The 183942-nt window shown below is 54.2% G+C and carries 162 protein-coding genes and 5 pseudogenes; 77 read left to right on the top strand and 90 right to left on the bottom strand.

Going from position 1 to position 183942, the window contains the following annotated elements:
• Positions 1-108, top strand: a pseudogene (locus tag BLU05_RS26625) (Hcp1 family type VI secretion system effector); the annotation flags it as partial.
• A gap of 241 nt (positions 109-349) precedes the next feature.
• Positions 350-1333, top strand: a complete 984-nt coding sequence (locus BLU05_RS21205) for a Dyp-type peroxidase (protein WP_091884487.1) — start codon at positions 350-352, stop codon at positions 1331-1333.
• A 99-nt stretch (positions 1334-1432) separates the two neighbouring features.
• On the opposite strand, the gene BLU05_RS21200 is transcribed toward BLU05_RS21205, so the two are convergent.
• The gene (locus BLU05_RS21200; RefSeq protein ID WP_091884485.1) at positions 1433-1885 is read right to left on the bottom strand and encodes an Lrp/AsnC family transcriptional regulator; all 453 of its coding nucleotides are present in this window, start codon (positions 1883-1885) and stop codon (positions 1433-1435) included.
• A 122-nt stretch (positions 1886-2007) separates the two neighbouring features.
• Between BLU05_RS21200 and BLU05_RS21195 the strand changes: the two genes are divergently transcribed.
• Positions 2008-5061: an aminotransferase class III-fold pyridoxal phosphate-dependent enzyme gene (locus BLU05_RS21195; RefSeq protein ID WP_091884482.1), complete on the top strand. Its 3054-nt coding sequence runs from the start codon at positions 2008-2010 to the stop codon at positions 5059-5061.
• 82 nt (positions 5062-5143) lie between these two features.
• Positions 5144-6160, top strand: a complete 1017-nt coding sequence (locus BLU05_RS21190) for an amino acid ABC transporter substrate-binding protein (protein WP_091884480.1) — start codon at positions 5144-5146, stop codon at positions 6158-6160.
• Positions 6161-6305: 145 nt separating this feature from the next.
• Here the strand turns inward: BLU05_RS21190 and BLU05_RS21185 are convergent, their stop codons facing one another.
• Positions 6306-7739, bottom strand: a complete 1434-nt coding sequence (locus BLU05_RS21185; RefSeq protein ID WP_091884477.1) for an MFS transporter — start codon at positions 7737-7739, stop codon at positions 6306-6308.
• Positions 7740-7846: 107 nt separating this feature from the next.
• Here BLU05_RS21185 and BLU05_RS21180 point away from each other — a divergent pair, with 107 nt between their 5' ends.
• The 3 genes from BLU05_RS21180 (at position 7847) to BLU05_RS21170 (ending at position 10146) form a co-directional block, all read left to right on the top strand.
• On the top strand, positions 7847-8458 hold the full coding sequence (locus BLU05_RS21180; RefSeq protein WP_091884475.1) for a TetR/AcrR family transcriptional regulator: 612 nt from the start codon (positions 7847-7849) through the stop codon (positions 8456-8458).
• Positions 8459-8665: 207 nt separating this feature from the next.
• Positions 8666-8854, top strand: coding sequence for a hypothetical protein (locus BLU05_RS21175; RefSeq protein ID WP_091884472.1), 189 nt, complete (start codon positions 8666-8668; stop codon positions 8852-8854).
• Between the two features lie 191 nt (positions 8855-9045).
• Entirely contained in the window at positions 9046-10146 is a 1101-nt protein-coding gene (locus tag BLU05_RS21170; RefSeq protein WP_091884468.1) for a hypothetical protein, read from the top strand.
• Positions 10147-10156: 10 nt separating this feature from the next.
• Here the strand turns inward: BLU05_RS21170 and BLU05_RS21165 are convergent, their stop codons facing one another.
• Together BLU05_RS21165 and BLU05_RS21160 are read right to left on the bottom strand one after the other, a co-directional pair.
• Positions 10157-10588 (bottom strand): hypothetical protein, encoded by a 432-nt coding sequence (locus BLU05_RS21165; RefSeq protein WP_091884465.1) that lies wholly within the window; start codon positions 10586-10588, stop codon positions 10157-10159.
• Between the two features lie 242 nt (positions 10589-10830).
• Positions 10831-12270 (bottom strand): hypothetical protein, encoded by a 1440-nt coding sequence (locus BLU05_RS21160; RefSeq protein WP_091884463.1) that lies wholly within the window; start codon positions 12268-12270, stop codon positions 10831-10833.
• A 279-nt stretch (positions 12271-12549) separates the two neighbouring features.
• Between BLU05_RS21160 and BLU05_RS21155 the strand changes: the two genes are divergently transcribed.
• Together BLU05_RS21155 and BLU05_RS21150 are read left to right on the top strand one after the other, a co-directional pair.
• Positions 12550-13572: an LLM class flavin-dependent oxidoreductase gene (locus BLU05_RS21155; protein WP_091884460.1), complete on the top strand. Its 1023-nt coding sequence runs from the start codon at positions 12550-12552 to the stop codon at positions 13570-13572.
• Between the two features lie 126 nt (positions 13573-13698).
• Positions 13699-14202, top strand: coding sequence for a hypothetical protein (locus tag BLU05_RS21150; protein WP_139210502.1), 504 nt, complete (start codon positions 13699-13701; stop codon positions 14200-14202).
• Positions 14203-14255: 53 nt separating this feature from the next.
• Here the strand turns inward: BLU05_RS21150 and BLU05_RS21145 are convergent, their stop codons facing one another.
• The gene (locus BLU05_RS21145; RefSeq protein ID WP_091884454.1) at positions 14256-15365 is read right to left on the bottom strand and encodes an MFS transporter; all 1110 of its coding nucleotides are present in this window, start codon (positions 15363-15365) and stop codon (positions 14256-14258) included.
• A 332-nt stretch (positions 15366-15697) separates the two neighbouring features.
• Between BLU05_RS21145 and BLU05_RS21140 the strand changes: the two genes are divergently transcribed.
• On the top strand, positions 15698-16003 hold the full coding sequence (locus BLU05_RS21140) for a hypothetical protein (protein ID WP_091884452.1): 306 nt from the start codon (positions 15698-15700) through the stop codon (positions 16001-16003).
• A gap of 371 nt (positions 16004-16374) precedes the next feature.
• On the top strand, positions 16375-17154 hold the full coding sequence (locus BLU05_RS21135) for a DeoR/GlpR family DNA-binding transcription regulator (RefSeq protein ID WP_244518470.1): 780 nt from the start codon (positions 16375-16377) through the stop codon (positions 17152-17154).
• Positions 17155-17267: 113 nt separating this feature from the next.
• On the opposite strand, the gene BLU05_RS21130 is transcribed toward BLU05_RS21135, so the two are convergent.
• Positions 17268-18479, bottom strand: a complete 1212-nt coding sequence (locus tag BLU05_RS21130) for an NAD(P)/FAD-dependent oxidoreductase (protein WP_091884448.1) — start codon at positions 18477-18479, stop codon at positions 17268-17270.
• Positions 18480-18548: 69 nt separating this feature from the next.
• A complete protein-coding gene (locus tag BLU05_RS21125) occupies positions 18549-19268 on the bottom strand; it encodes a Crp/Fnr family transcriptional regulator (protein ID WP_091884445.1) in 720 nt (239 codons plus the stop codon).
• Between the two features lie 96 nt (positions 19269-19364).
• Between BLU05_RS21125 and BLU05_RS21120 the strand changes: the two genes are divergently transcribed.
• The 3 genes from BLU05_RS21120 (at position 19365) to BLU05_RS21110 (ending at position 21341) form a co-directional block, all read left to right on the top strand.
• A complete protein-coding gene (locus tag BLU05_RS21120) occupies positions 19365-19634 on the top strand; it encodes a DUF6894 family protein (RefSeq protein WP_091884442.1) in 270 nt (89 codons plus the stop codon).
• A gap of 75 nt (positions 19635-19709) precedes the next feature.
• Positions 19710-20714, top strand: coding sequence for a DNA topoisomerase IB (locus tag BLU05_RS21115; protein ID WP_091884440.1), 1005 nt, complete (start codon positions 19710-19712; stop codon positions 20712-20714).
• Positions 20715-20789: 75 nt separating this feature from the next.
• On the top strand, positions 20790-21341 hold the full coding sequence (locus BLU05_RS21110) for an iron transporter (protein WP_175540700.1): 552 nt from the start codon (positions 20790-20792) through the stop codon (positions 21339-21341).
• Between the two features lie 69 nt (positions 21342-21410).
• On the opposite strand, the gene BLU05_RS21105 is transcribed toward BLU05_RS21110, so the two are convergent.
• On the bottom strand, positions 21411-21881 hold the full coding sequence (locus tag BLU05_RS21105) for a YciE/YciF ferroxidase family protein (protein WP_091884435.1): 471 nt from the start codon (positions 21879-21881) through the stop codon (positions 21411-21413).
• 121 nt (positions 21882-22002) lie between these two features.
• On the opposite strand from BLU05_RS21105, the gene BLU05_RS26310 reads away from it, so the two are divergent.
• The 3 genes from BLU05_RS26310 (at position 22003) to BLU05_RS21095 (ending at position 24204) form a co-directional block, all read left to right on the top strand.
• Positions 22003-22140: a hypothetical protein gene (locus tag BLU05_RS26310; protein WP_175540699.1), complete on the top strand. Its 138-nt coding sequence runs from the start codon at positions 22003-22005 to the stop codon at positions 22138-22140.
• 130 nt (positions 22141-22270) lie between these two features.
• Positions 22271-23323, top strand: coding sequence for a PAS domain S-box protein (locus tag BLU05_RS21100; protein WP_244518468.1), 1053 nt, complete (start codon positions 22271-22273; stop codon positions 23321-23323).
• Between the two features lie 260 nt (positions 23324-23583).
• Positions 23584-24204 carry a C39 family peptidase gene (locus BLU05_RS21095; protein WP_091884433.1) on the top strand — a complete coding sequence of 207 codons (621 nt, stop codon included), beginning with the start codon at positions 23584-23586 and terminating at the stop codon, positions 24202-24204.
• A 172-nt stretch (positions 24205-24376) separates the two neighbouring features.
• Here the strand turns inward: BLU05_RS21095 and BLU05_RS21090 are convergent, their stop codons facing one another.
• From BLU05_RS21090 to BLU05_RS21065, 6 genes and pseudogenes are all read right to left on the bottom strand, one after another.
• Positions 24377-25705, bottom strand: coding sequence for a type II toxin-antitoxin system HipA family toxin (locus BLU05_RS21090; RefSeq protein ID WP_091884430.1), 1329 nt, complete (start codon positions 25703-25705; stop codon positions 24377-24379).
• Positions 25705-25959 (bottom strand): helix-turn-helix domain-containing protein, encoded by a 255-nt coding sequence (locus BLU05_RS21085; RefSeq protein ID WP_091884428.1) that lies wholly within the window; start codon positions 25957-25959, stop codon positions 25705-25707. Before BLU05_RS21085 ends, BLU05_RS21090 begins: the two co-directional genes overlap by 1 nt.
• Before the next feature lie 229 nt (positions 25960-26188).
• A pseudogene (locus tag BLU05_RS21080) lies at positions 26189-26386 on the bottom strand (DAK2 domain-containing protein); the annotation flags it as partial.
• A gap of 43 nt (positions 26387-26429) precedes the next feature.
• Positions 26430-27395, bottom strand: a complete 966-nt coding sequence (locus tag BLU05_RS21075) for an alpha/beta fold hydrolase (RefSeq protein ID WP_091884425.1) — start codon at positions 27393-27395, stop codon at positions 26430-26432.
• 145 nt (positions 27396-27540) lie between these two features.
• Positions 27541-28458 carry an MBL fold metallo-hydrolase gene (locus BLU05_RS21070; protein ID WP_091884424.1) on the bottom strand — a complete coding sequence of 306 codons (918 nt, stop codon included), beginning with the start codon at positions 28456-28458 and terminating at the stop codon, positions 27541-27543.
• A gap of 137 nt (positions 28459-28595) precedes the next feature.
• Complete coding sequence (locus tag BLU05_RS21065) at positions 28596-29345, bottom strand: SDR family NAD(P)-dependent oxidoreductase (protein ID WP_091884421.1); 750 nt, start codon at positions 29343-29345, stop codon at positions 28596-28598.
• Positions 29346-29441: 96 nt separating this feature from the next.
• Here BLU05_RS21065 and BLU05_RS21060 point away from each other — a divergent pair, with 96 nt between their 5' ends.
• Positions 29442-30335, top strand: a complete 894-nt coding sequence (locus tag BLU05_RS21060; protein ID WP_091884419.1) for a LysR family transcriptional regulator — start codon at positions 29442-29444, stop codon at positions 30333-30335.
• Between the two features lie 63 nt (positions 30336-30398).
• Here BLU05_RS21060 and BLU05_RS21055 read toward each other — a convergent pair whose 3' ends face one another.
• The 5 genes from BLU05_RS21055 to BLU05_RS21035 form a co-directional block, all read right to left on the bottom strand.
• Positions 30399-31169, bottom strand: a complete 771-nt coding sequence (locus tag BLU05_RS21055) for an alpha/beta fold hydrolase (protein ID WP_091884416.1) — start codon at positions 31167-31169, stop codon at positions 30399-30401.
• A 19-nt stretch (positions 31170-31188) separates the two neighbouring features.
• Complete coding sequence (locus BLU05_RS21050; RefSeq protein ID WP_091884414.1) at positions 31189-31938, bottom strand: SDR family oxidoreductase; 750 nt, start codon at positions 31936-31938, stop codon at positions 31189-31191.
• Positions 31939-32010: 72 nt separating this feature from the next.
• The gene (locus tag BLU05_RS21045; protein WP_091884411.1) at positions 32011-32832 is read right to left on the bottom strand and encodes an alpha/beta fold hydrolase; all 822 of its coding nucleotides are present in this window, start codon (positions 32830-32832) and stop codon (positions 32011-32013) included.
• Positions 32833-32917: 85 nt separating this feature from the next.
• Positions 32918-33664 (bottom strand): SDR family oxidoreductase, encoded by a 747-nt coding sequence (locus tag BLU05_RS21040; RefSeq protein WP_091884410.1) that lies wholly within the window; start codon positions 33662-33664, stop codon positions 32918-32920.
• 260 nt (positions 33665-33924) lie between these two features.
• Positions 33925-34338, bottom strand: a complete 414-nt coding sequence (locus BLU05_RS21035; RefSeq protein WP_091884407.1) for a cupin domain-containing protein — start codon at positions 34336-34338, stop codon at positions 33925-33927.
• Positions 34339-34999: 661 nt separating this feature from the next.
• Here BLU05_RS21035 and BLU05_RS21030 point away from each other — a divergent pair.
• The 10 genes from BLU05_RS21030 (at position 35000) to BLU05_RS20985 (ending at position 46566) form a co-directional block, all read left to right on the top strand.
• Positions 35000-38413, top strand: coding sequence for a PAS domain-containing protein (locus tag BLU05_RS21030; RefSeq protein ID WP_091884405.1), 3414 nt, complete (start codon positions 35000-35002; stop codon positions 38411-38413).
• Entirely contained in the window at positions 38410-39051 is a 642-nt protein-coding gene (locus tag BLU05_RS21025) for a response regulator transcription factor (protein ID WP_091884402.1), read from the top strand. The genes BLU05_RS21030 and BLU05_RS21025 overlap by 4 nt, the downstream gene beginning before the upstream one ends.
• Positions 39052-39053: 2 nt before the next feature.
• Complete coding sequence (locus BLU05_RS21020) at positions 39054-39431, top strand: response regulator (protein WP_091884401.1); 378 nt, start codon at positions 39054-39056, stop codon at positions 39429-39431.
• Position 39432: 1 nt separating this feature from the next.
• Positions 39433-40137 carry a response regulator transcription factor gene (locus BLU05_RS21015; protein WP_091884398.1) on the top strand — a complete coding sequence of 235 codons (705 nt, stop codon included), beginning with the start codon at positions 39433-39435 and terminating at the stop codon, positions 40135-40137.
• Positions 40138-40484: 347 nt separating this feature from the next.
• Positions 40485-41147, top strand: a complete 663-nt coding sequence (locus BLU05_RS21010; protein WP_091884396.1) for a hypothetical protein — start codon at positions 40485-40487, stop codon at positions 41145-41147.
• A 239-nt stretch (positions 41148-41386) separates the two neighbouring features.
• A complete protein-coding gene (locus tag BLU05_RS21005) occupies positions 41387-42355 on the top strand; it encodes an aliphatic sulfonate ABC transporter substrate-binding protein (protein WP_091884393.1) in 969 nt (322 codons plus the stop codon).
• Positions 42356-42371: 16 nt separating this feature from the next.
• Positions 42372-43208, top strand: a complete 837-nt coding sequence (locus BLU05_RS21000) for an ABC transporter permease (protein WP_091884392.1) — start codon at positions 42372-42374, stop codon at positions 43206-43208.
• Between the two features lie 4 nt (positions 43209-43212).
• Complete coding sequence (locus BLU05_RS20995) at positions 43213-43962, top strand: ABC transporter ATP-binding protein (protein ID WP_091884390.1); 750 nt, start codon at positions 43213-43215, stop codon at positions 43960-43962.
• Between the two features lie 19 nt (positions 43963-43981).
• Entirely contained in the window at positions 43982-45157 is a 1176-nt protein-coding gene (ssuD, locus tag BLU05_RS20990; RefSeq protein WP_091884388.1) for an FMNH2-dependent alkanesulfonate monooxygenase, read from the top strand.
• On the top strand, positions 45154-46566 hold the full coding sequence (locus BLU05_RS20985) for an FAD/NAD(P)-binding protein (RefSeq protein ID WP_175540698.1): 1413 nt from the start codon (positions 45154-45156) through the stop codon (positions 46564-46566). Before ssuD ends, BLU05_RS20985 begins: the two co-directional genes overlap by 4 nt.
• Before the next feature lie 32 nt (positions 46567-46598).
• On the opposite strand, the gene BLU05_RS20980 is transcribed toward BLU05_RS20985, so the two are convergent.
• From BLU05_RS20980 to BLU05_RS20960, 5 genes are read right to left on the bottom strand one after another with little or no spacing between them, the layout of a single operon-like run.
• Positions 46599-47810, bottom strand: coding sequence for an acyl-CoA dehydrogenase family protein (locus tag BLU05_RS20980; RefSeq protein ID WP_091884383.1), 1212 nt, complete (start codon positions 47808-47810; stop codon positions 46599-46601).
• A 25-nt stretch (positions 47811-47835) separates the two neighbouring features.
• Positions 47836-48834 (bottom strand): ABC transporter permease, encoded by a 999-nt coding sequence (locus BLU05_RS20975; RefSeq protein WP_091884381.1) that lies wholly within the window; start codon positions 48832-48834, stop codon positions 47836-47838.
• 1 nt (position 48835) lies between these two features.
• The gene (locus BLU05_RS20970) at positions 48836-49858 is read right to left on the bottom strand and encodes an ABC transporter permease (protein ID WP_091884378.1); all 1023 of its coding nucleotides are present in this window, start codon (positions 49856-49858) and stop codon (positions 48836-48838) included.
• The gene (locus tag BLU05_RS20965) at positions 49848-51395 is read right to left on the bottom strand and encodes a sugar ABC transporter ATP-binding protein (protein ID WP_091884375.1); all 1548 of its coding nucleotides are present in this window, start codon (positions 51393-51395) and stop codon (positions 49848-49850) included. The genes BLU05_RS20970 and BLU05_RS20965 overlap by 11 nt, the downstream gene beginning before the upstream one ends.
• Before the next feature lie 13 nt (positions 51396-51408).
• Positions 51409-52437, bottom strand: a complete 1029-nt coding sequence (locus tag BLU05_RS20960; protein WP_091884373.1) for a sugar ABC transporter substrate-binding protein — start codon at positions 52435-52437, stop codon at positions 51409-51411.
• A 376-nt stretch (positions 52438-52813) separates the two neighbouring features.
• Between BLU05_RS20960 and BLU05_RS20955 the strand changes: the two genes are divergently transcribed.
• Both BLU05_RS20955 and BLU05_RS20950 read left to right on the top strand, forming a co-directional pair.
• On the top strand, positions 52814-54043 hold the full coding sequence (locus BLU05_RS20955) for an SfnB family sulfur acquisition oxidoreductase (protein ID WP_091884372.1): 1230 nt from the start codon (positions 52814-52816) through the stop codon (positions 54041-54043).
• Between the two features lie 14 nt (positions 54044-54057).
• Positions 54058-55449, top strand: coding sequence for an LLM class flavin-dependent oxidoreductase (locus tag BLU05_RS20950; protein ID WP_091884370.1), 1392 nt, complete (start codon positions 54058-54060; stop codon positions 55447-55449).
• Between the two features lie 63 nt (positions 55450-55512).
• On the opposite strand, the gene BLU05_RS20945 is transcribed toward BLU05_RS20950, so the two are convergent.
• Positions 55513-56559 carry a substrate-binding domain-containing protein gene (locus BLU05_RS20945; RefSeq protein ID WP_091884367.1) on the bottom strand — a complete coding sequence of 349 codons (1047 nt, stop codon included), beginning with the start codon at positions 56557-56559 and terminating at the stop codon, positions 55513-55515.
• Positions 56560-56950: 391 nt separating this feature from the next.
• Here BLU05_RS20945 and BLU05_RS20940 point away from each other — a divergent pair, with 391 nt between their 5' ends.
• Together BLU05_RS20940 and BLU05_RS20935 are read left to right on the top strand one after the other, a co-directional pair.
• Positions 56951-58429, top strand: coding sequence for a sugar ABC transporter ATP-binding protein (locus BLU05_RS20940; RefSeq protein WP_091884365.1), 1479 nt, complete (start codon positions 56951-56953; stop codon positions 58427-58429).
• Positions 58426-59484, top strand: a complete 1059-nt coding sequence (locus tag BLU05_RS20935; RefSeq protein WP_091884362.1) for an ABC transporter permease — start codon at positions 58426-58428, stop codon at positions 59482-59484. Before BLU05_RS20940 ends, BLU05_RS20935 begins: the two co-directional genes overlap by 4 nt.
• Positions 59485-59703: 219 nt before the next feature.
• Here the strand turns inward: BLU05_RS20935 and BLU05_RS20930 are convergent, their stop codons facing one another.
• From BLU05_RS20930 to BLU05_RS20870, 13 genes and pseudogenes are all read right to left on the bottom strand, one after another.
• Entirely contained in the window at positions 59704-60951 is a 1248-nt protein-coding gene (locus tag BLU05_RS20930) for an SfnB family sulfur acquisition oxidoreductase (protein ID WP_091884360.1), read from the bottom strand.
• Between the two features lie 24 nt (positions 60952-60975).
• A complete protein-coding gene (locus BLU05_RS20925) occupies positions 60976-61770 on the bottom strand; it encodes an ABC transporter ATP-binding protein (RefSeq protein WP_091884357.1) in 795 nt (264 codons plus the stop codon).
• 78 nt (positions 61771-61848) lie between these two features.
• Entirely contained in the window at positions 61849-63183 is a 1335-nt protein-coding gene (locus tag BLU05_RS20920) for an ABC transporter substrate-binding protein (RefSeq protein WP_175540697.1), read from the bottom strand.
• A 124-nt stretch (positions 63184-63307) separates the two neighbouring features.
• Positions 63308-64321, bottom strand: a pseudogene (locus tag BLU05_RS20915) (branched-chain amino acid ABC transporter permease); the annotation flags it as partial.
• 2 nt (positions 64322-64323) lie between these two features.
• A complete protein-coding gene (locus tag BLU05_RS20910; RefSeq protein WP_091884352.1) occupies positions 64324-65220 on the bottom strand; it encodes a branched-chain amino acid ABC transporter permease in 897 nt (298 codons plus the stop codon).
• Complete coding sequence (locus BLU05_RS20905) at positions 65220-66122, bottom strand: ABC transporter ATP-binding protein (RefSeq protein WP_091884348.1); 903 nt, start codon at positions 66120-66122, stop codon at positions 65220-65222. Before BLU05_RS20905 ends, BLU05_RS20910 begins: the two co-directional genes overlap by 1 nt.
• Before the next feature lie 120 nt (positions 66123-66242).
• Entirely contained in the window at positions 66243-67346 is a 1104-nt protein-coding gene (sfnG, locus tag BLU05_RS20900) for a dimethylsulfone monooxygenase SfnG (protein WP_091884345.1), read from the bottom strand.
• A gap of 27 nt (positions 67347-67373) precedes the next feature.
• Complete coding sequence (gene msuE, locus BLU05_RS20895; RefSeq protein ID WP_091884518.1) at positions 67374-67949, bottom strand: FMN reductase; 576 nt, start codon at positions 67947-67949, stop codon at positions 67374-67376.
• 421 nt (positions 67950-68370) lie between these two features.
• Positions 68371-69609, bottom strand: coding sequence for a cupin domain-containing protein (locus tag BLU05_RS20890; protein ID WP_091884343.1), 1239 nt, complete (start codon positions 69607-69609; stop codon positions 68371-68373).
• A 595-nt stretch (positions 69610-70204) separates the two neighbouring features.
• On the bottom strand, positions 70205-71041 hold the full coding sequence (locus BLU05_RS20885; protein ID WP_175540696.1) for an efflux RND transporter periplasmic adaptor subunit: 837 nt from the start codon (positions 71039-71041) through the stop codon (positions 70205-70207).
• A 94-nt stretch (positions 71042-71135) separates the two neighbouring features.
• Entirely contained in the window at positions 71136-71840 is a 705-nt protein-coding gene (locus tag BLU05_RS20880) for an ABC transporter ATP-binding protein (protein ID WP_091884338.1), read from the bottom strand.
• Between the two features lie 5 nt (positions 71841-71845).
• Complete coding sequence (locus BLU05_RS20875; protein ID WP_091884336.1) at positions 71846-72979, bottom strand: ABC transporter permease; 1134 nt, start codon at positions 72977-72979, stop codon at positions 71846-71848.
• A 4-nt stretch (positions 72980-72983) separates the two neighbouring features.
• A complete protein-coding gene (locus BLU05_RS20870) occupies positions 72984-74429 on the bottom strand; it encodes an efflux transporter outer membrane subunit (protein ID WP_175540695.1) in 1446 nt (481 codons plus the stop codon).
• A gap of 520 nt (positions 74430-74949) precedes the next feature.
• Here BLU05_RS20870 and BLU05_RS20860 point away from each other — a divergent pair.
• The 4 genes from BLU05_RS20860 to BLU05_RS20845 are packed head-to-tail and all read left to right on the top strand — an operon-like array spanning position 74950 to position 78764.
• Positions 74950-75906 carry an ABC transporter substrate-binding protein gene (locus BLU05_RS20860; protein ID WP_091884517.1) on the top strand — a complete coding sequence of 319 codons (957 nt, stop codon included), beginning with the start codon at positions 74950-74952 and terminating at the stop codon, positions 75904-75906.
• Between the two features lie 52 nt (positions 75907-75958).
• On the top strand, positions 75959-76936 hold the full coding sequence (locus BLU05_RS20855; protein ID WP_091884329.1) for a FecCD family ABC transporter permease: 978 nt from the start codon (positions 75959-75961) through the stop codon (positions 76934-76936).
• Positions 76937-76938: 2 nt separating this feature from the next.
• On the top strand, positions 76939-77973 hold the full coding sequence (locus BLU05_RS20850; protein WP_091884327.1) for a FecCD family ABC transporter permease: 1035 nt from the start codon (positions 76939-76941) through the stop codon (positions 77971-77973).
• A gap of 8 nt (positions 77974-77981) precedes the next feature.
• Positions 77982-78764, top strand: coding sequence for an ABC transporter ATP-binding protein (locus BLU05_RS20845; protein ID WP_091884325.1), 783 nt, complete (start codon positions 77982-77984; stop codon positions 78762-78764).
• A gap of 1 nt (position 78765) precedes the next feature.
• Here BLU05_RS20845 and BLU05_RS20840 read toward each other — a convergent pair whose 3' ends face one another.
• The 4 genes from BLU05_RS20840 to BLU05_RS20825 all read right to left on the bottom strand — a co-directional run bounded on the left by BLU05_RS20840 (position 78766) and on the right by BLU05_RS20825 (position 81335).
• The gene (locus BLU05_RS20840) at positions 78766-79434 is read right to left on the bottom strand and encodes a class I SAM-dependent methyltransferase (RefSeq protein WP_210184627.1); all 669 of its coding nucleotides are present in this window, start codon (positions 79432-79434) and stop codon (positions 78766-78768) included.
• 399 nt (positions 79435-79833) lie between these two features.
• A complete protein-coding gene (locus BLU05_RS20835) occupies positions 79834-80133 on the bottom strand; it encodes a hypothetical protein (protein ID WP_091884320.1) in 300 nt (99 codons plus the stop codon).
• A gap of 121 nt (positions 80134-80254) precedes the next feature.
• Positions 80255-81043, bottom strand: a complete 789-nt coding sequence (locus tag BLU05_RS20830) for a COG4705 family protein (protein ID WP_091884317.1) — start codon at positions 81041-81043, stop codon at positions 80255-80257.
• A 28-nt stretch (positions 81044-81071) separates the two neighbouring features.
• Positions 81072-81335, bottom strand: coding sequence for a hypothetical protein (locus tag BLU05_RS20825; protein WP_091884315.1), 264 nt, complete (start codon positions 81333-81335; stop codon positions 81072-81074).
• 506 nt (positions 81336-81841) lie between these two features.
• Here BLU05_RS20825 and BLU05_RS20820 point away from each other — a divergent pair.
• From BLU05_RS20820 to BLU05_RS20810, 3 genes are all read left to right on the top strand, one after another.
• Positions 81842-82519: a winged helix-turn-helix domain-containing protein gene (locus tag BLU05_RS20820; RefSeq protein ID WP_091884312.1), complete on the top strand. Its 678-nt coding sequence runs from the start codon at positions 81842-81844 to the stop codon at positions 82517-82519.
• Positions 82506-83954: a HAMP domain-containing sensor histidine kinase gene (locus BLU05_RS20815; protein WP_091884308.1), complete on the top strand. Its 1449-nt coding sequence runs from the start codon at positions 82506-82508 to the stop codon at positions 83952-83954. The genes BLU05_RS20820 and BLU05_RS20815 overlap by 14 nt, the downstream gene beginning before the upstream one ends.
• A 62-nt stretch (positions 83955-84016) precedes the next feature.
• The gene (locus BLU05_RS20810; protein WP_244518466.1) at positions 84017-84547 is read left to right on the top strand and encodes a tyrosine-protein phosphatase; all 531 of its coding nucleotides are present in this window, start codon (positions 84017-84019) and stop codon (positions 84545-84547) included.
• A gap of 320 nt (positions 84548-84867) precedes the next feature.
• On the opposite strand, the gene BLU05_RS20805 is transcribed toward BLU05_RS20810, so the two are convergent.
• Both BLU05_RS20805 and BLU05_RS20800 read right to left on the bottom strand, forming a co-directional pair.
• The gene (locus tag BLU05_RS20805; RefSeq protein WP_091884303.1) at positions 84868-86214 is read right to left on the bottom strand and encodes a sensor histidine kinase; all 1347 of its coding nucleotides are present in this window, start codon (positions 86212-86214) and stop codon (positions 84868-84870) included.
• Positions 86211-86885: a response regulator transcription factor gene (locus BLU05_RS20800; protein ID WP_091884514.1), complete on the bottom strand. Its 675-nt coding sequence runs from the start codon at positions 86883-86885 to the stop codon at positions 86211-86213. Before BLU05_RS20800 ends, BLU05_RS20805 begins: the two co-directional genes overlap by 4 nt.
• 261 nt (positions 86886-87146) lie before the next feature.
• Between BLU05_RS20800 and BLU05_RS20795 the strand changes: the two genes are divergently transcribed.
• Together BLU05_RS20795 and BLU05_RS20790 are read left to right on the top strand one after the other, a co-directional pair.
• Complete coding sequence (locus BLU05_RS20795) at positions 87147-87734, top strand: class I SAM-dependent methyltransferase (protein WP_091884302.1); 588 nt, start codon at positions 87147-87149, stop codon at positions 87732-87734.
• Between the two features lie 5 nt (positions 87735-87739).
• A complete protein-coding gene (locus tag BLU05_RS20790; protein WP_091884299.1) occupies positions 87740-88366 on the top strand; it encodes a DedA family protein in 627 nt (208 codons plus the stop codon).
• 173 nt (positions 88367-88539) lie between these two features.
• On the opposite strand, the gene BLU05_RS20785 is transcribed toward BLU05_RS20790, so the two are convergent.
• Positions 88540-88797, bottom strand: coding sequence for a tetratricopeptide repeat protein (locus BLU05_RS20785; protein WP_175540694.1), 258 nt, complete (start codon positions 88795-88797; stop codon positions 88540-88542).
• A gap of 287 nt (positions 88798-89084) precedes the next feature.
• Between BLU05_RS20785 and BLU05_RS20780 the strand changes: the two genes are divergently transcribed.
• The 3 genes from BLU05_RS20780 to BLU05_RS20770 all read left to right on the top strand — a co-directional run bounded on the left by BLU05_RS20780 (position 89085) and on the right by BLU05_RS20770 (position 94825).
• Positions 89085-92669, top strand: a complete 3585-nt coding sequence (locus BLU05_RS20780) for a hypothetical protein (RefSeq protein WP_091884294.1) — start codon at positions 89085-89087, stop codon at positions 92667-92669.
• A gap of 348 nt (positions 92670-93017) precedes the next feature.
• Complete coding sequence (locus BLU05_RS20775) at positions 93018-94019, top strand: hypothetical protein (RefSeq protein WP_091884292.1); 1002 nt, start codon at positions 93018-93020, stop codon at positions 94017-94019.
• 98 nt (positions 94020-94117) lie between these two features.
• Positions 94118-94825: a hypothetical protein gene (locus BLU05_RS20770; protein WP_139210501.1), complete on the top strand. Its 708-nt coding sequence runs from the start codon at positions 94118-94120 to the stop codon at positions 94823-94825.
• Between the two features lie 41 nt (positions 94826-94866).
• Here BLU05_RS20770 and BLU05_RS20765 read toward each other — a convergent pair whose 3' ends face one another.
• Complete coding sequence (locus BLU05_RS20765; protein WP_091884287.1) at positions 94867-97863, bottom strand: ATP-binding protein; 2997 nt, start codon at positions 97861-97863, stop codon at positions 94867-94869.
• Between the two features lie 13 nt (positions 97864-97876).
• Positions 97877-100804, bottom strand: a complete 2928-nt coding sequence (locus tag BLU05_RS20760) for an NAD(P)-binding protein (RefSeq protein WP_175540693.1) — start codon at positions 100802-100804, stop codon at positions 97877-97879.
• 718 nt (positions 100805-101522) lie between these two features.
• Here BLU05_RS20760 and BLU05_RS20755 point away from each other — a divergent pair.
• Complete coding sequence (locus tag BLU05_RS20755) at positions 101523-102215, top strand: Crp/Fnr family transcriptional regulator (RefSeq protein WP_091884282.1); 693 nt, start codon at positions 101523-101525, stop codon at positions 102213-102215.
• Between the two features lie 146 nt (positions 102216-102361).
• Here the strand turns inward: BLU05_RS20755 and BLU05_RS20750 are convergent, their stop codons facing one another.
• A complete protein-coding gene (locus BLU05_RS20750; protein WP_091884279.1) occupies positions 102362-103216 on the bottom strand; it encodes a DUF1365 domain-containing protein in 855 nt (284 codons plus the stop codon).
• Positions 103213-104541, bottom strand: coding sequence for an NAD(P)/FAD-dependent oxidoreductase (locus tag BLU05_RS20745; protein WP_175540692.1), 1329 nt, complete (start codon positions 104539-104541; stop codon positions 103213-103215). The genes BLU05_RS20750 and BLU05_RS20745 overlap by 4 nt, the downstream gene beginning before the upstream one ends.
• 23 nt (positions 104542-104564) lie before the next feature.
• Here BLU05_RS20745 and BLU05_RS20740 point away from each other — a divergent pair, with 23 nt between their 5' ends.
• The 4 genes from BLU05_RS20740 (at position 104565) to BLU05_RS20725 (ending at position 107448) form a co-directional block, all read left to right on the top strand.
• Positions 104565-105359 (top strand): sigma-70 family RNA polymerase sigma factor, encoded by a 795-nt coding sequence (locus tag BLU05_RS20740; protein ID WP_244518463.1) that lies wholly within the window; start codon positions 104565-104567, stop codon positions 105357-105359.
• A 6-nt stretch (positions 105360-105365) separates the two neighbouring features.
• Complete coding sequence (locus BLU05_RS20735; RefSeq protein ID WP_091884276.1) at positions 105366-106013, top strand: ChrR family anti-sigma-E factor; 648 nt, start codon at positions 105366-105368, stop codon at positions 106011-106013.
• A 1-nt stretch (position 106014) separates the two neighbouring features.
• On the top strand, positions 106015-106875 hold the full coding sequence (locus BLU05_RS20730; protein ID WP_091884275.1) for an alpha/beta hydrolase: 861 nt from the start codon (positions 106015-106017) through the stop codon (positions 106873-106875).
• A gap of 159 nt (positions 106876-107034) precedes the next feature.
• Positions 107035-107448, top strand: a complete 414-nt coding sequence (locus tag BLU05_RS20725) for a DUF2177 family protein (RefSeq protein ID WP_091884272.1) — start codon at positions 107035-107037, stop codon at positions 107446-107448.
• A gap of 48 nt (positions 107449-107496) precedes the next feature.
• Here the strand turns inward: BLU05_RS20725 and BLU05_RS20720 are convergent, their stop codons facing one another.
• The gene (locus tag BLU05_RS20720) at positions 107497-108387 is read right to left on the bottom strand and encodes a LysR family transcriptional regulator (protein ID WP_091884270.1); all 891 of its coding nucleotides are present in this window, start codon (positions 108385-108387) and stop codon (positions 107497-107499) included.
• A 130-nt stretch (positions 108388-108517) separates the two neighbouring features.
• Between BLU05_RS20720 and BLU05_RS20715 the strand changes: the two genes are divergently transcribed.
• Positions 108518-109258 (top strand): alpha/beta fold hydrolase, encoded by a 741-nt coding sequence (locus BLU05_RS20715; RefSeq protein ID WP_091884267.1) that lies wholly within the window; start codon positions 108518-108520, stop codon positions 109256-109258.
• 274 nt (positions 109259-109532) lie between these two features.
• On the opposite strand, the gene BLU05_RS20710 is transcribed toward BLU05_RS20715, so the two are convergent.
• Complete coding sequence (locus BLU05_RS20710; RefSeq protein ID WP_244518461.1) at positions 109533-109991, bottom strand: LysR substrate-binding domain-containing protein; 459 nt, start codon at positions 109989-109991, stop codon at positions 109533-109535.
• Between the two features lie 27 nt (positions 109992-110018).
• Here BLU05_RS20710 and BLU05_RS20705 point away from each other — a divergent pair, with 27 nt between their 5' ends.
• Entirely contained in the window at positions 110019-110525 is a 507-nt protein-coding gene (locus BLU05_RS20705; protein ID WP_091884265.1) for an alpha/beta hydrolase, read from the top strand.
• A 93-nt stretch (positions 110526-110618) separates the two neighbouring features.
• On the opposite strand, the gene BLU05_RS20700 is transcribed toward BLU05_RS20705, so the two are convergent.
• Positions 110619-111494, bottom strand: a complete 876-nt coding sequence (locus BLU05_RS20700; protein WP_175540691.1) for a MurR/RpiR family transcriptional regulator — start codon at positions 111492-111494, stop codon at positions 110619-110621.
• 78 nt (positions 111495-111572) lie between these two features.
• Here BLU05_RS20700 and BLU05_RS20695 point away from each other — a divergent pair, with 78 nt between their 5' ends.
• Both BLU05_RS20695 and BLU05_RS20690 read left to right on the top strand, forming a co-directional pair.
• Entirely contained in the window at positions 111573-112328 is a 756-nt protein-coding gene (locus tag BLU05_RS20695; RefSeq protein WP_091884260.1) for a COG4280 domain-containing protein, read from the top strand.
• Positions 112325-112546: a hypothetical protein gene (locus tag BLU05_RS20690; RefSeq protein WP_091884258.1), complete on the top strand. Its 222-nt coding sequence runs from the start codon at positions 112325-112327 to the stop codon at positions 112544-112546. Before BLU05_RS20695 ends, BLU05_RS20690 begins: the two co-directional genes overlap by 4 nt.
• A gap of 79 nt (positions 112547-112625) precedes the next feature.
• On the opposite strand, the gene BLU05_RS20685 is transcribed toward BLU05_RS20690, so the two are convergent.
• The 7 genes from BLU05_RS20685 to BLU05_RS20655 all read right to left on the bottom strand — a co-directional run bounded on the left by BLU05_RS20685 (position 112626) and on the right by BLU05_RS20655 (position 121660).
• Complete coding sequence (locus tag BLU05_RS20685; RefSeq protein WP_091884255.1) at positions 112626-115280, bottom strand: FtsX-like permease family protein; 2655 nt, start codon at positions 115278-115280, stop codon at positions 112626-112628.
• Positions 115277-115969 carry an ABC transporter ATP-binding protein gene (locus BLU05_RS20680; protein WP_091884253.1) on the bottom strand — a complete coding sequence of 231 codons (693 nt, stop codon included), beginning with the start codon at positions 115967-115969 and terminating at the stop codon, positions 115277-115279. Before BLU05_RS20680 ends, BLU05_RS20685 begins: the two co-directional genes overlap by 4 nt.
• A complete protein-coding gene (locus BLU05_RS20675; protein ID WP_091884250.1) occupies positions 115962-116624 on the bottom strand; it encodes an ABC transporter ATP-binding protein in 663 nt (220 codons plus the stop codon). The genes BLU05_RS20680 and BLU05_RS20675 overlap by 8 nt, the downstream gene beginning before the upstream one ends.
• 1 nt (position 116625) lies before the next feature.
• The gene (locus BLU05_RS20670) at positions 116626-117231 is read right to left on the bottom strand and encodes a hypothetical protein (RefSeq protein ID WP_091884248.1); all 606 of its coding nucleotides are present in this window, start codon (positions 117229-117231) and stop codon (positions 116626-116628) included.
• A gap of 235 nt (positions 117232-117466) precedes the next feature.
• Positions 117467-119509, bottom strand: coding sequence for a bifunctional DedA family/phosphatase PAP2 family protein (locus BLU05_RS20665; protein ID WP_175540690.1), 2043 nt, complete (start codon positions 119507-119509; stop codon positions 117467-117469).
• A gap of 86 nt (positions 119510-119595) precedes the next feature.
• Positions 119596-120990 (bottom strand): sensor histidine kinase, encoded by a 1395-nt coding sequence (locus BLU05_RS20660; protein ID WP_091884509.1) that lies wholly within the window; start codon positions 120988-120990, stop codon positions 119596-119598.
• The gene (locus BLU05_RS20655) at positions 120977-121660 is read right to left on the bottom strand and encodes a response regulator transcription factor (protein ID WP_091884245.1); all 684 of its coding nucleotides are present in this window, start codon (positions 121658-121660) and stop codon (positions 120977-120979) included. Before BLU05_RS20655 ends, BLU05_RS20660 begins: the two co-directional genes overlap by 14 nt.
• Positions 121661-121776: 116 nt before the next feature.
• Between BLU05_RS20655 and BLU05_RS20650 the strand changes: the two genes are divergently transcribed.
• The 6 genes from BLU05_RS20650 to BLU05_RS20625 all read left to right on the top strand — a co-directional run bounded on the left by BLU05_RS20650 (position 121777) and on the right by BLU05_RS20625 (position 131524).
• A complete protein-coding gene (locus BLU05_RS20650; protein WP_244518459.1) occupies positions 121777-122493 on the top strand; it encodes a response regulator transcription factor in 717 nt (238 codons plus the stop codon).
• A gap of 314 nt (positions 122494-122807) precedes the next feature.
• Positions 122808-124022 (top strand): efflux RND transporter periplasmic adaptor subunit, encoded by a 1215-nt coding sequence (locus BLU05_RS20645; RefSeq protein ID WP_280139043.1) that lies wholly within the window; start codon positions 122808-122810, stop codon positions 124020-124022.
• A complete protein-coding gene (locus tag BLU05_RS20640; RefSeq protein ID WP_091884237.1) occupies positions 124019-127132 on the top strand; it encodes an efflux RND transporter permease subunit in 3114 nt (1037 codons plus the stop codon). Before BLU05_RS20645 ends, BLU05_RS20640 begins: the two co-directional genes overlap by 4 nt.
• A 157-nt stretch (positions 127133-127289) precedes the next feature.
• Positions 127290-128309 carry an ABC transporter substrate-binding protein gene (locus BLU05_RS20635; RefSeq protein ID WP_091884235.1) on the top strand — a complete coding sequence of 340 codons (1020 nt, stop codon included), beginning with the start codon at positions 127290-127292 and terminating at the stop codon, positions 128307-128309.
• Positions 128310-128783: 474 nt separating this feature from the next.
• Positions 128784-130283, top strand: coding sequence for an FAD-dependent monooxygenase (locus tag BLU05_RS20630; protein ID WP_091884507.1), 1500 nt, complete (start codon positions 128784-128786; stop codon positions 130281-130283).
• 347 nt (positions 130284-130630) lie between these two features.
• Positions 130631-131524: a PaaX family transcriptional regulator C-terminal domain-containing protein gene (locus tag BLU05_RS20625; protein ID WP_091884232.1), complete on the top strand. Its 894-nt coding sequence runs from the start codon at positions 130631-130633 to the stop codon at positions 131522-131524.
• Here the strand turns inward: BLU05_RS20625 and BLU05_RS20620 are convergent.
• From BLU05_RS20620 to paaN, 7 genes are all read right to left on the bottom strand, one after another.
• Entirely contained in the window at positions 131521-133581 is a 2061-nt protein-coding gene (locus BLU05_RS20620) for a 3-hydroxyacyl-CoA dehydrogenase NAD-binding domain-containing protein (protein ID WP_091884230.1), read from the bottom strand. The genes BLU05_RS20625 and BLU05_RS20620 overlap by 4 nt on opposite strands.
• Positions 133582-133585: 4 nt before the next feature.
• Positions 133586-134287: an ABC transporter ATP-binding protein gene (locus tag BLU05_RS20615; protein WP_091884227.1), complete on the bottom strand. Its 702-nt coding sequence runs from the start codon at positions 134285-134287 to the stop codon at positions 133586-133588.
• Positions 134274-135059, bottom strand: coding sequence for an ABC transporter ATP-binding protein (locus BLU05_RS20610; protein ID WP_091884225.1), 786 nt, complete (start codon positions 135057-135059; stop codon positions 134274-134276). The genes BLU05_RS20615 and BLU05_RS20610 overlap by 14 nt, the downstream gene beginning before the upstream one ends.
• Positions 135056-136012 (bottom strand): branched-chain amino acid ABC transporter permease, encoded by a 957-nt coding sequence (locus tag BLU05_RS20605; RefSeq protein ID WP_175540689.1) that lies wholly within the window; start codon positions 136010-136012, stop codon positions 135056-135058. The genes BLU05_RS20610 and BLU05_RS20605 overlap by 4 nt, the downstream gene beginning before the upstream one ends.
• A 2-nt stretch (positions 136013-136014) precedes the next feature.
• A complete protein-coding gene (locus tag BLU05_RS20600) occupies positions 136015-136887 on the bottom strand; it encodes a branched-chain amino acid ABC transporter permease (RefSeq protein ID WP_091884220.1) in 873 nt (290 codons plus the stop codon).
• Positions 136888-136958: 71 nt separating this feature from the next.
• Positions 136959-138107 (bottom strand): ABC transporter substrate-binding protein, encoded by a 1149-nt coding sequence (locus tag BLU05_RS20595; protein WP_091884217.1) that lies wholly within the window; start codon positions 138105-138107, stop codon positions 136959-136961.
• Between the two features lie 45 nt (positions 138108-138152).
• The gene (paaN, locus tag BLU05_RS20590) at positions 138153-139811 is read right to left on the bottom strand and encodes a phenylacetic acid degradation protein PaaN (RefSeq protein ID WP_091884214.1); all 1659 of its coding nucleotides are present in this window, start codon (positions 139809-139811) and stop codon (positions 138153-138155) included.
• 102 nt (positions 139812-139913) lie between these two features.
• On the opposite strand from paaN, the gene paaG reads away from it, so the two are divergent.
• The 4 genes from paaG (at position 139914) to BLU05_RS20570 (ending at position 143203) form a co-directional block, all read left to right on the top strand.
• Positions 139914-140705 carry a 2-(1,2-epoxy-1,2-dihydrophenyl)acetyl-CoA isomerase PaaG gene (gene paaG, locus BLU05_RS20585; RefSeq protein WP_091884212.1) on the top strand — a complete coding sequence of 264 codons (792 nt, stop codon included), beginning with the start codon at positions 139914-139916 and terminating at the stop codon, positions 140703-140705.
• The gene (paaI, locus tag BLU05_RS20580) at positions 140702-141151 is read left to right on the top strand and encodes a hydroxyphenylacetyl-CoA thioesterase PaaI (RefSeq protein ID WP_091884209.1); all 450 of its coding nucleotides are present in this window, start codon (positions 140702-140704) and stop codon (positions 141149-141151) included. The genes paaG and paaI overlap by 4 nt, the downstream gene beginning before the upstream one ends.
• A 36-nt stretch (positions 141152-141187) precedes the next feature.
• Positions 141188-142498, top strand: coding sequence for a phenylacetate--CoA ligase PaaK (gene paaK / locus BLU05_RS20575; protein WP_091884207.1), 1311 nt, complete (start codon positions 141188-141190; stop codon positions 142496-142498).
• Between the two features lie 108 nt (positions 142499-142606).
• A complete protein-coding gene (locus BLU05_RS20570; RefSeq protein WP_091884204.1) occupies positions 142607-143203 on the top strand; it encodes a TetR/AcrR family transcriptional regulator in 597 nt (198 codons plus the stop codon).
• A gap of 16 nt (positions 143204-143219) precedes the next feature.
• On the opposite strand, the gene paaZ is transcribed toward BLU05_RS20570, so the two are convergent.
• The 8 genes from paaZ to BLU05_RS20530 all read right to left on the bottom strand — a co-directional run bounded on the left by paaZ (position 143220) and on the right by BLU05_RS20530 (position 150779).
• Entirely contained in the window at positions 143220-145277 is a 2058-nt protein-coding gene (gene paaZ / locus BLU05_RS20565; RefSeq protein WP_091884201.1) for a phenylacetic acid degradation bifunctional protein PaaZ, read from the bottom strand.
• A gap of 13 nt (positions 145278-145290) precedes the next feature.
• On the bottom strand, positions 145291-146049 hold the full coding sequence (locus tag BLU05_RS20560) for a Phenylacetic acid catabolic protein (RefSeq protein WP_091884200.1): 759 nt from the start codon (positions 146047-146049) through the stop codon (positions 145291-145293).
• A gap of 35 nt (positions 146050-146084) precedes the next feature.
• Entirely contained in the window at positions 146085-147161 is a 1077-nt protein-coding gene (paaE, locus tag BLU05_RS20555) for a 1,2-phenylacetyl-CoA epoxidase subunit PaaE (RefSeq protein ID WP_091884197.1), read from the bottom strand.
• A gap of 22 nt (positions 147162-147183) precedes the next feature.
• The gene (gene paaD / locus BLU05_RS20550) at positions 147184-147708 is read right to left on the bottom strand and encodes a 1,2-phenylacetyl-CoA epoxidase subunit PaaD (RefSeq protein WP_091884195.1); all 525 of its coding nucleotides are present in this window, start codon (positions 147706-147708) and stop codon (positions 147184-147186) included.
• Between the two features lie 9 nt (positions 147709-147717).
• Positions 147718-148500, bottom strand: a complete 783-nt coding sequence (paaC, locus tag BLU05_RS20545; RefSeq protein ID WP_091884193.1) for a 1,2-phenylacetyl-CoA epoxidase subunit PaaC — start codon at positions 148498-148500, stop codon at positions 147718-147720.
• Positions 148500-148784, bottom strand: coding sequence for a 1,2-phenylacetyl-CoA epoxidase subunit PaaB (paaB, locus tag BLU05_RS20540; RefSeq protein ID WP_091884191.1), 285 nt, complete (start codon positions 148782-148784; stop codon positions 148500-148502). Before paaB ends, paaC begins: the two co-directional genes overlap by 1 nt.
• A 30-nt stretch (positions 148785-148814) precedes the next feature.
• Entirely contained in the window at positions 148815-149807 is a 993-nt protein-coding gene (paaA, locus tag BLU05_RS20535) for a 1,2-phenylacetyl-CoA epoxidase subunit PaaA (RefSeq protein ID WP_091884188.1), read from the bottom strand.
• 249 nt (positions 149808-150056) lie between these two features.
• Positions 150057-150779 carry an alpha/beta hydrolase gene (locus BLU05_RS20530; RefSeq protein WP_091884505.1) on the bottom strand — a complete coding sequence of 241 codons (723 nt, stop codon included), beginning with the start codon at positions 150777-150779 and terminating at the stop codon, positions 150057-150059.
• A 186-nt stretch (positions 150780-150965) separates the two neighbouring features.
• On the opposite strand from BLU05_RS20530, the gene BLU05_RS20525 reads away from it, so the two are divergent.
• The 3 genes and pseudogenes from BLU05_RS20525 to BLU05_RS20515 form a co-directional block, all read left to right on the top strand.
• A complete protein-coding gene (locus tag BLU05_RS20525) occupies positions 150966-151409 on the top strand; it encodes a MarR family winged helix-turn-helix transcriptional regulator (RefSeq protein WP_091884186.1) in 444 nt (147 codons plus the stop codon).
• 237 nt (positions 151410-151646) lie between these two features.
• Positions 151647-152711 carry a porin gene (locus tag BLU05_RS20520; protein WP_091884183.1) on the top strand — a complete coding sequence of 355 codons (1065 nt, stop codon included), beginning with the start codon at positions 151647-151649 and terminating at the stop codon, positions 152709-152711.
• A gap of 75 nt (positions 152712-152786) precedes the next feature.
• Positions 152787-153098: pseudogene (locus tag BLU05_RS20515) on the top strand (DNA-binding response regulator); the annotation flags it as partial.
• Between the two features lie 3 nt (positions 153099-153101).
• On the opposite strand, the gene BLU05_RS20510 reads toward BLU05_RS20515, so the two are convergent.
• Together BLU05_RS20510 and BLU05_RS20505 are read right to left on the bottom strand one after the other, a co-directional pair.
• Entirely contained in the window at positions 153102-153338 is a 237-nt protein-coding gene (locus BLU05_RS20510) for a hypothetical protein (protein WP_091884181.1), read from the bottom strand.
• A gap of 12 nt (positions 153339-153350) precedes the next feature.
• On the bottom strand, positions 153351-154253 hold the full coding sequence (locus BLU05_RS20505; RefSeq protein ID WP_091884178.1) for a LysR family transcriptional regulator: 903 nt from the start codon (positions 154251-154253) through the stop codon (positions 153351-153353).
• 135 nt (positions 154254-154388) lie between these two features.
• Between BLU05_RS20505 and BLU05_RS20500 the strand changes: the two genes are divergently transcribed.
• From BLU05_RS20500 to BLU05_RS26480, 4 genes and pseudogenes are all read left to right on the top strand, one after another.
• Positions 154389-154817, top strand: coding sequence for a YybH family protein (locus BLU05_RS20500; protein ID WP_091884176.1), 429 nt, complete (start codon positions 154389-154391; stop codon positions 154815-154817).
• A 179-nt stretch (positions 154818-154996) separates the two neighbouring features.
• On the top strand, positions 154997-155938 hold the full coding sequence (locus tag BLU05_RS20495) for an alpha/beta hydrolase (RefSeq protein ID WP_091884173.1): 942 nt from the start codon (positions 154997-154999) through the stop codon (positions 155936-155938).
• Between the two features lie 21 nt (positions 155939-155959).
• A pseudogene (locus BLU05_RS26585) lies at positions 155960-156133 on the top strand (WGR domain-containing protein); the annotation flags it as partial.
• A gap of 22 nt (positions 156134-156155) precedes the next feature.
• Positions 156156-156335, top strand: coding sequence for a hypothetical protein (locus tag BLU05_RS26480; protein WP_244518472.1), 180 nt, complete (start codon positions 156156-156158; stop codon positions 156333-156335).
• 189 nt (positions 156336-156524) lie between these two features.
• On the opposite strand, the gene BLU05_RS20485 is transcribed toward BLU05_RS26480, so the two are convergent.
• From BLU05_RS20485 to BLU05_RS20445, 9 genes are all read right to left on the bottom strand, one after another.
• Positions 156525-156944, bottom strand: a complete 420-nt coding sequence (locus BLU05_RS20485; RefSeq protein ID WP_244518455.1) for a hypothetical protein — start codon at positions 156942-156944, stop codon at positions 156525-156527.
• 28 nt (positions 156945-156972) lie between these two features.
• Positions 156973-157809 carry an SDR family oxidoreductase gene (locus tag BLU05_RS20480; RefSeq protein ID WP_091884167.1) on the bottom strand — a complete coding sequence of 279 codons (837 nt, stop codon included), beginning with the start codon at positions 157807-157809 and terminating at the stop codon, positions 156973-156975.
• 44 nt (positions 157810-157853) lie between these two features.
• Positions 157854-159083 (bottom strand): alanine racemase, encoded by a 1230-nt coding sequence (locus BLU05_RS20475; RefSeq protein ID WP_091884166.1) that lies wholly within the window; start codon positions 159081-159083, stop codon positions 157854-157856.
• On the bottom strand, positions 159073-160434 hold the full coding sequence (locus BLU05_RS20470; protein ID WP_348271766.1) for a D-arabinono-1,4-lactone oxidase: 1362 nt from the start codon (positions 160432-160434) through the stop codon (positions 159073-159075). The genes BLU05_RS20475 and BLU05_RS20470 overlap by 11 nt, the downstream gene beginning before the upstream one ends.
• 5 nt (positions 160435-160439) lie before the next feature.
• Positions 160440-161636 (bottom strand): MFS transporter, encoded by a 1197-nt coding sequence (locus BLU05_RS20465; RefSeq protein WP_244518453.1) that lies wholly within the window; start codon positions 161634-161636, stop codon positions 160440-160442.
• Between the two features lie 98 nt (positions 161637-161734).
• Positions 161735-163489, bottom strand: coding sequence for an aldehyde dehydrogenase family protein (locus BLU05_RS20460; protein ID WP_210184626.1), 1755 nt, complete (start codon positions 163487-163489; stop codon positions 161735-161737).
• 260 nt (positions 163490-163749) lie between these two features.
• The gene (locus BLU05_RS20455; protein WP_091884163.1) at positions 163750-164520 is read right to left on the bottom strand and encodes a class II aldolase/adducin family protein; all 771 of its coding nucleotides are present in this window, start codon (positions 164518-164520) and stop codon (positions 163750-163752) included.
• Positions 164521-164657: 137 nt separating this feature from the next.
• The gene (locus tag BLU05_RS20450; RefSeq protein WP_210184625.1) at positions 164658-166160 is read right to left on the bottom strand and encodes an amidase family protein; all 1503 of its coding nucleotides are present in this window, start codon (positions 166158-166160) and stop codon (positions 164658-164660) included.
• Positions 166161-166195: 35 nt separating this feature from the next.
• Positions 166196-166429 (bottom strand): hypothetical protein, encoded by a 234-nt coding sequence (locus BLU05_RS20445; protein WP_139210500.1) that lies wholly within the window; start codon positions 166427-166429, stop codon positions 166196-166198.
• 39 nt (positions 166430-166468) lie between these two features.
• On the opposite strand from BLU05_RS20445, the gene BLU05_RS20440 reads away from it, so the two are divergent.
• Entirely contained in the window at positions 166469-167140 is a 672-nt protein-coding gene (locus tag BLU05_RS20440) for a TetR/AcrR family transcriptional regulator (protein WP_091884158.1), read from the top strand.
• A 250-nt stretch (positions 167141-167390) separates the two neighbouring features.
• Here BLU05_RS20440 and BLU05_RS20430 read toward each other — a convergent pair whose 3' ends face one another.
• The 3 genes from BLU05_RS20430 to BLU05_RS20420 form a co-directional block, all read right to left on the bottom strand.
• Positions 167391-168785: an MFS transporter gene (locus BLU05_RS20430; RefSeq protein WP_091884153.1), complete on the bottom strand. Its 1395-nt coding sequence runs from the start codon at positions 168783-168785 to the stop codon at positions 167391-167393.
• Between the two features lie 70 nt (positions 168786-168855).
• Positions 168856-170013: a porin gene (locus tag BLU05_RS20425; protein WP_091884151.1), complete on the bottom strand. Its 1158-nt coding sequence runs from the start codon at positions 170011-170013 to the stop codon at positions 168856-168858.
• Positions 170014-170457: 444 nt separating this feature from the next.
• Positions 170458-171939, bottom strand: a complete 1482-nt coding sequence (locus BLU05_RS20420; protein WP_210184624.1) for an amidase family protein — start codon at positions 171937-171939, stop codon at positions 170458-170460.
• Positions 171940-172526: 587 nt separating this feature from the next.
• On the opposite strand from BLU05_RS20420, the gene BLU05_RS20415 reads away from it, so the two are divergent.
• The 6 genes from BLU05_RS20415 (at position 172527) to BLU05_RS20390 (ending at position 181810) form a co-directional block, all read left to right on the top strand.
• Positions 172527-174224 carry an AMP-binding protein gene (locus tag BLU05_RS20415; protein WP_091884148.1) on the top strand — a complete coding sequence of 566 codons (1698 nt, stop codon included), beginning with the start codon at positions 172527-172529 and terminating at the stop codon, positions 174222-174224.
• Between the two features lie 90 nt (positions 174225-174314).
• A complete protein-coding gene (locus tag BLU05_RS20410) occupies positions 174315-177515 on the top strand; it encodes an autotransporter domain-containing protein (protein WP_091884145.1) in 3201 nt (1066 codons plus the stop codon).
• A gap of 74 nt (positions 177516-177589) precedes the next feature.
• Positions 177590-177937, top strand: coding sequence for a DUF2147 domain-containing protein (locus tag BLU05_RS20405; protein WP_091884143.1), 348 nt, complete (start codon positions 177590-177592; stop codon positions 177935-177937).
• 40 nt (positions 177938-177977) lie between these two features.
• A complete protein-coding gene (locus tag BLU05_RS20400) occupies positions 177978-179159 on the top strand; it encodes an alpha-hydroxy-acid oxidizing protein (protein ID WP_091884140.1) in 1182 nt (393 codons plus the stop codon).
• A gap of 157 nt (positions 179160-179316) precedes the next feature.
• Positions 179317-180624 carry a spinster family MFS transporter gene (locus BLU05_RS20395; RefSeq protein WP_091884137.1) on the top strand — a complete coding sequence of 436 codons (1308 nt, stop codon included), beginning with the start codon at positions 179317-179319 and terminating at the stop codon, positions 180622-180624.
• 76 nt (positions 180625-180700) lie between these two features.
• Positions 180701-181810: an alpha/beta hydrolase gene (locus BLU05_RS20390; protein WP_091884135.1), complete on the top strand. Its 1110-nt coding sequence runs from the start codon at positions 180701-180703 to the stop codon at positions 181808-181810.
• A gap of 1229 nt (positions 181811-183039) precedes the next feature.
• On the opposite strand, the gene BLU05_RS20385 is transcribed toward BLU05_RS20390, so the two are convergent.
• Together BLU05_RS20385 and BLU05_RS20380 are read right to left on the bottom strand one after the other, a co-directional pair.
• On the bottom strand, positions 183040-183483 hold the full coding sequence (locus tag BLU05_RS20385; RefSeq protein ID WP_091884132.1) for a PIN domain-containing protein: 444 nt from the start codon (positions 183481-183483) through the stop codon (positions 183040-183042).
• Positions 183484-183485: 2 nt separating this feature from the next.
• Entirely contained in the window at positions 183486-183734 is a 249-nt protein-coding gene (locus BLU05_RS20380; RefSeq protein WP_091884490.1) for a type II toxin-antitoxin system Phd/YefM family antitoxin, read from the bottom strand.
• Positions 183735-183942: the final 208 nt, after the last annotated feature.

Here is a 183942-nt window from a genome sequence, read left to right as displayed (position 1 = left end):
CTGAACTTCACCAAATTGGAAGTGAAGTACACACCATACGACGCAAATCAGAGCCCGCAGTCGCCAATGATTGCTTCTTACGATCTCGCCACAACGCGAGCTGCGTAAAGACAGACACGAGAAAGCGGGGCGGACCTGTGTCCGCTTCGCTTCTTCAGAGGACAAATCATCCACTTTAGGCCGGTGCTGAATAGACGTTGTTCCACTATTCATCAAAGGCGATGGATCACCCCCTGGCTTTTCAAAAGGCAGATAGAAATCTTGTTTGTCATTCGCACTCCATGCGTAGTGCAATTATCGGAATTTCTTGATAATCAGACCCGCTAAACAAGAAAGCGGAGAGTCTTGGATGTCGGACAAGAGTTGGGACAGAGTGCCAATCGACGCGCAGAGTATCGACGCACCGCTTTCACAGGCGGCAGTCTTTCTTGTAGTCACCGTTGCGAGCGATCCCACCGCTCTTGCAAAAACATTCTCAGTGCTCGGTGGGCTTGACGATCTCGTCAAGACGGTTGGGTTCCGCGATCTATCTGGCCGATTGTCATGCATTGCCGGGATCGGAAGCAATCTGTGGGATCGACTCCATTCAGAGCAACGGCCGCAGGAACTAAAACCGTTTGCGACAATTGCAGGGCCGGTTCATACGGCGCCGTCGACACCGGGCGATCTCCTCTTTCATATTCGGTCCGAACGTCCTGATTTGTGCTTTGAATTCGAACGCATTCTACTCGACAGCCTTGGCGATGCCGTGAGTGTCGTCGATGAAGTCTCAGGCTTTCGCTATTTCGACGCACGTGACCTGCTTGGCTTTGTTGACGGAACGGCCAACCCGACCGGTCTCGACCTGCCTGAAGCAGCACTTGTCGGCGATGAAGATTTCAAGTTCGCCGGGGGCAGCTATGTCCTTGTTCAAAAATATCTGCATGATCTCAACGCTTGGGCGCGAACGCCAACGCCTGCCCAGGAGGCGATCATCGGTCGCACAAAGATCGACAATATCGAAATCGATGATGACGATGCCCCACGTAAATCGCACAAGTCTCTTGCAACTATTGTCGATGCCGACGGGGTCGAACACGACATCCTGCGTGACAACATGCCATTCGGCCGACCAGGGCAGAAAGAATTTGGAACTTACTTTATTGGCTACACCAGGCATCTCTGGGTGATTGAGAAGATGCTGGAGCGAATGTTTGTCGGTGACCCGCCGGGAGCCTACGACAGGTTGCTTGATTTCTCGACGCCGCAAACCGGTACTACATTCTTCGCACCGACACGACCGACACTGCAGTTGCTTGCTCAAATGGTGCAAGAGAAGCTTGCGGCCACTTGATCGTGCGATACACTATGCGCTGAAAGCCACCGAGGGGAGCAACGCCTTGCTCTAACCACATGCATGCGCATTTCTGCGATCGATGAAACGGCTAAGTCATTATGAGTCCGCTTCACCACCAAGCCGGTCGATATCGCGACGCAGGATGATGGATGTCGTCACATCATCCACCTCCTCCAGCAATGCCACTTTGTTGCGGATAGTGTTGAGCTGGTTCATCGAGGACACTTCAACTTCGACAATCAGGTCAAGCTGACCACTGACCGATGAAACGCGCCGCACTTCCGGATAGGCGGCAAGCTGGTCCAGCACGCCGAGTGCCGGAGTACGCACCAGACTGATGAGCAGGTAGGCGCTGATCACGCCTTCATTCAATTGACCGATGTCAGCACGATAGCCTCTGATGACGCCGGATTTTTCCAGAAAGAGAATACGCTCGCTGGTTGCACTTCTCGACAGGCCAATCTTGCCTGCCAGAGTCTTGAGCGGAATTTTGGCGTCCCGGGAAAGAATGCTCAGGATGTTCCTGTCCTTGTCATCGAGTTCCTTCATTGCTGTTTTCTTCCCCCCGACCAAATGCCGGTTCAGACCGTCCCGGTGACGGCCAAACCGGCAGATTAACGGATGCCCGATTTTTAGCCCCATGCCAAGCTCTGGAGAAAAGGAGCTGATGCATGATCAATTTATCCCATCCGGCACCGTCATTCTCAGATGCGGAAGCACTTGGCATTGCCAGGGATCATTTTGGCATTGAAGGCCGGGTCAGTTCCCTTGCCAGCGAGCGTGATCAGAATTTTCGGATCGATGCCAGTGACGGCTCCATCTGGATTCTGAAGGCCGTCAACTCCAGCGAACCGAAAGACCAGAGCGATTTCCAGACGGCGCTGCTGCATCATCTCGAAGCCAATTCGCCCGGTCTGCCCGTTCCCCGTTTGCGCCGCTCGTTGCAGGGACAGGTGCTTGTACCGATCCAGTCCCAATCGGGCGAGCAGCATTGCATTCGTATGGTTTCGTGGCAGGAAGGTGAGCCTCTGGCCGAATGCAAACGCACACCGGAAGTCCTGCAAAGCCTTGGCCAGATGCTAGGCCGACTGGACCGGGCGATGCAGGGTTTCATACATCCCGGTGCGCTCAGGACATTTGACTGGGATATCCGGGCAGCCGGGTTGTCCCGGCAGCGCCTCAAATATATCGATGACGTTGAGGATCGCGCATTGCTTGGCCGCTTCATCAAACGGTTTGATGCCCATGTGGAGCCGCGTCTGCCCACAATGCGCGCGGCAATCATCCACAATGATGCCAATGACTGGAACGTGCTTGTCGATACGAAAAATCCGGCACGCATTGCAGGCCTCATTGATTTCGGCGATGCGCTGCATAGCGTTCTGATTGCCGAAGTGGCGGTTGCCTGTGCCTATTCCATTCTTGATCTGGAGGACCCCATTGGTGCAGCTGCATCCATCGTATCGGGTTTTCACACAGAGTATCCGTTGCAGGAACAGGAAGTGGAACTGCTGTTCGATCTGATCGCCATGCGGCTGGTGACAAGTGTGACGCTGTCTGCCCAACGCAAGGAAAAAACCGATGACAATCCCTATCTTGCCATAAGCGAGGCACCCGCCTGGGCATTGCTGCGACGCCTTGATGCTATAAATCCGGGCTTTGCTACCGCGATTTTCCGCCATGCCTGCGGCTTCGATGCTTCATCCGGGGCAAAAGCAATTGCCGGATGGATCAGGCATAACAGCAGCACGTTTGCGCCGGTACTTGCCGGGCATCCCGCCACGCTCGCCAAAGCACTGGTCCCCTACGGTGATCCAAAAAACGCTATGACCGTCTGGTCCGCATCGCAGGAGCCCGAAAAGGCAACCGATTGGTGGGATAGCTATTGCAGGGAAAATGAAGTCGCCCTTGGTATTGGTCCATGGGGTGAAGAGCGTTCGGTCTATACCGGGCCCATGTTCGAATCCCGGTTTGTTGCTGGCGAGCGTCGGACGCGCCACCTCGGTCTTGACCTGTTCATGCCCGCAGGCACGAAACTGTTCACCCCCATTGCCGCAACCGTGGCGGAAGTGCTCATCGAACCTGATCCACTCGGTTATGGCTGTCTGATCAAACTGCTCCATGAGCCGGAAGGATGTCCACCCTTTGCAACGCTTTGGGGTCATCTGGCGCACGAGGCTTTGACACGGCTGCACCAGGGCGATGTTCTTGCAGCGGGAGACCTGGTCGGAGAAATGGGTGCACATGCCGAAAATGGCGGCTGGGCTCCGCACCTCCACCTGCAATTGTCTGTCGACACAGCGCTCTCGGCATTGGACATACTTGGCGTCGGTGAGGCGCGCTATCTGCCCATCTGGGCCGAGCTTTTTCCCGACCCCGCCGATTTTATTGGCTTACCGCGCGAAACATTCCATCAGACCGGGCAAAGCAGGCAGGGGATCATTGCCGCACGCAAATCGATGCTTCTGCCAAACCTCTCGATTTCCTATGCCGAGCCAATCAAGTTCGTGCGCGGGGAAGGCGTATGGCTGATCGATGATCACGGCCGGGCCTATCTCGATTGCTTCAACAATGTCTGCCATCTTGGTCATGCACACCCGGACGTGGTCAGTGCCCTGTCCACGCAGGCAGGATTGCTCAACACCAATACGCGCTATCTGCACGACAATATCGTCACCTATGCCGAGCGGCTGACTGCAACGCTGCCCGGCGATCTCAAGGTCGCGACCTTCGCCTGCACCGGCAGTGAGGCCAACAGCCTGATGCTGCGGATGATGCGCGCCCACACGGGGCGCGAGGAGGCGATCATTCTTGACTGGGCCTATCATGGCACGACACAGGAATTGATTGATCTGAGCCCCTACAAATACAAGCGCAAAGGTGGGAGGGGTCGCAAGCCGCATGTCTATGAGGCAACCATTCCCGACAGTTACCGAGCACCACCGGATTGGTCTCCGGAGGAAATTGCCAAACGCTATGCGGAGAACATCGCCGAACAGATCGAACTGATGCGCAAGGCCGGTAAAGCACCTGGCCTGTTTCTCGCGGAGTCGATACCCAGCGTTGCGGGTCAGGTGTTCCTGCCCGATGGCTATCTCAAGCAAGTCTACGCCATGGTGCGTGCCGCCGGTGGGATCTGTGCCGCCGATGAAGTGCAGGTAGGGTTTGGCCGGATCGGCAGCCACTGGTGGGCGTTCGAGATGCAAGATGTCGTGCCTGATATTGTCACCATGGGTAAGCCCATCGGCAACGGTCATCCCATGGCCGCGGTGGTGACGACACGCGAGATTGCCGACTCCTTCAACAATGGCATGGAATATTTCAATACATTCGCCGGTAATCCCGTGTCCTGTGCCGTTGGCCTTGCGGTGCTAGATGTCATCGAGCGAGACAATCTCCGGCAGAACGCACTCGATATTGGCAACTATCTGCTCCAGAGGTTCGAGGCGATGAAAGCACGCTACGACGTTATCGGCGATGTGCGCGGACGAGGCCTGTTCCTTGGCATCGAACTGGTGACGGACCGCAAGACAAAACACCCGGCGACGGAGATCGCCCGCGCCATCAACAATGGTGCGAGACAACGGGGTGTGCTTATGGGCACGGAAGGCCCGCATGACAATATTTTGAAACTGCGGCCACCAATGATTTTCAGTCGGGCCAATGCGGATCATCTCATCGACGTGTTGGAGGACACGTTCACCGCTGTCTTGTCGAACCAGTGATCGCAAAAGCGGAAAAGCCAATCCGCCGGGCATGCGTCCGGCGGCAGGGAACATCTATTCAATCACAATAAGGGAGAACATCATGAAACGGACTATAATTCTGGCTTTGCTGCTTGCTTCCGCAGCCTTTACAGCCACATCTGCCAAGGCCGATACGCTCTCGGTTATCAAGGAACGTGGGCGCGTCAATTGCGGTGTCAGCCAGGGCGTTCTTGGCTTTTCCAATGCTGATAACACCGGAAAATGGACCGGTTTTGACGTGGATTTCTGCCATGCGGTTTCTGCGGCGGTTTTTGGTGACCCTGACAAGGTTAACTTCATTCCGCTTTCAACCAAAGATCGCTTCACGGCACTCCAGTCGGGGGAGGCCGATCTCCTGTCACGCCAGACCACATGGACGCTGTCGCGCGATACAAGCATGGGGCTCAAATTCGTCGGCACCGCCTATTATGACGGACAGGGTTTTATGGTGAAGAAATCTCTTGGCGTAAAAAGCGCAAAGGAACTTTCCGGCGCGTCGTTATGCACGGAAACCGGCACGACCACCGAACTCAATGTCGCGGATTATTTCAAGGCCAACGATATCAAGTACGAAATTATCTCTTTCGAGCGTCCTGACGAGACCATCGTTGCTCTGAACAATGGCCGCTGCGATGTCTATACAACCGACGCTTCGGCGCTCTATGCGCAGCGCCTCACGCTTTCCGATCCCGATGGCTTTATGGTGCTACCCGAGATCATTTCCAAGGAACCGCTTGGGCCCGCCGTGCGTCAGGGGGATGATCGCTGGTTCAACATTGTCCGTTGGACATTGTTCTCCCTGATCGAGGCGGAGGAACTCGGAATAACCAAGGAAAATATCGCCAAGCAGATGGATTCAGGCAATCCGTCGATCAAGCGCTTTCTGGGCGCCGAGGGTGATACCGGGGCACCCTTGGGCCTCGACCAGCGCTGGATCTACAACATCCTGTCGACAACGGGCAATTATGGCGAGATGTTTGACCGCAACCTTGGAACTGGCAGCCCGTTGAAGATTGCCCGGGGTATCAATGCGCTGTGGAATGCAGGCGGCCTCATGTATGCACCGCCGGCGCGATGAGAAACCGCTGATTTTGAAAGCCGGGCGCTTCGGTGGAATGCCCGGCTTTTGTTTTTTCCATCACCGCATGTTCGGCGGTGCTTCGCTTGGTGCGATACCACTTGTTTCGTGATCCCCCTCTCTGCAGGGCTTCACCCACCATTCATCATATGGACTCTTTTGCCTTGATCGGCAGGGCGAAGGCGGCGACGAGACTGACAAGGATGCCGGCTGCAGCAAGCCAGAAGGCAAGCTGTATGCCATCAGCCACAGCGGCACGTAAGCTATCCCCTTCCGATCCACCGACGTGTCGGTTGGAAATGGCGATCAGGATAGCAAGGCCGATGGAATTGCCGACACTGAGCGTCGTGGAGGCCATCCCCGAGGCGACACCTTGCTCATCATGATGCACGCCGGAGGCGGCAGCAATCCACATGCCGGTCCAAACGATGCCCTGCCCTATTCCCGAGACGATCAATCCCGGTACAATGGCCAGATATATACTATCTGCATTTGCACCAGGTACCAGTAACACCGTGCCAACCGCACCCAGCATCATGCCGATGATCAACGTCGTGCGGATGGACGCGCGCCTCGCCAGACGTTCACCGGCTTGCGTGCCGACTACAATAGCGATCGAGGGTATGAGGAATGCCCAACCCGTCTGAAGCGCGTTCAAGCCCTGCACATTCTGGAACAGAACGGTCAGGAAGTAGGGCAGTGCACCAAAGGTGCCCATATAGAGGAAGGTGATCGTCATCCCTGCAACGAGGCTTCGATTGCCGAACAAGCGCAGCGGCATCAGCGGATCGGCGCTGTGCGCCTCGATCACGGCGAAGACAATCAGGAATACCCCTGACAAGACAAGCGCCGCGATGACCATTGATGCACCCCAGCCGATCTCGGGACCCTCAATCAATGCGAAGACCAGCAACGTCGCTCCGGCCGTCACCGTCAACGCGCCGGGCAGATCAAAGTTACGTCGTTGCTGGCGCTTCGGGTCGGACGGGATGACAAAGAAGGTGGTGAGAATGGCTATACCAGCCAGCACGACGTTCACGTAAAAGATGGCGGGCCAACCCCAGGTAGCCGTCAGGAAACCACCAGCCAACGCTCCAATGCTAAGACCGCTTGCACCTGCTCCGCCCCATACGGCCAGCGCGCGGTTACGCTCCGGTCCTTCGGCGAACAGGCGGTTGACAAGTGAGAGCGTGGCGGGAAACAGGAATGCAGCCCCAACACCCTGCACGGCTCGCGCCGCAACGATAATTCCCGGTGATGTCGCAAATCCTCCCGCCAGTGAAGACAGCGCATAAAGCCAGAGCGCAAAGATGAACATGCGCCGCTGGCCGATCAAATCCGCTGCCCGCCCCCCGAACAACAGGAAGCCACCGCACAAAACCATATAGGCGCTGACCACCCATTGCAGGGTCTGGCCTGAGAAACCAAGGCCGGTACCAATCTCGGGCAAGGCAACAAAGACGATATTGATGTCGAGGGAATAGATGAGCTGGGCAAAGGCAAGCAAAGCAAGCGCTGCACCCCTTTGCGCATTGATACCCGATGCCGGCCCCACCTCAATGCGTTCCGCTGTGTTCATGTCACTCTCCAAATTGAAGGCAATTGTTTGTTGATCAACAAATAATAGGAACTTGCATCGCGCGGTCAAGCGAATTATTTGTTGTTCACTCAGGAATGGAGATTGTGATGGCAGGACGTCCGAGAGAATTTGACCGGGACGTGGCTTTGGCCAAGGCCCGCGATGCCTTCTGGCACCGAGGTTATGAAGGGGTATCGATGGCCGATCTCGTAGATGCGTTAGGCATTGCCTCAGCACGCATCTACGCCGCTTTCGGATCAAAGGAGACATTGTTTCGCGAGGCGGTCGCACTCTACGATGCAGAGGAAGGTGGCTTTGCGACACGCGCACTGGAGCAGGAGCTGACAGCCGACGGTGCGATAGAACGCAGTCTGCGAGAAGCCGCCGAAACTTATACCCGCAAAGGCCGACCGCAAGGCTGCATGGTGGTGTCAGCCGCGACGAACTGCGCGGTGGAGAATGACGGTGTGCGGGAATTCCTGGCCGATTATCGCCGCCGCCGTGCTGCATCTCTCGTCGCGCGTCTGAAACGCGCCGTAACCGAAGGTGAATTGCGGCGAAATACAGATATACAGGCTCTCGGTGACTATTACGCCACGGTTCTACACGGCTTCTCCGTGCAGGCGCGCGATGGCGTGTCGTTAACTCGGTTGCTCGCAACAATCCCGATTGCTATGCAGGCGATCCGGGCCGAGGTCGCGCAAGACACTTCGATCTAATCGTTATACTCAGTCGACCCCATCAAGGGTGTTCCAGTAGATTGGGGCGAAGTAAACAAAGAAGTGGGCCTTTGAACATCAAGTATTCCTGACTTATTCAAAGCATTGGCGCCATCGGCTTGTTATGCCAAAAGCTATTTGCGGTGAGGGATAGACGTTTCCTTCAAAATATTGAACGTTATCGGCTGCAAAAACCGGGGGTTAACAATGACAGTTTCAGGTTGGGTTTGGCGGGCGCTACTGGCCGGCATCGGGTGCATCGCCGCAGCATATGTCGGCGATGAATTGCTTGGCGGCGAAGTGCTTGGCTGGGTGGTCGGAGGCGCCATATTAGCCGGGTTCTGCGCGCCCCTTTTCAAGGCACTGCTCGCTCGAAATGCGGCTCGTTCCCGTTGACAATGATGCCAAAAGCCCTGATCTGGATCGTTAACTCAATAACGCCCACACTCCGGCACATCTGCCCGACAATTCCTTATGCCCCCTCAGACTTTAACGTCAGAACGCCTCTGCCATATCATACCGTCAGGTCGTCATCGGCCGCTGCCTGAAGCGCTAAAAGCGTTGTACCATCAAATGTGAGATATCCAATGTTGCAGCCTTCGCTTGTTCTTCCCAATCGCCAGCTCTCTTTGGCGCCAAACGTGATCTCCACGCCAAGCGCTTACTTCTGGGCAACACCCATTATCCTGGCAATTGCCGTGTTCCTGTTCGTCTGGGAAGCGCCGGGTGTGATCCGCGATTTCCAGATAAGCCAGAATCCCATGACGCTTGAAAATGGCGACGTGCGGAACGGGCACTGCACGACACGCAAAGCCATCTTCACTGACTGCGAGGCTCGTCTCGTATACAGTTACAAGGGACAGAATTACGACACAGCGGTCGAGATTATGTTCATCGATTTTCACACCGGGGATTATGAAACTGGCTTGGTGATCTCGGCAGACCATCCGGAACTGGCGACGATGACCCTTGGTCTGGATATGCTCTGGAACCGCATTGTGACACTCTCCGTGTTTGTCGTCCTACTTGGCGGTATGAGCTTGGCCATGGTGTTTTTCGGTCTGCGCATTTGGCGTGTTAATCGCCAACTGAAGCAGCCGGCCAAATTGACGCCTGTCCCGGTTGAAATCACGGCATTTGACCGTAAGCGCAACGTCCTTTCGATCACGTACAATGACAAGATTGCTCATGATAAGACGGGGCGATCCGTGTACACTCGGATGAAAGACGGGCAGGAGCCGCTGATTATCGGAGCGACCAATGGCAAAGCCGTAGGACTGGCTGTCAGGCACGGTAACACCGCACTCCCTGTACTTCTGGACAGTAATCTCCAGCGCATCAAACTAACCGAAGACGAGCGCGTGGCAGCTCTTGCACCATTCGCCTATCATTATGAAGGCGATCAAAACGTACCGCTTCTGGTCGAAGAACCCAAAAAGACAATCTCTATCTGGAAGCAGCTCCGAAACTTCTTCGGCGTGCTGCTTTTAATCGTCGTTGGTGTGTTCGGCTTCTGGCTCTGGTATGTGACAAGCTCTGCGACCCAGTTTCAGTCGCCTGGGATGGATATTAACAATCTCATGCCTGCGCCGCTGAACAATTGGGGTTGTGAGCAGCTCAAGAAGCGGTTCGGCCACGATCGCGCTCCGTTTGGCTGTGTCGCCGGTGATTACACAAGCTGGAAATGAAAATCAGTTATTAAGGGCAGTGAAAGGCATTCATTTTTACTTCAAAGTCCAGATCGACACTCGAGTTTGGTTTACCGTAAAGCGCATAGTCTTCAATGATGGAATAAGCGGCTGACGGAGTGAAACCGTGCGTTTCAAAAAACTTCGTCATCTCCGGGGTGTGGGACCCATCTGGGGCTGCGCTTAAGCTGCCGATACGGCCATACCAGGCCAGATATGTTGTATAGGGCTTTTTGTTGTAGGGGGCATCAGCCCGTAAACCTTTATCTATCCAGATTTTGAATTTTTCCTCTTTCAATAAGGCCTTACCTTCCTTGATCGCCTTAGCAACCCGCTGCTCGTGAGGGGTGCATTTGCTAGCCGATTGCGCGTCCGCCATGCCGGAAAATATCGTCGCGATAACGCAAAGACCGAAGGTGACTACTTTTCCTGCTGCAATCATTATTTGTCTTTCTTTTGAATGCGTGACGCGCCTGCCGATTGTGTAACAGAAACAGGGTAAAATCGGCGAGTACTTTTAGCAACACGTTGTAATCACAGTGCTTGACTGAATTTTTTCACAGTGCATCAGTGCTGACGACTCTCCTCACCCGCCTTTGCACCATATTGGTTGGCCGAAGCCCAATCGCGGAGTGATCTTGGCCTAATGCTCTACGATGCGCCAACCCCGATATGTTATGCCGCTTAGTCGCTTTTTGGCTTTGTCGATACATGCAGTTTTGCAAGTTGGGCATTTGCATTGATGAGTACACGATTTATGATCTGCAGATATGAAGTGGTGCCTGTTTTTTCGAACAGAGGTTTGACCCCTTCGGCCAGTTTTATTGCCTCCTCAAGCATATTGATCTTTTCTGCATCGGCGACATCGGGGAAATCGGCCTCCGCATAGTGCTGTAGCGTCCGGGCCAACTTCATATTTACGTAAGCAGAGTATTCTTGGGAATTTATTTTTTCCGTAAGCGCAAAAGCGTCACGCTGCAATTTGACAGCCCTTTGAAAGCCCGCTTGATCATGCTCCAGTTCCCCTAGGAGAAGCACATCATCGCCCAGGTTGACCATTGTCCGCCAACTTGCGCCGTCTGGGTTTAGTTTGCGCTCAATGTCGTATGTCAAACTATTATATTTCAGCGCTTTTTCCGCATCTGCATTTTGTTCGGTGTTTTGCGCGATACGCCCATACGCAGCCCCCACGGAGCTGTAGATATACTGCAATTGGCGTTCGTCGGTGCTGCTTTCATATTTAAGCAACCAATCCTCCAGAGGTTTAACACCTCTGCGCGCACGGGCACTGTTTGTGCGGGGATCAATTTCGCTTGCATACCCAAGAGTACTGGAGAAATCTTGGGCAAACTTCAGCTCGCTTCGTTTGTTAGGTTCCTTCACGCCAGCATTTTCGCGTTCCCGCAACTCAGCCGAGCGGAGTAGCAAACCCACATCAGATTTCCAGCGGCCAAGTTCCTCCAGTGCTCCAGATAATCCAGAGGGAACATACAGGTTGCAATCTGGACGCACGGTGAGCGGGCAGAGTTTGAGCATGGCTTCACCCGCTTCCACCCGCATGGCGGACCCAAAAAGGAAGGATGGAGAATATCTGCTAAAAGATGCGCTCGCATTCCTGGCGATCCAGACATTGTTCAAGACCTCCATAGCTGCGGCAGCTTCCTCGGGTGGAAGAATATCAAGGGCAGCTTTCAGTGCGGATAATCCGAGCACCACGCGCTTATCCTGACCGGCATCATCTTTGGGAAACGAAAATGAAAACTCTTCATCATTATCAGCGATCGCAATCGCCATACTTGTTCTTTTTTGACTGACTTCAACTGGCGTTCCACTCGACAGATCGATACACAGCTCGGTAAATTCGGATGCTGCTTCAGCCGCATTCTTGGTCATCTCTTTGAATTCCGAGCAGAGATTGCTGTCGCCAGTGTACTGAAATGCGTCGAGCAAAGGAGTTGAGATACGCGCCTCGTGACCTGCACTGTCCCTATATAGCCTTGACGAAACTTCTTCGACTTTTGGTTGAATGAAGGGAGGTCTGATGGGTTCTGGGTGCTTGAAAAGAAAGGGCAACAGCAGTGCGAAAGTGACTAATACACCAAAGAACAGAATGCGATTTTTCATATTTTCTCGCAATTAGCGGCGGCTTCTGAATCAACCTGACTTTCAATGGACAGGCTTCAGTATGCAGATATTCAAGCACCAACCTATATTTATTATTCGAAAAGTGTGTGTCAGATCAGCGTAGTTTGCGAAAGCCAAACTGGCTTGTCTTGGCCGCCCGAACGCGTCTGGTACCATTCTTCGAACACAGTGTTCAACTGACTTACAACCACTACGAACCACTCCCATATACGACCCGCCGGAGCAACAGGGTCTGCTCCTTTTGAGATATGGGTAGTCATGAAGAAGATCGGTTTCCTTTCGTTTGGCCATTGGGCACCTTCGCTACAATCGCAAACCCGTTCGGCAGGAGATGCGCTTCTCCAGTCGATCGAGTTATCCGTCGCGGCTGAGGAACTGGGTGTAGATGGTGCCTATTTCCGTGTCCATCATTTCGCCCGGCAATTGGCCTCGCCCTTCCCGCTATTGGCTGCAATTGGAGCGAAAACCAAAAAGATCGAAATCGGCACAGCTGTGATCGACATGCGCTATGAGAACGCATTCTACATGGCCGAAGATGCCGGGGCAGCAGACCTCATCTCGAACGGTCGTCTGCAGCTTGGGCTCAGCCGAGGCTCACCGGAGCAGGTCATCGATGGCTGGCGCTATTTTGGCTATCAGCCGAAGGATGGCGCCACAGACGCCGATATGGGTCGTCAGCACGCAGAGGTTTTCCTGAGCCTGCTCAAAGGCGACGGCTTTGCCGAACCAAATCCAAGACCGATGTTTCCGAACCCGCCTGGTCTATTGCGCCTCGAACCGCATTCTGAAAGCTTACAAAAACGCATCTGGTGGGGTGCCGGCTCTAATTCAACAGCTGTCTGGGCCGCCAAGTTGGGCATGAATCTTCAAAGTTCTACACTGAAAAATGATGAATCGGGCGAGCCATTCCACATTCAGCAAGCGGCGCAAATACGTGCGTACCGTCAGGCATGGAAGGAAGCAGGCCACAATTGGACACCGCGTGTTTCAGTCAGCCGGAGCATCTTCGCGCTAACGGACGACCGTGATCGCGCTTACTTTGGCAGCGCCGGCAGGGAAGGTGATTCAATTGGTCATATTGATGAAAATACGAGAGCCATTTTTGGTCGGACTTATGCTGGCGAGCCTGAAGCACTCATAAAACAGCTGGCGCAAGATGAGGCCATCAAGGAAGCAGATACTTTGTTGTTGACGGTGCCAAACCAGCTGGGCGTCGATTACAATGCACATGTCCTTGAGGCAATCCTAACCCACATCGCCCCCGCACTTGGTTGGAGGTGACGGTAGACCACTGGTGTAACCAGCAGCTATCCAATACCATACCTCAACCTTTACACATTACCGGAGCAGCCATGCCCAGGCGGCACTGGTGAAGCCTATAGTTAAACGAAATCGAGGGATTGGCTTTTGAGAACCGTGATTGGTTGCCTTTTCGCCTTCATCGTTTTTGTTGTCACCGCACAGTCTGGTTTTGCGCAGGAGGCAAAGCCAATACTGAAGATTGAGGCGCGGCTGTTTGAAAGCCCGACAGGCAAGTTCTCAGAAGACGTGCTGGCGCCAGACGCGGCGGGACTTGGCAATGTCATCATCGGCGAGAACGCATCGTCTTCCACCATGGTGACCGTACGCATCGACGCGACACCTCCTCTCCCAGCAAATGCCAAGCTGCGCCTCGTCGCGAAAGAAACACCGACCCGCAACGCAATAGGCAACACGCGCGTCAAGTTGCGCCAGTTGCTGGACAGTACCGTGACCGTTCCTTCTACAGCTGCCGGAAATAGAACGACTTATGTTGGTTTCTGGCTGCCGCAGACAGGATGCATGCCGGTGGCGCTTAAAGCATATCTCTCGGCGGGCGGCTCGGGCTCAGTATCGGCGTCAGCCACACTTGACTTCATTTGTTATGAATAGCGCAGCCGGGGTGGAAACCTTTCCACACTCCTCGACCACCGCCGTCTCGCAGGCTAGACCTTCGTATAGCTTTTGTTCGCCGCATTCTGGATCATGGCAATGGCGATGGGTGGCAAAAGGATGCTCCAGACAGCGAGCCAGGTAATCGAGATCGAGGTGCCCTGCCCACTGTCGCGCGCGCGGTCGTTGAGAAGATCGCCAAGGGTCATCACCAGAATCGGCAATCCCAGCGGTGCAAGGATCGCGATCAGTGTTGCGGCCAAGGGGGTGAGCAGTCGCTGCGAGGCCACGGCGCCCGCCAATTCCCCGTGGATATGATAAACCCAATAGGCAAAATAGATGAGGACACCCACGGCAACGCCGAGCAGCAAAACCGAAGGGATTAGGGCGAAGGAGCCAGTGGCGCCGAATTCGCTCCGCTGAAAGAAAAAGGCAACTAGCCCTATCAAAAGAAGCACGATTACCGGCGTCACCAAGATAATAGCGACCATGATCGGCGATCGTTGACGCGGCGGTAGCGGCTTGTGGCGAGGGCGCGCAGGCTCATCAAAGCCAAGGTCGCGGGCCGGCAAGAGAACCAGCATCGCAAGTAACAGACAGATTAAAAAACCCCAGACAACAGGCAAACCGCTTTGATTGAATTCATACAAAAACGCCGCACCCATCGGAGCGAAGAGTGACGCCAGTATTGTCGTTGATATCAGAGTGAGAGCACAGGCGAAGTCGATTTTGCCCGGTCGCCCACCCACCAGGAATATCGCGATCGCGAGAGGGAAAACGGCCCGAACCGTCCCGACTGCTAATCCAAATAGAAACAGAAACACGGGCGATCCCCAAAACGCAGGCATCGCAAGAAAACCGATAGTGACAACGCCGCAGACGAGAATAGGCGAAACCAGGGCCGCCCAGCCTTGACGCGGCGCCACCATAAACGCCACGAAGGCGCCGATAACCCAGCCAAGAGAGGAGCCGAGATAGAAGATTCCGATAGTTTGGGCGCTGCTTCCAGCAATTTGCGAAATCAAAGGTAAGACTGAGTTCAGCCCTTGCCCGCCCACCGCTACAAAAAGCGAGGAAAAAAACAGCGCCCAATAGCGATAGGTGCTTAGAAAGTCAGCCATCGTGAAATCGGGCTTGCTAGAAGCAGCAGAGGTGTCGTTCATTGGCATCTATTCTCCTTTTTCATGAGAGTCCCCTCTCAGTTTTTGACAGATGGAGATAAATGGGTGCTGAAAGGATATAGTGTAGACCGAGCGATCAGAGCCACCAATCTGGTCAAGATAGTGCTTGGGCGCGCGAGCATCAATCAACGTTCGAACTTTCGGAGTCAAGCTCAGCCCCGGATTCCGGGTGACCTCCCCTCAGCGAGCCACATTGCCCAAGGCACCTGGCTAACCTGCGGGAAATCACAGGTATGTTGGCTGCGAAAATTTGAGTTGACCGTTTTCGATGGCAGGGCAACACTTGAAATCCGTAGCAAGACAGGAGGAAAACGATGGATGAGCCTGACCACTGGCGCCACATGGTGACAGCACCAAAAGACGGCCGTCGAATCCTTGTCACGATCCGCCCGTCCGAACAGGGGCCGGCAGAAGTTGACCTCGCCTATTGGTCAAAGGGCGATCAGTTCGGTACAGAGGGCTGGCGTGCTTCCGATTCTTCACCTGGCCGCCTTGTCGAATATGCCGAGCCGGAATTGAAGTGCTGGATGCCAATGCCCACTGCCAATCTTGATGGCAGTTCCATGCCATCACCGTGGGAAGGCGACGACGCCCAACAGCTCGACGGCACAGGAATTTAGGAAGTCGCGCCCCTCGCATTGAAATCATGGTCAGAACCAACGGGCCCTTCGCTTGTTGGGCCCGGACCATGCCAAAATCCTGAAGGTTGGAATCGCTGGCTAGGTCATCAGTTGCACTTGCATGCACTGATCCAGCATATTGCTCGCATCTAGAACGGTATATGGAACAGGGTTGTGCCAAAGTTCCAGATATTTCTGGCACCCGCTTCATGAGACCGCGATCCCCTGCCCCCGACAAGATTTAGCATATGAGAGCCGAAACCACATTCATGTCTGCAAAAACGAAGTCCTGCCCAAGTTCATTCATTTGAATTACATTTGCCGACAATGATAATTGAAGCGACCACAAACCCCGGAGAATGAACAGCCGCATGTCTGAAATTGCAGAAGGAAAGAAAGAGCGACGGCAACGGGACATCCTGCGGCGGCTGGAAGCGAATTCCTATTTGGCGCTCGATGATATTGTCGAGCTCTACGCCGTCAATGAACAGACAGCGCGACGTGACATCATCGCGCTTGAACAGAATGGCCTGGCGCGCAGGCTGCATGGTGGCGTCGCAATCACCCGGTCTATCTCTCCCATCGCTTTGCGCCAACGCCGTATAGATAATGCATTGGCAAAGGAGAAAATCGCGCAGATCGTGGCAGGCCTCATTCCAGAAGGAGCGTCGCTTTTTCTGGATACCGGTACGACATGTGAGGCAATAGCAGCTGCTTTGACCAGCCACGGTAAACTTCGGATTTTGACCTACAGCCTTCGATCAGCAAACGTTTTGTGTACCAATCCCGATTTTGTCGTTGCCATCCCCGGTGGTTTTGTCCGTTCCGGCGACAGCGGCGTTTATGGTGCCGATACGCCTGAATTCATCAAGAAGTTCAAGTTCGATTATGCCATCGTCTCTGTCAGTGGCGTTGATCGTAATGGCAATATGGGTGACGATGAACCGGGGGAAGTTTCAACTGTTCGCGCTGCTATGGCACAATCAGCAGGCACTATATTGGCCGTTGATCATTCGAAATTCGGTCATACAGGCATGGTGCAGCTCGGAACAGTCAAAGACGTCGATATGCTCGTATGCGATCAGGCTCCGCCTGACGAATTTATGCCGTTGTTTGAACTGGAATCCATCCCGATACATCTGCCAAAATAGGCATAGCAAATTATCCCGGACGGCCCAATGGCGACGCGTCGACAGTGAGGCGTCCGCGCTTTTCAACTCATTACAAATTCTGCGTTGCTCAAAATTGTCTTCAAAAAGGGGATCTATCTGAACGAAAAAAGATCGGCGTCCGTATCGCCGGTCCCGGTGATCAGCCCCCGGATTATTTGTGCAGCGACCATGGAAAACGTAATGCCGTTGCCACCATATCCGAGTACGGCATAGCAACGTTTCATACCGGGTATTTCTCCAATCGACGGTAAGCCGGTGTCACTTGCTCCGAAACAGCCTGTCCACGCATAATCGGCTTCTGCAATCACATCAGGAAACATCTTTTTGAGTTTACGCAGAATTGCCTTGGTTTTCATGGGCAGTCTGGCATCGCGCCTGGCTTCATCCTCAAAATCCTCATCCTCGCCGCCAACAATGATCCGGCCATCCCGCGTGGTGCGCATATAGAGATAGGGATCGGATGCCTCCCAGATCAGGCAACGTTCGGGCCAGAGATTTTCCTTTTGCGGTGGTGTTGCCAGAGCCCAGGTTGAGATGATCTGGTGGCCCTTTTGCGGTACTTGGTCGGGTATTTCATAACCCGTTGCATAGACAAGATGTTTGCAGCGAATTTTCCAGCCATCGGTTGTTGTTGCAATCACATGCCGAGGATGGGATTCAACGGAAGCAATGTCTATGGGTGCGTATACTGCTGCTCCACGGGAGACCGCCGCACGCAAATAACCATGCGCCAGTTTGCGTGGATTGGCTTCGATATTGTCAAAACACATCAAGCCTGCCCCGCGATCAATACCAAATCGTACCTTCAATTCCTTGCGAGACAGGAGTTGGGTTTCGAAACCAGCACGGCGGCGGGCGTCTGCTTCGCGCTGCAACCCATCGGCATCAAGAAGATCGCCAGCCAGATAAAGCGAATCCCTGTTCTTCATTTCGCAGGATATGCCAAGGCGACGGGTCCGCTCCCGCAAGATATCGACTGCAAGCTTCGAGCGTCGCCACGTCCGTTCAGCATCCGCGACACCAATCTTTTTCGCGAGCAGGTGAAGCGGGACATCGATTTCAAATTGCAGAAGCGCGGTGCTGGCGGGGGTCGAGCCCGTTACCGGTGCGCGTCTGTCAAAAACCGCCACTGACAACCCAGCCTCAGTCAGACTTTCGGCGCTGAGTGCCCCACTGATGCCTGCGCCCACAATGGCCACATCAACCGTGAGATTATTGGAAAGTGGCTCGCAACGGACCGTTTGCGCTGGACGGTCCAGCCAGATTGGCCGGCCGGTTCTCAAGTCACGGTGCTGCGTCGCCATGTGGACCCTTTTTTGCGAGAACGTAACCCACCGGAACGACACTAACCATCACATGGTTCCCTACTAACCTTATCGTGGCTCAACTGAGAGATTGAGATACAGAGGATCAAATTCCGCGAATTGAGCAAGACGATCCCAATCCAAGATCGTAACAGTGTGATTGGTCCATGTCAGGAGATGTTCTTTTCTCAAGGACTGAATTGACTTGTTCAAATGAACGACCGAGATCCCGACAACATCTGCAAGTTCGACTTGCGTCAAAGGGAAATGGAAACTCTGCCCGTCCGTTCGCAATACAACCTGAAGGCGGACAAAAAGTTCACACAGCAATTGGGCTATATGTGCCTTTTTGCTCTTTCTTCCCATAGCGACAATCCATTCCCGATGGATGGCTCCGTCAATCAGGGTATCCAGCCAAAACAGGCGCGTCAGATGGGGTGATGTTTCTGTGATGCGTTTAAGATCATCGTGTTCCACCAATGCAACGTGACACGGCGTCAATGCAACAATTCCATGATCCATGATTTTCAATGGAAAGGCGTGCAGATCGACAAAGTCACCGGCAATGTGCAGCGAAGTAATCTGTCTTCTGCCATCATCAAGTATCTTGTATCGCGCGGCAAATCCATCCAGCAGCAATGTGCTGAACATCGGGCGGCTTCCTTCCGAGACAAGGTCCTCATCCACTGCAAAATGCTTTTCGCGCTTCACAAGCGACCGCAAGAGATCTTTTTCGGCCTGCGTGACAACGTCATGGCTTTGCAGATTCAACAGTAGGGATTCGATCAAAATAGCGCTCCGCAAATGTCCTGCATCTTCATCGTGACCAGGGCTTCAGGGAACTAAATTCGCAATCGTGACTTCTGTTCCGAAAGGAGGAAAACAATGAGCCGGTATTATTTTGATCTTCACAACGGCGACGGGCGGTTCATCGATGAAGATGGAGTGGAGATGAAATCGCGCGAGGACGTCACCAAACAGGCCTCACGCATTCTTCTGGATATCGCCCGGGACGAGATCCCCGAAGCTGGTCGCGGCATTGCATCCATCAGCATCAGAGATTCAAAGAGCAAGCCCATAGGATTAATCAGCCTAACATTCGTAACCGAATGGTTCGATGAGAATGAGCCTGAGACAACCAAAGCCGACCGTTAATCGCCGGACGCAATCTGTGCAGTGCACCTTGCGGGCCAATACCTCAAACAATCATCCTCATCTTTTCAGGTACACATGCAGCAAGAATACCGGGACGCAGCAAGAGCATTGGGATTGAAAATCGTCGATCCTGACACCTTCGGAATATGCCGCCAGTCGTCTTCAAAAGAGACCCGGTACGTCCAGAGCGATGGGCGTGCAGTCAGCGCAAAACTCAAAAAACGCTTTGATGCCTTGGTTATCCCGCCCGCATGGACCACCGTTCAATGCTGTGACGATGAAAATGGTCATATTCAGGCTGTCGGACAGGATGAGCTCGGGCGACGGCAATATATCTATCATCACAAATGGAGCCACGTGCGCGACGCGATCAAGACCCTGCGTCTTCTGGCGTTTGGGAAAGCATTGCCGCACATTCGCAAACGCACATCACGGGCCATTACCCACAAAGACCCAAAGAAATCGATTACCGCTCTCGCCATTAAGCTGATCGACCGGAAGGCCTTCCGAGCCGGGCATGAGAAATATGCAAAGGACGGTGGTCGCGGCATTGCAACGCTTAGAAAGGGCGATCTTAAAATCGAAGACAATGTTGCGCATTTTGTATTTGCAGGAAAATCCAGAAAAAAGAACGAAATCGTCGTGCGGGACAAAGGGCTCGTCAAAAGCCTGCAGACCTTTTCGCAGCGCGGGCGGCTCTTTCAATACAAGACGGCACGGGGTTGGCATGCATTGCGAGCAACGGAGCTCAATAATTATCTGCGAGAAATTTCCGGCTCTAAAGTCAGTGCAAAGGACTTCCGCACATTTCATGGTTCGGCGCGCGCGCTCGCCTTTCTAGCCGGAATTGATGCCGGAACCGATGCGGAAAAAAAACGGGCAATTGCATCGGCAATGCGGGATGTGAGCACTTTTCTGCGCAACACGCCCGCAGTCACACGGTCGAGTTATGTCCACCCGCTTGTAACAGCCGCTTTTAATCGCGACGAGCTTACGATGTCCCTGTTGCGCGCGCCTCTTCGCAAAGGTTTGAGCGCTGCCGAAACAGGGCTGATGCGTCTGCTGGAGCGTTACACCTAAAGGCCTCTATCCACAAACAGAAGGGAACAATAAATTTGCCGTTCCGTTTCTGAAAAGAAAATGGGAGTGCAGCACATGAAACATTCCACACCATCCGAACGTCCGAGCGACGAAGCAGACGTCAAACAAATCCAGATGGCCAAGAAGGAGGGTGAAGCCTATCACCGTTCTCTTCAATATATGGCAAAGGAAGTTGCAGATAGCGGAGGTCAGAAACAGGCTGGAGATTATATCGTTGCCTATGCGCAGGAGCGGGCTGAAGGCATGTACATGCTTGATAAACAGGGCAAACTACATTGGACCGAACCCACAGATGAGAACTGTCATATCGAGATCTCCGTCAGCGATGCGGGCGACAGGCGATTTATACCGTATCTGGGAATTTCAGTGACGCTTTCCCCAGAAGGCGGAAAAAAGATTGGCCCTTATGAAATACCTTTTGTCTGGCATCCGGGGCTGTATCATTACGGTCGAAATATCAAAGTGCCGGGGGATGGGCGTTATACTTTAAGCGTATCGATCAAACCCCCAACTTTTATGCGCCACGACAAGATTAATGGGAAACGTTACGCTGAAAAAGTGGACGTTGAGTTCGATAACATCGAAATCAAAACAGGGCGGGAATGAACCTCTCCAAAGGCATTAAAACGAAAACAGCGGCCGGAGCGGCCGCTGTTGAGATCCTCATTCCTGAAACTATTTGTTGACCGCAGTCACTGCCAAATTCGTCAACTTGTTATTTGCTGCTTTCTCCTGATCCAGTATCTCACTCAGGAGCACATGCGCCTTCTCATTTCCGAGAACCTTGGCCCATTCACGCAATGATCCGTAACGGGCGATCTCATAATGCTCGACGGCCTGGCAGGCTGCGAGGACACCAGCATCCAGCGCGACGCCTTGCGCCTCAGCCATCAGACCGTCGGTCTCTTTCAAAAGACCATCCGTGGCGTCGCACTTTTCGCCCTCGGGTTTTACATTGATTGTTTTGAAGACTTTCCTGAGGGTTTCAATCTGCCCTTTTGTCTCTTCCAGATGATGGTCGACCGCCTTTTTTAGCTCCGTATTCTTGACGGTTTTGGATACTTTTGGCAGCGCTTTTACGATGGCATTCTCGGCGTAATAGACATCCTTGAGCGTGTGTTCGAACAGTTCAGCAAGTGTTTTCACGGCGATCTCCCTTTTGATTGGTACTGTCGTCACAACGTTTGCTGCTTGGATTTCGTTCCTTGCCGAAATGTGCTGGAACCAATGAATCTCTCCAAGGTTTTAGTCTAATGGGAGGTATTTCATGCGTACACAGATGTGGTATCTCGCGTTTGCCGTTGCCATCTTGATGTTGGCTGTGATTTTCTGGTTCACTCCAGTTGAGCGCCCTCTACCTGCGCGCTCCGCGCCACATGCCATCGATCCACCGGGCGGCAAATGAGCGCCGCGAGGCTATCATTATTCAATCCCAATTTGATAGGAAGAGTGCTGCTGTTTAACCTTGCCAGTTTCGTTTGAAATGGTAACGATAGAATAATCAGCACCCAGCCAGACAAGTTTACAGACTTGGCGTGGACAATCGGATTTCTGTCGAAGGTAACACCAACTTGCACATTCTAGATGAGGCGAACACCCCTTTGGTCGCGTCCCGCTTGGCGGCAATCGTGGATAGCTCCTTTGACGCAATCATAAGCAAAGATCTGAACGGTATTATCACGACATGGAATCGTGCAGCCGAGCGTTTCTTTGGTTATGCGGCAGAGGAAATTATTGGAAAAAACATTCGTACCCTGATTCCGGAAAGCCATCAGAATGAGGAAGATGTGATTATCGCGCGCGTTCGTGCTGGCGAGATTGTAGAAAGTTTCGAGACCTTAAGAGTGAGAAAAGATGGCTCGCTCATTCCCGTATCCATCACGGTTTCGCCAATCAAAGACGAACATGGCCGGATTGTCGGCGCTTCAAAAATTGCTCGCGATGTAACGGCAGCAAGAGACAACGAGCGCCGTATACGGCTGCTCCTTCGCGAGGTGAACCACCGGGTTAAGAACCAATATGCCGTCATCCTGTCCATTATTCGCGAAACAGCAAAAAGAGCCGAAAATGTCGATGATTTTCAGCTGCAAATCAATGATCGCATCGCATCTCTTGCCAGCTCGCACGATCTGCTCGTAGCCGCTGAATGGAAGGGAGGAGACATTGCAGCGCTCATTCACGAACAGCTGAAGCCATTCGGACATGAAGGAATGATCGCTATATCCGGCGTCCCGATTCAACTTGCACCCCATGCGGTTTTACATATCGGAATGGCTATTCACGAACTTGGCACAAACTCCGCCAAATATGGGGTACTCGGTCAATCAAAGGGAAAAATTTCGGTCTCGTGGAACGTGGAAAAACATGAAGACACTGAGTATTTAAAGTTGAGATGGTCAGAAACAAATCTTGGTGTCGAAAAAGACTTAGACCAAGGAAATAATGGTTTCGGTCACGTCGTCCTGCAACGGGCGACACCGCTAGCACTTGGTGGAACAGCCAAACTTACAGGTGATAAGGACGAACGTGTGTGGGAGCTGTTGGCTCCTATCCAAGAATGCGTGCTCGAGCCGATGGAAGATGATTAGACAGATTTTCTGTTATTAAATCAATGCGCTCGCATCCGGTTTGAACACATCGATGGTCGTAATTCTAAAGCAAGCAATATGCGGACCTCAGTAACTGATTATTCTCCTCGGCGATGAGTACGATTATTGCCCCGCTCAGAACACGTATTTTCTCAAATCGTAAAACGGATGTATGGCATTCCGAAAACGACAATTGAACGAACCGCGTTTCAGCGGCGATCCTAATGCCTGCTGCATCAACAGTGCTGGATGGAAAAGACATGGATTACCGAAACCTTGACGTGCCCTATTTCAGCCAGTGGGAAACACCGGAAATGACGTTGGCTGTCGTGTCGGAAGGGACGTCGGCATTGCTTCGTGATCCACTCTGGCAAAATTCTGGCGCAAAAACAGTGGAGGAGTATGCGCGGTGGGCAGTCAACATTTGCGGCATGGCTTGCCTGAAAATGATCCTTGCCTCCCGTAACGAGACGCACCCGATCCTCTCGCTCGCGCGTGGCTGTACCGATTATGGCGGCTACGTCGTCAATGAGATCGATGCCTCGATCAAAGGTCTGATCTACGCACCATTCGTCGATTTCGTTCGCGAGCGGTTCAATCTTTCGGCAGTTATCAGGACAGATATACCGGCAGCCGGGATTCCCGCGATCCTCGCCGAACATCGGTTCTTCATCGCCTCGGTCAACAGCACTATTCGTTGGCCGGAGCGCGAGCCCTTATCAAAGGGCGGTCATCTCGTGCTGGTGACAGCTGCCTCGCAGGAGAGCATTCGCTTTCACAATCCCTCCGGCCATGACCGCGCCAGTCAGGCCGATGTCATGCTACCGCTCGCCACGTTCGATCGCTTCTATGCCAACCGAGGCATTGCGGTCGGCTTCTGATCTCTGTCGATTCGTACGCCGAACCCACGGAGCATCGGAGATTCGAACCGCAAGTGACAGGTCGGAACGCATTCAAGTATGTCAGTTTTCCCGGCATTGCTCTCCAAAAGTTGCCCGTCCGCTCCCGGCCCCGAAGCAGCGAGAAGAACGGCCATGCAGATAATTTCTTGCTTCAGGCATGAGACGCTGGCGAAAGTGAATCGGCGACGACCCGGACGCGTTGGCTGATAGCAGCCATGGTCGACGTCACGAGCTGATCAGGAAAACCGTTGGGCAGCGCTGCGATAGCGGCCTCTGCCTGCTGTTCGGCGTTCGCTGCGATGTCTTCAAAGATCGCCTTCATCACCGGTGTGCCGACACCGGAAAGGTCTGCCGACTGCATGAAGTGACGGGGTACGATGTCGTGGATGGCATAGTGGCGGTTTCTGCCAACCGACATTGCAAGTTTGAATTTCTTGCGGGATATCTGGCCATCATCAAGGCTCGGCTGTGCGGTCAGCACATCGTAGAGGGGTGTCATTCGGAAGCGTCCGCCGGGGCCAAGGAAAATACTGAAGTTTTTAGCGTGACCGTCGGTCGCACCGAGCAGCCAAAACAGGACGCAAGCGCGCATGAATGTCGCGATATCGGCCTCGGGTGTGTCACTGCCCTTCAGCAGATTGGTGATTTCCCGCATTCCAGGACCGCCGTCGGACTGATATTTTCTGGTAGGCGGGATCGACAGCGCCTGGCAAGTGTCCTCTTGCGGCAGACGAAGCAATCTTCCGTCCTTCGTCCAAAGACGGTCGAAACGTTCTACGATTAGTGTACGGCGCTCCCCGAAATCCGTGATCTCGACATTGGCGGTGGGGACACCCATTGCTTGCAGCAGCTTCAGACAGAGATATTCATTCTCGACGCTGTTGGAGAGATCGATGCCATTGGGAAGCTGACCGATCTGCGGTTTGAGAATATGGGTGGTGGCGGTGGTGCCTATGGGTTTAAACCACTGGCCGTCCTTGCGCAGCAGGGCGGTTTTTTCCTGTGCCCCGGCGATTGAGATTCGAAAATCTTCGTCTTGGCCCATACCGAGCGGCGCGGCGGCGAGATTCTTGATGATGTTCGCGACCTCGTCGTCGCTGACCGGCTTGCCGCCGGTATCGCCGACAGTGCCGGGATCAGTGCCGTCGGGCAGGAATTGCAGAGCGCCCACGCAGTCCTGGCCCAGAGCGGTTAGCAGGCTGAAGGCGTCAGTTCCTTCCGCTCCGACGCGCTCGGCGACGCGGTTGCGAATTGCGTCATTGTCAGGCAGCAGGTTGTCGAACACATTGATAACCGGGGTGCCGATATAGCGGTCCTCGCGCAAAGGCAGTGATAGTGACACCGGGAATGTGCCGCGCCAATCCAGCCAGCCGTGTCCGTACTGGAAGTCGATTGCACCGGTAGCCTCGCGGCGCAGCACGCCAACATGACGGCTGTTCAGGAAAACGTTGAGGGGTAGGTGCGCCCGTCTTCTTACCATCAGAACAAGTCCTCGATGTCGGCGGCGCTGCCCTGACTGCGTAGGCGAATGACCAGTTCCAGATTGAGAGCTGAAAGAGCTTCCATCAGAGTGCGCAACTGGACGGCCGGCTCCCCGGCTTCAAGGCGCGAGACCGTACCCTGCCGCATATGAATTTGTTCGCCAAGCGCGCCTTGGCTCAAGTGCGCCTGTTTGCGGGCGCGGCGCAGGATGGCGCCGAGTTGTTTTTCTGTGCGGGCGATCTGTTCGTTCATGGTGGCCTCCAATCACCAATATACGCGGCAACGTATAAACTGTCAATATACGCGAGTACGTTTAGAGTAACAATATACGCGAGGGCGTCTAAAAGCAAGTTATACGTGAACACGTATAATAACGCAGATGCACTCAGACAAACGCACGCTAATTCTCGCCTGCCGCCAGATGCTTGAACCTGGACTCTGATGCTGATGGAGGGACGCATTACGGCTGTCCTCGACAGCGTTACTCGTCGGATATCTCCAGAAATATATCTCTCATTATGCGCAGAATGATTACTCCTGACGCAGCACCGGGATCGATATGGCCGAGTGATCGTTCACCCAATCTTGAGGCGCGGCCTTTCGCAGCGATCATTGAGCGGGTCGATTTCGCGCCGGTCTCTGCTGCAGAAACGACATCTTTCCACATCTCAATACCGGAAGCATCGAAGAACTTGCAGTTGTGTAACTGGATCTCACGAGGATCAATCGGCGGAAGGTAGGAAATTCAAGAGCGCTTCCATAACCGCCGCTGGCTGCTCTTCTGGAACCCAGTGCCCTGAGCCTTCAACGACTATTGATCTCACATTGTCAGCAACGTGCTGAAGGTGACGTCCGTACATCGAGCCTAGCCCGCCGACGCCGCTTATTCCCAGCACAGGCATGGTCAACTTGCGCTGTGAGAAGGCTTTGTTTGCTTCGACATCCCGGGGAAAAGCGCGATAATATTCGAACCCGGCGCGCAACGCTCCCGGTTGGGCATATGAACGGCCATATATTTCATCAGCCTCGTTGTCGAATGCGTGCGAGTTAACCCCTTCGGCGTTGTGGAACCATTTAAGATATTCCAACTCTCGACCGGCAATCAGCATCTCTGGCAAGTCGGGCACCGCGTGAAACCGAAAATGCCAAGTGCGTGGGCTCTCGACCAATTCGTTCCATGGTTCAATACCCGGCAGCGGAACGTCAATTATAGTTAAGGTCGTAACTTCAGTGGGATGCTGAGCCGCATAAGCATATACAACCATACCACCCATATCGTGGCCGACAAGATTGACAGTTGAACCGAGCTTGAGCAGCTTGACGAGCTGATAAATGTCTCCTGCTATTGTTGCCTTCTCATAGCCGGTTGCGGGCTTGGCGGTGTCACCAAGGCCGCGCAGGTCCGGCGCGAGCACCGTGTAGCCCCGAGCAACGAGTTGCGGCATGACGAAACGCCACATGAATGAAGTTGTGCCCCACCCGTGCAAGAGTACAACAGTCTGCGGCCCTCCCTTTGCAAGCAGGTAATGATAAGTCACGCCATTAACATCTGCCTTACCGTCGGAAATGCCCGCTAATGCTTCGCCAGGTGTTGCGAGGAATGATTTCGCTTGCTGGGCACTGTCAGCAATAACAGGTCCGGAGAGCAGAGCAGCGGAAATAAAAACGAATGCTGCGGTTAAGCGCATCACGACACTCCATGGAGATTAGATTCGGACAACATAAAGATGAGCCGAAGCAGGTTGATGTCTATGAAATCAACGTTCGAAGGGGGACTTCCACGATCAAGAAAGGAGGTTAGGACCGCGTTACCGCGACCCTAACCCCAAGGGATCAGTAGTCCCAGAAGACCGGTACCCAGCGAAAGGCTTCGCCAGCGATCGCCACCCGGCCGATTGAGGGGAACGGCAGGTGAGTGGCAACCAGCAACTCGCCGCTCGCTGCTAGCTCCCGCAAAAGACCGATCCGGACGCGGGCCGCCTCCTCGGGGTCGTGTTCGAAGCCGTTATGCCAATCCGGCTGGTCGAAACCAACTGGGAACACCGCGTCGCCAGCAAAGGTCAACCCTTCGCCGCCGGACGCCACGCGGATCACGCAGTGTCCGGGCGTATGCCCACCCGTGCGACGGGCGATCACCCCCGGCGCCACTTCGTACTCTTCATCGAACAGCCGTAACAGGCTGCGGTACTCGTTCAAGAACTGCTTGGAAGTCGCGCGAATCGCCTCCGGGAATCCTTGCGGCATGTTGGTGTGAGTGAAATCAGGCGCTTCCCAGAACTTGACCTCTGCGGCGGCCACGTGGATTCTCAGGTCGGGACGCAGCCGTTCCTTCACCCCTTCGACGAGAAGCCCGCCGATGTGGTCCATGTGCAAATGGGTAAGCACTATGTCGGTCACGGAGGCAAGATCAATTTCGGCGGCCTCCAGCCGCTTGATCAGTTGTCCGGCCCGTGGCAGGTGCAAGTCCGGATCCAGACCCAGACCGGCGTCTAGGAGGATGGTCTGCTTGCCGCTACGCACCACCACTGCATTTAGTGGCCAGTCGAAAGCATCCGGCGGCAGGAACATGTCCTTCATCCAGTTTGCCCGGACTGCTGGGTCGGCATTGTGTCCCATCATCACCGTTGGGAGCGGTAGCACCCCATCGCTGACCACCAGTACTTCAATCTCGCCAATCTTTAGCGCATAGCGCGACGGAACCAATTCGTCGTGCCCAGGGCTACTGAGGTGTGAAGTGTTTTCCAAGTTCATGTTTGTCTCCTGCTGACTGACTGCCGCCTAAACACGGTATCGACAACGCTAAGTTGAGGAGTGTTTGCAGTCTATTGGGGTCGAGTGATAGGTCGAGCCATACTACGGTATAGGTCAACTCATTCAGGTTGCAGGGCTCAGGTCAGAGCCATACCTCCATCGACGATGAGCTCGACCCCATTCACAAAGCTGCCGGATGCAGATGCCAGAAAAAGCGCGGCCTGGGCAACCTCTTCTGCCCTGCCCAGCCGGCCAGCAGGAATCATGCCGGCCATCATTTCAAGAAAGCGTGGCTGCTCAGTCTCGGCTACACCAAGTTTCGACAAAATAGGCGTCTCAATCGGTCCTGGGCTCAGAACATTGACGCGAATTCCCTGCGCCTTAAACTCAAGTGCCCAGTTGCGCGCAAACGCGGCTATAGCGGCTTTCGAACCCGCGTAGACCGCATGGTTATCAAGCACTTTTGTTGCCGCCATCGAACTGGTCAGGATGATATTGCTCCCCGCCCCAAGCAATGGCGCTATCGCCTGAACACCGAAAAAGACCCCGCGTGTATTGATAGCGAAATGCCGATCATATTCTTCCACCGAAACAGCGTCTGTCGCGGTCAGATGAATGTAACCGGCATTTGCCATGTACACGTCCAAGCGGCCGAATTTGCGTTGGACTTCATCTGCAACCGCATTGTGATGGGCAATGTCAGCGACATCACCGCAAATACCCATAGCGTTTGAGCCTATTTCTTTCACTACGGAATCCAGTGCATCCTGACGGCGGCCAGTGATGACAACCTGTGCTCCCTCCTTTGCAAAAAGCTGGGCAGCGGCCTTGCCGATACCGCTGTTGCCACCTGTGATCACGACAACTTTGTCCGAGAGATTTCGCATTTTCAGTTCTCCTTGTTGATTGAAGCTGAAATAATCTCAAGATGCTTTCGCTATTAGCCGATGATGACGAACATGACATTTTCCCTGGAGGTATGAATGGCCACGCTGATTAACGAAGCGACCGGATTGCTATCGTTTGTTCGTACAGTTGAGGCGGGTTCCTTCACGGCAGCAGCGCGCGATCTCAAGACGACACCATCTGTGGTGTCAAAGGCTGTTGCTCGGCTTGAAAAACACGTTGGTGCCAGATTGTTCTTAAGGTCGACACGAGCATTGCAACTTACGCCAGACGGACAGGCTTTTTTTGAACGCGTTGCGCCTCTTCTAAAGGAAATCAACGCCTCCGCTGAAGTCCTGCAGGCTGCCACAGAACCAACGGGACGGTTGCGGTTGAGCCTGCCAAGCGAGGTTGCTCATTTCCTGATGTCGTCGATCGTGACGGGATTTGCCAAACGCTATCCTCGGCTTCACCTGGATGTTGGTATTACCGACCGCTACGTCGATCTTGTGAGGGAGGACTACGATGTCGTCTTTCGGGTCGGCCACATGGCTGAGGGTGATCTCATGATACGGCGTCTGGCGGATATCGACATGGTGCTCGTGGCATCGCCCTCATTTATAGCTGAATGGGGAACACCGCTGACAATCCTGGATCTCGGCAAACTGCCATTTGCGCGATATGCAATCGCGGGCAGGCCTCATTCCATACTCTTCTCAAACGGAGAAAGCATCGTCACGCATGGGCGTATCGATTGTGACTCGGGTTACGCGCTGCGTGTTAGCGCTCTTGAAGGAATGGGCGTGGCGCATCTCATGCGGTTTGTCGTTGCTGATGATCTGCGCAAAGGGAGCTTGATCCAGCTTCTTGCTAACGAGCCTTTGCCATCGCAGCCTTTTAGCGCAATCCATGCTTTCCGCAGCACGGTGCCCACTCGGGTTCGATTATTATGTGACTTCATTTCTGATGAAGCCAAAAGGTTGTCTGAATAATCAAATGAAAAATTTGCTTCAGCCAGCCAGATACAATCCTGACCAGCCAAAGCGTATTAATGCCTACTGCGCTGCATGTTCGATGAGCTTGGTTACAGGGTCTGGATGTGAAATCATTACAACGTGAGACCCACCTTTAATGACGATGGTTTCCTTTGAATTGGCGCGTTCCGCCATCCAGGCGATCGCTTTCGCTGGAATATTCTTGTCGGCATCACCATAAATGAAGAAGCTGGGAAGCTTCTTCCAAGCGGCGCTGGTTACAGGTTCATTCAAAGCAGCGTCGGTTACAGGGCGCTGAGTTGCCGCCATAAGACGAGTTTCAGCTTCAGGAACATCCGCCGCGAACTGATCGTGAAACTTGTCCCGTTGGATATAAAGATCTGCTGTACCACCTTCCAATTTGACGGCGGCGCCAAGCGCAGATCCCAGTGTACCGCCCGGGAACTTGCCGGACAGGCTCGCTGCCGTCTCACCCAAATCGGGCGCAAAAGCCGACACATAAACCAGCGACGTTACATTGCCTGCAGTTTCTGCCGCTTGGCTGATGATGGTTCCACCATATGAATGGCCCACAAGAACAACAGGCGTCTTCAACGAGGTGATGATATTTGTCACGTAAGCGGCATCAGTTTTAACGCTACGCAGTGGATTAGCCACAGCGACGACAGGATAGCCATCTTTCTCGAGGCGGGTTATCACGCCATTCCAACTGGACGCATCAGCAAATGCACCATGCACGAGAACAATGGTCGGCTTGCTTTCCGTAGCGAACGCGGAAGAAGTAAAAGTCAATCCAAGGGCAATCAGGGTAGACAGAAGAGAGATTTTCATAGATCAGTTCTTTCCGTGATCAGTGGGAGGATTTCTGCAGCCATTGCTGCAGAGTGGTCGGCTGCAGTCTTGCGCCCTGTCCGGGAACCAGAGACAGTTCATCGATCGACACCCCGAAATATGGTGCATTTGGATCGGTCACGATCGATCGGGTGTCGCCAGTTGCGCGAAGGTAAGATTCAACAATACCAGTGAGCGTGCCGCGATCTGGGCCGGCGATTTCCACAGCACCATTTACAGGTTCGCCAAGAACGACCTCTTCCAAGGCGGCGGCCACATCCCCAGCTGCGATTGGCTGGAAAGCAGCAGCCGGCAAGCGGATCGCGTTTTCGACAAAACTAAAAGAAACAATTGAATCAAGGAACTCGAAAAATTGGGTTGCCCGAACGATGGTGTACGGAACACCGGCGGATTTAATGAGAGTTTCCTGAACAAGCTTGGCTCGAAAGTATCCGCTCTCCTGCAGGCGGTCTGTGCCGACGACCGACAGTGCTATGTGGTGATGAATGCCTTCCGCTATCTCAATAGCCGCTATATTGCGGGCCGAGTTCTGGAAGAATTCCATTGCCGCCTGGTCTTCGAAGGAGGGAGCGTTGGAGACGTCAACAACAACGTTTGCGCCCTTTAACGCCTCGTCCAACCCTTCGCCCGTTACCGCATTGACGCCGGTTCGCGGTGAGGCAGCGATGACGTCATGGCCACGATCCTTCAACCTGCCAACCAGTTTTGCACCGATGAGGCCATTGCCTCCAATGACAACGATTTTCATTTTCTTTGTTCCTTTGTTTGGCGAGCTGGACGGCCGAGTCCAGAGACCCGGCGGCCGATCAGCCATCCGGGCTTAACTTCTGATAAAGTCGAGGAGATCGGCATTGACTATGTCCGCCTGAGTCGTACACATGCCATGCGGGTAGTTTTCATAAATCTTCAGCGAGCCGTTCTTGAGCAGCTTGATGGACAGAAGCGCAGAATCGGCAATTGGCACGATCTGGTCGTCGTCCCCATGCATCACAAGCGTTGGCACATCAATGCGCTTCAGGTCTTCCGTAAAATCTGTTTCCGAGAAGGCTTTGATACAGTCATACTGTGCCTGGGCACCGCCCATCATACTTTGCCGCCACCAGTTCACGCGCACGGCCTCGGATACCGCCGCTCCTTCGCGGTTGAAACCGTAGAATGGAATAGGAAAGTTCCAGTAGAATTCCGAGCGGTTGGCTGCCAATTGGGAGCGCAAGCTATCCAGAACTTCGATTGGCAGACCAGCGGGGTTCGCAGCGGTTTTTACCATGATCGGAGGCACGGCGCCTATCAAAACTAATTTTGCTACACGGTCCCTGCCATACTGTGCGACATAGCGAGCAGCTTCACCACCACCGGTCGAATGACCGATGTGAATTGCATTGCGCACGTCAAGCGCCGCAGCGAGCTCCGCAAAATCCGCAGCATAGGTATCCATATCGTGTCCGGTTGCGGTTTGGCTGGATCGCCCGTGGCCACGCCGATCATGTGCAATCACGCGATAACCTTTGCCCAAAAAATAGAGCATTTGCGCATCCCAATCGTCACTTGAGAGTGGCCACCCGTGATGGAAGACGATCGGTTGCCCCGATCCCCAATCCTTGTAAGAGATATCCGTGCCGTCTTTGGTTTTCAGGAGACCCATGTCGTGCGTCCTTTCACGTTGATTGTTGAAAACGGTTGAAGAAGAAGACTGCTCAATGCCAGGGCAACAAAAGCTGATGCGCCGTCTAACTGGCCATGGAGCGATACAACCAGTCGACGTAGTGCATCGACGCTAAACGCGCCCCTTTTAGCGGGAGCAACGTGTCATCGTTCAGCTTCACGCCATAGTAAGTCGCTCTATCGTCGCTAATCACTTGACGTGTATCTTCATTGATTGCGAGATTCGTAAGCGCGATTTCATCAAGCCCAAATTGTTCTGGCCCGCCGATCTCCACGGTGGAATTCTTCGGCGTTCCGATCGCCAATTCGGCCAAAATTTCGACCACATCCGCAGCTGCAATGGGCCGGACAGATGCAGAGGGCAATCTCAGAACATCTCCATCCACACTCTGGTCAATTATGCCGCTGATAAACTCAAAAAATTGCGTGGAATGCAGGAGCGTGTAGGGCCTCCTTGCGGCTCTGATGAGGTTTTCCTGTACCATTTTCGCGCGAAAATAATCGCTCTCGACGAGGCGAGGTGTTCCCACCACAGAAAGCGCGAGATAATGACCAGCATTGACAGACGCAGCCAGCAAATTCTCAGTGGATACTTTGAAAAATTCCAATGCGGAGCTATCGCCGAATGATGCGGAGTTCGTAACATCAATGACAATGTCCGCACCGGCCATCGCTGCATTGAGGCCGTCACCTGTGATGGTGTTAATTCCAAACGAACGCGAAGCTTGGATCACTTCCAAACCCTGCCGACGAAGCTTTCCAACAAGTAGGGCTCCAATAAGTCCGCTTGCTCCCACAACTGTCACTTTCATCATTTGCTCCCTTTTCGATTGAATTTGGCCTCGCCCACCTCGCGAAAATGACAGATGCGGTATTCAGGCGCTGTCAAACGCCCGGAATACGGTCTCCGTTGATTTCAACATCTCAGCTCGTGCGATGTAGGAAGATGGTTGGCCAGGTCTGGACGTGCCTTCGGAACCGTCGTCAGATTCTATTGATTCAGCAAAGAAGAGCATGCCACCAGGATCGTCACAGCGACCTTGAATTGGCCAACTGCCGCTTCGCGTCTTTATTAGCGATAAGGCAGTACGAGGTCCTGCTCCTTCGTATCGACGACAAATACCGCCAATAGTCTTGCAGGCTTGGATTGGCTTGCATTTTCGCTGAGACCATGGCGATCACCGGGATTTTCGGCAAAACTTTCCCCGGCGCTGTAGACCTTGACAGGTCCATCATTAACCTGACTTTTTATGGCGCCTTCCAGAACGGTCGCATAAATGAATGCCGAATTGGGATGCGTATGAGCTACGGATGTGCCGCCCGGTCCATACTCGACCAAGACACCTTTCATGCTCATTCCGGGAGCATTGGGGAGTTCATGATCAAATACGAGCGTCACTTTCGACTCCTTGTCAGCATCGCCGGCAAAGGTCGGTGCATTGGCGGCGATCATGACGGCCGCCGAAATCAGGATGGTCCGGAACATTTGATTTATCCTCGAATTGGTTGGTAGCTGAGAGATGTTTATTGACCCATCCCCATCTGCTTTCTCGCTGTATTTATTACGCTGGTTCAGTGTGCTGGGTTTGATGCAACCAGTCCTGAAATCCAATCTTGCCGAGTCGCGCGTCCTCGAATTTAATGAGAAGCTCTGGTGACCGTTCATAGTTGATGCGCTGAGCCATTATCATCTCTCATTGTTGTGAATCTTTCAGATCTTTCGATCGCTTCCAACAGTGACTGGAGAGAGAAAATCATACTATTGTGCAGAGGGCATAACGCACTAGTCATCAGGTTTAGTCGACCCATGCTGAAGTCTAGGCTACGAGACATTTGGCCCCGTGGTCTGCCGCTGTGGAGCTTGCCGGATTAATCTTGGCTTAGAGTAGCGAAGACTTCCGCCACAAGATCATGGCGAGGATGTAATGAATGCGTTAGCCTGCCATTACTGCAACGTCGCACTTGGTCTGGGCAACTTATCCCGAAGACTTGGTTACAACTCATCCCGTCTCATGGATTTCCATAGGGTGCGGTTGACGCAAGGCGGGACTAGGATGAGGCAGTTAGTTCGCCAGCCAGATACAAGGATATGTATTGCACCAAGCGCAGACAGTTCGCAGGATTTCCTCGTCCGGCAGGAGAAAGCAATGACGATAGCGTTGAACTCACCTGACGAAAGTGAATCCGAAGCACTACAGGCGGCGCAGATCATCGAAAGCGTGGTTGGTAACGCATGGGCAACCGACGCCGCGGGCAAATTCATTTATATGAGTCCAGCGGCGCTGCTTGTCCTCGGTGTGACGTTGGAGGAACTCAGGTCTCCTACCGAACAAAGCGTTTCTGTTTGGAAGCGGATAATCCATCCAGATGATTATGACAGCGCCATCGCCACATGGCATCGATGCCTACAGTCTGGTGAACATTACAATGTTGAGCACCGGGTGTTACGCGCGAGTGGTGCTTATGGGTGGAGTCGAAGCTCGGGGCAACCGCTGCGCGATGACCACGGCCAAGTCATAGCATGGTATGGCACAGTGATTGACGGTGATATTTCATCCACCGCTAAAGAGCGATTTGCTGATGTGACAAGTGCTGCTCTCAAAGAAAAAGCAGCTCCAGATGTTCCGCATTCACTGATCCTTATCCATCCGGATGACCGCACAACTGCAGCCCATGCAGACGCGCGTGCCTTCTGGACGGGCGTCCCTCAAATCACGAGACATCGACAACTCGATGCCGAAGGCAGTTATCGGTGGACCGAGACCCGTTCGGAGCCAGGGTATAGTGTAAGTGTCGACATCGACGATCTGGCGACAGATAGAGAGCCGCTGGTTACGACGGTGCCAGACCTTGTGGACGAAAGCGAAGAAGGGCCAATTCGGTCGGCAGGCGTCGTTGAGAGTATATTTGGCAATGGCTGGGCATTCGATGCGACCGGCAGGTGGATATATCTACATCCGTTTGCGCAGAATTCCCTTGGAGTGACACTCGACGATCTGAACGCCTCGTTGAAGGATGGGCATACGGCCTGGAAGCGTCTGCTTCATCCGGACGATTACGACCAGATCGCCGCCACATGGCGCCATTGCCTGGAGACCGGCGATCATTTCAACGTGGAGTTTCGTTTCCGGCGCGCGAGTGGCAACTATGTCTGGGCTCGAACTGCGGCGCGGCCATCGCGCGATAAACAAGGTCGTATCACGGGATGGTATGGCATAGCCCTTGATAATGATGTTCACAAAAAAACCGTAGCGGCGCTGCGTGGCCGCGAGCGGGAGCTTTCACAGCTCGTCGATATGGTCCCGGTTCAGATCAGACGTTTGACCCCGGAAGGCGAGCCGACCTACTTTAACAAGCGCTTGCTCGATTTCTTTGGTTTGAACGACGTTGCACAATTGGGTGGGGCGGGAACGAGCCGCTTGGCCGCGGCAATGCAGACCCTTGTTCACCCCGAAGACTCGGATCTTCTCACAAGGGCGATCCGCCATTCGCTGGCCAGCGGCGAGCCTTATTCCATGAAGTATCGAATGCGTCGTGCGGACGGTGCATACCGGTGGGTTGATGGACGCGGGGAGCCGCTTCGAGATCAAAGCGGAGCTATCATTCAATGGTATGCAATCTCTATCGACATAGATGATGAGATGCGCGCACAGGAAGCATTGCGCGACCGGGAACGTGAACTCTCACAACTTGTTGACATGGTTCCGAGCTTACTCTGGCGATTAAACCCGATAGGCGAACCGACCTTTTTCAACAAGCGCCTGATACGTTTTCTCGGCGTCGACGCCGCATATAAAGACAAGCCAGATGCGAGTCAGTTGGCCGCAATCCTGAAGGCCGCAATCCATCCTGAAGACGCAGCCGGCCTTTTGGAAAAACTCAACCGATCCCTTGCCACCGGCGAACGGTTCTTCAAGAGGTTTCGTCTACGCCGCGCCGATGGCGTTTACCGTTGGGTCGAAGGCAGTGCAGAACCATTGCGCGATGAGAGCGGCCGAATCCTTCAGTGGTACGGCCTTTCGCACGACATTGAAGATCAATTGCAGGCCGAAGAAGAGCTTCGGAGCAGCAAACAGCAGCTGGAACAGATGATCGACGCCGTGCCTTTCAATGTTCTGAGCTTTGCACCTTCTGGCAGGATGACCTATGCCAGCCAGCGATATCAGGATCAGGTTGGATCGCCGGCGGAGCAGATCCAGGACTTCGACGCGTTGGCCCGAGACGTGGCACATCCTGAAGACTTTCCAACAATGTTCAAAAGGGCAAAGAATGGCTTTGCAACCGGCCAGCCTTTCGTGAACCGTTTTCGCCGACGCTTGAAAGATGGCAGTTATCGCTGGATAGAAGCGCGGGCGCAACCACTGCGCGATGCGGATGGCGCGATCGTGCAATGGTACATTGCTTCAATCGACATCGAAGACGAGATGCAGGCGCAGGAAGCGTTGCGAGAAAGAGAACGTTTTCTCTGGCAACTCGTGGAAACACTGCCGGCAATGATCGATTGCGCTGCGCCAAATGGCGAGCCAGTCTATCGCAGTCAGCAGCTCCGTGAATTCCTCGGCTATGAGCTTGAAGAGCTGGACGGTGCGATAAAGTCACGGCTGGACGGTACACTCGACGCCGGTGTGCATCCGGACGATCTCGCCGGGGTCAAGGAACAGTACGCCCAATGCCTGTCGACCGGCGAGTCTTACGCACGCAGGCACCGCCTGCGGCGCTTCAATGGCGAATATCGTTGGGTCGAGACTCGTGCAGCTCCCATGCGCGACTCTGAGGGCAACATTGTGCAATGGAACGTCATTTGCCTGGATATTGATGGCGAGGTTCGCGCGCAGGGAGAACTGCGTTTGGCGCAAGAGAGTTTGGCGCGCGCGAGCCAGGCGGCGAGCCTTGCCGAGCTCTCTGCTTCGATCGCACATGAGGTGAACCAGCCACTGGCGGCCGTCGTGGCAAACTCGCATGCATGCCAGCGCTGGCTTACTGCTGAGCCCCCAAATCTCGAGCGCGCAAATAAAACGGTCGAGCGCATTATTCGCGACGCCAACTCGGCTGCCGACGTCGTGAGCCGCATCCGTGCCTTGTTCAAACAATCCGTGGAGACGAGAACCATTACAACGCTCGACAGTGTCGTTGCCGAAGCACGCGAACTCTTGACCGAAGAGGCTGTCCGGCGCCGCATCCGCGTCAATGTCGATGTCGAAAGGAATCTTCCGCCTGTTGCACTTGATCGCATTCAAATACAGCAAGTACTGATCAACCTGATGCGCAACGGCATGGACGCGATGGATTCTGCCACAGGCGACCGTGTTCTTAGAATGCGGGTGCGATACTTAGGTGACGTAGTTCGAACGGAAATTAGCGATTACGGACCGGGTATCGCGTTTCCTGATAGGATATTCGAGCCGTTCTTCACCACGAAAGGCCATGGCATGGGCATGGGGCTCTCGATCTGCCGTTCGATCATAGAATCCCACGGTGGACGGTTGTGGGCGGAAAACAATGAACCGCATGGAGCGACGTTTATCTTCACGTTGCCGATCGAAATGAAGGCGGCATCATGACGACAGAAGAACACATTGTCTTCATTGTTGATGATGACAAGCGCATTCAAGAAGCGTTATGCGAGCTGCTGGCCTCACACGGCATGCGCGCCGAGGTGTTCGGATCGGCGGGCGAGTATATCAATGCAGAAAAACCCGATATCTCAGCCTGTCTTATCCTCGATGTCCAACTACCAGACATTAATGGTCTCGAGTTGCAGACGCAGATCGGGACCCGTGACCACCCGCCGATCGTGTTCATAACAGGGCATGGCGATATACCGTCATCCGTCCAGGCCATCAAACACGGCGCTGTGGACTTTCTGACCAAACCCTTCAGCGATGCGGACCTCATGTTGGCAATCCACGCGGCAATCGCACGGGATCGGCAAAAAAGATCGGAACGCTCTGAACTCGGCGAATTGAGACAACGTTACGTCGAACTGACGCCGCGAGAGCGCGAGGTGTTGCCTCTTGTCGTGAGCGGTCTTCTCAATAAGCAAGCTGCCGCTGAACTGGGGATCAGCGAAGTTACACTGCAGATCCACAGGCGAAACGTGATGCAGAAGATGGCAGCGGCGTCGCTCGCCGATCTGGTGCGTATTGCAGAAAGATTAGAAATACCGATTACCCACTCGCGACGAGGGGGAGGAAATTGAAGATGAATATCACAAGACATGTCGTGGCAATCGTTGATGACGATCCGAGATTGCTTGAATCGGTGGGCGATCTTCTGGAATCCGCGGGCTACGCATCTTGCGGTTTTCCATCGGCAGAATCGCTGCTCGTCAACGGTCTATCGGATATGGATGTGCTTATCACAGACATCGGCATGCCTGGCATCGATGGCTTTGAACTTCGTGAACTGGTGAGGAAGTTACGTCCGGATCTGCCGGTATTCCTGATCACGGGCCGCCACGAGATAGCAGACCAAGGACGCGCTCAAGGCTTTAGCGGATGTTTCCGCAAACCCTTCGATGCTCAAGCCCTGCTCGCTGCTATTGCTGATGCTTTACGCAATCAAAAGATGGAGGGGTAACATGAGAGTCGACCAACCGTTGCTGCAGAAATCGACACCACCATTACCGCAGCGGAAAACTGAAGACGATCAGCCGCTCGTCATGATTGTGGATGACGACGCTTCCGTTCGGGAGGCTCTGTCAGAGCTGATCCTTTCGGCCGGTTTCCAGCCTGTCAGCTTTGCGTCAACCCGCGAATTGCTCGACGCCAATATCCTGCAAAGCCCAGGCTGCTTGATCCTCGATGTACGTATGCCGGGTACAAGTGGACTCCATCTGCAACGTCATCTGGCGGAAAACGGTAATCCCAAGCCGATCATCTTTCTGACCGGGCATGGCGATATCCCGATGACTGTTCAGGCGATGAAGGCAGGTGCTGTGGACTTTCTTACCAAACCGGTGCGAGACCAAACGCTGCTCGATGCCGTGCTTGCGGGAATAGCAATGGATGCTGAACGACGGGCTGAGGCATCGGTCGCCAACCGCAATATCGAACATCTCGAAACACTAACACAGCGCGAGCGTGAAGTACTGCATGAAGTGGCACGCGGACGCCTCAACAAGCAGATCGCGTTCGATCTGGGCATCAGCGAAGTGACGGTCAAGCTGCACCGCAGCAACGTCATGCGCAAGATGGAAGCTGCTTCAATCGGAGAGTTGATCCGCGCATGGGAAACTCTGCCTGCGGCAATGCGCGAAGCCGGCGGCGCCAAGACTTTGGCATGACCCGATCTCTCAATATCTGTCTGAGGGGATTTCACCAGATCAGCGGTGCCTAATGAATTTATGGCCGGACCAAGGGTAGTATCCACCGATACAGCGATGCAGGTTTTATTGATACCGGGTAGCAGCCCAGATCCTTCGCCAAAGGAAGTAATTTTTGGAAGATTTGAGACAAGAACGTGCCTTGCTGAGGAATGCACGCGGACGTGGCCAAGCGGGCATTTCAAATTTTTCATCCGTGAGGCATTGTTTGGAGGCGCCTGGGGCGCGATGCTTAGACTCGCAAACGCCTAAGCGAAAAAGCAGGAGTCTGACGATGACGAGCACACAAATTTTGCAGGGCTTCTGACATGGTAGCGCCCTCTCGCCCGAAAATTACCGGTGTGCGGCAATTCCTTGATTTGGAGCAGCAGCGCGATTGGATAGAGGGCAAAATCGACTTGCCGGATACCGGCGACCGCTTGGAGTCCCTGGAACAGCGTTTTAAATATGTCGCTCGATTTGAGAAGTTACGTAATCGCCCGCAAGCAGCGGAAGTGCTGGAGATTCTCGGGCTATATGGTCCAAGCTGCATTCCCATTCCCCGCAAGACCGAACGCCACTACTGGTCGGTTTCCTGTCTGCCGTCGACATCGGACAAGCCGCTCATCCGCGTCAATGCGAGCTGGATGGAGCTTTTCACACTCTATGCACAGGACGAAGATATCCGCGCCAGATTCATCGTGCATCTTTCGGATTTCACTACGGATCGTTCAGCCACGCCGAGCCGGGTGGATGAACCCTTTCTCGAGCAAAGCGTCGCGATGCCAGAGGACGTCAGTTATTTCTTCCCGCGTGGTGCAGACATTTTTGGCATCAACGTGCGCAGCTCAATCTCGATCCGCAAATTTCTGATGGACAGCCGCGTGTTGCGCGGCATTCGGACCTTCAACCTGACACATATGAACCGGGGGAAAAACGCCTATCAGGCGAGTCATTGCTACAGCGTGGCGGATTTTATGCAGGCAGATTGAGAAGGTATTAATGCGCGCCATGCTGACCAACGCACAGCGGCTCTGATGGGCTGTCAAATCGCACTTAGGCATGGTCGCTTCGGATCGAGATTATCAATAAGTAATTTCGGCTCGGCTTGCAGATAAAATTAGCAAATCATTTCTTCTTGGCAGCGAGTGGTCTCTCTATTGTTCTCTTTTCCCGTTGAATGCCGCCAGTGGTCGCGTTGTGCCGCCAGCTATCCAAGAGGACAATTCCCATGACCACGGTCCGATCGCTCATCTTCAGTCTAACTGGCATCATCTTTTTCGCGATTTCTACGATTGTTCACGCAGCAGAGATTTCCGAACTGCGAATAGATTGGGCCACATATAATCCGGTTGGCCTTCTGCTTAAGAAGCAGGGTATCCTTGAAAAGGAGTTCGAAAAGGACGGGATCAAGATTCGCTGGGTTCAGTCTGCCGGTTCCAATAAAGCGCTGGAATTTTTAAATGCCGGCTCCATAGATTTTGGCTCAACTGCCGGCGCTGCAGCGCTTCTTGGACGGATCAATGGTAACCCCGTGAAGTCCGTTTACGTTTATTCACGCCCTGAGTGGACGGCTCTCGTCACGCGGCCCAACACTGGCATCAACGGCGTCAGCGATTTGAAGGGCAAGCGCATCGCGGTAACGCGGGGCACGGACCCGCATATTTTTCTCGAACGTGCCTTAGCCGACGCAGGTCTCACCGAAAAGGATGTTACTCTCGTGCTCCTTCAGCATGCTGACGGCAGGCTGGCATTACAGCGTGGTGACGTGGACGCTTGGGCTGGGCTCGATCCGCTCATGGCCGCAGCAGAAGTGGAAGATGGTGCAAAGCTTTTCTACCGCAAGCCCGAAAATAATACATGGGGCGTTCTTAACACAAGCGAGAGCTTTGCTGCCGAGCATCCCGCGATCGTCAATCGCGTGATCGCCGCCTATGAAAAGGCTCGCGCCGAAGCAATTGCCCATCCGGACGAATTGAAGGCTGTACTGATCGAAGCAACCAAACTGCCGGAAAGCGTCATAACCAAACAGATTGAACGAACTGACATCAGTCATTCACGCATCGGAAGTGAACAAAGCGATACAATCGCTTCGGCAGGCCTCGCCTTGCAGAAAGCTGGTGTCATCGCTTCTGACGTCGACGTCAAGGCGACCACTGACAAACTGATTGATGCCAGTTTCGCGACCGCCAGCCAATAACGGACAAGACTGGTCGATGAGTGCAACGGAAATCAGTTTGCCCGAGATCGTGCACGAGAAGGCCAGCGCCGCTCCCATTGTCAAATCACGCCTCAAATCCGTCTGGCTTGGCATGCTTGTTCCGCTTGTGCTGGCGCTCTTTTGGGAGGCAAGCGTGCAAACGGGCCTCATAGTCGGACGGCTGATGCCGCCTCCTTCGCGCATCATGATGACCTTGTGGAATCTATGGCAAAGTGGGGATCTCACCACGCATATCATCGCGACGACGTTGCGAGTGTTCTCAGGTTTTGTAGTTGGCACTATCGTGGGGACATTGTTTGGAGCGTTGACCGGTTATTCCCTGCTCATGCGCCGCCTTTTTGATCCCTCATTGCAAGCTCTGCGCGCCATTCCTTCCATCGCCTGGGTGCCTCTGTTCATTCTATGGCTTGGAATTTTCGAAGAATCGAAGATTGCCCTCATTGCAGTGGGTGTCTTCTTTCCGGTTTACCTGGGGGTTAGCGGGGCGGTGTTATCGGTTGATAGGAAGATTGTTGAAGTTGGCCGCATCTTTCGGTTGAGCGGCTTTGAACTGATCCGACGTATTCTATTGCCCGCCGTGCTGCCAAGCTATGTTATCGCGCTGCGCTCTGGCCTGGGACTTGGCTGGATGTTCGTCGTCGCCGCCGAATTCATGGGCGCTTCAGAAGGTTTGGGCTATCTGCTTGTAGATGGCCAACAGCTCGGTAAACCAGATCAGATTCTCGCCGCAATCATCATCTTCGCCATCGTCGGCAAATTGTCCGACAGTCTGATCGCATCGATTGCCGTGCCCTTCCTGCGCTGGGAAGACCGATTTGGACCGGGAGCCTAAGCGCATGCTTCAAGTCAATGCCATCAGTAAAATTTATCTCAATGGCACTCAAGCACTCGATAACATAACGCTCAAAGTCGAGGACGGAGAAATCTTCGGCATTGTCGGCGGTTCCGGTTGTGGCAAGAGCACATTGCTGCGATTGATCTCAGGGCTCGATACGGCAACAGGTGGGATAGTCAGCGTCGATGGCGTGACGATCATCAAGCCACATCCCTATATCGGTCTTGTCTTTCAAGAACCACGACTGCTTCCATGGCTGAATGTCGCCGACAATGTCGGCTTTGGGTTGAATGAACCGAACACGGAATTGAAAAAACAGCGTATTGATGAAGCGCTTGAAAAGGTGGGGCTTTCTCGCTTTGCTACATACTGGCCCAAGGAACTGTCAGGAGGTCAGGCCCAACGCACAGCACTGGCCCGGGCACTTGTTACACGTCCACACGTTCTTCTGCTGGACGAGCCCTTTTCGGCGCTCGACGCCTTCACCCGTGCGGAGTTGCAGGAACATTTATTGGAGCTTTGGAATGAGAGCCGGCCGACTCTCGTGCTGGTCACGCACGATATTGAGGAAGCGCTATTTCTCGCTGATCGCATCGCAGTGATGCGACCATATCCGGGGCGTATTGCAGAAACGTTCCGTATCAACTTGCCGCGCCGGCGTGACCGCCTCTCGCCTGAATTCGAGAAAGTGAAGCGTGACATCCTTCGCTCGCTCAATACCACGCTCATTTCGCACAAAATTGCTTCCTGAAGTCTTATAAGGATTGACGATGACCACCATCATTTCAGACAAAATCAAGGTTCTGTGGTTTCTACCCACGCATGGCGACAGCCAATATCTTGGTACATCGGAAGGCGGAAGGGCAGTTGACCTTCCTTACCTTCAGCAAGTGGCACAAGCGGCCGATACGCTCGGTTACTACGGCGTCCTTCTGCCTACCGGTCGCAGTTGCGAGGATAGCTGGGTCGTTGCTTCGGCACTCGCTCCATTGACAAAACAGTTGCGCTTTCTTGTGGCCGTGCGCCCAGGCCTGCAATCGCCCACTCTGGCCGCTCGCATGACGGCCACGCTGGACCGTATTTCAGAAGGCCGGCTGCTGATCAACGTCGTGACCGGAGGCGACCCGGTAGAGAACAAAGGCGATGGCATTTTTCTTTCTCACGACGAACGCTACGAAGTCACCCGCGAATTTCTCGATATCTACAAGGCCGTTTTACGCGGTGAAACGGTGGAATTCACCGGGAAGCATTTCAAGATCGAGGATGGTCGGTTGCTGTTCCCCCCACATCAGACGCCACATCCGCCGCTCTATTTCGGCGGTTCATCGGAAGCGGCCAATGCCGTTGCCGCCGAACAGATCGACAAATATCTCACCTGGGGCGAACCGCCGTCTGCTGTTGCGGAAAAGATAAACAGCGTCAATACACTGGCGCAAAAAGCCGGACGCAAGGTCAGCTTCGGCATTCGTCTGCATGTGATTGTACGTGAAACCAATGATGAAGCCTGGGCCGCCGCTGAAAAGCTGATCAGCAAGCTTGATGATGATACCATTGCTGCCGCGCAAAAGGTCTTCGCTCGCATGGACTCCGTTGGTCAATCGCGTATGAGCAAGTTGCATGGCGGGCGCCGCGATCAACTGGAAGTCAGTCCCAATCTCTGGGCTGGCGTCGGGCTCGTGCGGGGTGGTGCTGGAACAGCGCTCGTTGGTGATGCGGCAACGGTGGCCGAGCGTATGGACGAGTACCGGCGCATCGGCATCGATACCTTTATCTTATCGGGTTATCCGCATCTGGAAGAAGCTTATCGCTTCGGCGAGCTGGTACTCCCGAACCTGCCGCTTGATCATGCGATCCGGACAAGTGCTACCTCGGTCAATATGGGCCCGTTTGGCGAAACCGTTGCGGGAGATCATCGTCCCGCAACTCTGCGGGCAAGCCAATCGTGACACAGCCACCTGTTGTGGCGATCATTGGCGGCGGCTTCTCCGGAGCGGCCATCGCCTATCATCTGGCAAAACAGATCTCCCAGAACGAGATCGAGATTGTTGTTGTAGAACCACGGGAAAGGCTGGGCGGAGGCCTCGCCTACTCCACCACTGATCCCGCACACCGGATTAACGTACCCGCGGCTAAAATGACGATGGTATCTGCGGAGCCGGACCATTTTTGCCGATGGTTGGTACATGACAGCGCGAGTCGTGAAGACAGCCTTGCCCGAACAGCCAGGGGCGATGACTTTCCGCAACGCTCCGTATTCGGACGCTATGTTCATGACCACATTGAGCCCTTCCTTAAAACCGGGCAGGTCCAGCATGTCAGGGCCAAGGCATTGGCGATTGCACCTGCCGACGGGCGCTACGCCATTGTCCTTGACGACGGGAATATTCGCAGCGCCGATATCATTGTCATTGCAACGACACATCCGCTGCCGACTGTACCAGCCACTTTGCTGCACCTGAAAGGGGAACAACGTTTTGTGCCGGACCCCTATTCCGAAAATGCGCTTGCAACAATTGAGGCGCACCATTCGGTCCTCATCGTTGGCACCGGTCTCACAGCTGCCGATATTATTGCTTCACTCGACAAACGCGGCCACCACGGTTTGATCACGGCCCTGTCGCGCCACGGTTATCGTTCCCGTGGACATGCTGTTGTTCCCGTCACTCCCTATGGCACGTTCGGGAACGATGTCACCGCCAGCGCCCTGTTGCGCAGTATCAGGCAAACATTGAAACGGGCTGAGAATGAGGGATTAACCTGGCATTGGGTTCTTGATGCCCTTCGCGACCAAGCTCCGTCTATCTGGAATGTTCTGCCTGCACATGAACGGCGGCGGCTGGTCCGGCATTTGCGATCCCTATGGGATGTGCATCGGTTCCGGATTGCTCCGCAAGTGGAAGCAGTCCTCGACCAGCGTTTGCGCGACGGCACGCTTGTTATCCTTCCCGCCTCACTGCATTCAGCTTCAACGATCGCTGAAGGTTTTAACGTGAGCTATCGGCAACGGCACAACACCGCCGTTGAAACTGAACGCTTTGATGCAATTGTCATTACCACCGGACCCGCCCATGCAACGCTGGCAAGCGAGAGCCCATTGATTGGCGCGCTGTTTGAGCAGGGCCTACTCAGCACCGATCCTGTCGGGCTGGGTCTGCACACTGCGCGGACCGGCCAAGCCATCAGTATCGAAGGTAGGCCTACCGAAACTTTGTACATCGGCGGACCGCTGGCACGTGGTACCTTTGGCGAGTTGATGGGTGTACCGGAAGTAACCCGCTACGCTGAGTTCATCGCCGAAGTGATCAAAGGTCAGATCATTCGGACACGTTCGGCAGTGCATAGGCAGGTCTCGTAAATTTTGACGCCTGCCTCGCGCTTATCTCTCGTTCAGCTGTAAAGGCTGACCAACGGTATCTCGCCGTTCAGCACGAAATTGCCAACCTCGCGCGCCTTGTAAAAAACCGGGTCGTGCAATGTGTGAGTACGAACATTGCGCCAGAAACGATCAAAGCCATAACGGGACGCGGTTGCACGGGCACCCATTAATTCAAAAATGCGCGCGGTGATTTCCAGCGCCACATGTGTTGCGTGCACCTTGGCATGGTAGGCTTCGATGGCGGCCTCACCTCGCTCCTGCTCCGTGACGAAATGGCCCTTTGCAAGAGCTGCCTGCACAGAGAGTGCCGCGTTTTCCGCGAGAGCAGCTGATGCCTTCAAGCTTGCGGAAAATTCGCCGAACCGTTCAAGAATATAGGGGTCATCGGCGGCACGACTGACACCCGATGTTTCCCACGGTTTTGTCGTCGTGCGCACATAGTCCAGCGCCTGCGCCAGAGCACCTTCAGCAGTACCAAGATAGAAATTGACAAAAACCAGCTGGATCAACGGTGTGTTGAATGTGGCAAGCGGTGATAATGGCGCTTCGGGCGCAGCAAGGGGTACAAGGAAATCCGCCTCCGTCACTGCATAATCACGAAACTCGACACTACCGCTATCAGACAGGCGCTGACCGATATTGTCCCAGTCGCCCCCGGGAAAATAACCTGGACGGTCTGTCGGTAGCACCAGACTGGCAATGTCGCCATCCAGCAGCGCAATCACGTTGATGCGGTCGGAAATATGAGCCGCCGTGCTGAATGTCTTGCGGCCGTTGAGACGATACCCTTCTGCCGCGCGGGTCAGCGTCAACCCCGCATCACGCGGATTAACCACCGCACCCCAATAGTGCCCCTTCTCGACAGTTTCGATCCCAAGCGCATGGGCTCTCGCCTCATCAGCGGCGATATAGGGTACATAGGCGTTGACGTAATGGTAGCCGAGCAATTGGCCGATGGAACTTTCGCCGCGCGAAATGATCCGCACCAGCCGCAATGCCTCCGCCCAACGGATGCCGCCGCCACCGATTTCTGTTGGGTGCAAAGCCGTGAGGAGTCCTGCTTTACGTAATGTGTCAATTTCGGCTTTGGGTACACCTGCCTCCCGATCACGCTTCGCCCCCGCTTTTGCAAGTTCTGCGGCAATGGCAATGGCTCGAGCGGCAAAATCGTCATAGGTCGCCGAAGCTGGGTGAATAAGTTTCAGAGATGAGCGGTCGGACATGAGACACCTTTGTCGAGAGGGAAAATCAATCGCCGCGCCCGCGCCGATTGAGAAAACTGGCGGCAAGCACGATAAAAATCAGCAAGCCGGTACCGACCTGCTGCCAATAGAAACTAAGGCCCGTCAGGAGCAAGCCATTAGCGACAATGCTGAGCAGCAGAACGCCAAGCATAGTGCCGGGTATGTTTGGGCGCCCCTCACGGCTGAGCGTGGTGCCGATAAAAGTCGCGCCAATGGCATTGAGCATGAACGCTCCACCTGAGTTGGGGATATAAACCGAGACGGTCGACGTTAGGATGATGCCGGCAATTGCCGCGATAAAGCCACTGATCACATAGACCAGTCCAATGTGCCCCGGCACTCTCAGTCCGGAATAGCGCGCTACACTCTGCTGCACACCGATTGCCAGAATCGCTCGGCCAAAGCGTGTGCGCAACAGGACGATTGATGTGATCACGATCAACAAACCAACGATGATCAGAGGCACCGGAATACCGAGAATATGACCATGACCAATAAAGAGGAACAGGGGCGAAATCCCGGTCTGCGGCAGATAGACCGGATTGCCACCATTGGTTAGCAATTGCTGGCTACTGCGGCCGATAAATAGCGTTCCAAGCGTCGCAAGAAATGGCGTTATTCCGACACCTGATATTAGCAACGCATTGAACAGCCCAACCAATGCGCCGCTGACAAGCGCAGCAAGGATGGCCAAACCCACGGGGTAACCGGCGAGCACCAACGAGACAAAAGCAAAGCTGGCAAAATCGACAGATGTTCCAACCGAAAGATCAATGCCACCGGCCGAGACGGCGAAGGTCATGGCGACGGCGACAATGGCGAGCAGCGTAAAATTATTGACGAGGATACTGGTCAGATTTGCTGATGTCAGAAATGTCGTCGTGGCGAACGAGAAGAAGGCAAAGACCCCGGCAAGCGCGGCGATGACCGCATAGCGCAGCAGGACCTGCCCAATGAACTGCGGAGTAAAGAGGCGGCGATCCGGATTTGCGAACACACTCATCTCACGCCACTCCTTTGCCACGCTGCAATGATGTCGCTGCCACGACCAGAAGTATGAGGATGCCCTGAATGCCACTCACGAGTGTGCTCGAAATATTGAGAAGCTGGAAGCCATTGGTCAGGAAGCCGACCAGCAAAGTGGATAACAGTGTACCGCCAATTGTTGGGACCAACCGCCGGGAAAATACGACACTCAGGAGCGCCGTCACCACAACAGGAAGCAGCATCTCCCCCGCACCCGTGGTTGAACCACTGAGGTAGGAAACGGACAATATTCCGGATAATCCGCCACATAATCCGCTGGCGATGTAACTGCTGGCAACGATGCGTTTGACCGGCAGTCCTGCCGCTCTTGCAGCTTCAGGAAAGGCACCAACCGCGTAGAGCCGCAACCCCAAGGGTGTGTACTGCACAATACCAGCCGCAATAATGGTGAAAATGATCAGCACATAGGCCAGGACAGGAATGTCAAACGGGCCATAGTTGGAAAGCACAGACAGAAAGTCCGACGCGGCCGAAACCACTGTATTCTGCGTCAGTACCAGCTCCAGCCCGGCCACGACATTCATGACTGCCAATGTTGCCAGCAGGGGGACGATACCAAAGATGACAATGGCAATGGCGTTGACGAGACCAATCAGACCGCCAGTCAACAGCGCACCGGCAATCGCCACGCCGTCGCCATGGCCGGTGGAAACCAGCGTTGCATAAACAGCCGCGCTCAAACCGAGATTGGCCGCAAGTGAGAGATCGATACCGCCCTTCACGACATTGGCGCCGCCGCCGATGATGACGATTGTCAGGCCAATAGCCAACACGCCGAGAATGGCCGACTGCCCCAACACATTGCCAATATTACCCAGTGTGAAGAAGAATGGTGCGGTGATCGAGAAGAAGATCAGTAGTGCAGCAAAGGCCAGTATCGAACCACCGTGCAAGGCAAACCCTGCGAGCCAGCGCGCAAAGCGCCGGGCACCGTCATTCCCTGAACTGAAGTCGGATAATGTATCAATATCAGCTGACATGGCGCTGTTCTCCATAGTGCTGGATCAATGCGCCCGTCGCCTCGGCAAGGACTTCATCGGGTGTCGCTTCCGATGACTGGAACTCACGAACAACAGCGCCCCGATAGAGAACAAGAATACGATCCGTTATCCCGATAAGTTCAGGAAGATCACTGGAGAGAATAAGGATTCCAGCACCGCGTTCGGCAAGTTTACCGATAAGGTTATAAATCTCGACCTTCGAACCAATATCGACACCAACAGTCGGCTCATCGAGGATATAGAGGGTCGATTTCCGGCTCAGCCACTTGGCGAGTGCCACCTTCTGCTGATTACCGCCACTTAAAGTGCGAGCGGGTGCAAAGCGGCCATTGGTCTTGATCGCCAGTTGCTCAATAAGCCTGTCCACTTCAGTATGTTCTTCATCTCTTTTGAGAAATCCAAATCCGGTGAAACGTTTCAAACTGGCAAGGGTAATGTTTTCCGCAACGCTCAGGCCGAGGGCCACACCATCACCCCGACGGTCTTCCGGTACCAACGCCAGACGTTTGGCCACTGCCGCAACAGGAGAGCGCGGTCGCCCCTTTTCGCCTTCGATTGTAATCTCGCCGGTATCGGCCGCTTCAAGCCCGAAGAGCACGCGCACGAGATCCTTGGCACCGGACCCGAGCAATCCTGTGAGACCGACAATCTCGCCTTGCCTGATATCCAAGGAGACGTTCTGAAATTTTCCAGCCTTGGAAAGCGCTTTGGCGGTCAGAACCGGCTCACCGATTGTCACGGATATCTTGGGGAACATTTCCTCAATGTCCCGCGCCACCATCAGTGAGGCAATTTTTGATGCCGGTGTGGCGCGCGGATCGATGGTGGCTACATCCTTGCCATTACGAAGGATCGTCGCGCGGTCACAAAGTGCTTCGATCTCGTTGAGATAGTGGGAGATATAGATAATCGTGATGCCGTCAGCACGCAGCCGCCGAATAAGATCAAACAGGATATCCGCCTCGCGCCGCACCAGTGCCGCAGTCGGTTCGTCAAAAACAAGGATGGATGGTTTATCCAGCAATGCTCGAGTGATCTGTACAATCTGCTTTTGTGCAGCGGTCAGTTCACTGATGAGCACATTGGCCGGAAGCTTCAGCTTGAAATACTTGTCGAGAATTTCCTCGGCTCGTTTGCGGATCGTCCGTCGATCGAGAAAGGGCAGCCCCGCCAAACGCGGCTCTCGCCCGAGAAACAGCGACTCGCCAACGGTAAAACTTGGCACCAGCAGACGATCCTGATGAATGAAGTGGATACCGAGCTTTTCCACCTCATGCGCTGATAAACGCCTATGACTGATGTCGTTGATTTCGATGGAGCCTTCATCCGGTTGATAGAGACCCGCGAGGATCTTGATCAGGGTGGATTTTCCTGCACCATTCTGGCCGATTAACCCATGGACAGTGCCACGCTCGACCTCAAGCGTAGCACCCGACAGCGCCTCGACGCCGCCGAAGCGCTTGACCAATCCACGCAATCTCAGGGCATATTTGCCGTTGTCCGCTACCGGGCTCATTCATCAACCGCCATCAACCGAGACGCAGGGTCTTGGTGACTTCCTCGATATTCTTCTTGTTGGCGATGAGGGCGGGAACGTAGGTCTCACGCGGTAATTTCTGCCCGGCGAGGTAGCGCGCCACATTGCGGATAGCCGTACGGCCGATCTCTTCCGGTTGCTGTGCTGCATTGCCTGCTGCCGGTGAATTCGGATCGCGAACCAGTTGCAAAACTTCCGGGCTGCCATCGACACCATAGGTGCTGATTTCCGTGCGGCCTGCAGCGACCAAAGCCTGTGTAGCGCCTAACTGGGGAATGTCCCAAGCAGACCAGATCGCCTTGATCGACCCCTTTTCCGGATATTTGTTGAGGATCGCCGTGATCTGACTGAACGCATCCTGGACGGTGTTCGGGATGACATCCCGTAGCTCCGGTTCGATGATTTTTACATCGGGATAATATTTGATCACAGCTTTCAACTGGTCATAACGGATAGCGCAGGGCACAACGCCGTAGAAGCCGTTAAACACCACAATATTTCCAGCGCCACCAATATCAGACACCAATTGCAGAGCAAGGTCGGAACCAATGCGCCAGTTGTCCGATGTAGTGTTGTTGAGTGAATTGGGCGTGCCAACGTCGATGGTAAAGACCGGTATCTTGGCATCCTTCGCGCGCTTCAACCACGGATCCACGACGGTCAGCGTTCCCAGCAACTGCACCAGCGCATCGGGTCGCTGTGCGATCAGCGTCTGCAACTGCGAGACAAGCTTGGTATCGTTGCGCTGCGCATCAACGGCAATGGGCTCACCACCCAGCTTCTTCACTTCATCGATCTGGGCATTATAGGCCGTCAGGTCAAAATGATGATCCGTACCGGTAGCGCTGATGGCAATACGCTTGCCTTTGAGCGAAGGTATCTCTTCTTCGGCGGCGGCTGCGCCGCTGCTTGTGCCAAGCAATCCGGCATTGGCAACAGCGAGCGTCGCACCAGCGGCCAGACCAGCCTTGAGTAGGTTACGACGGCCGATCGCCAGTGCGGAATCTTTTATCTCGCTCATTACTGTCTCCTGATACCCATTTTGGCCCAGCTCGATAAATGGCCGGCATTGTCAATCTGGCTATCAGGGTAGTTACTCTACTCGTTTAATCGAGATTAAACTTTTCCCGCTTGGCTGGCGTCAGGAAAAACGGTCCTCATTTTGACGCTGGAGTCACATCGATATTCCGGATCAGCCTCTATTTAAGGCGTATGACAGCGCCCACATGCTTGGTATTGGAAATTGCTTTTGCCCGCCCGCGTTCATGATCTCCAACGCGTTTTGCGTGATTGTCCCAATTTATAGAAATTCGTTTCTTCCAACTTTACCCCGTACAAAGAAAACTCTGCACCAGCGACAGCACGCTCATTGCCCACAAGCACCAGAGAAGAATCCGATGACGAGTATACCGCTTCAACGCTTCAACCTAAGCGATGCATCCGCCGTCGGAGCACATCGTGTTGCCGGTGATCAGGAAGCGTTGGAGACCGCAAAACGGTTGGCTGCGGAATTCGCCAAGGGAGCGGCCGAGCGCGACCGTCAAAGGCAGCTTCCCCATCAAGAGCTGGAAACTCTCTCACGATCCGGTCTGCTCGCCATCACTGTTCCAAAAGAGTTTGGCGGTATTGATGTTAATACTGCGACGCTGGCGGAAGTGACGGCAATTCTCTCCGAAGCTGATCCTTCTATCGGGCAGATACCCCAGAACCATTTCTACATTCTCGAAGCCTTGCGCGTGGATGGCACACGGGAACAGCAAGCCTTCTTCTTCGACCGTGTGCTACAAGGCGACCGGTTCGGCAACGCCCTGTCAGAGAAGGGTACAAAGACCGTCGCGCATTATAATACCCGCATCGTACCGGATGGTTCGCGATACCGCATCAATGGGCAAAAATTCTATTCGACTGGCGTACTCTTTGCGCATTGGGTGGTTATCTTTGCCACTGATCCGCAGGATCAGATCACCATGTCGTTTGTGCCGCGCGATACACCCGGCCTTACCCTTGTCGATGACTGGGCCGGTTTCGGCCAGCGCACCACCGGCAGCGGCACGACCATCATTAAAGATGTGATTGTGGATGCAGGTGCTGTTGTCCAGCACCATAAAGGCTTCGAACGGCCATCAACCATCGGATCAGTCGGCCAGATCATCCATGCAGGTGTTGATCTCGGCATTGCCCGTGCTGCCTTGCAAGAAACCATTGATTTCGTCCGCACCAAATCCCGCCCATGGATGGACAGCGGCGTCGAGCGCGCCTCCGAAGACCCGCACACCATTGCGCGGGTTGGCGATCTCGCTATCCGTATTGACGCGGCGACCGCCCTGCTCGCCCGTTCCGGCGATCTTGTCGACAAGGCTAGAGCCAATCCAAGCGAAGAGAATGTTGTCGCCGCCTCCGTTGCGGTTGCTGGGGCGAAGGTTCTAACAACAGAGGTAGCAATACAGGCGACCAACCTCCTGTTTGAACTGGCAGGCACAAGTTCCACCCAGTCGGATCTCAACCTCGATCGCCATTGGCGTAACGCCCGTACCCACACCCTGCATGATCCCATTCGATGGAAATATCATGTGGTCGGCAATTACCTTTTGAACGACGTGGTGCCTCCCCGCCACGGCGCCCTTTGACCGGAGTTTCCCCTATGACCCGTGAAATTCGTCTCAACGCTTTCGACATGAACTGCGTGGGCCATCAGTCACCCGGCCTTTGGCGTCATCCGCGCGACCAGGCATGGACCTATAAGGACCTGGACTACTGGGTGAATCTTGCAAAAACGCTGGAGCGCGGCAAGTTTGATGGCCTGTTCATTGCTGACGTGCTCGGCATTTATGACGTTCTCAATGGCAGTAAGGACGCCGCCATTCGCCATTCGGCGCAGGTGCCGGTCAATGATCCCCTGCAACTGATCCCAGCTATGGCCTATGCCACGGAACATCTCGGCTTTGGCCTCACTGCCTCGCTATCCTTCGAACACCCCTATACCTTTGCACGTCGCCTTTCGACGCTTGATCATCTGACAAAAGGCCGAGCAGGCTGGAACATCGTCACCTCTTATCTTGAAAGCGGCGCACGCAATGTGGGGCAGAGCACTCAGGCCAGACATGATGACCGCTATGATGTAGCGGAGGAATATCTTGCAGTTTGCTACAAGCTCTGGGAAGGCAGTTGGGAAGATGGTGCAGTTTTACGCGACCGTGAAACCGGTATTTTCACCGATCCTGCGAAAGTTCACGAGATACGTCACGAAGGCAAGTACTTCAACGTTCCCGGCATTCATCTGTGCGAACCCTCGCCGCAGCGCACGCCAGTACTCTATCAGGCAGGTGCATCCAAACGAGGCAAAGATTTTGCAGGGCAGAATGCGGAGTGCGTTTTCGTTGCGGCCCCCTCGAAATCTGTTCTCAAAAAATACGTCGCCAATGTCCGCCAGGCTGCTGAGGAAGCAGGACGCAATCCGCGCGAAATCCTGACGTTCAATCTGCAGACTGTCATCCTGGGCGAAACCGATGCGCAGGCAAAAGCCAAGTTCGATGAGTATCGGAAGTACGTATCGTATGAAGGTGCATTGACCCTTATCTCCGGCTGGACGGGTATTGATTTCGGACAGTTCGCACCGGACGAAATATTGCGTCACCGCTATACGGATGCTGTGCAGTCAGCTGTTGAGACATTTACAACTGTTGATCCGAACAAATCATGGACCGTGCGCGAGATGGCCGACTGGGTCGGGATTGGCGGTTTCGGTCCGGTCTTTGTTGGTTCGCCTTCAACCGTCGCGGACCTTTTGCAGGAATGGATCGAAGATACTGATGTCGATGGTTTCAATCTTGCCTATGCGGTGACACCGGAGACCTTTGAGGACGTGGTCAATCTGCTTGTACCGGAGTTGCAAAAGCGCGGTGTCTATAAGACCGATTATCGTTCGGGCACATTGCGTGAAAAACTGTTCGGCGCCGGCCCGCGTCTGCAAGCACCTCATCCAGCTGCCAATTACCGGCACCTCCGCGTTCCGGGATCTAAAGTAGCCGCATAGCCAAGCGGAACATTGGCCCCAAGAGTTTTACTTGGGGCCAATCGCCATCTCAAACTGAGCCGCCTAATATAATTTGGCGGGAATCCAATCTGCCGTCACCGCATCGCTCGTACTGAAGGATGGTAGCTTCGAAGCCAAATCCTCAATTGTTTTGACTCCTGCCTCACGCAATGCTGTTTGGGTCAGGAGTGCGGGTTTGACGACAATCTGCCGTGGGACAACGGAACCGGCGACCTTCAGAGCAATCGCGCGGATCGAGACGGCTCCAACAACAGCCGGATTGGTTGCGGCCGTTGCGACCCAGGGGCTGCCATCCTCTGTAATTTCCTGTATATCAGCCGTCGACACGTCGGCGGAGTAAATCTTCACTCTGTCCGCGATACCAAGATCACGAGCAGCGAGTTTCACACCGCGGGCGAACTCATCGTAAGGCGCGAAAACGACCGTGATCTTGGGGTTGGCAGCCAATGCTGCCTTGGCCTGATCGGACGTGCTCGTTGCTGTGGTATCGCTCACAATACCAAAGCGGGCCTTTTCGACAACATCCGGATTTTTTGATTTAAACGTCTCCCATGTTTCATTGCGTCGATCAAGCGGAGCAAAACCAGCAACGTAGGCATATCCGGCCTGGAAGCTGCTGCCATTGTCCTTGACAGCCTGTTCAAGCGCAAGACGTGCCAATTCGTGATCACTCTGCTCCACCTGCGGTATTTCGGGATTGTTGAGATTTACATCAAAAGCAACCACTTTGATCCCGGCATCAATAGCCTGTTGAACAATGTCACCGATAGATTCTGGCAGACCGTGATCAATGACAATTCCCTTCACACCAAGATTGATGGCTTGTTGAATTTGCTCCCGTTGCTCTGCGGCGTTCTGTCTGCCGGGAAACACGCGAAGATCAATTCCGAGTTGTTTTGCCTGCGCCTGGGCACCGGCCTGATAGGATTGAAAAAAATCGCCAGCCGAAATGTAGGAGATTAATGCGATTTGCACGCCACCTTTGTCAAAAGGCGAAGGCGCTCCTTCAATACCTGCTGCTACGGCACTGCCCAGAAGGCCAAATGATATCGCACCTGCCACTATTCCAAGACGATTCAGATGCTGCATGATTCCGTTCCTTCAAGACAGACATTGATCAGGGCGGCGGAAAACGCTGTCCCATGTTTCCTCGCATCACCAAGATATCGACTGTGGTGTTCCTGTATAATCATGCAGTTCCAATTTTGAGGCACCGTCGGAAAACGTTGTTCTTTGATGGAGTATTATTGGAATGAAATGCCCCGTGCCGATTGCACATGAAGGTGTGCTGATGTGGCTTTCATAGGTTCTTGGCTGAGTGTGCTGTTTGAACGCAGCGCTCCGGTATAATCTTGCATCGTCATCCGAATATTTGAAATCTGGTTCTTCGATCCGCGCTATCCGACGGCCCTTGCATGTGACACATTCCAGCAGTGTTTTGGAGAATGACTTTCGTGTCGTCAGATGGATACTAAAGCCTATGCCACTGTTGGAGATTGACAAACTTTCGCGTTCTTTCGGTTCCACGCGCGCTTTGATTGATGTTGATCTTCAAATTCATGAAGGTGAAATTGTCACCCTGATGGGTGCAAACGGTGCCGGCAAATCCACACTTGTCAAGATATTGTCAGGCGTGTTTCCGGCTGATGAGGGGGCTATCCGCTTTAGGGGCGTAGCGTTTGCACCGCAATCACCAGCAGAAGCAGTGCATGCAGGTATCGCAACCGTTCACCAATCATTGGATAGTGTCGGAGCCCCTGGGCTGACAGTTGCCGATATCCTGCTCCTTAATCAATATGCCAATCGTTCCCATCCCTTCTTCCTGAGCAGATCCGGGGTAAGACGCCGTGCCCATGCTATTCTTGACGCGGTCGGGTTCGACCTGCCACTCAATCGCGACTTTGCCGAACTTTCTACTGCCGATCGCCAACTTGTGGCTATCGCCCGGGCACTTTCCAATAACGCCTCGCTTCTGATTCTTGATGAGCCAACTTCTAGTCTCTCAGGAAGGGAAGCAAAACGGCTTTACGACATCCTTCTACGGATCAAGGCCAAAGGCCTGTCTATCCTTTATATTTCACACCGGCTTGCCGATTTGGAGGCGTTGGCAGATCGTGCCGTAGTCATGCGCAGTGGCGGGATTGCGGGCATCTTCGAACGACCCATCGCTTTCAACAGCGCTATCGAAACGATGATTGGCCGCAAACTTTCCGCAGCGCGAGTTGATGAGCGCGAAGCACGGGGCGCGCCCATTCTTACAATGCTCAATGCCCAGCTTTTATCGGAGACTGAACCATTCGACCTGTTGGTGCACAAGGGAGAGGTCGTTGCTATTACCGGAGTTCTTGGGGCGGGTAAGAGCAGGCTTCTATCAACTATTTTTGGACTCCATCCGCTTGCACGCGGCCAGATGTTGCTCAATGGTGAACGCTACGCACCGACGAGTCCAGGCAGCGCCCTTGCCTCTGGTGTTGCTATGGCTGGTGAAGATCGCCATCGCTCATCGCTGATACCTACCGATTGGCCAGGCAGTACGCTCGCTCACACGATCAGTTTGCCACATCTGGCGAAATGGTACCCTTCCGGTTTTCTTTTGGGCAAGCGCGAGCAACGGGAAGCTGAAAGTGCGATCATCCGTCTGGGTATAAAGGCATCCGGACCGTTTGCACCAATTTACACCCTTTCGGGAGGCAACCAGCAAAAAGCCGTATTAGCCCGCTGGGAGGCGGAACAGGGCAAATTGCTGTTACTCGATGAGCCTTTTCAAGGCGTGGATATCGGCGCACGAAACGACATTATAAGAGCAATCCGCAGCAGAACAGATCGGGCAATCCTGATCGCAACATCCGATCCCGAAGAAGCTTTTGAAGTCGCCGACCGTGTCCTTTTTATTGAACGGCACAGCCTGAAATCATCGCTTGATGCTGATTATAGCACTCTGGAGAAGTTAACGTCATGACGGGTCTCAACCAGAAAACGGACCTTCTTTCGTCCGATAGTGATGATGCACGTGCGCAGAAAGGGTCCTTCGCAAGAAGGCTATCACGCGCGACCCAAAAGGGAGCAATCTTTATCCTGCTTACGGTCCTGATCGTGGGATTTGCTATCGCACAGCCCGCCTTTATCAATGTCCTCAATTTGATGAGTATTCTGCAGGCGGTATCGGTAGTCGCAATTCTCGGCGCGGGTGTCACAATCACGCTTGCTGTCGGCGGTTTTGACCTATCCATTGGTGCTGTTGCAGCATCAAGTGTCATGATGGCAAGCTACTCTATGATCGTCTGGGGATTCGGTGTCTATGCGACGTTGCCGATCGTACTGGCCTTCGGTGCTACAGTGGGCATCGCCAATGCTTTGCTCATCGTGAAGCTGCGTGTCCCTGATCTCCTGGCAACTTTGGCGATGATGTTTCTGCTGACCGGCTTGCAACTCATTCCAACAGCAGGGCGTTCCATTTCGTCCGGACTGATCTTGCCAAATGGGATGACATCAACGGGCACTTACGATCCCCATTTCTTATTGATCGGACGATACAGTCTTTATGGCATTGTCCCCATCCCGGTCATCATCATGATCATCGCTGCAATCGTGCTTTTCGTTTTCACGGAAAACACGCGTGTTGGAAGACTACTTTTCGCGACGGGTGGCAACGAACTGGCTACACGATTAGCCGGCGCCTCCACGGCTCGTCTCAAGACTATCGCCTATATTATCTCGGGCACGCTTGCCTCGCTTGGTGGCATTATAATCGCCGCTCGTGTGGGGCGTGGTGATGTATCATCTGGTGGATCTCTTTTGATGGATTCGGTCGCAGCAGCTCTGATCGGCTTCGCTGTACTCGGTCTGCGCCGTCCCAATGTTTTTGGTACCGTTGTCGGTGCGATTTTCGTGGGGGTGCTGCTGAACGGACTGACCATGCTCAACATCCCCTATTACACTCAGGATTTTGTTAAAGGAGCGGTGCTCGTTGGAGCTTTAGCGCTGACTTACGGACTTGGTCGAAGCGCGTATTGATCTCATCAGCACAGACTTCCCTTTTGCACACCTGGCGATTCAGGTACTGGCCTGTTCACTCGACTGGACGACAGTAATTAAGGGTAACTTATGTGGCAGCAACTTCATGGTCTAATATCTTGATCTATGGCACACCAATACCAGTTGGCATTGGTGTGCCACAAAGAAACTCAGGAGTGGTCCCACGGCATGATCAGGCAGGTTTAGGCCTGACTTCGATCAACTCCAGGCGTGGAGCGGCGGTTTCTCGCCATTGAGGAAATACTTGCCTAAAATCGCGTACTTCCAACGAACCGGATCGTGCAATGTGTGAGTACGCGCATTGCGCCAGTGTCTGTCCAGATTGTGTTCAGCAAGCGTGGAGCGGGTTCCCGCCAGTTCGAAGAGTTTGTTGGTGGCAGCAATGGCAATTTCCGTGGATAGAATTTTCGCTTCTGCCGTGACAATCTGAGCCTCCGCGACAGTCTCAGCGCTTGGAGTGGCAACGGCGCGATCTATGGCATAGCCCGCCTTCTCCAGAAGGGCCTGGGCCGCATGCAAGCGCAAGGTAAGATCACCGATTGCCTGAATCGTGTATGGATCGTCCCATGCGTTCTCAATACCACTGTCGACCCAGGCACGGCTTTTCGTGCGCACGAAATTGACCGTTTCATCAATAGCCGCCTGCGCAATGCCTGTATCAACGGCTACTTGAATGATCTGGAAAACAGCACCGTCCGGCGTCGGTGTCTCATATCCTTTATAGCCCGGCACAAGGTGCGTCTTAGGCACTTTGACATTGTTGAGGATGACTGTCCCGGAAAGCGTCGTACGTTGGCCAAAACTCGTCCAGTCATCAACAACACTCAAACCGGGCGCACCGCGCTCGGCAATGGCGTACCAGGCGCGTCCCAGATCATCGAGCGCCACGATCGGCACAAGATGAGCAAGCAACGCGCCGGAGGAGTAGAACTTCTGGCCATTGACGAGAACATGGTCCCCATGATCGGTAAAACGGGTCTCGAAATCGGCCGCACGTTTTGATCCAAACTCCGAAAAGGCATTGCCGAAACGCGTCCCTTTGAGCACTTCCGCGAACAGGAGCTTTTGCTGTTCTTCATCCGACACAGTACGAATTGCAGCAACAACGCCAAGATGGTTCTGCGCGATCTGGCCTATAGAGGAGTCGGCAGCCGAGATAATTTCGATTACCTTTGCCAGTGTTGCATAGGAAACCTCAGGACCACCGTATTTCTTGGGGACATTAATCGACCAGAGCCCGCTTTGGGAAAATGCGTCAAGCTCGACAATCGGCCATATCCGTTCGCGGTCCCGCTGTGCTGATCCCGTCACGAATGTTTCCGCCAAGGTCTTTGCAATGGCAATCGCCTCCGCATCGCTGCTGATGACGTGAGCAGGTTCGGCCGGTCGAGGGAACGGCGGGACCGCCTCAGATGCATTGTCGATATTCACTTTGGAAATGGTCATTGTGGTATCTCCTCATTAAGGGATTCAGGTTCCAACTACGGTCAATGAATGATTTGGTGCGGAAGGCACGGTCTTTTGCCCGAGGTAAAAGCTTGTCACATCGCTACCGTCGCGGAGCTCCTCAGCAGAACCACTCAAAACGGTAGTCCCGTTTTCAAGGATTACGGCCCGATGCGCATATTTGAGAGCAACCGTGGAATTCTGCTCTGCGATGAGGATCGCAAGCCCGGTATCGCGATTGAGCTTGCGCAGATTTTCGAAAATGTCCCTGACAACAAGCGGTGCAAGGCCCATCGACGGCTCATCAAGCACGAGCAGCCGTGGCCGCGACATCAATGCCCTGCCGATGGCGGTCATTTGCTGCTCTCCGCCCGAAGTCAGCCCGGCCAGTGTCCGCCGTTTTTCTTTGAGGCGTGGAAACTGGACATAGATATTTTCCAGATCGCTGGAAATTTCCGATCGGCCTGCGCTGCGGCCAATCCCGCCTGTGATGAGATTTTCCTCTACAGTCAGATTGCGGAAACAATGGCGCCCCTCCAGTACCTGTACCAAACCTGATCGAACGAGATCAGCAGGCGCTCTGGTGGTAACGTCCCTCCCGCCAAAGCGGATGGAACCGGCGGTAATCTGGCCCCGCTCTGCCAGGAGTAGATTTGATATTGCCTTGAGCGTCGTCGTTTTGCCAGCACCATTGGCTCCCAGCAACGCAACGATTTCGCCCTGCCCGACAGTGAGGCTCACACCCTGCAATGCGGTGATGGCATGGTTATAAATAGCACTCACGCCATCCACCAAAAGCAACAGATCTTTGTCAGCCATGGGATCGCCTCCGTTTGGGCAGAACGCTGATTGCCGGACCCGGACGGTGGTTGAATGCCATCGTCCGGGACTGTGGTTTCAGTTGGTTGCGGTTATCGCATCTTCAGATGTGCGCAACTTGATGCCTTTTTCCCTGGCATAGGCTTCGGCTGACTTCTCGATAATCGGCCGGAGCAGCGCCCAATCCGGGGCAATCCAGTCCGAGACAACGTTCCACTTCTTGCCATCCCATTGCTGGAAGGTGACGTAGCCATTGCCCTCATGGTTGTCCCAGGTCACGTTGATTGAATGGAACAAGCCCTTGGCTCCCAATGCTTCAACGCGGGCAGTATCGAGTTGCAGATGTTCGAAGCCCCAGCGGACCTCATCACCGGTCAGCGTCCGTTTGCCGAATTTTTCCTGCGCGATGCGGATAGCCTCAACGTTGAGGATGCCGTTGACGATACCAAGATTATGATAGACGGAACCAATGCGGCTTTTGTCTTCCAGATTGCCCTTGCCATTATCATAGAGTGTCTTGATGATTTCCTTGACCACGGGATATTCAGCACCGGACGCCTGCGTGGTGATGGCGGTATAACCCTTTGCCGCATCACCAGCTGGGATGGCATCCTCTTCCGAATTGGACCAGACATTCCCAACGATGTGGTCAACAGGGAAACCGACCTTGGCTGCGCTTTTCAGAGCGACCGGGTTCATCACACCCCAGCCACGCAGGACGACGTAATCCGGCTTCGCCCGGCGGATTGTCAGCCATTGCGCCTGCTGTTCGTTACCCGGATGTGGAACTTCAATCTGCTGCAGTTCAAAGCCATACTTCTTGGCGAGAAGCTCGTAGATCGGAATCGTTTCCTTGCCGTAAGGCGATCCATGGTAGAGCACAACGATCTTCTTGCCCTTGAGGCTTTCCAGCCCGCCTTCCTTGGAAGCGATGTAGTTTACGATACCCGATGTTTCGCTATAGGGATTGAGCAGCAGCGGAAAAACATAAGGAAATACGCGTCCATCCGTTGAATCGGTACGGCCATGATTAATGGTGATCAAGGGCACTTTGTCCTGAGTAATCCGGTCGATCATTGCGTAAGCTATACCGACGGACAGCGGGTTCCACGCGGCAACACCGGGGGTGCTTTTCAGGCGCTCATAAACCTCGACACCACGCTCCACCTCATACTGTGTCTCGCCTTCTGACCACGTAAGCTTGACACCATTGACGCCGCCATCGCGTGTATTGATCAAATTGAGATAGTCGATGAAACCACCGAAGAAGCCGGTCCCGCCAGCGGCGTAAGGTCCAACACGGTAACTTTGCAGTGGAAAATACTGCTCGTCCGCATGGGCTGCAGGAACAGCGACTGACAGGACAAGGGTCGCCGCGACCACGGCTAGTTTCAGTTTGTTGAATATGCGCATTTCTGGATACACTCCTCTTGTTGACCGGTGAGATTCCGGTCGAATATTGATTGCAGGCGAAGGTTTCATTGCAGGGCCAAATGGCTTCCCGGATACACCAGCGCTTGTTCAAGCGGGCGATCGTTCGTTTTCGAATTCTGTCCCAGAGCGCTACTAAACCGTCCGGCTCCAGAATGAGAAACAGGATGATCAGAACGCCCAGAACAATACGCTGGCTCATTTCCAGCACACCGGAATTGAACAGGTCTCCAAACAGAAAGGAGCCGAGCCGAGACAGGATCAGCGGTGAGACAACGAGCAGGGCCGCCCCGAAAAATGCACCACGAATGGATGCGAGCCCACCAATGATAATGATGAAGAGAATCTGGAATGATCGATCAAGATTGAAACCCGCCGGCTCCACCGTTCTCAAATACGTGAAAGCCCAGAGCACCCCTGCAATGCCAATAATGAACGACGAAATCGCAAAGGCCACGAGTTTCGTTTTCAGCACTGGTACGCCGATAATCCGTGCAGCCGTTTCATTATCGCGCACCGCGATGAAATTTCGCCCTGTCTGCGATGAGACCAGCCTGTAAGCAAAGAACGTCAGAAGCGTCACAACTGTCAGAGAAAAAAGATAGCGACCAACTGCACCGGTGAATGCCACACCTGCTACGGAAAGCTGCGGCGCATCAATGACCCCCGAACCGGAATTGTTAGAGAACCAACCGAATTTGGTCAGCGCCCATTGAACGAAAAACTGTGCAGCCAATGTCGAAACCGCCAGATAGAAACCCTTGAGACGAAGGCTCGGCAAGCCGAAGACAATGCCGATGCCTGCGGCCACAAAGCCGGAAAGAAGGATGCTGCCAATCAGCGGCAAGCCCTCGACGCGAAGATTGAAATTATACGCCGCAAAGGCACCCACAGCCAGAAAAGCTGCACTGCCAAGCGACACCTGCCCGGCATATCCGGTCAGAATATTGAGTCCTACTCCAGCCAGACTGAGCGCAAGAAAGGGCAAAAGAATTGCCTCAAACAGATAGTTTGTGCCGATGATGGGAACAACGAGATAGGCAAAGCCCAACACGAGAGGAGGGTAAAGCCAATGCGGAATGCGTAAAGGAAATGATACTTCGAGGGTGGCAAAGGTCATGGTTAAACCCTTTCCACCAGCTTTTGCCCGAAAATTCCGGAAGGGCGTATCAAAAGAAAAGCCAGAGCGACCACATAGGCGAACCAGCTTTCGATACCACCGCCGAAATATTCGCCGATATAGACCTCCGCGAGCTTCTCTGTTGCCCCAATGAGAAGCCCGCCGACAATAGCTCCGGGGATGGAGTCAAACCCACCAAGGACGAGTACCGGGAGCGCCTTCAGAACGACCAGCGATAGCGAGAACTGCACCCCCAGCCGCGCGCCCCACAGCAGTCCAGCGACAAGCGCGACGAGACCGGCAACAGCCCAAACGGTTGCCCATATCCGTGGCAAACGCAGTCCGACGGCAAGGGCCGCAAACTGATCGTCAGCAACCGCGCGGAATGCAAGACCGACACGGGTGTAGCGGAAGAAAATCGACAAGAATAGCACCAGCACAGCGGCAACCGCTGCTGCAAAGAAATCGAACTGGCTGATGAGAATGCCGCCCACTTCAAAAGGAACATCGTCAATGCCAAGGTCAAGACCATGGACCTGTGTGCCCCATAACAACTGTGCCGCACCTTCGAGAATGTAGGACAGACCCAATGTTGCCATGAATAAAGTCATGGGCGGCCTGTTGGTTAAAGGTCTGAGCACAACGCGCTCGATAGCAATACCGATGGCGACCATCACGGCAAAAGTCATGACCAGTGCCAGAGCGAATGGCACGCCTCGTTCAACCAGACTGACAAAGGTCAAAGCAGCAAAGAGCAACATCGCGCCCTGCGCAAAATTCAAGACGCCCGACGTCTTGTAGATCAGCACAAAGCCAATCGCGACAAGCGAGTACATGACGCCTGAAAGCAAACCTCCGATCAGAACTTCAAGAAAGAATTGCCAGTCGAACCCGGACATCAGATTCCCTCGCCATCAATGTTCTCGGCTGCAATGCCGAGATAAGCGTCAATCACCCTTTGATCAGAACGGATTTCCTCGGGCGTTCCATCAGCGATCTTCCGGCCATAATCAAGGACAGCGATATGGTCAGAAAGTTCCATGACGACGCCGATATCGTGTTCGATAAGAACAATAGTCGTGCCGTACTCCCGGTTGGCAGCATGAACAAACTCCGTCATCTCGGCTTTTTCAGGTGTCGTCATCCCCGCCATCGGTTCATCAAGCAAAAGGATCGCCGGTTCGGCCACAAGCGCACGGGCCAGCTCAACGCGCTTCTGCAAGCCATAGGGCAAAGTACCTGCGAGACGTTGGCTGACGTGGGTCAGATTGAGGAATTCCAGAATGCTGGTGGCACGGCCATACGCATCTGCCTCTTCGCTTCGTGACCGGCCAATGCCAAACACCTGTCCAAGAAACGTCGACCTGACTTTATATGCCCGGCCCGAGACAACGTTGTCGATTACGCTCAAACCTTTGAACAAAGCCAGGTTCTGGAATGTTCTGGCAATTCCCAGATGAGCCAGTTTTTGCGAGGGCACACCGGCGAAACGATTAGCGCCGATCCTGACACAGCCCCGATCCGGTTTGTAAACACCACTGACAATATTAATGAGTGAGCTTTTGCCGGCACCATTGGGTCCAATGATTGCTGTTATTTCTCTTTGGCGCACAACCAGATCGATATTCTCCAGAGCGACCACACCACCAAAGGACAGACCCACGCCTTCAAGCTCGAGAGCAATGTTATCAGCTGCATTTAGGCCTTTACCTAGGCCGCACAATTCCCGGCCCTCTGCCGCGATATCGGCAGGGAAGTACGTGGTGGCTGGCCCTCCCAGTACGCGGTTCATCGAATTCATCAGGCTTCTCCGGCAATATCCCACTCGACAGAACGGCAGGTATGCAATCTCATTCGCAGACCAGATCAAGCCGATCCGCGTTTCAGGTCCGTTAGAGACCAATCAGGTGTTGGGGTTCTGCTACTCGGCTGCTACAGCTGTAGCCAGTTTTTCTTCTTCCAGTTCACGCACCAGTGGAATGACGTGCTTGCCAAAGAACTCCACTTCCTCCTGAAAATGCAGGAAGCCAAGCAAGATGAGATCCGCACCGGCTTCCTTCAACGCGACGATGCGCTCGGCAATCTGCACCGGTGTTCCGATAAGATTGCTGCGGAACCCATCATTATATTGAACAAGATCCTCCAATGACGATTTAGCCCAGTTGCCTTCGCCTTCCGGGGAAGCTTTGCCTGCATTTTTCACCTGATCGGCAAAGCCCTGCACAGCTTCTGGATTGGCCTTGGCGATGATCTCATCAAGCACGGCGCGCGCCTCATCTTCCGTCTCGCGCGCAATGGCAAAAGCATTCACGCCAATCTTGACGGAACGGCCATTGGCAGCTGCTTTCGCGCGGATATCATCCACCTGTTTCCGGATCTCCTCCAGCGTGTTGCCGTTGGTGAAGTACCAGTCGGAAACCCTCGCTGCCATATCGCGCGCGGCGCGGGATGAACCGCCCTGAAAGATTTCAGGCTGCGGATCAACCGGCTTTGGTTTCATCGTGTAGTCGTTAAACCGGTAGAAATCGCCTTTGAATGTAAAATTGTCTTCGGTCCAGATACCGCGTAGTGCCCGAATGAATTCTTCGGATCGGCGATAGCGTTCATCATGATCTAGCCAATGTTCACCGATAGCGGCAAACTCACCGCGAAACCAACCGCTGACGACGTTCACCGCAACACGCCCATTGGTCAGATGACTGATGGTGGCGATCTGCTTAGCCGCCAACGCAGGATTCCATGGTCCGGGCAACAGTGCAGCGATCACTTTCAGTTTCGTCGTTGCAGCGAGAAGCGCATGGCTGAACGATACGGATTCGTGTTGATTATCCGCGCCATAACCCGCCGTGAAACGGATTTGGCTCAATGCATAGTCAAAACCATTTGCTTCGGCGATCTGTGCAAGTTTGCGATTATAGTCGATATCCCAGCCCGTTCGTTGCTCGATATTGCTGATTACAAGGCCGCCCGAAACGTTGGGCACCCAATAGGCAAATTTGACAGATTCTGTTGTTTTCAATGACATAGATTCATAGCTCCAATGTAATTGTGCCTATACGGTTTCGGCGTGCGGGCTCGTTTGAAGACTGCGCGCCCCCGCGTCCGCATTCGGGAAGAGTTGGATGAGTTCGGCCACGGCGCGATCAATGCGATCGGTCACAGCCACGCCTGTCAGCGCATGTCCGGTAAAATCACTCTCGGTCGCGTAAATTGCCGTTGGAATAGTCAGGGCGTTGAAGAACCCAAAGAGTGGTCGCAGCTGATGCTCGGTCATCAGGCCGTGCAGAGGCGTGCCACCGGTAGCTGCTAGTATGACCCTTTTTCCAGTCAATGCGCGAAAGTCGACAAGATCAAGCAGATGCTTCAGGGCACCCGTGTAGGATGCTCTGTAGACTGGGGAGCCCACAACGAGAATATCGGCCGTTTCCACCGCATCGATGATTGCCTTGCCCGCTTCATCCAGCTGATCGGCTCGCAACGCACGAAACAGGATCGGCGCAGCATCCACCAGTTCAATGACACGTCCTGCCACTGAGAAGTGCTGTTCGACTGCATCAACAATTGAGCGGACAACTGACGCGGTACGCGATGGCTGTTTGACATTACCCGACAAACCAAGAACTTTTATGCTTCCCACTCGACAATTTCCTCTCAATCGCTAGCCATCAAGACTAAGAGGATCAGCCGTCTTCCGTAAAAGAAACTCATTCCAAAATCACTATCAGCAACGAAACTGCTGGTGCGTTTATCGGCAAGCAAAGAGCCAAATGTAGTGGAGCGGCAGTCAAATGAGGCGGTGAAGCCGTCCGAACGGTGTCAAATACAATAATGCGCGTAGTTACTGAGCCACAACGCATGCGGCAAACCACTTGGCAGGATAGGCGCTGTAGGCGCGCGAAGAGTGCCAGCTATTTTTGGCCCCGATGAGGTGGTTTTATCGTAATTATTTGACGGTTTGATTATTATCCAGGTCCGTTGCACCACAGCAATGCTGATTATGCGTCATGATTTCTCCCGCCTTGATTAGGCGGGAGAAACCAGCTGGCCTCTTATTTGGGCAAGAACTCCGGACGATCGGCCGGAAAGCGAGCAATCACATCTGCATCCAGTTTCAATGTCTGCTGCACCATTTCAGAAGGAACGTGTGTCAGCCAACTGGTAAGGGTGACTTCGGCAAAGCGATCTGACTTGAAGATCGTGAGCACCACCAGATCGTCGTCTCCCGTGTTGACAATATAATGACCAAGGCTCTTTTTGATGTACCAGATATCACCAGGATTAAAGTCGTTTGTGGTCGCCTTCGGCCCCGTATCAAAGACCGTGACCCGTGCTTTGCCCTTGATGACAAGCGCCCATTCATCGGCATTCGGGTGCCAGTGCATTTCGCGCAAGGCACCGGGATGAATGGTCTCGAGAGCAGCGGCAATATTCTTGGATATCGGAAAATTGCGGCTGTCGGCGATCTGCGCCACTCCAGAACGGCCAGATGGAATAGGCGGTGATTTCGATAGTTTATATGTAACCTTTTCTGTGCCCGATGTTACGCGCGCCGATTTTTTGTCCTCCTCCAGACTGGGAGGAATATCCCCCTGGAAAATCCACAAATTGTCGAGAGGGATATTTTTGAAAGCATCCGCAGGAACCCCGAAATTCTGGGCCAGAACCTCAGGCGGTGTATGTGCAATCCAATCCGTCACAAGCAAAGTGTTGAATTCAGATGACAGACCATTGTCGAAGATAAGAAGAAATTCTGCGCCATCAGGTCCGAGGCCCTGCAGGGAATGAGGCAAGCCCGGAGGGAAATACCAAAGGTCACCTTCTTCTACGTCTTCAACAGATGATCGTCCTTGCTCATCAAGCGTGGTAATGCGGCATTTTCCAGAGAGCATGATTGCCCATTCCGCCTGTTGATGCCAGTGCATTTCCCGGATGCCGCCAGCACTCAACCGCATGTTCACGCTGGATATTGTTTCTGAAATCGCAAAATCTTCCTGAGTAATCTGCCGCGCCCAACCACCATCCTGATAGCGCTTGTGCATGATATTGAATGACGACCAGAACTGGGGCATGCCATTGATATCGGTCGCTGGCGGATTTTGAGAGCTGGGAAATTGTGAGGCAAGGTCCGGGCTTGCCGGCCCAGGATCGTTCGTGCTTGAAAGGCTGCGGGCGTTTATTTTGCCTTCGGGCGGGCGGTCAGGATTACCAAAACTCGCCGCCTGAGCTACGGATGCAAGCCCAAAATAGCCCATCAATGAAATAAACCCACGACGTCTAATCGGTTCCATGGATTGGTCCTCCGGTTATGTTATCAAATGGTCAAGTTCCGAAGTGCCGGATCAGCTAAGTCCCGCAACTTTGGGATCGTTTCCAGCTTGAGTGATGATGGTGACACCACAACTGTGCGCATATGAATGCGGCTGCTATTTCGTAGCATGAGGACAGGGCAACAGACACCATACGTAGGTATTAGTTGGGTTATACAAGGGTGGACAGGCGGGTTCTGACGTAAGGTTTTGACTGTTCCAAAACGGTATTCCGCCGCACCAAAAATTGGATAGGACTGGTCGCCCCTCATCTCGATATAGACGCCATATGCTCCCACTTTAAGCAGTGTCATATTGACACCATGATATATTACGACGCGCCAACTTGGCACTGAACACCGGTTGCCCGTGCATCACCGCATGAGGACTTCCACCCACAGGTCTAATCAATTCGGGTGGTGGTGGGGTAGGACGCTCTACTGCGACTTGTGCTGGCTCTGGCTCAGTATCATTACATCGACCATAGGCTTAGCCGGACACGACGAACGACGAGAAGCGCCCATGTCCGGCTTGAAACCGCAATGAATATCTGGCGAGGCTGGCTATTGCAGCATTATCACGGCTTAAAGCGCACAACGACCCGTTGTCCGATCAGCATATGTACCTTGGGCGGAATGCTGATGATGCAATCGGCCGTGCGCACATCCACACGTTCGCCAGGTGTGTCTCGAGATTTGACTTGCGCAAGAACGTGGCCAATGCGGATAACCCGTCCCTTGACCAGAACGCCATCACCGCTTTCCGCAACGACATCGACGTCCATGCCCGGTTTGATCAACTTGACAAATTGCTCCTGGATTTCGGCACGGACGATGCGTGGTGTTTCCGGCAGAAGCATAAAAAGCTCGGTCAGATTCTGAGCGGACACAACCTCGCCAATCTTGGTCGAGCGATGCACAATGCGTGCGTCAATGGGAGCCCGAACCGTTCGCATGTCGATTTCAAGACGGCTGTTTTCCATTCGGCTTTCTGCAGCCGCCAAGGCCGCTTCAGCAATTGCTATTTCACCTTTGGTGGTTGCCAGCAGCGCTTCAGCCTCATCCAGTGTTTGCGTGGAAACGGCCTTTCCGGCGGCCGCTCGCCGGAGCCTGTCAACTTGACGTGTCTGCGCCTGTAACTTCGTCTTCAACAGGCTCAGCTGGCCTTGCGCCTGACGTACTTCCGCTTCTGCTGTATGGAGCGCTATAACTTCGTGGCGGCTATCGATCACAGCAAGAATATCGCCCTGCTTGACCTTCTGACCCTCGGCGACAAGCACCTCCTGGATCATACCGTCACGCTGGGCCGATAGTCGCAAAAGACCGCCCTCAACGTCAACGACGCCGCGCGCCGCAGCAATAATTCCTGGCTTCGCCGCAATCTCCACTTCATTGGCTTCTGTCGCATCGGACATAAGCCAGATACCCCATCCCACGCATCCAGCCGTCGCCAGCGCGATTGCACATCGGACGAATAAGCGTCTGTGCATGATCATGATCACTGTTTCCTTAGGCTACGGTTATGTGACGAGGGCGGGTGTCTTCGAGTATCCGGCCATCTTCCATGTGCAACACGCGTTCCGCATGAGCGATAAGACGCGGATCGTGCGAGACACAAAGAACAGTTGCATTGGTATCTTTTGCTATGGTGTGCAGAATCTCGATGACAGATTGCCCATTGACGCTATCGAGTGCGCTTGTCGGTTCATCGGCAAACAATATTGCGGGATTCTTGACGATAGCGCGCGCTATGGCCACACGTTGCTTTTCACCACCCGAAAGTTCGGTGGGATGCAGGTGCTGCCTGTGTGAAAGACCGACGCGGGCAAGTGCCTGTTCTGATCGTTCGACCGCCTCATCCTGTGGGACCTTGAGATAATCCAACGGCACCTGCACCTGTTCAAGCGCGGTCAGGGCCGGGAACAGGTTGAACCCCTGAAAAACAAAGCCGCAATGATTGAGGCGAAACGCGTCACGCTCGTCATCACTTGCGCCTACCAGATCAGTTGCGAGTGTGTTTATGGAGCCGGTGTCTGGTGAGGTGAGACCGCTCAGCGCCGCAAGCAATGTGCTTTTGCCGCATCCGGAAGGGCCGATGATTAGGGTGAGTTCGCGCGGGAAAATGTCGATTGATACGTCCTGCAATGCAATCGTGCGTATCTGTTTGACCACAAATGATTTGCTGATCCCGCTGGCGGAAATGGTGGGCTGCATCGCGTTCACCGTAGCAACGTTGCCGGATCGGCATGGTGCAGGCGCCGAAGTGCCAGCAATCCCGCCGCAAACGCCACGAGCAATACGACAATGGACGCCGCTAGCATGACGCTGGTGCGAAGCTCGAACGGAACCCGGTACATGTTGGCAATGGTTGCCGCAATGATGCTGAATGTAGCGCCGAGCAGCAGCCCAAGCACGCCGACCCAGGCGGCCTGCTCGATAACGATGACACGGAGCGATTTGAACGACACGCCGAGCGCGCGCAAAGTTGCATATTGCGGAATGGAACCTGCAACCGCCGCCATCAGCGTCTGACTGGTAACGAGTGTTCCAACGAGCATGGCAATTGCTGTTGCAAAGATAAAGGCAACACCGGCTCCGGATTCGAGAAGCCAATAGCGTATGGACATTCCCGCAAGATCCTGTGCCGACCAGACGTAAAAGCGTTTGCTGCCTGCCTGCTGGTTGAGACGATTAAGTATGGCGTCACCCGGCGCAAACTTGTTCACGTTATAGAGGAAATAGGTCACGTTATCCGAGGTGCTAAGCGCGGTATCGAGCGTACGCGCCGTGTCAATTGACGTGATCACATTTACGCCGCCCAGACCTCTCAACCCATCGATGATACCGACAACCCGTACACGCCGGCCGTTTATTTCGGCCGAGCCGCCAACGTCGATGGCGAGTTTGCTCTTGTCCGTAGCATCAATAAGAACCGTGCCGGGCTCCAGCAAAAGGTTGCGCATCATTGCGGGAACGATCCGCCCCAGTGCTAGGCCGTTTGCCTTCGTATCGATGCCGACAATGGTGACGCCTGTTCCACCCCCGCGTGCGCCTCGCCAGTCGCCCGAGCCTAGCAAAAACGGTTCGATATTTGAGATGTTCTGCTCAATATAAAGACTGGTGGCCGTATCGGCTCCAATGGGGCGGCCAAGATCAACGCTTTGCGTGCCGGGAAAGCCGACCCAATACTCAGCCTTTGACTGGGTTACATAAAGCGCGTTCGAACCAATGATTCCCAGAAGCAAAGCGCCCTGAACAATCATAAGAACGCCGGAAAAGCCCACAGCGACAATAGCCGGGAGAAAGCGGCGCCATTCATGTATCAATGTCTTGCGGGCGATTGAGACAGCCATCGGCTTACTTCTTTCTCTGGCGCACAGCTTCGGCTCCGGGGGTAGCCGTTGCCAGCGGCGACGCGCCGCCAATCGCCTTATAAAAGGCAATGAGGGCCAGTGCTTCGGCTTCCCGTGCTTCCGCCAGCTGTCTGCGCTGACCAAGCACCCTGATCGCACTCGCCGTCTGCTTGGATTGATCGCTCAGACCCGCCCGTTCCAGTACAGCGCTTTCAGATTGAATTTTCCTGACGGATGACAATGTTTCCCTGAACTGGCGGACATTGGTATGCCCAGCCGACCAAGCCCGAAGCGCCGAAGAGGCCTCTTCGTAACTGGTCAGTACGGTCTGCTTATACGCCGCTGCCGCTTCCTCATATTGTGCCTGACGGGCTGCAACAACGGCGCGGCGGCGTCCCTGATCGAAAAGCGGGACCTGAATCGATGGACCACCCATAACACCAAACAATGAACCATGGGACGGACCGCCGATACCGATCATGCCTCCAAGGCGAAGTTTTGGGTAAAGATCGGCTTGTGCTATCCCGATTTCCGCTGCCGCCCGGACAGTCGCCAGTTCGGCACGCCGGATATCCGGGCGGGCACGCAGAAGGTCGGCAGGTCGGCCGATTGCCGGATCAAGTTTGGCGACCGGCTGCGACTTTGGCTGGCGCAAGGATGCATCAATGCTCGACGTGCCGAGCAGTGTTGCGATCTGCTGGAGCGTCGCGTCAATTTGCGCCTGAAGACGGGTCTCCTCGGCCCTGGCATCGCCAAGACTGATCCTGGCCTCTTCCGCATCCGAGGCGGTGGCAAGGCCAGAGCGATATTTAACAGTGGCAAGTTGCCCATCGCGACCAAGCAGCGTCAAAGATGCCTTTGCGATAGCGACACGCTCCTGCAGGGCGCGCAGGCGGACATAAGAACTGGCAATTTCCGCGGCGACGGCGATGCGGGCGGCTTCGACGTCTTCGGCAATCATATCGGCAGAGGCATTTGCCGCACGTTGGGTATTTTCACGCAAACCAAACAGACCAAGCTCCCACCCAGCCTCCACATTGAGCTGCATGGGTCGGCGCATAAGCTCGTCCGACTTGGTTGAGCCGGTGCCGGCATTGGCTGTTCCGGAAATATCGGCGGTTGGCATGAACAGAGTATTTGAGGTACGCACCATCGACCGGGCCGCAATGAGTTGCTGTTTTGCCTGAGCTATTGTCAGATTCTGTTCAAGCGAACGCGTAACGAGCCCGCTGAGAACGGAGTCTCCAAAGACGCGCCACCAGAGCCGGGTATCGCGCTGCGTATTAGCAGGCAGTTTTGCTATTGATGCATAGGCTTTTGGTAGGTCCGGTGCAGATACTGCCAAGCCCGATACGCCGCTTTGACAAGCAGCGAGGCTGGCTGCGATGGCAACAACCGGAATGATCTTCAACCACGTACGGTGGAAGATGTGAAAGACACAACGGACCAATATCAATTTTCTAGCACGTATCTTTGCTGGAAACGCCTGCCATTCCAGACATAACCATCGCGCCAAGCGTTAAAAGAACGATTGCGCTCCCCTATCAGATATAACGTACCCATACTTAAGTCTTACCCATTATATTCAGCTCTCTCCTATTGCACGCGAAGATTGCAGGAACGTGATATGATGGGCGGTTGGATGCGATGTCGTCGTGAGACTGTTCGGGCTAGGTTGCGGACTTGGCTTAGCGCTATGCTCCGACTTGGTCTCGATCCCCAGGAGACGATAATATTCAAACTTCCAGTCGAAGAAGCGTCTGAAGAATATCACCAGCGGCATTTACCAAAGACAGCCCAGCAAGCGATGCTGCTGTAGGGCCACGGTGCCCAATTTCATCATTCAGACTCAGTTGACGCACCGCAGCCTCGGCATTCGCGGCGTGCTGATAATATGATTGAATTAATCATGATTTATGGCTAAAGCGATATACAATTACACCCGTTCAAAAGGATGAGTCATGTTTGGTATGGGCCACAAGTCGCTCTGCACCCTCGGCCTGCTTGGTATTCTGGCTATGGCATCCGCGTCATCGGACAAGGCAAGAGCACTGTCCATTGTTGATGATAGGGGAACGACGGTCGAAGTTCCGACCAACCCGAAACGCATAGCCTCTATTTCCTATTTCGCCACTGACGTCGCATTCGCACTTGGCATCAAGCCAGTAGCAACGACCTACATGGCGGCCGGGCGCAATCCGGATTTTCTTTTGGGGCTGACGAAAGAGATCAAACAGATCGGGCAGCGTGCCAAGCCCAATCTGGAACTTCTGTCGGAAGCAAAACCTGACATCATCATCGCCATGCGCCGCTATACGATCGGCAATGCCGAGCAGTTGCAGAAGATTGCCCCGTATGTTGCCTACAATATGGAGCTTTTGAGCGAAAGCGATCGCGAAATTTCCCAGTTGGCAAAAGTACTTGGCAAGCCACAGCGCGGCGAGGAACTGAATGCTACTTTCCGGCAGCACCTTGCCGAATACAGCGCCAAAGCCCCAAAGGATGTGCATCCTCGTTTTCAGATCATGTGGGCGGGAGATACGCCTTGGTCCTTCCATACCGAGAACACCACAGCATCAATCGTTGCGGCGCTCGGTGGTGACAACATAGCGGGGTCCATGCGCCCGGGCGGACCGTTTGGAGTGGAATTGAGCCTTGAGACCATGCTTGAAAAAGACCCGGAGGTCATCTTTGTTTATGATTCCGGTCCGGACCGCCCGCACGAAAACAACCCGATCTGGCAGCAGCTTACAGCCGTAAAGAATGGGCGTGTTTTCTATGTTGGCGATCATTGGGTGGAAGCCAATGGTCCGATAGCCCGCGAAATCGTTCTGCGCGAAGCAGCCCACTATCTCTATCCCGAGACTTTCCCGAAGATAGACGTGAAGGCCGAAGCCGCAAAATTGATACCCGCAGACCTCCGCTAGCGATATCCCCGTGGTACAGCGACAAGCAGCGTCTGTCAGGCGGTCCATCACGATGACCCTACTCGTCTTGGCAGCAACGCTGCTGGTTGTGGGCGTTGGTTTGCTTATCGGCACCAAACAGCTTGGCCTGCCTAAAGTCCTGTCGGTTCTGTTAGCGCCAGATGGCAAGATCGATTCCATCCTGGTCTGGACGCTGCGCCTGCCCCGCAGCCTTGCTGCGGTGGTAGGCGGGGCGGGGCTGGCGATTTCGGGCTATCTCCTGCAGGCGTTGACCCGCAATCCGTTGGCTGGCCCAGATATTACCGGTGTTGCTTCCGGCGCTGTTGCACCCATTGTTTGCTGTTTTGTTTTCTTCCCCTGGATATCATCGGTTTATTATCCCTTTGTCGGACTGGCCGGTGGCTTAGGTGCGGCTTCCGTCACTCTCTGGGTATCGCGTGGGGGTCAGGGACGACCGCTGCATCTTGCTCTTGGCGGCATTAGTATCTCTCTCCTTCTTGGCGCTATAACAACCTATGTACTGCTGTTGAGCGGCCCGCAAACGCCCTCTTTACTCTTCTGGCTATCCGGTGGCTTTCAGGGAAGATCATGGCCGCACCTGCTTTATATGACACCTTGGGTGCTTGTTGGTCTGGGTGGAGCCTTGGCGTGTCAGCGTGTGATCGGCATGCTGGCTCTCAGCGAACATGCATCCATTGGCATGGGCCTGAATATGAACTTCTGGAAACCGCTGCTATTGTTGCTCGCCGTCCTGCCCGTAGCAGGCATCGCACCTGTTGCCGGGCCTGTTGCCTTCGTTGGTCTTGTCTCTCCTCACATCACTCGTCTGCTCAAGCCGCAAAACACGGGCTGGTCGATTGCTTTGACCGCGGCCATTGGCGCCCTGATGGTTGTTACCGCTGATTTGATCGCCCGCAGCGTCGCTTTACCCCGTGAGCTTCCGGTTGGCATCATCACAGCACTGCTGGGTGGCCCCTTCTTTGTCTACCTTGTCCAGACGCGAAGCTTTTCATTGAAAGGCGGTCAATAACGATGAGCATTTCTATGCCCACTGGCCGCCCTTCCCTTTTTGGATCGTTGACGGTTCTGTCAGTTTTTATAGTCGGGGCATTTCTGGCAGCAGTGTTCCTTGGCGTTGCCGACATCCCAGCGGCGGACGTAGCAGCCGTCCTCACCGGGAATGGGTCCTCTGAGGCACGATCGATCATTCTCGATATCCGATTGCCACGCATTGTCACAGGAATCCTCGCCGGCATTCATTTTGCGGTGGCCGGTTTATTGCTGCAGACCATTACCCGAAATCCACTTGCTGATCCGTCAATCATGGGGATTTCACAGGGTGCAACGCTGGCGGTCACGGTCTTCCTTCTGTTCACCGTTTATATTTTCGATCCCGGCTCCAACACGCTCTCTGCATTGCCCCTCGCTTGGCTTCCCGCAATCGGCACATTGGGTGGCATTGCGGCGGGTGGTCTCATTTATCTTCTTGCCTTTCGGCTTGATCTGGGGCCGCTTAGAATTACCCTGTGCGGTATTGCAATCGGTGCAGTATTGCATGCGGCGGCGATTGGATTGATTGCCGGTTGGGGCTCAGCGCGTATTGAAATTCTACTGGAATGGCTTTCCGGCAGCCTTTACGCACGCAGCTGGACCCACGTCCTGTTCCTTTTGCCCTTCACAGTCATCGGGCTTGCGGCGCTTCCAGCCCTGCAGCGATCTATTGATCTTCTGCGTTTCGACCCCACAGTCGCACGATCCTTCGGTCTGGCGTATCGCAGACAGTTTTCGATCGTTCTGTTCTTGTCCTGTGGGCTTGCGGCAAGTGCTGTCGGCGCTGTTGGGCCCATTATCTTTGTCGGTCTTGTCGTTCCTCATTTGGCACGATTTCTGGCAAGGCGGCACTTTTCCCTTGTATTGCCGCTCACCATCGCTCTTGGCGCCTTCATTGTGACCCTAGGCGACCTGCTTGGACGGCTGCTGGGTCAGGCTGAGGAAATCCCTATCGGGGTGATCACTGCGATATTCGGCGTGCCCGTGTTGATCGCTCTGCTTCGTAAAATACCTTGAGGATCATGATGCCCCTTTCCTGCTCCCAATTGTCAGTTTTCTATGGGCGTCGCAAAGCCCTGAACAGCTTCAATCTTGACCTGAAGGCCGGAGAAATACGGGCTCTCATTGGCCCCAATGGTTCGGGTAAAAGCACTGCATTGCAGGCACTGGCTGGCCTGATTGCACCACATGAAGGGCACGTGGAAATCAACGGCAAGCCTGCCAAGGTAATGTCGCGGCGCAATTTGGCCAAACAGTTGGCGTTCTTACCGCAACAGCCATCCGCGCCTGATGAAATGACCGTTGAACAGCTCGTCCGTCAGGGTCGCTATCCGCATGTCGGCCTGTTTCGCAGTTACAATGATCATGATGAACGGGCGATAGAATGGGCGCTGGAGAGTACTGGGTTGGCTGGTCTGGCGGACAGAAGCTTGCTCGAATTATCCGGAGGCGAACGACAACGCGCCTGGATATCAGCTGCGCTTGCACAAGAAGCACAAATCCTGTTGCTGGATGAACCTACCTCGTTTCTGGATATAGGTTTTCAGGTGGAAGTGCTCAATCTGGTTCATCGTCTCAGCCGCGAGAGAGGCGTGACAATTATCATGGCCATCCATGACATCAATCAGGCCATTTCGATCAGTGATCGTGTTTCACTGCTGGAAAAAGGGCAACTGTTGTTCGATGGCGATCCCGACATGCTTGCTGAAACCGGACTGATAGAGAAAGTGTTTCGCGTAAACGGCAATTTTGTCCGCATTACGCCTGGCAGCCGCCCGCACTTCGATATTGAGCTTACCCGATCATAAGTTATGATTTGACGAGCCGGAACACGATCTTGGTCTGCGTATAATAGGTGAGCGCATCGGCAAAATCTGGCATCCAGCCATCAGCCACAAACGGAATGAACCCGTCAAACTCGAGTTTACGCGCCGACACCTCAAAACCTGCGGCTTCAAACACCCGGGCATAATCGGTAATGGAGCGATCCTGCACCACCGTGTTTGTCTTTGCTGCAACAAGGTCGCGCCATTTTGGCCACAATGGATTATCCGTGTGGCAACCGGTTACTGCATAATACACGCCACCGGTCTTCAGACTCCGCCATATGTCACGCGCATGCATTTCAATATCAGCGATGAGATAAATCACCTCGTGGCTGATAGCGAGATCAAACTGGCTGTCCCAACCCTCAACGTGGTCGGCAACCTGGTACTGAATGGGAAGATTGCCCTTGAGTATATTTGCTTTGGCAATCGATTGCTCGGCGATATCCACTCCGAGCGCCTTGCGGAATGGCCGGAACGCATAAAGATGACGTAGCAGTCCGCCCTGATTGCAACCAAAATCCAGTACTGCTTTCCCCGAAAGATCCCGTTCGGGTAAAAGGTTTATCAAATGCCGCCAGATCGGTGCATGCCCATCAGCCATCGCATCCTCAGCATGCGGATCGATATACCAAGTACTGATATTTGACATGCCGTTATGCATGGAAATCTCCAATCGTTAATAGCCAATGCTCGTACTCTTTCCGCACAACGAACAAAAGCCTTGCATTGATCAATCACCAACGGATTTTTATGAGATCGTCATTGATTCAAATAAGGGGCGACGACAAAAGCTGTGCCAATTTCGCAGATGCCAGCATCTGATAAAGACTGGAGAGGTTCGGTCCGACGTCTTTGGCCATGTCTGATTAAAGAGGCGTATGGTTTGGGACAGTTCTGCTGTGCCCCAACTCACGATGAAGAAGCTATGGAGAATACTCAAATCGGGGCCAGTCTTAGGCTGAGTTTTTAGTATCCATCAACGTATGGCATTTCTCCAAGTTGGCTCATCCATTCGAACCCTTGAAAAACACCGTTCCGTAGGCGTCTGTTAGATTTCTCGTACAAGAGTAATCCTGCTCACAAAACCGATCCGTTTGACTATGATTGCGAAGACGAGCCCGCACGCAACCACACCGAGCACCAGAACGACCGGAATCTGGACGCCGAGGAAGTAATCGGAGATCGCGAACAGCCCAAACAATGCCAAGAGTGTTATAAACACAGATCGTTCAGCGGACAGACCAAAACGGTAGACACTCACGATGGTGGCAACACCGATCAGGCATGCCGCCGCCCCCGCAGCAAAAGGCAACAACATAGTGCATATTGGGTCGATTTGAACATCCATGAAAGTCTCAACTCCTCTTCAGCAATACCGGCTTCAACACTGGTAATTGATTTTCGTTGCAGTGAAATTGCGATTGCTGCTTCGACCTGAATTTCTTGTCAGCGCAAGATATGTTCCCTCATCACGTACCAGACTTGACGATCGTTTGGATCTCGTTGCGAGTTGAGAAGGTCATATAGACAACGATTGCAACGATGCATGCGAGGAACAGAAGGCTTGTGATTACTGTTCCAATGCCCAAGCCGCCATATTCCATCGGCTGCGAAAGAAAGTCGCCCAAAGATGCGCCGAGAGGACGCGTGAATATGTAAGCCAGCCAAAAGGCCAAGACTGCATTAAGGTGAAAGATGTAATAGGCTGCCGCAATCGCGGCGATGATTGCCCCAAAAATCAAACCGGTAGCAATGAAGCCCAAGCCGAAGGCCTCTGCCACCAAATCACCGGCAGCGGTCCCCAATGCAAAGGTAAACAGTATCGCAAGCCAGTAGAATGTTTCTCTTCGCGCATTAAAAATCGAATGAATGGAGAGCGTTTTTTCACTGCGATACCAAATTACGAATGTTGCAATCAACGCAACACTAAAAACTGCCGTCGTAACCTCAAGGGGCACATGGAAATTATCCACGAGATTGTCAGTAACAAGCGTACCGACAATACTGATCAAGACAACGGCAGTCCAATACACCCAAGGAACATACTTTCCTTGTCGAAACTGCGCGACCAGAGCCACAATCAAAAGGGCACTCATGATTAGCGAAGTCACTGTCAGGCCAAGACCAAGATTGACGGCTAGATAATCCGCAGCCGTTTCCCCCATGGTCACGGCCAACAACTTGATCACCCAAAAATCTGCTGTGACTTCAGGGACGCGATTTAGCAGTCCTGACCGTTTTAGTTCAGCGCGGTTCATTGCCACAATTCCTTTTTCAGAGATCGGGTTATTTGCCCATGAGTTTCAGAGCCTGAGCAAAGAATTCATCTGCCCGTTTGTCGTCGTCAGCGGTGCATCTTTCAACGCCTTTTGCCTCAAGCTCGGCGACTTTCGTTTTCTCTGCATCTGTGAGGGTTGCTGCCGTTTTGGCGGCGCGCACTTCCTTGAGCATGTCTTCACAAGGCACTGAACTGCTCGCAGCAAAACCGTCCAAAGTTGCGAAGCATGTTGAAAGGGTAAGGAGAGATAGAACGAGAGCAAATTTCTTCATGACAATAGTCTCCAGAGCTATACCGACTGGAAAACAGGTCGGCAATCAAATGAGGACAGATCGTTTTCACCATCTGCAATCTGGGTTGTATGTGTCGTTCAATACGGGAGCCTTTCCGGAACAATACAATTTGGTAAGGACAGGTTCCCACATTCAGGATGGGACTGTTAAAAACGATAGCACCAGGGCAGCAAGCAGCACGGCGCCAATAAACAGAGAAGGGTATTTTGCAAGATATCGGTTCACCGCATTCTCCTTCAGCAACTTTGGTTCGCTGCCAAGGAGACTAAATGTCTATTCTTACCGGGGCTTAGCCGTCCCCTTACGCTTTGGTAAGCGGTAAGAAGCGTTCGTTTATTACCAAACTGTAAGATCGCGGAAAGGTGAGTGTGAAACGATGCATGTAACTCCCAGTAGGCTCGACCGTTACTTAGATCCGGACAATGACATCGTGTGCATTTGGACTATGATGAACGCAGTCTGTGTTTGGTGAGAACGGAAAGAACATGCGCATCCTGATCATTGAAGATGACCGGCAGACATCGGACTACATTGCCAAGGGCTTTAGCGAAGCCGGGCATGTTGCTGAAGTTATCGCTGACGGTAGAAATGCGCTATCCCACGCGGCGGGCGAAGAATACGACATCCTCATAATAGACAGAATGCTACCGGGGCTGGATGGCCTGTCAATCATCAAGGCATTGCGTGCAGCCGGCGTCAAAACTCCTGCTCTCTTTCTCACCTCGATTGGAGGACTGGATGACCGTGTTGAGGGTTTAGAAGCAGGCGGAGACGATTATCTCGCCAAACCTTTTGCCTTTTCCGAACTGGCTGCGCGCGTCAATGCACTCCATCGGCGACCGCCATTTCAACGCGAAATCAACACGATATCAGTAGCAGAACTGGAGGTTGACCTTGTGCGCAGGATCGTACGTCGGGACGGCATCACGATTGACCTGCAACCCCGCGAATTCAGATTGCTTGAAGTTCTGGTTCGCAATGAAGGGCGCATATTGACACGTACAATGCTTCTGGAGCGCGTTTGGGATTTTCACTTTGACCCCAAAACAAGTGTTGTCGAAACACATATCAGTCGTCTCAGAGCGAAGATCGACAAACCCTTTGCATATCCACTGTTGCACACAATCCGAAACACTGGCTATAGCTTACATGCGCCGCATTGATCTGCTGAAAAGTACGCCGTTCCGGTTGGCTGTCATTTTCGCCGCCCTTTTTATCGCGTCATTTCTTGTCGCGGGGGTTGTGACGTATCAACTGCTCAAACACGAATTGGCCGATCGTCTCGATCAGACAATCCAGGATACGTATACCGTGCTCACTGCCTCTTACGGTGATGGCGATGTGACTGATTTGTCAGATACCGTAACCAGCCATGTGCAATCCACTTCCCGGCACGATCGGATTTTCCTTTTGCGCTCAAAAGATGGAGCGCGACTGGCGGGGAATATTGAAAACGCAGATGTTTCGCCTGGTTGGTCAACAATTGACAGTACGAAGCTAGGCTTACAGAGTAATGAAAGATATCGCGTCTTTTCTGGTCAGGTCGATAAGCAGCCTTTGATCGTTGGGATCACGTTTGAAGAGAACGACGAGTATCTAAGGATTGTTTTTATAAGTTTTGCATGGGCAAGCGTGATGGTTCTTGCACTTGCAACGATAGGCGGCATTCTTTTAGCGACACGCGTACAACGGCGCATGGAAACCATCACATCGACCATGCGGGACGTTGGCTCTGGCAAGCTGAATGTCCGTATTCCTCTGGTTGGCAACGGAGACGACATTGATAGATTGTCAGAGCAGGTCAATGATGCGCTCGACCGCCTTGCCTCTCTCGTGGAAGGCATGCGTCAAGTAAGCACCGATATCGCCCACGATCTCAAAACGCCTCTAAGCCGACTTTCCCTGACCATAAGCCAAGCCATCGAAAAGGCCGATAAAGGCACGGCAGTTGCGGCGGATTTGCTGCAGGCGCGGGAGGAAAGTGGAAATATTAACGCCACCTTCGACGCTCTTCTTCGTATAGCGCAGATCGAAGCCGGGTCGAGGCGGTCGCGGTTTACCCAACTGGACATCAGGGAATGTCTTGAGACCATCGTCGACGTCTATGCCGATGTCGCCGAAGACAAGAAACAATTGATAAAATTGACGTTGCATCCAAATGAATCCTTGCCGGTGACCGGGGATCGGGAACTACTGATTCAACTTTTTGCTAACCTCACCGAAAACTCGATCCGGCACTGTCCCGCAGGAGCAAAAATTAGCCTCAGTGCGAAAAGTATCGATAGAACCATCATTGTCGAATTTGCTGATAATGGGCCTGGTATCCCGGCCGAGGAGCGCGCAAAAGTCTTTCAGCGGCTTTATCGCCTCGATAAGAGCCGAACAACGCCTGGCACAGGGCTAGGTCTGAGCCTTGTCAAAGCGATTGTGGATCTTCATCGCGCGAGAATTAACCTGGAAGATGGACACCCGGGGTTGCACGTCATACTGACATTTCCAGCTGGCTCGCACGACAAACATGCCGAACCGAGCGCGGCGACAGATCAACCCAACCGATCCCTAATTTTAAACCTGCCTCGGGAGAACAAGCCGTTATGACCGTCACACAGACGCATAAATCAAGCAGGCGGCGGCCAATCGCCGTGAGGACAGGAGGCACATTGCTGGCTCTGGTCCTTATGATCGGCGGCTATTATGGAATAATGCGATGGCAGGGCAATTTTCATACTACCCTTCCCGGCGAACTCTATAGATCGGCACAGCCCTCGCCATCACAGATCGCATTCTATAAGAAAACCTATGGTATCAGGACGATTATCAATCTCCGCGGCGAAAATACTGGCCGGGATTGGTATGACAAAGAGGTCGCCGCTGCCAAGAAATCTGGTGTTGGGCATATCGATTTTCGAATGTCTTCACGTCAAATTTTATCTCAGAAAGACGCCGAAACCTTACTTGCACTCATGAAGCAGGCTGAAAAGCCAATTCTCATTCATTGCGAAGGCGGAGCGGATCGAACCGGGCTGGCTGCCGCGCTTTACGTTGCAGCAATCGCGCATGGCGATGAGGAACACGCAGAATCTCAGTTTTCACCGCGGTTTGGCCACTTTTCGATCTGGGCCAATCCTGCTTATGCAATGGACATGACATTCGAAGATCTTGAACCTTGGCTTGGTTTTCCGGGTTCATAGCCTTACGGAACCGTAACAGTACAGCAATATCCAAGTAAACTGCCGCTGCTAAATTGTGCTCATCGTTAAATTCGGAAGCGGCACAAGTGAAGTTCATTGCAAGCTACGCAGTGCACGACATAGCCCGCCTATGGGATATAAATGCGCAACCGACAGCGACATTACATAGCAGATATCTCAGTGGTTATTGGAACTATAATCCTTCTTTCCGTGGCGTGTTGGCTATTCCAAATGAACGACAGGGACACGCTTGAAGAATCTCTTCACTTCCGACTTTTATACAATGAACCACGAGCTTGACTGGAGTCAGCTCCTATCGTTCAGAAGTTCATTTTGAAACAGGCCCCCTTTGGGTACCCGCTATTGACTTCAATGGTACCATTGTGAAGTTCCATTATCTGTTTGACCAGATTCAGTCCAAGACCAGTTCCGGAACTGTCCGAACGAAGGCGGCTGAACGGCTCAAAAATATCCTGACTGCTCTCTGCGGAAATTCCCTGCCCCTCGTCGGTTACCACAATCGATTTCGTTTCCAGAACATGGATCAAGATCATTCCTGAACCGCCGCCGTGGTCAATAGCGTTCTGAACCAGATTCGTGAGTGCACGTTCGATGGACGTTTGGTCGCCCTGTACCATAAGTTCATCTTTATCCGACTCAAACGACACCTCATAACCCGCGGCAAAAGCCAGCGGTGCTAGATCAAAAGCAACGCGTCCGGCGATTGCTACGAGATCAACGGGTGCAAAGTGGACCGGCGAATGGTTCAATCTCTGCAGATCAAGGAGCTGGCCGCTCAAGATTGCCAAGCGAGACGTGTCCTGCAGGAGCTGGGTTTTCTCAATGCTTGGAGATAAGGCAGCAACCCTGGTGTTGAGAATGGCTATCGGTGTACGCAGTTCATGGGCTGCTTGGGCTAAAAAACGTTCATGCGACGCATAGCCTTTATCCAGCCGGGTCAAGGCATCGTTGACGGCATTTACAAACGGACTGATTTCTTCGGGCACCTCGCTCGCAGACAAACGTACGCCGCGCTTGTTATAGGTAATCTGAGCCGCTTGATCCGCAGCTTGTTTAACCCCTTCCAACGCAAAACGTACGACAAGTGGAGTGATGGCCAGAGTAGCCAAGGCTATTGTCAAAAAAAATGGAATAATGATCGTTAGCATTCCGCCAGAGATGCCTGTCACCATCCGAATGAATGTCATACGCCCCCGGGTCCCGGTGAATATCTGCACGTCTCCTACGTTTGTTTCCTGCCATTTAACAATTGCATCGGGGCGTTTCGCGCGGCCCAACTCATTGTTCAAACGAGCGTCGCTGAGATGATCCAACATCGGCAGCGTTTGAACAAATTCGGAAGGAACACGTCCTTGAGACAGTTGCTGTCCATTCCGGTCCCGAATGACAAACCACAAGCCACCAACATCCGTCCGCAATTGGACGACCTCGGGAGTATCAATGAGAATAAGTTCTCCTTGCGTATTCCTTGACAGGGCGTCTTTCAGAACATCCAGACTGCCTCCCTCATAATCCTCTATCAGATACCCGGAACCCCAGAGACTGCCTATGATAATGGTTAGCACCGACAAGATGATGAGGGTTTCGAAGAACAGCAGTCGGCTGACGAGCCGCCATTTCAGCGATCTCGCACTCCACAAACTCATGCCGTTTCCCGTAAAAGATAGCCAAGGCCCCTGATACCATTGATTGTCACCCCTGCACCGGCATCCGAGAGTTTACGGCGAACCCTCGATATATGGGTATCAAGCGCATTTGAATCGATCTCATCGTCCATGCCAAAAACCGCTTCCATCAGAGTGGCACGCTGGACCATTCGCCCCATTCGGCGCATCAATGCTTCAAGGACAAGGACTTCTCGCCTTGGCATCTCCACACGCTCTCCCGAAACCCATGCCTCACGATGGGCAAAATCAAACATCAACTGGCCCATCTTGGCCACTTCCGGCACAACGCTGGACGGTCGTCGCAGCAGGGCGCGAACACGAGCTAGAAGTTCTTCGAAAGCGAAGGGTTTGCCAAGATAATCATCAGCTCCACTTTGCAGTCCCGCGACACGATCGCAGAGATCGCCACGAGCCGTCAGCACAAGAACCGGTATATTTTGACCATTCGCACGAAGCCGCGGAATCAAAGACAATCCATCTCCATCGGGCAGCTGACGATCAAGAACAAGCACATCATGCACATTTTCTTTCAACACGAATTCAGCGGCAGCAATCGTTGAGACACTGTCAACGATCATGTTCTGACGCGTGAGAACGTTGCTAAGTGCGGCAACCATTTCCTTTTCGTCCTCTACCAGTAGTACCCGCATCCCTATTCCTTGTGTTTCGACATAATTGAGATCGCGCACCATGGACTTTCTACATTGAGGCAATCTTGCATCGGGAAATTGGCTGGAGAAGTAAATTTCGTCGAACCGTAGCGCATGACACGCTGCCTCAATCTAGAAGACGCATTGGTTTCCTCGTCAATAACAATTCAGTTCAGGAAACAAAAATGCAGACAACGATACGTCCCGGTAGATCGACCAAGCATACCGCACATATTTCACTCCGTAAAAAGGCGTCCGATTATGTCGTTTGCTGATGTTTTGCCATTTCTCCGTTCTTGGGTGCGCAATCCACTTCGAACAGCAGCGATCATGCCATCGGGAAACAGAATTTCCGCGCTGATGACCGGAGAAATTGATCCAGAAATGGGTCCTGTTCTTGAACTCGGTCCTGGCACAGGCCCCTTCACGCGCTCGCTACTTCAAAGGGGTGTACCGGAGTCAATGCTCACCCTCGTAGAATACAGCTCGGAATTCACCAGGCTTTTGCGAGGCCGGTTCCCAAGTGCGCGAATTCTGCGAATGGACGCTGCCAGGATTGGCGAATTCAATCTGTTCGAACCCGGTTCTGTGGGTGCTGTTGTCAGCGGTTTGGGCGTACTGACAATGCCACCCCGACAAGTCAAAGGAATTCTCAATGGTGCATTCAAATATCTGCGACCCGGCGGTGCATTCTATCAGATTACCTATGGTCCACGCTGCCCTGTATCGAAAGAAATTCTGGACATTTTGCAATTGGAGGAACGCTTCGTCGCTAAAACTATGCGCAATATTCCACCAGCATCCGTTTACCGCATTAAAAGGCGCGTTGACACAGCAGGCTTGAGCTAAATCAGATGGAGACGCCTCACATCATTGCATGGCTGATCGGGTATGGATTTATCGGTATCACATGTCTGGCAGTCATCGAAAAGTTTGTGCCCTTGTTTCCATCTTACATTCTGCTGATGCTGTTGGGTATGACAATACCCAACGCACCTCACCTCGCTATGACCCTTGGTGCGACAACTTTGGGGTCAACACTCGGTGCCTGCTGTTGGTTTGCAATTGGCCGGACATTGGGGGGCGAACGGGTTGCAACCAAAGTAAAGCGATATGGCAAGTTCATTTTTCTGAGCGCGCAACTTTATGAGCGCCTTACGAAGGCATATCGGCGCAACCATTTCTGGGTTACTTTGGTTGGACAAACCGTCCCCGGCGCTCGGGTTTACATGGCGCTTCCTGCAGGCATATTGAAGCTGGATTTTCTGCCTTTCGGTATAGCAACCTTTTTGGGGAGTCTTCTGTGGAATGCACCATTCCTGTTCTTGGGGTATACCCTAAGAACATCTCAACATGATCCGTACAAAGCAGGTTTCTGGGCCGCCATTTGTCTTCTTGGATTGGAGGCCACCATTATTATGATCGTTTCCGTTTACAAGCGGCACGTTTCAGAAAGATCGCCTGAGCGGGTCAAAGTGTGACAGCCATTTTAGGATGGCTGGAACTGGAAAAAGCCGCGTCAGCATGGTCCGATCCAATATTATCGCCGCAACTATTCTGGTGGCTATTGGATCAAACGCAGCGACCCAAAGGGAACTTCAGTAAGAGATTGTGGAATGTTGCACCCACAGCGTCCATGTCAACACATCGCTTATCAGGGATTTCTGCTTTTCTGAATTGCCTCAAACATGCCCAAAGCCTCCGCAAAATCCGGCTTAAGCCGTATTGCCTCATTGAAATCTCCAATTGCCTGATCAATATCCCCTTTTTGGCCATAGAATACGGCTCGATTATAATACAGGAAGGGATCATCCGGTTGAAGAGCGATGGCCTTGTCCAGTTCCATGATCTGGCGGTCGGGATTATTGAGATATTGGCTGACAATTCCATGGCTGTTGCTAGTGAATGTCACAAACTGAACTTTACCCATTTTGGTTAAAGCGAGCCGGTCGGTTGCAACATCCGGCCTCTCTCACAGATCACAAATTGATCACAAATGCCAAACCGACACTAACATACGTTTTATGAAATACACATAAATAGCGGTTTTCTCCAAAACTGCATTGAAAAATAAAAGGAATGCCTAAAATATTTGCGATTAGGTGCTATATATTTGTGAGTTCATATGACAGTCTTGTGACATAGCTCACAGCAAAGAATTGTGCCCCTGCGCTTTGCTGCCAACCCGGAGATGATGTGATGACGTTCGGTCCTGGCCCAATTCTGTTCTCCAAATTCTGGCGCAATATCGAGCTGGCAAAACAGGCGACGATGGCCGCAGCCACCTATACGGCCAAGCAAGGTCAGACCCCGCAACTGATCGCAAAGGCACTTGGCCAGAGTGATGGCGGCCAGGCGATCGCCAAAGCCAACAGGATGCGGATCGACAAGGTTCTGGATGCAGGGATTGTGCTCATCATACCCAAGATCGATCCTGTTACAGACGCGTCCCAGATCAAGTTCAACCAAGCCGTTGCCGCAAGCAGGAACGGTGCACCGCCCTCGATCCTTGCCGATGTGGAAGCGGGCAAAAGCATCGACCAGATGGCGGCCGATCAAAAGCGCACCCGCCCCGAAATTCTGCGGCAGATGGAAGCGGCAGGGCTCGGTCTCCAGACAATCGACCCGACAAGCGACAATGGCGACGTTAGAACAATCAGGATCATTGACCGCGCAACTGGCAACGTTATCGCCAGTCACTATGAAGATTTCCAGCATGGCGGCACCTCTTCGACCATCACCAATGCTGACGGAAAGGAAATCCCTGTTGTCGCCGCCAAAGCGGCCGGGAATAACAGCCAGAAGCCATTTGCACCGCAAGGCAACCCGGAACAGGAAACCGATGGCCGCGTCGATCATCGTATTCAGGGAACGGAAAATCTCGATGGCATCGCACGGATCTACAATCAGGCCCCATCAGACATTTTGGAGTTCAGCGACCCCATTCCCGATATCAACCGGATCAATGAGGGCGATTCACTGCTCATCCTGAGCAAGGAGCGGCGCACAAGCCTCGAAACCATCAAGGCATTGCAGGCGGATATCGACAAGGCTACGTCACCGGCGGAAAAGGACGACAAGACCCGCGCACTCAAGCTCGCTGTGAACACGGATATGCTTTCAGCCGCAAAGAATGGCGGCTATGCACCGGAAACGCTGAAGCTTTATCTCGACCAGCGGCAGGCAGATCTTGAAGCCCTGGGGCCAAGGACGGACTCCTACAAAACCATCGTGGCAGAGGAACGCAAAGCCGTTGAAGACGGCTTCAATGACGTTTTTAAACCGCTAAGCGCGGCCATAAACGCTGCCCAGCAGGACCCAACCCGCTGGGGTGACGTCAAGACCGAAATCACCCGCCAGTTCGAAACCCTCGCCAAGGACGCGCCCGATGGCGGTGAAGCGGCGATCAACAGTGCCCGCGAGACCTTGAAACTCTATGGCCCGGCCGACAGCAAGTTCACCGACGCTCTTGATGCCGCTGGCTATGAAGTCCTTGTCGGCAAGCCGGCCCGCAATGTTCAGGAGGCCTATTCCAAGGGCGAGAACAAGTTCAATGGACTTGATGGCGAGGCCGGAAAGGAGGCGCAGCGGGAAGACGGCGCGGGCCGCGCAGCCAAGGTCCTGGATGAGGTGACGAAAAACGTTACGCCGGAAACGGCAATTCTCATCGTCAAAGAGGCCAATAAGGAAATCAGCGCGTTTGGCGACCAGAAGACGCGCGTGGTTGATCTGATCGAGCAGACAATTGGCAAACGCACGGCAATAACCTCGGGTGCCAGCCCCGATCATCGGCTCGGCGGTAAGAACTCCACTATTGCCGGCGAGATCAAGTTTTCGCTGCAATTGACGCAGCGCGATACGGTGGCGAACTATTCCAATGTCATGGCGCACATCGCACAAGCACCGCAGGGAAAAACCTTCATTGATGAGCGGGCACAGTCCATAGCAAACTCCCTCAAGGCGACACAGGACCAGACATTCGCGGATTGGGAGAAGAAGCTTCCCGAAAAGGTCCGCGGCTTCCCGCTGGATGAGAAGAAGAAAATCGGCAAGGAAATGGGAAACCCCTATCCGGAGATTAAAACCGCCACCCCGGATCAGATCGGCGAGCCCTTCCGCAACGCGATCGCCAACGGCAAGGACCCGTCCCTGACGCTTGCCATCATTAACCGGCTCAAAAACTCTGGCGATACGGCCAATGCGGCCCTGCTTTTGGACGCCGCGACCAAGGGCACGGACGATCTTGTCGCAAACAGCCGGAATATTGTTGGCGAATTCTCGAAAGACCACCTCGTGGTGGCGGACGACTGGAAGTCGGCCCTGTCGACGAAACAGTTGACCGATGGCATTAATGACTCGATTGCCAAGAACCCAGGCAGCAAGAACAAAATGGACGGCCAGGGAACATTGATCTTTCGCTCGCTCGCCGCCCTCCACGCTGCCGAGACCGACTTGCATGGGCTTCAGGGGTTTGACCGCTATCAGGCCAGCATCCACACGCTTGAGACTGACGATCAGGTGCAATTCGCCGTCAATAACAGTGAAGGTGCCTGGAAGGAGATGGGCAAAGCCTATATCGAGAGCACAACGCCCCCGGACGGGGTTCCCGTTCCTGCCACTCCAAGCCTGTTCTGGTCCGGCCGCGCGGTCATTGGCATGCATAAGACCATCGCCGCCTATGAAGCGCTAGGCGGCAACAAGGCATACAAACCGCCCACACCGGGAAGCATCGACATCGCCTCCCGCCTCAATCCAGCTCAGGTTGACGGCAAACTCGCGCAGAAATCCTCTCTCCTATTGAATGGACCCAATGCGGCAACCGACCCGGCGGCCCGCAAGGCGGCCCTTGAAAGCCTGAGCAAATCCTTTGACGGTTCGAAATTCGACCCGCGCGCCGGCATCACAACGGCATCCGGTTTCGGCAAGGGCCTGGCGGCGATCCAGGGCCTGCTTTACCTTGGCAGCACGGTTGAAAATGCCCGTAACCCGGACCTTCTATCAAAGTCTTTTGCCGTTTGGCTGACGGGTGGTATTGCCTACGAAGCCGGCCAGTTCGGAGCCGGCATGGCACGATCCGTAGTCGAAAACGGCCGCTTTCCAAAAGGCGGTTTCCTTGACCGGGCATCCAGTTTTGCCGAAGTCGGTGGTACGCCGAAATGGAGCTGGTTCTCTAAGTATTTTGATCGTGCCGGGGGCATTCTCATGGTTGCCTATACGCTTGATCATGTCGCCAAAGGCAAATGGGCCAATTCGGCATTTGCTGCCACCACCACCTTGGGCACATTCCTGTCAATGATGAAATCACCCAAGGGCGGATTGTGGGGCGCCGGGCTTGCCGTCGTCGGCATCGTCGGCGAAATGGTCTACAACAATATTCGCCGAAGCCAGGCGGCCAGTTATTATGAAGGGCCCACCGAGCAATTCCTGATCCAGGCCAATTTCAGACCGGAAACCGCTAAAATTCTCGCGGATCATGACGATGACGGGAACAGCGTTGGCTCGATTATCGAGCCGCTTGCCAAGCAGCTCAAGATGACTCCGGAAGCCCTGACGGAAATGCTGCGGACCTCCGGCGACGATGCAAGACTGAAGGAATTTGTCCGCAACGTGCACCAGGTCAAGCCTGACAAGGACGGAAATTATCCGATGTCCGCACCCGAACGCCTGCCGCCATTGAAAATGCCGGACGGAGGCACGGTATCGCGTGATCCGTCGGAAGGGCGTGCCCGCACGATCCCGGAACTGGCCGATTGGGTGGGACAAAACCTTGTCCTGACGAATTAGGACACGACCGGCTCAGCACCGGTAGAAAGCGCGAGCCGCTTCTCCCTCGTGCTGCCCGCCACACCGCCCAAGGGCGATGCACTGGATTGCAGGATATCGCCCTGCCCTCCGGTCCGATGTCTGCTTAGCCATCGCTCAACTTTTTGCACCCACAATCCGCTTGTTCGGTCTGTGACATTCCGCACATCGCGATCAGACCACAACCCCTACGGTGAAGCGGTCGTTAGTCGGAAGGACATCTCGTCTCCCCCGCATGAACGACAAGGGGGGTTCTCATGTCATCACTCAATCGATGATGCAGAGTTGGAGCCTCTTTTTTTGGCAAAAGAACGAAAAAGGAGCACTACGATGGCACTTTATCTTTTCGAAAGGACAGGCGGCACACTGAACACGGCCAATGTCAAGAACATCATCACCCAGGCCGGAAAGAACCGGCAGCAGCCGGCGATATACAATCCCGCCCTCTATACTTATGAGGAAAAAAGCACGAAGAAGGTCCAGGCTTCGGGGCCTGGCGACATGGCCACTAGCCCGCTGGAACATGCCGCAACCCAGTTGGGTTTCAAAAATACCAGCGTGCTGTTTGTGGCTGAGGGCGCCGATGACGACAATGATGCCGATATGCCAGCGCCCCGCAGCATTGGCTCCGTCACGCCCAGCATTGGTAATCTTCTCGGCGCTACCCAGTACGGGGTATCGATCAAAATGGATCAGGCGACTGTAGAAGCCCTGTCGAACGGCGATTATTCCCTCTATGGCTTCAAAGCGGTCCAATCCAGCGCCGGCGGCGGCAGGCCACTGGTCTGGTTCAAATCGACCGAATTCGGTCTGGACACCGGTGTTTCCTGGGAAGTTCAGTACGAGGCCTACACCTCCCGCTCTGCGATTATTCCGAACGGGCAGATCAAGGGCTTGAGTTCTTACCCGATTGACCTTGGACAGATGCTGGAAGTGGAAACACCACAGGGCACCGGTGTCGTCGTCGACGGCACGGCTGGGATGATTTCAATTGAGAACCGGACGGCAACGCAGGTAACCTGCGGGATTTCCGAAGTGGTCGATGGGACGCCCCAGCCTCTGTGCGCCTTCCCGCTCTACGGCAACGGGCTTGATGCGATCGTACCGATCCAGAAGGTCATGTTCACCTTCTCCACCAGACCGGTCAACACCGGCACGGTCATCGAACAGGCCTACAGCCAGAGCATTCTGATCGATCTCACCGCCAAGACCAATCGCGAGGTTTCCTTCGACATCAACAAAGGCTGGGCATGGGGTGGCTACAGCTGGGCTCAGGCTATTCGCCCTTCCACCAATGTCGTGCCCTTGCTGATTGAAAGCAACGCCTTCTGAGATTCATACTGTCTTGAAGCAGACGGGCGGCCTCTGCATATCCGGCGGCCGCCCGCCAGTCTTTCATGGATGCGACCCGGCAACCGAAGGAGGTTCAGATGCCCGCGTCTCCAACCTACCAGATTGATCTTTCGCTCGCGCCGGCAACCATCGAAGCACTCGTCGACGGCGGATACTCCTTTTACACGATGTTTGCCGTCCAGATGAAAAATGCGGCAGCCCGGCCAACCATTGGTTTTTCAACGCAGAATATCACGGCGAATATGCCAATCGTGTGGAAGGCAGATGTATCAGCCTATACATCGTTCACGCCCATCAGCAGCGGCAGTGTCGTTCGGATCGGCTATGAAGTGCCTATCAACATTGGCCAGACCTTTGTCGTCACGAGCGGCGGCATCGGGCAGGTCAAAGCCTGCGGCCCGGTGTCGAAAATTGCCATCGCCAATACAACGGCAGGCGCATTCACATCCGGGTTTGCCCGAGCCCTCTGCGGAGAAGAGGCTGCCATTCCCATCTATGCTGTCCCCTTGTATGGGAACCAGACGAATATCGCCGCCCCCTTACCCAAGGTCCTGCTGCAATTTACCACCGCGAGCCTTCAACCCGGTACACTCATTGAAAAACTGGCCATGGAATTTCAAGCCGGCGCCTCTTACAGTCCCTCCCTCCTGGTGGAGGCAGCCGCCAATCAGACGCGCGCGCTGAGTTACGACATCAATGCCGGCTGGAATTGGGGCGCTTACTCCTGGGCCGAGATCATTCCCGTCAATGCCGATCTGGCAAAAGTGCTGATCGTACAGGAATAGAATGCGAGCCTGCGAAATTCCAGGCGCGTCTCATCAAAATCTCATCGCAAAGATGGCAGAAATTGCAACGAAGCATCCTCCACATTGCTCTGCACGATCCCAGCCGAAAGCATCGCCAAACGCGGGTCGCCCGTATCATCGCCGTGTTTCAACCGCACCATCGCCCGGCGCGCCCGCGTTTCCCACAAAACGGCGTCCTGCATTCTCGCTGTTTGGGCAGCGAGTTTATAAAAATGGCGGGCTTCATCCGCACGCCCGGCACACTCGTGCACAAAACCACACAATCTCTGGCGTTCCGCCCGCCATGCTCCCTCCATGGTCCCGGGAGAACCTGTCATTGCCGCCGCAATGAGCCGTTGGGCCTGGCGGTCATGCCCATCGATTGCATAGGCCGCCGCCAGTTTTGCCGACCAATAGGGAATGCCGATGCCAACGCCCATAGCCTTCTGCACATCAAGCGCCTGTTCCATTTTGGCCCGGATCGCCGGAGTACCCGCCGCGTCGAACTCGATAACTGCATGCCACATGCGGCCCGTCGCCGACCAGAACGCCGCCCCCTGATGGTCGGCAAGCGCCACGCCGCGTTGCATCCGCGCCAGCGCCTGATCAAAATCACCAAGGTAGCCGAGAGCCACGGCACCCCAGATATGGATGTATGGCAGCATCAGCGGAACATCGAGCCGCATTTGATATGCGTCGGCTTCCGTGATGAGGTGCCGTGCCAGCGCAAACTGACCGGTGATTGCTGCTGAATGTGGGGCAAAAGCATGGGCTGTCGCAAACAGGTCCATGCCGTACTTGGCGGCAAGCGGCGCATCCCGCTTGAAGTCGTAGCAGGTCCTGATCTTTTCCAGCGTTGCAAGCTGTGCACGAAACCGTCCAGAATAGAACTGTATGCCATTGCGTGTGCCAAGCACCGCCAGCGTATGTTCTCCAGGCCGGTCTTTTTCCGGCATGCCCTGAAGCACGGTCTCCATTCTTGCAACCGTTGTTGCTGCTTCTTTGATACGGCCCATCAGCACCTGGTAAGTAAAAATGCCCCAAAAGATCGCCAGGCTATCGCCCTCGATACGATCGAGCGTCTTCAGAAGTGAGAGGCTCTTTTTATAAGTCTCGATTACTTCGCGGTCCGTAAAGCCGCGTGTCTGCATGAGATTTGCCGCCAAGTCGATCAGAATGGTCGCCCGCTGCCTTGTTGCCTCTGTATCACCCTCGCCCGCCTTAACAAGCAGATCCAAGGCGCGCCGAAGCTGTGTTTCGCCTTCCGTAAAGGCCCCCAGTGCCGCAGCCAGCCTACCAATCCTGTGCCTGTGGTGTGCTGCCATCGCATAGTCACCAGCCGCTTCAAAGTGATAGGCAATTTCAGCCATGACCTTGTCATTGCCATGCGCATCACCAGCCATAAGAAACTTGGCCACACGCCGATGCAAGCTGGCACGCCTTGCGCGGAGCAATGACCCATAGGCTGCCTCGCGGATGAGATCGTGGCGGAAGCTCAGGAGCGCGTCACCGTCCCGATGCAAAATTTCGGCCTTGCACAAACGTTCGACATCCTCTGTCACGTCACCAGGCACAACCTCCATCAAATGCGCAAGCAGCGGGATACTGGAGCGGCTTCCGATAACCGAAGCACATTGAGCCACCCGGCGGGCGGGACCCGTCCGGTCAATCCACGCGGTGAGCGCGCCCACCAGCGTTTCGGGAACAGCGTCAGGCCCAAATATCAGCCCATCTTTCAATTCCCGGAGAAGATGTTCCAGAAACAATGGCACACCTTCCGACCGGGCGATGATCTTTGCTGCCAGGTCGGGATTGATCGCGTCGCTGCAATTGGCAAGAAGGGCGTGGCATTCCGGTGAGCTGAGTTCTGCAACACTTACGATCCGGGCCCTTATCCCCCCGAAATGATCCTTGAATTCCGTCCGGCAGGTCCCCAGCCACTGAATGGGACAATCGCTAAGATCAGCGCACAGCCTGGCAATTAGCATTTGGGAACTATGATCCATCCACTGCAGGTCTTCGGCAACGACCTGTATGGGCATGCGCTGGGCAATGCGGCGAAATGCGCCGGCAAGTGCATCAAACGTTCCCTGGCGAATGGCGCTCGGCGTCTCCCGTGCCAGCAAATCTGCCGCCGCCTCCGGTTCGAGGAGTGCGCGCAGGTAATCCATGCCTTCGCCGGTCTGCGCAACCCGGTCGTCATGTCTGAGCCATTCCACAACGGGATAAAGCGCCGTCCCCCGCTGCCGTTCGGACGCTGCCAGCACTATTTTCGGCTGATGTGCCGGACACCGGGTGAGATGTTCCCGCACGATACGGCTTTTGCCTATGCCCGGCGATCCCGAAAGAACGTGAAATGGACTTGCACGACCTGTCCTTACAACCCTGCTCCAGGCCGCCGCCAGCTTCCGCAGCTCCGCCACGCGCCCAACGAAGGGAAATGCCTCCATGTCCGCCATGCCTGCTTCCCCCATGGTCAGACGCCAGGTCGGTTGCGGTTTGGCAAAGCCCTTTAACGAAAGGTCTCCGACAAAATGCACGTTCGTTTCGCGCCGCAGAAGCCGGCGGGTCAGGTCAGACAAATAGACTGAATCAGGTTCGGCAGCCGCCTGTAGCCGGGCAGCGAGCACCCCGCATGCACCGGTGATTTTTGACGTGCGGCCATGGTATTCCGCCACTACGAACCCTGTTGCCAAACCAACACGCACCGCAAGGCTATGGCCTTGCGCATCGATCTCCTTTGCTTGGCTGACAATGCCGACTGCCGCCTGAACGGCGCGATCGGCAGCATCCTGAAGAGCCTGTGGAATGCCGAAATGCGCAACGACACCATCGGCGAGATATTCCGCAACGATGCCACCGGCCACCTCAATCTCATGGCGTACCAGCGCGTAATATCGTTGCAGCAGGGCGCGCAAATCCTCCGGATCCGCCCGCAGGGCAATGGCTGTGTAATCGACAATATCAGCAAAAAGCACCGTCACCTGGCGACGCTCTTCCAGATCATTGCCCTCAGGACTGTCTTCAAACGAAGCCATCGCGGTTATTCTCTCACAGTCGCTGGCGTTCGAGATTCTGCTGCGCCGATGCAACCGCCTTCACCCGGGCTGAATCAAGGGGATTGCTGAGCGTCCAGTTGGTCCAGCAGCGGAAGGATCCGGGTAATCCGGCTTGTTCAGGCGACGGCTTCAGCGCCGGCGATATGAGCCGTCCGGCTGGCAGGCCGATCCCGTTTGTGGGGAATATGTCTATATGCGTAGCCACGGGAACTGCAAACGCCGACCCAACGGCAAAGTCAAAAGCCATGGCCTGCCAGGCTCCCTTACCCCGAGGTGTCAGGATTGGCGTGTCAAGCAGTGATCGGACCAGCCCCACATCCCCGAGATCAATCAGCCGGGAAACGGGCGCGTTCTCAAAGAATTGCATGTCCCAGATTGCGGCATTTTTCTCGCTTTTCGTGCGGTAGCTGGTTCCTGCCATCTGGTTTTTGGCGTAATGCTTGGCAAGGCCATAAAACAATCTGCCCGACCACGTGGCCAGCCGATTGTTCAGAAACAAAGCCGGCAAAAAGCTGAAAGTGGTGCCGTCACCGCCCGCTATTTCCACGCAATTGATCGCTACAATACTTTCAAGATAGGTGCTGAAGCCTAAAAACTGCGGCAGGAAACTGGCGCGCACATTGGTCTGCCGGTTGAATAGAAATGTCACAGGATGGGTTTTGGCAGGGGTCAGTGACTGCCGGGATAGAACCAAACCCTCCGGAAGCATCGCACGCAGGCCATCTTCCGGCAGGGCGTGAAAACTGAATATTCCTTCCATCGCGCCGCGCAGGAAAGCCGGGGTCAGCGGCCAGTCCGCATCTGGCGCCATGATCGACGATAGCAAGGCTGGCGTCGCCAACCCGCCATCGGCAGGAAGATCCATCTCGCCATAGATTGCTTCCGTCGACCCCGTGAGTGACCGTGCAGCGGCCAGACCGGAAATTGTGGCTGCTTCGACACAGCCGGCGTTGACACCGCATCGGGTCCAATCACCAGCCAGAACGAGATTGGAGAAACCGGATTCATCCGGTGCCAGACGGTAATAGACCGATCCCGGAACCGAGAGCACATATCTCTCCGAGCCATAGAAATTCTGGCGGAAGTATTGATCGGCAAACCGCCCGGACGCGGTCTTGCTATTTACGGAAACCAGGAGATTTCTGTCGAACGTCCCTGCCTTGTTCCTTGTCTGCGGCCAAATCTGCGTCAGCCGCTGATCAGCCCACTGAGCGGCCTGCTCCTGTAGCGGGGGCATAGGCACATCCGCGTCCCTTGAAGGCGAACAAAAATACGCAATGGAAACCGGTTGCGGATCAGGCCAGGTCTCCCGCACCAGAAGGTCACTCATATCCGCCCATGTATCGAGCGGCTCGGCAAATCCGGTCATGACCGTCTGCAGTGTATCCGGATTGAATTTGGCGTCCTGATTATGGGCCCTGACCAGAGTTGGCCAGCCTGTTGCGGAAGCGGGTATACTCATCCAGAATTGAGCTGCGCAGGTTGCAACAGTCTTGACCTCAGCAAGCATTTGTCGCCAGCGGAGCGAAGCGGCCGCGAGTTCGGAAGTCATATAACCAAGTGAACCTATCGACGCACCAAGGATGACATCGTCAAAATCCGTGCCCCGATACAGGCTCTTAGCCGTTCCGGTCGGCGGGGTTTTTTCCGATTCAAAATCGATGCCGCTGGCTTTCAGTTTCTGCCCATCGACCAATTGTGGCCAGTCGGGCTCCGAAGGCCAGCACGGCAAGCCAGCAACGGTAAAAAGCGGCTCATACGAGCCCGAGACAAGGCTTGCCTGCTCAACCATATCGATGCGTTCAACCGCATTCCGACCGGCACCCAACGCCAGATTGGTCGCGGCGTGAAAGAAGCTGAACTTCACACCCCTGGCCTTGAGAACCTGATAATAGGGAGCAAAGATCGTATCTCCCATCCCTGCCTGCATTTTGAAGAATAGCGCACCCTTGTAGGTGAATGCGAGCCGCAGCAGACCACGCATCGCTGTCCCGGCCCCTACGCCGCGGTCGTCACAGACGCCGCCCGGATATCCGAACACATAATCATAACATCCACGAAAGACCGCCGATTCCACCGCCTGCTGCGAGGCATGGTGTTTCAATAGCCAGGCTGAACATTCCATGGTGTCGATCGAATCGAAACCGCGCAGGAACACCAGGTCGACGACCATGCCCGTTGCAAAGGCCGTTCCAAGATCCAGCATGAAATAAACACGGCGCGCAGTATCATCATTGATCCATTCCCCCGGTTGAATGCCGTCAAGCCAGATACGGATGCCCTCCAGGATTTCCAGAAGTTCACTGCGATGGCGGGCCGTATGCTGGCGGGCATCCTCTGGCAGCGTGCTGGCATAAGCCAGCACATGGTGCAACGGGGAGCGGTATCCGGCGTCGTCTGCCGCAGGCGGTGGCAGCGGCAGCTTGTTTTCAACTTTTTCAAACTGGCTCACCAGGAATTCCAGTACCAGCTTGAAGTAAGCAAATGGCGTCGGCAGCACCCCGCCCGTCCCGGGTATTTCGCCATTCCCCTCAAATTCAATGAGCCAAGGCCGCCATTCGATACGGGACTCCTCGGTAACCTCTTCACTCAAAAAGAACGTGTTGAGCGGCTTGAAGGCTTTTTCAATCGTTCCCAGCGGGTCCTCAGGTGTTCTGAGCCGCCTGTCGACGAGTTCCTGATAACAGCCCCGCATCAGCCGGAAGGCATTGTCGTAAAAGCCGGCCCAGATATGCAAGCCGTGCTCTTCGATACGGTTGGCTTTCTCACGATTTCGCCCGCTCGCCCCCTTTCCGCCAAGCCGCCAGCCAAGTTGATAGAGCGTGATATCATACTTGCTTTGCCAGTCCGGATGGTCGGTCAAGGCGAATGCAGCGGTAATAGCTCCCACACCGCCGCCAACGATTGCAATCTTTCGCACCGCTTGCCCCATGAATATCAAATCTCCCCTTTCAGCGCATCAAACCAGATTGAAGACGATATCCGCATCACCGAGGCGCTGATATCTGCAGCGAAATACTTGGATTGGACAAACCGCACTACCGTTATAGGTCGCTTGTTAATGTCAAAAAAAATCCGTTACTCGGCCGCCGGATCGGCGGTGGATAATGGCGGCTCTCCCGCTCGCAAGACACAGCGAAGCAATTAAACGCTGGCTGCGTACTTTGGAACAGATCCCGTTAGAAAAGCGGTCGATATCGCCATGTGCGATGGAGCATCCATTGCAGATGTATACTGTGAAAACGGCATTAGACACCCCCATGCACCCACACCCTGATCGGTTAATAGAATTACGAGAGAATACATTCGTCCGTATCTCGTGAGAATTTGATAGGGGATCAGGGCAAATCGACTGGAAAAAGATATCACTCAATATATCTTTTTCTCAATGAATATTTGTATAACGTACAATATTTAAAATGTTTGACTTATAGTATGTCAGATACATTTTCTGATATGATGAGGGTGTATCAAATAAATCTGCATTGCTGTTTGCGACATACAATATTCGAATTGTTATGGTCGCAGGGTTTTTGCAAGTGTCCAAAGACCGAACACTGGCAGCGCCCATATGATGAATGAGAGGCAAGTGCGATTTTTGGCAGCCAGGTCAGTGATCATTTGAACAGGACCGCTTGATGGACCCGCATTCCCCGAGCTTAGCCACCATCACCCTGTTGAAAGGCCTAGACCAGCAGGCGCTGCGGAGACTGGAAAGCCAATGTATCTGGCGGCGCTACCGTGCCAACGAAGTGATCATCGATGATCAGGATGACAGCAATCATCTTTTTCTCGTTGTCCGCGGACAACTTCGTGCCAGTGTCAGCATCGCCGGGCAGGAAACCATTATGCGCGATATCAAAGCCGGCCAATATTTCGGTGAAATTGCCGCCATTGATAACCGGCCCCGCTCCGCGCATATCCGCTGCCTGACGGATTCGGTCGTGGCGCATATGCCCGCCCCTATATTTTGGCGGGTTATCCAGGAATACCCTGATGTCGGCCGGCAGCTGCTGATCTCGCTTGTCAGCCTCGTTCGGGCGCTAACCGATCGTGTCAATGAAACATCCGCCCTCAACATGAAACACCGGCTGATGGCGGAGTTGCTGCGCCTCTCGCGACCGTCGGCCACCAGCAAGGGATCCTATATCATCTCGCCGCCGCCGACCCATGCCGAGCTCGCCGCGCGCATTGGCAGCCACAGGGAGGCGGTCACCCGGGAGCTGAATCAACTTTCGCGGCTCGGGTTGATCAGTCGCTATCGCGGGGCAATCTCATTGCAGGACCGCGACCGGCTGCAGCAGACGCTCGACAAGGCCATGGGTGGCTAAACAGCTCCACTCAAATGGACGTTGCAGAGGATCGGCGCCGACCGTCCTAATCTACTGTCCGTGCAAAGATGACGCTTATCGGTCGGCGCTAAGCATGAAATAACGAGCAGATGGTGCATATGCGTTTTGACTCACATTCCGGATGATCAGGATGGACTGATGGATGGTCGCTCGTTGTCACTCCGGGAATTGAATGGCGCACTTGTCTGATGTGGGGTTATTGTTCGGGTTTGAACAGGTGTTTGCGGCCGGGGCTTGAGGCTAACACCCTTGATCCAGATCCTTAAAGCTTCCCAGTGAATACCTGCGATAACCTTGAGCGTCAGCAGGGGATAACCAAGGAACAGCTTCAACAATTGCCAATCACTGAATTCGCGCCGCTTTCCCGTGAAGACAGTCGCAATGACCAACCCATCCTCATCGCTGGCATTGATCACAACGGAGGCACAATCAGCCGGTCGCGTGACGGTGAAATCATAATTCAGCGCCATCTCCATAAATGGAGAGACATAAAATTCTTTCCCGCATTCCTGATGCATTGGCTTGGCGTCATCGGTGCCATCCAACGGGAAAACATAGCTGTGGCGCTGGCCGAAAGTGTTGTTCACTTCGTATATCAGCGCCTTCAATTTACCGTTGCTATCATGGCAGAAATAAACGCTCAGGGGATTGAAGACATAGCCGAGGATTCTTGGCATCGTCATCAATTTGATGGTCCCGTTATCGGGCACCATTCCCGCCTCACGAAGATGGCCCTCGGCATAAGAGCGAAGATCCGAGCACTGCGCCGCTGCATCAAATTTGGAACCATGGTCTCGATCAAAGAAGCTGAAAAAATTGAAGCGATTATGTGAGAACCAACGATGGGTGAGTGCAATCTGGTCGATCTCATCAATGTCGAGCAACATATAGAACATGCGATAACGCAGGAAATGCCGTTTGGGACGCAAGCGCTTATGCGTGACCTTGCCAGCATAGATTGCCGAGACAAATGTATTCATGCTGCTACTTCTATCGGCGTTGCCTGGCTGTTGCGATAGATTCGGCTGGACTCATTAGCAACATTCCACGGCCGGCGTACGCCACCCAGATCTTCCGCTACCGCAAGGCCCGATTGCAATCCGTCCTCGTGAAATCCTGCACCAAAATAAGCGCCGCAATACCACGTATTCCGCTGCCCCTGCATCTGCCAGAGTTGCTTTTGAGCCTGCATGGCTTTGCCATCGAAAATCGGATGGGTATAGGTTTCGGAATGCAATATTTTTCGCATATCCGGTTGATGCTGAGGGTTGAGCGTGACGAAAAATTGCCGGTTGGTTTCAAGCGGTTGTAGTTTGTTCATCCAGTAGGTTACACAGAGCTGACTGCTTGGATTGGTTTCCTGACGTTGGCCGAGATAGTTCCAGCTTGACCAGACGGCACGGCGCTTGGGCATCAGCGTCTCGTCTTCATGCAGCACGGCCTGATTCACCGAATAGTGGAATGCCGAGAGGAGATTTTCTTCAACAGGCGTGGGATCGGAAAGCAAAGCGAGAGACTCATCAGCGTGGCTGGCCAGTACAATGTGGTCGAAAACACACGTAACACCGTAGACGTCGGTGACAGCTACATTGCCATTGGCGCGCCGGATGGATGCTGCGGCACAGCTTATCTGGATACGATCCCTGTAGCGCGCCGTCAGACGCTCGACATAGGCGCGGCTTCCACCTTTTACGGTGCGCCAGCGTGGCCGATTGGCCAGCTTCAGAAGACCGTGATTATCGCAAAATTGGATGAATGCCTCCGCTGGATACTCCAGTAAAGTTGACGCCGGGGCCGACCAGATGGCCGCAGCCATGGGGAGAAGATGATCGTCGCGGAAAGCACGACCGTAACCCTCCCGTTCCAGAAATTCTCCTAGAGCCAGAAAACCAAGTTTGCCGGCATGAGCAGGTGTTTCGCGATAGAAACGTAAAAGATCACGCAGCATCATCCAAAACCTGAGATTGAACAGATTTCGCTGCTGGGCAAACAGGCCGCTAAATCCTGTGCCTGAGTATTCCAGCTTTCCACCATCAAGCGATACCGCAAAGGACATATCCGATGCTTCCGTCTCAACGCCAATATGATCGAACAGAGCTATGAGATTTGGATAGGTATTCTCGTTGAAAACGATGAATCCAGTATCGACGGGAATGGGGTTCTCGCCCTTCTGCTCAACAAGGAAAGTATTACTATGACCGCCGACGCGGCTCTCTCGCTCATAAACGGTCACTTCATGGTTTTGGGAAAGAAGCCAAGCAGCAGACATGCCCGAAATACCCGATCCAATGACGGCAATCTTCAACGAAATTCTCCCATTCCCTTTGTGTGGAAACAACGAAGACGAAAGCCATCAGCCGTTGTTTCTTTCAACATCAGTGCATACGGTGGAAATACGGAGTTGGATCAGGATTAGTTTCGGCATTGATCCGATTGCGTTGTATCTGCGTACAGAGCGGTATGGATGATTTCGGAACCCTCACCTTTGGCAATTTTAATGGAAGATGGCTGCGTGCCCGGCGCAGCATGCCCAAAGCTGGCAAGACAAAGTCCGCGATCAGGCGTTCTTTTCAAGCAATGACAGAGGCCGTCAATTATTCCGCAAAGATCACCCGGATTGCAGCGCATGGCGACAAAGTGGCATTTGCCGAGATTTTTGCCTACTTTGCACCGCGCATCAAAGGTTTCTTTATGCGCGGCGGCATGGCCCCAGGGCAAGCCGAGGAACTGGCGCAGGAAACGATGCTGACCGTCTGGCGTAAGGCACAACTGTTCGATTCGACCAAGGCCTCAGCTTCCACTTGGATTTTTACCATTGCCCGCAATTTGCGCGTCGATGCCATCCGGCGTGAACGTTATCCAGCCGCGCATTTGATGGAAGAGCATGAGCCGGAATTTGAATCCTCCCCCTCGGATGATCTGCTGCGCGTGGAAAGCGAAGAACGGGTCCGTAGAGCCATGAGGGAACTCTCATCGGATCAGATGAATGTCATTCAACTTCATTATTTTGATGACAAGCCCCACAGTGAAATTGCCCGGGCGCTGGATTTGCCACTGGGAACTGTTAAATCACGATTGCGCCTGGCGATGCAGCATCTCAGAAATCTGCTGGGCGAGGAATAGACTGCTATGACCCACCGCCCTTCCGATGACATTCTGATGGCTTATGCTGCGGGCAACCTCGCTCAAGGGCCGGCGCTTGTTGTTTCAGCACATCTTTCGCTTTGCTCTGAAAGTGCGCAACGCGTGCACCAGTTCGAAGCTGCAGGCGGTATCACTCTTGATGATGCACCTGTTGCCGAATTGATGTCCGATGCTCTGGAAAAAGTTCTTGCGCAGCTTGACGGGGAATCGGTAAGGCAGATTCCGCCTCGTGGCCGACATCTTGCGGATATGCCCGGGGGTCTGGTTTTACCAGCGCCACTACAGGAATACGATATCGGCAAATGGAGATTTCTGGCTCCCGGTGTACAGTGGAGTTCGATCGGCAAAGGCGGAACCCGACGCAACCGCCCCATGCTTTTGCGCTCCAAGCCGGGAATGGTCCTGCCTGAACACACACACCAAGGTGTCGAATATACGCTCGTGTTAAAAGGGTCACTGCACGATGCTATCGGCGATTACTATCCTGGTGATTTTATTATGGCCGATGCCAGCCTTGAGCATGAACCTTCAGCGGGACCAGACGAGGAATGCATTTGCCTTGCAGCGGTCGATGGTCGCTTGCAGATGAAGAGCAGGCTCGGACGTCTCATCCAGCCCTTGCTCGGCTTTTAACATGGTCAAATTGGTGTTTATGCTTTGCCTGCTCATTACACTGGGAGGATGTTCCGCCGGTAAGATTTTGGACATCACCACGTCATCAGGCGGTGCATCGGTTACGCGAAGCATTGTTTATGGCAAGGACAAGCGGCAGACACTTGACATCTATGTACCCAAGAACGTCAGATCTGCGCCGGTTGCCGTATTCTTCTATGGTGGAACCTGGCAGAGCGGCGACAAGGCTACTTATGCATTTGTTGCATCGGCGCTGGCGGCCAAAGGCATCGTTACAATTGTTCCTGACTACAGGCTTTATCCAGCGGTGCGTTATCCGGCTTATATTCAGGACGGCGCTGCTGTCGTTCGTTGGGCCAGGGACCACGCAGAAACCTATGGTGGTGATCCGGAAAAGATATATGTCGTGGGGCATTCAGCCGGAGCTTATATCGCCGCCATGCTTGCACTCGACAGGCAATGGCTTGGTCAACAAAACCTCAATCCGGCGCATGATTTGAAAGGATTTATTGGTATCTCTGGTCCTTATGACTTTCTGCCATTCGATGACAAGATAGTCGCCGATATCTTCAGTCCGGCGAAGTCACAGGAGGCAACACAGCCCGTCAATCAGGTCCGGCACGGCAATCCCTCTGTACTGCTCCTGCACGGGCAAAGCGATACTGTGGTTTATCCTAGCAATAGTATTGCATTGGAGAAGAAGCTTCGGGCAGTTGGCTCACCTGTCGAAATAAAGCTTTACCCCAATGTGGGTCACGTCGGCATCATTGGTGCCATGGGATCACCGATCCGTTTCATCGCGCCAACACTTCACGACACGGCAAATTTTATTCTCGGAATTCGGAACCAAAATGGTTCCTGACGGTGTTGTATTCTGCCAATCAAAAAGCTCTGTATGCTGCATTCGCCGCTCGTTGAACATCAGCCAGACTGCCTCCTGAACAACCAATCAATGCGCGGCACCTTATGCCATTCCTATCATTGCAGCTGTCGCCTTTGCATCGCAAGAAGGAACCAACAAATGCTCAAATATGCACTTGCCTACATTTCGACAGCTATAGTCTTTTTTATTTTCGATTTTATCTGGCTCAGCACCATGGCCACAAACTTCTATCGGGCTCGTATTCCTGACATTATAGCCACAGACGTCAACTATGTTGCGGGCCTGCTATTCTATCTGATCTTTGTTGCTGGAATCGTTATATTCGCCGTTGGCCCGGCTCTGGAAAGTGGCCGCTTGATAACTGCATCAATGTATGGAGCATTGCTGGGTTTCATAGCCTATGGAACCTATGACCTGACCAACCAGGCAACGCTCAAACAATGGTCGACAGCGGTGACTGTCGTTGACATGGCCTGGGGCACAATGGCTTCCAGCGCTGCAGCTTCGCTGAGCTATCTCGCAACGAATTGGGCATTGTCGAGATTCCAGTAATCCAGAACACGCCATCCGACTGCTCCATGTCTAGCATTTTGGGTAATGTCATCCTCGAATGTAGTCAATCAACGCACGGAATGCGGAGGTGGTTCGTCTTCTGCTCGGGTAGTAAAGGCTGAAGCCCGGTAATTCTGGCAACCAGTCCGCTAGGACCCTGATCAGGCGACCCGATACAACATCTTGAGATATCTGTGACTCGAACAGAAATGCGAGGCCTAGTCCGTCGATCGCTGCCGTTCGGATCGCTTCACCGTCGTTCAAGATTAGCGTTCCGTCGGTTTTGAAATCGATGGCCTGGCCGTTCTTTGCGAGAGGCCAACGGTAAAGTCTCGTCGAGCTAACGAAGCGATAAGTGATGCACCGGTGAGCTGTGAGATCGCTTGGCGTTTGGGGCATTGGCCCATTTCTTTCGAAATAGGCTGGAGCGCCTACGATCACAACTGGCGTAGACGTCGTCAAGGAAAGGGCCACCATGTCCCTATCGACAAGCGTCCCAAACCTTATCCCACCATCAAAACCTTCAGAAACGATGTCGCTCAATCCTTCGTTGATAGAAACTTCCACCGAGACATTCGGATACTTCGCATAGAAGCCACAGAGAATGGGTCGCAGAATGGTCTCATACGCGACAGACACCATGGTCAAGCGTATCGTTCCCGAGATACTCATACTCTGGTCCTTCAAGGCCTGCACCTGGTCTGCAATATCACGCAGCGCCGGACCTAAGGTTCCAAGCAATTGTTGTCCGGCCTCGGTTGGTGAGACATTGCGGGTCGTCCGGGTCAGAAGGGGAACGCCGATGCGCTTTTCCAGCTGGCTAACAGTGTAGCTGAGGGCCGATTGCGAAATGCCAAGTTCGGCGGCAGCAGCGGTGAAGCTTTGATGTCGTGCTACGACTTCAAACACCGAAAGGTCACGGAAGATAAGGCGATCCATCTATCAATCCTCTTTCTAAACCCATGCAAATTAACCGATCTAATCGATAGGTAAAGAACCGTATATTTTCGAGTTGTCAGTTGATACCGGCCGACATTCCGTCCGGCCCGGATTTTGCTTGAGGTTTAAGATGACTTTAAAAATAATCACCGCTGCTGGCCTGCTGGCAATGTCAATATCCGGCCATGCACTCGCAGACGCAACGAATGTTGTGCTGGTCCATGGGGCAACGATGGACGGTTCGGGTTGGCGTACCGTCTATGATATCCTCAAGGCCAAGGGGTTGTCCGTGAGCATCGTACAACTTCCACATACCAGCCTGAAGGACGACATCGCTGCCACACGGCTCATTCTCGAACAGCAAAAGGGACCAACCGTGCTGGTGGGCCATAGCTACGGCGGAGCCGTCATCACGGAGGCTGGCGTCGAGTATAATGTTAAGGCATTGGTCTATGTGGCGGCTCTCCAACCGGATAAAGGCGAAAGTCTGACAGAGCTCTCGAAGCGCTATCCCATGAAGATCGATATGAAAATGTTGGATGGGAGGAGTTTCGTTCCTGATCCGATGTCGTATCATGATGCGATCGCAGCTGACCTACCTCGCGAGACAACTGATTTCATGTCAGCATCATCAAAGCCGATGACACTCGAACCCTACCAGGTGAAGTTCGAGTACGCAGCTTGGCGAAGCAAGCCGACATTCGGAATCGTTACAACTGAGGATCACGTCATTGCTCCGGAACTCCTTCGCTGGATGTACCAACGAGCTCAAACGAAAACGACCGACATCAAGTCCAGCCATATGGTCTATATGTCCCATCCGCAGGAGACAGCCGATGTGATCCTTGAGGCTGTCAAATCAGTGAAATGATCAACGTGGTGAGGTCATCTCGGGAAATCACCCATTTCGTAAGATGATTTGGAGTGGACGGAACGGTGAGGTAATGAACAGGCGGTAGAACGCAGAAGCGTGCGCATGGGCAAGGCTGTCACTCATCAATCACCCTCATCGAGCTAGCAGTGGTTCATCTTGGAAATGATCGCTCGTGTCTGGGTTCTCACCCAGTCCGATACGGGCTCTTGGTCAAGCCGGACCGGCCAAACCAAAGACACCGATGGAAGCAAAAGCTTGAGCGGCGTTGGGATTACTTTGAGTCCGAAGCGCGGCGCATGCAGTCTTGCCATCCGTGTCGGTACCGTCGAGATGACCGGCGCGCGGTCGACAGCACCGTCAAGAATTCTGTCGCCGCCGTCACAACATTCAGCTTCGAATCAACCTCGTCGAGGGCCCGGTCCAAGCAACCTTGGAGACGCCCGGTCAAAGTCACCAATACGTGCGGCAAGGCTAAATAATCATCCATCCCCAGCGGCTCTTTAAGCGTCAAAAGAGCCGGGTTGAACACGCAGCTCAAATCCTGCTCGAAAAGAATTTCGGCCTTATGACGCTGTGCGTTCGCCTCAAAGCAACCGATCGCAAGATCAAACTCGCCATCGTCTAATAAACGATGGACACCATCGCTTGTCGTAGGCCGGCCAAGAAGCCGGATACCAGGCGCCTCAGTGCGCAATCGGGCCGTCAGTTCCGGTACGAGCAACAATTCCACTTCGCTAAGCTCTCGAAGCTCGTCCTTGTGACGCCGCTCTGGCTCTCCCATAAGCCGCTGCGTATTGATTCGGGAGCACCACTCAGCGCCTATCGAAACATCGATCCGGCAACTTTTGAGACAGCTTGGCGCATTGCTGCCCCGGAGAGCGCGCGCGAAGCATTGATACCGACGGGCTGGTTCGAGACATGGCTCGAGACGACGCTTGTCTCAAATCCGGAAACGACGTCCGATGGGCACTTCTTGGCGCCATCCGGCCCTGTGCAGGATGTACGAGAGCACTGGACGGCAGGCAAGCCGATCTACGATGCCTCGCGAATTACTTCGCCCGTCCTGATTGTCGCTGCAGAATGGGACATAGATGTGCGCATCGATATGGCTCAGGATCTTTTTAACAAACTTGATAACGTACCCTACAAGCGTTTTATCGAAATTGGTCAGGCGACGCACATGGTCCTGCTTGAGCGCCATCGTAAACAAGCATATGACGAGATTATCATGTTTCTCAACGAAACTGTCCGAAGCGGGCAATGAAGGGCCTTTGAAGTTAACCAAATAATTCCAGTCTTTTCCTTATGAACTCGGTGCTCCTGCAATGAATCCAGCACAGACGAAGCGGATGTGAGGTTAGGCGGGCAGCTTGGCATTCTCGCCTGCAAGCTCCGATCGCAACTGGTTGAGGAGTTCGAGCTTTCCAATTGTTGCCTTTGGTTGGGATGTTGCAATACCGACGATGATGTTCTCGATAAAGGCAAGCGTTGCAGTATGCATGCTGAACGCATCGGTCTTTCCCCGAGGGATGGTAATCGCCATATCAACCCTTGGGCCGAGCTTGGTTCCCAGCATATCCGTCACCAGCACTTTCTCCGCACCCATTCGGTTCGCGTGGTCGATGAGAACGCCAACCTCTAGATAGACGCGCCCATATGCCATGATGAAAAGCAAATCACCTCTCTGGATTGGCAGAAGCTGATCGGCCAGGAAAAGCCCTGTCGCGGTAAGAGGACGAGCATTCAAACCAAACCGGCTTAGCTGGGTTGCAAAATAGACAGCAAGGGCGCTGGTGGGACCGATGCCGAAGATAGCAATCTCGCGTGCACCAATCATTTTTGTCACCAGTGCGATATAGGTCTCCACGCTTACATTCTCGTGGATCGCTTCGATGGCGCGACGTTGAATGTTCCGTGTGTCTTCGAATGCCTTTCTGAGATCTCCCCCGGTTTCCTTGATCGTCTGGGTAATTCGGTCAGCCGCACTATTGTTCCCATGGAGTTCGTCGACAATTGCCCTGCGCATCGCATCAAGCCCATCGAAGCCAAGAGCTTTAGCTGTACGAATAACGGTAGCGTCGCTGGTACCAAGAACCTTGGCAAGTTCCATTGCCGACATGACCAGAATCTGATGTCTGTTTGCCACGATATAAGATGCTACCCGGCGTTCGGCTTGGCTGAGCTGTAGCGAGCCGTCATCGATTGCTTCAATCATGGAAAATGTTCCGGCCATTTTGATCTCCATTGACATTCGTTGTATTTACTACATTATCATGGCAAATGTTGCATTTACAACTTTGATGGTTTTGGCATGGACAGCATCTCCTGGAGCATAGCAGGCCCGGCAATTGGCGCGGCGTTTTTAGCTTCGGTTGTCGAAGTCGTTGAAGCCTTTACGATTGTTCTGGCAGTTGGTGTTCTCAGGGGCTGGCGGCCTGCCATTGCGGGCACAGCGGCGGGGTTAGCCGTCCTTGCGGTCATCGTCCTTGCGCTGGGACCGCTGCTTGATCAGGTGCCGCTGCACAGCCTGCAATTGGTGATCGGCGTTCTGCTTCTGTTGTTTGGCATGGGCTGGTTGCGCAAGGCCATTCTGAGGGCAGCCGGTATCATTCCGCTACACGACGAACTTGCAGCGTTTCAGACAGAAAAAGCCAATCTTGGCAGAGATACTCCTGCGCACGGCACCTCCCTCGACTGGATCGCAGGTATAACGGCATTCAAGGCGATCCTTCTCGAAGGCCTCGAGGTTGTATTCATCGTGATAGCCGTCGGTTCTGGACGCGGTCTTCTCGGACCGGCCGCACTCGGTGCACTGGCGGCATGTGTATTGGTTTTACTGGTGGGAGCTTTTGTTCATAAGCCTCTATCCAGAGTCCCTGAGAACACATTGAAATTTGGTGTTGGGGTAATGTTGTCCTCCTTTGGCGTCTTCTGGACAGGAGAGGGATTGGGCATTGCTTGGCCCGGACAAGACCTCACCTTACTGCTCTTCGCCGGGTTGTTCCTCCTAACAGGGATGGGTATGGCGTATTTCCTCCGCACAAAGAAACAGGAGATTTCGCTGTGAGCCTTTTGAAGGAAGTTCTTACAGAACTCTATAAGATGTTCCTCGGAGATATAGGCTTGGCAGCAGCGGTTTGCGCTGTGGTTTTGATTACGGTGGCCTTGATCAAATGGATACCCGGGGTGAACACTGTTGCGATTGGATATTTGTTCTTCGCCGGTTGTCTGGTCGTTCTGATCGCCGTCACATCTGTAGCGGCACTTCGCTCACGGCGTTCTTAAGGGGCCCCATTTGAAAGCATCTACTGGCGTACTCCAGTCACGCCGCCAAACAGCAAGCTCACCACCCCAAGGCAACAACTCACATCTGCCTTCCAAGCACCTGGGATGCTTGTCGGCGGCAATATTCCGTAAAAGCAACGGCGAATACTACCGAGGCGATTGTGGTGGCAATAACGGCAGACAGATACAGCCATGGAATTGACATGGCTTCCGGTGGCGGGTCAAAAACGCCTGTCAGCATGGTGATCAACATTTCAGCTGTTAGTGTCCCTATAAGGAGCCCGAACGCCAGCCCGCCCAGCAAAATAATAGCAGCTTCGCTCCATAGGAATGCAGCAAGTTGACCTGATTTCACACCAATTGCAGTCAAGATTGCATAGTCTCGGCGCCGATCAATGAAGCCCAGCGCAAGCATGAGTCCGGCCGATGCAGTGGCCATGATCAGTGCGAATATCAGCTCGATTGACGTCAACCCGTCTAAATCTACTGCCGTCAAGCTGGAACCAATCAAGTGGGTGACTGATCCGACATCCTTTATTTTTAGAGAAGGAAGCGGTGCCAGCAACGCGCTCACAGCTTCGGCCACAGAAGCCGGGTTAACGCTCGTGCGCAAAAGGACATACTCGGCTGAACCGTCCCCGGTCACTTTGGTAATGTAATCCATGTTCGCGACGAGAAATGAATCTTTGGGCGCTGTGGGGAATTCCCGTACTACTCCGACGAACTTAAAGGGATAAACGTGATATTGGTGATCAGTTGAATTTTGCAGTCGCAAATTCAACGTGTCTCCAGGATTGAGTTGAAAATCTTTCACGGTTTCTTCCGAGACGAGAACTCCATCTGGTGTCGTTTGAAGGCGGGAGAGATTGTCTGCGGCACTTCCGTTAGAGAAAAAGGCGTTGGACAAATTCGTTGCAGCCGGAAGGCGTGCCGGATCAATCCCGTATAAATCCTGCAGATCTGCACCTACATAAGCAAAACGATGTTGCATGGATCGCGCGGCGGCAACGCCGGGAATTGCTTCCAGTTTTGCAAGTTGATTGCCTGCAGGCTGGATGGTTGTTCCAAAAACCGTGACGTCAGACCCATTTGTGAGTTCAGCATCGACACGGGCTTGATTATTGAATGTAAGATTGAAAATCGAAGTGGATGTGGCAAATGAAACGGCCATAGCTATCATGCCGATAGCGAGCGTCAATCGTCGCGCTTGCCGGGAAAATGTAGCGGATACGACATTCGTCATAAGCCCACTGATCGGACGTACTATGGCACGTAGCGCCGCACCATTCTGGCGCAGTACGAAACCACTGATACGGATACAAAGAAGCGCCGCCCCCAGCCAAAACAGGACAGGCGCAGCGAAAGCCGTGTAATCGACAGCCGTGGCAGCCACTCCCTCCGTCGCGAGCACCACTTGATAGCCACTCGCAGCTGAATGCCAAAAAATGCCTGCCGACGACAAAATAAACAGTACGTCCAGATAGAACTTCTGCCAAAGGGACACCCCTGCGCGTTCTACCGTTTTTCGGGCAATCTGGACTGTCCGTAACCGGGCAGCGTTCCATGCCGGGAAAAGGATAGCTGCGAGGGAAAGCAGCGTACCAAATATGGCAAGCGCCAAGAACAGGAACACATGCGACAAATTTAACGGGACGGTTCCCAAAAAGAGACCCGACAAAATGAGCGCCATAGTAACGCCGCCCACCACACCCAGCGGCGCGACAATAAATGCCTCCGCTGCCGCCAACCAAAGGACCTGACGCATCGATGCACCGCGAACGCGCATATGTGTCTGTTCAAGTTTTCTGCGACCTGCACCCGAAGCCGTAATTGCGAACGTCAGTATGATAGACAGTAATATTCCGGGTATTCCGAGGAACAAGAACAGGACGCGAGCATAAAGAGCGTCCCCTCGCACCGCATCAAGCCGCGCACCCAAATTGTTGGCAAGCAATGCGGAACCGGCCACCCGTGCTTCCAGATTATGACCCGCGCTGATGACAAAGCCATAAGCAGCTTCGGGATTTGTCGGTAGTTCCGTTCGAGCAAGTTTCACATGCAGCTGCAACATGACGCTGTCCGGTGCTAGCTCTTGCTGTGGGCCAAAAAGACCGGTCCAACGATCCAATGGAAGGATCAAGACATTATCCGGAGGAGCTTGGGGGGCCGATTGAGGAGGCAACCCGATCGACTGGAAAAGGGAATCTGCATCAGGCAACTCAACAATCCGATCAATCTGGACTGAGGCGGGCGGCAAACCAACACGATTGATTGTAACCGTATCTCCCTTTTTGACACGCAGGTTCGCTGCGGTTTGCTGGGCTATCATCACGCCCCCTCCCCCTGCGGACAACGACCGCACTTCGGCAGGGAAATTTTCGAGATAGGCGCTGTCAAAAGCGAGCACTTTGCCTGGCCCGGTGGTTTGGGCCGTTCCATCGGTGGTGGCCTCGAGGCCAGCGACATTGGCAAAATGCGTTTCTCCAATCGCTGAAATCTTCGCAGATTGGGTGATTGACTTTTTTACTGCCTCTTTATCGGCAGTCGGCAATATTTCGACCTGCCAATCAATGGGCACATTGGCAATCGCCCGCTTTGTCATGGTTTGAGCACTTGAGGAAAGAAAAAGTGCGAGACAAGCGATCAAACCGATTGTCGCCGCGATACCCGCTGCCGTTCCCCAAAGTTGCAAGGGACGGCGTGTGATGAGGCCATTTATCCAAAGCCCCATCATTTCACAGCCACCAGTTCGACAGAGCTTCGAATATCCGTCTCCAACACGCCGTGACGCATCGACCATTGTGTTTCCATCCGTTCGGCGATTTTCAGATCATGCGTTGCGATGAGCAGAGCCGTCGATGTGCCTTCAATGTGTCTCAGAAGGACGTCGATCAAAGACCGAGCAGTCGCAGCATCAAGTTGGCCAGTCGGTTCGTCGGCAAGTATCAACAGAGGCTGCGTCACGAGGGCTCTGGCCAAGGCAACGCGCTGAGCTTGGCCACCCGACAACTCATCGGGAAGTTTGTCTGCCAATCCGTCAAGTTCAAATTCTGCCAAAAGAGCCATCGAACGTTGATCAGCAAAATCTTGTCTTCCAGAAACCACCAGTGGCAATGCTACATTTTCAACAACCGTCAGCGCCGGAAACAAACTCTGGGATTGAAAAACATAGGTAATTTTTTCGGGTATCAAGTCTTCGTGCGGACCTCGCATTGGCCAGGTTACAACGCCTCGGGTGGGCACATCGAGCCCACCCAATAAGTATAGGAGTGTAGATTTTCCGCTTCCGGAAGGACCAGTCAATGCAATTCGGTCGCCACACCCAATCTGACATGACGATGGTTGTACTACGGTGTTCACATAGGACGTTCCATCCGGAAAGTCCTTTGCTATATCTTTCGCTTCGACCAGAGATTCAGTCATTGATCAACTTTCCGTCTCTCATCTTGAGTACGCGGTCCGCAATGCCTGACATCGCCTCACTATGTGTGGCAAAGAGAGTTGATTTACCCGCTCGCCTTCGTTGCTTGAAATGATCGATGAGACGCAACTCCGTCTCACGGTCGACTTCCGCTGTGGGCTCGTCAGCAACAAGAAGAATTGGATCTGCTGCAACAGCAACTGCCAAACCCGCGCGGGTTGCCTCGCCACCTGATAGTTCATTCGGATAGCCATATGCGCGATGCAGAAGATCAACAGCTGTGAGCAGCGACTCAATCTGACCTGCGTTCGCGATACCGGCCAAATGCATCTGGAGTTCGATATTTTCTGTGACGGTAAGATGCGCGAGCAAATTGTGTGTCTGTTGCAGAATGCCAAAGCGCCTCGCCCTTATTGACGCCCGCAGAGCTTCGGAGCGGCGCGTGATCCTTTCACCTGCCACAATGACATAACCACCATCGGGCTCTTCAAGACCCGTAAGACACGATAACAAAGTCGACTTGCCGCTGCCGGATGGCCCTGTAACCGCCACAATCTCGCCCGGTCCTACACTAAGACTAATGCCTCGAAGCGCGCGGGTTTCATCGTCTCCCACATGGTAAAATCGATACAATTCATGTGCTTCGATAAGAGGCATGTCATTGCCAACGGAATGATTGAGACATCAGCCGCCATTGATCGATATTATCAGCACCGAAAGGCGCATAGAGATCAAGCTCAGCGATTTTCCCGTTCTTGAAGAAAAGATACCGTCTGTTCTCAAGCCGAATTTGTTTATTCGTCACCGTGTTTGGTTCAGAATCAGAACTAAAAGTAATCAGGATTGCATTTCCACCAGTTGCTTTTACAGCGCGCACTCCTATGACCTTGACCGCTCGTCCCGACGCTTCCATCTTTGGCAAGTAATCGAGTTTTATCGATTCAATTGAGGGCGTGGAAGCTGCCGGCGAAATCACGACTGCTACACCATTGAATTTGTCGGTAAAACTGACACCGTCTGGACCATCCTTGCGCGCCCATCCTTCAGGGACTTTCAACGAGAAGCCAAGAGCGGAGTGATAATCGGTGAAAACCTGACTATCGGGGATATCACCAAGGGGGTTCTTTTCCGCAGCGGCGATATCTTCAATCTTCGGCGATGATGCCGAATGCGCAGTTGGCATCGTCAAATAAGACAGCGCGACGGCAGCGCCCAGTACAAATGCTATGGTCCACGCCGGGTGCTTTTCCAGGTACTTGTTCATGTCTACTCCTTGCGAACGCCATTGTGCGTTGACAAAAAACATGAGCGTCAAACTTTACCGCAGCATCGCTGCTTGCATACATTTCCGTAAGCCGCAGATTGGAAGCACTCTGTATGGCGTTGATCAAAACGGAAATTAAATCAGCGTTGCTTCGGAACGTCACCATAAGTGGGCGTGGCGAATAGTTTTCACACACTATTTGCGCAAATAGGCAATGCCGGCACATAAAGCCAAATCAGTTTCGTTGGCCCTCGCTCCACAGCGCCTGGCTGTCGTGAGCCAGCAACACGCCGCCATCCCATATTAACGGAATCTGCTCTGAAACCCGGACCGGAAGCTTACTTGCTTGGATTGATCCGGCTAGCAGGTCGCGAGAAGCGTTGAAGTTCGGCAGAACCTGGGGGAGTGTTATCAGTGACAGTCGATTGATTAGATCCTCTTCCACAACCGATCCAATCCAAAGCTCTGTCAGATGGCCAGTCTGCAGATCAATGTCTGTCGCCCATATTCGCAGCACAATGCGGCCATTGGCTCTTCTTGTTGGATGGACGAGGGTCAGGCTCGGCAAACGTCCACGCTCCAGCGTTGGCAATATTGGTGAGGTCATTGGATCCGGTGCGGGCGTGAGCCAAGCAAGAGCGCCCGCCCATGACCACGGTGCCGCTACGCGCCAATCTGTCAGTTGCAACGTTTCTTGAAGGTCCGCCAGGCTTCCAGCCCATTGAAACGTGATCGGCTCTCTTGTCTCACCGTCAAAATCTACCCTGTGTTCCGGTAATGTCGCCCACTCGCTTTTCCACCAGTCGGCAGCGAGCATATTTTGCTCTTTATACTGAACAGCATACCGTTCCATGTCCGCGCCATGGTTCCTATAAATGTTCAACCCGCCAGCGAGGATGACGGTCACGAGGACCAAGAGTAGCAATCCACCAGAGGCGCGTTCCCTTGTCTGATGATTTTGGTAAGCGATAGACAGTAAGGCAAGCCAGGCAACTGCAAATGCCAGCCCACCTGCAACATCCGAAAACCAGTGCGCCCCAAGATAAATTCGGGAGAACGCGATCAAACTGATGTATGCGGTCGCAGTTGTAATGACAGGCAGCTGCAGTCGCGGTCGAATCTGCCTTACAACGAGAAAGGCAAGAAAGCCATAAAGCACTGCGTTTGTGGTGCTATGACCGCTCGGAAAGGAAAAATCACTCCATCCGGAATAAAGACCCTCATTGGGTCTGGCACGGTGTACCGCGACTTTTATAGCCGTATTGATCGCCGCAGCAAAGCCAACTGCTCCCGCCCAATAAGCTGCCGTTCGCCAACTACGCTTCCAGACGAACCAAAGAAACACAACAATTGCAACGGGAATAACAACGGCTGTGTCTCCCAATTCGGAAAATACAATCATGAATGCATCGGCGAACGGCGTCCTGAGATCTTGAAGAAACTGATATACGGCGACATCGACTTGAACCAACGGATCACCACTGACAACGTCTTCAAGGATAGCGAAGAATACCCACGCAGCGGCGATGAGCAGAACTGCCGATGCCAGAAGTATCCTTGACTCTCCCATGGCGGGACTGAGCAAAGTTTCCAACTGGCGCGCGGGCCAACCACTGCGGCCCTTGGCCCAATTCCGGAGTCTGTCGGAGATCGCAAGGAGAATTGGAACGCCCCGGATCAATCCATATTTTGTGGCGTGAAGGGCAATCCAGAGAATGACTATCAAGGCGACAAACAGAGCAGCGACACGGCCCGCTGCAGGACCAGCAACAGAAAGATAGACACCTATGAACACCCCCGGCAACACATGGGTTGGAGCCCACACACATGCCGAGAGGATATTGGCGACATAGAATCGCCGAGCTGGCATCCGCAGTATACCCGCGACGAGCGGGACAAATGCTCTGACCCCAGGTGTGAAGCGAGCCAAAAAAATACTTTTACCTCCATGCCGGTCGAAGAACGTTTCGCTGCGCTCGATAAGCACCGGGTAACGTTTCAACGGCCATCGGCTGAGGATTTCCCGGTGGTACCTATGGCCCAGCCAGAAGGCCAGACCGTCGCCGGCAATGGCACCTAAAAAAGCTGCGAACAGCATCGGCCAAAGCATCAGAACTCCGCTGGGAACCATGGCCGCAAGGGCCACGATGACAGCCGTCCCAGGAACAACCACCCCAATGACCGGAATTGACTCAGATAAAGCCAGCAGAAAAATCAACCCATAAGCCTGATGCGGATGCGAGGCGATATAGGCCGTGAGCGCTGAGAAAAAGGACATGCTTCATTCCTCATGAGTGCGGACCCTTACTGCCTCACAACAATCGGGCATAGTCAGTTTCACCGCCCACTTGCATTAACTGATTATCAGCTCAGCAAAGATGTGTCCGAGCTTAACGCGCGCCCTTGCTCATTATGGTTAAATTCCAGCACAATTTTACAGCCGATTTTCTGTTCCCCGAAGCTTAGATCAATTCTATGCAGGCGCGCTATTGCTGCAACCAGACTTAAACCAAGTCCATTTCCTGGTTCATGGCGACTTTTTTCACCCCGATGAAACCGCTTCAACACCAGTTCCTTTTCTTGTGAAGGGATGCCCTGCCCATTATCTTCAACTGTCAATCGCGGCCGCTTCAAATGTCCTTCAAGAGTTACCTTCGCAGCCCCTCCCCGAGGGGTAAATTTGATGGCATTGTCGATGAGGTTGCCTACCGCTTCAAAAAGTAGACTTGGGTCTCCCAGAATGCGCACGGGAACCTCGCCGAAATCAACAGACAGTCGGATCTCGCGCTCCTCGGCAAGCGGTTCGTACAATTCCACAGCATCTGATATGACAGTTCTCATATCAACCGACACGAATCCCGCCCGTCGCGCGCCGTCCTCGATCTCCGAAATACGCAAGAGCGCGCTGAAGGTTTTCAACATTCCTTGGGTTTCGACAATCGCGCCGTCAACATAATCAGCATACTCATCCGCTGTAACCGCCCTGCGGCGAGCGCGTTCAAGTCCGGCCAGCATACGGGTAAGCGGCGTCCTCATGTCGTGAGCAATATTATCGCAAACGCCTTTGACTTCATGCATCAAACGCTCGATTTCATCCAGCATGGAGTTGACGACTTTCACAAGCCGACGAACGTCTCCGCTGCCTCCCAGAACAGGCAAACGCTGAGTGAGATCACCGCTCATGATGTTGCGCGTCACGTCAGATATCGTGTGGATTTGCCTTACCGAACCAGCTCCAATGAATGCAGCACCAAGTAGGCCCAAAGCTGCTGTCACAGCGGCGCCTAAGATCATCGCGTTTGTCAAAACATCGTTAAACTCACGCAGTTCGCCAACATCCTGAGCGATAAGCAGTGTGTTGCCCGAGGATAAGCGCTTTACAAGACCGCGAAAATGAGCGCGTTCATCTGCCCTCTTCGTCGCAAAATTGTGAGGATTTGATTTGTTTACATCATAGACTGGTAATGTCATCGTACTGCCAGCAAGGAGATGCCCTTGCGGATCAAATAACGAAATGGGCCGTTCCCGTACTGCGCTCAAAGATTCCCTGGCTGACAATCGAGATATGATGGTTTGATCATCGAGGGCTGATAATGTGCCTGCTTCTCTCAAGAGCCATTCATCAGTACGATCCGTGAGAAAATCTCTGGTCTCCCATGACAGAAAAGCAAAAAGTGCTCCAGATGCGACGGCAAATAGAACAAGAAATGCGATAGCGAGCCGAAAGCTCGTTGTGTGTATCAATTCAATCAGGCGCATCAAGTACATATCCTGAGCCGCGTACTGTTCTGATGACCGTAGCTGCTCCAGTGGCTTCAATTTTTCTGCGGAGCTTGCTTATATGAACGTCAATGACGTTCGTTGGTTCGTCATAGCGATAATGCCAGACCTCTTCAAATAACATTGTACGCGTTACTATTTGACCTGAGTGGCGCATCAAATATTCCAGTAGTCGATACTCTCTTGGCAACAGATCAATAAGTTTTCCGGCCCGCTTTACGGTATGGGTTAGGAGATCTGCTTCGAGATCGCCTGCGCGAATCGAGGTTTCTGGCATCGCAACCGATTGCCTTCTGACCAAGACGTCAATACGAGCCGTCAATTCAAGAAATTCAAATGGCTTCGTCAGATAGTCATCGCCGCCTGCTTTCAAACCTCTCACACGTTCGTCCACGGCAGAAAGTGCGCTGAGAATAAGTACCGGCGTATGGATACCGGCAACCCTGAGCGTCGAAAGAACTCCAAGCCCGTCCAAATCGCCGGGCAGCATGCGATCAAGAACAATGGCATCATAGCGGCCTGTAGCGGCTTCAAGCAGACCTGCACGGCCATCGACGGCTATTTTAACGGTACAACCATTGTCAATAAGGGCAGCTTCGATCTCGGAAGCTGTTCGAGCGTCGTCCTCGATTACAAGAATTATCGACACGTCACTTCCTTGAAAACGCCCAATTAAGATTGAATATAAGAGGCGGGCTGTTGCTGCGCACCTTAGCGGGTGTGACCCTGATACTACTTCGCCACAACATTAAATGCATTTCATAAATGGAAACGTCTTCCATGCGGATACTGGTTATTGAGGATGACGAAAAGACGGCACGGTTTCTAGTACGCGGGCTCAATGAAAGCGGTCATGTTGCTGACCATGCGAACGGTGGCGAGCTTGGATTAACACTGGCGCTGGAGGGTATTTACGACGTAGCGATCATCGATCGCGTACTTCCGGGTCTAGACGGTCTGGCTGTGGTTGCGGAACTGCGCCGGTTGAAGATCAACCTGCCAATACTCATGCTCAGCGGCATAGCCAGCGCCAAGGACAGGATTGAAGGACTTCGAAGCGGTTGCGATGACTATCTGGGAAAACCATACGCGTTTTCGGAGATTCTGGCCCGGGTCCAGGCACTTCAGAGACGACACGACCGCACGGCTGGCGCGGACATACTGAGCGTGGGAAATCTCACGCTGGATGTGAAGAAAAGGCAGGCTGCGCGGGACGGTTCCCCCATTGATCTCCAGAACCGGGAATTTCTTATTCTACGCACACTTATGCAGCACGCCAACGAGGTGGTTACCCGCTCAATGCTTCTCGAAGCGGCATGGGATTATGATTTCGAGCCGAAGGGAAACATCGTTGACATGCATATCCACCGGCTACGGAAAAAGCTCAATTCCGGCTTTAACGACCCCATACTACACACAGTACCGGGCGCAGGTTACCTTATGGGAAAGCCACCGAAAGATCAGCCGTTCAGTGATGATTGATGCTGTAGGGTCAAGCCAAACCGATTTCTGAAATACATTTCATGTTCGCGCGAAGTCGAGGGCATGACAGCGCATCCATTATCAAGACATGCAGCAAAATTGATTGCCGCGCTTTCTTGTCTCGGTGGTGCTAAAAAGATGGAATCAGACACAATCACTTCACTGCAGTGCCGCTATAGGTTCTGGCTTTTCAAGCTCGCTTACCGACAGCGAGCCTATAGAACGTCAAGCACTTCGCGGCTGTCAATCGTATCAAGCAATTTGGCGGTTTCATTCCTTGGTGCCCAATGCTGAACCGTGGCCCAAACGAATTTGTGCAGAAAGACGGTCAAGCGGACGAATTCCCTGCCCATAAATCAGGTGCCCGTAGGCGCGGCGGGATTTTTGCGATACTCGGGATTCTTGCATTGGCTGGCGTTGGATTTGCCGCGCTGCAGTATTGGCCAACCTTGAACAACCGACCGGTCAAATCAGCTTCTGCACCAACCGCAATCCCGGTCACCACAGGGAAAACCGGCATTCGCGACATGTCGATTGAACGCTCTGCCTTGGGTACCGTCACGGCTCTGTCTACCGTGACGGTGCGAACCAGAGTTGACGGCCAACTGCTCAGTCTGTCTTTTCAAGAAGGACAAGATGTTAAAGTCGGCGATGTATTGGCCCGGATTGACCCCCGTCCTTACGAAGCCGAACTGGCCCGTGTTCAAGCCACACTGGCGAAAGACAGCGCTCAACTGACCGTTGCAAAAGCCGACTACGATCGTGCTTCCAAACTCTCCAGCTCGGGATATGGAGCAGTCCAAATAGCGGATACAGCCAAGGGCCAGGTTGCGATTCTGGAAGCAACAATTGCCGGTGATCAGGCAGCCATCGACACAGCCAAACTTAATCTGGATTTCTCAACGATCAATGCGCCGGTCTCTGGTCGAGTAGGCTTGAAACTGGTCGATGAAGGCTCAATGCTTCATGTGTCGGACACTGCGGGTTTGGTCACAATTACCAAAATGAAACCGATCGCCGTCGAGTTCTCGTTGCAGCAGGATGATCTTCCCGATCTGCTGGCTGGCCAAAACAGCGGCGAACTCAGTGTAGCGGTCGACAGCCGTGACGGGCAGCAACATCTCGCCGACGGCAAAATCACAGCCATTGACAGTCAGGTTGACCCAAATACCGGCATGATCAAGTTGAAGGCCACTTTTCCCAACGAATCCTTGAGCCTCTGGCCGGGAGAATTGGTTACGGCCCGCGTTGTCACCCGCACGGACCGCAATATGGTCGCTGCTCCAGCGGCCGCAATCCAGAATGGGCAGAATGGCCCCTACGTCTTTGTTGTCAAACCTGACAACAAAGTAGCGGCGGTTCCTGTCGAGGCAGGGCTTACTGCCGGCGGATACACCGCCCTGAAGTCGGGAATAGCACCAGAGCAGGAAATCGTCGTAGGAGGTCAATCCCGCCTAAGCGACGGCGCATTGATTACCGTCAAGAACGCCGGATCGAATGTCGCAAGTACATCGGAATCCAAGCCATGAGCATTTCTGAGATATTCATCCGACGGCGTGTGGGAACATGCCTGTTGGCATTAGGATTGGTGCTCTTGGGCGCAGTCTCCTATTTCATGCTTCCGGTTGCTTCGTTGCCACAGGTTGACTTCCCGACAATTCAGGTGGAAGCCACGCTTCCGGGGGCCAGCGCCAATACAATGGCCACATCGGTCGCAACCCCCTTGGAAAATCAGCTCTCAAACGTCTCCGGCGTGAACCAGATGACTTCGACGAGTTCGTCGGGCCGTACAAACATCACAATTGAGTTCGATCTGTCGCGGGACATCAATGCAGCTGCGCAAGACATACAGGCTGCCATTGGAGCGGCAGCAGGCAGCCTTCCCAAAAGCCTACCAAGCCCCCCAACCTACCATAAATCCAACCCCGCCGAAGCAACCGTTCTTACTCTGGCGTTAACATCAGACCAACTTCCCCTGACCGAACTCGACCACTACGCAGAGGATATTGTTGCGCAACAGGTGTCGCAGATGACTGGCGTCGGGCTTGTCGATTTCCACGGACCGCAACGCCCGTCTGTCCGGATTCAAATTGATCCTGACAAATTGGCGGCACGCGGGCTCACGCTTGAGGATGTCCGCAGTATCGTTGGCAGTCAAACGGTGAATACACCTAAAGGCTCGATCAGCGGTGACGGGCGGACTACCGTTCTCGACGCGACTGATCAGATTGTTGACGTTCCCACATACAGGAACATGATCATCGCCTACCGGAACGGCGCTCCCATCTATCTGAAAGATGTTGGAAAGGTGATACCTGGCCCGGAGGACAACAAACAGGCTGCATGGCTGCAGATGAAGCGCTCCGTCATGATCGATGTTCACAAGATGGCGGGATCCAACATCCTCGACACCATTCGAAATATCAAAGACAAGCTGCCAGCATTAGAAGCCGGGTTGCCCGCCGGCGTCCAGTTATCGGTGGTGGGCGACCGTACGCAGATCATCAATGCGTCTGTGTCCGACGTGCAGCTCACAATGCTCATCACCATTGCGCTCGTGGTCATGGTCATTTTCACCTTTCTGCGAAACTTTTGGGCAACGCTTATTCCAAGCATAACGATACCGCTGTCACTGCTCGGCACCTTTTGTGTCATGTACCTCCTTGGATATAGCATCGACAATCTATCACTCATGGGTCTGACAATTGCCGTTGGGTTTGTGGTCGACGATGCCATCGTCGTTATCGAAAACATTGTCCGCCACCTCGAAAACGGGAAATCCAAGTTTCAGGCCGCGATTGAAGGCGCCCGTGAGGTCAATTTCACAATCATTTCGATGACAATATCGCTCGTTGCAGTTTTCATCCCTATCCTGCTTATGGGCGGTATTGTGGGACGTCTGTTCCGCGAATTTGCGGTCACGGTCAGTATTGCGATTTTAATGTCCGGACTGATCTCTCTCACTGTCACGCCAATGTTATGCGCCTGGCTGATCCGCGACAACAATCGCAAATCCCATGGCCGCCTCTTCAATTGGTCCGAAAGGCTGTTTGATGCTTGCACCCGCGCTTATGGCCGTGGGTTGGACTTTGTTCTCCGGCATCGAACCACCACCCTCTTGGTAACATGCGCAACTCTGGTGCTGACGGTGTGGCTGTATATCATTGTACCCAAAGGATTTTTGCCAGAGCAGGATACAGGTTTCATCCAGGCTCAGGCCCAAACGGCAACGGATATTTCGTTCGATGCTATGTCCATAAAGATGCAGGATTTGGGCGCTATCATCATGCGTGATCCGGCTGTTGACAACGTTGCTTACTGGATCAATCCCAGCCCGTCGACAAGCATTGGTCAAGTCCAGATCAATCTGAAACCCTTCAACCTGCGCAGCCCGGCCAAGACCGTGATGGCGCGCTTGAAAAAAGCAGTCGCGGGTATGGAAGGACTGACACTCGGTATGCGGGTTCGCCAAGATATCCAGGTTGGCGGACGCTCGTCGGCATCGCAATATCAATACACACTTCAGGCGCAGGACACTGAGGAATTAACCAAATGGGCCGCCGTCATGTCCAAAGCTCTCAGTTCACTACCTGAGGTGCAGGACGTAATATCTGACAAACAAAATGAAGCCACCAGTGCCACACTGAGTATTGACCGCGCAACGGCATCTCGTCTCGGGGTGAGTGTGCAAGCCATTGATGACACGCTTTATGATGCATTTGGACAGCGTCAGGTTGCCACTCAATTCACGCAGGTAAGCCAGAGCCACATTGTGTTGGAGATTGATCCGCGCTTTAGCCTGTCAACCGATGCACTGGCTCACCTTTTCGTGCGCTCTTCGACGATGAATCAACTTGTTCCGCTCAGCCTACTTGCATCGGTGAAAACCGGTGTATCTCCCGTTACGATCAATCATCAGGGCTCGATGCCCGCAACGACCCTCTCCTTTAACCTGAAGCCAAATGTGGCGCTTGGCGAAGCAGTAACGGCCATACACACGGCGGAACAGGCAGCGGGCATTCCCATTACTGTTACCGGCACATTCCAAGGAACAGCCCAAGCTTTCCAGAGCTCCCTGAGCACACAGCCCTGGCTCATACTGGCGGCGGTGATCGCAGTCTACATTGTGCTTGGTGTGCTCTACGAAAGTGCCGTTCACCCGTTGACGATCATATCCACGCTTCCCTCAGCGGGTCTCGGCGCGCTGTTGGCGTTGCTGTTGTTCGGCCAAGATCTTTCGATCATGGGGATGATAGGCATCATTCTGCTGATCGGGATTGTAAAGAAGAATGCCATCATGATGATTGATTTTGCGCTAGATGCCGAGCGCCACCAGGGGCTGCCTCCTGCTGAAGCTATCCGGCAGGCCTGCCTATTACGCTTCCGGCCAATCATGATGACAACAATGGCCGCGCTCCTGGGAGCATTGCCGCTTGCGCTCGGCACGGGACCCGGCGCCGAGCTGCGCACGCCACTCGGGATTGCCATTGTCGGCGGGCTTGTTGTTTCGCAAGTCCTCACCCTTTTTACGACACCGGTTGTGTATCTGGCGCTCGGGGGATCTCACAAACACACATATGCTGAAGATACTGGAGCGCTTGATACGCTGCCAAGCAAGGGGGCAGCAATTACAGGTTAGCGCCCCTTGGGAACCGTCAAAATCTGCGAATGCAAACGGGCAGCTGAAAGCCAACTGAAAGCTTCAGTATTCCATAATCAGCATGCGTCATGGGAGGAGCGCATCGTCGTCAGGACGAAGTGAACCATGGATGCACTGAAACCCGGAGGAACAAACCATGCGTTCAACACGCACTCTACTTCATACTGTCACCAAGGCGGCTATTATCGTTGGTTCGCTTCTTGCCACAAACGCATCCTATGCGGCTGATAAGATCACACTGATGGTTGGTGGCTACGAAAAGCAGATTTATCTGCCGGCAAAGCTCGCCGAATCACTTGGTTATTTCAAGGATGAAGGCTTGGATGTCGAACTACTCAATGAGCCCGCAGGCGTTGATGCAGAAAACGAGCTGCTCGCTGGTGCAGTGCAGGGCGTTGTCGGCTTCTACGACCATTGCGTCGACTTGCAAGCCAAAGGCAAATTTATTGAATCCGTCGTCCAGTTTAGCCAAGCCCCGGGCGAAGTCGAGTTAGTGTCGACAAAGTATCCCGAGATCAAGAGTGTTGCTGATTTCAAGGGCCACAGTGCTGGTGTGACGGGTTTGGGTTCGTCCACGAACTTTTTGACCCAATTCATGCTGGCACAGGCTGGCCTCAAACCGGGTGACGTGACATCGGTGCCAGTGGGAGCAGGCACGACATTCATTGCGGCCATGCAGCAAGATGCCATTCAGGTTGGCATGACAACCGAGCCCACCATTTCGCGCATGTTGAAAACCAAAGAGGCCACGATCGCAGTAGACATGCGAACGATAGAGGGTGCACGCAAGGCGCTCGGCGGCACCTATCCCGCTGCTTCGCTCTACATGGAGACGAATTGGGTTGATACACACAAGGATGAAACACAGAAACTGGCGAATGCTTTCGTCAAAACGCTACATTACATCAACACCCATACAGGATCTGAGATTGCAGACAAAATGCCGAAGGACTTTTATGTCGGTGACAAGGAAAGCTACATCAAGGCGCTTGATGCCGGCAAATCGATGTTCACCGTTGACGGCGTGATGCCAGAAGATGGCCCGAAAACGGTTCTCGCTGTACTCTCAGCGTTCTCAAAGAATATACAAGGCAAACAGATCGACTTGTCGAAAACCTACACTACGGAATTTGTGAAAAACGCGTCAACAAAATAAATGCCGTGCACGATGGGCCCAGTTTTTCTACGCTCAACTTCCGTCTCTCAAAGACCACTTCGAGAGACGGAAGTTGAGCGTAGAAAAACTGGGCCTATTGTTTGCGCATCGTATAAATGAGCTCGATACCGGCCAAGGGTGTCGCTTGAAGCAGTCACAAGCAGGCATGGCGAAAGCCGCAGCCGTCAGCACTGCAAACTTGTTCCATCAAGCAAACACAGAACCAGCCCTAAAAATAGAATCCCTTACGTCGATATCTCAAGGAAACTGTAGACAGACGCGTTCTAAAACCTGGAGCCTCGCCCTACCCTGTATCTGGGGATGAAACAGTTAAGTACAAGAATTGTCACTGACCTTTTTATGCATAGACTGCGGGGCCTTAAGCGAAAAAGGCCGGTAAACATGCAGCAATCAAATGTGACGCAAGCAAATGTGGGCCCGAAGGGCATCCCCGCGCTCATAAAGTCCACCTCTTTGACAGAGCATCCGGTAGTGATTGCCGGAGGAGGCCCGACTGGGCTGATGCTGGCAGGAGAGCTGGCGTTGGCAGGTGTGGGTGTTGTCATTGTCGAACGTCGCCCCAACCAGGAGCTTGCCGGTTCGCGGGCGGGCGGCCTGCACTCACGTAGTATCGAGGTCCTTGATCAGCGCGGCATTGCCGATCGCTTCCTAACCAAGGGACAGGTAGCACAGACTACAGCGTTCGCCGGGGTTGCCTTGGATATTGGTGACTTTCCGACGCGGCACCCTTATGGGCTGGGGCTATGGCAGAACCACATCGAGCAGATTCTGGCCAGCTGGATCGAGGAATTGGCAGTGCCCGTCTATCGCGGACTGGAGACGTTGGGCTTTGCACAGGATGATTCCGGAGTTGACGTTGAACTCAGCAATGGTCAGTCATTGCGGGCGCAATATCTCGTTGGTTGCGATGGAGGACGCAGTCTGATCCGCAAAACCGCCGGTATCGATTTCCCCGGATGGGATCCGACAACCAGTCATCTGATTGCCGAGATTGAGATAGCCGAGGAGCCGCAATGGGGCGTTCACCGCAATGCCTTTGGCATTCATTCGTTCGGCCGGGTGGAGTACGAAATACACGATGGCAAGGTCGTCTACAAAGATGAAGGGCCGGTCCGCCTACTTGTGAGCGAACAACGTGTTGGAGCCACTGATGAGCCCACGCTGCACGATCTTAGTGATGCACTCATCGCGGCGTGCGGAACTGACTATGGCATCCACAGTCCCATCTGGATCTCCAGATTTACCGATACGACCCGGCAGGCGGCTACCTACCGCGACAGGCGAATTCTCCTAGCCGGCGATGCCGCGCACGTGCATGCCCCGGACGGTGGACAAGGTCTCAATACCGGAATGCAGGATGCTGTGAATCTGGGATGGAAGCTGGCCCAGGTGGTCAAGGGGACGTCACCTGAAAGCCTCCTTGATACCTATCATGCCGAGCGCCACCCGGTCGGAGCTCGCGTATTGCGTAACACCATGGCATCTGTAGCGCTTCGTCGCCCTGACGAACGCACAACCGCTCTGCGCGACACTATCGCCGAGCTCATCACATTGGATGAGCCTCGCAAACGCTATGCTGCAATGATGTCAGGCCTCGACATCTACTACGACCTCGGCGTGGGACATCCGCTGCTTGGACGCCGCATGCCCGATCTCGACCTGATCACTGACAAAGGGCCACTACGGGTCTTCGCCCTGCTACACAGTGCCCGGCCGGTGCTGATCAATTTCGGCGAGCCTGGCAGTATTGAGATCACACCGTGGGCCGATCGGGTTCAATTGATCAACGCCAAATACACCGGTCCGCTGAAACTCCCTGTTCATGGGATTGTGCCTGCTCCCACTGCGGTGCTGGTTCGTCCAGACGGATACGTGGCATGGGTAGGAGACGGAACTCCAATCGGGCTTGCTGATGCGCTAACCAAGTGGTTCGGGGCACCTATAGCGGCGTAGGACGATCAGCCAGAGGTTCGGTGTGACTGCACGAACGGCGTTTCCAAAAATCAGCGAACGAGATTTGCGGGACGTGGCGTGACACCTATCCGTTTATCAACGTATTGAATCAATGTTGCCATACTGTTTCAATCTTTGAATTGGATTGATAAAGGCCATTAGCTAATACTAGACCCTTGGCGAGCGAACCCACTTATTTACATATAATGCCGATAAGAGGCGACCAGTGAAATTGGGCCGCTCAGCCAGCGGCCCAATGGCTCTCAACCTTATTGCAATGACACCGTGGTCTATTATGGTGGTTTTGTCTTTTATGTCTCAGCATACCAAACCGGTGGACCCGCGCCTTGAAAACCAACAAGAATCCGGATGTCGCTTCAGATCTGATAGGGCATGTGCTGAGTGAAGGCCCCCCGAGAGCCGCCAGCTTTATCGTAACGATATATGGCGACGTTGTTGAACCTCGCGGCGGAATCGCATGGATCGGAAATCTCATAGCAGCGTGCGCAGGCGTGGGAATTAGTGAAACCCTTGTTCGCACGGCGGTATCGCGGCTGGTGACATCAGGGCAGTTACTTGGCGAACGTGATGGGCGCAGGAGTTACTATCGCCTCTCCGCAGCGGCTCGAACCGAGTTTGCAGCAGCGGCGCAAATCCTCTTTGGCTCGCAAGAAGCGGTTGAATGGAATTTTCTGCATTTGACCGGAACAGAACCTGAAAATGATATGGTGGCGCTCGAACGGCTGGGGTACGCAAAAATTGGGCAACGATTGGCGTTTGGCCCTCGCAGGCCTGGGCCTAATCCCCCAAGAGCAGTGATATTTGCCGCACAACCCTCAGCGGAAGGTGAAGGTCTTTCGACCTCAATTTCGCAATATTGGGATTTGGCCGGGCATTCCACCTCCTACATTTCTTTTATCAATCGATTTTCGCCATTTCTTAATATCGTGGAACAAACGGAAACACTGCTGCCATCCGCATGTCTGACGTTGAGACTGTTATTAGTGCACCAATACCGCATGATCGTTTTACACGATCCGCGGCTTCCGCCCTCAGTTCTGCCAGCTGGATGGCCGGGACATCAAGCCAGACAGCTGTTTACCGAACTGTATCGCCGTCTTTCTCCTCTTGCAGATGAGCATATCGCCGGAAGTTTTGTGACAGGGTCGGGACCTCTTCCGCGAACCACGGAAACAACGCGCCAACGGCTGAAGGCCGGAGCCTCCGTTTCGTTCTTCTAGCCGGCAAGTCCTGAAAAACCACCGGCTTGTGCAGCACTTCGCAGCCCTTCGCTTGGCTGGTCAGCAAGCCCTTCGGCGGACAGTTCGTCAATCGCTGACAAAACCTCGATAAGACCCCGCGCCTCGGCATAGTGCATCGGTCCACCGCGCCAGCGCGGGAAGCCGTAACCGTGTATCTTGACGAGATCGATATCGGCGGCACGCAGTGCCACGTGTTCCTCCAGAATGCGGGCCGCCTCATTGACCATCGGCAGGACGATAGCGTCCACGATCGATGCTTCGTCCCAAGGCCGCTGCGGCCATCCGCCAGCTTCTCTGGCAATGATACCAGCGACAATTGCCGACGGAAGCGGCGCGCGTTCACCGGGCTGGTAGTCATACCAGCCTCCTCCAGACTTCTGGCCAAAGCGTTCGATGGCACAGAGCCGATCGGCGATCGGAGCAAAGGGCATTTCCCCGCGAACGCGGGCAGCCTTGCGCTGGAACGCGGCGATGTCGAGGCCGCCAAGGTCCTGCGCCTCAAAAGGCCCCATCGGCAGGCCAAAGGAGCGCATGGCGGCATCAATGGCAGACGGCGTCGCGCCGGATAGCAAAAGCCGTTCGGCCTGCGCGCGCGTGACCTTCAGGATGCGATTGCCGATGAATCCATCGCAGATGCCAGCGCGAACCGGGATCTTTCCAAGCAGGCGGGCCAGTGCGAAGCCGGTCGCCAGAACTTCCGGCGCCGTTGTCTCCGTAGGCACGATTTCCAGCAGCTTCATGATATGGGCGGGGCTGAAAAAGTGCAGACCAAGGAACCGTTCCGGCTGCGCTATGCCCTCGCTGATTTGGCCCGGATCAAGATAAGACGTGTTGGTGGCAAGCACCGCATCTGGACGGCAGACATCCGAGAGTTTCGCAAACACAGCATGCTTGACGGTGATGTCTTCGAAGACGGCCTCAATGACAAGGTCTATGTTAGCGAGCAATCCATAATCGTCGCTGCCAGTGACACCGGCCATACGATCCACTGCGACCTCTTCCGAGATGCGCCCACGTTTTACCGAGCCCTCGTAGATAGCGCGGATATTGGCAAGACCGCGCTCGACGGCCACCCCGTCCCGCTCGACAAGGATGATCGGCAGACCGGCATCCCGTAGAGCCGCAGCAATACCGGCACCCATGGTGCCGCCGCCGATGATCGCTGCCGAGCGGATCTCACGCGGCTTCACACCCGCAAGCTCGGGCGGACGCGGTGCGGCGCGCTCGGCAAAGAAAACGTGACGCAGGGCCGCCGCCTGCGGGGAGCCACGAAGGTTCAGAAAGGTTTCACGCTCAAAGGCCATGGCGCTGGCAAAATCCGCTTCGCATGCGTTGCGGATGGAGGCGAGCGCCCGCAGAGGCGCGACTTCCCGCTTGGCCTTTGCGGAGACCGCCATTTGCGCGCTTTCCCAGAAGCCAGCATCCACTGCCGGGACTGTCCGACTGGAAATCGGTTGTGGCAAAGGCTTATCGGCAACGCTGTTGGCAAAGGCAATCGCACCGATACGCAGATCACTATCGATCAACGTGTCAACAAGGCCCAACGCCTCCGCCTTCTTTGCCCCAACGGGACTACCGCTCGTCACAAGATCGACAGTTGCCGCAGGACCGATCAGGCGCGGCAGGCGTACCGTACCGCCAGCGCCGGGGATAATGCCCAGTTTCACCTCCGGCAGGCCGAGGCTGGCGGAGGAAACAGCGACGCGATAAGCACAGCCGAGCGCAACTTCGAGACCACCACCAAGCGCGCTGCCATGAACAGCCGCGATCCACGGCTTTTTCGCAGCTTCGATATACGTGACCACGTCAGGCAAATGTGGCGGCAGTGGCGGCTTGCCGAACTCGTTGACATCCGCACCGGCGATGAAGGTACGACCGGCACAGAGTAAGACGACAGCTTTCACGGAAACGTCCGCATCGAGTGCCGCCACCGCTTCGACGAGACTTTGGCGAAGCGCTTGCGACAATGCGTTGACGGGAGGATTGTCGACGGTGACGACGGCGATAGCGCCTTCGCGTGTGATTGTAACGGTCATGCTCTCATATTCCCAGATAAGCGGCGCGGATGCGTTCGTCGGTGATCAGTTCAGCTGCCGGGCCTGATAGGGTGACGTGTCCCGTCTCCATCACATAACCACGATCGGCGATGGAAAGCGCGCCGAATGCGTTCTGTTCGACGAGGAGAACAGTGACGTCAAGCGCCTTCATGTTCTTCACCACATCAAATATCTGCGCAACGAGGATCGGCGCGAGGCCCATGCTTGGCTCGTCGAGAAGCAGGCAGGAAGGCCGCGCCATAAGCGCTCGGGCGATTGCCAGCATCTGCTGTTGACCACCGGAAAGCCCGCCGGCCGCAAGGTTCCGCTTCTCCTTGAGGATCGGGAACATGGTGAAGGCGTCCTGCATATCGGTATCCACCTTGGCATCGGCGAAGACATAGGCGCCGAGGCGCAGGTTCTCCTCAACAGTCAGATTGGTGAAAATCTGCCTGCCTTCAGGCGACTGGGCAAGGCCGCGGCGCACGCGGGCGTGCGCTGGCACAGTGGTCAGTGTCTCTCCGCGAAAGAGGATAGAGCCCGCCGAGACCGGCTGGATGCCGGAGAGGCATTTGAGCAAAGTTGTCTTTCCGGCACCATTGGCGCCAACAACGGTCACTATCTCGCCGGAAGCCACCTCGATATCGATGCCATGCAACACCTCGATGCGGCCATAACGCGAACGCAGTCCTTCAACCGTCAGCATTTTGAACCTCCGTCGCCTGCGCACCAAGATAGGCTTCGATGACACGCGCATTGCGTGAAATCGCCGCCGGTTCGCCCTCGGCGATCTTTTCGCCGTGATCAAGCACAACGATATGATTGGAAATGCGCATCACCATTTTCATGTCGTGCTCCACAAGCAGGATCGACACGCCTTCATCAGCCACCTGAGCGATCAGATGATCGATTTCTTCCGTCTCGACGGCATTGCAGCCAGCGGCCGGTTCATCAAGCAGCAGCACGCGAGGCTTCAGCGCCAGCGCCCGGGCGATCTCCAGACGCTTCAGCGCCCCGTAGGAGAGTGAGCCTGCCTCCTGTTGGCAAGCTCTGCCAAGGCCGACCCGATCGAGCAACGCCCGGGCGCTCGCCTCCGATGCGCGTGTGCGGCGGCGCGAGGCAGGCAGTGCGAGGAGATCTGCAAATACCGAACCACGATCATGCAGATGATGGCCAGCAACAGCATTTTCCAGCACCGTCATCGACTGGAATATCTGCAGGTTCTGGAACGTGCGCGACAGACCGCGACGGGCAAGAAGATGCGGCGGAAGGCGGGTGACATCCTCACCATCAAGCACCACGCGACCACGCGACGGTGCATAGATCCCGGAGATCATGTTGAAGAGCGTTGTCTTGCCCGCACCATTGGGGCCGATCACAGAGACGATCTCACCCGGTTTCAAGGAGAACCCGACATCATTGACGGCGCGCAGTCCACCAAAATCAATGCCAAGACCTTCGATCTGAAGCAGGCTCATTCTCCCCTCCCTCGCAAGCGACGTGCGATGGCTGGCAGCAGGCCCTCGCGCATGAAGATCATGACGAGCATCATGATGAGGCCGAGCATGAGCTGTTCGTATTCCTGAAAGACGGTCAGCACCTGCGGCAGCGTGGTCAGGATAGCGCCGCCGAGAATGGCACCAAACACCGAACCTGCACCGCCGAGCACAGCCATGGTGACCATCTCGATCGAATGCAGGAAACCTGCAATATCTGGCGTGACGAACTTGTTCTGAAGCGCCAGCAGTGAGCCGGAGACGGAGGCATAAACAGCCGAGATGATGAAAGCCTGCAACTTGTAGTGCGCGACGTCGATACCAACCGTGCGGGCGGCAACCTCCGAGCCATGCAATGCCCTGAGCGCGCGACCGGTCGAGCTGTCATAGAGATTAAGCGCAAGCCAGGCACCAACGACCAGCACGAGACCCGACAAGGCATACCAGAACTCGGTGTTGGAAAGATCAATGCCAATGGTCTTTAGGCCAGCGCGGAGCCCAAGCTCCGGCACCGGCATGCCATCCGGCCCGCCGGTCAGTTGTGCCTCGTTCGACAGCACCATGGAGACGAGGATACCGAAACCGAGGCTTGCAACGGCCAGATAATAGCCCTTGAGCCGCAGGATCGGGCGGCCAACAAGGAAGGCAATGACCGCTGAGAGGAACGCACCGAGTATGGCGGCGAGCGCCGGATGCAGCCCGAGATGAACAGGCGCCAGTGCGCAGGCATAGGCTCCAATGCCAACAAAGCCCGCATGGCCGAGGCTGATCTGACCGGCATAGCCCAACAGGATGACGAGACCGGTAACCGCAAGGCCGTTGACGAAAATTAGCGAACCGACGCGGAAATAATAGGAGGACGGAAAGAAGATCGGTGCGATCAGGATGATCGCAGCGAGGATGACGAGGGTGACTACCTTGTTTGATGGCCGCATGATCATACCCGATCCGTCGATTTACTGCCGAAAAGGCCCTGCGGCATGGCAAAGAGCACGACGAGGATGACAATAAAGGCGGTCGCATCCTTATACTGAGAGCTGATGTAACCTGCTGTCATCGCTTCCAGAATGCCAAGCAGCAGGCCACCGACAAGCGCGCCCTTCGGATTGCCCATGCCGCCAATCATGGCGGCGGCAAAGCCCTTCAACGCAAAGGCGAGGCCGATATTGTAGCTTGTGAGGGTGATCGGCGTCACCAGCACGCCAGCGAGTGCACCGATGGCGGCGGACATGGCGAAGGAAAGCGTCATCACAAAATTGGTGTTGATGCCGACGAGTTGAGCGGCAACGCGGTTGTTGGCGGTCGCCAGCACCGCACGGCCAATCAGGGTGCGGGTGAAGAACAACCAAAGGAGGAGGAAAATGGCGAACGCACCTGATATAACCCAGAGGCTCTGTGGCAGGATCGTAGCGCCGCCAATCGCAATCGGTGTGTCGCCTGAGAAGGCCGGAAAGCGGTGAAGCTGCTTGTCGAAGACGAGCTGCGTGGCACCGCGAATGAGGATGGATGCGCCGATAGTGATGATGATCAGCGAGACAACCGGAGCGCCGCGTGCGGGCGCGATCGCCAATGTGTTGAGCGCAACACCGATCGCTGCCGTTGCGAGAATGGCTATGAGCGCGGCAAGTGGAAGCGGCAGACCGGCAGCATATGTGAAAACGGTGATCATACCGCCAAGCATGACAAATTCGCCCTGGGCGAAATTCACGACACCTGATGCGTTGTAGATGATCGTGAAGCCGAGAGCGACAAGCGCATAAACAGCGCCGACGGTGATCCCGGACAGAAGGAATTGCAGGAATTCGGGCATGGATGCCTCCACTTCGCGCGACAGTTCCGCTGGCTTACACCTTTATGGCGCAGGCCAGCGGTACGGTCCGATTATTCGACGATCTTCCAGCCGCCGTTTTCGATCCGCAGCATACGGAATGCCGAGAGATCAAGGCCAAGATGGTCTTTCGCCGACATCGTGACCGTGCCGGTTGTGCCGACCAGACCGTGCGTTCCCTCAATTGCATCGCGGATCGCAGATGGCTCAGTGCTGCCCGCCCGCTTAATCGCATCCACGAGGATACGCAGTGCATCATGGGCATAACCGCCGAAGGTCGAGACTGGCTTGCCGGTTGCCTTCTCATAGGCTGCTTTATAGGCAACGACGACAGAACGCTGCGGATCATTCTCCGGCAGGAGGCTAGCGACGAGCAGAGCGGTGCCGGGCAGGCGCACGCCTTCCGCAGCTTTTGCTCCGGCAAGCTCGATGAAGCCATCGGAAGCAACGCCATGCGACTGGTAGAGCGGCAGACCGAGTGCAAGCTGGGCATAGTTACGCGTGACGATCGCCGGGCCCTGACCGAAGCCGGGGTTCAATACCGCCTGGACACCCGCCTTGCTCTTGATGTTGGTCAGTTGCGGCGTCATGTCGGCATCCGCTGGGCTATAGGTTTCGTCGGCCAGAACCTGGATACCGTACTCGCCGATGATCTGAAGGCACTGCTTGTGCATTGAAGCGCCGAACCCGTCAGACCCGGAGATCATGCCGATCTTGGTGATGCCATTCTTCTTCATGTCCTCGAAGATCTTTGCACAGGCCATGCGATCCGTGTGCGGTGTCTTGAAAGTGTGCGGGCGGACGGGATCGATAATTTCGATTGCGCCAGCAAGCGAGATGAAGGGGATTTCCGCATCTTCGAAAACCGGTATGATTGCCATAGACGTACCGGTCGTCGTGCCGCCGATGACGGCGACAACCTTGTCATCCTCGACCAGACGGGTGGCAAATGTGCGTGCCTTGTTCGGATCGCCGCCATCATCATAGAGGATAAGATTGATCTTCTCGCCATTGACGCCGCCAGCTGCATTGATTTCCTCAACCAGCATTTTCAGCGTCTTGGCTTCCGGATCGCCAAGGAACGAGGCCGGTCCGGTTTCAGAAATGGTCGAGCCGATTTTAATGTCGGCGAAAACAGGTGTGGCAAAGCCGAGTACAAGCGCGAGCGAGCTTGCAAGTGCGGTGTTTCTGTTAAAGTTCATGCTGGTTTCTCCTCCCAAGAAAAACGGTTTAGATTGAAATTCCCCTCACGCCGCTATTGGGCGACGCCACATCACCACGCGGAACCGGTTTGCAACAAAAGCCGTATCCGTCAGGCTTGCATTGCCTGCCGGATTGGCACCGGTAACGTGGAAATCACTGAAAGCGGCGCTCTGATTGACGTAGATGCCGCCAGTCAGATTGACCGAGAGATTGACACCCGCTGCGGCGAAACGATCAGCAGCAGCAAGAATGCGCGCCTCGCCGGTCTCGTAAAGCGCAGCTGTGATGGCCCCTTTGCGCTCGGCAAGTTCGGCCGCACGGTTCACACCGTCGGTGACGTCATCGACAGCAACGATAAAGGTGATTGGCCCGAAACGTTCTTCGGCATAGGATTCTTCATTTGCCTCGACGGCGAGGATCAGCGGCGTCGCGGTACGCGCTTGCGAAAGACCTTCGACCGGCGCGGAGTCACGCACGATGCGGCCCAGCGAACGGGCCGTGGCTATACGGGCGAGCGTGGCGGGATTGGCAATTGCACCACAGACACCGGCGGCGCGGGCCGGGTCGGCCAGCAACTCGTCGACCGCAGCGGCGATACCGGCTGCAACCTCATCGAAGCTCTTGTGGCCTTCATCCGTCCCGATGCCGTCCTGTGGCACGAAAATATTTTGCGGCGCAGTGCACATCTGGCCACTGTAGAGAGCAAGCGAAAAGGCGATATTGCTGCACATGCCGGCAAAATTGTCGGTAGCGCCGATGACAATCGAATTGACACCCGCCTCTTCCGTATAGACATCGGCATCACGGGCATTGGCGCGCACCCAGCTGCCAAAACTATTTGAACCAGTGTAATCGATTATTGAAATCGAGGGATGCTGAACGAGATTTTTTGTGATCTCGGAACCTGTCGCATCAGCCGCAAGCAGCACGGTATCAGCGGCAAAGCCTTCTTCCATCAGCACCTGCCTGATAACTTCAACAGTGATGGCGAGCGGCAGGATCGCCGCCGGATGCGGCTTCACGATGATGGTATTGCCGGTCGCAAGGCTGGCGAAGAGGCCCGGATAGCTATTCCAGGTCGGAAAAGTATTGCAGCCGATAACGAGCGCAACACCGCGGGGCATGATACGCCAGTGCTTTTCCAGAATGATTGGCTCGCTTTTCCCCTGCGGCTTCGTCCAAATTGCCTCAGTTGGTGTGCGGCTCATCTCGGCATAGGCATAGGCAACTGCTTCGAGGCCACGATCCTGTGCATGTGGGCCGCCAGCCTGAAAGGCCATGGCGAAAGCCTGACCGGTTGTATGCATGACAGCATTCGCCATTTCGAAGCTGCGAGCATTAAGACGGGCGAGGATTTCGAGACAGATGCCGGTGCGCACTTCTGGCGTGGCGCTCCCCCATTGCCGGGCGGCAACCCGCGAGGCAGCGACTAGCATGTCAACCGACGCGGCCGGATAGGTGATACCGAGCGACGGACCATAAGGCGAAACTTCCGCGCCAACCGAACTTTCCGCCGGATGTCCGGGCAGATCAAAGGATTTTCCGAGCCGTGCCTCGTAGGTGGCAAGACCATCGTCTCTGGCGGTTTCGCCATAGATCTTGCCACTCGGCACTTCGGGATAGGCGGACCAGTAGTCGCGCTTGGCAGCCGCATCAAGTGCAGCCTGCAGCGTCACTTGATGCCGCTCGAAAAGTCCTGTCATCTCTGGCTCCCTCCCAGTCATTGCATTTATAATTGACTGACCGGTCGGTTTATGCAAGAGTTTTTTTACAGTCACCGCTGGGAAGGGTGACAGGGAGGAAATATGTCCGATTCTGATACAATTCTGTCGGCGCTTGTCGATGGCGTTTTGCGCCTCACGCTGAATCGCCCGGACAAGCTCAATGCCTTCAACGATGAAATGCATCTTGCGCTACGTGCCGGTTTTGAGCGGGCTCATGCGGATGCGGACGTGCGCGCTGTGCTGCTGACCGGCGCCGGTCGCGGCTTCAGTGCTGGTCAGGATCTTGGCGACCGTGACCCGCGCAAGGGCGCAATGCCCGATCTCGGCCACACGATCGAAACTTTTTACAATCCGCTGCTGCGGCTCATTCGCAGCCTCGAAAAACCTGTCATCTGCGCAGTCAACGGTGTTGCCGCTGGTGCCGGTGCCAACATCGCTTTCGCCTGCGACATCACGCTTGCCGCGCGCTCGGCCCGCTTCATCCAGGCATTTGCCAAGATCGGTCTTGTACCGGATTCCGGCGGTACATGGAGCCTGCCGCAGCTCATCGGTGAGGCGCGTGCCAAGGCATTAATGCTGACCGCCGAACCGCTCGGTGCGGAAACCGCCGCTGAATGGGGCCTGATCTGGCGCGCCGTGGATGATGACAAGCTGATGGAAGAAGCAACCGCACTGTCCACTCGTCTTGCCGCTGGTCCCACCAGGGGCCTCGGCATGACGAAGCGTGCCATTCAGGCCGCAGCAACCAACACGTTGGACGAACAGCTTGACCTTGAACGCGACCTGCAACGTGAGGCTGGCCGCACCGCGGATTATGCCGAGGGCGTCGGCGCGTTCCTTGAAAAGCGCAAGCCGGAGTTCAAGGGCAAATGACCGACGCTATAAGACTCTCCCCGCAGGCGCTGGCGGAAGCCTGCGCAAAATCCATGTGGAACGACGACAACGCCACCCGCCATCTCGACATGCAGCTTCTTGCCGTAGCCCCCGGCGCGGCGACGGTGGCGATGACGATTACAGAAACAATGACGAATGGCCACGGCACCTGCCACGGCGGCTACGTCTTTACGCTGGCGGACTCAGCTTTTGCTTTCGCCTGCAACACCTACAACCAGCGAACCGTCGCCCAGCACTGTTCGATGACTTACATCGCTCCAGCTTTCAGAGGCGATCGGCTGACAGCGACGGCACGGGAGGTATCGCGCCGCGGACGAGGCGGAATCTACGATATCCGCATTACCAATCAGGAGGGCGAGCACGTCGCGGAATTCCGTGGCCACTCGCGAACAGTCAAGGGTACCCATCTGGCGGAGCAGATCTGACGACGGTACCATCCAGCATTCTCGGAGGAGACATTTATGGAAGACCTATCCCCCCGCCCCGGCGAGCTTGAACCTATCGAGACAGCTTCCCGTGACGAGATTTCGGGGCTGCAGTTCGAACGCATGAAATGGTCGCTGACCCATGCCTATGAGAATTCGCCTTTCTATCGCCAGCGCTTCGATGAGTCGGGCGTGCATCCGTCCGATCTGAAGACGCTTTCTGACCTTGCAAAGTTTCCCTTCACCACCAAGAAGGACCTGCGGGATACCTATCCTTTCGGCATGTTCGCCGTGCCGCGCGAGAAGCTCGCGCGCATCCATGCCTCATCAGGTACCACAGGCAAACCCACCGTCGTTGGCTATACGAAAAAGGATATCGACACCTGGGCCACCGTCGTTGCCCGTTCGATACGCGCTTCGGGTGGCCGCGCCGGGGATATCGTCCATATTGCTTATGGTTATGGCCTGTTCACCGGCGGCCTCGGCGCGCATTACGGCGCAGAGAAACTCGGCTGCACCGTTGTGCCGATCTCCGGCGGCATGACCGAGCGCCAGGTCACGCTGATGCAGGACTTCAAGCCACGCATCATCATGGTGACACCTTCCTACATGCTGTCGATCCTTGACGAGTTCCGCAGGCACGGTATCGATCCGCGCGAAAGCTCGCTTGCTGTCGGGATTTTTGGCGCAGAGCCGTGGACCAACGCCATGCGCGAGGAGATCGAGCAAGCCTTTGACATGCATGCGGTCGATATTTACGGCCTGTCTGAGGTCATGGGACCGGGTGTTGCCAACGAATGCGTCGAGGCGAAGGACGGCCTGCACATCTGGGAAGACCATTTCTATCCCGAGATCATCGATCCGGTAACAGGTAATGTATTGCCTGACGGTGAACTCGGCGAACTGGTCTTTACGACATTGACCAAGGAAGGTTTGCCAATCATCCGATATCGCACGCGCGACCTGACGCGGCTGCTCCCCGGCACTGCCCGCTCGATGCGCCGCATGGAAAAGATAACCGGCCGTTCGGATGACATGATGATTCTGCGTGGGGTCAACATCTTTCCAACGCAGATCGAGGAACAGATTCTGAAATGTCGCGGCCTTGCGCCGCATTTCCAGATCGAGTTGACGCGCACGGGCCGTATGGACAACATGACTGTTCATGTCGAATGTACCGCAGAAGCCGCCGATAACGGCGCACGTACGGGATCAGCAAAGGAGCTTACCCATCACATCAAGAGTGTGGTCGGGGTCTCAACCAGTATTCTGGTGCACGATCCGGGAGGTGTGGCCCGTTCTGAAGGTAAGGCTAAGAGGGTGGTGGACAACCGCCCGAAAGGGTAGACGAACGAAGGCGCCGGGATAATCCGGTACCTGATTGACTGTGTATAGAGACGGATTTGGCGGCCTTCAGGCGGCCCGGCCAACAGGAAATAAGCAGAGCAGGACAACATGGCACGCACGCGGGCAGTTGATTTCGAGGAAAAGCAACGTGGCATTCTGACGAGTGCCGCAGCGGTATTTGCTGAAATGGGCATGGAGAAAGCCTCCATGTCGATGATCGCCTCACACAGCAATGTCTCGAAGGCACTGCTCTATCATTATTACCCGGGCAAGGACGCGCTGATCTTCGACATCGTGCGCACGCACCTGACAGAGCTTGATGGCGCAATTGCAGCGGCTGATCGCACCGATGTGACGCCCGAGGAGCGGCTACGCCTGCTGGTGAAGGCCGTGTTGAGGAATTATGAAGGCGCTGACAATGAGCACAAGGTGCAGCTCAACGGCACCAGTGCGCTATCAGAAGAACAGCTCGTGGAACTGCAGGCGATCGAGCGGCAGATCGTCAAGCGCTTCTCCAGCGTCATCCGTGACATAAACCCGGATCTTAACAAGGGTCGGCCACTCCTGATGCCCGTCACCATGTCGCTCTTCGGCATGATGAACTGGGTGTATATGTGGTTCCGGCCAAATGGCCCCATCACCCGCGACGAATATGCCGACATTGCCACGACCTTGATCCTCGAAGGCGTTAAAGCCGTAACGTAAGACCGGTGCCAACCGGTCACTCTCTCGTTTTAGCCACCATTGTCAGAACATCGTATTGCGCAACTGTAGCCCCGGTCTGGTTCGTCACATTGCAATCCCACCGCACTTCGCCATGCTCGGCATTGGCGCGCGGGTTGATCTCCTTGCAGGTAAGCTGCACCTGCAACGTATCACCCGGACTAACCGGTGTCAGGAAGCGCAGATTGTCGACGCCGTAATTGGCAAGGACCGGACCCGGCGCCGGATCGACAAAGAGACCGGCGGCAAAGGAGACAATGAGATAACCGTGGGCCACGCGACCTTCAAAGAATGGGTTCGCCTTGGCCGCTTCCTCATCCATGTGAGCATAGAATGTATCGCCGGTGAAATTGGCGAAGTGCTCGATATCCTCAAGCAGAACAGCGCGTTTTGCGCTGATCAACTGGTCGCCGATCTTCAATTCGGCCAGCGACTTGCGGAAAGGATGTTCGCCGCCTGCATATGCTTGCGCGCCCTGCATCCAGCGCCCTGTTACAGCGGAGAGCAGGGTCGGCGTGCCCTGCACTGCCGTGCGCTGCATATAATGCTTCACGCCGCGAATGCCGCCGAGTTCCTCGCCGCCACCAGCACGGCCGGGACCGCCATGAACAAGCCCCGGAAGCGGCGAACCGTGACCTGTGGAGGATTTGGCGCTGACGCGGTTGCCGATCATTACGCGCCCATGGAACGGTGCAAGGCCCAGCACAACCTCCTCGGCAAAAGCAGGGTCGTTGGTGAAGACAGAGGCAACAAGGCTGCCTTTGCCGCGACGGGCAAGATCAACAGCCTCATCAGCCGTGTCATAGGGCATGACGGTGCTGACGGGGCCGAATGCCTCGACATCGTGCACGGCACGGGCGGATCCCGGCTTATCGCAGTAAAGCAGAACAGGATTGAGAAAGGCCCCGGCGCTCGCATTGCCCAACGTAATGTTCGGATTATCAGGATCACCGGCAACGATCTCCGCATCAACAGAAAGATCGCGGATGCGGGCACGCACTTCCTCAAGCTGGTCGAGGCTGGCGAGCGGACCCATGCGGACAGCTTCGTCAGCGGGATTGCCGACTATGGTCTTGCCGAGACGATTGCGCAGGCTTTCGATCAGTGCTTCGCTGTAGGCGCGTGGTGCAATGACGCGCCGGATAGCCGTGCATTTCTGTCCTGATTTCACCGTCATCTCGCGAACGACTTCCTTGACAAAGAGGTCGAATTCTTCGGTGCCGGGTGCGGCATCGAGGCCAAGCACCGCGGCATTGAGGCTGTCGGCTTCCATGGTGAAACGCACGGAATTCTCAATGATTGCCTTATGCGTCTTCAATTGCCGTCCAGTCGCTGCGGAACCGGTAAAGGTTACCGCATCCTGGCCTCCCACGTGATCCAGCAGATCACCGACCGAGCCGCAGACCAGTTGCAGCGTCCCCTCGGGCAGCAAGCCGGTCTCTATGATACGGCGAACCATGAGTTCGGTGAGATAGGCGGTCTGGCTCGCCGGTTTAACGATCGCCGGAACACCGGCAAGCAATGTCGGCGCCAGCTTTTCCAACATGCCCCAGCAGGGAAAGTTGAAGGCATTGATGTGGATGGCTATGCCCTGCAACGGGCTCAGAATATGTTGAGCGGAAAAGCTGTCATCCTTGGAGAGCTGCTCGATGTCACCATCAAGCAGTACGCGGCTGTTCGGCAATTCGCGCCTGCCTTTGGAGGCGTAAGAGAGGAGCGTACCGATACCGCCCTCGATATCAACCCAGCCGTCCCCGCGCGTCGCACCCGTCGCGGTGGATAGCGCGTAAAACTCTTCCTTTTTCTCCATGAGCGCCTGACCCAGCGCCTTCAGCATCCCGGCGCGTTCGTGAAAGGACATACGCCGCAAAGCCAAGCCGCCCTTGTCACGGCCATAGGCAAGTGCCGCCTTGAAATCGACGCCGGTGGAATCGATGAAGGCGACCGGTGCGCCTGTCGATGCGTCGAGCAAAGCTTTGCCCTCGCTCGCGCCAGCGACCCAAGTACCGCCGACGTAGCTTTCAAGCCGACGTGGCCGATTTGCCATGACATTCATGTGCCTGTCCTTCCTATGGATTCAGTCTGAGCGCAGCGAGCTGCGGATCGATCTCGGCCTGCCATTGCGCAAGCAAGGTTTCATTCGATGTGTGCCTCAGCCCGAAGCGCGACTGGGTTTCAAACCTTGTTGAGGCCGAATGGCCAAAGCTTGCCGCGACGCGTGGATACCAGTAGGCAACAGAGGCGCGCGCTGCCGTGCGGCTTTCCTCATCACTAACTATGCGGGCAAGACCGGTTATGCCTAGTTCTGCATGTCGTTCCTCGCGCGGCAGGATGGCGCGGAAAACGTCGGCAAGCGGTTGATAGGAGACACGCGACAACTCCTTGAGCTGCACGGCGCTTGCCCGGCCCATCAACACATTCATCACAACCGCATCCAGCCACCCGTTCAGCGGATAGTGAAAGACCGAAAGACGCATATCGCCGCCCTGACGTGCCGCGCCTATATCATCGTCGCGGGAAACGCGCACGGCCCAAGGGTGATGTACGGCATAGCGACCACCATCGGCGCCGAAGGTTTCCATGATCTTCAACACTTGACCCGCATGATCGGTCTTTTCCAGCACGATGCGGGCTGCGGATATCCGTTCCTGAATACCCGGAGCATCATTGATCGTGTCGGCAAAACCGGCGGAACCAGCCAGCGCGCTGTCGACGAAGCTCGCCATCAGGCGCAGCAGTTCACCCCGATAGCGCGGCGGCACATTGTCGGGCGAAGAGAGTACACCGCCCTCAGCCAGATAGTCCTCGATCGGAATTGTATCGGACATGCTGTCCTCCCCTTCAATGCGACCAGAGCCTGATGTTATTGGTCGTAGCTGACCACGATGCGGTCGCTGAGCGGAAAACACTGGCAGGTCAGCACATAGCCCTGGTCCACCTCATAGTCTTCCAAGGCGTGGTTTGTTGCCATCTCGACCTCGCCTTCAATGACCTTGGCCCTGCAGGTGGAACAGACACCGGCCTTGCAGGCATAGGGAACATCCATGGCGTTTTGGAGCGCAGCATCGAGTAGGCTCTGGCCCTGTTTGGGAAACTTGAAAATGCGCGCCGCACCGTCGAGCGTGACCGTCGCTTCGCAGACAGCATCTTCACCGGATTTGCTTGCGGATTCGACCCGGCGGGCAGTACGACCCGGCTGCGAGGAAGCAAAAAGTTCGAACTTGATCTGATCGTCGCGCAAACCGTGCTCCCGCAACGCTGCGGCGATCGCCAGCATCATCGGCTCCGGGCCGCAGATAAAGGCGGTGGTCACCGACTTCGCGTCAATCCAGCTCTTGAAAAGCGCCGCGCACTTCGCGCCGTCGATACGGCCGGTGAAGAGATCGATGTCCTGCACCTCGCTCTCCAGCACATGCAGAACGGAGAGACGACCGAGATAGAGGTTCTTCAAGTCGTCCAGCTCCTCGCGGAACATAATCGAGCTGATCTGCCTGTTGGCGTAAATGAGCGTGAAACGCGAATTCGGCTCACGCGATAGTACTGTCTTGATGATGGAGAGCACCGGTGTGATGCCGCTGCCGCCGGCAAAGCCCAGATAGTGCTTGGCGACGTCAGGTTCGATCGCTGTGAAGAAGGCGCCCATCGGCGGCATGGCTTCCAGCGTATCGCCAGCCTTGAGGTTTTCGTTGACCCATGTCGAGAAGCAGCCGCCATCGACACGTTTGATACCCACCTTGAGCACGCCCTCATCCCTGCCCGCGCAGATGGAGTAGGAGCGGCGCAATTCCTCGTCTTCGAATTTACGGCGGAAAGTCAGATACTGCCCTTGCGTGAAATCGAAGACGTTCCTGTCCTCCTCTGAGGGCATGAGCGTGACGACAACCGCATCGCGCGTTTCGCGGCGAACTTCGGTGACGATCAGGGGATGAAAACGTGCCATATGCGGGCCCTCGTCCTATGGGTCAGATGCACTTGAAGTAATCGAACGGTTCCAGACAGTCGGTGCAGCGGTAGCTTGCCTTGCAGGGTGTCGAGCCGAACTGGCTGATCTTTTCGGTGTTCGTCGATTGGCAGCGCGGACAGGCGATCATGAAGTTCGAGCGGCCGGAAAGCCGGTCTATGCGTTTCATCAGCACACCATCGGCGGCCGTGCCGTCAATCGGCGGAGCGATGCCATAGGCGCGAAGCTTGTCCCTGCCCTCGGCACTGATCCAGTCCGTTGTCCATGCGGGCGAAAGCTGGCGTTGCAGCCGCACGTTGGCGAGGCCTTTTTCGGCGAGTGCCCGCTCAATATCCAAGTTGATCACCGTAGTTGCGGGGCAGCCAGAATAGGTTGGCGTCACCGTCACCACCATGACATCATCCCGCCATTCGACATCGCGGATGATGCCAAGCTCGGTGAGCGAGATCACCGGAATCTCAGGATCCGGCACCTCCGAAAGCCAGTGCCAGACCTCTTCCACGGAGGGGTGAAGCGCCATGGTCATCACCACCTCCTACCAGACCGCGCCTGGATAAGCGCGCTGCAGGAACTGCAACTCGGACAGGATATAGCCGAGATGTTCCGTGTGTACGCCGCGCCTGCCGCCCTTGTGCATGTAGCCATCGGCAGGCTTCACCAGAGTGCTCTCGGAAAGAGCATCCGCCACGATCTCATCCCAGCCGATCTTGAGACTTTGAGGTGCAGGGATGATACCAGCACCTGCCAGTGCCGCGTCGATGGTATCGCCAACAAACATCTCGCCCGTATAAGGCCAAAGGTCGTCGAGCGCCTCCTGCATGCGGCGATGGCTTTCTGCTGAGCCGTCGCCAAGGCGGATCACCAGATCACGGCTGCGATTAAGATGGTAGGAGACCTCCTTAAAGGTCTTTTCCGCGATGTCGGCGATCCGCTTCTCCGCAGAGCCCTTGAGCGCCTTCAGCAGCAGATAATGCCAGGCATCGAACAGGAACTGCCGCATCAGCGTCTTGCCGTAATCGCCGTTGGGGCGCTCGACAAGCAGGATGTTGCGGAACTCGAAACCGTCGCGCAGATAGGCGAGGTTATCAGCAGAGCGGCCCTCACCTTCCACTTCGCCCGCAAGACCGAGCCAAAGCTGGGTCTGGCCGATCAGGTCAAGCGCAGTGTTGGCAAGGGCAATATCTTCTTCAAGCGCTGGCGCGTGACCGCACCACTCAGATACCCGATGGCCGAGGATCAAGGCATTATCACCAATGCGCAGCAGGAATTCAAAGAGCGCGGACTGATCGACATCAGGTTCAAGCGTCGCAGTTGCCATCACATATGCCCCACTTCATCCGGAATGTCGAAGAAGGTCGGGTGACGGTAGACTTTGGAATTGGACGGCTCGAAGAGCGGACCCTTTTCTGATGGGGCGCTGGCGGTGATCTCCGATGATTTGACAACCCAGATACTGACGCCCTCATTGCGGCGCGTATAAACATCGCGGGCATTGTTGACCGCCATCTCGGCATCGGGCGCATGCAGACTTCCGACATGGCGATGATTGAGGCCGTGCTGACCTCGAATAAAGACTTCCCAAAGCGGCCATTCGCTGGACATGTTCTCACTCCCTGAAACGTTCTGCGGCCCCTACTCGGCGGCGACGGAATGCGCTGCTGTCTTTTGCGCATGGGCTGTCAAGCCGTCGCGGAACCAGGCCCCATCATCCCACGCCTGTTTGCGGGCATTGAGACGTTCTGCATTGCAGGGACCATTGCCGGCAATCACATTGAAGAACTCTTCCCAATCCGGCTCGCCAAAATCATAACCACCCTTTTCCTCGTTCCATTTGAGGTCAGGGTCCGGCACGGTCAGACCGAGATATTCGGCCTGTGGCACAGTCTGGTCGACAAACTTCTGGCGCAACTCATCGTTCGAATTCTGCTTGATCTTCCATGCCATCGACTGAACCGAATGAACTGAAGCATCGTCGGAGGGCCCGAACATCATCAGCGATGGCCACCACCAACGGTTCAATGCGTCCTGCACCATGGCTTTCTGTGCCGGGATACCCTTCACCATCCGCATCAGGGCATCAAAGCCCTGGCGCTGATGAAAACTCTCTTCCTTGCAGATGCGGACCATGGCTCTTGCATACGGCCCATAGGAACAGCGCTGCAATGGTACTTGGTTCATAATGGCTGCGCCATCAACCAGCCAGCCAATCGCGCCGATATCGGCCCAGGTCAGCGTTGGATAATTGAAGATCGAAGAGTATTTGGCCTTACCGGAATGGAGTTGCTCATACATTTCGTCGCGGCTGATACCAAGCGTCTCGGCGGCGCAATAGAGATAGAGGCCGTGACCGGCCTCGTCCTGCACCTTGGCGAGCAGGATCGCCTTGCGCTCCAGCGTCGGTGCACGGCTGATCCAGTTACCCTCGGGCAGCTGGCCAACAATCTCGGAATGGGCGTGCTGGCTGATCTGACGCACCAGCGTCTTGCGGTATCCATCAGGCATCCATTCTTTCGGCTCGATCTTCTGACCGGCGTCAACGCGCTCCTGAAAGGCGCGTTCGTGCGGCTCCATCTCATCGAGAGACCGAACACGGGTGCCGTCAGTTTTTACCATCTGCGCATACATGGTTGCCTCCTCGCTCCCCGACCGGCAGACCTATTAATCGACCGATCGGTTACCTAATACCATGCAACACATCACAGTTCAAACAATTTTTTACGAATTTTTGTGACATTCAAAGTGCACATCCACAGGCGGCGTTGTGACAAAACCAGCAACTACTTGGAAATGCTTGTGAAACGACAGCAAACAGCCTCATTGACACAGATAGACCGGGGCGCTTGGCACGCCCCGGTATCCGATGAATGCGGATGTTTATTTGGCGGATGCCGCCTGCTCTATAAGGTCGGCAACGACTTGCGGTTTGGAAACGTAAACGGCGTGGCTGGCAGCCGTTTCGACGACTGTGGCCTTGGCACGTTCGGCCATCATGCGCTGGGCAGGTGGCGGGATCATGTGATCGTCAGTGGCAACCAGATAGAAGCTTGGCTTGCTCTTCCATGCGGGTTCGGTAACAGCACCGGCCAATGCTTCGACGCCCCATGGAACCTGTGAGTCAGCCATGAATGCAGCGGTTGTAGCATCCACGTCAGCGGCGAACGAGGCAGCAAATTTGGCCTTGTCAAGGAACAGGTAGCCATCAACGGGCGGCAGGATCGGCGGTACCGGCGCACCTGCAGGCGCATTGGCGATCAGTGATGATACGGACTCGCCTTTGTCAGGCGCGAACGCTGCGATGTAGACGACAGCTTTCACCTTCTCGTCGGTGCCGGCTTCACTGACAACGACGCCGCCATAGGAATGGCCAACCAGAATCACAGGACCGTCCTGCTGCGCAATGGTCCGCTTGGTAACAGCCACATCATCGGCAAGCGAGATGGTCGGGTTCTGCACAATGCTGACATTGTAGCCATCGTTTTTCAGGATGTTGTAAACGCCCTGCCAGCCGGAACCATCGACGAAACCGCCGTGGACAAGGACAATGTTCTTGGCACCAGCAGGTGCAGCGTGCGCGGGGGTGAAAGCGGTGGCGGCCATGGCGAGGGTAGCGGCTGCGGTCAGGATCTTGCTCATATGCGTATCTCCTTCGTTGTTTTGTTCGCGATAATCTTTATCGCGATAAAGACTACATAAACGACCGCCGAAATCTTGTAAAGCGATTTCTTTATCGCGATATCATTATTTCTGATAAAGGTTATAAACATCGCCGAACAGGAGACGACAATGACCGATGCCCCCACTCTGCCGCTCGACAGCCAGCTGTGTTTTTCAATCTACTCGGCGTCGATTGCCATTCACCGCGTGTACAAGCCCATGCTGGATGAACTGGGTGTCACCTATACGCAGTATCTCGTCCTCAGTGCTCTTTGGGAACAGGATGGTCTGACCATTACGGTCATCGGCGACAGGCTGGCGCTGGAGCCAAGCACCATTACCCCCGCCGTCAAGCGGCTGGAAAGTGCCGGCTTTCTCACGCGTCGCCGCAGTGTCACCGACGAACGGCTGGTCGAGGTCCATCTGACTCCCAAAGGCGCTGACCTGCACGCCAAGACCGGATGCCTGACCGCAACACTGCTGCAACGCTCCGGCTTCACAATACCCCAGATGATTGATCTCAACCAAAAGGTCCAGCAATTGCGCGACGGTATGACCAAAGCGCCGACATGAGCGTGGTAATATTTCGGGGGGTGGATTTCAGGGCATCTGCAAGTTCGCGCTGGGTGACGGATTCGCGATGTGAGATTTCCCAAAGCGCTTTTGCACGCGGCAACGTAAGGCCAATCGCCCTCATTCCGGAGCGAGAGTGTTCCACAAGCACCATCGCCTAAAATCCACTGCCATCGAACTGTAATATAAACCTGCCAACATCAAACCAAAATCATTACTCATTTTTGGAGATCGGGCATGGGTATCAAGACATTTCTGATTGGCTCATCTGCGGTCATTTTTAGTGCGTCTTCCGCCCACGCCGCTGACGCAGTCGTCGTGGCAGAACCAGAACCGGTGGAATATGTTCGCGTGTGCGATACCTACGGCGCCGGGTTCTTCTATATTCCCGGTACGGAAACATGCCTGAAGATTGGCGGATATCTGCGTTATGATGTGCGCGGCGGCGATGACCCACTGACAGGTGTCAAGCGGGACAGCTGGTACAAACGCACGAGGGCTTCGCTGCGTTTCGATGCTCGTTCGGAAACGGAGTTGGGTACACTTCGCTCTTACATCGAAACCTATTTCCAGTATACCAATGGCAGCAACAACGCCTATATCCCCAAAGCATATATTGAGCTTGGCGGCTTTCGCGTCGGCGCTGTCGATTCACAGTTCACCTCATGGACCAACTACGCCGGCGACATCATCAACGACAATGTCATTGCCTACGGGCCCGACAAAGATACTGCCACGAACCAGATCAGCTATACGTTTAAAGGCGGCAATGGATTTTCCGCAATGCTTGGCTTTGAACAAGGCAGCACCAGTGATTTCGGTTACAATGATCAAGGCCACACCAAAAACTACGTCATTGACGATTACACGCCGCATATTGTTGGTGGTCTGAAATTCGAACAGGGCTGGGGTAAGCTGTCTGGCGTAGTCGGCTATGACGCCCTTGATGAGGTCTGGGCCGGTAAGGTGCGGCTTGACGTAAAATTCAGCAACACTGTTTCTGCTTTCCTCATGGGCGGCTATCAGTCCGACTGGAACAAATCTACGGGCGTCAATAATTATTATGCCAATTGGGAGGGCGACTACGCCATTTGGGCAGGTCTTTCCGCCAAATTGTCAGATAAGGCCACGTTGAATGGGCAAGTTGCCTATGAGGAATACGGCAACGTATCAGCCGCTCTAAATGTCCGATACAAGCTGGTACCGGGCTTTGATATTATTCCAGAGGTAACCTACACCAACTACGACGATAATCGCGGTGATCCCGTTGAGGGCCGGTTGCGCCTCCAGCGCAACTTCTGAGATTTCGTCACTAAAACCGACAGATTACTGTTTTAATTGCGTTTGACCGCGCTTTATACCTGCCCCTGCATTCTTCTGCAGCAAAAGAGCCTTGCGCCACTAAAAGGTGTCAACGAAATCGAGTACGAAATCCTCGTCGACGTCGCCCTTGGATTGACCGAACGGGCCATTGCCGACCGCCGTAACCTATACTTGCGCAGTGTCCAGAATCGGCTTCAGCAGCTATATGAGAAACTTGACGTCTATCAAATGTCACGGGACGATCATGACGGACGATTCTACCTTCGTGCCCGAGCCGTTGCAGTTGCCTTCATGCGCAAACTGATCAATTTCCATGGATTGGAGCGTTCCGAAATTGAGTTGAACGAGTGGCTTGATTCACACTGACCGTCAGCATGACGCGGCCACGATGCTTTGCTGATCCACCCGCATCTTTGTTCGGTCGACACTTTCATCAATATTATTTCGCAGGATCGATAAATAGCCCGTATGGGAGATGCAGCCGGGACCATCTGTATCAGGAACACTCCGCACCCATTTGGAACCGACCACGACGACAATGTGACAATTGGCGCGATCCGGTCGGCCGAGATAGACGATATCTGTCGATACGTTTCGCACCTTCACGCAGATACCCCTCTATAAGGCGAGAGACGGCTCCTCAGCGAATATCTCGGTAAGGAAATCGATGAAGACCCGGACCTTGCTGGCAAGGAACCGACCTGACGGCCGAACGGCACTGATCGCAAGCTTGGCAGGCTCATAGTCTGTAAGAACGGGCAGGACAGTGCCCGAGGCGATCTCTGACGCGAAGAGCCAGCCCGGTGTATGGGCGATACCGAGGTTTGCCAACACAGCAGTTCGAATTTGTTCGGCGTCGTTGGTACGAAAAGCCCCTTTGGGCTGATGGGTGATCGGGCCGAAACGGCCGTGAAAACCCCATATGCGCGGTGCGCCTTGCGGAGCGTAGATGATGCAGGAATGCCGCTCGAGATCAGACGGTATCGCGGGTTCGCCATGAGCCATCAGGTAGGCAGGAGTAGCAACGGTAACGATCGGCGTTTGCGCGATCTTGCTGACAATCAGGCTAGAGTCCGATAGCTCGCCATTGTGCACGCCTAGATCGATACCCTCCTCGACCAGATTCATGAGACGGTCAGCGACCACCAGTTCGACCGCAACCTCGGGATACCGGAGGAAGAACTCATGCAATCGTGGCACCACATAAAGTCGGCCGAAAACCGGCGCCACGGTGGCGCGCACCAGGCCCGAGGGTGTGATCCGGCCACGTCCGATACGCGACTCCGCTGCTTCGAGATCACCCAAAAGGCGCACACCGGACTCGTAGAAGTCACGGCCAGCCTCTGTGAGGGTCAGGCTGCGCGAGGTCCGTTGTAACAGCTGAGCACCCAGATGTATTTCGAGGGCAGCGATCTGCTTGCTGATGGCTGGCTGACCGACGCCAAGCGTCCGGGCGACAGCAGAAAAGCTGCCGCTGTCGACCACCCGGACAAATAGACTGATGGCACCCATACGGTCCATTTAGACACCCATTCATTCCATATTGGGAATTGATCCTATTCCGAATACCTTTCTACTCTCACTTTTCAGGAAGGGGTAGGTATTTGTCGTTGGGAACGGAAACAGAGCCCTGACGCAATCGAAAAGGAAATCACCATGAAGAACACCAACGACAATCGGCAGCGCGACAAGGAGGTTCTGACTTCCATCGTCAAGGAGATGGCCGAGTCCATGACGGGTGCGCAGAGCACAAGACATTGGGCCGAAGACGCTCTTTGGTTCGACATCCCTGCTTTTGCCTCAAGAGGCATTCAGCCGGCATTGAAGATGTTCGATAGCGTATTCAAGGGTTTCCGTTCGTGTAATATCGAAGTTCTTGAAGAGGATGTCACGATAAACGGCGATATGGGGATCGTCTGCACAATTCAGAAAGTCCATATCGTGCTTAAGAACGGTGATACCAAGCGCGCATTGGTGCGTCAGACCGATTGCTTTGAACGGCGGGGCGGTGAGTGGAAACTAATTCATGAACATGCCTCTTTCCCTGCGGGCGGGGATTGGGATGGCAAAATTGTAGCGGCTTGATTCCGCGGCGGTGTTCTCAACTCCCAAGGCCATTACTCACCTCGCTATCACCCTCAACAGCATCGTCGCACGGCCTCGCTAGCGGGCTGATCCTGTCCCTTCAACTTCTGCGGATAGTCTCCAATCCCGAAGGTCATCGTGAGCGTGGGGATCGTCGTGCCTTTTTTTGGAAAATTCTCATGCCCTACGCCCTTGATCCTGAACTTGCGGCTGCGCTGGCCGTTCTTCCTTCGCCCACCTCACCGCCGCCGGCGCGCGGTGACTGGCAAGCCATACGTGCCATCGGCAATGCCGGTTGGGCGGCCTGGTCCGCCGCTGCCCCTACCTACCCGGATGTGCATACAACGTCATTTTTTGCCGAAACGGCCGATGGCGCAAAAATCGAACTACGTTGGTTCGTTCGGGAAGGATCTAGCCCTGGCTCCGCCGTGGTTTATGCGCATGGTGGCGGCATGATTTTGGCGAGTGTCGATCTCTATGCCTTCGTCATCGCCGAGTATGTGGCCAAGTCCGGCGTGCCATTCCTTGCGGTTGAGTACCGATTGGCGCCCCAAAGCACTGGCACCATGCTGGCGGAAGACGTGCTCACTGGCCTAACCTGGCTCACGGCGCATGCTGATGAACTCGGCATCGATCCGAGCCGTATCGCCCTGATGGGCGATAGCGGTGGCGGCTGTCCGGCGGCCGGCGCGGCAATCCTTGCGCGCGACCACGGCATCGCGGTTGCAAAGCAGATCCTCATCTATCCGATGCTTGATGATCAGAACCTCGTTCCCGATCCACGTCTCCTGCCGTTCGCGACCTGGACTTATGACCACAATTTCACCGGCTGGAGTGCGCTGCTGGGTGAACGGCTTTGCGACGTGACTGTCTCTCCGGCAGCGGTGCCGGCACGTTTGAAGGACGCGGCGGGTCTCGCCCCAGTCTACATCGAGGTGGGTGAACTTGACATCTTCCGGGACGAGGACATCCGTTACGCCCAAAAACTGGCTGTGGCAGGCGTACCGGTCGAACTGCACGTGCATTCCGGTGCGAACCACGGTTTCGATCGGCTCGCCCCGACATCGAAACTGTCGCTGCGGGCGATGCAAGACCGCCTGCGTGTGATCGGAACGATTTAACCTACTTGAGGCGAGCATAACATGGCGCGGTATTATAGCCCGACGATGCAACCAACCCTGTTTGGTGAGATATCGCTCGTGCGCAACTGGGGGAGAATTGGCACAACAGGACAACAGAAGGTCGACACGTTTCCCCACTATACTGAATTAGAGAGGGCCTATGAAGAGCTCTCTCGACAGAAACGCCGTAAGGGTTACAGATGTACCGCAGATCTAGATGCCTTCCAAAAATGCCCCTACACTGATGCGAGGCTGGTCGCAAAACGAACAGGTGGGCGCTGTGCTCGGGAAGTTCCTCAAAGACAATTCCGACAGGCTGAATGAAGGTTCATACCGTTCATTTTTCAAAAAGCTTGCCTGCATGTACGACTATCTCGCCTTTGGTTTCGACGTATAAGGGGCATCGGCAGTGATCACTGTCAATTGCTTGAGATCTTGGCGGCTATTGGCGGTCAGGTTACCAACCTAAATCGGGTGGGACGCGCTTCTGCTGCTGGATGGTGGGTTCTGCGCGAATAACCCGACACTTTACGCGATCGCAGATGCCGTCCGCGCGTATAAGGTGCGGCGCCTCCTCTGCCTCACGTCACTTGTCGTACGTATATAATGCACACATTGTGTCGTCGCCTGTAGGCGCTTTGTCATCCGTGAAAACAGCCAGTGCCAATGATGTTTCAGCAATCCATGTGGCGACATAGGTCACTTTTTTACCGCAGAGCATGTTGCCGCCTTTCAATTTGGGGTCAGATGGTGTTTTGACCTTGTAAATCGAGGCATCAACCTGTTCGCCACCCCAGCTAAAATCGCCAGTTGTACGCGATGAGAACGCGAGCGTTTTACCATTGGCAAATTTGATGCCGTTGTCATCGATCGAGATGTCACCGGTGATGGCTGACGAGGTTGGGCCATTGGCTTTGTATTTGCGTTCTGCGGCATGTGCCTGAACATTGCCAACGGCAAGCGCGAGGATTGCAAGCATTGGGAGGCTGATAATTTTGTAGTTCATAACATCTCTCCAGACTGGTTTAAAGCTTCTAAGCGATCTTGTAATACTTCATGATGAACAGCTGAAACAGCTTTTGCGGCAGCAGTTTCTTGAAGATGGAAACCGAGAGTTTTTGGACCGTTGGCCCGACCATGTACCGCAATTTTGGTGATCGCATATTGACGATCCGCTCAATCATCCTGGCGATGGGTTCGGGGGTAGAACCGCCAAGCTCATCTGCTTCCATGACCTTGAGTGCGGCCTCGCAGTGTTTGGAATATATCGTTGGCTTTAACGCGTTTGCCACGATCCGCCGTTCAGCCGAGAAACCGGTGCGAAAATCACCGGGCTCCACAAGCACAACATTCACCCCCTGTGATTTAACTTCGGTAGCAAGAACTTCGCTCATGCCTTCAATGGCAAATTTGCTGGCGCTGTAAAGCCCCTGAAACGGAATACCGATGATACCGCCAATTGAACTGATGTTGATCAGATAAGAGCGCTTCTGGCGCCGAAGCAATGGCAAGACGTTGCGGCAAACGCGAAGTGTCCCAAAAAAATTCGTATCAAGCTGCTCCTGAGCTTCCGCTATCGTCGTGTCTTCAATGGCACCCGCAATGCCATTGCCCGCATTGTTGATGACAATATCAATCCGGCCTTCGCGCGCCATAATCAGTTCAAGGGCACTTACGATGGATGGTTCCGAGGTAACGTCCATCGGAATGAGCGCGAAACCGTTTTCGGCAGATCCCGCCACGGCCGCACGTCTGCTGGTTCCATAAACACGGTAGCCCAGCCTATGGAGATGTGAGGCACACATCTTTCCGATGCCCGAAGAGGCACCGGTTATCAAGACAACGCGCGCTTCTTTTCCTGAGTTACTCATCGCTCCGCTCCTTAATCCAACGTGAACAGGCGCCAATTCCCTAGTCAGACAAAAGCCGGTCTGGCATGAGAATGGCCCTTGATATCTGTGCGTTCCCCGAAAAAATCCGCCAACGGAACCGTCGGCCAACGGTCAACGATCTGATTGCCGGAAAAAATGGCCATCGAACCAAATTGCTGCATGACGAATTCGCTTTGCGTTGGTCGGAAGAAAGCGAAGTCATCGGGGGCAAGGGTGGAATCGTCAGGCAAGGCCATGAATTGCTGGTTTGTCGAATACCCCATGATCTTGTTGACCTTCATTCCCTTGGGATAGGCAGGTTCTGCCATCCACTTGCCGCCATAGATGAAACAGCCACGACGCGGAAACAGTCCAAGCATTTGCAGGAACCAGCTTTTGTCATCCAAGCCCGGCATTTTTGCATCGCCGACCTTCAAGACAGGTGTGCCGATGAACATTGCGGGTTGAAGATCGGATAGGCTGGGAACATCAAAATCGACGGGGAGGACAAATGCAGATCCCATCGAGGCTTCGTTTGCAGCGATCCATTTGTCGTAGAGTAGCGATGTTGAGCTGCCACCCGTGTTGATGATCTTGCGTTGATCTGCCCCGAGACAGGCCGCGAACTGCCGCAGCAAACTTGTCGACTTTGCCTGTGCTTTCCTGCCGCCTCCCAAAAATGTCGGCACATGGGAGATATGCGCTTCGTAGGACATGATTCCTTCACAGATCAGGCCTGGAAACTGTTTGAGCAAGGTCATCGCTTGTTCGAGCGCTGCTGGGCTTGGATAGCCGCCACGATGCAAACCGATGTCGACTTCAAAACAGAAGCGCAATTGTATCCCAAGCTCTGCGGCCAGTGCACCGTAGGCAGCCAGCCGTTCATTCGTATCGATCAGCCAGACAATACGATTGCTTGCCTGTTTATTGCCGGCTAGCACGCCTTCGGTGAGTGCATGCCCAACTGCCGCCACCGGCATGGGTTTGCCCAGGAGAAGTTCTGCGTCGGGGAAGGTATGTAGTACTTCTGCGCTGATCGGCAGGTGAAACGTCATGAACCGATTGGTCTTGAAAGCATCACGTACCCGCTCGAGCAGCGGGATGCATGGTAGCGACTTGTCGACAATGCGCAGGGCAATGCTGTCACACAGGCCGCGTCTGATCTTCGTGATATTTCCCGAAAGCCTGTCCAGATCAAGGACAAGGCTCGGTTGATATAAGCCTGCATCGGACAAGGCTTTCGACAGTCTTGGGAAGTAGCGATCATCCGGCATTTTCAATTCCAAGCAACCGAGCAACATAGGGGGACACAAACCTGTTTTGAGGGTCTATGTCGCGGCGGACTTCCATCGCGTCATCCCAGCGCGGATAGATGCCTTTCAGATCCTTGGCCTTGAGATTGTGCATTTTGCCCCAGTGCGGACGGCCGCCATAAATACGGAAGATCGATTCCGCCGCGGCGAAAAATGGCAATGGGTCCTCGGCGGCGTCATGATGAATGGCGATGGAACAGGTTCGCCGCTTATAGAACGGGCTAAGCCAGACGTCGTCGGCAGCAACAACCCTTACTTCGATGGGAAAATAGACCTCGGGGAATCTCGTCTCAAGCAAGGTAATGATGTCGCGAAGCGCCTTGGCACCCTCTTCGAATGGCAGGTGATATTCCATTTCATTGAACTTGGTCTTGCGATCACTGGGATACACATTCAGCCAATGTTCGACATAGTCTTCGTCGGGTAGTTTGGCGATAGCCGTGCCGATCAGGCGGCGGCGCAACCACGGAAACCATCCTATATAGTTTCGAAGGGTTTTAAGCGTGGCCACTGCGTCGTCGTCACTATCGTGTGGCCGGACACCTGGTTCACCCTCGGAAATATCACTCGCCAGCATCAGCGCCCGACCCGAAAACGGGATGTAGAAGAATTCGGCAGAGCGATGCGCACTCATGACCTGTTCAAATTGGTCAAGCACCTCAGCGACAGGTGCTGTCCAGCGGCGTCGATGCAATTTGTAATCGGCAACATTGCGTATTGTCACTTCGGTGATTGCACCGAACGCGCCCAGAGACGCACCCATCGCATTGATCACGTCACCGTCTGTTTTCTTGGCATATTCCCTGACAGCACCAAGGCCATCAACGAGCTGGATTGCTTCGAGCTGTGTATGGTAAGCACCGAGCTTAATGCCCGATCCGTGCGTTGCGGTTCCAAGGCCGCCACCAAACGCCTGCCGGTCAATATCGCCCATGTTGGGCAGTGCCTGACCAACGCCGTGCAAGAGCTTGGCAAGGGTTCCAATTTGCGTGCCTGCGCCCACACGTGCCAGCAACTCTTCCGTTTGGTGCGATTTCAGGCCAGAGAATTTTTCGAGCGACACGATCGTGCCCTCGCTTTTGACCAGAGGCGTAAAGGAATGGCCGGCACCGGCGATCCGGATTGGGCCCGGCGCATTTTTGACGACCATGGCAAGTGCATCCAGATCATCAGGAGCCACGCGCATTTGCGGGTTGGCAGTGACGAAGCCTGACCAGTTTTGCCACTTCGGTTTGATGGTTTCACTCACGGCATTGGCCTGTCCGGGTTGGTTTGCTGCAATCAAGGTTTGGGAGGATGATTTGCTGGTCATTTGCTTCAGGTCCTCAGCGTGACTGGCCTGCGACGCGCTATCAGTATGAACACCATCAGCAGAACCATGCTGCCAAGGGCGACGGAGCTGCTGAAGGGCAGGACCGGACCGACATTTCCATCAACAATAAACACCGAAGCCGCCAAAGGGCCCATCGCTGCACCTGTCAGAGTAGCGGCTGGAACGAGGAGAACCGTGTCCCGCTTGGGGTCTGCATCAAGCGTGAGCGCGACGAAGAATGGAACAATGAATGTCCATATCGAACCAAGAAGGATGACAGCGACCCAACACACGGCAAGTGACGGCTTTTGGCTCAGAACTGCCGCCGATCCGATAACGATCAGTCCACAACCCGCAAGCGCTGCCCGATAATTGAGGCGTTGAGCAACTGATGTTGCCACAAGCGCGGCAACAACCTGAACAGCAAGCGAAGCGGACAACATCACACCCACGGTCTTGCCATCGATGCCATTCTGAGCACCGATCGGTTCGAGAAACGCCCAGATGGCACCCAGACCCATGATCAGAAGAACGATGACAAGCAAAGAGATTATGGCTTTGAGTGAGAGAACGCCGCCTGCTGACCCCGCTTGTTTTGGAAGATCGCCATAATACGACGGCACAAGGGCGGCCAGCGCAAGCGACGCGATGCCAACGATGGCGAGGGCGGAAAAACCTCCATTTGAGCCAAAGTGCGGTATGACCCATAGGGCGAACAGAAGGGCAAGGAGACTCTGCGCTACCGTTTGCAGAGTGACAAAAAGGCCACCTACGAATTCAGCATGGCGCGACCTTGCGATAAGTTCCATGGCAACGGCGACAGCTCCCCCCTCAATCAACCCCGTCACTGCTCTAATCCCCAGAATTTTGTGGGGCGTATGTGCGTAAAACATTGATTGATTGAGGCCAGCGATGAGCAACATCATTACGGCCGATTTGAGCTTCAAATGACGTGTGGATAGAGCCAGCCCGAAAACAACCGAACCTATTCCGATAGTGATGAGCTCAGCGGTCGCGACGAGTGCAAGCTCATCCAGATTGAGACGCGCTTCAGTGAACATCGCGCCCAGCAAGATTGGCTGTAGGCCAAGGATCAACAGACCTATGGACCCCATCCACAATGCGGCCGCCACCTGAACTTTCGTGGGGCTGCCAACAAGCCAATTCGGGTGGCTATTGTGTTGCGACTGAGTATTGATCACGCGTTATTCCCCTCATTTTTCTTTTGATTGCTTATGTTCCCTGAGAGTCATGTGGACGGTAGCACCCGTGCGGCATGCTCTTTGGTATGTCCTCACCACTAGCCACGCAGCGCGTTCAAAAAAATGCGTGGAAGCTTGACGAAACTTGGCCTGTATTCAAATGCGGTCAGCAGCTTGCCGAGAACCCGCGCCTTGCGATTGGTGATGAACCACGGTGGCCGCGGCAGCAGCGACAGATCAAAGCTCAGGAGATTGCGCGGATGCGGTCGAAACGGCGCTTCGACAACCGTGCGCTCCGGCTTATCGAACATGAAGCTGTTATGTACAAAACCGCTGCCGCTCTGGATGTCATCGGGCGTATGCCCCGGAAATGCACCCCATGGGGTCTGCACGAGCAGAAACCCGAGTGCTGACCAGGCGTTGATGGCTATGCCTCCATAGCGCAGTTCGGCAATCAGGGCATCGAAACGATCACGGCCAATCGCCTTGATTGTACGGGGGTGAATGAGGATGTTCGCACCGAGCGTGCCATGCAGCTTCTCATTCGCATACTCAATGGCTGACCTGAGATATGCCTCCGCATCGTTGCCCGCCAACCGAAGAACACTCATTGCCGGAGCGAAAACTTCCGTCTTCTCCAGATAATCATCCTGCCCCTGAACAAAGGGAACGACGACACAGGCGGGTGAATTCGGCCGCTCAAAATCGAGGCTCGCCTCAGCATGTCCGGCGAAATCAGCCATGCGTTTCTCGGCGCCGGGATAATATGCGGGCCGTCCGGGAGCTGTGGCCATAACTGTTTCGACTGCCTTGACCAACTCGTCCGACTTTTCCCAGCTTTCCGGCAGGATCAGCATCTGGCATGCGACACAATTAAACCCTGAATTTTGCAGCTTCTGGGTCGCGATATTTTCAGCTTGAAAGGCGATATCAGCCGCCGTCCAAGGGCCGGGCACAACGATCGTCGGACATACCGCTCCAAGCTCGGATGTAATGCGCTTCCTGTTCTTCGGTGTGCCATTCGCCCTGTTGCGTTTTCCCTCGTCGCCTAAGCCCCAGACGATTGCATCATGCGATGCTTCAGATCCGGTGATATGGATCTCTTCGACTAATCGATGATTACAAAGATACGATCCAACTTCGGTCCCTCCCCTGACTATCCGCAGCGCTCCAAATTCGATCAGCGGACGCAGGGCAGGTATCAGGAACTCCATCAGATAATCGTTGACGGGATTCATCTTCAAAATGACGACCTGATGCTCGACAAAGAGCTTTTGGAAACAATCCAATGGCGCTATGGCCGCAACATTGCCTGCTCCGAGAATAAGCGAGATTGCACCGGTACGAAACACGCGCGGTGAATCGTAGCTGGATGCCGTGTGCTGGGAGAGGTTGGATTTCGTAACGCCCTTCTGCATCCAGACTTCGGCCTTCACACCGGAGAGAAGCAGATGATCCCATTTGGTGTGGGGAAGCACGCGCGCCGCAATCTGGCCATTTGGCAGATCACGCAAGGGAATATTTTTGAGGAACGTTTTGCCGTTGAGTTGTGAAAGCGTGCGGATGAACTGGTTGCAGGCCGACATAAGGGCATAAGGCCCACCGAGCCACTCTTCGCCTTCAAGAGGCGATCCTTCGGGTATCCCCTTTTTTCGGCAGGCAGTTTTGACCCAATCCTCAGCAACACCGAGAAGATGCGTCTTGATCTCTTCCAGAATGGCAATCCGAACAGAAACAGACGTACCAGCCCAGGCATCCTTCCTGCGATCAAGCTCCGTCAGCTTGATCTCGAGTTCGTCTGCCCAGCCCTCGATCCTCTCCGTGCCAACGGCACTTAATACTGCCTTCCTCACCTTGTTCTCCCCGCCTTCGTAACGACCAGTCGAAACCACACTGGTTCAATATGATATATGATCAGGTTATTATATGATACTTAATCATGTTTTGAGTCAAGTGATGTTTTCAAACGACGGAAGATGCGAAGAATGGACAGGGACAGCAGAACGACGACGGAAGCCGAGGCAACAAACCTACGGCCCGTATTAGAAACCGATCATCCAGTTCCTGAAAAAATGAAGCCGGTGTTGATTGGTTCAACACCGGCTTTCATCTGCTACTGCCGGAAACCCGGGTTCACGCGATCCAGCTTTCGCAATATTGCTGGCCATACAAGTTGATTGGCAAGTTTCGCAAAGCCCTCTGATTTACCGAGCTCGGCGTTGCTTTCGATCACCGGTTCTTCCGTTGCATGCTGTGCGCCGCCCTGCATGAGCGTCCGTACCTGCATCGTGCACGCGCGCTCCAGATAATACATTCGGGTGAATGCTTCAGCGGCCGTGCGCCCGACTGCCAAAGTTCCATGATTATGCAACAACATCAGGTTTTTACTGCCCAGATCGTTCTGAATACGCGGTCGCTCATCATGATCCAAAGCGACACCCTCGTAGTCGTGATATGCGAGATCACCAAGGATGAGCTGCGCTGTTTGATTGAGAGGTAGGAGGCGGCCCTCATAGGTTGAAACTGCCGTGCCGTCAGGTGTGTGCAGGTGGATAACACATCCGGCATCTTCACGAACCTCATGCACCGCCGAATGAATGGTGAACCCGGCCGGATTGACCGGGAATGCGGATTTCGTAACAGGATTCCCGTCCATATCCACTTTGACCAGACTGCCAGCTGTAATCTCCTCAAACATCAACCCGTAAGGATTGATGAGGAAGTGATGTTCGGGACCCGGCACGCGTGCTGAAATATGGGTGAAAATAAGATCATCCCACCCATAGATTGCAACGGCACGATAGGTTGCGGCAAGATTGACGCGAACTTCCCATTCCTCATCGGAAATCGAATTGCGAACTGAAACATCAACATTATTTGGCATGCTTTCCTCCACTGAGTTTAACAAACGAACGACGAACACTTTTCACTTCAGCCGCCGGAAGCGGCCGATATGCGGCGGCGTTCCGGCCTATGCAGGTGTAAAATAACTGGTAGTCGTGAGGTGAAATTGGTTACTCATCATGAACCACCTACCCCCTGCCTGAAGGCATTGACGGGCGGTGCTCGAAGAGCCCACGGCCGGGCATCTTCGAGTTCATAGGCAAGCTCAAACAATGTCCGCTCATCACCTTTGCGGGCTGCAAAATGCATGCCGACCGGAAGGCCAGCTGCAGTCCAATGAAGCGGAACGCTCATGGCTGGTGTGCCAAGCATATTATCGATCTCCGTATACATTGCGTAATCCAGCAGCCGCTCCCAAAGGACCTCGAATGGCAAGTTACCTACAATGTGCCCGGTCTTGACCGGAGGCGTACGCAATACGGGAGAAAAGATTACGTCAAAGCTCTCATACCATTGGTCATATTGAGCTTCGGCCCTTATGATCTCTTTCTTTATGCGTCCGGTTTCGCCTCGCGGAAAGTCCGCTGCAATCCGACTTAACGCCAAAGTGAATTCTTCGATCATGGTGGTATCTGGCATAGGCCCGATCCCCCCAGGAACCAATCCGCTTAGCTGCAGGGCAAGCGACAGCATTCCCAATGGTTTGGGGGCAAGCGACGCCCGCGCCATACCAACAGCCTGCTGTGCTCCCATCATAAACAGGTGGGAAAAACTCACGAGCAACGCGGCGCTGTCAAACGGCCGTTGTGTAGGCTCAACGATGTGCCCCAGTTCCTGAAGCAGTTTGATCGTCTTCTCGAGACCGGTTAGCACTTCAGCATCCGGCGCGCGACCGTTATAATCATGAAAGACATAGCCGATCCGCAGACGACGCTTCGACGGACCCGTGACGGGGCCAACAAATGGCATTGAACCTGCCTGACCGGTGCGCTCCATGGAAGCGAACAGAGCGGCGGAATCTCGAACCGTGCGCGACACGCAGTGTTCAGAGGTTACCACCACACCACCCGCGGGCGTCTGTTGGCCAATCAAACGGTGACGCGAGGGCTTTAAACCGAACAGCCCACAGGCCGATGCCGGAATTCTGATTGACCCTCCGCCATCGGCCGCATCCGCCATTGGCAAGATTCCTGCTGCCACCGCTGCGGCCGCGCCACCTGACGAGCCACCCGGACTGCGCGTAATATCCCATGGATTGTTTGTCGGGCCGAAACCGACGGGCTCCGTTGTCGGCAAAAACCCCATCTCGCCGAGAGAAGACTTGCCGATCAAAATCAGACCAGCCGCTTCCAGTGCCTGCACCTGTTGGCTGCTCTTCGCAGCCACGGGCAACCGGCTTGTAAAACGGGAGCCCCACCGTGTTGGCGCACCCTTTACATCGTACATGTCCTTTATGAGGTAAGGCACGCCCGCAAAAGGGCCGATGAGGCTGGTTAATTTGGCCCGTTCGCGCGCCTGCTCAAACAGCGGCATCACCATGAAATTCAAAGCTGGCTGCAGCGCTTCCGCGCGGACAATTGCCTCATCGACGGCCTCAAGAGCCGTGATATCCCTGCGCCGGATCATGGCAGCAGTTTCGGTGGCATCTGGAAGCGGCCAGCTCTTCGTCATTGTGCGCATGGACAGGTTCTCTCGAGATTGCAATTGCATCGCCATCACCATTTTGTTTTGTAGGAGGCTTGGAAGGCATAACCCCAGTCGTTAATCAGTGACGCATTCATCGGGCCATGCTTGGCCCCATAGAGAATATCAATATCTGCGTTGCGGTGGGCAAAACCACCGGCTTGCGCTACAGAGGCGCCTAATAATAATGTGGCGATAACAAAATTTATTCCCCTTGCATTCATGCCTCGTTTTCCCCAATATGACATGTAATCATATTTAAACATGATACACATTCAGATTTAGAGTCAAGGACAAAAATCATCATGCCAAGAGAGCAAGTCATAGTGCCATTTCCAGAGCAGGCAGACGATGATCTTCTCGATAGCGAAACCCGTCGCCGGCCGCAGCAAAAGCGTAGCAAGCAGCGCGTTGACGCCATCCTCGAGGCGACCTTCACGCTCATCGGCGAGAAGGGCATTGACGCTGTTACGATGAAGGAAATTGCAACGAAGATCGGCAGCCCGATCTCGACGCTCTATCAATATTTTCCGAACAAATCGGCGATACTGGCATCGCTTTATCAGAATTATGCCGTAGAAACGCGCGAAACAATTTTGAACGCGGTTCGGGATTTCAAGAATTTCGATGATATGATGAATATCATTTATGATCTTCTCGATCGGTACTACGAGCGGGTACGCAACAACCCTGCAATTCAGGATTTGCTGAATGCCGTTGTAGCAGACAAAACGTTACACCACATTGATATCGCCGATAGCAGAGACAACGCCGAAATCATTGCCAAGGCATGTGTCGGTATCGTTCAGCCCGAACAATCTGAAATGTTTGATCGCGCTGTGTTTATGATCGCGCATCTCAACAGCAGCGTTGCACGGCTGTCACTGGGGGTCGATGACAACGAGGCAAAGCGTGTGCTCGACGACTACAAGCTCCTCGTTCGCATCTACATGAAACATTTCATGAAAAACGGGTAACGAAACCACGTTTTCGTAAGGCAATCTGATGGCAAACAAGCCGAAAATCTTGGAATTCGGCTCCAATCTTGCCGGACGGCACGGGAAAGGTGCAGCTTTGTTAGCGCGCCAAAAACACGGCGCGATTTATGGACAGGGCACCGGTTTACAGGGCAGCAGCGACCGCGCCCCTGTTTGGAGCGCGACCATTAAAATAATTGGCTACGGAAAGCCTGCTTGTCGGATATGCACCTATTCAGACAGCATCACGCTATCGGACGCTGCGGATTTTGTTCACCAGTATTGCGCTTAGTCCGACGATTGCTGCGGCAATCGTATAGAGGGTTCCATAACCAAATTGCGTAACAAGAAGGCCGGCAATCACCGGGGCTAAAGCATAGGGGCCGGCGATGGCAAAGTTGATCACGCCGAGATCTTTGCCCCTGTCTCCAGCTGATGGCAACACTTGTGTAATCATGGCCTGATCCACGGCTATGTAGCAGCCAAACCCCAAACCAACGACACCGGCAGAAACCATAATCAATGGCCATGAATTGGGTACCATGGCAAACAGAAGTATACCTGTTGCCTTAATGAGTCCGCCCAGGATGACGAAAGCTTTTCGCCTGCCACTGCGGTCGGACAGCCAACCACACGTAACGCCTGAGATCACCGTGCATAAGGTGTAGATGACCACCAGCAACACCAGACCATCTTCCGAGCGTTTCCCCGGGAAAAGAAGTTCATAGTGCAATTTGTCTCGCAGAAAATACAACAAATACAATGTGAACATTGCAGCACCGAGTTGCATGAGAAAACGCGTTATCCAAGCCCAGGCAAAATCGGGGTACTTTTTGGGGCTGATCCAGAAACCGCCAATAAATTCCATCACATTGAAAGGGCGTAGAGATGATTTTGGCAGAATCGGATCACGGGATGAAATGACGAAAGATATGGCAGACAACACGAGGATGAACGCGAAGGAATAGTAGGCAGACGACACCGCAGATATGAAAAATGCTGCTACCAATGCGCCGATGATCGTGCCCATAGGCGGAGAGCCTCCAACAAAGGCTCCAACAATGGCTCGTTGCTTTACGGGTACATGATCAGGAATTTCCGCCCCCAGTGATGCAAGCATGCCATTGAGGCAGGCAGCGGCAACGCACCAGGCCATAATGAGTTGCCAAATTGCCGTGGCCAAACCCAGAGATGCCAGAGCCAAAGCGCCGATTACCGCGCATCCGACTGTCCATAGATGACGTCTGCCATAGCGCGATGTCGTTCTGTCAGAAAATGCTCCAACCAAGGGGTTTGCAAAGACCGAAGCCAACGCTCCCAGCCCTGAAACCAGCGCGAGCATGGATTCCTTTTGGCCCGGAGCGATCGCTTCAATCTGTTGAGGCAACAATACAGCCATCGTACCGAACAGACTGGTGAAAAGGCCAAGATGCGCCAATGTCAATGTGCTGATGAACCGTTTGGATACGGTCTTAACCGGTTCCGAGAGTGCGGTCATGGGCGCTGCCCCGTTGCTTACCCCCGGACCAGAAATGGCGTTTTCTATCTGTGTCATAATTGTACCCGCTCTTGGAACTGAAAATTTCATCGCCGCATACGCCGCACCCCCAGTATGGAGGTCAACGTTCATTGCAAAATTACGCATCGTATAACTGGACTGAAATTCTGTGGCTCTGGAGTCTTAACTCCGGAGCATGCGATCATAACGTCGATGATCAAAAGTCCATCTGAATGCCGAGCAGGCCGCCAAAGGAGTGGTCTTTGCCAAACCCGCGATTGCTGTCGCCATATGACGTATAGACAAATTCAGGACCGACCGTCAGATTGGGAACAGGCCGATAGAGCAGGTTCAGGGAAGCCGACGTGGTTCCGGCAGATTCGTAGGCGACCTGCAAATTGACCATCGCTTTGGTCGAGATGAATGAGGAGACCCCTCCCCAGACCGCATAATCTCCATTCCATTGCGCGAACCAGTTCGGTTTTTTGAAGAAGGTCGGGCCGAATTTGGTTGTGTCGCCATCACTCTGATAACCAACCATCACGAATGCCGACACGATCTGGTTGAACTTCAGATCCAGACGAACTTTGGCAGCCCATTCTTCCTGTTTGGAATCGTACCCAGCAACAGCGGAAATACCACCCCATTCCTGCTTGTACTTCAGACCGCCAAGAATATGGGGGGTATAACCATCGATCTCGTAGGGCGTGCTATCGATAACCGGAGCACCTGTCAGGGGATTGATCCCCACAATCCGATCATATGAGCCTGAACCCTGCTCCGCGCCGATCATCGCCGAGAAGCCCTTGCCACTGTCGTAGGTGTAGCTGATCTGGTTCGAATATCCCGACTGGTAGTTGATAACGTCATCAATCACCACGCCTCCGGCGTCCCCGGTCCACGTTCCAAAGATTTCGTCTGCTACACCAATGCGAAAGCCGCCCAGCTCAATGTAGGCCGTGAGCTGCTTAAATATGTTGTCGCCGTTGGTATAGTTGAACTCCGGTTCAATGAAGGAGCGCAGTGTTCCCAATTCCGTTTCGGTGCGGGCGTCAAAGCGAAGCTTGGTCTGATTCCTGACATACCAGGTTTTCAATTCAGTACCTGTGCCCGGATCTTCACCAAAGCCGTGAAGGATTCGGATATAGCCATCGACCTTCAGGCAGGTTTCCGTTCCCGGAATATAGAAAAAGCCAGCACCGTAGGCGTCACAGACGCGTACATATTCGACAGGCTCAGGCTCAACCGGATCCGATTTCGACTGCGCCAACGCCATGGAACCAAGGCCCAGCAGCATGAGCGAACCGAGAAGGCCGACACTTAGCGGCGACGCTGCTTTACGGAGCTTGGAATTATCTTGTGTTACTGCATGCATTACGAAATCCCCCTTTTTTTTTTAGCTGCAGCTCCCTCGAGACCATCCGGGCATGAAGGGAACTGCGCAGGAATGCATTTCAAATTGTGTTGGCCTCTCCTAAAGACCGTCCTGTTATTTCATCGCCCAGCTTGTCTGGATTTGGCGATAACGTTGGGTCGCACTGGTCCCAACGACTGCTTCCATGTTTTGACCCTTCGTCGGTATCCGCCCATTTCGGACCCAAGTAAGAACTCAACTTTCAATAACATGATTACCAATCATGTTTAAATTTATGATATGTAATCACATTTGTGTCAAGCCCGGAAATATCGAAGACTTGTTTGCCGGATTGTTAAGTCGATTGGCTGGAACGATGCGGCTCGAGTGGTCGACTACGCGGTACCACGTGGCGACTTGATTGCTTGCCGCAACCGTCACCACGCAGGATTATTCGCATGATACTCAGGCAAAGACCGGCGGGCGGCGATGCGCCCACGGCTTTGCTGCCTCGAGCTCAAAGGCAAGTTCAAACAATGTTCGTTCCTCGCCCATACCAGTGGCAAATTGCATGCCAACAGGCAGATTATCCTCTGTCCAATGCAAGGGAATACTCGCGGCAGGTGCTCCGATATAATTTTGAAGATACGCGCCGTTCATAAAATGCGTGCACCGCTCTAAAGCTTCGTCAGCCGAAAGATCACCCGTTATTTCACCCAAGGGGATTGGCGGCGTCAGGAAAACAGGCGATAGGATAAGATCAAATTGTTTCAGCCAGGCCTCATAGATCATTATATTGGCCTGTCGACGCTCGAGAAGCGCTGCTATGTCGTCGGCAGTCAGCTTAAGCCCCATCTCACGTAAACCCAACGTCGTCGTTTCAAACATCGTGGTGTTGGGTTCGACTCCTGTAAGCTGGCGGAACATCTCCGTCCCCTCTGCGACTGCTTTGGCGTAACAGTCGATGAAGTCTCTGGTCAGAACTTCACCATCGATCGCCCAGCTCGTTTCTTCAACATGATGTCCCAGTTCCTGCAACAGATGACAGGTGTCATCCATGCCCCGTTGAACTTCAGGATGTGCCTTGTTGCCGGTGATGCCTCCATTGACAAAACCAATCTTGAGCCGCCGGTTTGCCGGACCTTCTATTTTGCCGATAGGCGAGAAAACCGCGTCGTCCCCTGTTCTTTCGGTTGCAGCAAACATGGTGGCCGAATCCCGGACGCTTCGTGTCAGGCAATGTTTGACGGTAATCGCGATTGGACCGGAGACAGGCGTCGGCCCCACAAGCCGTCCTTGGCTCGGCTTTAGGCCAAACAACCCGCATGCAGATGCGGGATTGCGAATAGAACCACCGCCATCACTTCCATCCGCGAAAGGCACAATCCCGGCAGCAACAGCTGCGCCAGCGCCTCCGGACGAGCCAGATGTACTTACATTCGTATTCCAGGGATTGCGGGTTGGGCCAAACGCCAGGGGTTCAGTGGTCGGGAGGAGACCGAACTCACCAAGCGTTGTTTTCCCGATCACCACTACGCCCAAACTCTCGACTGCCTGAACATAGGGGATGGATGCTTTTGCTGGCGGAAAATTTCTCGTGGCATTGGAACCCATACGGGTTGCTTGCCCGGCAAAATCGACCATGTCTTTGATGAGATAGGGAACGCCGGCAAATGGGCCTGTCAGATCTGCATTTTTTGCCCGATCGCGGGCCTGATCAAAACAGGATGAGACCATAAAGTTCAATTTTGGTTGCAATGCTTCAGCACGAGCGATGGCTGCATCAACCGCTTCAAGCGCGGTGATATCGCCCCGTCGAACCATCGCCGCTGTTTCTGTTGCATCAGCAATAGGCGTCATCCGATTGCCTGTGACGGCAGTTTGGATCGTATCCGTGTTGTCTGTTCCGGATGTTTGAAGCAATTCCTGTGTACTTGCAGAGCTCATGCAATCTCTCCCGATCTGCCCGGCGTGGCATCCAATCACACAGCATGAAAAGACAGCCGATTAAATATGATATATTGTCAGATTCATAATCTGATACATATTCATATTTTAAGTCAAGCGAAAATCTTTGAGCCACTCGAACTGAGTGTTCTCCTCTCCCGGCGGCCATCACGACCAGCGATCCGTTGTTTGCCGTTGTAAGATTTTCGCTTGACTTAAAACATGAATGTGTATCATTTTCTAAATATGATTACATGTCATATTATGGAGGACTTGACATGCAAGCAGTCAGATTGGGTGCCGCGTTCATCGCAACCCGGCCCGGGCGCTTCAGTTTTTTCGACATTGCATTGTGCAATCGGCGTCGCGCAGGCTGCACAAACTTCCCCCGCATCCAATCACTCACCCACACGAGGCTCGATCCACGCGTGATGCCGGGGAAGGCCTAATGCATAGACTTTTTTGAAGAGAAGCGTCCCGCAATGCCTACCCGCAAGAAAAAATGCGGGCAAAGGCCTTTGAGCCGAGCAGCAAATGCCCCGTTGCAACTGAACTTGCCAAACCGGGAACAATTGGGAGTGAGGGAAATGGATCGCATCTGGACCAAGCACTATCCGGCCGGAGTGCCTGCCGAAGTCGATATCCACCAATATTCGTCTGTCGTTGAATTGCTTGAAGAAGGCTTTGAAAAGCATCGCGGCAAACAGGCATATGTATTGGCCGACAAGACATTGACCTATAACGATGTCGACCGCCTCTCGCTTGACCTTGCTATATATTTGCAGGCGCTGGGTTTGCGACATGGGGATCGTGTCGCGGTCATGTTGCCCAATGTGCTGCAATATCCGATAGCGACCGCTGCAATCCTGCGGGCTGGCTTTATCATCGTAAACGTCAACCCACTCTATACAACGCGAGAACTTGAGCATCAGCTAAGGGATTCGGGCGCCAATACCATCATCATTCTCGAACAGTTTGCAGCGACGCTCGAGCATATCGTCAAGAAGACGGCGATCAAAAACGTTGTGCTTGCGGGACAGGGAGACCTGTTAGAATCTTCCAGCGCCGAGGATACCAATCAGCTTGCCGAGCATTCCGGATTGCCCAATACGGTTCGCTTCAACAAGGCTATAGCAATCGGGCATCTTGGGACTCTCGTCAAACCGCAGATCGAACCTGATGACATCGCTGTTCTGCAATATACGGGCGGAACAACTGGGGTTTCGAAAGGTGCCGTCCTTCAGCACCGCGCGATTATTGCGAGTGTCCTGATCCATGATGTGTGGCTTGATGTTGGCTTTACCAAGGAGGAGAATTCAGAACAGAGAGCTGTTCTCTGCGCCCTGCCTCTTTACCACATTTTTGCATTCATTATGTGTGGAATGCTCGCAATGCGATGGGGCAGTTTGAACGTCCTTATTCCCAATGCTCGGGATATCCCGGTCGTGGTCAAGGAAATCGCCCGACATAAAGTCCATTGCATCCCGGGTGTGAATACATTCTTCAAAGCTCTGACCAATGACCCCAATTTTGCTGAAGTGGATTTCACAAACCTGCAACTATCCATAGCAGGGGGAATGGCAGCCGACCGGGCAGTGGCCCGGAAATGGCTGGAGATTACCGGTTGCTCGATCACCGAAGGGTATGGCCTGTCGGAGACTTCATGCGCCATTGTCTGCAACCTGGCGGATAGCCAGCGCTTTACCGACACGATCGGCCTGCCTTTTCCAAATACCGATATCAGGCTGATCGATGACAATGGCGACGATGTGGCCTTCGGCAAAACCGGTGAAATTGCGATCAGAAGTCCGCAAGTAATGGCCGGCTACTTTAACCGCCCTGATGAAACCAAAGCAGCAATGACAGCCGATGGATTCTTCAAATCCGGTGATATCGGCTCGATGGACGAGCAAGGTTACATCAAGATCGTCGACAGGAAGAAAGATATGATCCTGGTGTCGGGGTTCAATGTCTTTCCAAGCGAAATCGAGAGTGTGGCAGTGCTCCACCCAGCCATAAGGGATTGTGCCGCCGTTGGGATACCAGACGAACGCTCAAGTGAAGCCGTCGTCCTCTTTGCCGTTCGCAGCGATCCGACACTTACTGAAGAAGAGCTCAGATCCTTCTGCGCCCGCAGCCTCACCGGCTATAAGCGGCCGAAATACATTCAGTTCTGCACAGACTTGCCATTATCCAACGTGGGGAAGGTCTTACGCCGCCAGCTGCGCGACGAAGCAGTGAGCAGAATGCATGACAGCGCCTCGGAATTATCCCGATCGGCCTGAAGCAATTCAACGACCTCACATCGTTTCAAGAGCAAAAAATCGTGGAACGGACGATGCGAGGTTTCAAACTCAAATGGGAACCTTTATTCAATGAGCATTGTTCGAAACAGCATCACACGTTCCCTGACTTCGGTCGCGCTAACCCTTGTTTTGGCGGCCCCTTCATGGGCTCAGCCGGTCCAATCAGGCGACTTTCCGTTTCGCCGATCTATCATTTTCGGGGATAGCCTGTCCGACAATGGCGGGCTCAAGGACGCGACTAACGGCTTATCGGGGGCGATCATCGGTGCGTTCCTCGAAATAGCCAAGCACGCGACTGACGGACGGATAAGCAATGGATCTGTCTGGGATGAATATCTGGTCCCAAATCAGGACAGAGGAGTGACTGTTTCATTTGGCGGCGTTGCGGCAGCAGCACTCGGCTTTACGGGTTGGGCTGTCGCGGGGAATTATGGTGCGACAGGGCCCAATGGCGGAAAAAGCATAAACTACGCGGTGGCCGGCGCGAAATATCTCACTCCCGACGGGATAGAGGGCCGAGTGATTCCTACCCCCGGCGCCCAAGTAGACGCTTTCCTGAAGGCGACGGGATATGCCACCAATTCCATCGACAAGAATGACCTTGTGACATTCTGGGCCGGTGCCAATGATGGATTTGAGGTTGTCGGCAAAGGCGCACTGACTGAAGCATCTGCGGATACGTCAAAGCAGGAAGCGCTCAAGAGTCTGAACAAGCTCTACGCAGCTGGCGGTCGCAAGTTTCTCATCCCCGACTTACCAAACTTCGGATCTACGCCTCGCTTTAATGCAAATGGACAGACAATAGCGGCGGGCAATGAAACGACAGACATCTTCAATAGGCGCATAGCCGCAGCTATCAGTGAGTTTCAGGCTTCGCATCCGGATGCCACGATATTCGCGCCCAAGATCGGGCCTCTCGTTGATACGGCCGTAAAGTATGGTTCCGATTTCGGTTTCACGAACGTTACGCAAGGCTGCTATTATACCGACTGTTTCAAACTCGAGCGCGGTTCTGAGGCACAGAACGCTTATCTCTTTTGGGATGATGTTCACCCGACAACGCGCATGCATGCCTATCTTGCCAATTATATCAAACAGTATTGGCTTAATCCTGATCTTGCCGGCTTTTACACCGTTTCGCCAAGCAATCTCTTCAGCACGGTGCGGCATTACTTTTTCCCGGATGATGCACGAACCCTTGCCGGTTATCTGACCGGCGATGCCGCCCTCTACAAGCTCAATGGCGGCACCCTTACCGTAACCGGTGAGAACACCTACACTGGCGGTACTTTTATCAGAGATGGCGGCTTGCGCATCGGCAATGGCGGAACAACCGGCTCCATCATCGGCAATGTTGAGATGGGAGACAGGGCGCTGCTGCAGTTCGATCGCTCCAACACCTATGTTTTTGATGGTGTTATTTCCGGTAAAGGCAGCGTCGAACAGAATGGTTCCGGCCGAACGGTCCTGACAGGCGCCAGCTCCTATACCGGCGATACCATCGTCAACAAGGGCATGCTGTCTGTGAATGGCTCGCTCGCATCGAAGGTGACGGTGAATAATGGCGGCATCATCGGCGGTACGGGTACGATCGGTGGTTTGTCAGCCAAGAGCGGTGGTCTGGTTTCACCGGGCAATGCCATCGGCAAATTGACTGTTAATGACGACGCATCCTTTGACAAGGGTAGTGGCCTTGCCATTGAAGTTGCAGGCGACGGACGCAGCGACAAGCTGACAGTGACAGGTACAGCTACACTCAATGGTGGCACGGTCTATGTCCGCCCTGAAAACAGCACCTCCCTTTTGACTGAAGGTCAGGTGAAAACCCTTGCAGGCAAGAGCTATGTCATCCTGACCGCCAACGAAGGCGTCAATGGCAGGTTTGATAATGCCACGCCGTATTACAGATTTTACGGCGCGCACCTTAACTACAACCCTGATGATGTGATCCTCACCCTCGCACGCAACGGGACGTCCTTTGCCTCAGCAGGCACAACGGCAAACCAGAAAATGGCCGCCGCAAGCATCCAATCCATGATGGTGGCGGCACCGGAAGCCAATACCGCTCCAACATCGGTCACTGGCGATAACCCAGCGAAGGACCCGGCCAATAATACGGCGCAAACCCAACAGCCACAAGCTGCGGTCACTCAACAGACAATGACCGGAAAACAGTTGGCAGACGCGCCATCCACAGTAGGCAACGGGAATGGGGATACCAAGAAACCGGCCATCGCACTCTATAATGAGGTGGCTGCCTCAACGATCAACGACAATTTGCCCATAGCTCTGACAGCCCTTTCCGGCGACGTGCATGCTTCCCTGAGAGGCATGCTCCTTGAGGACAATCGCTTCCGTGATGCTGCAACCAACAGGGTGCGAGAGGCCTTTGATGGCATTTCGGTCAACGCAGGTCCCGCTTCCGGCAACACCGACAAGTCAGGTGCAGCAACCATAGCAATGTGGGGTCAAGCATACGGTTCATGGAACCACGTCGACAGCAGTGGCAATGCCATCGAACGCAACCGTTCAATCGGTGGGTTTGTAACCGGTATTGATGGCATCGTTGCTGATAACTGGCGGCTCGGCATTCTGGCGGGCTACGCCAATTCCTCGATGAACGGAGCCGGTTCATCCGCCTCGGTCGATAGCTATCAGGTTGGTATCTATGGCGGCACGCAATGGGATGCACTTGGTCTGCGCTTTGGCGGCACCTATGCGCATCATCAAATCGACACTGATCGGTCGGTGACCTTTGGCGGCATCGCAGACTCAACCAATGCCAGCTACGATGCCAACAGCTTGCAGATATTCGGCGAAACGGGTTACGAAATCAAAACCTCCGTTGCTTCGTTCGAACCATTTGCCGGACTTGCCTATACCCGGTTGAAGACTGACAGCTTCACGGAGACTGGTGGCGCCACTGCGCTGTCGGGCTTCAGCGGTTCGACAGAGGCCACCACCTCCACGCTTGGTCTTCGCGCCTCCCGCCAGTTCCACCTCGGCGATACGACGACGATGACCGCCAAGGCTATGGTCGCGTGGCAGCATGCCATGGGCGACACGACGCCGGAAGCCAAACTCGCATTTGCTGGCGGCACTCCATTCTCCGTCGAAGGTCTGCCCATCGCAAAGGATGCGTTGGCACTTGAGGCAGGTCTGGATTTCAACCTGAGCCGTAACACTTCGCTTGGCATTTCATACCGCGGCCAGATCGCTGATCACATGAATGATCACTCCATCAAGGCTGATCTCAGCATCAAATTCTAAAGAGACGATTGCTGGCCCCTACCCGCCATGGGTAGGCGCCACAGCATGAGCTTACAAACAAAAAGGGGAATAAAATGAAACTAAAATATTCATCAATGATCGCTGCACTTTTGATGACCGCAACCCCGGCTCTCGCCAGCGAGCCAATTGTCGGGTCGTGGAAAATGGATGATGGAACAATCATCCAATACGTTTCGTGCAATCAGACCGCATTCTGCGGCACCGTCGCAAGCGGTCCCGACAAGGGAAAATCCGTTGGTACAATGGCCGGAACCGGTAGCGCCTATACCGGCAAAGTCATCAGCTTCAAGGAGGGGAAAACCTATGACGGCAAAGCAACTGTGAGTGGCAATGAGATGTCCCTGAAGGGCTGCGCGCTTGGTGGACTGATCTGCAAAAGCCTGAAGTTGTCGCGCCAGTAGCAGGTCCATCACCGGTCATGTAGGAGGGAGGAATATCTGGATGAGCAAAACAACACCTCGGCGAAATTTTTCCGAATACCAGAATGATATCTATCAGGAGGGCATGTTCGGAAATAAAGTTCCTGACATCACCACCAATCTGGCCGATCTTGAGGACAGCGCGAAGCAACATTTATCACAAGACGCACTTGGCTACGTCTTGCCAAGTGCTGGGAGTGGCGCAACTGCAAAAGCGAACAGAGCCGCATTCGAGAAATGGCACATCGAGCCTCGCATGCTGCGCGGAAGCCCCCAAAGAGATTTGTCTTGCAGCCTCCTCGGAACGCAAATGCCGGCTCCCTTGATGATTGCGCCAATGGGTATCCAGACTCTGGCTCATCCCGATGGGGAGCTCGCAACAGCGCGTGCAGCAGCGACGCTTGGGATTCCCTACATTCACTCGACGCAAGCTGCGCATTCCTTTGAAGAAGTTGCGGATGCAAACGGATCTGGACCGCGATGGTTTCAGCTCTATTGGCCAACCAACGAGGCTGTTTGTATCAGCTTTCTGAAGCGCGCCAAGGCAAGCGGTTTTTCCACACTTGTTCTTACCCTTGATACTGTTCTTATGGGATGGCGGCCTGCCGATCTTGATCGCGGATTTTTACCATTCCTGCACAATAAGGGGCTTGCCAACTGGCTCACCGATCCGGCATTTCTTTCCGGACTGGGCAAACCCGCTGCGGAAGACCCAGTGGCAGCAGCTCTTCATTGGGTAAAGATGTTTCCCAATCCGGGTTTGAGTTGGTCGGATCTGCCCTTCCTGAGAAAACATTGGGATGGTCCGATCGTTCTGAAGGGAATTGTTTCTCCTGCCGATGCCATACTGGCTGCCGAACATGGGATGGATGGAATCGTGGTGTCGAACCACGGCGGGCGACAGATTGACGGTGCTGTTGCAGCGCTGGATGCCTTGCCTCTGATTGCCGAAACCGTTGGGGACAAGCTTACAGTATTGTTCGATTCCGGCACGCGCACAGGCGTTGACGTAACCAAGGCCCTGGCTCTCGGAGCTCAAGTAGTCCTGTTAGGTCGTCCAGTGCTTTACGGGCTCGCACTCAGGGGACAATCCGGCGTTGAACACGTGCTGCGTTGCTTTTTGGCCGAACTCGATTTGACGCTCGCTCTGTCTGGCTATGCAAGTCATCGTGAACTGGCAAGAAACTCGTTGCGACCGGTCTAAGTGCAGTTTTTAAACACATGGCCTCAAGTCTCCAGCACACTCTCAACTTTGCGTCATCCATAATGCTGAAAGACTAGTCGCCATTTCCTCTTGACTAAAAACATGATTATATATCATGTTTGGAGTGTACTAATATGTCACACTGGGGGAGATTGACATGAATGAGGGGAAACAAGCCAGTAACGCATGGAGAGTGCTCTGCCTGCTCTTTCTGGCCAATCTGTTCAACTTCTTTGATCGTGCCATTCCGGCCATCCTTAATGAGCCGATCCGGCACGAATGGGGGCTGACAGATTTTCAGCTTGGTCTTGTCGCTTCAGCCTTTACGGTCGTCTACGCCATCGCCGGGCTGCCGATGGGACGACTTGCAGATACGGGCTCGCGCAAGAAGATCATGGGCTGGGGTCTCATTATCTGGAGCGCTTTCACGGGCTTGAACGGATTGGTCTGGAATTTTTCTTCCTATCTCGTTGTGCGTATTGGCGTGGGAATTGGCGAAGCAAGCTATTCTCCGGCAGCAAGCGCACTGATCGGAGATCTGTTTCCGTCGAACAGACGCTCTCGAGCTCTCGGGATATTCATGCTGGGACTGCCGCTGGGACTGATACTCGCCTTCTTCACCACCGGCGCTGTGGTACGCGCTTTCGGCTCCTGGCGGGCGCCTTTCTTCCTTGCCATGGTTCCAGGCATTGTCCTTGCAGTTCTCATCTTTTTCATCAAGGAGCCACGGCGCGGCGCAGCCGAAGAACAGCAAATTGCGCAAACGACTGTCACGCGCCCCATACGCAAAGTGCTCAGCATCCCAACCATGTGGTGGCTCACGCTTGCGGGAATTGCAGCAAATGTCGCGGCCTATTCCACCAACTTCTTTATGGTTCCTTTGTTACAGCGCTATTTTGGCCTTCCACTTGAAAAGGCAGCCATAACCACTGGGGTGATCGTAGGTGTCACCGGCTTGATTGGCCTGACATTTGGCGGATGGATTGCCGACAAGATGCATCAGCGCTCCGAACGAGGCCGACTATTGTTCGGGGCATTCGGCCTGCTGGTATCGGCAGGTGTAACAGCTTATGCCCTGACGCTCGGCGGCACCCAGATTGCGTTGTTTACGGCAGTGTTCAGCTTTGGTTGGCTGCTTCAATACAATTATTACACCTGCGTCTATCCGGCCATTCAGGATGTTGTGGAACCGCGCCTGCGCGCAACCGCCGTGGCTGTTTTCTTCGCGGCACTTTATCTGCTGGGAGGAGCCTTCGGACCGATTGTCGTTGGATTACTTTCCGATCACTTCTCAGCCACCGCCATGCTGGCGGCTGGCGCATCACAAATGACCGAAGAGTTTAAGGCAGACGGTCTCCATGCGGCAATGTTTGTCATTCCCGTCGCTCTGTTCATAACAGCTATTGCCATGTTCGTAGCTGCGCGCACGTTCACAAGGGATGCCAACGCCATGAAAGCAGCATGATGCAACACATCCATCCATGACCGAAATTGCCCGGGAAATTATTTGGTGATCGCGACTTGAGAAGGAGGATGGAGCTATGACATCGACGACCCTGCGCGGCCGCTTGGAAGCAAAAATAGTCCGGGCATTTATACGTTCTCCCAAATGGCTCATGCGGGCCATATGTGGCCCCGCGATTATCCGCGATGGACAGACACTCGACCTTCAGGTCCAGTTCCTCTTGCATCTGTTCAAGCGGAAGGACGAACCTCCAACTGTCCAAATGGCGAGACAGGAATTGGAAGCAATGGGCGGTTTGCTTGCCCATCCTGCAACTTCAAATATCACCATCGCATCATTGGAACTTGCCGGACCGGCCGGGGCCATACCGGCACGAAGTTACCGGCCGCGCAACATGCGTGAACCGGCTGCGGCGCTGGTTTACCATCATGGTGGCGGATACGTGGCGGGATCACTCGATTCCCATGACATGCATTGCCGCCAAATAGCTCTGGATGCCAACTGCCTGGTCATCTCCATTGATTACCGGCTGGCGCCCGAGCATCCATTTCCGGCCGCTATTGATGACGGCGTGGCGGCATTCCGGCAGGTTACGATCCGCGCAGGTGAATTGGGTGTGGACGTAACACGCGTAGCCGTTGGCGGCGACAGTGCCGGCGGTAATCTGGCCGCCGTTGTCGCCCAGCAAACAAAAGATGATGTTAACAAGCCATGTTTCCAGTTGCTGTGGATACCATGGGTCGACATGAGCAGGCAGAGACCATCCTATACGCTCTTTGAGCGTGGCTTTGGTCTTGAAAGAATTCATATGGAGTGGTTCACCGAACTATATCTGCCCAGAATATCCGATAGTCTCGATCCAAGAGCATCCCCCATACTCGGCGATGTAACAGGACTGGCCCCGGCGGCAATTCTGATCGCGGGCTTTGATCCCTTACGCGACGAAGGGGAGGAATATGCCCGCAGGCTGGAGGCAGCCGGGATCGACGCATTCTGCAAACGTTACCCCAGCCTCCCACATTCTTTTTTGGGCACGGGAGGCTATATTCACGATGCCGCGGTATCATTTGACGATGCGACCCGTCAGCTGCGTGAAGCCTTTGCGCGCGATGACGCCACTTCATCCAATGTGCTCAGATTTAATCAGGCGAATGGCAAAGTTGGATCACAGGGAGGAGCCTCATAAGCCAATCCCCGGAAAACCGAAAGGCTCGCTTGGTTAGCCGACCTCCACCTGCAGTTGGCCTAGTGTTCGACAATCAGCCAGCCATCGCTGCGCCGGGTGCTCCTGAATTTTGCATCAGCCCGGTCGAAGCATTGTCCCGTCAATTCCGAAAAATCACCACTCTTTCTAGGATAATCAGGAAGCAATCAAAAGTAGTGTAAGTGGAATTAGACTGCGCCAATCACATCTGTTCATGCCCGATAAGCTCCAGTCATTTTCGTTGATTGCAATAATCAGATTCGAAACTACATCAGGATATAACCGGTAGAGGTTGCATGGCGATTACGCCGTCAACGTGCACACCGACCTGCGGGTTGGCTATGTGTATGCCTGCTTTAGCTAACGCTTCAAAAATTCGGGCATTGAGGTCGTTAATTGCATTCATCCTATCTTCGATCGGCCGGACAAAACCCTGAGTTCAAAGTCCAGAACTCCACATGCACCGAACGCCACGAGAAAACTGCGGGGTGGCGGGCGGTCTAATATCAGCGCGTGTTCAGCGGCAGATTGGCAAGAATTAGGTGTACTGCTGTTATGTCGGCATTTTCAGTGACGCCGACCTTAATCAAGGCGGGTGCTTGAACCCAAGGAGGCGACCGGCGTGCTACTTCACGGACAATCTGGCCACCTTGTGACGGAACGTGTTAGACGAAACCAAGGATCGCTTTGAGGCGGCATTCAAGCACTTGAACGGACTGCTGAAATAGGAAGGCGAGCCGATGAAAATGGCTGTGATGAATCACGGCAGTCTTCGCAGCCCCATCTTGGTCATTCATTGTCATTAGCGATTGATCACGAAAGCGCAGCAAATGCAGATCACTTTGCGTTGTTTTTATTAGATAACTTCACTTATCACGCAATTATTACAATAATAGCTTCCTCATTACGGACTAACATAACCCCTCAGCCAAGCATTACTTGCTTGCTGCGCTGTCTTATGAGGGAGATTGCGCTCTGTGCCCGTGCTGAGGGCCGATCTGCTTGATTTTCCTGCATTTTTTCGACGTTTTAGGCCTCCCCTGCCCTCTCCACCTAGCCTTCTTACCGCCGTTTTCCCCTTATCGGCATTTTCAAACGTTCGTTTTCCAATAACTTATGTGTTTGTACAAAACCGTTTATGACTAAGATAATGTGTCGATGAAATCGAATTGTATCGACACATATTCAAAAGCTGTCACTCCCTCGACACTTTATGCCGACGACGGTAGTTCTTTTAATGGATTCCACCATTTCACGCCCATTGGATCAAAATGCTTTTCGTTGGCGGTTAACACTGTTAAGCCATTGGCATCCGCTGTAGCTGCAACGGCAACGTCTGCAAAACCGGGCTCATACGCTCGAGCACGATCAAGAATGGCACCCGCTGCGTAAGCTTCTTTGATGCCAAATGGGAGAATTCTGCTTCCATACAAATTCTCGATCAAGGTCACCCAATTGCGCAGCCTTTTGGCCTTGGTGACCGCCTCAATCCGCTCGGCACGATGAATGCCATGCCAGATTTCAGCAATTGTCACCGACGAAAGATAAATTTCGGAGCCATGCAACTCCAGCCAACCAAGAATTGGAGGGCGTGTGCTTTGAGCGGCGGCAACCGGTGATGTCGCAGATACGATGTTTGTATCAAGCAGGAACAAGCTCAGAACTCCGGACTATAGGATCGCGATGGCTTCTGACTGCGTTCGGGAACGTCACCCGTCTCTCCCGGAAACGCTGCTAGAAGTTCACCGAAGCTGGGAACCTTGGAGAGCCTTTCATATTCTTCAAAGGAGAGAACCACGGCTTCCTTGCGTCCGTGGCGCGTAACAACAGTCGGTTCCCCTGCAACGGCCCGATCAACAATTGCCGAGAAAGTTGCCTTCACGTCTTTTAATTGCGCCTCTTTCACTATGACCACTCCTATATGACTACCAATAGTCATATTATATCGCGTGGCATTTTCTGCAAGGCTCCATTTTTGAAGATTTATCGCGCCTTTCAACAATATCATCCGCCGCCTCATTCCTCACCTTCCTTTGACGAGCCTGACGTGTTGTCCATTTGCGCGCAGTTGGGCAAGGAGCATGGGCCAGACGGAGAATTCGCCTTTTGCGGCT

This window comes from Phyllobacterium sp. OV277 (assembly GCF_900104355.1).
In the GTDB taxonomy this organism is placed as follows: Bacteria; Pseudomonadota; Alphaproteobacteria; order Rhizobiales; family Rhizobiaceae; genus Phyllobacterium.
This window is presented reverse-complemented; position numbering and strand designations above follow the sequence as displayed.

Bases quoted from the DNA above. Each gene is read 5' to 3' on its own strand.
- BLU05_RS21205 (WP_091884487.1), top strand. From the start codon at position 350: ATGTCGGACAAGAGTTGGGACAGAGTGCCAATCGACGCGCAGAGTATC.
- BLU05_RS21200 (WP_091884485.1), bottom strand. From the start codon at position 1,885: ATGAAGGAACTCGATGACAAGGACAGGAACATCCTGAGCATTCTTTCC.
- BLU05_RS21195 (WP_091884482.1), top strand. From the start codon at position 2,008: ATGATCAATTTATCCCATCCGGCACCGTCATTCTCAGATGCGGAAGCA.
- BLU05_RS21190 (WP_091884480.1), top strand. From the start codon at position 5,144: ATGAAACGGACTATAATTCTGGCTTTGCTGCTTGCTTCCGCAGCCTTT.
- BLU05_RS21185 (WP_091884477.1), bottom strand. From the start codon at position 7,739: ATGAACACAGCGGAACGCATTGAGGTGGGGCCGGCATCGGGTATCAAT.
- BLU05_RS21180 (WP_091884475.1), top strand. From the start codon at position 7,847: ATGGCAGGACGTCCGAGAGAATTTGACCGGGACGTGGCTTTGGCCAAG.
- BLU05_RS21175 (WP_091884472.1), top strand. From the start codon at position 8,666: ATGACAGTTTCAGGTTGGGTTTGGCGGGCGCTACTGGCCGGCATCGGG.
- BLU05_RS21170 (WP_091884468.1), top strand. From the start codon at position 9,046: ATGTTGCAGCCTTCGCTTGTTCTTCCCAATCGCCAGCTCTCTTTGGCG.
- BLU05_RS21165 (WP_091884465.1), bottom strand. From the start codon at position 10,588: ATGATTGCAGCAGGAAAAGTAGTCACCTTCGGTCTTTGCGTTATCGCG.
- BLU05_RS21160 (WP_091884463.1), bottom strand. From the start codon at position 12,270: ATGAAAAATCGCATTCTGTTCTTTGGTGTATTAGTCACTTTCGCACTG.
- BLU05_RS21155 (WP_091884460.1), top strand. From the start codon at position 12,550: ATGAAGAAGATCGGTTTCCTTTCGTTTGGCCATTGGGCACCTTCGCTA.
- BLU05_RS21145 (WP_091884454.1), bottom strand. From the start codon at position 15,365: ATGAACGACACCTCTGCTGCTTCTAGCAAGCCCGATTTCACGATGGCT.
- BLU05_RS21140 (WP_091884452.1), top strand. From the start codon at position 15,698: ATGGATGAGCCTGACCACTGGCGCCACATGGTGACAGCACCAAAAGAC.
- BLU05_RS21135 (WP_244518470.1), top strand. From the start codon at position 16,375: ATGTCTGAAATTGCAGAAGGAAAGAAAGAGCGACGGCAACGGGACATC.
- BLU05_RS21130 (WP_091884448.1), bottom strand. From the start codon at position 18,479: ATGGCGACGCAGCACCGTGACTTGAGAACCGGCCGGCCAATCTGGCTG.
- BLU05_RS21120 (WP_091884442.1), top strand. From the start codon at position 19,365: ATGAGCCGGTATTATTTTGATCTTCACAACGGCGACGGGCGGTTCATC.
- BLU05_RS21115 (WP_091884440.1), top strand. From the start codon at position 19,710: ATGCAGCAAGAATACCGGGACGCAGCAAGAGCATTGGGATTGAAAATC.
- BLU05_RS21110 (WP_175540700.1), top strand. From the start codon at position 20,790: ATGAAACATTCCACACCATCCGAACGTCCGAGCGACGAAGCAGACGTC.
- BLU05_RS26310 (WP_175540699.1), top strand. From the start codon at position 22,003: ATGCGTACACAGATGTGGTATCTCGCGTTTGCCGTTGCCATCTTGATG.
- BLU05_RS21095 (WP_091884433.1), top strand. From the start codon at position 23,584: ATGGATTACCGAAACCTTGACGTGCCCTATTTCAGCCAGTGGGAAACA.
- BLU05_RS21090 (WP_091884430.1), bottom strand. From the start codon at position 25,705: ATGGTAAGAAGACGGGCGCACCTACCCCTCAACGTTTTCCTGAACAGC.
- BLU05_RS21085 (WP_091884428.1), bottom strand. From the start codon at position 25,959: ATGAACGAACAGATCGCCCGCACAGAAAAACAACTCGGCGCCATCCTG.
- BLU05_RS21075 (WP_091884425.1), bottom strand. From the start codon at position 27,395: ATGCGCTTAACCGCAGCATTCGTTTTTATTTCCGCTGCTCTGCTCTCC.
- BLU05_RS21070 (WP_091884424.1), bottom strand. From the start codon at position 28,458: ATGAACTTGGAAAACACTTCACACCTCAGTAGCCCTGGGCACGACGAA.
- BLU05_RS21065 (WP_091884421.1), bottom strand. From the start codon at position 29,345: ATGCGAAATCTCTCGGACAAAGTTGTCGTGATCACAGGTGGCAACAGC.
- BLU05_RS21060 (WP_091884419.1), top strand. From the start codon at position 29,442: ATGGCCACGCTGATTAACGAAGCGACCGGATTGCTATCGTTTGTTCGT.
- BLU05_RS21055 (WP_091884416.1), bottom strand. From the start codon at position 31,169: ATGAAAATCTCTCTTCTGTCTACCCTGATTGCCCTTGGATTGACTTTT.
- BLU05_RS21050 (WP_091884414.1), bottom strand. From the start codon at position 31,938: ATGAAAATCGTTGTCATTGGAGGCAATGGCCTCATCGGTGCAAAACTG.
- BLU05_RS21045 (WP_091884411.1), bottom strand. From the start codon at position 32,832: ATGGGTCTCCTGAAAACCAAAGACGGCACGGATATCTCTTACAAGGAT.
- BLU05_RS21040 (WP_091884410.1), bottom strand. From the start codon at position 33,664: ATGAAAGTGACAGTTGTGGGAGCAAGCGGACTTATTGGAGCCCTACTT.
- BLU05_RS21035 (WP_091884407.1), bottom strand. From the start codon at position 34,338: ATGTTCCGGACCATCCTGATTTCGGCGGCCGTCATGATCGCCGCCAAT.
- BLU05_RS21030 (WP_091884405.1), top strand. From the start codon at position 35,000: ATGACGATAGCGTTGAACTCACCTGACGAAAGTGAATCCGAAGCACTA.
- BLU05_RS21025 (WP_091884402.1), top strand. From the start codon at position 38,410: ATGACGACAGAAGAACACATTGTCTTCATTGTTGATGATGACAAGCGC.
- BLU05_RS21020 (WP_091884401.1), top strand. From the start codon at position 39,054: ATGAATATCACAAGACATGTCGTGGCAATCGTTGATGACGATCCGAGA.
- BLU05_RS21015 (WP_091884398.1), top strand. From the start codon at position 39,433: ATGAGAGTCGACCAACCGTTGCTGCAGAAATCGACACCACCATTACCG.
- BLU05_RS21010 (WP_091884396.1), top strand. From the start codon at position 40,485: ATGGTAGCGCCCTCTCGCCCGAAAATTACCGGTGTGCGGCAATTCCTT.
- BLU05_RS21005 (WP_091884393.1), top strand. From the start codon at position 41,387: ATGACCACGGTCCGATCGCTCATCTTCAGTCTAACTGGCATCATCTTT.
- BLU05_RS21000 (WP_091884392.1), top strand. From the start codon at position 42,372: ATGAGTGCAACGGAAATCAGTTTGCCCGAGATCGTGCACGAGAAGGCC.
- BLU05_RS20995 (WP_091884390.1), top strand. From the start codon at position 43,213: ATGCTTCAAGTCAATGCCATCAGTAAAATTTATCTCAATGGCACTCAA.
- ssuD (WP_091884388.1), top strand. From the start codon at position 43,982: ATGACCACCATCATTTCAGACAAAATCAAGGTTCTGTGGTTTCTACCC.
- BLU05_RS20980 (WP_091884383.1), bottom strand. From the start codon at position 47,810: ATGTCCGACCGCTCATCTCTGAAACTTATTCACCCAGCTTCGGCGACC.
- BLU05_RS20975 (WP_091884381.1), bottom strand. From the start codon at position 48,834: ATGAGTGTGTTCGCAAATCCGGATCGCCGCCTCTTTACTCCGCAGTTC.
- BLU05_RS20970 (WP_091884378.1), bottom strand. From the start codon at position 49,858: ATGTCAGCTGATATTGATACATTATCCGACTTCAGTTCAGGGAATGAC.
- BLU05_RS20965 (WP_091884375.1), bottom strand. From the start codon at position 51,395: ATGAGCCCGGTAGCGGACAACGGCAAATATGCCCTGAGATTGCGTGGA.
- BLU05_RS20960 (WP_091884373.1), bottom strand. From the start codon at position 52,437: ATGAGCGAGATAAAAGATTCCGCACTGGCGATCGGCCGTCGTAACCTA.
- BLU05_RS20955 (WP_091884372.1), top strand. From the start codon at position 52,814: ATGACGAGTATACCGCTTCAACGCTTCAACCTAAGCGATGCATCCGCC.
- BLU05_RS20950 (WP_091884370.1), top strand. From the start codon at position 54,058: ATGACCCGTGAAATTCGTCTCAACGCTTTCGACATGAACTGCGTGGGC.
- BLU05_RS20945 (WP_091884367.1), bottom strand. From the start codon at position 56,559: ATGCAGCATCTGAATCGTCTTGGAATAGTGGCAGGTGCGATATCATTT.
- BLU05_RS20940 (WP_091884365.1), top strand. From the start codon at position 56,951: ATGCCACTGTTGGAGATTGACAAACTTTCGCGTTCTTTCGGTTCCACG.
- BLU05_RS20935 (WP_091884362.1), top strand. From the start codon at position 58,426: ATGACGGGTCTCAACCAGAAAACGGACCTTCTTTCGTCCGATAGTGAT.
- BLU05_RS20930 (WP_091884360.1), bottom strand. From the start codon at position 60,951: ATGACCATTTCCAAAGTGAATATCGACAATGCATCTGAGGCGGTCCCG.
- BLU05_RS20925 (WP_091884357.1), bottom strand. From the start codon at position 61,770: ATGGCTGACAAAGATCTGTTGCTTTTGGTGGATGGCGTGAGTGCTATT.
- BLU05_RS20920 (WP_175540697.1), bottom strand. From the start codon at position 63,183: ATGCGCATATTCAACAAACTGAAACTAGCCGTGGTCGCGGCGACCCTT.
- BLU05_RS20910 (WP_091884352.1), bottom strand. From the start codon at position 65,220: ATGTCCGGGTTCGACTGGCAATTCTTTCTTGAAGTTCTGATCGGAGGT.
- BLU05_RS20905 (WP_091884348.1), bottom strand. From the start codon at position 66,122: ATGAATTCGATGAACCGCGTACTGGGAGGGCCAGCCACCACGTACTTC.
- sfnG (WP_091884345.1), bottom strand. From the start codon at position 67,346: ATGTCATTGAAAACAACAGAATCTGTCAAATTTGCCTATTGGGTGCCC.
- BLU05_RS20890 (WP_091884343.1), bottom strand. From the start codon at position 69,609: ATGGAACCGATTAGACGTCGTGGGTTTATTTCATTGATGGGCTATTTT.
- BLU05_RS20885 (WP_175540696.1), bottom strand. From the start codon at position 71,041: ATGTCCGATGCGACAGAAGCCAATGAAGTGGAGATTGCGGCGAAGCCA.
- BLU05_RS20880 (WP_091884338.1), bottom strand. From the start codon at position 71,840: ATGCAGCCCACCATTTCCGCCAGCGGGATCAGCAAATCATTTGTGGTC.
- BLU05_RS20875 (WP_091884336.1), bottom strand. From the start codon at position 72,979: ATGGCTGTCTCAATCGCCCGCAAGACATTGATACATGAATGGCGCCGC.
- BLU05_RS20860 (WP_091884517.1), top strand. From the start codon at position 74,950: ATGGGCCACAAGTCGCTCTGCACCCTCGGCCTGCTTGGTATTCTGGCT.
- BLU05_RS20855 (WP_091884329.1), top strand. From the start codon at position 75,959: ATGACCCTACTCGTCTTGGCAGCAACGCTGCTGGTTGTGGGCGTTGGT.
- BLU05_RS20850 (WP_091884327.1), top strand. From the start codon at position 76,939: ATGAGCATTTCTATGCCCACTGGCCGCCCTTCCCTTTTTGGATCGTTG.
- BLU05_RS20845 (WP_091884325.1), top strand. From the start codon at position 77,982: ATGCCCCTTTCCTGCTCCCAATTGTCAGTTTTCTATGGGCGTCGCAAA.
- BLU05_RS20840 (WP_210184627.1), bottom strand. From the start codon at position 79,434: ATGTCAAATATCAGTACTTGGTATATCGATCCGCATGCTGAGGATGCG.
- BLU05_RS20835 (WP_091884320.1), bottom strand. From the start codon at position 80,133: ATGGATGTTCAAATCGACCCAATATGCACTATGTTGTTGCCTTTTGCT.
- BLU05_RS20830 (WP_091884317.1), bottom strand. From the start codon at position 81,043: ATGAACCGCGCTGAACTAAAACGGTCAGGACTGCTAAATCGCGTCCCT.
- BLU05_RS20825 (WP_091884315.1), bottom strand. From the start codon at position 81,335: ATGAAGAAATTTGCTCTCGTTCTATCTCTCCTTACCCTTTCAACATGC.
- BLU05_RS20820 (WP_091884312.1), top strand. From the start codon at position 81,842: ATGCGCATCCTGATCATTGAAGATGACCGGCAGACATCGGACTACATT.
- BLU05_RS20815 (WP_091884308.1), top strand. From the start codon at position 82,506: ATGCGCCGCATTGATCTGCTGAAAAGTACGCCGTTCCGGTTGGCTGTC.
- BLU05_RS20805 (WP_091884303.1), bottom strand. From the start codon at position 86,214: ATGAGTTTGTGGAGTGCGAGATCGCTGAAATGGCGGCTCGTCAGCCGA.
- BLU05_RS20800 (WP_091884514.1), bottom strand. From the start codon at position 86,885: ATGCGGGTACTACTGGTAGAGGACGAAAAGGAAATGGTTGCCGCACTT.
- BLU05_RS20795 (WP_091884302.1), top strand. From the start codon at position 87,147: ATGTCGTTTGCTGATGTTTTGCCATTTCTCCGTTCTTGGGTGCGCAAT.
- BLU05_RS20790 (WP_091884299.1), top strand. From the start codon at position 87,740: ATGGAGACGCCTCACATCATTGCATGGCTGATCGGGTATGGATTTATC.
- BLU05_RS20780 (WP_091884294.1), top strand. From the start codon at position 89,085: ATGACGTTCGGTCCTGGCCCAATTCTGTTCTCCAAATTCTGGCGCAAT.
- BLU05_RS20775 (WP_091884292.1), top strand. From the start codon at position 93,018: ATGGCACTTTATCTTTTCGAAAGGACAGGCGGCACACTGAACACGGCC.
- BLU05_RS20770 (WP_139210501.1), top strand. From the start codon at position 94,118: ATGCCCGCGTCTCCAACCTACCAGATTGATCTTTCGCTCGCGCCGGCA.
- BLU05_RS20765 (WP_091884287.1), bottom strand. From the start codon at position 97,863: ATGGCTTCGTTTGAAGACAGTCCTGAGGGCAATGATCTGGAAGAGCGT.
- BLU05_RS20755 (WP_091884282.1), top strand. From the start codon at position 101,523: ATGGACCCGCATTCCCCGAGCTTAGCCACCATCACCCTGTTGAAAGGC.
- BLU05_RS20750 (WP_091884279.1), bottom strand. From the start codon at position 103,216: ATGAATACATTTGTCTCGGCAATCTATGCTGGCAAGGTCACGCATAAG.
- BLU05_RS20735 (WP_091884276.1), top strand. From the start codon at position 105,366: ATGACCCACCGCCCTTCCGATGACATTCTGATGGCTTATGCTGCGGGC.
- BLU05_RS20730 (WP_091884275.1), top strand. From the start codon at position 106,015: ATGGTCAAATTGGTGTTTATGCTTTGCCTGCTCATTACACTGGGAGGA.
- BLU05_RS20725 (WP_091884272.1), top strand. From the start codon at position 107,035: ATGCTCAAATATGCACTTGCCTACATTTCGACAGCTATAGTCTTTTTT.
- BLU05_RS20720 (WP_091884270.1), bottom strand. From the start codon at position 108,387: ATGGATCGCCTTATCTTCCGTGACCTTTCGGTGTTTGAAGTCGTAGCA.
- BLU05_RS20715 (WP_091884267.1), top strand. From the start codon at position 108,518: ATGACTTTAAAAATAATCACCGCTGCTGGCCTGCTGGCAATGTCAATA.
- BLU05_RS20700 (WP_175540691.1), bottom strand. From the start codon at position 111,494: ATGGCCGGAACATTTTCCATGATTGAAGCAATCGATGACGGCTCGCTA.
- BLU05_RS20695 (WP_091884260.1), top strand. From the start codon at position 111,573: ATGGACAGCATCTCCTGGAGCATAGCAGGCCCGGCAATTGGCGCGGCG.
- BLU05_RS20685 (WP_091884255.1), bottom strand. From the start codon at position 115,280: ATGATGGGGCTTTGGATAAATGGCCTCATCACACGCCGTCCCTTGCAA.
- BLU05_RS20680 (WP_091884253.1), bottom strand. From the start codon at position 115,969: ATGACTGAATCTCTGGTCGAAGCGAAAGATATAGCAAAGGACTTTCCG.
- BLU05_RS20675 (WP_091884250.1), bottom strand. From the start codon at position 116,624: ATGCCTCTTATCGAAGCACATGAATTGTATCGATTTTACCATGTGGGA.
- BLU05_RS20670 (WP_091884248.1), bottom strand. From the start codon at position 117,231: ATGAACAAGTACCTGGAAAAGCACCCGGCGTGGACCATAGCATTTGTA.
- BLU05_RS20665 (WP_175540690.1), bottom strand. From the start codon at position 119,509: ATGTCCTTTTTCTCAGCGCTCACGGCCTATATCGCCTCGCATCCGCAT.
- BLU05_RS20660 (WP_091884509.1), bottom strand. From the start codon at position 120,990: ATGCGCCTGATTGAATTGATACACACAACGAGCTTTCGGCTCGCTATC.
- BLU05_RS20650 (WP_244518459.1), top strand. From the start codon at position 121,777: ATGGAAACGTCTTCCATGCGGATACTGGTTATTGAGGATGACGAAAAG.
- BLU05_RS20640 (WP_091884237.1), top strand. From the start codon at position 124,019: ATGAGCATTTCTGAGATATTCATCCGACGGCGTGTGGGAACATGCCTG.
- BLU05_RS20635 (WP_091884235.1), top strand. From the start codon at position 127,290: ATGCGTTCAACACGCACTCTACTTCATACTGTCACCAAGGCGGCTATT.
- BLU05_RS20620 (WP_091884230.1), bottom strand. From the start codon at position 133,581: ATGACCGTTACAATCACACGCGAAGGCGCTATCGCCGTCGTCACCGTC.
- BLU05_RS20615 (WP_091884227.1), bottom strand. From the start codon at position 134,287: ATGCTGACGGTTGAAGGACTGCGTTCGCGTTATGGCCGCATCGAGGTG.
- BLU05_RS20610 (WP_091884225.1), bottom strand. From the start codon at position 135,059: ATGAGCCTGCTTCAGATCGAAGGTCTTGGCATTGATTTTGGTGGACTG.
- BLU05_RS20605 (WP_175540689.1), bottom strand. From the start codon at position 136,012: ATGCGGCCATCAAACAAGGTAGTCACCCTCGTCATCCTCGCTGCGATC.
- BLU05_RS20600 (WP_091884220.1), bottom strand. From the start codon at position 136,887: ATGCCCGAATTCCTGCAATTCCTTCTGTCCGGGATCACCGTCGGCGCT.
- BLU05_RS20595 (WP_091884217.1), bottom strand. From the start codon at position 138,107: ATGAACTTTAACAGAAACACCGCACTTGCAAGCTCGCTCGCGCTTGTA.
- paaN (WP_091884214.1), bottom strand. From the start codon at position 139,811: ATGACAGGACTTTTCGAGCGGCATCAAGTGACGCTGCAGGCTGCACTT.
- paaG (WP_091884212.1), top strand. From the start codon at position 139,914: ATGTCCGATTCTGATACAATTCTGTCGGCGCTTGTCGATGGCGTTTTG.
- paaI (WP_091884209.1), top strand. From the start codon at position 140,702: ATGACCGACGCTATAAGACTCTCCCCGCAGGCGCTGGCGGAAGCCTGC.
- paaK (WP_091884207.1), top strand. From the start codon at position 141,188: ATGGAAGACCTATCCCCCCGCCCCGGCGAGCTTGAACCTATCGAGACA.
- BLU05_RS20570 (WP_091884204.1), top strand. From the start codon at position 142,607: ATGGCACGCACGCGGGCAGTTGATTTCGAGGAAAAGCAACGTGGCATT.
- paaZ (WP_091884201.1), bottom strand. From the start codon at position 145,277: ATGAATGTCATGGCAAATCGGCCACGTCGGCTTGAAAGCTACGTCGGC.
- BLU05_RS20560 (WP_091884200.1), bottom strand. From the start codon at position 146,049: ATGTCCGATACAATTCCGATCGAGGACTATCTGGCTGAGGGCGGTGTA.
- paaE (WP_091884197.1), bottom strand. From the start codon at position 147,161: ATGGCACGTTTTCATCCCCTGATCGTCACCGAAGTTCGCCGCGAAACG.
- paaD (WP_091884195.1), bottom strand. From the start codon at position 147,708: ATGACCATGGCGCTTCACCCCTCCGTGGAAGAGGTCTGGCACTGGCTT.
- paaC (WP_091884193.1), bottom strand. From the start codon at position 148,500: ATGGCAACTGCGACGCTTGAACCTGATGTCGATCAGTCCGCGCTCTTT.
- paaB (WP_091884191.1), bottom strand. From the start codon at position 148,784: ATGTCCAGCGAATGGCCGCTTTGGGAAGTCTTTATTCGAGGTCAGCAC.
- paaA (WP_091884188.1), bottom strand. From the start codon at position 149,807: ATGTATGCGCAGATGGTAAAAACTGACGGCACCCGTGTTCGGTCTCTC.
- BLU05_RS20530 (WP_091884505.1), bottom strand. From the start codon at position 150,779: ATGGCCGCCACCGCTTTCACCCCCGCGCACGCTGCACCTGCTGGTGCC.
- BLU05_RS20525 (WP_091884186.1), top strand. From the start codon at position 150,966: ATGACCGATGCCCCCACTCTGCCGCTCGACAGCCAGCTGTGTTTTTCA.
- BLU05_RS20520 (WP_091884183.1), top strand. From the start codon at position 151,647: ATGGGTATCAAGACATTTCTGATTGGCTCATCTGCGGTCATTTTTAGT.
- BLU05_RS20505 (WP_091884178.1), bottom strand. From the start codon at position 154,253: ATGGACCGTATGGGTGCCATCAGTCTATTTGTCCGGGTGGTCGACAGC.
- BLU05_RS20500 (WP_091884176.1), top strand. From the start codon at position 154,389: ATGAAGAACACCAACGACAATCGGCAGCGCGACAAGGAGGTTCTGACT.
- BLU05_RS20495 (WP_091884173.1), top strand. From the start codon at position 154,997: ATGCCCTACGCCCTTGATCCTGAACTTGCGGCTGCGCTGGCCGTTCTT.
- BLU05_RS26480 (WP_244518472.1), top strand. From the start codon at position 156,156: ATGCCTTCCAAAAATGCCCCTACACTGATGCGAGGCTGGTCGCAAAAC.
- BLU05_RS20485 (WP_244518455.1), bottom strand. From the start codon at position 156,944: ATGAACTACAAAATTATCAGCCTCCCAATGCTTGCAATCCTCGCGCTT.
- BLU05_RS20480 (WP_091884167.1), bottom strand. From the start codon at position 157,809: ATGAGTAACTCAGGAAAAGAAGCGCGCGTTGTCTTGATAACCGGTGCC.
- BLU05_RS20475 (WP_091884166.1), bottom strand. From the start codon at position 159,083: ATGCCGGATGATCGCTACTTCCCAAGACTGTCGAAAGCCTTGTCCGAT.
- BLU05_RS20470 (WP_348271766.1), bottom strand. From the start codon at position 160,434: ATGACCAGCAAATCATCCTCCCAAACCTTGATTGCAGCAAACCAACCC.
- BLU05_RS20455 (WP_091884163.1), bottom strand. From the start codon at position 164,520: ATGCCAAATAATGTTGATGTTTCAGTTCGCAATTCGATTTCCGATGAG.
- BLU05_RS20450 (WP_210184625.1), bottom strand. From the start codon at position 166,160: ATGCGCACAATGACGAAGAGCTGGCCGCTTCCAGATGCCACCGAAACT.
- BLU05_RS20445 (WP_139210500.1), bottom strand. From the start codon at position 166,429: ATGTTTAAATATGATTACATGTCATATTGGGGAAAACGAGGCATGAAT.
- BLU05_RS20440 (WP_091884158.1), top strand. From the start codon at position 166,469: ATGCCAAGAGAGCAAGTCATAGTGCCATTTCCAGAGCAGGCAGACGAT.
- BLU05_RS20430 (WP_091884153.1), bottom strand. From the start codon at position 168,785: ATGCGTAATTTTGCAATGAACGTTGACCTCCATACTGGGGGTGCGGCG.
- BLU05_RS20425 (WP_091884151.1), bottom strand. From the start codon at position 170,013: ATGCATGCAGTAACACAAGATAATTCCAAGCTCCGTAAAGCAGCGTCG.
- BLU05_RS20420 (WP_210184624.1), bottom strand. From the start codon at position 171,939: ATGAGCTCTGCAAGTACACAGGAATTGCTTCAAACATCCGGAACAGAC.
- BLU05_RS20415 (WP_091884148.1), top strand. From the start codon at position 172,527: ATGGATCGCATCTGGACCAAGCACTATCCGGCCGGAGTGCCTGCCGAA.
- BLU05_RS20410 (WP_091884145.1), top strand. From the start codon at position 174,315: ATGAGCATTGTTCGAAACAGCATCACACGTTCCCTGACTTCGGTCGCG.
- BLU05_RS20405 (WP_091884143.1), top strand. From the start codon at position 177,590: ATGAAACTAAAATATTCATCAATGATCGCTGCACTTTTGATGACCGCA.
- BLU05_RS20400 (WP_091884140.1), top strand. From the start codon at position 177,978: ATGAGCAAAACAACACCTCGGCGAAATTTTTCCGAATACCAGAATGAT.
- BLU05_RS20395 (WP_091884137.1), top strand. From the start codon at position 179,317: ATGAATGAGGGGAAACAAGCCAGTAACGCATGGAGAGTGCTCTGCCTG.
- BLU05_RS20390 (WP_091884135.1), top strand. From the start codon at position 180,701: ATGACATCGACGACCCTGCGCGGCCGCTTGGAAGCAAAAATAGTCCGG.